Annotated in this window: 209 protein-coding genes, 4 tRNA genes, 2 rRNA genes, 2 riboswitches and 1 other annotated feature (2 of these 218 running past the window's edge); of the genes, 118 read left to right on the top strand and 97 right to left on the bottom strand. The window is 66.4% G+C overall.

The window, feature by feature from the left end:
• From ACWKSV_RS14145 to ACWKSV_RS14155, 3 genes are all read left to right on the top strand, one after another.
• A 23S ribosomal RNA gene (locus ACWKSV_RS14145) occupies positions 1–2,536 on the top strand (it extends 260 nt beyond the left edge of the window).
• Positions 2,537–2,670: 134 nt separating this feature from the next.
• A 5S ribosomal RNA gene (gene rrf / locus ACWKSV_RS14150) occupies positions 2,671–2,785 on the top strand.
• A gap of 56 nt (positions 2,786–2,841) precedes the next feature.
• Positions 2,842–2,918, top strand: a tRNA-Met gene (locus tag ACWKSV_RS14155).
• 361 nt (positions 2,919–3,279) lie between these two features.
• On the opposite strand, the gene ACWKSV_RS14160 is transcribed toward ACWKSV_RS14155, so the two are convergent.
• A complete protein-coding gene (locus ACWKSV_RS14160) occupies positions 3,280–3,864 on the bottom strand; it encodes a DUF4142 domain-containing protein (RefSeq protein WP_076714500.1) in 585 nt (194 codons plus the stop codon).
• Positions 3,865–4,016: 152 nt separating this feature from the next.
• Between ACWKSV_RS14160 and ACWKSV_RS14165 the strand changes: the two genes are divergently transcribed.
• On the top strand, positions 4,017–4,436 hold the full coding sequence (locus ACWKSV_RS14165; RefSeq protein WP_076714502.1) for a DUF3597 family protein: 420 nt from the start codon (positions 4,017–4,019) through the stop codon (positions 4,434–4,436).
• Positions 4,437–4,481: 45 nt separating this feature from the next.
• On the opposite strand, the gene ACWKSV_RS14170 is transcribed toward ACWKSV_RS14165, so the two are convergent.
• Positions 4,482–5,666, bottom strand: coding sequence for an alpha/beta hydrolase-fold protein (locus tag ACWKSV_RS14170; protein WP_191864816.1), 1,185 nt, complete (start codon positions 5,664–5,666; stop codon positions 4,482–4,484).
• Between the two features lie 323 nt (positions 5,667–5,989).
• On the opposite strand from ACWKSV_RS14170, the gene ACWKSV_RS14175 reads away from it, so the two are divergent.
• From ACWKSV_RS14175 to ACWKSV_RS14185, 3 genes are read left to right on the top strand one after another with little or no spacing between them, the layout of a single operon-like run.
• Positions 5,990–6,310 carry a hypothetical protein gene (locus tag ACWKSV_RS14175; RefSeq protein WP_042487616.1) on the top strand — a complete coding sequence of 107 codons (321 nt, stop codon included), beginning with the start codon at positions 5,990–5,992 and terminating at the stop codon, positions 6,308–6,310.
• 28 nt (positions 6,311–6,338) lie between these two features.
• Positions 6,339–6,788 carry a CsbD family protein gene (locus tag ACWKSV_RS14180; RefSeq protein WP_076714506.1) on the top strand — a complete coding sequence of 150 codons (450 nt, stop codon included), beginning with the start codon at positions 6,339–6,341 and terminating at the stop codon, positions 6,786–6,788.
• Positions 6,789–6,846: 58 nt separating this feature from the next.
• Complete coding sequence (locus ACWKSV_RS14185; RefSeq protein ID WP_076714508.1) at positions 6,847–6,993, top strand: entericidin A/B family lipoprotein; 147 nt, start codon at positions 6,847–6,849, stop codon at positions 6,991–6,993.
• An 88-nt stretch (positions 6,994–7,081) separates the two neighbouring features.
• On the opposite strand, the gene ACWKSV_RS14190 is transcribed toward ACWKSV_RS14185, so the two are convergent.
• On the bottom strand, positions 7,082–7,399 hold the full coding sequence (locus ACWKSV_RS14190) for a hypothetical protein (RefSeq protein WP_076717815.1): 318 nt from the start codon (positions 7,397–7,399) through the stop codon (positions 7,082–7,084).
• Between the two features lie 88 nt (positions 7,400–7,487).
• Positions 7,488–7,708, top strand: a riboswitch (cobalamin riboswitch).
• A 214-nt stretch (positions 7,709–7,922) separates the two neighbouring features.
• Here ACWKSV_RS14190 and ACWKSV_RS14195 point away from each other — a divergent pair.
• From ACWKSV_RS14195 to ACWKSV_RS14215, 5 genes are all read left to right on the top strand, one after another.
• Positions 7,923–10,052, top strand: coding sequence for a TonB-dependent receptor (locus ACWKSV_RS14195; RefSeq protein ID WP_237243494.1), 2,130 nt, complete (start codon positions 7,923–7,925; stop codon positions 10,050–10,052).
• Complete coding sequence (locus ACWKSV_RS14200; RefSeq protein WP_083706525.1) at positions 9,985–11,463, top strand: PepSY domain-containing protein; 1,479 nt, start codon at positions 9,985–9,987, stop codon at positions 11,461–11,463. Before ACWKSV_RS14195 ends, ACWKSV_RS14200 begins: the two co-directional genes overlap by 68 nt.
• 86 nt (positions 11,464–11,549) lie before the next feature.
• Positions 11,550–12,221: a glutathione S-transferase family protein gene (locus tag ACWKSV_RS14205; RefSeq protein WP_007405605.1), complete on the top strand. Its 672-nt coding sequence runs from the start codon at positions 11,550–11,552 to the stop codon at positions 12,219–12,221.
• Entirely contained in the window at positions 12,208–12,579 is a 372-nt protein-coding gene (locus tag ACWKSV_RS14210) for a tRNA-binding protein (RefSeq protein WP_076714510.1), read from the top strand. Before ACWKSV_RS14205 ends, ACWKSV_RS14210 begins: the two co-directional genes overlap by 14 nt.
• A 203-nt stretch (positions 12,580–12,782) precedes the next feature.
• Positions 12,783–13,709 (top strand): alpha/beta hydrolase, encoded by a 927-nt coding sequence (locus ACWKSV_RS14215; protein ID WP_076714512.1) that lies wholly within the window; start codon positions 12,783–12,785, stop codon positions 13,707–13,709.
• Positions 13,710–13,835: 126 nt separating this feature from the next.
• Here ACWKSV_RS14215 and pepN read toward each other — a convergent pair whose 3' ends face one another.
• Positions 13,836–16,439: an aminopeptidase N gene (gene pepN / locus ACWKSV_RS14220; protein ID WP_191864818.1), complete on the bottom strand. Its 2,604-nt coding sequence runs from the start codon at positions 16,437–16,439 to the stop codon at positions 13,836–13,838.
• Positions 16,440–16,577: 138 nt separating this feature from the next.
• Between pepN and ACWKSV_RS14225 the strand changes: the two genes are divergently transcribed.
• Both ACWKSV_RS14225 and ACWKSV_RS14230 read left to right on the top strand, forming a co-directional pair.
• Entirely contained in the window at positions 16,578–18,284 is a 1,707-nt protein-coding gene (locus ACWKSV_RS14225; protein ID WP_083706526.1) for a M28 family metallopeptidase, read from the top strand.
• Between the two features lie 138 nt (positions 18,285–18,422).
• A complete protein-coding gene (locus ACWKSV_RS14230; RefSeq protein WP_237243496.1) occupies positions 18,423–19,262 on the top strand; it encodes a Rossmann-fold NAD(P)-binding domain-containing protein in 840 nt (279 codons plus the stop codon).
• On the opposite strand, the gene ACWKSV_RS14235 is transcribed toward ACWKSV_RS14230, so the two are convergent.
• The 6 genes from ACWKSV_RS14235 to ACWKSV_RS14260 form a co-directional block, all read right to left on the bottom strand.
• Positions 19,172–20,092: a DMT family transporter gene (locus ACWKSV_RS14235; protein ID WP_076714514.1), complete on the bottom strand. Its 921-nt coding sequence runs from the start codon at positions 20,090–20,092 to the stop codon at positions 19,172–19,174. The genes ACWKSV_RS14230 and ACWKSV_RS14235 overlap by 91 nt on opposite strands.
• Positions 20,089–21,105 carry a threonine aldolase family protein gene (locus ACWKSV_RS14240; RefSeq protein ID WP_076714516.1) on the bottom strand — a complete coding sequence of 339 codons (1,017 nt, stop codon included), beginning with the start codon at positions 21,103–21,105 and terminating at the stop codon, positions 20,089–20,091. The genes ACWKSV_RS14235 and ACWKSV_RS14240 overlap by 4 nt, the downstream gene beginning before the upstream one ends.
• A 59-nt stretch (positions 21,106–21,164) precedes the next feature.
• Positions 21,165–22,646, bottom strand: coding sequence for a SulP family inorganic anion transporter (locus tag ACWKSV_RS14245; RefSeq protein ID WP_076714518.1), 1,482 nt, complete (start codon positions 22,644–22,646; stop codon positions 21,165–21,167).
• Between the two features lie 69 nt (positions 22,647–22,715).
• Positions 22,716–22,771: a sequence feature (sul1 is cis-regulatory element that is thought to sense ions involved in sulfur or methionine metabolism; They are found in Alphaproteobacteria), on the bottom strand.
• Positions 22,772–23,154: 383 nt separating this feature from the next.
• Entirely contained in the window at positions 23,155–25,281 is a 2,127-nt protein-coding gene (locus tag ACWKSV_RS14250) for a transglycosylase domain-containing protein (protein ID WP_076717824.1), read from the bottom strand.
• A 73-nt stretch (positions 25,282–25,354) separates the two neighbouring features.
• Positions 25,355–26,647, bottom strand: coding sequence for a dicarboxylate/amino acid:cation symporter (locus tag ACWKSV_RS14255; RefSeq protein WP_076714519.1), 1,293 nt, complete (start codon positions 26,645–26,647; stop codon positions 25,355–25,357).
• Positions 26,648–26,745: 98 nt separating this feature from the next.
• A tRNA-Thr gene (locus ACWKSV_RS14260) sits at positions 26,746–26,820 on the bottom strand.
• An 85-nt stretch (positions 26,821–26,905) separates the two neighbouring features.
• On the opposite strand from ACWKSV_RS14260, the gene ACWKSV_RS14265 reads away from it, so the two are divergent.
• Complete coding sequence (locus tag ACWKSV_RS14265) at positions 26,906–27,037, top strand: hypothetical protein (RefSeq protein WP_257787193.1); 132 nt, start codon at positions 26,906–26,908, stop codon at positions 27,035–27,037.
• A gap of 4 nt (positions 27,038–27,041) precedes the next feature.
• Here ACWKSV_RS14265 and ACWKSV_RS14270 read toward each other — a convergent pair whose 3' ends face one another.
• Complete coding sequence (locus ACWKSV_RS14270; protein ID WP_076714521.1) at positions 27,042–27,497, bottom strand: DUF3429 domain-containing protein; 456 nt, start codon at positions 27,495–27,497, stop codon at positions 27,042–27,044.
• 263 nt (positions 27,498–27,760) lie between these two features.
• Entirely contained in the window at positions 27,761–29,854 is a 2,094-nt protein-coding gene (locus tag ACWKSV_RS14275) for a TonB-dependent receptor (protein WP_076714523.1), read from the bottom strand.
• Between the two features lie 152 nt (positions 29,855–30,006).
• On the opposite strand from ACWKSV_RS14275, the gene ACWKSV_RS14280 reads away from it, so the two are divergent.
• The 7 genes from ACWKSV_RS14280 to cobA all read left to right on the top strand — a co-directional run bounded on the left by ACWKSV_RS14280 (position 30,007) and on the right by cobA (position 39,650).
• Positions 30,007–30,588: an ANTAR domain-containing response regulator gene (locus ACWKSV_RS14280; protein WP_056432420.1), complete on the top strand. Its 582-nt coding sequence runs from the start codon at positions 30,007–30,009 to the stop codon at positions 30,586–30,588.
• Positions 30,585–31,781 (top strand): ABC transporter substrate-binding protein, encoded by a 1,197-nt coding sequence (locus ACWKSV_RS14285; protein ID WP_076714525.1) that lies wholly within the window; start codon positions 30,585–30,587, stop codon positions 31,779–31,781. Before ACWKSV_RS14280 ends, ACWKSV_RS14285 begins: the two co-directional genes overlap by 4 nt.
• Before the next feature lie 283 nt (positions 31,782–32,064).
• A complete protein-coding gene (locus tag ACWKSV_RS14290; RefSeq protein WP_076714527.1) occupies positions 32,065–33,312 on the top strand; it encodes a nitrate/nitrite transporter in 1,248 nt (415 codons plus the stop codon).
• A gap of 28 nt (positions 33,313–33,340) precedes the next feature.
• Entirely contained in the window at positions 33,341–35,821 is a 2,481-nt protein-coding gene (nirB, locus tag ACWKSV_RS14295; RefSeq protein WP_076714529.1) for a nitrite reductase large subunit NirB, read from the top strand.
• Complete coding sequence (gene nirD, locus ACWKSV_RS14300) at positions 35,818–36,156, top strand: nitrite reductase small subunit NirD (RefSeq protein ID WP_172839614.1); 339 nt, start codon at positions 35,818–35,820, stop codon at positions 36,154–36,156. Before nirB ends, nirD begins: the two co-directional genes overlap by 4 nt.
• A gap of 121 nt (positions 36,157–36,277) precedes the next feature.
• Positions 36,278–38,869 (top strand): nitrate reductase, encoded by a 2,592-nt coding sequence (locus tag ACWKSV_RS14305; RefSeq protein ID WP_076714531.1) that lies wholly within the window; start codon positions 36,278–36,280, stop codon positions 38,867–38,869.
• Positions 38,859–39,650, top strand: coding sequence for a uroporphyrinogen-III C-methyltransferase (gene cobA, locus ACWKSV_RS14310; protein ID WP_076714532.1), 792 nt, complete (start codon positions 38,859–38,861; stop codon positions 39,648–39,650). Before ACWKSV_RS14305 ends, cobA begins: the two co-directional genes overlap by 11 nt.
• Before the next feature lie 772 nt (positions 39,651–40,422).
• On the opposite strand, the gene ACWKSV_RS14315 is transcribed toward cobA, so the two are convergent.
• Both ACWKSV_RS14315 and ACWKSV_RS14320 read right to left on the bottom strand, forming a co-directional pair.
• Positions 40,423–40,746 (bottom strand): hypothetical protein, encoded by a 324-nt coding sequence (locus ACWKSV_RS14315; RefSeq protein WP_076714534.1) that lies wholly within the window; start codon positions 40,744–40,746, stop codon positions 40,423–40,425.
• 1,050 nt (positions 40,747–41,796) lie between these two features.
• Positions 41,797–42,693: a hypothetical protein gene (locus tag ACWKSV_RS14320; protein ID WP_076714538.1), complete on the bottom strand. Its 897-nt coding sequence runs from the start codon at positions 42,691–42,693 to the stop codon at positions 41,797–41,799.
• 339 nt (positions 42,694–43,032) lie between these two features.
• Here ACWKSV_RS14320 and ACWKSV_RS14325 point away from each other — a divergent pair, with 339 nt between their 5' ends.
• On the top strand, positions 43,033–43,842 hold the full coding sequence (locus ACWKSV_RS14325) for a BRO family protein (protein WP_083706527.1): 810 nt from the start codon (positions 43,033–43,035) through the stop codon (positions 43,840–43,842).
• Here the strand turns inward: ACWKSV_RS14325 and ACWKSV_RS14330 are convergent.
• Positions 43,834–44,193 carry a hypothetical protein gene (locus ACWKSV_RS14330; RefSeq protein WP_156884159.1) on the bottom strand — a complete coding sequence of 120 codons (360 nt, stop codon included), beginning with the start codon at positions 44,191–44,193 and terminating at the stop codon, positions 43,834–43,836. The genes ACWKSV_RS14325 and ACWKSV_RS14330 overlap by 9 nt on opposite strands.
• 438 nt (positions 44,194–44,631) lie before the next feature.
• Here ACWKSV_RS14330 and ACWKSV_RS14335 point away from each other — a divergent pair, with 438 nt between their 5' ends.
• Together ACWKSV_RS14335 and ACWKSV_RS14340 are read left to right on the top strand one after the other, a co-directional pair.
• Positions 44,632–45,138: a YfbU family protein gene (locus ACWKSV_RS14335; protein ID WP_076714542.1), complete on the top strand. Its 507-nt coding sequence runs from the start codon at positions 44,632–44,634 to the stop codon at positions 45,136–45,138.
• A gap of 54 nt (positions 45,139–45,192) precedes the next feature.
• Complete coding sequence (locus tag ACWKSV_RS14340; RefSeq protein ID WP_156884160.1) at positions 45,193–45,729, top strand: hypothetical protein; 537 nt, start codon at positions 45,193–45,195, stop codon at positions 45,727–45,729.
• Between the two features lie 849 nt (positions 45,730–46,578).
• Here the strand turns inward: ACWKSV_RS14340 and ACWKSV_RS14345 are convergent.
• Positions 46,579–48,327: a site-specific integrase gene (locus ACWKSV_RS14345; protein ID WP_156884161.1), complete on the bottom strand. Its 1,749-nt coding sequence runs from the start codon at positions 48,325–48,327 to the stop codon at positions 46,579–46,581.
• Positions 48,328–48,418: 91 nt separating this feature from the next.
• Positions 48,419–48,505 (bottom strand) — tRNA-Leu (locus ACWKSV_RS14350).
• Positions 48,506–48,609: 104 nt separating this feature from the next.
• Here ACWKSV_RS14350 and ACWKSV_RS14355 point away from each other — a divergent pair.
• From ACWKSV_RS14355 to ACWKSV_RS14395, 9 genes are all read left to right on the top strand, one after another.
• Positions 48,610–49,542, top strand: a complete 933-nt coding sequence (locus ACWKSV_RS14355) for a complex I NDUFA9 subunit family protein (RefSeq protein WP_076714546.1) — start codon at positions 48,610–48,612, stop codon at positions 49,540–49,542.
• Between the two features lie 51 nt (positions 49,543–49,593).
• Complete coding sequence (locus tag ACWKSV_RS14360) at positions 49,594–50,439, top strand: undecaprenyl-diphosphate phosphatase (RefSeq protein WP_056432395.1); 846 nt, start codon at positions 49,594–49,596, stop codon at positions 50,437–50,439.
• A gap of 165 nt (positions 50,440–50,604) precedes the next feature.
• Positions 50,605–52,056: an NAD(P)-dependent oxidoreductase gene (locus ACWKSV_RS14365; protein WP_076714548.1), complete on the top strand. Its 1,452-nt coding sequence runs from the start codon at positions 50,605–50,607 to the stop codon at positions 52,054–52,056.
• The gene (locus ACWKSV_RS14370) at positions 52,056–52,634 is read left to right on the top strand and encodes a DUF2059 domain-containing protein (RefSeq protein ID WP_156884162.1); all 579 of its coding nucleotides are present in this window, start codon (positions 52,056–52,058) and stop codon (positions 52,632–52,634) included. Before ACWKSV_RS14365 ends, ACWKSV_RS14370 begins: the two co-directional genes overlap by 1 nt.
• Positions 52,634–57,148: a glutamate synthase large subunit gene (gene gltB, locus ACWKSV_RS14375; protein ID WP_076714552.1), complete on the top strand. Its 4,515-nt coding sequence runs from the start codon at positions 52,634–52,636 to the stop codon at positions 57,146–57,148. The genes ACWKSV_RS14370 and gltB overlap by 1 nt, the downstream gene beginning before the upstream one ends.
• Before the next feature lie 315 nt (positions 57,149–57,463).
• Complete coding sequence (locus tag ACWKSV_RS14380) at positions 57,464–58,543, top strand: AI-2E family transporter (protein ID WP_483666806.1); 1,080 nt, start codon at positions 57,464–57,466, stop codon at positions 58,541–58,543.
• A 153-nt stretch (positions 58,544–58,696) separates the two neighbouring features.
• Positions 58,697–59,221 (top strand): OmpA family protein, encoded by a 525-nt coding sequence (locus ACWKSV_RS14385; RefSeq protein WP_237243498.1) that lies wholly within the window; start codon positions 58,697–58,699, stop codon positions 59,219–59,221.
• A 66-nt stretch (positions 59,222–59,287) separates the two neighbouring features.
• Positions 59,288–59,881: a hypothetical protein gene (locus ACWKSV_RS14390; protein ID WP_076714556.1), complete on the top strand. Its 594-nt coding sequence runs from the start codon at positions 59,288–59,290 to the stop codon at positions 59,879–59,881.
• A gap of 104 nt (positions 59,882–59,985) precedes the next feature.
• Positions 59,986–60,330 carry a hypothetical protein gene (locus tag ACWKSV_RS14395; protein ID WP_076714558.1) on the top strand — a complete coding sequence of 115 codons (345 nt, stop codon included), beginning with the start codon at positions 59,986–59,988 and terminating at the stop codon, positions 60,328–60,330.
• A gap of 102 nt (positions 60,331–60,432) precedes the next feature.
• Here ACWKSV_RS14395 and ACWKSV_RS14400 read toward each other — a convergent pair whose 3' ends face one another.
• Positions 60,433–61,503 carry a threonine aldolase family protein gene (locus ACWKSV_RS14400; protein ID WP_076714561.1) on the bottom strand — a complete coding sequence of 357 codons (1,071 nt, stop codon included), beginning with the start codon at positions 61,501–61,503 and terminating at the stop codon, positions 60,433–60,435.
• Positions 61,504–61,547: 44 nt separating this feature from the next.
• A riboswitch (SAM-I-IV-variant riboswitch) is annotated at positions 61,548–61,657 on the bottom strand.
• A 112-nt stretch (positions 61,658–61,769) separates the two neighbouring features.
• Here ACWKSV_RS14400 and ACWKSV_RS14405 point away from each other — a divergent pair.
• Together ACWKSV_RS14405 and ACWKSV_RS14410 are read left to right on the top strand one after the other, a co-directional pair.
• Complete coding sequence (locus ACWKSV_RS14405; protein ID WP_076714563.1) at positions 61,770–62,837, top strand: LacI family DNA-binding transcriptional regulator; 1,068 nt, start codon at positions 61,770–61,772, stop codon at positions 62,835–62,837.
• Positions 62,838–62,998: 161 nt separating this feature from the next.
• Complete coding sequence (locus ACWKSV_RS14410; RefSeq protein WP_056432371.1) at positions 62,999–64,420, top strand: sugar porter family MFS transporter; 1,422 nt, start codon at positions 62,999–63,001, stop codon at positions 64,418–64,420.
• Positions 64,421–64,536: 116 nt separating this feature from the next.
• Here ACWKSV_RS14410 and ACWKSV_RS14415 read toward each other — a convergent pair whose 3' ends face one another.
• Positions 64,537–65,781 carry an ROK family transcriptional regulator gene (locus ACWKSV_RS14415; RefSeq protein ID WP_237243500.1) on the bottom strand — a complete coding sequence of 415 codons (1,245 nt, stop codon included), beginning with the start codon at positions 65,779–65,781 and terminating at the stop codon, positions 64,537–64,539.
• A 163-nt stretch (positions 65,782–65,944) separates the two neighbouring features.
• A complete protein-coding gene (locus tag ACWKSV_RS14420) occupies positions 65,945–67,147 on the bottom strand; it encodes a PQQ-dependent sugar dehydrogenase (protein ID WP_076714565.1) in 1,203 nt (400 codons plus the stop codon).
• Positions 67,148–67,325: 178 nt separating this feature from the next.
• Between ACWKSV_RS14420 and rimP the strand changes: the two genes are divergently transcribed.
• The 6 genes from rimP (at position 67,326) to rbfA (ending at position 73,970) form a co-directional block, all read left to right on the top strand.
• A complete protein-coding gene (gene rimP / locus ACWKSV_RS14425) occupies positions 67,326–67,904 on the top strand; it encodes a ribosome maturation protein RimP (protein WP_056432368.1) in 579 nt (192 codons plus the stop codon).
• Positions 67,904–69,526: a transcription termination factor NusA gene (nusA, locus tag ACWKSV_RS14430; protein ID WP_056432365.1), complete on the top strand. Its 1,623-nt coding sequence runs from the start codon at positions 67,904–67,906 to the stop codon at positions 69,524–69,526. The genes rimP and nusA overlap by 1 nt, the downstream gene beginning before the upstream one ends.
• Positions 69,526–69,762, top strand: coding sequence for a tautomerase family protein (locus ACWKSV_RS14435; protein WP_056432362.1), 237 nt, complete (start codon positions 69,526–69,528; stop codon positions 69,760–69,762). The genes nusA and ACWKSV_RS14435 overlap by 1 nt, the downstream gene beginning before the upstream one ends.
• On the top strand, positions 69,743–70,546 hold the full coding sequence (locus tag ACWKSV_RS14440) for a DUF448 domain-containing protein (protein ID WP_240456554.1): 804 nt from the start codon (positions 69,743–69,745) through the stop codon (positions 70,544–70,546). The genes ACWKSV_RS14435 and ACWKSV_RS14440 overlap by 20 nt, the downstream gene beginning before the upstream one ends.
• Positions 70,543–73,458 carry a translation initiation factor IF-2 gene (gene infB / locus ACWKSV_RS14445; RefSeq protein ID WP_056432360.1) on the top strand — a complete coding sequence of 972 codons (2,916 nt, stop codon included), beginning with the start codon at positions 70,543–70,545 and terminating at the stop codon, positions 73,456–73,458. Before ACWKSV_RS14440 ends, infB begins: the two co-directional genes overlap by 4 nt.
• 104 nt (positions 73,459–73,562) lie before the next feature.
• Positions 73,563–73,970: a 30S ribosome-binding factor RbfA gene (gene rbfA, locus ACWKSV_RS14450; RefSeq protein ID WP_076714567.1), complete on the top strand. Its 408-nt coding sequence runs from the start codon at positions 73,563–73,565 to the stop codon at positions 73,968–73,970.
• Between the two features lie 399 nt (positions 73,971–74,369).
• Here rbfA and ACWKSV_RS14455 read toward each other — a convergent pair whose 3' ends face one another.
• Complete coding sequence (locus ACWKSV_RS14455; RefSeq protein WP_483666807.1) at positions 74,370–74,936, bottom strand: YceI family protein; 567 nt, start codon at positions 74,934–74,936, stop codon at positions 74,370–74,372.
• Positions 74,937–75,005: 69 nt separating this feature from the next.
• On the opposite strand from ACWKSV_RS14455, the gene ACWKSV_RS14460 reads away from it, so the two are divergent.
• The 5 genes from ACWKSV_RS14460 to ACWKSV_RS14480 all read left to right on the top strand — a co-directional run bounded on the left by ACWKSV_RS14460 (position 75,006) and on the right by ACWKSV_RS14480 (position 80,906).
• Entirely contained in the window at positions 75,006–75,614 is a 609-nt protein-coding gene (locus tag ACWKSV_RS14460; RefSeq protein WP_076714569.1) for a thymidine kinase, read from the top strand.
• Between the two features lie 27 nt (positions 75,615–75,641).
• Positions 75,642–76,643, top strand: coding sequence for a tRNA pseudouridine(55) synthase TruB (gene truB, locus ACWKSV_RS14465; RefSeq protein ID WP_076714571.1), 1,002 nt, complete (start codon positions 75,642–75,644; stop codon positions 76,641–76,643).
• Between the two features lie 12 nt (positions 76,644–76,655).
• A complete protein-coding gene (gene rpsO / locus ACWKSV_RS14470; protein WP_007406197.1) occupies positions 76,656–76,925 on the top strand; it encodes a 30S ribosomal protein S15 in 270 nt (89 codons plus the stop codon).
• A 244-nt stretch (positions 76,926–77,169) separates the two neighbouring features.
• Positions 77,170–79,509, top strand: coding sequence for a polyribonucleotide nucleotidyltransferase (pnp, locus tag ACWKSV_RS14475; protein WP_076714573.1), 2,340 nt, complete (start codon positions 77,170–77,172; stop codon positions 79,507–79,509).
• A 248-nt stretch (positions 79,510–79,757) separates the two neighbouring features.
• Complete coding sequence (locus ACWKSV_RS14480) at positions 79,758–80,906, top strand: AAA family ATPase (protein WP_076714575.1); 1,149 nt, start codon at positions 79,758–79,760, stop codon at positions 80,904–80,906.
• A gap of 3 nt (positions 80,907–80,909) precedes the next feature.
• Here ACWKSV_RS14480 and ACWKSV_RS14485 read toward each other — a convergent pair whose 3' ends face one another.
• The 4 genes from ACWKSV_RS14485 to ACWKSV_RS14500 form a co-directional block, all read right to left on the bottom strand.
• Positions 80,910–81,902 (bottom strand): glycosyltransferase family 2 protein, encoded by a 993-nt coding sequence (locus tag ACWKSV_RS14485; RefSeq protein WP_076714577.1) that lies wholly within the window; start codon positions 81,900–81,902, stop codon positions 80,910–80,912.
• A 316-nt stretch (positions 81,903–82,218) separates the two neighbouring features.
• Entirely contained in the window at positions 82,219–83,634 is a 1,416-nt protein-coding gene (locus ACWKSV_RS14490) for a M48 family metalloprotease (RefSeq protein ID WP_076714579.1), read from the bottom strand.
• A gap of 502 nt (positions 83,635–84,136) precedes the next feature.
• Positions 84,137–86,236 (bottom strand): RelA/SpoT family protein, encoded by a 2,100-nt coding sequence (locus ACWKSV_RS14495; protein ID WP_056432333.1) that lies wholly within the window; start codon positions 86,234–86,236, stop codon positions 84,137–84,139.
• Between the two features lie 365 nt (positions 86,237–86,601).
• The gene (locus ACWKSV_RS14500) at positions 86,602–89,013 is read right to left on the bottom strand and encodes a ligase-associated DNA damage response DEXH box helicase (protein ID WP_191864817.1); all 2,412 of its coding nucleotides are present in this window, start codon (positions 89,011–89,013) and stop codon (positions 86,602–86,604) included.
• 19 nt (positions 89,014–89,032) lie between these two features.
• Here ACWKSV_RS14500 and ACWKSV_RS14505 point away from each other — a divergent pair, with 19 nt between their 5' ends.
• Positions 89,033–90,031, top strand: a complete 999-nt coding sequence (locus ACWKSV_RS14505) for a ligase-associated DNA damage response exonuclease (RefSeq protein ID WP_076717832.1) — start codon at positions 89,033–89,035, stop codon at positions 90,029–90,031.
• A 105-nt stretch (positions 90,032–90,136) separates the two neighbouring features.
• On the opposite strand, the gene mdoH is transcribed toward ACWKSV_RS14505, so the two are convergent.
• Together mdoH and ACWKSV_RS14515 are read right to left on the bottom strand one after the other, a co-directional pair.
• Positions 90,137–91,936, bottom strand: a complete 1,800-nt coding sequence (gene mdoH, locus ACWKSV_RS14510) for a glucans biosynthesis glucosyltransferase MdoH (RefSeq protein ID WP_076714581.1) — start codon at positions 91,934–91,936, stop codon at positions 90,137–90,139.
• Positions 91,933–93,480, bottom strand: coding sequence for an OpgD/OpgG family glucan biosynthesis protein (locus ACWKSV_RS14515; RefSeq protein ID WP_237243502.1), 1,548 nt, complete (start codon positions 93,478–93,480; stop codon positions 91,933–91,935). The genes mdoH and ACWKSV_RS14515 overlap by 4 nt, the downstream gene beginning before the upstream one ends.
• 196 nt (positions 93,481–93,676) lie before the next feature.
• Here ACWKSV_RS14515 and ACWKSV_RS14520 point away from each other — a divergent pair, with 196 nt between their 5' ends.
• A complete protein-coding gene (locus ACWKSV_RS14520) occupies positions 93,677–96,664 on the top strand; it encodes a TonB-dependent receptor domain-containing protein (protein WP_076714583.1) in 2,988 nt (995 codons plus the stop codon).
• Positions 96,665–96,769: 105 nt separating this feature from the next.
• Here ACWKSV_RS14520 and ACWKSV_RS14525 read toward each other — a convergent pair whose 3' ends face one another.
• Positions 96,770–97,375, bottom strand: coding sequence for a TlpA family protein disulfide reductase (locus tag ACWKSV_RS14525; protein ID WP_076714585.1), 606 nt, complete (start codon positions 97,373–97,375; stop codon positions 96,770–96,772).
• 16 nt (positions 97,376–97,391) lie between these two features.
• On the opposite strand from ACWKSV_RS14525, the gene argH reads away from it, so the two are divergent.
• The 5 genes from argH to ACWKSV_RS14550 all read left to right on the top strand — a co-directional run bounded on the left by argH (position 97,392) and on the right by ACWKSV_RS14550 (position 102,120).
• Positions 97,392–98,759: an argininosuccinate lyase gene (argH, locus tag ACWKSV_RS14530; protein WP_076714587.1), complete on the top strand. Its 1,368-nt coding sequence runs from the start codon at positions 97,392–97,394 to the stop codon at positions 98,757–98,759.
• On the top strand, positions 98,756–98,992 hold the full coding sequence (locus tag ACWKSV_RS14535) for a hypothetical protein (RefSeq protein ID WP_056432321.1): 237 nt from the start codon (positions 98,756–98,758) through the stop codon (positions 98,990–98,992). Before argH ends, ACWKSV_RS14535 begins: the two co-directional genes overlap by 4 nt.
• Positions 98,992–100,254, top strand: coding sequence for a diaminopimelate decarboxylase (gene lysA, locus ACWKSV_RS14540; RefSeq protein ID WP_076714589.1), 1,263 nt, complete (start codon positions 98,992–98,994; stop codon positions 100,252–100,254). Before ACWKSV_RS14535 ends, lysA begins: the two co-directional genes overlap by 1 nt.
• A gap of 142 nt (positions 100,255–100,396) precedes the next feature.
• Positions 100,397–101,170 carry a precorrin-2 dehydrogenase/sirohydrochlorin ferrochelatase family protein gene (locus ACWKSV_RS14545; protein ID WP_076714590.1) on the top strand — a complete coding sequence of 258 codons (774 nt, stop codon included), beginning with the start codon at positions 100,397–100,399 and terminating at the stop codon, positions 101,168–101,170.
• A complete protein-coding gene (locus ACWKSV_RS14550; RefSeq protein ID WP_076714592.1) occupies positions 101,167–102,120 on the top strand; it encodes a zinc transporter ZntB in 954 nt (317 codons plus the stop codon). Before ACWKSV_RS14545 ends, ACWKSV_RS14550 begins: the two co-directional genes overlap by 4 nt.
• 122 nt (positions 102,121–102,242) lie before the next feature.
• On the opposite strand, the gene fliS is transcribed toward ACWKSV_RS14550, so the two are convergent.
• The 18 genes from fliS to ACWKSV_RS14640 form a co-directional block, all read right to left on the bottom strand.
• Positions 102,243–102,662, bottom strand: a complete 420-nt coding sequence (gene fliS / locus ACWKSV_RS14555) for a flagellar export chaperone FliS (RefSeq protein ID WP_056432310.1) — start codon at positions 102,660–102,662, stop codon at positions 102,243–102,245.
• Between the two features lies 1 nt (position 102,663).
• A complete protein-coding gene (fliD, locus tag ACWKSV_RS14560; protein WP_076714594.1) occupies positions 102,664–104,133 on the bottom strand; it encodes a flagellar filament capping protein FliD in 1,470 nt (489 codons plus the stop codon).
• 91 nt (positions 104,134–104,224) lie between these two features.
• Entirely contained in the window at positions 104,225–105,352 is a 1,128-nt protein-coding gene (locus ACWKSV_RS14565) for an EscU/YscU/HrcU family type III secretion system export apparatus switch protein (RefSeq protein WP_056432304.1), read from the bottom strand.
• Positions 105,352–106,125 carry a flagellar biosynthetic protein FliR gene (gene fliR / locus ACWKSV_RS14570; RefSeq protein WP_076714596.1) on the bottom strand — a complete coding sequence of 258 codons (774 nt, stop codon included), beginning with the start codon at positions 106,123–106,125 and terminating at the stop codon, positions 105,352–105,354. Before fliR ends, ACWKSV_RS14565 begins: the two co-directional genes overlap by 1 nt.
• A gap of 2 nt (positions 106,126–106,127) precedes the next feature.
• Entirely contained in the window at positions 106,128–106,397 is a 270-nt protein-coding gene (gene fliQ / locus ACWKSV_RS14575) for a flagellar biosynthesis protein FliQ (RefSeq protein ID WP_042487406.1), read from the bottom strand.
• Between the two features lie 345 nt (positions 106,398–106,742).
• A complete protein-coding gene (fliP, locus tag ACWKSV_RS14580; protein WP_076714598.1) occupies positions 106,743–107,636 on the bottom strand; it encodes a flagellar type III secretion system pore protein FliP in 894 nt (297 codons plus the stop codon).
• Positions 107,633–107,989, bottom strand: a complete 357-nt coding sequence (locus ACWKSV_RS14585) for a flagellar biosynthetic protein FliO (RefSeq protein ID WP_076714600.1) — start codon at positions 107,987–107,989, stop codon at positions 107,633–107,635. Before ACWKSV_RS14585 ends, fliP begins: the two co-directional genes overlap by 4 nt.
• A gap of 7 nt (positions 107,990–107,996) precedes the next feature.
• Positions 107,997–108,287, bottom strand: a complete 291-nt coding sequence (fliN, locus tag ACWKSV_RS14590) for a flagellar motor switch protein FliN (protein ID WP_042487397.1) — start codon at positions 108,285–108,287, stop codon at positions 107,997–107,999.
• Positions 108,284–109,261 (bottom strand): flagellar motor switch protein FliM, encoded by a 978-nt coding sequence (locus ACWKSV_RS14595; RefSeq protein ID WP_076714602.1) that lies wholly within the window; start codon positions 109,259–109,261, stop codon positions 108,284–108,286. Before ACWKSV_RS14595 ends, fliN begins: the two co-directional genes overlap by 4 nt.
• A gap of 3 nt (positions 109,262–109,264) precedes the next feature.
• Positions 109,265–109,969, bottom strand: coding sequence for a flagellar basal body-associated FliL family protein (locus ACWKSV_RS14600; protein ID WP_056432291.1), 705 nt, complete (start codon positions 109,967–109,969; stop codon positions 109,265–109,267).
• A 10-nt stretch (positions 109,970–109,979) separates the two neighbouring features.
• On the bottom strand, positions 109,980–111,572 hold the full coding sequence (locus ACWKSV_RS14605; protein ID WP_083706529.1) for a flagellar hook-length control protein FliK: 1,593 nt from the start codon (positions 111,570–111,572) through the stop codon (positions 109,980–109,982).
• Positions 111,573–111,582: 10 nt separating this feature from the next.
• Entirely contained in the window at positions 111,583–112,020 is a 438-nt protein-coding gene (locus tag ACWKSV_RS14610) for a hypothetical protein (protein WP_076714606.1), read from the bottom strand.
• A gap of 23 nt (positions 112,021–112,043) precedes the next feature.
• Positions 112,044–113,393: a FliI/YscN family ATPase gene (locus tag ACWKSV_RS14615; protein WP_056432283.1), complete on the bottom strand. Its 1,350-nt coding sequence runs from the start codon at positions 113,391–113,393 to the stop codon at positions 112,044–112,046.
• Positions 113,387–114,184, bottom strand: coding sequence for a FliH/SctL family protein (locus ACWKSV_RS14620; protein WP_076714608.1), 798 nt, complete (start codon positions 114,182–114,184; stop codon positions 113,387–113,389). Before ACWKSV_RS14620 ends, ACWKSV_RS14615 begins: the two co-directional genes overlap by 7 nt.
• The gene (gene fliG, locus ACWKSV_RS14625) at positions 114,177–115,190 is read right to left on the bottom strand and encodes a flagellar motor switch protein FliG (RefSeq protein ID WP_056432276.1); all 1,014 of its coding nucleotides are present in this window, start codon (positions 115,188–115,190) and stop codon (positions 114,177–114,179) included. Before fliG ends, ACWKSV_RS14620 begins: the two co-directional genes overlap by 8 nt.
• Positions 115,190–117,001, bottom strand: a complete 1,812-nt coding sequence (gene fliF / locus ACWKSV_RS14630; protein ID WP_076714610.1) for a flagellar basal-body MS-ring/collar protein FliF — start codon at positions 116,999–117,001, stop codon at positions 115,190–115,192. The genes fliG and fliF overlap by 1 nt, the downstream gene beginning before the upstream one ends.
• Position 117,002: 1 nt before the next feature.
• Positions 117,003–117,377, bottom strand: a complete 375-nt coding sequence (gene fliE, locus ACWKSV_RS14635; protein ID WP_056432271.1) for a flagellar hook-basal body complex protein FliE — start codon at positions 117,375–117,377, stop codon at positions 117,003–117,005.
• Complete coding sequence (locus ACWKSV_RS14640; RefSeq protein ID WP_056432268.1) at positions 117,374–118,657, bottom strand: sigma-54 interaction domain-containing protein; 1,284 nt, start codon at positions 118,655–118,657, stop codon at positions 117,374–117,376. Before ACWKSV_RS14640 ends, fliE begins: the two co-directional genes overlap by 4 nt.
• Before the next feature lie 286 nt (positions 118,658–118,943).
• Between ACWKSV_RS14640 and ACWKSV_RS14645 the strand changes: the two genes are divergently transcribed.
• Positions 118,944–119,810, top strand: a complete 867-nt coding sequence (locus ACWKSV_RS14645) for a flagellin N-terminal helical domain-containing protein (protein WP_076714611.1) — start codon at positions 118,944–118,946, stop codon at positions 119,808–119,810.
• Between the two features lie 213 nt (positions 119,811–120,023).
• The gene (locus ACWKSV_RS14650; protein ID WP_076714614.1) at positions 120,024–120,869 is read left to right on the top strand and encodes a flagellin N-terminal helical domain-containing protein; all 846 of its coding nucleotides are present in this window, start codon (positions 120,024–120,026) and stop codon (positions 120,867–120,869) included.
• A gap of 134 nt (positions 120,870–121,003) precedes the next feature.
• On the opposite strand, the gene ACWKSV_RS14655 is transcribed toward ACWKSV_RS14650, so the two are convergent.
• From ACWKSV_RS14655 to ACWKSV_RS14695, 9 genes are all read right to left on the bottom strand, one after another.
• Positions 121,004–122,230 carry an ABC transporter permease gene (locus ACWKSV_RS14655; protein ID WP_191864743.1) on the bottom strand — a complete coding sequence of 409 codons (1,227 nt, stop codon included), beginning with the start codon at positions 122,228–122,230 and terminating at the stop codon, positions 121,004–121,006.
• A gap of 186 nt (positions 122,231–122,416) precedes the next feature.
• Entirely contained in the window at positions 122,417–123,235 is an 819-nt protein-coding gene (locus ACWKSV_RS14660; RefSeq protein WP_076714618.1) for a sigma-70 family RNA polymerase sigma factor, read from the bottom strand.
• Positions 123,232–125,313 carry a flagellar biosynthesis protein FlhA gene (gene flhA / locus ACWKSV_RS14665; protein WP_056432254.1) on the bottom strand — a complete coding sequence of 694 codons (2,082 nt, stop codon included), beginning with the start codon at positions 125,311–125,313 and terminating at the stop codon, positions 123,232–123,234. Before flhA ends, ACWKSV_RS14660 begins: the two co-directional genes overlap by 4 nt.
• Positions 125,314–125,316: 3 nt before the next feature.
• Positions 125,317–126,174: a hypothetical protein gene (locus tag ACWKSV_RS14670; protein ID WP_056432251.1), complete on the bottom strand. Its 858-nt coding sequence runs from the start codon at positions 126,172–126,174 to the stop codon at positions 125,317–125,319.
• Between the two features lie 221 nt (positions 126,175–126,395).
• Positions 126,396–126,707, bottom strand: a complete 312-nt coding sequence (locus ACWKSV_RS14675) for a hypothetical protein (protein ID WP_056432249.1) — start codon at positions 126,705–126,707, stop codon at positions 126,396–126,398.
• Positions 126,704–127,021: a flagellar biosynthesis anti-sigma factor FlgM gene (gene flgM / locus ACWKSV_RS14680; RefSeq protein ID WP_237243504.1), complete on the bottom strand. Its 318-nt coding sequence runs from the start codon at positions 127,019–127,021 to the stop codon at positions 126,704–126,706. The genes ACWKSV_RS14675 and flgM overlap by 4 nt, the downstream gene beginning before the upstream one ends.
• Positions 127,022–127,099: 78 nt before the next feature.
• A complete protein-coding gene (locus ACWKSV_RS14685; RefSeq protein WP_076714622.1) occupies positions 127,100–127,597 on the bottom strand; it encodes a flagella basal body P-ring formation protein FlgA in 498 nt (165 codons plus the stop codon).
• On the bottom strand, positions 127,594–128,145 hold the full coding sequence (locus ACWKSV_RS14690) for a hypothetical protein (RefSeq protein ID WP_237243505.1): 552 nt from the start codon (positions 128,143–128,145) through the stop codon (positions 127,594–127,596). Before ACWKSV_RS14690 ends, ACWKSV_RS14685 begins: the two co-directional genes overlap by 4 nt.
• Positions 128,142–128,846, bottom strand: a complete 705-nt coding sequence (locus ACWKSV_RS14695; protein WP_076714624.1) for a motility protein A — start codon at positions 128,844–128,846, stop codon at positions 128,142–128,144. Before ACWKSV_RS14695 ends, ACWKSV_RS14690 begins: the two co-directional genes overlap by 4 nt.
• 222 nt (positions 128,847–129,068) lie before the next feature.
• On the opposite strand from ACWKSV_RS14695, the gene flgB reads away from it, so the two are divergent.
• The 13 genes from flgB to ACWKSV_RS14760 all read left to right on the top strand — a co-directional run bounded on the left by flgB (position 129,069) and on the right by ACWKSV_RS14760 (position 139,736).
• Positions 129,069–129,419: a flagellar basal body rod protein FlgB gene (gene flgB / locus ACWKSV_RS14700; protein ID WP_056432241.1), complete on the top strand. Its 351-nt coding sequence runs from the start codon at positions 129,069–129,071 to the stop codon at positions 129,417–129,419.
• 3 nt (positions 129,420–129,422) lie between these two features.
• On the top strand, positions 129,423–129,833 hold the full coding sequence (flgC, locus tag ACWKSV_RS14705) for a flagellar basal body rod protein FlgC (protein ID WP_056432238.1): 411 nt from the start codon (positions 129,423–129,425) through the stop codon (positions 129,831–129,833).
• 2 nt (positions 129,834–129,835) lie between these two features.
• Positions 129,836–130,531, top strand: coding sequence for a flagellar hook assembly protein FlgD (locus ACWKSV_RS14710; protein ID WP_076714626.1), 696 nt, complete (start codon positions 129,836–129,838; stop codon positions 130,529–130,531).
• Positions 130,532–130,560: 29 nt separating this feature from the next.
• Complete coding sequence (locus tag ACWKSV_RS14715) at positions 130,561–131,853, top strand: flagellar hook protein FlgE (RefSeq protein WP_056432232.1); 1,293 nt, start codon at positions 130,561–130,563, stop codon at positions 131,851–131,853.
• 30 nt (positions 131,854–131,883) lie between these two features.
• Positions 131,884–132,639: a flagellar basal body rod protein FlgF gene (locus ACWKSV_RS14720; protein ID WP_056432229.1), complete on the top strand. Its 756-nt coding sequence runs from the start codon at positions 131,884–131,886 to the stop codon at positions 132,637–132,639.
• Positions 132,640–132,652: 13 nt separating this feature from the next.
• Positions 132,653–133,441 carry a flagellar basal-body rod protein FlgG gene (flgG, locus tag ACWKSV_RS14725; protein ID WP_056432226.1) on the top strand — a complete coding sequence of 263 codons (789 nt, stop codon included), beginning with the start codon at positions 132,653–132,655 and terminating at the stop codon, positions 133,439–133,441.
• Between the two features lie 74 nt (positions 133,442–133,515).
• The gene (locus ACWKSV_RS14730) at positions 133,516–134,184 is read left to right on the top strand and encodes a flagellar basal body L-ring protein FlgH (RefSeq protein WP_056432502.1); all 669 of its coding nucleotides are present in this window, start codon (positions 133,516–133,518) and stop codon (positions 134,182–134,184) included.
• 11 nt (positions 134,185–134,195) lie between these two features.
• Positions 134,196–135,293: a flagellar basal body P-ring protein FlgI gene (locus ACWKSV_RS14735; protein WP_056432224.1), complete on the top strand. Its 1,098-nt coding sequence runs from the start codon at positions 134,196–134,198 to the stop codon at positions 135,291–135,293.
• Positions 135,294–135,349: 56 nt separating this feature from the next.
• Complete coding sequence (locus ACWKSV_RS14740; protein ID WP_338468992.1) at positions 135,350–135,619, top strand: rod-binding protein; 270 nt, start codon at positions 135,350–135,352, stop codon at positions 135,617–135,619.
• Positions 135,620–135,634: 15 nt separating this feature from the next.
• Positions 135,635–136,978 (top strand): flagellar hook-associated protein FlgK, encoded by a 1,344-nt coding sequence (gene flgK, locus ACWKSV_RS14745; protein WP_076714628.1) that lies wholly within the window; start codon positions 135,635–135,637, stop codon positions 136,976–136,978.
• 5 nt (positions 136,979–136,983) lie between these two features.
• On the top strand, positions 136,984–137,877 hold the full coding sequence (locus ACWKSV_RS14750; protein ID WP_056432218.1) for a flagellin N-terminal helical domain-containing protein: 894 nt from the start codon (positions 136,984–136,986) through the stop codon (positions 137,875–137,877).
• A 101-nt stretch (positions 137,878–137,978) separates the two neighbouring features.
• Positions 137,979–138,842, top strand: a complete 864-nt coding sequence (motA, locus tag ACWKSV_RS14755; RefSeq protein WP_042487297.1) for a flagellar motor stator protein MotA — start codon at positions 137,979–137,981, stop codon at positions 138,840–138,842.
• 3 nt (positions 138,843–138,845) lie between these two features.
• Positions 138,846–139,736 (top strand): flagellar motor protein MotB, encoded by an 891-nt coding sequence (locus ACWKSV_RS14760; RefSeq protein WP_076714630.1) that lies wholly within the window; start codon positions 138,846–138,848, stop codon positions 139,734–139,736.
• A gap of 845 nt (positions 139,737–140,581) precedes the next feature.
• On the opposite strand, the gene ACWKSV_RS14765 is transcribed toward ACWKSV_RS14760, so the two are convergent.
• The 7 genes from ACWKSV_RS14765 to ACWKSV_RS14795 form a co-directional block, all read right to left on the bottom strand.
• Positions 140,582–141,073, bottom strand: coding sequence for a Ros/MucR family transcriptional regulator (locus tag ACWKSV_RS14765; RefSeq protein ID WP_056432212.1), 492 nt, complete (start codon positions 141,071–141,073; stop codon positions 140,582–140,584).
• A 774-nt stretch (positions 141,074–141,847) separates the two neighbouring features.
• Entirely contained in the window at positions 141,848–142,219 is a 372-nt protein-coding gene (locus ACWKSV_RS14770) for a hypothetical protein (protein WP_076714632.1), read from the bottom strand.
• A 71-nt stretch (positions 142,220–142,290) separates the two neighbouring features.
• Positions 142,291–143,775, bottom strand: coding sequence for an RNA polymerase factor sigma-54 (gene rpoN, locus ACWKSV_RS14775; RefSeq protein ID WP_076717840.1), 1,485 nt, complete (start codon positions 143,773–143,775; stop codon positions 142,291–142,293).
• 135 nt (positions 143,776–143,910) lie between these two features.
• The gene (lptB, locus tag ACWKSV_RS14780; protein ID WP_380772688.1) at positions 143,911–144,693 is read right to left on the bottom strand and encodes an LPS export ABC transporter ATP-binding protein; all 783 of its coding nucleotides are present in this window, start codon (positions 144,691–144,693) and stop codon (positions 143,911–143,913) included.
• 67 nt (positions 144,694–144,760) lie between these two features.
• Positions 144,761–145,303 carry an LptA/OstA family protein gene (locus ACWKSV_RS14785; RefSeq protein WP_076714634.1) on the bottom strand — a complete coding sequence of 181 codons (543 nt, stop codon included), beginning with the start codon at positions 145,301–145,303 and terminating at the stop codon, positions 144,761–144,763.
• Between the two features lie 18 nt (positions 145,304–145,321).
• Positions 145,322–145,948, bottom strand: a complete 627-nt coding sequence (gene lptC / locus ACWKSV_RS14790; RefSeq protein WP_056432199.1) for an LPS export ABC transporter periplasmic protein LptC — start codon at positions 145,946–145,948, stop codon at positions 145,322–145,324.
• Positions 145,949–145,986: 38 nt separating this feature from the next.
• A complete protein-coding gene (locus ACWKSV_RS14795; RefSeq protein WP_042487278.1) occupies positions 145,987–146,607 on the bottom strand; it encodes a ribonuclease D in 621 nt (206 codons plus the stop codon).
• Between the two features lie 337 nt (positions 146,608–146,944).
• On the opposite strand from ACWKSV_RS14795, the gene ACWKSV_RS14800 reads away from it, so the two are divergent.
• A complete protein-coding gene (locus ACWKSV_RS14800) occupies positions 146,945–147,799 on the top strand; it encodes a cold-shock protein (protein ID WP_076714637.1) in 855 nt (284 codons plus the stop codon).
• Positions 147,800–147,943: 144 nt separating this feature from the next.
• Here the strand turns inward: ACWKSV_RS14800 and ACWKSV_RS14805 are convergent, their stop codons facing one another.
• Entirely contained in the window at positions 147,944–148,705 is a 762-nt protein-coding gene (locus ACWKSV_RS14805; RefSeq protein ID WP_076714638.1) for a methyl-accepting chemotaxis protein, read from the bottom strand.
• Complete coding sequence (locus tag ACWKSV_RS14810; protein ID WP_201780537.1) at positions 148,705–149,127, bottom strand: globin family protein; 423 nt, start codon at positions 149,125–149,127, stop codon at positions 148,705–148,707. The genes ACWKSV_RS14805 and ACWKSV_RS14810 overlap by 1 nt, the downstream gene beginning before the upstream one ends.
• Before the next feature lie 288 nt (positions 149,128–149,415).
• Between ACWKSV_RS14810 and ACWKSV_RS14815 the strand changes: the two genes are divergently transcribed.
• Both ACWKSV_RS14815 and ACWKSV_RS14820 read left to right on the top strand, forming a co-directional pair.
• A complete protein-coding gene (locus ACWKSV_RS14815; protein WP_483666808.1) occupies positions 149,416–149,838 on the top strand; it encodes a nuclear transport factor 2 family protein in 423 nt (140 codons plus the stop codon).
• 2 nt (positions 149,839–149,840) lie between these two features.
• On the top strand, positions 149,841–150,413 hold the full coding sequence (locus tag ACWKSV_RS14820; protein ID WP_076714642.1) for a TetR/AcrR family transcriptional regulator: 573 nt from the start codon (positions 149,841–149,843) through the stop codon (positions 150,411–150,413).
• A gap of 4 nt (positions 150,414–150,417) precedes the next feature.
• On the opposite strand, the gene ACWKSV_RS14825 is transcribed toward ACWKSV_RS14820, so the two are convergent.
• From ACWKSV_RS14825 to lgt, 5 genes are all read right to left on the bottom strand, one after another.
• The gene (locus ACWKSV_RS14825) at positions 150,418–151,746 is read right to left on the bottom strand and encodes a cystathionine gamma-synthase family protein (RefSeq protein ID WP_076717842.1); all 1,329 of its coding nucleotides are present in this window, start codon (positions 151,744–151,746) and stop codon (positions 150,418–150,420) included.
• Between the two features lie 79 nt (positions 151,747–151,825).
• The gene (gene pgeF / locus ACWKSV_RS14830) at positions 151,826–152,590 is read right to left on the bottom strand and encodes a peptidoglycan editing factor PgeF (RefSeq protein WP_076714644.1); all 765 of its coding nucleotides are present in this window, start codon (positions 152,588–152,590) and stop codon (positions 151,826–151,828) included.
• Entirely contained in the window at positions 152,587–153,096 is a 510-nt protein-coding gene (locus ACWKSV_RS14835; protein ID WP_056432183.1) for a GNAT family N-acetyltransferase, read from the bottom strand. The genes pgeF and ACWKSV_RS14835 overlap by 4 nt, the downstream gene beginning before the upstream one ends.
• Complete coding sequence (locus ACWKSV_RS14840; RefSeq protein ID WP_076714646.1) at positions 153,093–154,175, bottom strand: class I SAM-dependent methyltransferase; 1,083 nt, start codon at positions 154,173–154,175, stop codon at positions 153,093–153,095. The genes ACWKSV_RS14835 and ACWKSV_RS14840 overlap by 4 nt, the downstream gene beginning before the upstream one ends.
• 40 nt (positions 154,176–154,215) lie before the next feature.
• Entirely contained in the window at positions 154,216–155,100 is an 885-nt protein-coding gene (gene lgt, locus ACWKSV_RS14845) for a prolipoprotein diacylglyceryl transferase (protein ID WP_156884344.1), read from the bottom strand.
• 492 nt (positions 155,101–155,592) lie between these two features.
• Between lgt and ACWKSV_RS14850 the strand changes: the two genes are divergently transcribed.
• The 3 genes from ACWKSV_RS14850 (at position 155,593) to phbB (ending at position 159,627) form a co-directional block, all read left to right on the top strand.
• A complete protein-coding gene (locus ACWKSV_RS14850; RefSeq protein ID WP_076714650.1) occupies positions 155,593–157,806 on the top strand; it encodes a xanthine dehydrogenase family protein molybdopterin-binding subunit in 2,214 nt (737 codons plus the stop codon).
• The gene (hemH, locus tag ACWKSV_RS14855) at positions 157,806–158,819 is read left to right on the top strand and encodes a ferrochelatase (RefSeq protein WP_076714652.1); all 1,014 of its coding nucleotides are present in this window, start codon (positions 157,806–157,808) and stop codon (positions 158,817–158,819) included. The genes ACWKSV_RS14850 and hemH overlap by 1 nt, the downstream gene beginning before the upstream one ends.
• An 85-nt stretch (positions 158,820–158,904) precedes the next feature.
• Positions 158,905–159,627 carry an acetoacetyl-CoA reductase gene (gene phbB, locus ACWKSV_RS14860; protein WP_056432167.1) on the top strand — a complete coding sequence of 241 codons (723 nt, stop codon included), beginning with the start codon at positions 158,905–158,907 and terminating at the stop codon, positions 159,625–159,627.
• A 155-nt stretch (positions 159,628–159,782) separates the two neighbouring features.
• Here the strand turns inward: phbB and ACWKSV_RS14865 are convergent, their stop codons facing one another.
• Positions 159,783–160,121, bottom strand: coding sequence for a glycine zipper 2TM domain-containing protein (locus ACWKSV_RS14865; RefSeq protein WP_056432164.1), 339 nt, complete (start codon positions 160,119–160,121; stop codon positions 159,783–159,785).
• Between the two features lie 191 nt (positions 160,122–160,312).
• Between ACWKSV_RS14865 and ACWKSV_RS14870 the strand changes: the two genes are divergently transcribed.
• On the top strand, positions 160,313–161,323 hold the full coding sequence (locus tag ACWKSV_RS14870; protein WP_076714653.1) for an esterase-like activity of phytase family protein: 1,011 nt from the start codon (positions 160,313–160,315) through the stop codon (positions 161,321–161,323).
• 182 nt (positions 161,324–161,505) lie between these two features.
• On the opposite strand, the gene rpmB is transcribed toward ACWKSV_RS14870, so the two are convergent.
• Positions 161,506–161,814, bottom strand: a complete 309-nt coding sequence (gene rpmB, locus ACWKSV_RS14875) for a 50S ribosomal protein L28 (protein WP_056432158.1) — start codon at positions 161,812–161,814, stop codon at positions 161,506–161,508.
• 184 nt (positions 161,815–161,998) lie between these two features.
• On the opposite strand from rpmB, the gene ACWKSV_RS14880 reads away from it, so the two are divergent.
• Together ACWKSV_RS14880 and ACWKSV_RS14885 are read left to right on the top strand one after the other, a co-directional pair.
• A complete protein-coding gene (locus tag ACWKSV_RS14880) occupies positions 161,999–162,223 on the top strand; it encodes a hypothetical protein (protein WP_076714655.1) in 225 nt (74 codons plus the stop codon).
• 65 nt (positions 162,224–162,288) lie between these two features.
• The gene (locus ACWKSV_RS14885; RefSeq protein ID WP_483666809.1) at positions 162,289–162,738 is read left to right on the top strand and encodes a nucleoside deaminase; all 450 of its coding nucleotides are present in this window, start codon (positions 162,289–162,291) and stop codon (positions 162,736–162,738) included.
• A 7-nt stretch (positions 162,739–162,745) separates the two neighbouring features.
• On the opposite strand, the gene ACWKSV_RS14890 is transcribed toward ACWKSV_RS14885, so the two are convergent.
• Both ACWKSV_RS14890 and ACWKSV_RS14895 read right to left on the bottom strand, forming a co-directional pair.
• Positions 162,746–162,904, bottom strand: a complete 159-nt coding sequence (locus tag ACWKSV_RS14890; protein WP_483666810.1) for a hypothetical protein — start codon at positions 162,902–162,904, stop codon at positions 162,746–162,748.
• A gap of 176 nt (positions 162,905–163,080) precedes the next feature.
• The gene (locus ACWKSV_RS14895; protein WP_076717844.1) at positions 163,081–163,758 is read right to left on the bottom strand and encodes a YiaD family glycine zipper/OmpA-like lipoprotein; all 678 of its coding nucleotides are present in this window, start codon (positions 163,756–163,758) and stop codon (positions 163,081–163,083) included.
• A 144-nt stretch (positions 163,759–163,902) separates the two neighbouring features.
• Here ACWKSV_RS14895 and ACWKSV_RS14900 point away from each other — a divergent pair, with 144 nt between their 5' ends.
• Positions 163,903–165,204 (top strand): hemolysin family protein, encoded by a 1,302-nt coding sequence (locus tag ACWKSV_RS14900; protein ID WP_076714661.1) that lies wholly within the window; start codon positions 163,903–163,905, stop codon positions 165,202–165,204.
• A gap of 433 nt (positions 165,205–165,637) precedes the next feature.
• Here ACWKSV_RS14900 and ACWKSV_RS14905 read toward each other — a convergent pair whose 3' ends face one another.
• The 3 genes from ACWKSV_RS14905 to purD form a co-directional block, all read right to left on the bottom strand.
• Positions 165,638–166,195 (bottom strand): hydrolase, encoded by a 558-nt coding sequence (locus ACWKSV_RS14905; RefSeq protein ID WP_076714663.1) that lies wholly within the window; start codon positions 166,193–166,195, stop codon positions 165,638–165,640.
• A gap of 34 nt (positions 166,196–166,229) precedes the next feature.
• Positions 166,230–166,973, bottom strand: coding sequence for a helix-hairpin-helix domain-containing protein (locus ACWKSV_RS14910; protein ID WP_076714664.1), 744 nt, complete (start codon positions 166,971–166,973; stop codon positions 166,230–166,232).
• A gap of 63 nt (positions 166,974–167,036) precedes the next feature.
• Positions 167,037–168,314 (bottom strand): phosphoribosylamine--glycine ligase, encoded by a 1,278-nt coding sequence (gene purD / locus ACWKSV_RS14915; protein ID WP_076714666.1) that lies wholly within the window; start codon positions 168,312–168,314, stop codon positions 167,037–167,039.
• On the opposite strand from purD, the gene xseA reads away from it, so the two are divergent.
• The 3 genes from xseA to ACWKSV_RS14930 all read left to right on the top strand — a co-directional run bounded on the left by xseA (position 168,313) and on the right by ACWKSV_RS14930 (position 170,834).
• The gene (gene xseA / locus ACWKSV_RS14920; protein WP_076714668.1) at positions 168,313–169,734 is read left to right on the top strand and encodes an exodeoxyribonuclease VII large subunit; all 1,422 of its coding nucleotides are present in this window, start codon (positions 168,313–168,315) and stop codon (positions 169,732–169,734) included. The genes purD and xseA overlap by 2 nt on opposite strands.
• 17 nt (positions 169,735–169,751) lie before the next feature.
• The gene (locus ACWKSV_RS14925) at positions 169,752–169,952 is read left to right on the top strand and encodes a DUF2093 domain-containing protein (RefSeq protein WP_056432488.1); all 201 of its coding nucleotides are present in this window, start codon (positions 169,752–169,754) and stop codon (positions 169,950–169,952) included.
• A gap of 315 nt (positions 169,953–170,267) precedes the next feature.
• Positions 170,268–170,834 carry a M23 family metallopeptidase gene (locus ACWKSV_RS14930; RefSeq protein WP_483666811.1) on the top strand — a complete coding sequence of 189 codons (567 nt, stop codon included), beginning with the start codon at positions 170,268–170,270 and terminating at the stop codon, positions 170,832–170,834.
• A 10-nt stretch (positions 170,835–170,844) separates the two neighbouring features.
• On the opposite strand, the gene ACWKSV_RS14935 is transcribed toward ACWKSV_RS14930, so the two are convergent.
• Both ACWKSV_RS14935 and ACWKSV_RS14940 read right to left on the bottom strand, forming a co-directional pair.
• Positions 170,845–171,372 carry a hypothetical protein gene (locus tag ACWKSV_RS14935; RefSeq protein WP_483666812.1) on the bottom strand — a complete coding sequence of 176 codons (528 nt, stop codon included), beginning with the start codon at positions 171,370–171,372 and terminating at the stop codon, positions 170,845–170,847.
• Positions 171,373–171,374: 2 nt separating this feature from the next.
• On the bottom strand, positions 171,375–171,623 hold the full coding sequence (locus ACWKSV_RS14940) for a hypothetical protein (protein ID WP_076714674.1): 249 nt from the start codon (positions 171,621–171,623) through the stop codon (positions 171,375–171,377).
• Positions 171,624–171,909: 286 nt separating this feature from the next.
• Here ACWKSV_RS14940 and ACWKSV_RS14945 point away from each other — a divergent pair, with 286 nt between their 5' ends.
• On the top strand, positions 171,910–174,903 hold the full coding sequence (locus ACWKSV_RS14945) for a TonB-dependent receptor domain-containing protein (protein WP_483666813.1): 2,994 nt from the start codon (positions 171,910–171,912) through the stop codon (positions 174,901–174,903).
• Between the two features lie 435 nt (positions 174,904–175,338).
• A complete protein-coding gene (locus tag ACWKSV_RS14950; protein WP_076714677.1) occupies positions 175,339–178,410 on the top strand; it encodes a TonB-dependent receptor domain-containing protein in 3,072 nt (1,023 codons plus the stop codon).
• A gap of 168 nt (positions 178,411–178,578) precedes the next feature.
• On the opposite strand, the gene clpB is transcribed toward ACWKSV_RS14950, so the two are convergent.
• Positions 178,579–181,158: an ATP-dependent chaperone ClpB gene (gene clpB, locus ACWKSV_RS14955; RefSeq protein WP_076714679.1), complete on the bottom strand. Its 2,580-nt coding sequence runs from the start codon at positions 181,156–181,158 to the stop codon at positions 178,579–178,581.
• 212 nt (positions 181,159–181,370) lie between these two features.
• Here clpB and ACWKSV_RS14960 point away from each other — a divergent pair, with 212 nt between their 5' ends.
• From ACWKSV_RS14960 to ACWKSV_RS14975, 4 genes are all read left to right on the top strand, one after another.
• Complete coding sequence (locus ACWKSV_RS14960) at positions 181,371–184,223, top strand: insulinase family protein (protein ID WP_191864742.1); 2,853 nt, start codon at positions 181,371–181,373, stop codon at positions 184,221–184,223.
• A 12-nt stretch (positions 184,224–184,235) separates the two neighbouring features.
• Positions 184,236–184,535: a hypothetical protein gene (locus tag ACWKSV_RS14965; protein ID WP_076714681.1), complete on the top strand. Its 300-nt coding sequence runs from the start codon at positions 184,236–184,238 to the stop codon at positions 184,533–184,535.
• 240 nt (positions 184,536–184,775) lie between these two features.
• Positions 184,776–186,581 carry a DUF885 domain-containing protein gene (locus ACWKSV_RS14970; protein WP_076714683.1) on the top strand — a complete coding sequence of 602 codons (1,806 nt, stop codon included), beginning with the start codon at positions 184,776–184,778 and terminating at the stop codon, positions 186,579–186,581.
• 46 nt (positions 186,582–186,627) lie between these two features.
• Positions 186,628–187,443, top strand: a complete 816-nt coding sequence (locus ACWKSV_RS14975) for an energy transducer TonB (RefSeq protein ID WP_076714685.1) — start codon at positions 186,628–186,630, stop codon at positions 187,441–187,443.
• A gap of 92 nt (positions 187,444–187,535) precedes the next feature.
• Here ACWKSV_RS14975 and ACWKSV_RS14980 read toward each other — a convergent pair whose 3' ends face one another.
• The 5 genes from ACWKSV_RS14980 to glmM all read right to left on the bottom strand — a co-directional run bounded on the left by ACWKSV_RS14980 (position 187,536) and on the right by glmM (position 191,764).
• Entirely contained in the window at positions 187,536–188,591 is a 1,056-nt protein-coding gene (locus tag ACWKSV_RS14980; RefSeq protein WP_056432097.1) for a 5-(carboxyamino)imidazole ribonucleotide synthase, read from the bottom strand.
• Positions 188,592–188,595: 4 nt separating this feature from the next.
• Complete coding sequence (purE, locus tag ACWKSV_RS14985; protein ID WP_236696923.1) at positions 188,596–189,054, bottom strand: 5-(carboxyamino)imidazole ribonucleotide mutase; 459 nt, start codon at positions 189,052–189,054, stop codon at positions 188,596–188,598.
• A gap of 401 nt (positions 189,055–189,455) precedes the next feature.
• Positions 189,456–190,142: a 2,3-diphosphoglycerate-dependent phosphoglycerate mutase gene (gpmA, locus tag ACWKSV_RS14990; protein WP_056432082.1), complete on the bottom strand. Its 687-nt coding sequence runs from the start codon at positions 190,140–190,142 to the stop codon at positions 189,456–189,458.
• A gap of 57 nt (positions 190,143–190,199) precedes the next feature.
• A complete protein-coding gene (locus ACWKSV_RS14995; RefSeq protein ID WP_076714687.1) occupies positions 190,200–190,424 on the bottom strand; it encodes a DUF1272 domain-containing protein in 225 nt (74 codons plus the stop codon).
• Positions 190,424–191,764 (bottom strand): phosphoglucosamine mutase, encoded by a 1,341-nt coding sequence (glmM, locus tag ACWKSV_RS15000; RefSeq protein ID WP_076714689.1) that lies wholly within the window; start codon positions 191,762–191,764, stop codon positions 190,424–190,426. Before glmM ends, ACWKSV_RS14995 begins: the two co-directional genes overlap by 1 nt.
• 101 nt (positions 191,765–191,865) lie before the next feature.
• Here glmM and ACWKSV_RS15005 point away from each other — a divergent pair, with 101 nt between their 5' ends.
• Complete coding sequence (locus ACWKSV_RS15005; RefSeq protein ID WP_076714691.1) at positions 191,866–193,110, top strand: dicarboxylate/amino acid:cation symporter; 1,245 nt, start codon at positions 191,866–191,868, stop codon at positions 193,108–193,110.
• Complete coding sequence (locus ACWKSV_RS15010; RefSeq protein ID WP_076714693.1) at positions 193,107–194,099, top strand: aldo/keto reductase; 993 nt, start codon at positions 193,107–193,109, stop codon at positions 194,097–194,099. The genes ACWKSV_RS15005 and ACWKSV_RS15010 overlap by 4 nt, the downstream gene beginning before the upstream one ends.
• 406 nt (positions 194,100–194,505) lie before the next feature.
• On the opposite strand, the gene ACWKSV_RS15015 is transcribed toward ACWKSV_RS15010, so the two are convergent.
• Positions 194,506–196,092, bottom strand: a complete 1,587-nt coding sequence (locus tag ACWKSV_RS15015) for a peptide MFS transporter (protein WP_076714695.1) — start codon at positions 196,090–196,092, stop codon at positions 194,506–194,508.
• A 130-nt stretch (positions 196,093–196,222) separates the two neighbouring features.
• Here ACWKSV_RS15015 and ACWKSV_RS15020 point away from each other — a divergent pair, with 130 nt between their 5' ends.
• Complete coding sequence (locus tag ACWKSV_RS15020; protein ID WP_191864741.1) at positions 196,223–196,813, top strand: nitroreductase family protein; 591 nt, start codon at positions 196,223–196,225, stop codon at positions 196,811–196,813.
• A gap of 83 nt (positions 196,814–196,896) precedes the next feature.
• Entirely contained in the window at positions 196,897–197,253 is a 357-nt protein-coding gene (locus tag ACWKSV_RS15025) for a GntR family transcriptional regulator (protein WP_042487130.1), read from the top strand.
• Here ACWKSV_RS15025 and ACWKSV_RS15030 read toward each other — a convergent pair.
• From ACWKSV_RS15030 to cobS, 4 genes are all read right to left on the bottom strand, one after another.
• Positions 197,234–198,250 (bottom strand): PepSY-associated TM helix domain-containing protein, encoded by a 1,017-nt coding sequence (locus tag ACWKSV_RS15030; RefSeq protein WP_083706533.1) that lies wholly within the window; start codon positions 198,248–198,250, stop codon positions 197,234–197,236. The genes ACWKSV_RS15025 and ACWKSV_RS15030 overlap by 20 nt on opposite strands.
• Before the next feature lie 216 nt (positions 198,251–198,466).
• Positions 198,467–198,712: a ribbon-helix-helix domain-containing protein gene (locus ACWKSV_RS15035; RefSeq protein WP_076714700.1), complete on the bottom strand. Its 246-nt coding sequence runs from the start codon at positions 198,710–198,712 to the stop codon at positions 198,467–198,469.
• On the bottom strand, positions 198,709–200,532 hold the full coding sequence (gene cobT / locus ACWKSV_RS15040) for a cobaltochelatase subunit CobT (RefSeq protein WP_076714702.1): 1,824 nt from the start codon (positions 200,530–200,532) through the stop codon (positions 198,709–198,711). The genes ACWKSV_RS15035 and cobT overlap by 4 nt, the downstream gene beginning before the upstream one ends.
• A 5-nt stretch (positions 200,533–200,537) precedes the next feature.
• On the bottom strand, positions 200,538–201,542 hold the full coding sequence (gene cobS, locus ACWKSV_RS15045; protein ID WP_076714704.1) for a cobaltochelatase subunit CobS: 1,005 nt from the start codon (positions 201,540–201,542) through the stop codon (positions 200,538–200,540).
• A 187-nt stretch (positions 201,543–201,729) separates the two neighbouring features.
• Here cobS and ACWKSV_RS15050 point away from each other — a divergent pair, with 187 nt between their 5' ends.
• Positions 201,730–202,494, top strand: a complete 765-nt coding sequence (locus ACWKSV_RS15050) for a VOC family protein (RefSeq protein WP_191864740.1) — start codon at positions 201,730–201,732, stop codon at positions 202,492–202,494.
• Between the two features lie 32 nt (positions 202,495–202,526).
• On the opposite strand, the gene ACWKSV_RS15055 is transcribed toward ACWKSV_RS15050, so the two are convergent.
• Complete coding sequence (locus ACWKSV_RS15055; RefSeq protein ID WP_191864739.1) at positions 202,527–203,156, bottom strand: J domain-containing protein; 630 nt, start codon at positions 203,154–203,156, stop codon at positions 202,527–202,529.
• 40 nt (positions 203,157–203,196) lie between these two features.
• Here ACWKSV_RS15055 and ACWKSV_RS15060 point away from each other — a divergent pair, with 40 nt between their 5' ends.
• The 5 genes from ACWKSV_RS15060 (at position 203,197) to hemA (ending at position 206,920) form a co-directional block, all read left to right on the top strand.
• Positions 203,197–203,481, top strand: coding sequence for a BolA family protein (locus ACWKSV_RS15060; RefSeq protein WP_056432045.1), 285 nt, complete (start codon positions 203,197–203,199; stop codon positions 203,479–203,481).
• Positions 203,482–203,485: 4 nt separating this feature from the next.
• The gene (locus ACWKSV_RS15065; protein ID WP_076714708.1) at positions 203,486–204,178 is read left to right on the top strand and encodes a glutathione S-transferase; all 693 of its coding nucleotides are present in this window, start codon (positions 203,486–203,488) and stop codon (positions 204,176–204,178) included.
• Positions 204,175–204,636 (top strand): NUDIX hydrolase, encoded by a 462-nt coding sequence (locus ACWKSV_RS15070; protein WP_076714710.1) that lies wholly within the window; start codon positions 204,175–204,177, stop codon positions 204,634–204,636. The genes ACWKSV_RS15065 and ACWKSV_RS15070 overlap by 4 nt, the downstream gene beginning before the upstream one ends.
• Entirely contained in the window at positions 204,629–205,528 is a 900-nt protein-coding gene (locus ACWKSV_RS15075) for a pirin family protein (protein WP_076714711.1), read from the top strand. The genes ACWKSV_RS15070 and ACWKSV_RS15075 overlap by 8 nt, the downstream gene beginning before the upstream one ends.
• 150 nt (positions 205,529–205,678) lie before the next feature.
• The gene (gene hemA / locus ACWKSV_RS15080) at positions 205,679–206,920 is read left to right on the top strand and encodes a 5-aminolevulinate synthase (RefSeq protein ID WP_076714713.1); all 1,242 of its coding nucleotides are present in this window, start codon (positions 205,679–205,681) and stop codon (positions 206,918–206,920) included.
• An 81-nt stretch (positions 206,921–207,001) separates the two neighbouring features.
• Here the strand turns inward: hemA and ACWKSV_RS15085 are convergent, their stop codons facing one another.
• Together ACWKSV_RS15085 and ACWKSV_RS15090 are read right to left on the bottom strand one after the other, a co-directional pair.
• Positions 207,002–207,550 (bottom strand): Uma2 family endonuclease, encoded by a 549-nt coding sequence (locus tag ACWKSV_RS15085; RefSeq protein ID WP_076714715.1) that lies wholly within the window; start codon positions 207,548–207,550, stop codon positions 207,002–207,004.
• A 44-nt stretch (positions 207,551–207,594) separates the two neighbouring features.
• Complete coding sequence (locus tag ACWKSV_RS15090) at positions 207,595–208,044, bottom strand: hypothetical protein (protein WP_076714717.1); 450 nt, start codon at positions 208,042–208,044, stop codon at positions 207,595–207,597.
• 118 nt (positions 208,045–208,162) lie between these two features.
• Here ACWKSV_RS15090 and rpiB point away from each other — a divergent pair, with 118 nt between their 5' ends.
• The 7 genes from rpiB (at position 208,163) to ACWKSV_RS15125 (ending at position 212,093) form a co-directional block, all read left to right on the top strand.
• Positions 208,163–208,606: a ribose 5-phosphate isomerase B gene (rpiB, locus tag ACWKSV_RS15095; RefSeq protein WP_076714719.1), complete on the top strand. Its 444-nt coding sequence runs from the start codon at positions 208,163–208,165 to the stop codon at positions 208,604–208,606.
• 17 nt (positions 208,607–208,623) lie between these two features.
• Positions 208,624–209,922 (top strand): serine hydroxymethyltransferase, encoded by a 1,299-nt coding sequence (gene glyA / locus ACWKSV_RS15100; RefSeq protein WP_076717846.1) that lies wholly within the window; start codon positions 208,624–208,626, stop codon positions 209,920–209,922.
• A gap of 12 nt (positions 209,923–209,934) precedes the next feature.
• On the top strand, positions 209,935–210,126 hold the full coding sequence (locus tag ACWKSV_RS15105) for a hypothetical protein (protein ID WP_056432013.1): 192 nt from the start codon (positions 209,935–209,937) through the stop codon (positions 210,124–210,126).
• Positions 210,127–210,594 (top strand): transcriptional regulator NrdR, encoded by a 468-nt coding sequence (nrdR, locus tag ACWKSV_RS15110; protein WP_056432010.1) that lies wholly within the window; start codon positions 210,127–210,129, stop codon positions 210,592–210,594.
• A 287-nt stretch (positions 210,595–210,881) separates the two neighbouring features.
• The gene (locus ACWKSV_RS15115; protein WP_335695372.1) at positions 210,882–211,064 is read left to right on the top strand and encodes a hypothetical protein; all 183 of its coding nucleotides are present in this window, start codon (positions 210,882–210,884) and stop codon (positions 211,062–211,064) included.
• Positions 211,065–211,066: 2 nt separating this feature from the next.
• Positions 211,067–211,792: an RNA methyltransferase gene (locus ACWKSV_RS15120; protein ID WP_445265572.1), complete on the top strand. Its 726-nt coding sequence runs from the start codon at positions 211,067–211,069 to the stop codon at positions 211,790–211,792.
• Positions 211,793–211,853: 61 nt separating this feature from the next.
• Positions 211,854–212,093 (top strand): hypothetical protein, encoded by a 240-nt coding sequence (locus ACWKSV_RS15125; protein ID WP_076714725.1) that lies wholly within the window; start codon positions 211,854–211,856, stop codon positions 212,091–212,093.
• Between the two features lie 206 nt (positions 212,094–212,299).
• Here the strand turns inward: ACWKSV_RS15125 and ACWKSV_RS15130 are convergent, their stop codons facing one another.
• Entirely contained in the window at positions 212,300–212,608 is a 309-nt protein-coding gene (locus ACWKSV_RS15130; protein WP_056432003.1) for a chorismate mutase, read from the bottom strand.
• A 104-nt stretch (positions 212,609–212,712) separates the two neighbouring features.
• Between ACWKSV_RS15130 and ACWKSV_RS15135 the strand changes: the two genes are divergently transcribed.
• From ACWKSV_RS15135 to aguB, 9 genes are all read left to right on the top strand, one after another.
• Positions 212,713–212,937, top strand: coding sequence for a hypothetical protein (locus ACWKSV_RS15135; RefSeq protein ID WP_076714727.1), 225 nt, complete (start codon positions 212,713–212,715; stop codon positions 212,935–212,937).
• A 160-nt stretch (positions 212,938–213,097) separates the two neighbouring features.
• A complete protein-coding gene (gene rpsD / locus ACWKSV_RS15140) occupies positions 213,098–213,712 on the top strand; it encodes a 30S ribosomal protein S4 (RefSeq protein WP_042490485.1) in 615 nt (204 codons plus the stop codon).
• 156 nt (positions 213,713–213,868) lie between these two features.
• Positions 213,869–214,564 (top strand): bacteriorhodopsin, encoded by a 696-nt coding sequence (locus tag ACWKSV_RS15145; protein ID WP_076714729.1) that lies wholly within the window; start codon positions 213,869–213,871, stop codon positions 214,562–214,564.
• Complete coding sequence (locus ACWKSV_RS15150) at positions 214,564–215,424, top strand: Brp/Blh family beta-carotene 15,15'-dioxygenase (RefSeq protein ID WP_083706534.1); 861 nt, start codon at positions 214,564–214,566, stop codon at positions 215,422–215,424. Before ACWKSV_RS15145 ends, ACWKSV_RS15150 begins: the two co-directional genes overlap by 1 nt.
• Positions 215,425–215,436: 12 nt before the next feature.
• Positions 215,437–217,068: a M28 family peptidase gene (locus ACWKSV_RS15155; RefSeq protein ID WP_076714731.1), complete on the top strand. Its 1,632-nt coding sequence runs from the start codon at positions 215,437–215,439 to the stop codon at positions 217,066–217,068.
• A gap of 11 nt (positions 217,069–217,079) precedes the next feature.
• Positions 217,080–218,054: an agmatine deiminase family protein gene (locus tag ACWKSV_RS15160; RefSeq protein WP_076717848.1), complete on the top strand. Its 975-nt coding sequence runs from the start codon at positions 217,080–217,082 to the stop codon at positions 218,052–218,054.
• 108 nt (positions 218,055–218,162) lie between these two features.
• Positions 218,163–218,615 (top strand): hypothetical protein, encoded by a 453-nt coding sequence (locus ACWKSV_RS15165; RefSeq protein WP_076714733.1) that lies wholly within the window; start codon positions 218,163–218,165, stop codon positions 218,613–218,615.
• A gap of 53 nt (positions 218,616–218,668) precedes the next feature.
• A complete protein-coding gene (locus ACWKSV_RS15170) occupies positions 218,669–219,679 on the top strand; it encodes a hypothetical protein (RefSeq protein WP_076714735.1) in 1,011 nt (336 codons plus the stop codon).
• A gap of 33 nt (positions 219,680–219,712) precedes the next feature.
• Complete coding sequence (gene aguB / locus ACWKSV_RS15175) at positions 219,713–220,561, top strand: N-carbamoylputrescine amidase (RefSeq protein ID WP_191864737.1); 849 nt, start codon at positions 219,713–219,715, stop codon at positions 220,559–220,561.
• 131 nt (positions 220,562–220,692) lie between these two features.
• Here aguB and ACWKSV_RS15180 read toward each other — a convergent pair whose 3' ends face one another.
• On the bottom strand, positions 220,693–221,367 hold the full coding sequence (locus tag ACWKSV_RS15180; RefSeq protein ID WP_076717850.1) for a uracil-DNA glycosylase: 675 nt from the start codon (positions 221,365–221,367) through the stop codon (positions 220,693–220,695).
• 22 nt (positions 221,368–221,389) lie between these two features.
• Here ACWKSV_RS15180 and folK point away from each other — a divergent pair, with 22 nt between their 5' ends.
• A complete protein-coding gene (gene folK / locus ACWKSV_RS15185) occupies positions 221,390–221,866 on the top strand; it encodes a 2-amino-4-hydroxy-6-hydroxymethyldihydropteridine diphosphokinase (protein ID WP_076714737.1) in 477 nt (158 codons plus the stop codon).
• A 20-nt stretch (positions 221,867–221,886) separates the two neighbouring features.
• A tRNA-Lys gene (locus ACWKSV_RS15190) sits at positions 221,887–221,962 on the top strand.
• Positions 221,963–222,084: 122 nt separating this feature from the next.
• Here the strand turns inward: ACWKSV_RS15190 and ACWKSV_RS15195 are convergent.
• Complete coding sequence (locus tag ACWKSV_RS15195; RefSeq protein WP_156884166.1) at positions 222,085–222,297, bottom strand: hypothetical protein; 213 nt, start codon at positions 222,295–222,297, stop codon at positions 222,085–222,087.
• 109 nt (positions 222,298–222,406) lie between these two features.
• Between ACWKSV_RS15195 and ACWKSV_RS15200 the strand changes: the two genes are divergently transcribed.
• The gene (locus ACWKSV_RS15200) at positions 222,407–222,655 is read left to right on the top strand and encodes a CHC2 zinc finger domain-containing protein (RefSeq protein WP_172839618.1); all 249 of its coding nucleotides are present in this window, start codon (positions 222,407–222,409) and stop codon (positions 222,653–222,655) included.
• 100 nt (positions 222,656–222,755) lie between these two features.
• On the opposite strand, the gene ACWKSV_RS15205 is transcribed toward ACWKSV_RS15200, so the two are convergent.
• Together ACWKSV_RS15205 and ACWKSV_RS15210 are read right to left on the bottom strand one after the other, a co-directional pair.
• A complete protein-coding gene (locus tag ACWKSV_RS15205; protein WP_237243509.1) occupies positions 222,756–223,535 on the bottom strand; it encodes a hypothetical protein in 780 nt (259 codons plus the stop codon).
• Positions 223,532–223,828: a hypothetical protein gene (locus ACWKSV_RS15210; RefSeq protein WP_156884167.1), complete on the bottom strand. Its 297-nt coding sequence runs from the start codon at positions 223,826–223,828 to the stop codon at positions 223,532–223,534. The genes ACWKSV_RS15205 and ACWKSV_RS15210 overlap by 4 nt, the downstream gene beginning before the upstream one ends.
• Before the next feature lie 184 nt (positions 223,829–224,012).
• Here ACWKSV_RS15210 and ACWKSV_RS15215 point away from each other — a divergent pair, with 184 nt between their 5' ends.
• Positions 224,013–224,537, top strand: partial view of a hypothetical protein gene (locus ACWKSV_RS15215; RefSeq protein WP_483666814.1) — the 5' end (the start) only. The gene runs 1,218 nt beyond the window's last position; only the first 525 of its 1,743 coding nucleotides appear in the window; its start codon is at positions 224,013–224,015; its stop codon lies off the right edge, out of view.

The following is a 224,537-nucleotide window of genomic DNA, read 5'->3' on the forward strand; positions in this document are numbered from 1 at the left end:
AAAGACATCAACCGAGATTCCGTTAGTAGTGGCGAGCGAACGCGGACCAGGCCAGTGCCTGATATTCAACTAGCAGAAGCTTCTGGAAAGTAGCACCATAGCGGGTGACAGTCCCGTATGCGAAAGTGATGTATCAGGACTCGAGTAGGGCGGGACACGTGTAATCCTGTCTGAACATGGGGGGACCACCCTCCAAGCCTAAATACTCGTACATGACCGATAGCGAACTAGTACCGTGAGGGAAAGGTGAAAAGCACCCCGATGAGGGGAGTGAAACAGTACCTGAAACGGATTGCCTACAAGCAGTAGGAGCCTCTTTATGGGGTGACTGCGTACCTCTTGCATAATGGGTCTGTGACTTAATGTTTCAAGCAAGCTTAAGCCGATAGGTGTAGGCGCAGCGAAAGCGAGTCTGAATAGGGCGACTTAGTTTGAAGTATTAGACCCGAAACCCGGCGATCTATGCATGACCAGGATGAAGGTGCGGTAACACGCACTGGAGGTCCGAACCGATTAACGTTGAAAAGTTACCGGATGAGTTGTGCTTAGGGGTGAAAGGCCAATCAAGCCGGGAAATAGCTGGTTCTCCGCGAAAACTATTGAGGTAGTGCCTCGAGCGGACACCATAGGGGGTAGAGCACTGGATGGTTGCGGGGGTCGCGAGATCTACCAATACTAACCAAACTCCGAATACCTATGAGTGATACTCGGGAGACAGACGGCGGGTGCTAAGGTCCGTCGTCAAAAGGGAAACAGCCCTGACCTACAGCTAAGGTCCCCAAGTCGTGTCTAAGTGGGAAAGCATGTGGAAATCCCAAAACAACCAGGAGGTTGGCTTAGAAGCAGCCATCCTTTAAAGAAAGCGTAACAGCTCACTGGTCTAAACAAGGGTTTCTGCGGCGAAGATGTAACGGGGCTCAAGACACGCACCGAAGCTTAGGGTGTACACTTTCGTGTACGCGGTAGCGGAGCGTTCCGTAAGCCTGCGAAGCGATCTGGTAATGGGTCGTGGAGGTATCGGAAGTGCGAATGCAGACATGAGTAGCGATAAAGAGGGTGAGATGCCCTCTCGCCGAAAGACCAAGGGTTCCTGCGCAAGGCTAATCCGCGCAGGGTGAGCCGGCCCCTAAGACGAGCCCGAAGGGGGTAGTCGATGGGAACCACGTTAATATTCGTGGGCCTGGTGGTGTGTGACGGATGGTGTGTGTTGTCTGACCTTATCGGATTGGTCAGGCTTCGAAACTGTCCCGGGAAATAGCCCCACCGTATAGACCGTACCCGAAACCGACACAGGTGGTCAGGTAGAGTATACCAAGGCGCTTGAGAGAAGTGTCCTGAAGGAACTCGGCAAATTGCCTCCGTACCTTCGGAAGAAGGAGGCCCCATGTAAGCGCAAGCTCTCATGGGGGGCACAGGCCAGGGGGTAGCGACTGTTTAGCAAAAACACAGGGCTCTGCTAAGTCGGCTTCAAGACGACGTATAGGGCCTGACGCCTGCCCGGTGCCTGAAGGTTAAGTGGAGGAGTGCAAGCTCTGAAATGAAGCCCAGGTAAACGGCGGCCGTAACTATAACGGTCCTAAGGTAGCGAAATTCCTTGTCGGGTAAGTTCCGACCTGCACGAATGGCGTAACGACTTCCCCACTGTCTCCAGGACATGCTCAGCGAAATTGAATTCTCCGTGAAGATGCGGAGTACCCGCGGTTAGACGGAAAGACCCCGTGCACCTTTACTGCAGCTTCAGAGTGGCATTGGACAAGAACTGTGTAGCATAGGTGGGAGGCTTTGAAGCATTGGCGCCAGCCGATGTGGAGCCATAGGTGAAATACCACCCTGTTGTTGTTTAATGTCTAACCTCGTACCGTGAAACCGGTACAGGGACCCTCTGTGGCGGGTAGTTTGACTGGGGCGGTCGCCTCCTAAAGAGTAACGGAGGCGCGCGAAGGTTGGCTCAGGCCGGTTGGAAACCGGCTGTTAGAGTGCAATGGCATAAGCCAGCCTGACTGCGAGACTGACAAGTCGAGCAGAGACGAAAGTCGGTCATAGTGATCCGGTGGTCCCTCGTGGAAGGGCCATCGCTCAACGGATAAAAGGTACGCCGGGGATAACAGGCTGATAACCCCCAAGAGCTCATATCGACGGGGTTGTTTGGCACCTCGATGTCGGCTCATCACATCCTGGGGCTGGAGCAGGTCCCAAGGGTTTGGCTGTTCGCCAATTAAAGTGGTACGTGAGCTGGGTTCAGAACGTCGCGAGACAGTTTGGTCCCTATCTGCCGTGGGCGTCGAAATTTGAGAGGAGTTGACCCTAGTACGAGAGGACCGGGTTGAACGTACCTCTGGTGTACCTGTCGTCGTGCCAACGGCGCAGCAGGGTAGCTATGTACGGACGGGATAACCGCTGAAAGCATCTAAGCGGGAAGCCTCCCTCAAGATAAGATTTCTCAGGACGGTCGAAGACCACGACCTCGATAGATCGGATGTGGAAGTGCGGTAACGCATGGAGCTAACCGATACTAATTGTCCTATTCGCGCTTGAGAGCTCCACACCCCCACCATCAGCCCTGGGCTAGATGGCAGGGTGCGGTCATCATACAAGCCAGTGCACAGCATCGATTTTATACCCATCACCCTCGAGCCAACCCTCGAGGGTCAGTATTCGCGGACTCTATTGCCTGGTGGCCATAGCGTCGGTGTCCCACCCGATCCCATCCCGAACTCGGCCGTGAAACCCGACTGCGCCAATGGTACTACTGCTCAAGCAGTGGAAGAGTAGGGCGTCGCCAGGCATTACAGCCCGCGAATACAAAAACCCATTCACTTGTCTCACCACCTTCCACAGCGTCGCGGGGTGGAGCAGCCCGGTAGCTCGTCAGGCTCATAACCTGAAGGCCGCAGGTTCAAATCCTGCCCCCGCAACCACCGCTATAGAACTCGACACGCCGCCCTCACGGGCGGCGTTGTCGTTTATCGCATACGCCACCGACATCGCACCCGCTGCTTGCCCGTGAACCATAGCAGCACCAGCATGGCGTCCGGCGTATCTCAACGCCCCGCAACAACCCCGTCCCTATGGCCTTCGACTTCGCTCAGGCTGAATGGAGGCAAGGGGAAATATCGCCGGTCGGGCAGAACCATGCCCCAAGACCCTCGCGCCGGATGGCGACGCCTATGCGCGTCGCTGCGCCTCTCCTCGTCCATGTGAAAAGGGAGGGACATGACCATTGCCACGTCTCTCCCTCCGGCCCATCCGCTGCTCGATCAAGCGGTCGCCTGAACGGGCTTAAGCCTTCAAGCCCTTCGCCATGTTCAGATGCGCCGTCACCGTCGGGACCAACTCGCTCGCAAAGCTCTTCAGCGCCGGCACGTCGCCCGTCGTCGCATACCCCCTCAGCGCATCCAGCGTCTGCTGATGCCCAGACGTCTGCGCAGCGATATACGCCGCGTCAAAGGCCTTGCCGTTCAGCGACTTCAACTGGTCCAGCGTCGCCTGCTGCTGCGCGTTCAGCGTCGCATCGGGCGTCATCGCCGGGTTCATCCCGCTGGTCAGCGTCTTCAGCTTGGCGGTCGAGCCGGTATGGGCGTCGATCATCTTCTGGGCATAGGACTTCACCGAGGCCGAAGCGCCATTGGTGAGCGCGAGCCTGGACGTCTCGATCTCGAAGGCGTCGCTGGCCGCGGCGGTGTTCACGAAGCTCTGCGCCGCACTTGTGGCAGGGGTTTGTACCGGGGCGGGGGCGGACGCATCCGCTTGGTTATACGTATCGGCGCTATTCGTCGTGTAGGTCGACGAATTGTCCTGCTTCTGGCCACAGGCCGCCAGTGCAAGTAAGGCGGTGGTCGCAATGAAGGTCGAACGAATGGTCATGGCAAACCCCTGAAATGACGACAGATGCTGTCTAAGCGTCTGTCGGGCGATGACGTTCCCGCAGAGGCCATCTCGTTGAAGGAGCGGACCCGCAAGGCGCTTCCGTCGTTAGAGCGGGCATCGTCGCATCCGATCAGCGAAGGAACCACCCGATGAGCATTTTCGGCAATATCCTGAACAAGATATTCCACCATGGCAGCAAGGCCGAAGCCGCGCCTGCACCGTCACCTGCCCCGGTCCAGGCACAACCCGCACCGGCCGCTGCACCCGCACCGACTCCGGCCCCCGTCGCGGCCCCGACCCCGGCACCGCAGAATGTCGATGTCGGTGCGGTCCTGTCGGAAATGGCGTCGATGAAGGACGGCGGGGGCAATTATCAGAGCTCGATCGTCGATCTGCTGAAACTGCTCGACCTGGATTCGAGCCTGTCGGCACGCAAGGAACTGGCCAACGAACTGGGCGTGCATGCCGCCGAGGACGGTTCGGCCGAGCAGAATATTGCGCTTCACAAGGCGGTGATGGCCAAGCTCGCCGAAAATGGCGGGATCGTGCCCGACAGCCTGCGGAACTGACGATCCGAAAGGGGCGGCGGTCCGTATGACCGCCGTCCCATCACCTCAATCCCGGAACAGCAGCGGTGCCATCGCCTGCAGACTGCGCCGCCACGTCTGGAACTCGTGGCCCGTGCCCTCCGAGACGTAGAAGACATTCCTGATCCCGGCTGCCGTCAGCGCGGCGGCATTGGCGCGGGGGTCGCTGCCTGGGCCACCGGGCGGGCCGCTGCGCCCTCCCTCCAATTCGCGGCTGCCGAAGCTGACAAAGGTGAGTTTCACCTTGTCGTGATAGCCCGGCGTGGCCTTCACATCCTCCGGCGACATGGTGCCGCCGCTGAGCAGACCGATATAGGCGAAACGGTCGAGATGCCTGGGCGCGATCAGCTTCGTCTCGAAGCCGCCCATCGAGAGCCCGGCCATGGCGCGGTGGCGCTGGTCGGACAGGGTGCGGTAATGCCCGTCGACATAGGGGATCAACTCGTCCAGCAGCACGGTCTGGAAGGGGCGGATGTCGAAACTCGCCAGACCGCCGGGCGCGCCGGGGCGAATGGTGTTGGTCATGCCATAGGTCATGACGATCAGGAACGGCCGCGTCTTTCCGGCCGCGATCAGATTGTCCATGATGAGGTTGGCATGGCCCTGATTGGACCAAGCGGTTTCATCCTCGCCCCAACCATGCTGGAGATACAGCACCGGATAGCGATCGCGCGTGTTCCGGTCATAGCCGGGCGGGGTGTAGACGAAAGCACGTCGCGGCGTGCCGGTGCTGGGCGACGGGAACAGAATTTGTTCGACCCGGCCATGCGGCACATCCTTCAGCGCATAGAAATCCGCGTCATGCGCCGGGATCTCGATGCCGCTTTCCCAGCGGGTCGAGCCATAGAAGTTCAGCGTCCCCGGATCGTTGAAGGTGCCGCCATCGACCGTCAGATGGTAATAATGAAATCCCTCGTCGAGCGGGCCTTCCGACGTTCCCGTCCAACTGCCGTCGGGGGCTTTGGTCAGGACGGTGCCGCCGCGTCCGCCCAACCCCAGGCTGACCTTCACCGCCTTGGCATCGGGGGCGGTGATGCGGAAACGGGCATAGCCCTGCGAATTGACCTGCGGATAAGACTGGCCAGGCTGGTTGAGCGAGGAGGGGCGAAAATCCTCGATTACCGCCGGTGGGGCGGTTTGAGGCGTGGTCTGAGCAGGGGCCATGGACGCGGCCATCGTCACCGTTAAGGCAGCCGCCAACAGGAGCTTCATCGATCATCCTCCCTCGTCATCCGTTGGTTCATTTCGACCATGTCGGAGAGGGGAAGGTGCCGTTTATGGCCGGATCACACAAGGCGGTTTGGCAAAAAACGTCGTCAAGACAGAGGCTTGTCGATGAAATCCTTTGCGGTGCCGCCACGTTCATCAATGGCGTGATGGTGCAGGCATCCCGGCGCATATGCCCGCCAGCGGCTCGAAACTGGTCCAAGACTACCAACCATTCCTGCAAAAATACCAGGAACGGCTTAACTTATCATAAGTTGTACCCGGCCAGATCGGTCGCATTTCGCCGCCGGTCGCATGGGAGCAACCGGGTGGCCAAAATCCTCGCAAGTATCGGCATCGCGCTCGTCGCGGTGGCGTGCACCCCGCCCTCGACGCGGATCGCCACCGGGCTGGAGCGCTATGGCCTGGACAGCCAACGTTCGACCTGTGTCGGCCAGCGGCTGGAGCGCAACCTGTCGCTGGGGCAGTTGCAACAGCTTGGTAATGCCGCCGCGGCCTATCGCCGTGACGATCCCAATCCCGGCCAGCTGACCGCAGGCGATCTGATCCGGGTCGCGGGCGAGATCAAGGACCCGAAGATCGCACTGGAAGTCGGCAAGGCCGCCGCCACCTGCGGCGTGGCTCCCTGACGCCCTTTCCTTGCATTTTCGGAAACGAATGATGAGCACGCATGCACTGCACGGCAATGCGCGCCATTTCGGTGGCAAGCTGGAAAAGACGATCGGCGATGCGGTCGACAGCCGCGACTGGAAGGTGGCGGGCGTCACCGATCAGGTTGCGGGCAGCGCGGAGCATCTTTTCGGTCGTGCCCAGTCTGTCGCGGGCGAGGTGGCGGATGCCACCCCCAGCCTGATTGAGGAAGCGCGCGAGCGGATCGGCGACGCCACCGATCGGTCGGTCGCGGCCGCGCGGCGCGCCCAGGTGAGTCAGGCCGAGGCCGACTTCGTTCAGACCAAGAACGAAGCGGTCGCCAAGGCCAAGCAGGCCGCCGATGCCGCCGCCGGGGCCGGTGCCAAGACCTCGTTCCTCCTGGTGCTCGCGCTGCTAGTCGGCGCCGGTGCCTCCGCCTTTGGCGCAACGGCGGCCAGCCGCCGTCGTCTGCGCTGAGTACCCGCGGCGGGCCGGCGTACCGGGCCCGCCGCATCCCCTTTTCGAGGAGATCGTCATGACCAAGAAGATCGCTCTGGGTGCTACCCTGTTCGCCGTCCTGACCCTGTCGGCCTGCAACACCGTGAACGGCGCGGGCCGCGACCTGCGTTCGGCCGGTGCGGCGGTGTCCGACGCCTCGGGCCAGGACAAGCCCAAGAAGTAAATTCTGATCATTCCTCCCCTGCAGGGGGGAGGACCATCCGCAGGATGGTGGAGGGGTGTCCTGCTCTCGAGAGGGCGACCTCCCTCCGTCAGGGCTTCGCCCTGCCACCTCCCCTACCAGGCGAGGATTTCTTCATGGTTTCAGGCGGCGCATCCGCCTCGACCAGTTCGACGACCTCGAAGCGATACCCGACCCAGCCGCGCTGTCGCACCGCTTCCGCCATGGCGGCATCGTTCGCCATCGCCGCCTTGCGCGACTTGGCATGGCCCCAGAAGACTTCTGTCCTGCCCCCGCCCAGATCGGCGACGATCCGCCAATAATGGGTGAAGGGCTGCGATGTCGGGCCGATCGTCTTCACATAGCCATCGGGCATCGTCGCGATCAGATAACGGTTCCTGCGTGCCATGCCGCCGCCATAGCGCAAGGACGCCGCGACCTCATCCCGCTTGACGCCCTCCATCGCCGCCGCGTAGCGATACGGGGCCGGAATGATCCGGCGATATGATCGCGCCGGTTCTCCCGACAAGGGAGATTAAAAGGGAACACGGTGAGGGGCGCAGGCCCTAAATCCGCGGCTGTCCCTGCAACTGTAAGCGGTGAGCGGCGATGCACGGATCGGCCATGGGCGCGATCCAGCCACTGGGGCAACCTGGGAAGGCGCATCCGTCCGCGACGACCCGTGAGCCAGGAGACCTGCCGGCGTCAGGTCGCTCATGCCCGGTCCAGGGGATGGTCGAGGCTAGGTCTGTTCCGACGAGCGACGCCATAAGTGGCGGAGGCGCATGGGTGGCCCTGTGGAATGCGGAAAACGGCGTGCCGCACGCAGGGCACCTGGCTGCCCGAAATCGGGCGGCAAGGCCTCGGCTTGTTCGCGACAAGACGCTATGGGCTTTGAAATGATATATCGTAACAGATTCAGACAGGTCCCTATGGTCCTGTGGGGTGGCGCGGCGCTTCTGCTGGGGGCGGCGCAGGCAGGGGCGCAAAAGGCCGAGGAGCAGGGGGGCGACGCCACCGTGCTGGTGATCGGCACGCGGGAGAAACAGGCGCTCGACACACCCAATGCCACCGGCAGTCGCCTGGGCCTGACACCGCTGGAGACGCCCGCCAGCATCGCCTCGCTCGATGGCGGTACGATCCGCGCGCGCGGCGATGTGTCGATCGTCGAGGCGGAGACGCGTGCGCCCGGCCTGTCGAGCGTCGCCAATCCGGGCAATGGCGGCACCGCGCTGGCCGCGCGCGGCTTTTCGGGGCAGGGATCGGTGCTGCAACTGGTCGACGGCGTGCGGTTGTTCCCGGCGGCGGGGACGATCACCTTTCCGACCGATCCCTGGATGGTCGAGCGGATCGACGTACTGGGCGGCCCTGCCTCGGTCCTTTACGGGCAGGGCGCACTGGGCGGCGCGGTCAATGCCGTGATGCGCGCGCCCAGTGCGCAGACCCATGGCCAGGCCGAGATCGGCTATGGCGGGCAGGACAGTTTCCGCGCCGCCGCCGGGCAGGGCGGGCCGCTGACCCCGACCCTCGGCTACCGCGTGGATGCCAGCTATCGCCGGTCGGACGGTTATGTCGATCGGGGGCGTTCGGACAGTGTCGCGCTGTCGGGGACGCTGCGCTGGACGCCGTCCTCCGAACTGGCGGTGACGGTGCGCGGCGATCATGGCGACCAGCGGCCCATGACCTATTTCGGCACCCCGCTGATCGACGGGCGGCTCGACCTTCGGGTGCGGGACCGCAACTATAATGTCGGCGACGGGCGGATGCGGTTCCGCGACGACCGCGCCTCGATCCGGGTCGACTGGACGCCGAGCAATGCGGTCAGTTTGTCCAACATCGCCTATGTCCTGACCAGCGACCGTTTCTGGCGCAACCTGGAGAATTATTGCTGGGTCGTTGCGAGCGGCGCGTGCGCGGACGGATCGACGGGCATTCCGGCCACGATCCGGCGGAGCAGCAATTACGGCATCCGCCACGACCTGACCCAATGGGGCGATCAAGCCAGCGTGACGTGGCGCACGGGACTCGCGCCGGGCATCGCCAACGCGCTGGTCGTCGGGGTGGACGCCAATCTGGTCCGCTTCACCCATGAGAACGACTTCGGCTCGGTCGAGCAGGTCGATGCGGTCGATCCCTTCGCCTTCGATCCCGGCCGTTTCCTCGATACGCAGGGAATCGCCCCGCGCTACCGCACCCGCACCACCGCGCTGGCGGTGTTTGCCGAAGATCGGGTGACGCTCGGCCCGAAATGGTCGGTGGTCGGCGGCGTCCGTTACGAGGTGGACAATGTCCGTCGTTGGACCGTCGCCATGCCGGATCGCTTCGTGCTGGAAAAGACGTTCCGCAACGCGACATGGCGCGCGGGGCTGGTCTATCAACCGGTGCCGACCCTGTCGCTCTATGCGCAATATGCTACGGGCGTCGATCCGCTGGGCACGCTGACCACCGTATCGACCGGGCAGGTGCAGTATAGCAACGCGCGCGGAAATCAGGTCGAGGCGGGGGCCAAGTGGCTGTTCGCGAACGGCCATGGCACCGCCACGCTGGCGGCCTATCGAATCGTCAAGACCGGGCTTCTCGCCCAGCGCACGCTGGCGAGCCCCGTCGAGCAGGTCGGGCAGCGATCGTCGCAGGGCGTCGAGGCGGCGGTGACGCTCGATCTGCCGCAGGGCTTCGGGATCGACGCAAACGGCACGCTACTGGATGCGCGGTTCGACGATTTCCGCTCCGGCGGCGTGGATTATAGCGGCCGCACCCCGCCGAACGTGCCCGAGGTGCTGGCCAATCTCTGGCTGCGCTGGGATGCCTCGGCGAAGCTGCAGGCGCGCGCCGGGCTGCGTTATGTCGGGCGTCGCTTTTCCGACAATGGCGAGGCGTTCCGCATCCCCGGCTATGCGACGGTGGACACGACCTTGTCCTATGCGCTGACGCCGCATCTGGCGGTCGATGTCCGTGTCTATAACCTGTTCGACAAACCCTATGCGGTGACGGCGTATGGCGACCAGCAATGGATATTGGGTCGCCCGCGCGCGCTGGACATCGGCGTCCGTGCCGGGTTCTGACCGGTCCTGGGGGAAGGCGGGCTTGCGGCTCGCCTTCCTCACCCATCGCTGGGTCGGGATCGTCACCTGCCTGTTCTTCGCCATGTGGTTCGCCAGCGGGCTGGTGATGCTCTATGTGCCCTATCCGTCGCTCAAACCGGCGGAGAGTTGGAAGGGCGCGCAACCGATCGACTGGGCGCGGGTCGGCCGACCGCCCGTGGCGCCCGATGCCCGGCGGATCACGCTGGAGATGCGCGACGCCGCACCGGTCTGGCGGATCGAGAGCCGCGATGGCGACACCCGCATCCTGTCGGCGGGCGGCGGAGCGGTCGCTCCCGTCGATGCCGCCCTCGCCGCACGCGTCGCCACCCGGTTTGCGGGCTCGGTTCGCCATGTCGAGCGGATCGTGGACGACCAATGGACGGTGGCGAACGGCTTCGACCGGCATCGCCCCTTGTGGAAGGTCGCGCTGGCCGATGCGGCGGGGACCGAATTCTATATTTCCAGCCTTACCGGCCAGCCGGTGCAGCGGACGACGCGGGGGCAGCGTGTCTGGAACTGGCTGGGCTCGGTCCCGCACTGGATCTACCCGACCGTGTTGCGCCGCGACCGGGAGACTTGGCGGCAGGCGGTGATGTGGGTGGCGGGCCCGTGCATCGCGGTCGCACTGACCGGCCTGTGGATCGGCATATTGCGACTGCGGGTGGGGCGGCGGCGCTATCGGGGCGGGCGGATGACGCCCTATCGCGGCTGGATGCTCTGGCATCATGTCAGCGGGCTGGCGGGGGCTGCGATGCTGACGACCTGGATCGTCAGCGGCTGGCTGTCGGTCGATCCGGGGCACGCCTTTGCCGGGGGCGAGGCGCCTGCGGCGGCGATGCGGGCCTATGCCGGACGGGCGGGGCAGCCGCACGACCTCGATCGGCTGGCCCGGATCGCACCGGATGCGCGCACCGTCGAGTGGAGCGGGGACGCGGGGTTCGCGCGGATCGCGATCGATCGCGCCGCGCCGCATCCGCACTGGGTGGACCAGGCGACGCTGGCCCCCGCTCAAGCCGCCGATCCGTTGCGCGCGGCGATGCTGGTGCCCGGCGGACGGCGGGTGGCGCGCGAGTGGCTGGCGCGACCCAACTTCTATTGGACCGATGCCACGCGACTGCCGCTCTGGCGGTTGCGGTTCGACGATGCGGCGGCGACCTGGCTCTATATCGATCCCGTCAGCGGCGCGCTCGTCGAGCGGCAGGACGGCACGCGGCGCGCCTATCGCTGGGTCTATACGCTGCTCCACACCTGGGATTGGCCTTGGTTGACGGCGCATTACTGGGTCTGGACCGGCTGGATGTGGCTCTGGTCGCTGGCCGGCCTGGTCCTGTCGATCAGCGGTGTCGTGCTTGGGCAGCGGCGCCTGCGTCGCCCTGCGCGCGGAAAATGATGAAAGCGCCGCCCTGCGCGCGGGAAAGGGTGAAAAGCGCGCCATCGGGGTTGGCGTCGTGCGTCCCGCCCGCTTAAGTGGGCGGCATGTGGCAACTCTACCAATTCCCGCTCTGTCCCTTTTCGCGCAAGGTCCGGCTGTTGCTGGGCGAGAAGGGCGTCGGATACGAGTTGGTGCGCGAGTCGCCATGGCAGCGGCGCGACGAGTTTCTCGACATGAACCCCGCCGGGCAAACCCCGGTGATGGTCGACGAGGAGCGCGGCGTGCTGCTGGTCGACTCGATGGCGATCAGTGAGTTTTTCGAGGAGACGGTCGAAAAATCGGCGATGATCAACGGCACCGCCGTCGGCCGCGCCGAGATCCGGCGGCTGGTGACGTGGTTCGACACGCATTTCTATCAGGACGTGACCGGCCCCTTGCTCCACGAACGCATGGTCAAGCGCGTCGCACGCACCGGCAGCCCCGATGCCAAGGGTCTTCGCGAGGCGATGAAGGCGGCGGTCGGGCATCTCGACTATACCGATTATCTGCTCGACCATCGCAACTGGTTGGGCGGGGCGACGATGAGTCTCGCCGATCTGGCGGCGGCGGCGCAGATTTCGGTCGCCGATTATCTGGGCGGCATCGACTGGAAGGGGCATGAGCAGACCGCGCGCTGGTATCGCGGGCTGAAGAGCCGCCCCTCCTTCCGCCCGCTGCTGTCCGAGCGGATGGAGATGGTCACCCCGCCGTCGCATTACGACAATGTCGACTTCTGACGCCCCCGTCCCCACGCCCTCCGAGCGCATCGGGATCGAGGATTTCCTGGCGGTCGACATCCGTGTCGGCACCGTCATCGCCGCCGAACCTTTCCCCGAAGCGCGCAAGCCCGCCATCAAGTTGACCATCGATTTCGGCGATGTGATCGGTGTGAAGCGCTCCTCGGCGCAGATCACGCGGCATTATACGCCGGAGACCCTGGTCGGGCGGCAGGTGGCGGCGGTGGTCAATTTTCCGCCGCGCCAGATCGGGCCGATGATGTCCGAGGTGCTGACCCTGGGCTTTCCCGATGCGGAGGGGCAGGTGGTGCTGATCGCGCCGGACTCGCCTGTGCCCAATGGGGGACGGTTGTTCTGAGGGTTCCCCTTGGCCTTCGACTTCGCTCAGGCTGAACGGAGGTTGGGGGAAATAAGGCTGGATACCAAAAGCCGTTCAGGCTGAGCGAAGTCGAAGCCCACACTTCCTTGTTAGCCTTAACATTACCCCTTGCGCCCTGCGCCGCGAAGCGTACCATCCTCGTCCGACCGTAGGGACATAACCCACGGAGGACAGGAGGGGATATGAAGTCCAAACGCTGGGCCGGCCATGCGCTGGCCGCTTTGCTAACGCTCTCGGTGGCGGCACCCGCCATGGCGCAGGCCGACAAGATGGCCCCGATCGCCATACCCGCACAGCCGACCGCCATTCCGCTGAACACTGGACCGTTGCCGGGTGCGAAGAACAGGGAAAGCTGGCACAGCCAGTATAACAGCGTGTTCGCCCGCAACGTGACGGAGGCGACGCTCACCCCCTTCCTGCCCGATCCCGCCAAGGCGACCGGTGCCGCCGTCATCGTCGCGCCTGGCGGCGGTTTCCGTACCCTGTCGATGCAGAATGAAGGCTGGGACGTGGCCAAGGCGCTGGCCGATCGCGGCATTGCGGCCTTCGTCCTGAAATACCGGCTGAACCAGACGCCCGCCGATATGGGCGAGTTCGAAAAGTCGATGGCGGCGATGTTCTCCAGCGTAGCGCGCCCCGCCGCGCGGCCGAACCCGGAGGAGGCGTTGAAGGGCCTCGCGCCCCAGATCGCCGATTCCCGCGCCGCCTTCGCACTGGTCCGCCAGCGGGCGGGCGAGTGGAAGGTCGATCCGACCCGCATCGGCATGGTCGGCTTTTCGGCGGGAGCGATGCTGACCGTCGCGACCGTCCTCGACGGTCAGGCCAAGCCCGCCTTTATCGGCGACATCTATGGCCCGCTCCAGCCGATGACGGTGCCCGCCGACGCGCCGCCGATGTTCGCCGCGATCGCCGCCGACGATCCGCTGTTCGCGGGCAAGGGCTTCGGTCTGATCGACCAGTGGATGGCCGCGAAGAAGCCGGTCGAGTTCCATCTCTACGGCCAGGGCGGCCACGGCTTCGGCATGTATCCGAAGAAGACGACCAGCACTGGCTGGTTCGACGCCTTTTATCGCTGGATCGTGATGGAAGGGTTTTTGAAGGCCGAATAATCCTCCCCTGAAAGGGGAGGGGGACCATGCGCAGCATGGTGGAGGGGGAGTGCCGCAAGGACGTTCCTATGAGGAAAGCCCCCTCCACCGCCCTGCGGGCGGTCCCCCTCCCCGTGCCGGGGAGGATCAATCGATGCTCTTCGACGCCTGCTCGAACAGATCCTTCGACAGACCCGGCGTCTCGACGATCCGCACCAGCTCGGCGCGCATCAGGGCCGAGCGCTTGGCGTCGAACCGGCGCCAGCGGCCGAGCGGCGGCAGCAGCTTGGCGGCGGTCTGCGGGTTGAGCCGGTCGAGCGCGATCAACTGCTCGGACAGGAAGCGATAGCCCGAACCGTCGGCGGCGTTGAACGCGCGCTGGTTCACCCCGAACGCCCCCAGCACCGCCCGCGCCCGATTGGGGTTGGCGAGCGTGAAGTCGGGATGTCGGACCAGCCGCTCCACCACCGCGCCGGTGTCGCTGCGGGAAGACAGTGCCTGGGTCTGGAACCATTTGTCGAGGACCAGCCCGTTACCGGCATAGCGCGCATGGAAACGCGCCAGCGCCTCTTCGCGCTCGGGCGCGTCGGAGTTGACCAGCGTGGTCAGCGCCGCCTGCCGGTCGGTCATATTGTCGGCCGCCTCGAACTGCGCGAAGGCCAGCGCAGCGGCGTCTTCCGCACCGCTGGCCGCGATATAGCCGAGCGCGACGTTGCGCAGGCGCCGCCGCCCCTTGGCCTCGGGCGAATAGACGTAAGAACCCTGCGCCAGCTCGGCATAAAGCCGCCGCCAAGTCGGCAGCAGCGCCTGGCCCAGTTGCGTGCGCAGCGCCTCGCGCGCGGCATGGATCGCGTCCGGGTCGACCGTGGCGAGCTGGTCGCCGATGAAATTCTCCGACGGCAGCAGCACCGCCTCGGCGAGGAAGGCGGTTTCCAGCCCCTCGGCCTGCAGCGTGCGGGTGACGGCGTCGATCACCGCCTTGCCCTTCATCTCGCCATGGATCGTGCCCGCGACCAGCGTGTCGAGCATCAGCTGCTGCATCGCCTCGTACCGGGCGAAGGGGTCGTCGTCATGCGCCGACAGGAAGGCCAGGTCCTCGGCCGTGCGGTCGCTCTCGACCACGATGGGGGCGGAAAAGCCGCGATTGATCGACAGGACGGGACGCTCGGTGATGGCCTCGAACACGATCGTCTCGGCCACCTGGTCGAGCAGGACCAGCGTCTCGTCGGTCAGCGGGCGGCCGGTTTCCGCGCCGAACAGACGGACCTTAAGCGGCAGCAGCATCGGCTGCTTCATGGTCTGCCCCGGCGTGGCGGGAACATGCTGGGCGAGGCGCAGCTCGGCGCGGCCCCCGCCGGGTTCGTGGGACAGGCCTGCCGAGACACGCGGCGTGCCCGCCTGGGAATACCAGAGGCGGAATTGCGATAGGTCGACACCGCCCGCTTCCTCCATGCAGGCGACGAAATCCTCGCAGGTGGCGGCCGTGCCGTCGAAGCGGTGGAAATACAGGTCGGTGGCGGCGCGGAACTTCACCGGCCCCAACATGGTCGCCATCATGCGGATCAGCTCGGCGCCCTTGTTATAGATGGTCGCCGTGTAGAAGTTGCTGATCTCGATATAGCTTTCGGGGCGCACCGGATGGGCGAGCGGGCCGGAATCCTCGGGGAACTGGCTGGCGCGCAGGCCGCGCACATCCTCGATCCGCTTGACCGCCGCCGATCCTTGGTCGGCGGAGAAACACTGGTCGCGATAGACGGTGAAGCCTTCCTTCAGGGAAAGCTGGAACCAGTCGCGGCAGGTGATCCGGTTGCCCGACCAGTTGTGGAAATATTCATGCGCGACGACGGCGGCGATCGCGTCATAATCGTAATCGGTCGCGGTGTCGGGGTCGGCCAGGATGTAGCGGCTGTTGAAAATGTTCAGCCCCTTATTCTCCATCGCGCCGAAGTTGAAATCGTCGACCGCGACGATGTTGAACACGTCGAGATCATATTCGCGGCCATAGACGCGCTCGTCCCACGCCATCGACAGCTTCAGCGCGTGGAGCGCATGGTCGGTCTTGGCGATGTCGGCGGCGCGCACCCAGATGCCTAAGCGCACCTCGCGCCCGCTCATCGTGGTGAAGGTCGAGGCGTTGACCGCCAGATCGCCCGCGACCAGCGCGAACAGATAGGAGGGCTTGGGGAAGGGATCGTGCCACTCGGCCCAATGCGTGCCGTCGCCATTGTCGCCCTGGGCAATCGGATCACCATTGGCGAGCAGCACCGGGTAACGCCCCTGATCCGCCGTCATCCGCACGCGGTAGACGCTCAGCACATCGGGCCGGTCGGGGAACCAAGTGATGCGGCGAAACCCTTCCGCCTCGCACTGGGTGCAGAGATTGCCGCCCGAGGCATAGAGACCCATCAACTGGGTGTTGCTTTCGGGCGCGATCGACACCTCGGTCTCGACGACATGGGAATCGCCGGTGAGCGGCACGACCAATTGCTCGCCTTCGATCCGCCAGTCGTTGACCGCAACGCCATCGACCTTGACCGACAGCGGCGTCTGCCCGGCACCGTCGAGCCGCAGGGGTTCGTCATGCGGGCCGCTGCGCGTGACGGTCAGCGCGGCGTGGACGCGGGTGTCGGCGGGGTCCAGTGCGAAGTCCAGCGCGATCTGCGGCACCTCCCAGGCGGGGGGGCTGTAATCCTCGCGCCGGATGGCGGCGGGGGTGATGCTGGGCTGGGCGGCGCTGCGCTGAATGTCCATGACGGGAATATAGCCGCGCGCACCCGCTGCGACCACCGGGCTGGCCACGAAAAACCGGGACAGTGCGTCATGGCCGGGGTTGATCGGCCCAGATGGCGTGATACGCCTGTGCCACACCATTTCCCCGAAAGGTCCTGCATGTCGCGTTCGACGGCTCTGCTGCCGCTGCTTCTCCTGTCCACCGCCGCGATCGCGCATGATCACGATCACCTGCATTATCAAGCCGCTAGCACTGCGCCGGTCGAGGCGAAGGCGCAGCCCAGCCCGGCCGAACGCAATGCCGTCATCACCGCCGCCCTGCCCGAGGATCAGGCCGCGATGAAGGCGCATGTGATGTTCCTGGCGTCGGACGCGATGGCCGGGCGCGAGGCGGGGACCCGCGACTATGACATCGCCGCGCAATATGTCGCGGCGCAATTCTATGCGGCGGGGCTGCGGCCGGGCGGCGACCAGGGCGGCTATCTGCAGAAGGTGCCGCTGGTCGCGTACAATGTCGCCGACAAGGGCAGCGCCATGTGGACCCCGGCGGGCGGCCAGGCGCAGGAACTGGTCTTTGGCGAGGACTTCGTGCCCTCGCCCGTGCCTGACAAGCGTGAAACCAGCGTCAGCGCGCCCGTCGTCTTTGTCGGTTACGGCATCGATGCCGCACAATATGGCCTGACCGATTACAAGGGCGTCGATGTGCGCGGCAAGATCGTCGCCTTCGTCCCCGGCACGCCCGAGGGGCTGGGCGGCGAGGAGCGCGCCTTTTTCGGATCGGCGGCGAACAAGGCCTCGCTGGCGGCGGCGCGCGGCGCGGTCGGCGCGATCCAGATCGACATGCCGCGCGCCGGGGGGCGGCAACGACCCTTCGCCTCGCTGGCCCGCTATTACAACGCGCCGCGCGTCACCTGGGCGAACCCGGACGGCACCGCCCATGCGATGACGCCGACGACCCCGGTGCTGGGCACCCTGTCGCAGACGGGCGCGGCCAAGCTGTTCGGCAAGGGCTGGGACGCAGTGATGAAGGCCGCCGCCGCGCCGAAGCCCGGCTATAAGCCGCTGACCGCCAAGGGCCAGTTGACGGTCGCGTCCAAGACCGACTTCAAGCCGATGGACAGCAGCAACGTCATCGGCCTGATCCCCGGCAGCGACCCGAAGCTGAAGGACGAGGTCGTCGTCCTGTCCGCGCATCTCGATCATATCGGCACGAACGAGGGCGGCGAGGGAGACCGGATCAACAATGGCGCGCTCGACAACGCCATCGGCATCGCCAGCCTGATCGAGGAGGCCAAGCGCTTCAAGGCCGCCGCCGCACCCAAGCGGACCGTGATGTTCCTGGCGGTGACGGCGGAGGAAAAGGGGCTGGTCGGCTCCGACTATTTCGCCAATCACCCGACCGTGCCGCTCAAGTCGATCGTCGCCGACGTCAATCTCGACATGCCGATCCTGACCTATAAGTTCGAGGATATGGTGGTGTTCGGGGCGGACCGCTCGACGCTGGGGCCGATCGTGCGCAAGGCGGTGGGGGCGATGGACCTGCCCGTCTCGCCCGATCCGATGCCGGAGGAAGGCATCTTCGTCCGCTCCGACCATTTCCGCTTCGTGCAGAAGGGCATCCCCTCGGTCTTCCTGTGGCCGGGCCAGAAGGGGCCGGGCAAGGCCGCGGTCGAGGATTTCATGAGCCACCGCTATCACCGTGTCGGCGACGAGATCGACCAGGGCATCGACTGGAGCCAGGGACCGCGCTTCGTCAGCGTCAACTACGCCATCGCCCGCGAGATCGCCGACGCGCCAGAGCGGCCGGTGTGGAACAAGGGGGACTATTTCGGCACGCTCTACAAGGGGCCGATGGCGGCGAAGTGAGGGGCGGTGAGGCGTCTTGCAGCCAAGCCGCCCTCCATCCATTCAGCCCGAGCGAAGTCGAAGGCCAAGGGATGACCTTCGCCCCATGGCCTGTCCGGGGCGTGCACTTCGACGTCGCGCAGTGCGAACGGAGGTTGGGTGAGTAAGTTGTTCGTCTTCGGCATGGGCTATGCCGCCGGTCACTTGGCCGCCTTGCTGGAGGGGCGGGGCTGGTCCGTCATGGGGACGACCCGCGACGGGCGCGGTGGTACGATCCGTTTCGACGACCGCGAAAGCGTGGAGGCGCAGATCGCCGCCGCCACGCATATCCTGTCCTCCGTGCCCCCCGTGGACGAGGCGGACCCGGTGCTGCTCGCCTATGGCGCGCAACTCGCAAAGTCGGACGCGTGGATCGGCTATCTCTCCTCGACCGGCGTATATGGCGATACCGGCGGCGCCTGGGTGGACGAGACCGCGCCCATCGGCTCGGGGCGGCGTGCCGCGCGGGCGGCGGCGGATGCGGACTGGCAGGGCCTGGGTGCACGGGTGTTCCGGCTGCCCGGCATCTATGGCCCCGGCCGCTCGCCGATCGACCGGGTTCGTGCCGGTCGCGCGCACCGGGTCGGGCTACCCGGACAGGTGTTCAGCCGGGTGCATATCGCCGACATCGTATCGGGCGTGATCGCCGGGTTCGACGGGCCTGCGGGGGCCTATAACCTGTCCGACGATTTCCCGTGCGATCAGGATGCGGTCGTCGCCTATGCCGCCGAACTGGCGGGGCTGGCGCCGCCGCCGCTCGTGCCGCTGGAGAGCCTGTCGGCGGCGGCGCGGGGTTTCTATGCCGAGAACCGGCGGGTGGCGAACGGCAAGGCCAAGCGGGTGCTGAACTGGCGCCCGCGCTATCCCGATTACCGGTTGGGCCTGCGCGCCTTGAGCGCGATGACCAGCCCGACCGCCGTCACCGCCGCACCCGCGCCCGCCAGCAGCGACCAGCGATAACCCTCGAACACCGTCGACAGGCTCATCGCGATGACCGGCACGATCACGCTGGAATAGGCCGCCTTGGCCGGGCCGATTGCGCGCAGCACCCGGTAATAGAGCGGAAAGGCCAGCGCCGAGGCGAACAGCCCGAGATAGAGGATGCCCAGCACGTATCCGGTGCGCATCTCGAACACCGGCGGGCCGTTCAGGCTATAGGCGATGATCGCGTCCAGCGCCGATCCGATCAGCATCGCGACGCTCAAGGTCGCGTGCATCGGAAAACGTTTGGCGGTGTTGGTCGCCTGCATGACGTTTGCCGTGGAGGCGGACAGGATGGCGACGATGGTCAGCGCGATGCCGGTCAGCGCGCGCGCCGGTCCCGCCGGATCGACCCGCGCCTCATGCACGAACAATAGCGCCGCACCCGCCATCGCGATGGCGGAGCCGACCAGCAGTTGCCGCCCCATGCGCTGTCCCAGGAAAAGGCGCGCGAACCCCGCATTGGGGATCAGCAGCATCGCGAAGATCACCGCGACCAGCCCGGAGGTGATGTAGCCTTCGGCATGATAGACGAAGTTGAAGTTCAGGACGAACTGGAACAGCCCGATCCCGGCGGCGAACAGGAGGCCGGTGGTGCCGAGGCGGAAACTCTCGCGCCGGGCCAGCGCGAAGGCCCCCATGGCGAGCCCGCCGACCAGGAACCGATAGCTGACCGACCAGGTGGCGGGGACGACCGAGATCTGGTCGCGGATGACCAGCCAGGTCGACCCCCAGATCAGCGTGACGATCGCAAAGGGGATCAGGACGGCGGCGCGGGTCGAGCGGGGGGCGGTGTCGAACTCGCTCATGTCATGCTCGTATCCAGGGCGGCGATCGCGTCGGCGAGGCGCGCGACATGCTGGCCGTCCGTGTCCCAGGCGGTGACGAGGCGGATTTCCCCGTCCGCCCAGTCGTAAAAGTCGAAACCCTGCGCGCGCAGGCGGGTGGCTTCCTCCGGCGTGGCGCGCAGGAAGACCTCGTTCGCCTCGACCGGATAGACCAGCCGTTCCCCCGCCGCGCCCGCCAGCCGCTCGGCACAGGCATTGGCGAGCGCGCCGTTGGCGATCCACAGGTCGTTCTCGACCATCGAGAGCACCTGCGCGGCGAGATAGCGGCCCTTGGACATCAGCAGGCCTGCGCGCTTGCGGCGGCGGCGGGTGGTGTCGGCCAAGCCGGGCTTGAAGAAGACCAAGGCCTCGGCACTCATCGCGCCGTTCTTGACGAAGCCGAAGGACAGCGCGTCCACCCCCGACTGCCAGGTCAGCGCGGCGGGCGTGCAGCCGAGGCGGGCTACGGCATTGGCGAACCGCGCACCGTCCATGTGGAAGCCCAGGCCCCGCTCCTTCGCCAATGCGCCGATCGCGGCGACCTCGTCGGGGTTGTAGACCCGGCCATATTCGGTGGCGTTGGTGATCGAGACGGCATGCGGCTGGACCCGGTGGACGTCATTGGCGATGGCGTCGATCACCGACCGGATCGTGTCGGGGGTCAGCTTGGCGCCCTCGCCATCGGCGAGCATCAGCTTGGCGCCGTGCGTGTAGAATTCGGGCGCGCCGCCCTCGTCATTCTGAATATGCGAATCGCGGTGGCACACCACGCCGCCATAAGGCGGGCACAGCGCGGCGAGCGCCAGGCAGTTGGCGGCGGTGCCGGTGGGCACCCACAGCACCTCTACTTGCGCGCCGAACAGCTCGGACAGCCGTCCGTCCAGCGCCTTGGACCAGCGGTCGCCGTCATAGGCGGCGTCCATCTGGTCGGCGGCGACGATGGCCTCCATCACCTTGGGATGGATACGGGCGGCATTGTCCGAGAAGAAGCGCATGGCTCCGGCGTTTGGGGGAGGCGGCGGAACAGGTCAACACCGCTCCCCCATATGGCACGTCAGTGCGGCGCGAGGCCCAGCTCGACGCCCGTCTTGTCGTGCAGCGCGAAGCGGTCGACCAGGTCGGCGCTCGCCTGGTTATAGCCGATCACCTCGACACCGGCTCCGTCGCGGCGCAGCCGGGCGACGATCTTGTCGAGCGCGCCCACGCCCGAAATATCCCAGAAATGCGCCGCCGACACGTCGATCACGACATCGCGGCCAGGCTCCGCCTGGAAAGCGCGGGTGAAGCGGTCGACCGAGGCGAAGAAGATCTGGCCGGTCACCCGGTAGCGCACCGCCTTGTCCGTCTCGATCCGCTCGACCGCGAACAGGCGGCGGACCTTTCCGGCAAAGAAGATGCCCGACAGCAGCACGCCCGCCGCCACACCCTTGGCCAGGTCATGGGTCAGGACGACCACCGCGACCGTGACCAGCATGACCACCGAGGAGGTCGGCGGATGGCGGCGCAGGTTCGGAATCGAGTTCCAGCTGAACGTGCCGATCGATACCATCACCATGACGGCGACCAGCGCGGGCATCGGAATCCGCCCGACAAAGGGACCGAGCCCGGCGAGCAGGATCAGTAGGACGACCCCGGCGGTCAGCGTCGACAGCCGCTTGCGCCCGCCCGAGGTGACGTTGATCACCGACTGGCCGATCATCGCGCAACCGCCCATGCCGCCGACCAGCGCAGCGGCGATGTTGGCGCCGCCCTGTCCCATGCACTCGCGGCGCTTGTCGCTGTCGGTGTCGGTCATGTCGTCGACGATCTGCGCGGTCAGCAGCGATTCGAGCAGGCCGACGGCGGCCATGGTCAGCGAATAGGGCAGGATGATGCGCAGCGTCTCCCAGGTCAGCGGCACATCGGGCAGCGTCAGGCTGGGCAGTCCCTCGGGCAGGCGGCCCATATCGCCGACCGTGCGCACCGGCAGGCCCATGGCGATGCTGATCCCCGCCAGCACCAGGATCGCGACCAGCGGCGAGGGGACCGCCTTGGTCACGCGCGGCAGCAGATAGATGATGGCAAGCCCGGCGGCGACCATCGCATAGCTGTGCCACGTCACGCCGGTCAGTTGCGGCAGCTGCGCCATGAAGATCAGGATGGCGAGCGCGTTGACGAAGCCGGTGATGACCGAGCGCGAGACGAACTGCATCACGAGGTCGAGGCGCAGCAGCCCCGCGGCGATCTGGATCAGTCCCATCACTATGGTCGCGGCAAACAGGTAATCGACGCCATGCTCGCGGACCAGCGGCGTGACGACGACCGCGACGGCGGCGGTCGCGGCGGAGATCATCGCGGGCCGCCCGCCGGTAAAGGAAATGACGATCGCGATCGCGACCGAGGCATAGAGTCCGACGCGCGGATCGACGCCCGAGATGATCGAAAAGCCGATCGCCTCGGGGATCAGCGCGAGGGCGACGACCAGCCCGGCGAGCACGTCACGGCGTGCGTCTCCCAGGCCGGAGAACCATTGGGTTCGATAGGTTTGAACAGTCATGAAATACCAGAATGTCGCGCATGGCGGCGCGCGTCCTGACGGCAGGAGCGGGGATAGGGCCATGCATTCTGTTGTCCGGCGGATCGGCGGCCGGAATAGCCACCCGGAATTTCACCGGGTCCTTGCGAATGACCGCGCGTTTAACGGCGAAGGGGCGGACAGGGCAAGCCCTTCCGTCTCATGCTTTGGTTCGCGCAGAGGCGCGGAGGACGCAGAGAGCATGATAGTGATCTGTTCTCAATTCCTCCCCTGCAAGGGGAGGGGGACCATCCGTAGGATGGTGGAGGGGTGTCACCATGCGTGAGCGTGGTCTTACCTAACGAGTGGGTACACCCCTCCGTCAGGCCTGCGGCCTGCCACCTCCCCTTGCAGGGGAGGAATGGAAGAAATGTCGATTGTCTCTCTGCGTCCTCCGCGCCTCTGCGCGAATCAAACTTCTTCGCGCCATCGCGTCTTGCGTGAACATGAAATGGGCCACGCGACGACGTCCCCCGTCCGAAAGCGTGTGTTATTCCTCTTCGTCGCGCTCGTCAGGCGGGCGGCGATCTTCCGGCGGGGGGGCGGCGCGGTCGGGGCGGCGGCGGCCGGGGCCGACGGTGATCGAACCGTCATCGCCCGTGCGCAGGTCGATGCCCAGGCCCTGGATGATCTCGCCGACCGGATCGGCGGAACCCGGCATCATGTCGGGGCCACCCGGCATCATGCCGTCGTCCATGCCATTGGAGATGGCGTCGGGATCGACCTCTTCCTGCACGACGGGGGCGGCGACCGGCGGGATGTCGAGCGCCGACTGCATGAAGGCGCGCCAGATGCGGGCGGGCACGCCGCCGCCCGACAGGCCGGGATTGGGCGTGTTGTCGTCATTGCCGACCCACACGCCCACCACCAGGTCGCGCGCAAAGCCGACGAACAGCGCATCGCGCGAATCCTGCGTCGTGCCGGTCTTGCCATAGGCATCGACGGTCAGCAGCGCCTGCCGCCCCGTGCCCGTCTTGATCGAGGAGGACAGAAGGTCGAGCATCCCGTCATGCACCGATGAGGCGAAGCCCGTCTTGCGCTCGGTCAGCGACTGATACCAGCCCTTGTCCTTGACGTCGTTCAGGCCGCGCGCGGCGACCGGATAGCTTTCATTGGCGACCGCGGCATAGGCGGCGGTCAGCTCGAGCAGGCTGACGGTCGAGGTGCCGAGGCCGATGGTCGCCTCGTTCGGGATCGGCGTGGTGATGCCCAGATCGCGCGCCGCCTTGATGACCGACTTCACGCCGACCGCCTGGGTCAGCCGGGCGGCGGCCACGTTGGACGAGCGCGCAAAGGCCTGACGCAGCGTGATCTTGCCCAGATAGCGGCCGTCGCTGTTGCGCGGTTTCCACCCGGCGATATCGACCGGCTCGTCCTCGATGGTCGAGTCCGGGGTCATGCCGGAGCGCAAGGCCGCCAGATAGACGAACAGCTTGAACGCCGAACCCGGCTGGCGCCGCGCCTGGGTGGCGCGGTTGAACGGGCTCTTGGAATAATCCTTGCCGCCGACCATCGCGACGACGCGGCCATCGGGGCGCATCGCGATCAGGGCGACCTGCGCCTGGTTCAGCCCGGCGCTGCGCACCGTACGCTCGGCGATCCGTTGCAGCCGGGGATTGAGCGTGGTCTGGACGGTCGCCTCGGTCTTGATCTCGCCCGCCTGGTCGCGCGCCTCGGGCAGCACCCAGTCGGCGAAATAGGTGCCGCTGGGCAGCGTTTCGGGCCGCGAGGCGAGGACCCGCTGCGGCTGGACGGCATCGGCCTCCGCCTTGGTCAGGAAGCCCGCATCCTCCATCGCCGCGACGACCACCGCCTGCCGGGCGCGCGCGCCCTTGAGGTTGGTGGTTGGGGCGAGGCGCGACGGCGCCTTGACCAGCCCGGCCAGCATCGCCGCCTGGCCGATGTTCAGCTTGTCCGGCGTGCGGCCGAAATAATGCTTCGACGCGGCGGTGATGCCGTACACATTGTCGCCGAAATAGACGTTGGACAGATAGCGCGACAGGATCTCGTCCTTGGTCAGCCACGCCTCCAGCCAGAAGGCGATCATCGCCTCGCGGATCTTGCGCCCCGCCGTCCGGTCGGAATCGAGAAAGGCATTCTTCGCCAGCTGCTGGGTGATGGTCGATCCGCCCTCGCGCACGCCGCCCGATCCAACATTGTGCCAGGCCGCGCGCAGGATGCCGCGCGGGTCGACCCCCCAGTGCGAATAGAAACGCCGGTCCTCGATCGCCATGAACGCCTCGCGCACATGGGCGGGCAGCTTGGCCGCATCGACCGGCGCGCCGATGATCGCCCCGCGCCGGGCAATGGGCGTGCCGTCATCGGCGGTCAGCGTGATCGAGGGCGGCGTCGGCGGCTGGAGCGAGCGCGACAGCGGCGCGGTGACGGCCAGCCAGGCGATGGCGATGACCAGCAGGATGATGCCCGCCGCCATGGCGCGCGCGATCCAGCGGCCCCAGCGGATGTTCCGACGCGGCCGCTCGGGCGACGCATCGTCTTCATCGGGGCCGAAGGTCCAGCTCTGCGTCTCCGCATCATAGAGCGGATAATGGGGCCCCACCGGCTCGTAAGGACGGTCGAGGGGGGTGCGATCGGGATTGAACGGGTCGGGGCGCATCACAGGGTTCCGGTGGTCGGCCACTCGCGTGTATTACTCCACCAGAACACCGCGCGCAAGCTCATGCACGCGTTTACCCTGTTTGCGGCACCTCCGGCAAGCGCTCCGCCGGGGGCGTGTCGGTGATGAGGCCCGCCCGGTGCGCGACGATGGTCGGGACCAGCGCCTGCCCCGCCACGTTGATCGCGGTGCGGCCCATGTCGAGGATCGGATCGATCGCCAGCAACAGCCCGGCCCCCTCCAGCGGCAGGCCCAGCGTCGACAGGGTCAGCGTCAGCATGACGACCGCGCCGGTCAGCCCCGCCGTCGCTGCCGACCCCAGCACCGACACCAGCACGATCAGCACATAATCGCCCATATGCAGCGGCAGGCCGTAATATTGCGCCACGAACAGCGCCGAGATCGCCGGATAGATGGCGGCGCACCCGTCCATCTTGGTGGTCGCGGCAAAGGGGACCGCAAAGGCCGAATAGGCGCGCGGCACGCCCAGTCGCCGCTCCACCGCATCCTCGGTGACGGGCAGGGTGGCGATCGAGGAGCGCGACACGAAGCCCAGCTGGATGGCGGGCCAGGCGGCGGCATAGAAGCGCTTGGGCGACATGCCATTGGCGAGCAGCAAGAGCGGATAGACGACGAACAGCACGAGGCCGAGGCCGATATAGACGGCCAGCGCAAAGCTGCCGAGCGCGGACAGCGACTGCCACCCATAGCGTACGATCGCATTGCCCAGCAGCGCGCCCGAGCCGAGCGGGGTCAGCCGGATCACCCAGGACAGGATGCGCCGGAAGATGGCGAGCGCGGAGGCGTTGAACGACAGGAAGCTCTCGCCCTTGTCGCCGACCCGCACCGCCGCGACGCCGATCGCGACCGCCATGACGATGATCTGCAGGATGTTGAACGACAGCCCGGTCTTCAGGGCGCCATTGTCACCCGCGCTCGTCGAGGCGGACAGGCCCAGGATGTTGGACGGGATTAGCCCGCGCAGGAAGTCGAGCCAGGAGCCCGCCGTATCCGGCCGCACCGCACTACCGGCCGCGACGCCCGCATGCAGGCCGGGTTGCAGCACGGTGCCCAGCGTCAGGCCGATGGTGACGGCGATCAGCGCAGTGATCGCGAACCAGATGAAGGTGGCGGCGACCAGCCGCGCGGCATTGTTCAGGTCGCGCAGTGCCGCGATCGATGCCACGATGGCGGTGAACACCAGCGGCACGACCAGCACCTTGAGCAACTGGACGAAGCTCTCGCCGATGATGCGCAGGCCCTCGGCCAATCCGGCCAGGCCCTGCGACCGGGCGAGCAGGCCGAGCAGCAGGCCCACGGCCATGCCGACGAACACCTGTGCGCCGAAAGAAAAACGGAATCTCATCCGACCATAGCTAGCAAGCCGGCGAAACGATCCCAATCAAGTTTTGTGTGGGGGCCAGAAAGCTCCCCATTTCGGGCCCCTTGCGGGGCGGGGGAGAATGGTGCTGCCGGTGAGGATTGAACTCACGACCTCAGCCTTACCAAGGATGCGCTCTACCACTGAGCTACGGCAGCACTCGCGTTTCACCGCGGGAAGCGCGCCTAGAGACGATTGGGCGGGCATTGTCAAGCGGCCTTTGTGCGGATTATGCGAAAAGCCATGGCAAAAGACGAACGGGCGGAGCGGCTGGCGGCGGCGCTCCGGGAAAATCTGAAGCGGCGAAAGGCCCAGGCGCGGGAACAGGACGAAGGGCGTGCGCCCGATCCCGCCCCGCGCGACGAGTCCGCCTGAACGCTCAGCGGGGGGCGATCAGCCCCAGGACCAGGGTCAGGCTCCCCAGACCCAGCGACAAGGCCCAGCGCAGCCTGGCCCAGCCTGCGATGGCCCGCATCGCATCGCCGACCCGAATGTCGGCCAGCGGCGTGACCATGATGACCAGACCCAGCAGGATCAGCGCGACCCGGATCGAGCCGCCCGCCAGCAGCGGCGGCAAGAACAATGCCCATCCGATCAGACTGGGCAGCACCGCGACCAGATAGGGCCAGCTCCGATCGTCGCGGCGGAGCAGCGCCTCCATCCACCACATACCGCCCAGGAAGGACAGGATAAGCGCGGCATAGAGCCCGCCGCCGATCGTCGCGGGCAGGGTCAGCGCCGGGTCGACCAGCGTCAGCCCGACACAGGCCAGGGGCGGCAGCACCCCCGCCGCGCCCAGTACAAGCGGCGGTCGTGGCAGGTGAGTGTGATTCATCGCGGCATTCCCGAAACATGGCGTTGCGGGGTGGCTACGCAGGGGCCGCGTGTTGGTTCATTCGGAATAGACCCGATCCTCCCCTGCAAGGGGAGGGTGTGCGGGCTTTGACGTGCCCCCGGCACGTCAAGATGGTGCCGGGGGCACCATCTCGCCCGCACACATGCGCAGCATGGTGGAGGGGTGTCCCGCTATCGAGAGGGTGACACCCCTCCGTCAGGGCTTCGCCCTGCCACCTCCCCTTGCAGGGGAGGAATAAGATGTCAGATCTCCAGCCGCAGCGACGCCCGCACCGTTCGCGGTGCGCCCGGATAGATCCACAACCGGCTGTACGAACTCGCGGCATAGCGCGCGTCGAACAGGTTGTCGGCCTCCAGCCGGAAGCGCAGCTGGTCGGTGACGGGCATTTCGACCGCCGCCTTGGCCTTCACATAGGACGGCAGGACCAGCGGCTGCGCATCGAGCGAACCGGCGCGGTCGCCGACATAGGCGACGCCGCCGCTCAACTGCCAGTCGCGCCCGGCCAGCGGCAGATGATGGACGACCAGCACCGTTCCCGAATGCGTCGGCACGCCCAGCACCGCCGTGGTGGCGAAGCTCTTGTCGTCGTTGCGGGCATGGACCCAGGCGTAGTTGGCGATCACCTGCCACCGGCGGGCGAGACGCAGCGAGGCGTCGGCCTCGATCCCCCGGCTGTTCATCCGGCCGACCGGCGCGTTGAAGCCGGGATCGACCGGATCGGTGGTCAGGATGTTGCTCTTGGCGATGTCGAACCAGGTCATGCCCAGGTCCAGCCCGGTCCAGCGGCCCGCGACGCCGACTTCGTAACCGCGCGCCTCCTCGGGCTGGAATCCGTCGCCGGTGCGGCCGGTGCCGGAATTGAGCACGAAGGACTCGCCCCAGTTGGCATGGACCGAGACATGGTCGTCCACCGCATAGCGGGCCCCTGCACGGAACTTGACCGGCTCGTCGACGATCTGCCCGACGCCGCCGGTGCGGTTGTTGACGATCTTCTGCCGATAGGGATCGACCCGCGCACCACCGACCAGGGTCAGCCGGTCGGTCACCGCCCACATGTCCTGGACATAGAATGTGCCCGCCCAGCGATTCTCGTCATTGTTGGTGAAGGGCAGCAGCGACGCGGCGGTCCCGCCATAGGTCGAGGCCGGATCGTAGAGATCGACCGCATAGGGCGCCGCTGCCGACGGATTGCGCCGCATCCAGCGCTCGCCATAGGTCATGCGATAACCCTTGATGCCGACGCTCAGCTGGTGCCGCCCGACATTGCCCGCCAGCTCCATCCGCGCGGCCAGATCGTCGATCACGAAATCGCGCGAGCGGCGCTGACGCCAGACCTGGGTGCCGACGATGCGCGACTGGTCCGCCGAAAACCCCTTGAGCGAGCCGGTCCGCCAAACGATGCCGCCGTTCAGCGTCCAGCCGCCGCCCAGCTGCGCCAGGCCGGTCAACTGGTGCCGCTCGTTACGGAAGCGGGTGAGGCCGTTGGACGGCTCGCCATAATAGTTGGAGCGGGGCAGGGCATTGGCATCGTCGCCGACCGCCGGGATACCGCGATCGAACGGCGTGTCGAACTGCATGAACTCGGCCAGATAGGTCAGCCGCAGCGAATCGCTCGGCGCCCAGGTGAGCGAGGGCGACACCACCCGCCGCTTCAGCGACACCGTGTCGCGCCAGCCGTCGCTGTCCTCGGCCGCGACGACGATCCGTGCGGCCAGCGTATCGGAGAGCGGCCCCGTGGCATCCGCCTCGACCCGGCGCGTGTCGAACGAGCCATAGGTCGCAGTCAGCCGGGCATAGGGGGTGAAGCGCGGCATCTTCGAGACGATGTTGACCCGGCCGCCCGGATCGACCTCGCCGAAGATCGCGCCCGCCGGGCCCTTCAGCACCTCGATCCGCTCGACGGTGGCGGGGTCGCGCGGGGGGACCATGCCGCGATTGGCGATGAAGCCGTCGACATAGAATTCCGCGCCGCCGTCCGGCGTCCCCAGAAAGCCGCGAATCGCGAAATTGTCGAGCACGCCGCCGCGGTTGTTCTGCTGGCTGAACCCGCTGACCAGCTCCAGCGCGTCGTTCAGCCGATACGTGCCCGCCGCCTGTAGCACATCCTGCTCCAGCGAGCGGCTGGACTGCGACATGCGCTCGGTCGCGGGGTCGGAGGATAGGGTGCGGTCGACCGAGTGACGGGTGCCCAGGACCACGATGTCCGAGCGATCCTCGGCCTTCTCCTGCCCTTCGCTTTCCTGAGCATTGGCGCACAACGGCATGGCGCAGGTGGTCATGGCAAGGGCCAGCGCGGCCAGGCGGGAACGGCGAAGGGAGTGGTCGATGACGGCCATGGGTGATCCGGTGATGTGGTATGTTGCAACGTCTCATAGGGCGGCGATGCTGCAAGGCAACACTTCGGCCCGGCTATTCTGAAAAAAACGTCATGCCGCCCTTCATCGTCCGGGCTGGATGATACGCGCCTTTGCCGCTAGTCCATCCGCCCGTGAGGATCGCGATCATCGACACCAGCACGACGCGCGCGGCGATCATCGCCGAAGGCCTGCGCGAGGCCGGATTGGACGATCAGGTGCTGATCGATCCCGCCGGGCCGATCGTCCGCCAGATCGAGGCGTGCGCGCCCGAGGTGGTGCTGATCAATCTGGAGAATCCCGGCCGCGACCTGCTGGAGGATTTCTTCGCCATGTCGCGCGCGCTCGACCGGCCGATCGCGATGTTCGTCGACCAGTCGGATGCCGAAAGCGCGCTGGCGGCGGTCGATGCGGGGGTGTCGGCCTATGTCGTCGACGGCCTGGCGAAGCAGCGGATCAAGCCGGTGCTCGATGTCGCGATCCGCCGTTTCCAGGCCTTTTCGCGGCTCCAGGCCGAACTGGCCGAGGCCAAGACCGCACTGGCCGACCGCCAGACGATCGACCGGGCCAAGGCGATCCTGATGCGGCGGCGCGGGATCGATGAGCCCGCCGCCTATGCGTTGCTGCGCGGCCATGCGATGCAGTCCAATCGGCGCATCGCCGAGGTGGCCGAGGCGATCGTGACCAGCGAGGCTTTGATGGGAGAGTTGCCGTGAGTCTCGACCGGTTCCGCATCGGCTTCGTGCCGCTGGTCGACGCCGCGCTGCCCATCCTGGCGCATGAGCTTGGCTTTGCCGAGGAGCAGGGCGTAGGCGTCGAAATGGTCCGCGACGTCACCTGGGCGGCGGTGCGGGATCGGCTGCTCTATGGGCATACGGACGCCGCGCACATGGTCGCGCCGCTCGCCATCGCGACCGCGCTGGGCCGCGATCGCCCGGCGGTACCGATGGCGGTGCCCTTCGTCCTGGGGCTGAACGGCAATGCGATCACCTTCTCGACCGCGCTGGGCGAGGCCTGCGGGCTGGGCGAGGGGCTGGGCGATCCGATCGCGGTGGGGGCGGCCCTGCGCGCGGTGGCGGCACAACAGCGGTTGCGCTTCGGCGTGGTGCACCGCCATTCCAGCCACAATTATATGCTGCGCTACTGGCTGGCCGGGGTGGGCATCCGGCCGGATACGGATGTCGATATCGTCGTGACGAGCCCGCCCTTCGCCGCCGATGCGCTGGCGGCGGGTGAGGTGGACGGCATCTGCGTCGGCGAGCCGTGGAACTCGATCGCGGTCGATCGTGGCGTGGGACGGATCGCGCTGGCGACCGCGCAAATCTGGCGGCGTGGCGTCGAGAAGGTGCTGGCGATGCGCGCCGACCAGGCCGAGGAACGGCGCGACGCGGTGCTGCGGCTGATCCGCGCGCTGCACGCGGCGGCGGCGCATTTCATCGATCCCGAGACGGTCGAACAGAGCGCCGAAATCCTGTCGCGCCCCCATTATCTCGACGCGCCAATGGGTGCGATCCTGCGCGCGATCACCGACCGCATCCGCGTGGTGCCGGGCGGCGAGCCGGTGCATTATCCCGACTTCATGTTCCAGTATCGCGAGGCAGCGAACTTCCCGTGGCGCAGCCAGGCGGGCTGGCTCCATGCGCAGATGGTGCGGTGGGAAGGGCTGCCCTTCTCGAATGCGGACGCCGCGACGGCGCAGGGGGTGTTCCGCCCCGACCTGTACCGCGCCGCGCTGACCGGATCGGGCGCGCCGTTGCCGGGCGCGAGTTCCAAGTTGGAAGGCGCGCTTATCGAGCCGATCGGGGCCGGATCGACGCAAGGACGACTGGTGCTGGGGAGCGACCGGTTCTTCGACGGGCGGGCGTTCGATCCGGATGATATTCCGGGGTATCTGGCGGCACTTCCCTGAAAGTCCTTCCCTTGCAGGGAAGGAAAAGGAAGAATCTGCTGCATTTGCGAAAGCCTCTTGCGCGCCACCCGGGAATCAGGCAATTTTCGATTCGCCCGGCAATGGCGTCGGGCACGAGATAACGGCGCGGTCCGCTCCAACGACGGGGTGGCGCGCTGGCGGAAGCGGGGCAGTCCCCATATTCCGCTTGGAGGCAACGAAGCCGCCAGGATGCGACCCGCAAGGGCCCCGCGTCCTGGCGGCTTTTTTCGTTTTGGGCCCTGGGCCCCACGGAGGCGGCACGATGGCGACGGCATTCTGGGATGACAGCAAAGCGGCGAAAGCGGGCGATGACGGCGGTTTCTGGTCGAGCGGTCATACGCCGACGCTGATCGCGGCATTCCTGTATTTCGATCTGGCTTTCATGGTCTGGGTCCTGCTCGGCCCGCTGGCGCCGCAGATTTCCGCCAGCCTGGGCCTGACGCCTGCGCAAAAGGGCGTGATGGTCGCGGTGCCGACGCTGGCGGGGGCAATCCTGCGGGTCGTCAACGGTCTGCTGGTCGATCGGATCGGGCCGAAGCGCGCGGGCGCGATCAGCCAGTTGATCGTCATCGGCGGCCTCTTTTCCGCCTGGGTGCTGGGGGTGAACAGCTTCGGCGGCACACTGGTGCTGGGCGTCATCCTGGGCTTTGCGGGGGCGAGCTTCGCCATCGCGCTGCCGCTCGCCAGCCGCTGGTATCCGCCCGAACATCAGGGCAAGGCCATGGGCCTGGCCGGCATGGGCAATTCGGGCACGGTGCTCGCCGCGCTGTTCGCGCCCGCGCTGGCCAAGCTGTTCGGCTGGAACGCCGTTCTGGGGCTCGCCTGCCTGCCGCTGACCCTCGTCTTCTTCGCCTATATGGTGATGGCCAAGGACGCACCGGGTGCGCCGAGCCCACGCCGTCTGGTCGAGTATCTCGCGCCGCTGAAACAGGCCGATGCCTGGTGGCTGATGGGCTTCTACGCCGTCACCTTCGGCGGGTTCGTGGGCCTCGCCGCCAGCCTGCCCATCTATTTCACCGACCGCTTCGGGCTGACCCCGGTGCAAGCCGGTTACGCCACGGCGGCCTGCGTCTTTGCCGGGTCGCTGGTGCGGCCGATGGGCGGGGCGCTGGCCGATGCGATCGGCGGGGTGAAGGCGCTGCTCGGCGTGTTCGCCGCCGCCGCCGTCACCCTGACGGGCGTGGCGATGGTCGACGGGTTCGCCGCCTCGCTCGCGCTGTTCGTCCTGTCCATGCTGGCATTGGGCGTCGGCAACGGCTCGGTGTTCCAGCTGGTGCCGCAGCGCTTTGCCGCCGAGATCGGCGTGATGACCGGGCTGGTCGGCATGGCGGGCGGGATCGGCGGCTTCTACCTCGCCTCGTCGCTGGGGTTCGCCAAGCAGTGGACGGGCAGCTTTTCGGGCGGGTTCCTGATCTTTGCCGCACTCGCCCTGGTCGCGCTGGCGGGCCTGATGCTGGTCAAGAGCCGCTGGCGCCGCAGCTGGGGCGCGGCCGAGGGCGTGCGGATCTGATGCTTTTCCTCTTCGACGGATCGAACCGATGAAACACGAAGTCCTGAGCGCCGCGAAGGTCGATACCCGCGAACACCTGATCGTCGTCGGCAACGGCATGGCCGGTTGCCGTGCGGTCGAGGAATTGCTGGCACGCGATCCCGCCCGCTACCGCATCACCATATTCGGTGCCGAGCCGCTGGTGAATTACAACCGGATCATGCTGTCGCCGGTGCTGGCGGGCGAGAAGACGTTCGACGAGATCGTCATCAACGGCCTCGACTGGTATGCCGATAACGGCATCACCCTGGTCAGCGGCGATCCCGTCACCGCGATCGACCGCGAGGCACGGACGGTCACCGCCCAGAGCGGCATGGTGCTGGATTATGACCGGCTGCTGATCGCGACCGGTTCCGACCCGTTCATCATCCCGGTGCCCGGCCACGACCTGCCCGGCGTCATCAGCTTTCGCGACATGAAGGACGTCGAGCACATGCTCGCCGCCGCCGAGCGGGGTGGCAGCGCGGTGGTGATCGGCGGCGGCCTGCTGGGGCTGGAGGCGGCGCATGGCCTGAGCTTGCGCGGCATGACGGTAACGGTCCTCCATCTGATGCCGACGCTGATGGAGCGGCAGCTGGACGAGGCGGCGGGCTGGCTGCTCAAGCAGGCGCTGGAGGCGCGCGGCCAGACCGTGTTGTGCGGCGCCGATACCGCCGCGATCCTGGGCGACGGCAAGGTGGAAGCCATCCGCCTGAAGGACGGGCGCGAGATCGCCGCCGACCTGGTCGTCATGGCAGTCGGCATCCGTCCCTGCGTCGCGCTGGCCCGCGCCGCCGGGCTGGAGGTCGGGCGCGGGATCAAGGTGGACGACCATATGGTCACCTCCGACCCGCGCATCCTGGCGGTCGGCGAGTGCGTCGAGCATGACGGACAGGTATACGGCCTGGTCGCGCCGCTCTGGGACATGTGCCGCAGCCTTGCCGATGCGCTGACCGGCAGCCCCAGCGGCTATCGCCCCACCGCCACCGCGACCAAGCTGAAGGTTGCCGGACTCGACGTCTTCTCGGCGGGCGATTTCGGCGGCGGGGACGGCGCAGAGGACATCGTGCTGCGCGATGCCAGCCGCGGCATCTACAAGCGCGTCGTGGTCAAGGACGACCGCATCGTCGGCGCGGTGCTGTACGGCGATACCGCCGACGGCAATTGGTATTTCGACCTGCTCAAAAAGGGTGAGAACGTCGGCGACATTCGCGACGCGCTGATCTTCGGCCAGGCCTTCGCCTCGGGAGGGGGGCAGGCGGACCCTAAGGCGGCCGTTGCGGCGCTCTCCGACACGGCGGAGATTTGCGGCTGCAACGGCGTCACCAAGGGCCAAGTCGTGTCGTGCATCGCCAAGGGCGCGCACAGCCTCGACGCCGTCCGCGCCACCTGCAAGGCGTCGGCCAGTTGCGGCTCGTGCACCGGGCTGGTCGAGACGCTGCTCACGCTGACGCTGGGCGACGAGGTCGAGGCGGGGCCGAAGACGATGTGCAAATGCACCAGCTTCGGCCATGACGATGTCCGCCGCGAGATTGTCGCACAGGACATGCGATCCATCCCGGAGGTCATGCAGAAGCTGCACTGGTCGACGCCCGATGGCTGTTCGTCCTGCCGCCCCGCGCTCAATTATTATCTGCTCTGCGCGCTGCCCGGCGAATATGTCGACGACCAGCAGAGCCGCTTCGTCAACGAGCGGATGCACGCCAATATCCAGAAGGATGGCACCTATTCGGTCGTGCCGCGCATGTGGGGCGGCATCACCAGCCCCAAGGAGCTGCGTGCGATCGCCGATGTGGTCGAGAAGTTCAACGCGCCGATGGTCAAGGTGACGGGCGGCCAGCGGCTCGACATCTTCGGCATCAGGAAGGAGGATCTGCCCGCCGTCTGGGCCGATCTGAACGCCGCCGGGATGGTCAGCGGCCATGCCTATGGGAAAAGTCTGCGGACGGTGAAGACCTGTGTCGGCTCCGAATGGTGTCGCTTCGGCACGCAGGATTCGACCGGGCTGGGCGTCAAGCTGGAGCGGGCGACCTGGGGCTCGTGGATGCCGCACAAGTTCAAGATCGCGGTGTCGGGCTGCCCGCGCAACTGTGCCGAGGCGACGATCAAGGACTTCGGCGTGGTCTGCGTGGACTCGGGCTACGAACTTCATGTCGGCGGCAATGGCGGGATCAAGGTCCGCGCCACCGACCTGCTGTGCAAGGTCGCGACCGAGGCGGAGGCGATGGAGATGTGCGCCGCCTTCGTCCAGCTCTATCGCGAGGAGGCGCGCTATCTGGAGCGGACCGCGCCGTGGATCGAGCGTGTGGGCCTGGCCTATATCCAGTCGCGGCTGTTGCCCGATGAGGAGGCGCGCGCCGAGCTCGCCCGCCGCTTCTTCTATTCGCAAAGCTTCTCGCAGGACGATCCCTGGGCCGCGCGCGTCGCGGGCGAGGAGCGCGAAATCCATGCGCCGATGGCGCGCTTCCAACCTGTTGGAGAGATGGCATGATCGGCGAATGGCTCGATATCGGCTGGGTCAACGAGATTCCGGTGCGCGGCAGCCGCACGGTGCAGGTCGAGGGCGGTCACGACATCGCCGTCTTCCGTACCGGCGAGAACAAGGTCTTCGCGCTGCTCGACCGCTGCCCGCACAAGCATGGGCGGCTGAGCCAGGGCATCGTCCATGGCGGCGCGGTGGCGTGTCCGCTGCACAACTGGCGGATTTCGCTCAGCACCGGCGAGGCGCTGGGCGAGGACAAGGGCTGCACGCCGACCGTGCCGGTGAAGATCAGCGGCGGCCGCGTGCTGATCTGCCGCGCCAGCACCTTGAAGGCGGCGGCGTGAGCATGAGGCTGCTTTCCCCCCTCCCCTTCAGGGGAGGGGGCGGGGGTGGGGCCTCGCCACAAGCGCTGCGCTTGCCGAACTGCCCCACCCCAACCCCTCCCCTGAAGGGGAGGGGCAACGCATGAACGCGATCCGCACCACCTGCGCCTATTGCGGCGTCGGCTGCGGCATCCGTGCGACCGTCACCGGCGAGCGTGCCGTCAAGATCGAGGGCGATCCCGACCACCCCGCCAATCGCGGCAGGCTCTGTTCCAAGGGCACGCATCTGGGCGAGACGGTCGGTCTCGAAGGTCGCCTGCTCACCCCGATGATCGGCAAGCGCCGCGCCTCGTGGGACAAGGCGCTGGATTTGGTGGCGAAACGCTTCCGCGACACCATCGCGCAACATGGTCCCGACAGCGTCGCCTTCTACGTCTCCGGCCAGTTGCTGACCGAGGACTATTATGTCGCCAACAAGCTGATGAAGGGCTTTATCGGCTCGGCCAATATCGACACCAATTCGCGGCTCTGCATGTCGAGCGCGGTGGCAGGCCACACCCGCGCGTTCGGCGAGGACGTGGTGCCCGCATCTTACGAAGACATCGACGCCGCCGACCTGATCGTGCTGGTCGGCAGCAACACCGCCTGGTGCCACCCCATCGTCTATCAGCGTATTCGCGCCCGGTGCGATGCGGGTGCCAAGCTGGTCGTCATTGATCCGCGCCGCACCGAAACGGCGGAGGAAGCCGACCTGCATCTGCCGCTGCGCCCCGGCAGCGATGTGGCGCTGATGAACGGCCTGCTCGCCTGGTGCCGCGAGGCGGGGGCGCTCGACGCGCGGTTCCTTGCCGATCATCTGTCGGTTCCGGCCGATTTCTGGGAGCGGGCGGGCGAGGGGAGCGATTTCTGGTCGGTCGCGAAGACCTGCGACCTGCCCCCGGCCGATCTGCGCCGCTTCTACGAACTGTTCGCCGCCACCCCGTGCACCGTCACCCTGTTCAGCCAGGGGGTGAACCAGTCGCTGAGCGGCACCGATCAGGTCAATGCGATCCTGAACGTCCATCTCGCGACGGGGCGCATCGGCAAGCCCGGCGCGCAGCCCTTTTCGATCACGGGTCAGCCGAACGCCATGGGCGGGCGCGAAGTGGGCGGGCTGGCCTCCACGCTGGCCGCGCATATGGACTTCGCGCCCGACAACCGCGCCCATGTCCAGCGTTTCTGGGCCGCGCCGACCATCGCCGAACAGCCTGGCCTGAAAGCCGTCGACCTGTTCCGCGCCTTGGGTGAGGGGCGGATCAAGGCACTCTGGGTGATGGCGACCAATCCCGCCGTGTCGATGCCCGATGCGGGCCGCGTGCGCGAGGCGCTGGCCGCCTGTCCCTTCGTCGTGGTCAGCGACGTGATCGCCGACACCGACACCTCGGCCTATGCCCATGTCCGCCTGCCCGCCGCCGCCTGGGGCGAGAAGGACGGGACCGTCACCAATTCGGACCGCACGATCAGCCGCCAGCGCGCGCTGTTCCCGCTGCCGGGCGAGGCAAGGCCCGACTGGTGGATCGTCAAGGAGGTCGGCCGCCGCATGGGGTGGAAGACCGCCTTCGCCTATGACCGCCCCGCCGAGATCTGGCGCGAGCATTGCCGTCTGTCGGCCTATGAGAATGACGGCGCGCGCCTGTTCGCGCTGCCCGGTCTGTCGAGCGCGGGCAATGCGGAGTATGACGCGATGATGCCGTTCCGCTGGGGCGGCACCCCCTTTGCCGATGGCCGCTTCTCCACCCCCGATGGCCGCGCGCGGTTGGTGACGGTGACGCAAAAGGCGATTTCCGGCCCGCTCGCCGCCTGGCCGCTGACGCTCAACACCGGTCGGTATCGCGACCAGTGGCACAGCATGACCCGCACCGGCCTTGCGCCCAAGCTGGCCCGCCACCGCGAAGAGCCGTTGGTCGAGGTGCATCCCGATGATGCCGCCGGACTAGGCGTCATCGAGGGCGGGCTGGCGCGGGTGGCCACGCCGCAGGGCGACAGCCTCTACCGCGTGCGCGTGACGCCTGCGCAGCGGCGGGGCGAGATTTTCACGCCGATCCACTGGACCGACCGCACCTCCAGCGGCGGGCGAACCGGCCTGCTGCCGCGTCCGCTGGTCGATCCGGTGTCGGGCCAGCCGGGCTTCAAGCAAACCCCGGCGCGGCTGGCGGCGGTGGCGACGCGCTGGCGCGGTTTCCTGATCCTCGCGGGCGAGCCGGTGCGGCGTCCCTCCTGCCTTTGGGCGACGCGCGTCGCGGTTCCGGCGGGCAGCCTGTGGGAACTGGCGGGCGATGGCGATCCGGTGAAACTGGAGTCGAGCCTGCCCGCTGGCGAGCGGGTCGAGGCGATCGACGCGGCACGCGGCACCAGGCGAATCGCGATCCTGTCGGGTGGTCGGCTTGTCGCCGCACTGTTCGTGACCCAAAGCGGCGAATTGCCCAGTCGCGACTGGCTGATCGGCCAGTTGGCCGAGGCGGAGGCCGCACCGACCCTGCTCGCCGGACGCGCGCCGGGCGTGCAGGCGGATCGCGGTGCGATCGTCTGCGCCTGTTTCGATATCGGGATGCGCACCATCGTCGCGGCGATCCGCGACCAGCGGCTGGCCGATGTTGCCGCGATCGGGGCCGCTCTGGGCGCTGGCACCAATTGCGGATCCTGCCGCCCCGCGCTCGCCCGCCTGCTCGCCGAGGAGACTATCCATGCCGCATGACGAATTTCCCGCCGGTTCGGTCTGGCTGGTCGGGGCAGGGCCGGGCGATCCCGATCTGCTGACCCGCAAGGCCGAGCGGCTGATCGCGGCGGCCGATATCGTGTTCTACGACGCGCTGGTCGGCCCCGGCATCCTGGACCTGATCGGCCCCCGCGCCGAGCGGATCAGCGTCGGCAAACGCTCGGGCCGTCATTCCAAGGATCAGCGGACCATAGACTCGCTGATCGTCGCGGCGGCGCTGGAGGGCAAGCGGGTCGTCCGGTTGAAAGGTGGCGACCCTGCGATCTTCGGTCGCACGGCGGAGGAAGTGACCGCCTGCCGCGCGGCGGGCGTGACGGTACGAATCTGCCCCGGCATCACTGCCGCCAGCGCGGCCGTCGCCTCGGCGGGGACCAGCCTGACCCTGCGCGGCGTGGCACGCCGCCTGACCCTGGTCACGGCGCATGCGCAGGCGGGCGCGACGCTCGACCTCGACTGGCCAGCGCTGGCCGCGACCGATTCGACGCTGGCCATCTATATGGGCCGCGCGGCGGTGGCGACCGTGGCTCAGCAACTGGTCGCCGCCGGGCGCAGCCCCGACACGCCGGTGCTGGTCGTGGTCAACGCCTCGCTGCCCAATGAGCGAATCATCCGGGGGCGGCTATCCTCGCTGGCCTTTCTGGTCGAGGCGATCAGCGCGCATGATCCCGCCATGCTGATCGTCGGCGAAGCGGTCGAAGCCGATCCGTCTTTCGCACATGCACAATCCAGCGGGGTCCGCGAAGGGATATTGATCGCCTGACCCGAAAGACCGGCGCGTCGGCTTTGTAAGGGGAGGAGTGGGCGCGCCTCGGCGCCCCATGGCGGCGGGAGAGTCCAAGACTTCGTCATCGCGCTGTCGCACGGTGACGTTGGTAGAAAGTCTTGGTTTTCCGCCAGTCCCGAGGCTTGAAAGCCTGGGGAAGGAATGGTGCCCAGAAGAGGAGTGGGTCCCCGCCTCTGAAAACCGCAGTTTTCCGCGACAAAATAGGCTTGTCTGGCGGCGCTTGTACCCTTCTCATGTACCTCGGGCAAGGGGCAGGCACGGTAAACATGCAACGTGCTGCGCTCCGAACGCTCGACGCGGCTGACGACATGAGAGAATACTTGCCGGGAGTAGACAATCCACAGCCAGTAATACTAGCCAAAAGTAATGTTTATAATTGCTTGTCGGCCCGTTGACGAAAGTACTTTAACTGATTTAGTTCCGATGCATCGGCGAGGCGTTCACTTTCCGAGATGACAAGGACAGGTCTTATATGTCGGATACTATCGATCTGATTGACGGGGATGCCGTTTTGATGGGGGAGGGGGTCGTAGCTATTCGACAGACGAGTGAGTACGGTCCGCAAAGCATTGTGCTGACTGTTGAGGACCTTCGGAAACTCATCGAACTTGCGACCAGCTAAAGCGTACGCTGGAAGACCGCACTGGGCCTGGGGGGAACCTCGGGCCCTTTTCGCGTCGTCTGCCCTGCAAGGTGAAAAGGAAGCCCCCAAGCGCCCTTGTGGGAGCCTGAGGGCAAACTTTCAGTGTCAATTCGTCTCTATGGGCACGGTAATTCCGGCACCGTTGAAAACGGCGGGTAAGACAACGTCGTCGATGAAGCCGTTCACCACTTCCCCAAGGGGATGCCAGTGGATGGCCCGGATGCGCCGGAAGTCTAATCCGGTGAAAGGGCGGCTAGCTTCAGCGGCCTCAGTGTCTCCGTGATCTGCGAAAGCATCTCGCTCCCACCAGCGCTCTTGGGGGTCTTCGGGCTGGGTGCAGTTGCCGATGGTCTGGAGGGCTTGCGAGACGGAAAGACAGGTGGAGGCGACATAGGCCCTCACCAATTCGACAAAGTAGTTGGTTCGCATAAAGTTGCTCTGAAATGAGAAGAACCGGCCGAGGCGTGTGGGCCCCGGCGCGGCGTTAAGTGTTTGAGGTGGCTGGAAGGGGCGGCAGCGCGTTTAGCGTAGGGCGCCCGGATCGTATCATGCGCTCGCTTCCGCTGCGATCGGCGGCGGTTTGGCACTAGACCTCACAGGAGAAGAGATGGAGGCGCTGCGGGATGGCGAGATGGCCCACCAGCTCCTTCAGGCCGTGTGCCGCTCTAGGGCCCGTCAGGCGCTGAACGGCCTTGCGGGCGCGTGTAGTGTCTATCTCTGTACGCGCCGAGAAGAGGGCTTAGATGCAGTCCTAGACCGCTGCTTTCCGGGGCATCGCAAGCAACCATGGGTGCCAAAGGAGCGGGAGGAGCTTCCAGGGCAGAAGGGGGATTACGTTCGATACCTAGCCCAACAGTTTGGTGAGGGACGCGGGCTCGTGCTGCGGAAGGGTGACGTTTCCGAGGCGCTGGGCATATTGCCCCAAACGCAAACTAAATTTCTTCAAGACCCTCAAGTGCAGGAGGCACTCGACGAATTGGAACTAATCGTCACCCATAAGGCCATAACGCGCCCTACGGCGACATTCGCCCCAGTGCAGGGTGGGTATACCGCAGATGCTTAAATTCATTTGGCCCGCATTGTTCGCCGTATACGCCGCCTATTGCTTGATGCGAGGTAAGATAGGTATCCAGTCCAATTATTACTATCTCGATAGTAATCCTGTCGCTTTCTGGAGCGCGATCGCAATAGTAATGCTCGGGGCGGCTTTAGCGGGCGATAGGGCGTTATCATGACGCACATTCGTTAGGCTTTGGTAAGCTCGCCTGCATCCCATCCGCACAAGGCTACCGCTCACCCCGCGAGTACATCACGCAAACCCGCGAGGCCCCGTCAGGCATTTAGGGGCAATGACACCCCCGCCACAACCATCAATCCGAGGGTACACCTCTGAGGTGTATCATGCTGATGAGGGGGAAACGCCGATAGAGCCTCCCTCACGCTTGAAGAGACTTACAGCATACTAAAACCAAATATTTTCTAGTCGTCCATGCCACTCAGGAGGTCAGGCGGTCCTTTGGGCTTCTTCATCCTGCTAGCGCCATGCACGTCGATCACGGTGTAAAATTTGGGCTCGCCGTCTTCATAGGTGACAAGAACATCGACTCGGAACGGCTGGCGGAATGGGTTAGCGGCCCGTCCGATCATCTTTTGTTTTAGGTCAACAAGAGTCTTGGCGAAGTAGACTGGGAGCGGCTTAAGGCTGACCGCTTCGACAACCGCTCGATCACTCGTTTTGCCCCGCTCCTTAGCTGGACCTGTATTTGTCTGTTGGAGCGTCAGCGCCACTTTGCGGAGAAGGGTCGGCGTGGGTTCGACGCCGGGCAACGGCGGCGGGGGCGCAAGGAGTTCCTCTTCAGCGGCGCGAGCGGCGTTTAGGGCGATGCGATCAATCTCGGAGGATTTGAAGGTAGCCTCCACTTCCACGATCCGGTCACCTGTTTGACTTCGATATTTGATATGGGCAACGCCAAGCTTGCCGTTCCTCCCAGCCAGCGGCTTTACAATTTCTGCCAGTTCGGCCGCTTCTGGGGCATGTGAGATAGCGGGAGCGCTTGGCGCGGGCCCTGTGTGGCCCGCAAAGGCGCTTAAACCGTCTCGTACTCGTTTGACGAAGTCGGTTACCTCCATCGCACTAGACATCATGGACACGGCCTGGCCCATGATTGGTACGTACGGCGCTAACACCGCGACGATGCTTCCCTTGCGTATCTCAGCGACCGCAAGCCTTGCGCCCGTCTTGGACTGCTTGGCAAAAAGGCGATCCAAAGCGCTGAAGCTGTCTGCTAGGTCAGATAATGGGATTACTTCGCGGGCGTCGAAGACGAACTCAGCCACATCATGCGGCGATGCGTCGTCCATAAAATCTAAGGCCATCCCTTCATCTCCCTGTTATCTGGGGCAGGATGTCTCGCGTGTACGCATAGGGGAAGCCCAAAGTTCGAACTTTTGGCACATATACTAGACCGGTATCAATCAAAGTCGCGCGCTTATAGGCTTCGTGGTTTTACGCTGAGATGACTATCGCTTGCGGCGGCCCGGTAGCAGCGCCTCAAGTTCCGCTACCGCTCGCTGAGCGCCGAACTGCCCCATCTGTCCGCAATGGCCCCTGAGGCCGCGAAGATGGTGTCGAGTGCGCGGTTGGACCTGTTCGCCGCCTGGTCGAAGCTGCGGATGGCGGAAAGCGTCTTACAGCGCTCTGTGGAGGCTTGAGCGATGGGACGAAATGCTCTCGTGAAGGTCGCGCCTGCGCCTCGCCCCGCGTCGTTCCATTTCGATGGTCACGACCTCCGGTACATTCTCCTCAACGCGGACCCGTGGTTCGTGGCGGCCGATGTCTGTCGGTGCCTGGGCCTTAGCCTACAGAGTGGGACCTATGGACACGTCTCCCGTCTCGACGAGGACGAGAAGCAACTCCTGCGCCGTCCCCGTTCGCTTGACCCCCAGTCAGACTTGGGGGCAATTTTCGGCAAGATGGAGCGCTCGCTCACGCTGATTGCGGAGTCCGGCCTCTACAAGCTCGCCCTCCGCGCCGACTCCTTCCGCGCAAAGCCCTTCCAGACCTGGGTGACGCGAGACGTTCTCCCGTCGATCCGGAAGACCGGAAGCTATTCGATCGCGAAGGTCCCGCACCAAGAGGTCCTTCCAGCCGCCGTACAGCCCTATCAGCTCCCCGCGACCCTTTCCGAAGCTTTACGTGCATACGCCGATGAGGTCGAGCGGCGCGAAGAGTCAGAAAGGACCACAAAGCTCCTGGAAGCGGCTCGCGAGGCTGATAGGCCAAAGGTGGAGTTCGCGGAGAAATATGCCAGCGCAGAGGGAGCGTTCAGCCCTTCGGATGTCGCTCGCACCTTTGGCTTCAGTAGCGGCAAGGCGTTCTGTCAGTTCCTGTGGGATCGGAAGATATTCTTCCACAACGCCCGAGGGGAGAACATCGCAAAGGCCGAGCACCGGACAGCGGGCAGGTTCGTACAATGGACGACCATCGGCGCAGACAAGGCGCTCAGAGTAGAACGATTATTTTAGCCTTATAAGTGCAAGCGCAACGGCCGCCGAAAATAGGACGCATGCCAGTACCTGAAGGCTCGCCGAAATTTTAGGCCACGCGGTGAGGGGAATTTTCTTGAACGGCGAGGAAAAAACTAATGGCCGGGATGCCCAGTGAATACGGACAAATACTATGAGGCCAGCGCATATGAGGCCGCTGAAGAAAAGCCAGGCTGATGGGAGGAGCGCCTTCCTTGTAGCGGCATTTCCAACAAATGCGGACGCTGTGGCAACGAGTCCTCCACCATTTCCAAGCGCCAAATAGTCAATCCACTTTCGGCCCCAATAGCGCAGCGCTTCTTGCGCGTGCTTTTGAATATCGTCGGCCATGCATCCCCCGATCCCGTGTCTATCATGACATATTGTAGAGACAAAAAATGTAAAGAAAAAACAAGCTATTCAGCGAGCATCGAGCCCTAACGCGCCTATAAGCAATGATCGCAATAAGGGGACTAGTACTTGGTGGAACGTGGCACCTTTGCAAGCGATAGGTCAGCGGGCACTCTCTGGCCTAGGCCGCGCTAGTCGGTCATCATGCGGGAAGGCTTTTGACAATGGCCTGCTTCGCTCGAACCCGATCGCCGGACGGCTCGCAAAGGACCAAGCGTACAAACGGCGCAGAAAGCGCGCTAAGTCTGCCCATATCCTTAGCAATCTGTGGCGCTCTTTCTGATCCGGTTTAGTCTTTCTTTTATATCGCGCCCCCTAGCGGGGCTTTGACAGCTAGACTAGGTTGAGTCTGCGTCAACATCGAAGGAGAGAAGCCCCATGAAGTTATCAGATGGAGAAAAGCTGATTGCGCTGATGTTGGCCGATATCATGGAAGCTGGGGGCATCAAAGGCGAAATCGATCCATCATTCGTCAAAACAGCTATTGCGGGGGATGACTTGTGGGCACTCCGGTGGAAATACGACAGCTTCTTTCACAACGAGGGGCCGAGTGAGGCTATCGTTGATGAGACAGCTCAGATAATGACGATGTGCCGTGTCGTTGAAAATTCAATTGCCAGCCTTGATCCGGCGGAGCGTGTGGAAATACCGGCGCACAAGCAGCGGGTCTTTGTTGGCTTCGATGGCAACGAAGAGCCCCACTACGGTGTGGCAGTGATGCTCATTCAGGAACTCGACCGTTATGACGAATGGGCTGATCGACCTCTAAATGCGCATCATAGAACAATCGATAAGTATCGGAGGATGAGGGCGGTTTATGACCGCATTGAGCTCCCTTTGCATGGCTTCGAACTGACCGACATCCAGTCAATTTTGGGGGCTTGACCTGTGCGGCACTGGGACACCGTAGATGGCCCTACGAACGCTAATCTGGCATACTTGGAAAGTATTGCTCAAGATCGAAAACCACCATTCGATTTGGAACAAATTAACAACAAGTTTGGTGCAGTCATTGAGGTCACGAATATGTTGCCATCGGCAGTGATGCGGCATTTCGACCTTCCATTCCTCTTCATAGGGGCTTCGGCAGAGCACTGGTCTACTGAACGTCGAACAGCTGAGGCGCAGAAGCTTTGCGATGCCCTGATGAAAGGGTTAGATGAGATTGCAAAAGACGACAGCCTTCGTAAGGGTGGCTCTGCAAAATTTTCAGATCGAAAGCGGACCCGAGGAGAGGTAATCTTAGCGGCGGTGGGAAAATTCAAGGAAGCGTATAGAGCGCAGAATTATTCCCCATCGCTTTCATCGTTACGAGAGGCTGCAATGGGTACGTCAATCCAGCGTCGAGTGACGGAAATCGAGCGTATTTTAAACCGGGCACGATGGAGCGGGCCAACTTCGCGGGATTATGAGGTTTACCGAGAGATTGGTGCGATTGAGTTCTATGCTTCTCGATACCACCATGAGCCAGCATGAGAGAAATGTATGGAATGTGGCATGGGACCGACTTGGGCTAAGCTCTGAGACGAAACGGCTAATTGGTAGAGCATGCCAATGAGTGTCCATGGCGGAATACCTATTCGCTAGATGTCCGAAAGAAGCCTTCAAGCGCCTCGAAGCGCGCCTATGATATGGTTTTTATGGCCCAACCCGTTCGGCCGTTACGCCTCATCCTCGTCCTCCCCGCGCCCGACATGCGCCGCACTGACCTCCAAGTCGGCGGCAAGCTGCTCCAAAGGCCCGCTGAGCCCCGAGCCGTTGCATTCCATCCTTCCCGCTTGCCGAGGGTGAGGCTTGGAGGGCCGCGCGGGACCTAGCGAGCTTGGCGATGGCTAGAAGGGTTGCGGGGTCCATGGGGTGACTATCTGCCCAGGGGGAGGACCTGTCGAGTCAAAGGCAGGCAGCAATCATCTGACCCGCCGAGTACCCCCTGGCGTTTATGACGAACGTCGTCCGCGTTGCGATACGGTTAGAGATTTCGGTGACCACGTCGAGACCTGGGGCGCCGTGGCGATCGGTATGTCCCAATCGTTGCATATCAGCCCATACGGTAGTCACCGGAGCCCCTACGTCATCACTCATCTCTTGAACGGTTCGCGGCGGGATGGGCCTAGCCATTAAACCACAAAATAGCCGAACCTGACGGAGGGGCGTACGCAAGCCGAGGAGGTCCGTGCATTGGCGCAAAGCCGCGTCAAATCGCTCCAGTTTCTTCCGCTCTTCCGCCGTCATGTTCATACCCGAGTTCCCCGTCTTTCTATTGTTACGCCATCGATACGGGGACGGGGCGGAAGAGCCATGATGTTTTACATTTGTGGAGGGTTGTCAGCCGTTAGGACGCCACGGTTTCACATGGGACAGGTCAAGACCATCAAAGCGTATCTCATCAATTCGGGCCCCTAATGGACTCAGAGAGCCGTACAGTACGTTTGCGCTCTTCCCGCCTGACCGGTGCCCCTGAATGTATTCTCGGGCGTCTTCGGGCACTTTGCAGCGCCTAGCGGCGGTCGTCCAAACATGGCGGAACTCACGGGCCGCACGGCGCTTGGCGTTTGCGGGCAAGACCCCTTTGTCCTGAAGGTACTTCGACCACCATTCGCCCCAGCCGGGGAAAAGCAGCTTGCTGGCCCCCTTGGTCCGTAACGCAGGAAACAGGGCCGTTTCGCCGGATGCGCGAATATGGTCCACATAGGCCATAAAGTTTAGCTCAAGGAGCGGTTTGGGGATTGGGAATGTGCGCCGCCCCGACTGCGACTTGGTCGTCGTAAGGCCTCGACGCCCCTTATGTGGATGGACGCCCTCGTCAGTGATCCTCAGCAGCCAACGGCCTTCCGGATCGTCCGGGTCCTTGTGCACGTCCGCCACCATGAGCTGCGCAATCTCCTCAGGGCGCGCCCCGGTCCATAGGAGAAGAAGGGGTATCCAATAGGCCGCTTCGCCCTTCCCGCGCTTAGGGCGCTCACCGATCGTGAAGATAGGAAGGCGGAATATGGCGTTTAGTTCGTCTACCGACAGCTCGATCGGATCGTCCGCCCGATGGGTCGAAAGGGACTTCCGGGCAGCGAAGGGGTTCGGGATGCTTTCATCTATTTTCCCGTCTTCTTGGGCCTTGTTCCAGAGGGAGCAAAGCATCCCCAAGAGGGTCCGAACGGTCTTGGCCGTTAGTCGCGGTGGGTCTTTCTGACCATCGTAGAGAGCTACCACGTCCCGGAGGGGCATGGTGCGCTGAGAGGCCGGAAGCTTGGAGGGGCGCTGGAACAGTAGCGCGATCCAATCAGTAACCATAGCCTTGGTGATCTGATTAGGGGCGAGCGGGCCAAAGGCATCCCGGAAGGACCGCAGGGCCGTGTTAGACGCCTGCTTCAGGGACGCGCCAAGGTTGTGAGCAGGGCTATCTAAGATGGCCTGGGCGATTTGCTCAAAGCTTTGGCCGTTGCGTGCTCGTGGAACTGAAGGAGCGCTGGCGGGCCCCGAAGGGCTCTCAGGGATTGCGGGCACTGCCACCACGTCACCCTTCATGCGGCGCACGGAGTCCGGGTGAAGCGCAATGGCCTTATCGTTGAGCGCGAAGCTCAGAGCCTCTACCGAGTGTATGTCGTCAGGCGCGATCATAATGCCTGAGGTTTCGAAAAGGGCCCGTGCCGACGACCCCCACTTCTCAACCAGGGTCTCGTGGTCGCGATCGATCTTCCAGCGCTTGAAGTCCGATAGAAGCTCTTCCCAGCCTGCCAAGACCTGATCAGCATATTCGCCGCCGCCCGTTGTCAGGCTGGCCTCTTCGTATTGATGCCAGTCCACCTCAAATACGTGAGCAAGGTGCGCAATCTGAGCGGGGGTGGGCTTGTCGTACTTCTGCTTGGCAAGCTTCTCGGCCTTCGCGACCGTGTCAAACCATAGGCGAGCGGCTTCGCTGTAACGTGCGACCGTCGCGGGATTGCTCAAATCAGTCCCCGCAAGCGAGCGTTTGAGCTCGGTCGGACTGCCTGGAATGTAGGGGCGAAGCTCAGGCGGATAGACCCGCCGATAGCTCAAGCGGCCGGTACGTTTATCGGCCTGTACGTGCTGATATTCCACTGAAAGACCCATTCTCGCATGTACCCCGTGATGTACCGCCTGAGCGGCTAATAGTCACGGTTTTCTGCGATCCCTCTGCATGAGAGGGGGGTGGTGCCCAGAAGAGGACTCGAACCTCCACGACCTTGCGATCGCCAGCACCTGAAGCTGGTGCGTCTACCAATTCCGCCATCTGGGCACGGGGTAGGCCTGCGCCTTTAGGGTAGGGTTCGAATCCTTGTCAACGGCTTTTTTGCGAGGCAAAGGGGCGGTGCACAAAAAATCTGGCGAATAGGGACGGTCATGACGAACAAGCTGGTGACGCTGATCGGCGGCGGGGGCTTTCTGGGCCGCTATGTCGCACGCGAACTGATGCGGGACGGTACGCGCGTCCGGGTGGCGCAGCGCGATCCGCGCCAGGCTTATTTCCTGCGTACCCAGGGCGGGCTGGGCCAGACGCAGTTCGTGGCCGCGGATATCGCCCGGCCGGAGACGGTCGCACGCGCGGTCGAAGGCGCCGATGCGGTCGTCAATCTGGTCGGCGTGATGGGCGGCAATATGCAGCGCATCCATGTCGACGGCGCGCGCGCCGTGGCGGAAGCCGCGCGCAACGCCGGGGCCGGGGCGCTGGTCCATGTGTCGGCGATCGGCGCGGACGCGAATGGTGCGGCGGCCTATGCCCGGTCCAAGGGGCAGGGCGAAGAGGCGGTGCGCGCGGCCTTCCCGAACGCCACTATCCTGCGCCCCTCGATCGTGTTCGGGCGCGAGGATCAGTTCGTGAATCGCTTCGCGGGCATGATGGGCGCGCCGATCGTCCCGGTCCTGCGTTCGGGCGTGAAGTTCCAGCCGGTCTTTGCGGGCGATGTCGGCGAAGCGGTCGCCAACGCGCTGCGCGATCCCGAAGCGCACGGCGGTCTTACCTATGAGCTGGGTGGCCCGGACGTGCTGTCGATGGGCGAGCTGCTCCGCTGGATCGCGCAGGCGCTGGGTCGCAAGCCCAATTTCGTGGAAATCCCCGATTTCGCAGGCGCGCTGCTCGCCCGCCTGCCGGGCTCGCCGATCAGCTGGGACCAGTGGCTGATGCTGCAGCAGGACAATGTCGCCGCCGCCGGTGCGCCGGGCCTGGCCGCGCTGGGCATCGAGGCCGCCCCGCTGGCGACCGTCGCGCCCGAATATCTGATCCGTTTCCGCAAGGCGGGCCGGTTCGGGCGGCGCGCGGAGACGCTGGCGGCCTGAACCGTCCCAAGCTGACAGTCTTTATCGTTTCGCTGACAGCCCCGTCGCCTTATGGCGGCGGGGCTGCCTTTGCTTGTGGGGACTCGCGTGAACGATCTGATTGCCGCCATCATCCTGGGGATTGTCGAGGGTGTCACCGAATTCCTGCCGGTGTCCTCCACCGGCCATCTGATCCTGGCGGGCGCGCTGCTCGGCTATGACGATGCGCGGTGGCAGATGTTCAACATCGTCATCCAGCTGGGGGCGATCCTGGCGGTGGTCGTCCTTTATTGGCGGACCTTCTGGACCGTCCTGGTCGGGCTGTTCAAGCGCGATCCCGGTTCGGTCCGCTTCGTGCGCAACCTGCTGATCGCCTTCATCCCCGCCGCCGTCATCGGCGTGCTGGCCAAGAAGCATATCGAGGCGCTGCTGCTCCAGCCCAAGGTGGTCGCGGTCGCGCTGATCGTCGGCGGCATCGCGATCCTGGTGATCGAACGGGTGGTGAAGCCCGGCACGACGCGCGGCATCGCGGCGGTTCCGGCCAGGACGGCGCTGGGCGTCGGTTTCCTCCAGTGCCTGGCGATGATCCCCGGCGTCAGCCGTTCGGGTGCGACGATCCTGGGCGCGCTGACCCTGGGCGTCGAGCGGCGCACGGCGGCGGAGTTCAGCTTCTTCCTCGCCATCCCCACCATGCTGGGCGCAAGCGTCGTCGAGACGGCGGGGCATATGGATGCCATGCGTGCCGGAAACAGCGTCGGCCCGATCGAGATCGCGGTCGGCTTCGTCGTCGCCTTCATCGTCGCGCTGCTGGTCGTGCGCTGGTTCGTTGGCATTGTGGGCCGTCACGGTTTTGGCCCCTTTGCCTGGTACCGAATCGTGGCGGGCAGCATCGCGCTGGCGCTGCTGACCATGCACTGAGCGCAGCATTAATGCCGAATCGGTCCCTTTTTATTGCGGGTCGCTCGCAATAAAAGGGTCTGGTAGCGCAAAACCCATTTTAATTAGTCAGTCATGCTGACTTATATGTCGATTTCGAGGTGACACAGGGTCGCCTGCGCAATATCCGCATCTTCGGAGGCGCATATGGCGAACGATTCTATGCTGAAGTTTGTAGGCCGCGATCAGGCCTATCCGGCCAAGCGGGCCGCGGAGACCCGCGCGGAGGATTTCCGCGAGATCGCCGAGCGCTATGCGCCCCCGGCGGCAGAGGACCAGGCGGGGCGCTGCTCGCAATGCGGCGTGCCCTATTGCTCGGTGCACTGCCCGCTGCACAACCATATCCCCGACTGGCTGCGGCTGACCGCCGAGGGGCGGTTGCGCGAAGCCTATGAGCTGTCCAACGCCACCTCGACCATGCCCGAGATTTGCGGCCGCATCTGCCCGCAGGACCGGCTGTGCGAGGGCAATTGCGTCATCGAGTTTTCGGGCCACGGCGCGGTCACCATCGGCTCGGTCGAAAAGTTCATCACCGACACCGCCTGGGAAGAGGGCTGGGTCGAGCCGTTGATCCCCGGACCCGCGCGGGGCCAGTCGGTCGCGGTGATCGGCGCGGGGCCTGCGGGCCTGACGGCGGCCGAATATCTGCGCGTCTCGGGTTACGAGGTCCATGTCTATGACCGGCACGACCGGGCGGGCGGGCTGCTGACCTATGGCATCCCCGGTTTCAAGCTGGAAAAGCCCGTCGTCATGCGCCGGGTCGAGCGGCTGAAGGCAGGCGGCATCGTCTTCCACGAAGGCTTTGCGGTCGGTGAGGACGCAACGCTCGAGGAACTGCGCCGCCGCCATGACGCGGTGCTGATCGCGACCGGCGTGTACAAGGCGCGCAATGTCGAGGTGGACGGTGCGGGCGCGAACGGCGTGATCGCCGCGCTCGACTATCTGACCGCCTCCAACCGCAAGAGCTTCGGCGACACGGTCGAGGCGTTCGAGAATGGCTCGCTCAATGCCGAGGGCAAGAATGTCGTCGTGATCGGCGGCGGCGACACCGCGATGGACTGCGTCCGTACCGCGATCCGCCAGGGCGCCAAGTCGGTGAAGTGCCTCTATCGCCGCGACCGCGCCAATATGCCGGGCTCGCAACGCGAAGTCGCCAATGCCGAGGAAGAGGGCGCCGAGTTCGTCTGGCTGTCCGCCCCGCTCGGCTTCGAGGGCGGCGAGACGGTGACCGGCGTGCGCGCTGCCAAGATGCGCCTCGGCGCGCCGGATGCTTCGGGGCGCCGCGCGCCTGAGGCCGAGCCGGGTGCCGACCATCTGCTCGAGGCGGACATGGTCATCAAGGCGCTGGGCTTCGATGCCGAGGATCTGCCGAGCCTGTTCGGCACTGCCGAACTGGGCGTCAGCCGCTGGGGCACGGTGCTGGTCGATGGCCGCACGCTGATGACCAGCCTGGACGGCGTATTCGCGGCGGGCGACATCGTGCGCGGGGCGTCGCTGGTGGTGTGGGCGATCCGCGACGGCCGTGACGTCGCTAAGGCGATGCACCAGTGGCTGAAGGCGCGGGCCAAGACCGCGTCGCGCGAAAGGCAAGCGGCGTGATGCGCGCGCTCGTCCCGCTGGCGCTGCTGCTCGCTGCGCCGGTAGTGGCGCAGACGGGCCCGACCGAGGCCACCCCCGATGCAGCGGGGCGGATTGAAACCGCCCGTGCTCTGGTCGACAAGATGAACATCGACCGGCTGCTGGATTTCCAGTTCGCGAGTTTGATGCCGCTGGTGACAGGTAATGTGCTGGGCGTGATGCAGACCTCGTCCGATGCGCCGGCTGGGATCAAGCAGGTCTTGGCGACCCCGGAGGGGCAGGCCAAGGTCCGCGCTATCGTGAGTGAGGAAATGCTGGCGGCCATGCGGTCCCGCTATCCCGAAATTCGCGAGGCGGCGGCGGAAGAATATCGCCGGAGCTTTTCCGAGGAAGATCTGAAAGCGATCGTCGCCTTTTACAATACGCAGGCCGGGCAGCATCTGCTCGCCCTGCAGCCGCAGTTGCAGCAGCGTCTGGCCGAGTTCGGCAAGGGGATGGGCCGCGACGCGGGCATGGCCGCTTTCCCCAAGATTCGCGCCCGCATCGAGGCCCTGGCTAAGACCCAGGCTCCCGCCGCGACCAAGCAGGATAAGAAGTGATGACCGATCAGCGCCAATATCTCGCCGAGCATGGCATGTACCGCCCCGAGTTCGAGGGTGATGCGTGCGGCGTCGGCATGGTCGCAGCCACCGATGGCCAGCCCTCGCGCCGCGTCGTCCAGTCGGCGATCGACGCGCTGAAGGCCGTGTGGCATCGCGGCGCGGTGGATGCGGACGGCAAGACCGGCGACGGTGCTGGCCTGCACGTCGACCTGCCGCACCGCTTCTTCGACGATGCGATCGCCGCGTCGGGCCACAAGGTTCTGCCCAACCGCCTCGCGGTCGGCATGGTCTTCATGCCGCGCACCGATCTGGGCGCGCAGGAAACCTGCCGCACCATCGTCGAGAGCGTCATCATCGAGGCGGGCTATACCATCTATGGCTGGCGCCAGGTGCCGGTCGACGTGTCGGTCATCGGCATGAAGGCGCAGGCGACGCGTCCCGAGATCGAACAGATCATGATCGCCGGGCCGATGCCCGACGAGGTCGATGCCGCCGAGTTCGAGAAGAACCTCTATCTGATCCGCCGCCGCATCGAAAAGCGCGTGATCGCGGCGCAGATCAGCGGCTTCTATATCTGTTCGCTGTCCTGCCGCTCGATCATTTACAAGGGGCTGTTCCTCGCCGAGAGCCTGTCGGTCTTCTATCCCGACCTGCAGGATCACCGGTTCGAGAGCCGCGTGGCGATCTTCCACCAGCGTTATTCGACCAACACCTTCCCGCAATGGTGGCTGGCGCAGCCCTTCCGCTGCCTGGCGCATAACGGCGAGATCAACACGATCCGCGGCAACAAGAACTGGATGCTCAGCCACGAGATCCGGATGGCCTCGATCGCGTTCGGCGATAATTCGGAGGACATCAAGCCGGTGATCCCGGCGGGCGCGTCCGATACCGCCGCGCTCGACGCGGTGTTCGAGGCGATCTGCCGGTCGGGCCGCGACGCGCCGACCGCCAAGCTGATGCTGGTGCCCGAGGCGTGGCAGAAGGATCTCGACGCGCCCAAGGCGCATGCCGACATGTACCAGTATCTCGCCTCCGTGATGGAGCCGTGGGACGGTCCGGCCGCGCTGGCGATGACCGATGGCCGCTGGGCGGTGGCGGGCATGGACCGCAACGCGCTGCGTCCGCTCCGCTATACGCTGACCGCCGATGGCCTGCTGATCGTCGGTTCGGAAAGCGGCATGGTCGTGGTGCCCGAGGCCACCGTGACCGCCAAGGGCCGGTTGGGGCCGGGGCAGATGATCGCCGTCGATCTGGCCGAGGGCAAGCTGTACGACGACCGCGCGATCAAGGACCAGATCTCGGGCGAGCAGGACTATGCCGCGATGATCGGCGAGTTCCTGACCATGGACCAGCTGCCCGCGCCGTCCGAAGAGGAAGCGCTGGTGCGCATGCCGCGCGCCGAAATGCTGCGCCGTCAGGTCGCGGCAGGCCAGACCATGGAGGATATGGAGCTGATCCTGTCGCCCATGGCCGAGGGGGGCAAGGAAGCCATCGGTTCGATGGGCGACGACACGCCGCTGGCGGTCATCTCCGACAAGCCGCGCCTGATCAGCCAGTTCTTCCGCCAGAATTTCAGCCAAGTCACGAACCCGCCGATCGACTCGCTGCGTGAGCGCTATGTGATGTCGCTCAAGACGCGGTTCGGCAATCTCGCCAACATCCTCGACACCGAGGATCGGCGCGAGCGCGTGCTCGTCCTGCCGTCCCCGGTGCTGACCGGCGCGGACTGGCACCGGCTGAAGACGCATTTCGGCCGTTCGGCGGCGGAGATCGACTGCACCTTCGAGGCCGATGGCGGTCCCGACCGCCTGCGCGCCGCGATCCAGCGCATTCGCAACCAGGCCGAACAGGCGGTGCGCGAGGGCCGGTCCGAACTGTTCCTGACCGACGAGCATGTCTCCGAAGGCCGTGTCGCGATCGCGGGCGTGCTGGCGGCGGCGGCGGTGCACACCCATCTCGTCCGCCGGGGCCTGCGCAGCTATGCGTCGATCAACGTGCGCCCGGCCGAGTGCCTCGACACCCATTATTATGCGGTGCTGATCGGCGTCGGTGCGACCACGGTGAATGCCTATCTGGCCGAAGCCGCAATCGTCGACCGTCATGGCCGTGGCCTGTTCGGTGAGATGAGCATCGAACAGTGCCTGACCAACCATCGCACCGCGATCGAGGATGGCCTGCTCAAGATCATGGCGAAGATGGGGATCGCGGTGATCTCCAGCTATCGTGGCGGCTACAACTTCGAAGCGGTCGGCCTGTCGCGCGCGCTGGTCAACGACCTGTTCCCCGGCATGCCCGCCAAGATTTCGGGCGAGGGGTATAACTCGCTCCATTACTCGGCGATGGTCCGCCACGAAGCGGCCTGGGACCAGCATGTCGCGACGCTGCCGATCGGCGGCTTCTATCGCCAGCGCGATGGTGGCGAGACGCATGCCTATTCGGCGCAGTTGATGCACCTGTTGCAGACGGCGGTGGCGACCGACAGCTATTCGACCTATCTGCAATTCGCACGCGGCGTCGGCGATCTGCCGCCGGTCTATCTGCGCGACCTGCTCCAGTTCAACTTCCCGAACGAGGGCGTGCCGGTCGATCAGGTCGAGGCGATCACCGAGATTCGCAAGCGCTTCGTGACGCCGGGCATGTCGCTGGGCGCCCTCTCGCCCGAAGCGCATGAGACGCTGGCGATCGCGATGAACCGGATCGGCGCCAAGGCGGTGTCGGGCGAGGGCGGCGAGGACAAGCTGCGCTATCAGCCCTATGACAATGGCGACAACGCCAACTCGACGATCAAGCAGATCGCGAGCGGTCGCTTCGGCGTCACGGCGGAATATCTGAACGCCTGCGACGAGATCGAGATCAAGGTGGCCCAGGGCGCCAAGCCCGGCGAGGGCGGGCAGCTGCCCGGCTTCAAGGTGACCGAGTTCATCGCCAAGCTGCGTCACGCGACGCCCGGCGTGACCCTCATCTCGCCGCCGCCGCACCACGACATCTACTCGATCGAGGATCTCGCGCAGCTCATCTATGACTGCAAGCAGATCAACCCGCGTGCGCGCGTCTGCGTGAAGCTGGTGTCGTCCGCAGGCATCGGTACGGTCGCGGCGGGCGTGGCCAAGGCGCATGCCGACGTCATCCTGGTGTCGGGCCATGTCGGCGGCACGGGCGCCTCGCCCCAGACCTCGATCAAATATGCCGGTACGCCATGGGAAATGGGCCTGTCGGAGGTCAACCAGACGCTGACCCTGAACGGTCTGCGCGGGCGTATCCGCCTGCGCGCCGATGGCGGCCTGAAGACCGGGCGCGACATCGTGATCGCGGCGATCCTGGGCGCGGAGGAGTTCGGCATCGGCACGCTGAGCCTCGTCGCGATGGGCTGCATCATGGTGCGCCAGTGCCATAGCAACACCTGCCCCGTGGGCGTCTGCGTGCAGGACGAGCGGCTTCGCGCCAAGTTCACCGGCACGCCGGAAAAGGTCATCAACCTGATGACCTTCATCGCCGAGGAAGTCCGCGACATCCTGGCGCGTCTGGGCGTGCGCTCGCTGGACGAGGTGATCGGACGGACCGAGCTGCTGCGCCAGGTCAGTCGTGGTGCCGAGCATCTCGACGATCTCGACCTCAACCCGGTGCTGGCCAAGGTCGATGCGACCGATGCCGAGCGGCGGTTCAGCCTGTCGACCTTCCGCAACGAAGTGCCCGACAGCCTGGATGCGCAGATCATCAAGGATGCGAGCGCCGTGTTCTCGCGCGGCGAGAAGATGCAGCTGACCTATTCGGTGCGCAACACGCATCGCGCCGTCGGTACGCGGCTGTCGTCGGAGATTACCCGCAAGTTCGGGATGAGCAAGCTGGCCGACGGGCACGTCACCGTGCGCTTGCGAGGGAGCGCGGGCCAGTCGCTGGGCGCGTTCCTGTGCAAGGGCATCACGCTGGAAGTGTTCGGCGACGCCAACGACTATGTCGGCAAGGGCCTGTCGGGCGGCACCATCATCGTGCGGCCTGCGGTCAGCTCGCCGCTGGCCAGCCAGAAGAACACGATCATCGGCAACACGGTGCTCTACGGCGCGACCTCGGGCCGTCTGTTCGCAGCGGGCCAGGCGGGCGAGCGTTTCGCGGTCCGCAACTCGGGCGCGGTCGTGGTGGTCGAGGGCTGCGGCGCCAATGGCTGCGAGTACATGACCGGCGGCACCGCCGTGGTGCTGGGTGAGGTCGGCGCGAACTTCGGCGCAGGCATGACCGGCGGCATGGCCTTCATCTACGACCCCGAGGAGCGTTTCCCTCGTCGCGCCAACCCCGAGAACATCGTGTGGCAGCGTCTCGCCTCCGCACATTGGGAAGGCGTGCTGCGCGGCCTGGTCGAGGAACATGCCGCGCGGACCGACAGCAAATGGTCGAAGGGCCTGCTGGAGGATTGGGACCGGGTGGCCGGGCATTTCTGGCAGGTTGTCCCTAAGGAAATGCTGACCCGCCTGGCGCATCCGCTCGACGACAGCGTCGAGGCGGTCGCGGCGGAGTAAGATTGCGGAGGGGTGTCATCGCGGGCGGTGACACCCCTCCGTCAGGCCTTCGGCCTGCCACCTCCCCTTGCAGGGGAGGAATGACACCATTCCCACCATCCGTTCAGCCTGAGCGAAGTCGAAGGCCAAGGGAGCCCGGTTGCCATCCGCTTGGTGAACGAGCGCATGGCCTTCGACTTCGCTCAGGCTGAACGGAGCGGGAGCATGCGGCTCGCATGCTCAAATCCATGACACCCCCGTCGCCCCATTAACCCAGATTACGGAACCGTTGCGCCGCCGTGACGGTTACGCCGCGATGAAAAAGGGGACAGCAGCATGACCATCGATCGCCAGAAGATCGAACGCGGGGGATTCATCCTGTTCCTCGCGCTGATCACCATCGGGATGCTGGCGGTGGTGTCGTGCTTTCTCGCGGCCCTGCTCTGGGCGGGGCTGGCGGCGATCCTGTTCCGGTCGCTGTTCCAGTGGCTGCTGACCAAGACCGGCGGGCGGCGCAATCTGGCCGCCGGGCTGACCATGCTGATCATCACCTTTGCGGTGGTGGTGCCGACCCTGTTGATCGGCAGCATGGTCGTCGATCAGGCGTCGGGCGTCTATCTGAAGGTGCGCAGCGGCCAGATCGATTTTGCGCAATATTTCCAGCAGGTCCGCGATGCGCTGCCCACCCGCCTGCGCCAGGCGATGGACAATTGGGGCATCGACAGCGTCGAGGGGCTGCAATCCCGCATCTCGCGTACGCTGAGCAGCAGCGTCAGCCAGATCGCGTCCCAGGCGCTGTCGATCGGGCGCAACGCCTTTGCCTTTGCGCTGGCCTTCGGCGTCGGCCTGTACGTCGCCTTCTTCCTGATCCGCGACGGCGAGAGGCTGGGACCGGCCTTCGTCCGTGCGCTGCCGCTGGACCGGGGTGTCGCGGCGCGGCTGGTCGATACCTTCGTCGCGGTGGTGCGCGCCACCATCAAGGGTTCGGTCATCGTCGGGCTGGTGCAGGGCGCGCTGGGGGCGATCACCTTTTGGATCGTCGGGGTGCCCGCCGCTCTGCTGTGGGGTGTGCTGATGGCGATCGCGGCGCTGCTGCCCGCCATCGGTCCGGCGATCATCTGGGGGCCGGTGGCCATCTATCTGCTCGCGACCGGCGCGATCTGGCAGGGGGCGGTGGTCGTCGCCTCGGGCGTGCTGGTCATCGGCCTTGCCGACAATATCCTGCGGCCCATCCTGGTCGGGCGCGACACCGGGCTGCCCGACTGGATCGTGCTGCTGACGACGCTGGGCGGCATCGACCTGCTGGGGCTGAGCGGCATCGTCGTCGGCCCGGTCGTCGCAGCGCTGTTCCTGGCGGGCTGGCGCATCCTGAGCGAACAACGCGGCGTCGCCCCGCCCGAGGGCGAGGCGGCCTAAGGGCGCTGGCTCATATCGGACCGACCCTAGCCAGAAAGCCGATTTGCGCTGCAACATCGCGCTGCCTATGGTCCGCGACAAAGGGCGGACCGGCCGGGGGGATCGGCCGGATGATGGGGTAGCGTGATGCGACTGCGATTGGGGGCCTGGAAGATGACGGCCGGGCTCGCCTGTGCACTGGCCGGGTGCAGCGGCGGCGGCGATGTCGCGCGTCAGGCCGGGGCCAGCGGTGCTTCGATCGAACTGCCCGTCCCGGCGCCGTCTCCGGGCAAGACCGTCGCGCAACTCGACACGCTGCCCGGCGCCGTGGCGGCCGGTGCCGATGCCAGCCTGACCACGATCGGCTTTCCCCAGGGCGGCGGGGGCCTGAATGGCGAGGCCAAGGCGATGCTCGACCGGCTGGCCGCCGACCCGGCGGTGCGCGGCGGCAGCCTAACCCTGCGCGGCCATTCGGACAGCGAGGGCGATGACGAGGCCAATCGCATCATGTCGCGCAAACGGGCCGAGGCGGTGCGCGACTATCTGGCGCGCAAGGGCCTGGATCGTAGCCGGATGCGGGTGATCGCACTCGGCGAAACCCGCCCCGTCGCGCCCAACGCCAATCCCGATGGCAGTGACGACAGCGACGGCCGCGCGCGTAACCGCCGGGTCGAGATCGAATTCGACCGCGGCGGCTGACGGTCGTTTCCATAGAGGCCGTTGTATCGCAGTGGAAAAGCAATGCAGGATTGAATCGAGACCTTGATGATCCGACCCATCCTCTATGCGGCAGCGATTGCGCTGCAACCGGCGACGACGGAACATGTCGCAAGGCCGTCGAATTCGGCGGATGTGGCGACAGCCTGTGAGGCATCACTGGCGTTTATCCATGGCATGCTGACCACCTCCGATACCGTCTGGATTTTTAATCAGTGGGAGCCTGTAACCGAGGAAGGCGACCCGCGAGACAGCCAGACCGTCTATTCTTGGTCCCCGTCGACTTATGCCAAGGCCAATGGCCTGTCCCCGCCGTCGCGAAGGTGGTTGGCGGGTCGCCACCGCTCGCCGTACTCGGGGCGGAGTGCGGTGCAGGAATGCCCCGCGATCCGTACGCTGCTCGACCAGCGCCATATACGATACGGCTCAAAGGCTGTGGACGAGGCCAACCGCAACCGCGAACGTGACGTGACGATCGCAAGCATAACGCTGCCAATCATCGATGCGACTGGCGATGTGGCCGTTGTGGAGACGGGCTTGACCGGCACGCACGGCGGCGGCGGCGGCTGGATCAATGTGCTCAGTCGCGACGCCGCAGGCCGGTGGCATACCACCTTCACAGCGCCGACCTGGATTACGTGATCTGGGGGATTTTAGACGTGCTTTCGCTGGCGTCCGGAGGGATGACCTCATGGCCAAGGCGACCAGTGATTGCCGACACGCCGCCCCCGCCCTAAGCCGATGGTATGGCCAAAGGTGACAGACTGGCGCGGCTGGATGCGCAGCGCGAAGAGATGGAAACGGATTATCGCGAGGCGCTGATCGCCGCGCTGCGGACCACGGCGGCGGGCAAATGGGGGCTGTTCGACCATCGTAAGGACCGGGTGGCCCGCGCGGCGGCGGCGCCGGTGGTGGCGCAGCTGACCGAGATGGGCGAGGAGATCGATGAAGCCCGGGAGCAGCTGGGCCTGCCGCCCTTCGCGCTCCATGCCGAATTTCTCGCCTCGCGCGGGCCGGTCGGGCCCGAGGCGGTGGGGGAACCCAAACAGGCGCAGGCGTGGCTCGATCGTCTGACGGCGGAAGACCAATAACTCATTCCTCCCCTATAAGGGGAGGTGGCAGGGCGAAGCCCTGACGGAGGGGTGTCCACGCTGGCGGTGACACCCCTCCACCATGCTGCGCATGTGTGCGGGCTACGCCGCCTGCAACGCCTCCGCCGCGACCGCCGCGATGTCGTCGCCCAGTTGGTCGACCCGCGCGGGATCGGCGTCCCAGGCGAACATGAACCGCGCACCGCCGCCGATGAAGGTGTAGAAACGCCACCCCCGCGCACGCAGGCCGTCGAGCACCGCAGGCGGGGCGCTGAGGAAGACGGCGTTCGCCTCGACCGGGAACATCGGTTCGATGCCGGGCAGCCCCGCGACCCGCGCCGCCAACGCTTGCGCACAGGCATTGGCATGCGCGGCATTGGTCAGCCATGCGCCGGTGTCGAGCATCCCGATCCACGGCGCGGCGAGGTAGCGCATCTTGGACGCCAGCTGCCCCGCCTGTTTGCAGCGATAGTCAAAATCCTCGGCCAATACGGGGTCGAAGAACAGGATCGCCTCGCCGACCGCCATGCCGTTCTTGGTGCCGCCGAAGCAGAGGACATCGACACCGGCGCGCCACGTCATGTCGGCGGGCGAGCAGCCCAGTGCGGCACAGGCGTTGGCGAAGCGCGCGCCGTCCATGTGCAGCCGCAGGCCCAGTTCGCGGCACACCGCCGACAGCGCGTGGATCTCGGCCAGCGTATAGACCTGCCCCGTCTCGGTCGGCTGGGTGATCGTCACCGCGCGCGGCTTGGGGAAGTGGATGTCCGACCGGCCGGTGGCAAGCGCCCGCACCGCCTCGGGGGTCAGCTTGCCGTCCTCGGTCTGCGCGACCAGCAGCTTCGATCCGTTGGAGAAGAATTCGGGCGCGCCGCACTCGTCGGTCTCGACATGCGCGGAGGCCGAACAAATGACGCTGTGATAGCTCTGGCAGAGCGCCGCCAGCGCCAGCGAGTTGGCCGCCGTGCCGTTGAAGGCGAAGAAAACCTCGCACTTGGTCTGGAACAGGGTGCGGAACGCGTCGGCAGCGCGGTCGGTATAGGGGTCCTCGCCATAGGCCGGGACATAGCCCTGGTTCGCCTCGGCCATCGCGGCCCAGGCCTCGGGACAGATGCCTGCATAATTGTCGCTGGCAAATTGCTGGGGGGCAGAATGTCGGGGAACCACCGCGCTCATCGCAAATCCTTCGTACCTATGACGAGTCGGATGAGGAAAGTGGCGGTTCGTCCCGTTGTTGCCGGTTCGGCCACATCCCTCTCCATCCGGAAAGGCACCACCTTGCCGGGAGGCAGGTTGGTGCCGGGCGACGGCCCGACTCTTGATGCTGGCACGGCCTTTAGCGGCGGGCGGCCCGGTCCGCAAGAGCGCCGACTGCCGCGTCTGTCATCTTTCGCCCCTCAAAGCATTGCGTATCGCGTCCGAAAAGTGGAAGCGTAAACGTTATGAGCATCAGGACCTCGCGCCGCGGTAGCAGCGCTCCCACGATCAGCGATGTCGCGCGCGCCGCCGGTGTGTCGCTGATGACCGTCTCGCGCGTCATCAACAACGAGGCCAATGTCCGCCCCGCCACCCGCGAAAAGGTGGAGGCGGCGATCGCGCAACTCAACTACGCGCCCAACCCGGCGGCGCGCAGCTTGGCGGGCGCGGCGCAGATCCGCATCGGCATGCTCTACAGCAATCCCAGCCAGGGGTTCCTCAGCGAATTCCTGCTCGGCACACTGGACCAGGCGTCGCGGCTGGACGTGCAGATGGTCGTGGAGAAATGCGAGATCGGCGACCATGAGGTCGAGGTCGCGCGCCATCTGATCGCGGGCGGGATCGACGGCGTGATCCTGCCGCCGCCCCTGTGCGAGGCGGAGGCCGTGCTGGCCCTGCTGCGCGAGGCGGGGGTTCCCGCCGTGGTCGTGGCGACCGGCGTCGCGCCGCAGGAGATGCCCGAATCGGCGATGGCGGTGCAGATCGACGACCGCGCGGCGGCCGAGGAAATGACGCGTCATGTCATGACCCTGGGCCATCGCCGGATCGGCTTCATCTGCGGCAATCCCAATCTGACCGCCAGCGCCCGCCGTTACGAGGGGTTCCGCGCCGCGCTGGAGGCGGTGGGTGTGCCGTTCGACGAGGAACTGGTCGCGCCCGGCCTCTATACCTATCGCTCGGGTCTGGATGCGGCCGAGCGGCTGCTCGACCTGGCCGAACCGCCGACCGCGATCCTGGCGTCGAACGACGACATGGCGGCGGCGACGGTGGCGGTGGCGCATCGCCGGGGCCTAGACGTGCCGAGCGACCTGACCGTCTGCGGCTTCGACGACACCACGCTGTCGACGACGATCTGGCCCGAGCTGACCACCATTCACCAGCCGATCGCCGACATGGCGCGGGCGGCGGTGGAGATGATGGCGACCGTCATCCGCCAGAAAAATGCCGAGCCGCCCGCGCACCGCATGCTGGATTACAGCCTGATCCGCCGTCAGTCGGACGCCGCACCCCGGCGCAGGCCGCGCGGATTCTGATGGCGGGTCGCGAAGCGGGACGAACCGTGTACGCACCCGCTTGACGGCGCGATGTTTTAAGATAGCGTTACCATTATGGCTGGCCGTGAATCGCGCCGGTGACAGGACATTGCCGTGCGGATAGGCCAAGACGCCACGCACGGATCAGGAGAGGGCCGGAAGTGACCGACACAAGGGGATTGGACGCCGCACGCGTCAATCATGGTTTCATCGCCGCGATCGTCGTTGTCGCGACCATCGGCGGTTTCATGTTCGGCTATGACTCGGGCGTCATCAACGGCACCCAGAAGGGGCTGGAGGCCGCGTTCGACCTCGGCCGTCTGGGCGTCGGCGTCAATGTCGGCGCGATCCTGGTCGGCTCGGCGATCGGTGCGTTCGGTGCGGGCCGCCTGGCCGATGCGATCGGCCGCCGCAACGTCATGATGCTGGCCGCCGCGCTCTTTCTGGTCAGCGCGATCCTGGCGGGCGCCGCCGGCAGCTCGGCGATCTTCATCCTGGCGCGCATCATCGGCGGCCTGGGCGTCGGCGCGGCCAGCGTCATCTCGCCCGTCTATATCTCCGAAGTGACCCCGGCCTCGATTCGCGGCCGATTGTCGAGCGTGCAGCAGGTGATGATCATCACCGGCCTGACCGGTGCGTTCGTCGCCAACTTCGCACTGGCCCGCTATGCCGGTGGCTCGACCGCCGAATTTTGGCTGGGCTTCCCGGCCTGGCGCTGGATGTTCTGGCTTCAGGCGATCCCGGCGGCGGTCTATTTCGCCGCCCTCTCGATCATCCCGGAAAGCCCGCGCTTCCTGGTCGCCAAGGGCCGCGATGCCGAGGCGCATACGGTCCTGACCAAGCTGTTCGGCGAGGCCGAGGCGACCCGTAAGGTGGCCGAAATCCGTGGTTCGCTGGCCAGCGACAAGCACAAGCCCAAGCTGTCCGACCTGGTCGACAAGACCACCGGCAAGATCCGTCCGATCCTGTGGGCAGGTATCGGCCTGGCCGTGTTCCAGCAGCTCGTCGGCATCAACGTCGTCTTCTATTATGGCGCGACGTTGTGGGAAGCGGTCGGCTTTTCCGAGGATTACGCGCTCCAGACCAACATCCTGTCGGGCGTGCTGTCGATCGCGGCCTGCCTGTTCACCATCGCGACCGTCGACAAGATCGGCCGCAAGCCGTTGCTGCTGATCGGCTCGGCGGGTATGGCGGTGACGCTGGCGATCGTCGCCTATGCCTTCTCGACCGCCGTCACCGGTGCCGATGGCGCGGTGTCGCTGCCCGGCAACAATGGCGTGATCGCGTTGGTCGCGGCGAACCTGTACGTCATCTTCTTCAACGCCAGCTGGGGTCCCGTGATGTGGGTCATGCTGGGCGAGATGTTCCCGAACCAGATTCGCGGGTCCGGCCTGGCCGTCTCGGGCTTTGCCCAGTGGATCGCCAATGCCGCCATCTCGGTCAGCTTCCCCGCGCTCGCCGTGTCGCCGGGCCTGAGCGTGACCTATTTCGGCTACGCCTTCTTCGCGGCGGTATCATTCTTCTTCGTCCGCGCCATGGTCAACGAGACGCGCGGTCGCGAGCTGGAAGACATGGCGGGCTGATCGCCCCGACCGTCGAACGCCTGACAGGCCCGCTTCCCCATGGGAGGCGGGCCTTTTTCTTTTGGCCTCTATGTCAGCTTCCCGCCCTCCGTTCAGCCTGAACGGAGGAGGGGGCCTTAGCGCCCCGCCTGGATCAGGATCGAATCCGACGGCAACAGCCGGTCCATGAAGGGCAGCATCGCCGCACCGACGGCGGGGGCGTCCTGCGCGCGGCGGGCGGGACGGATGGCGGGGCGGGCGGGCAGTTCGATCCCGGCCAGCGCTTCGCTCAATCCCTGGGTCAGTCGCTGGAGCAGCCAGTCGGGCAGGCGCCCGCCGATCAGGATCGCATGGGGGTCGAACAAAGTCGTCACCGCCACGATGGGCTGGAGCAGCGCGGCGATCGAATCCTCGATCCACTGGTCGATGACCGCGCACAGCATCGGGTCGTCACCGTCACCCAGCGTCTCGGGCGAATCGAGGCGGTAGCCCGCCGCCTTCAGCCGCACCTCCAGCCCCGCCAGCGACACCGTATCCTGCACGATCGCACCGGGCCGTCCCGCCGTGGGGTCGGGAATCAGCCCGATCTCGCCCGATCGGCGATGCGCGCCGCGATGATAGGTCCGGTCGATGACCAGCCCGCCGCCGAGCCCGGCGGTGATCAGCAGGTAGAAGAAACTGGGGCAGGCGAAATCATGGTCGTGCTGCGCCTCGCCCAAAGCGGCGGCGGCGGCATCGTTGTCGCGGTACATCGGCCAGGGCAGCAGCGGCGCGAGCAACGCCGCCGTGTCGACCCCGTTCCAGGCGTCATAGCCGCGCGTCTGGTTGGGCAGCGAGCGGTCGACGCCGTCCGGCATCGCCACGCCGACGCCCAGCACGCGCGAACGGTCCACCTGTCCCTCGGCCAGCGCGGGTTCCAGCGTATCGCCGATAAAGGCCAGTACGTCGTCCGGCGTCGCAAAGGCGATCTCGCGGGTCGCCCGCGCGCGCACCGTGCCGGACAGGTCGAGGATTGCGATGGCCAGATGGTCGCGGTCGATGGTCAGGCCGATGCCGAATGCGCCGTCGGGGCACAGCTCGATCTTGAGCGCGGGCTGCCCGCGACCGCGATGCAACCGCCCGGCGGTGCGGATCAGCCCCATCTCGATCAGCCGCCCGGTGATGTTGGCGATGGTCGGCGGGGTCAGCCCGGTCTGATTGGCGATCGCGATCCGCGTCGTTTCGCGGTGCAGGCGGATGACCTGCAAGACGGTGCGCAGATTATAATCGCCCGCCCGCTCCAGATTGGTGCCCGACAGCCCGCGCGACAGACGCGAATCGCGCGAATGCGCCTCGATGGCAGGCCCCCGCTCGGGCGGCATGGGCTGCGTCGATCGCATCATCTGGTTTTCGTCTCCTATGGTGGAGCGAACTCCGATCGCCCGTCTTTGCCATAGGATCGGCGCGCAGGCCGGGTCAGGTCAAGACCTATCATCGGACCTGACCATACCGCCCCGGCACATTGGTCCTATTTTCTAGGACTTATGTCGGGGCGGCGCGGGGGTGTCAGGCTGGGGTCAGCTTGATGAGCCTGCCTTGCGAATCGCCGCCATCCTCCAGCACATAGATGGCGCCGTCCGGCCCCTGCTCGACCTCGCGGATGCGGGCGCCCATGTCCCACTGGTCACCCTTGGTGGCACTGGTGCCGCTCAGGTCGACGCGGATCAGCGCCTTGCTCGACAATCCGCCGATAAAGGCGTCGCCGCGCCATTGCGGGAAGAGCGAGCCCGAATAGATCATCAGCCCGCCTGGCGAGATCACCGGGTTCCACCAGACCTTGGGGGCTTCGTATCCGTCGCCCGCGCGGTGATCGGGAATGTCGCGCCCGTCATAATGCGACCCGTTGGAGGCGTTGGGCCAGCCATAGTTGCGGCCCGGCAGGATCAGGTTCAGCTCGTCGCCGCCCTTGGGCCCCATTTCCTGCTGCCACAGATTGCCCGCACCATCGAAGGCGATGCCCAGCAGGTTGCGATGGCCATAGGACCAGACGGCCGGGTCGAAGCCCTGCGCCGCCAGCGGATTGCCCGGCGCGGGCTGGCCGTCCGGGGTCAGGCGCAGCACCTTGCCGAGCGTGGCCTTGGGGTCCTGCGCCGGCGTGAACTTCTGGCGGTCGCCCGCGGTGAAGAACAGATATTGGCCGTCGGGCGAAAAGGCGATGCGACCCGAATAATGACCATCGCCGGTGACGGCGGGGGTGGCGGCCCACAAGGTCTCGATACCCGTCAACTGCGCGGCGCCGTTCGCTTCTGCCAAGCGCCCCCGCGCCAGCACGACTCGCTTGCCGCCGTCCGCTGCGGCCGAATAGCTGAAATAGACACGGCCGCTCTGCGCGAAGTCGGGGGCGAGGACCACGTCCATCAGGCCGCCCTGGCCCGCCGAATCGACGGCGATCCGCGCGACCGTCTGGCGCGCCTGGCCGTCCGCGCCGACGAGCAGCATCCGGCCGTCCTTCTCGGTCACCAGCATTCGCCGGTCGGGCAGGAAGGTCATCGCCCAGGGTGCGTCGAAATCGGCGATGACCGTCCGGCCGAAGGGCTGTCCGTTCACCACCGTCGCGGGCGGGCTGGCCGTGGCGGACGGGGAGGGGGAGGGCGTGCCGCCGGGCGTCACCGTGACCGGCGACGTGTTGCCCGTTTCGCTGGGACCGGGGCCATTGCCCGAGCAGGCGATCAGCGCCACCGGCAAGGCAGCGAACAGCGGCAGTTTCATCATCGTCTCTCCCGTCTCGGGCCGAGCGCGGCCCTGATTGCACCGGCTAACGTTTCGATATCGATGCTTGTTTCGCAAGAGCGTTGCGCGTATAGACTGCCGCATTCTCTTACATCGTCGGGTGAAAGAGGCTGCGGGACGGGTTCCGCGGCACCGATCCGGCACATCTGGAGCTTTCATGGCGGACATCGCCCTTCTGACGCAACTCATCGAACCCGAGGCCAAGGCGCTCGGTTTCGAGCTCGTGCGCGTGAAGATGTATGGCGGCACGTCGGACCCCACGCTGCAGGTGATGGCCGAGCGTCCCGATACGCGCCAGCTGAACATCGACGACTGCGCCGACCTGTCGCGCCGCATCTCGGACGTGATGGACGCGCTGGAGGCCGAAGGCCGCGACCCGATCGACCATGCCTATCGGCTGGAGGTGTCGTCGCCCGGTATCGACCGCCCGCTGACCCGGCTGAAGGACTTCGCCGACTGGGCGGGGCATGAGGCGCGGATCACGCTCGCCGAGAAGCTGAACGGTCGCAAGCAGTTCAAGGGCGATCTGGCCGGGGTCGAGGGCGAGACTGTCGTCATCGTCGACGGAGAAGAGGTTCGCCACGAACTGCCCTTCACCGCGATCGAGGACGCCAAGCTCGTCATGACCGACCGGCTGATCGCCGCGACGGTGCCGCTGTCCCTCGATGGCGCGGAAGAGGTTTATTATCAGGATGCGCCCGAACAGGACGGCGCCACCACGGAAGGACGGCACTGATGGCTACCGCCATTTCCGCCAACAAGGCGGAACTGATCGCGATCGCGAATGCGGTCGCCTCGGAAAAGATGATCGACAAGGGTATCGTGATCGAGGCGATGGAGGACGCGATCCAGCGCGCCGCCCGTGCCCGCTACGGTGCCGAGAACGACATCCGTGCGAAGCTCGATCCCAATTCGGGCGACCTGCGTCTGTGGCGCGTCGTCGAGGTGGTCGAGCAGGTCGACGACTATTACAAGCAGATCGACCTGAAGGGTGCCGAGAAGCTGCAAAAGGGTGCCGCGATCGGCGACTTCATCGTCGACCCGCTGCCCCCGATCGAATTCGGCCGCATTGCGGCGCAGGCGGCCAAGCAGGTCATCTTCCAGAAGGTCCGCGACGCCGAGCGTGACCGTCAGTATGACGAGTTCAAGGATCGCCAGGGCGAGATCATCACCGGCGTCGTCAAGCGCGTCGAGTTCGGTCATATCGTCGTCGATCTGGGCCGTGCCGAGGGCGTGATCCGTCGCGACCAGCAGATTCCGCGCGAAGTCGTCCGCGTGAACGACCGCATCCGCTCGCTGATCCTGAACGTCCGCCGCGAGAACCGTGGCCCGCAGATCTTCCTGAGCCGCGCGCACCCGGACTTCATGAAGAAGCTGTTCGCGCAGGAAGTGCCCGAAATCTATGACGGCATCATCGAGATCAAGGCCGCCGCGCGCGATCCGGGCAGCCGCGCCAAGATCGGCGTGATCAGCCACGACTCGTCGATCGACCCGGTCGGTGCCTGCGTCGGCATGAAGGGCAGCCGCGTCCAGGCGGTCGTGCAGGAAATGCAGGGCGAAAAGATCGACATCATCCCCTGGTCGCCCGATACCGCGACCTTCGTGGTGAACGCGCTTCAGCCCGCGAACGTCAGCCGCGTCGTGATCGATGAGGAAGAGGACCGTATCGAGGTCGTCGTCCCCGACGATCAGCTCAGCCTCGCCATCGGCCGTCGCGGCCAGAATGTCCGTCTGGCCAGCCAGCTGACCGCCAAGGCGATCGACATCCTGACCGAGGCCGATGCCTCCGAGAAGCGTCAGAAGGAATTCGTCGCGAATTCCGAGCTGTTCCAGAACGAACTGGACGTGGACGAGACGCTGGCCCAGCTGCTGGTCGCCGAAGGCTTCGGCGCGCTGGAAGAGGTCGCCTATGTCGAGCTCGACGAACTGGCCGCGATCGAGGGCTTCGACGAGGATCTGGCGCAGGAGCTGCAAAGCCGTGCGCAGGAAGCGCTGGACCGCCGCGAACAGGCTGCGCGCGACGAGCGTCGTGGCCTGGGCGTCGACGACGCGCTGGCCGAGATGCCGTATCTGACCGAGGCGATGCTGGTCACGCTGGGCAAGGCGGGCATCAAGACGCTTGACGATCTCGCCGATCTGGCGACCGACGAGCTGGTCGAGAAGAAGCGCGCCGAGCCGCGTCGTCGTGGTGATGACACCCCGCGTCCCGCCCCCAAGGGCGGCATCCTGGCCGAATATGGCCTGAGCGATGAGCAGGGCAACGAGATCATCATGGCCGCGCGTGCGCACTGGTTCACCGATGAGGAAGAGCCTGCCGCAGACGCCGGTGAAGAGCAGGCGGAGGGCGACGAAGCCTGATGCCGTTCGTCTCGATCCGTCTGGCGGGCACCGCCTCCAAGCAGCAAAAGGCCGAGATCGTCGCCGACGTGACTCGTTCGCTGGTGGAGCGGCTGGGCAAGAACCCGGCCGCCGTCCAGATCGTGATCGAGGAGGTTTCGACCGAAAATTACGGGGCCGGCGGTCAGCTGATCGCCGACCGTGATGCCCCTGCCTCCAACGCCCGGGGAGACGCGCATGCGGAACCGGGACAATGAGCGCGGTGGCGTAAACAACGCTTCGGCCAGGAAGGGCCGGAGTCCCAGGGAGTCCGCGAAGGCGGCCCGCGACTCGATCGACGGGCCGGTCCGCCGCTGCATCCTGTCGGGCGAGCATGACGCGCGCCCGCACCTGATCCGTCTGGCGCTCGCGCCCGATGGGCGGGTGCTGCCCGATGTCCGCGCCAAGGCGCCGGGCCGGGGTGGCTGGATCGGCGTGACTCGCGGCGAACTGGAAACGGCCATCGCCAAGGGCAAGTTGAAGGGGGCACTGGCGCGCGCGTTCAAGACGGGCGAGTTCAGTATTCCCGACGACCTGCCCGATCTGATCGCATCCGCTTTGGAGCGGAACGCGCTCGACCGGCTGGGACTCGAGTCGCGTTCGGGCATGCTGCTGACCGGATCGGACAAGATCGCGACGGCGGCCCGTTCGGGCCAGTTGCACGCGCTCTATCATGCGTCCGATGCGGGCGACGATGGCTGTCGCAAGCTGGCGCAGGCGTGGCGCGTGGGGTCGGATCGCGAAGGTTCTGATCTCAAGGGGTTGGCACTGCCCGCCACACGCCCCATATTGTCAATGGCGTTGGGCCGCGAAAATGTGGTACACATCGGCCTGACAGATCGTAACGCGGCAAAGCGGGTGAGCGAAGCGCTCGACCGCTGGCTGCATTTTATCGGACCCGACCCTGTGGCAACGCCTTGCGAAACGGCCTCGCAAGGCGCATCGGCGTCCGACATTACCGGTGACCGAACGGCCGTGACCGTACACGAGGATTTTGAGTGAGCGAGACCGACAACGACAAGCCGAAACTCGGAATGCGCCAGCCCCTGGGGCTGAAGCGCACGGTCGAGACCGGCAAGGTGAAGCAGAGCTTCAGCCACGGCCGGTCCAACACCGTGATCGTCGAGACGAAGCGCCGTCGCGTCCTGGGCCCGCAGGGTGGAGCGCCCGAGGCGGCGGCCCCTGCACCGACTCCGGCCCCGGCTCCGGCTGCCCCCGTGGCGGCGGCGCCGGTCGCCCCGCCGCGCCCCGTTCCGTCGAACGAGACGGCGCAGGAGCGTCAGGCCCGTCTGCTGCGTGAGGCCGAGGAACAGCGCCTCGCCATGCAGGAAGAGATTCGTCGCCGCGAGGACGCCGAGCGTCAGCAGCGCGCCGAGGACGAGCGTGTCCGTGCCGAGGAACGTGCGCGTGCCGCCGCCGAGGCTGCCGCTGCCCCGCCGCCCGCGCCGGAACCGGCCCCCGAAGCGGCGCCCGAGCCCCAGCCTGCGGCTGAGCCCGCCCCTGCGCCGGTCGCCGAAGCGCCCGTTCAGGCCCCCGTACAGGCCGAGGCGCCTGCCGCACCGACCATCTCGGTACAGCCGCGTATGTTCCGGCCCGTCGAACGCCCGGTGATCCCGGCGCCCGAGCCCAAGGTGGAAGCCCCCAAGGTCGAGGCACCCGCCCCGACCCCGGCTCCTGCGCCGACCCCCGCACCCGCTCCGGTCGCGGCGAAGCCTGCGCCTGCGCCCGCACCGACCCCGGCGCCTGCGCCGGTGGTGCCGACGCCGCCGATCCTGGGTCGCGATCCCTCGATGCCCGCGCCGCGCCGCTTCTCGCCGGTGCAGCGTCCGGAAATCCCGAAGCCTGCGCCCAAGCCCGCGCCTGCGCCCGCCGCAGCGGCGGCGCCTGCCGCCAGCGCGCCGAGCAACACCACCGCCTCCGCTCCGTCGGGCGGCGCCCCGCGTTCGATGCCCTCGGGCCAGCCGACGCCGCGCAACGCGCCTCCGGGCCGTCCGCAGCAGCGCGACCGCAAGGGTGACGAGCGTCGCGGCGGCAAGCTGACCGTGACGCGCGCCCTGAACGAGGACGGCGCACGCGCCCGTTCGCTCGCCGCGCTGAAGCGTGCCCGCGAGAAGGAAAAGCGTGGCTTTGGCGGCCCGCGCGAGCCGCAGGTCAAGCAGGTCCGCGACGTGCAGGTGCCCGAGGCGATCACCGTCCAGGAACTGGCCAACCGTATGGCCGAAAAGGGCGCGGATCTGGTCAAGGCGCTGTTCAAGATGGGCATGCCCGTCACGATGACGCAGACCATCGACCAGGATACGGCCGAGCTGCTGGTGACCGAATTCGGCCACAACATCGTCCGCGTCTCCGACAGCGACATTGATCTGGCGCTCGACACCACCGAGGATGCGGCCGAGAGCCTTCAGCCGCGTCCGCCGGTCGTGACGATCATGGGCCATGTCGACCATGGCAAGACCTCGCTGCTCGACGCGCTGCGCGGCACCGACGTGGTGCGCGGTGAGGCCGGTGGCATCACCCAGCATATCGGCGCCTATCAGGTCACGCTGAAGGACAAGTCGAAGGTTACCTTCCTCGACACGCCGGGCCACGAGGCCTTTACCCAGATGCGTGCCCGCGGCGCCGACGTCACGGATATCGTGGTGCTGGTGGTGGCGGCCGATGACGGGCTGATGCCGCAGACGATCGAGGCGATCAACCACACCAAGGCGGCGGGCAAGCCGATGATCGTGGCGATCAACAAGATCGACAAGCACGACGCCAATGCCCAGCGCGTCCGCGAGCGTCTGCTCGAGCATGACGTGCAGGTCGAGGACATGGGCGGTGAAACCCAGGACGTCGAGGTTTCGGCGCTCAAGAAGATCGGTCTGGATACGCTGATCGAGAAGATCCAGCTTCAGGCCGAACTGCTCGAACTGACCGCCAACCCCGACCGCGCCGCCGAGGGCAGCGTGGTCGAGGCCAAGCTCGACAAGGGCCGTGGTCCGGTCGCGACCGTGCTCGTCACGCGCGGCACGCTGAAGGTCGGCGACGTTTTCGTCGTCGGCGCGGAAAGCGGCAAGGTCCGTGCGCTGGTCGACGACAAGGGCCGTCAGGTGAAGCAGGCTGGTCCTGCGATGCCAGTCGAGGTCCTCGGTCTGTCGGGCGTTCCCCAGGCGGGCGACCTGTTGCAGGTCGTCGAGAACGAGGCGCGTGCCCGTGAGGTCGCCGAATATCGCCAGAGCGTGGTGCTCCAGAAGCGCACGACCTCGGCCCCGGCCAGCCTGGAGTCGATGTTCTCGGCGCTGAAGGCGAACCAGGCCAAGGAATATCCGCTGGTCGTGAAGGCGGATACGCAGGGCACCGTCGAGGCGATCGTGGCGTCGATCAACAAGATCCAGTCGGATCTGATCAAGGCGCGCATCCTGCACTCGGGCGTCGGTGGCATCACCGAGTCGGACGTGACGCTGGCGGCCGCCTCCGGCGCGCCGATCATCGGCTTCAACGTCCGTGCCAACGCCAAGGCGCGCGAGATCGCCGAGCGGAACAAGGTGGCGTTGAAATATTACGACGTCATCTATGACCTGATCGACGAGATCCGGGCGGGCATGGCCGGTGAGCTGGGCCCCGAGGCGTTCGAAACGGTCGTCGGCCGCGCCGAAATCCGCGAGGTCTTCTCGGCGGGCAAGATCGGCAAGGCCGCCGGTCTGCTGGTCACCGAGGGTGTCATCCGCAAGGCGCTCAAGGCGCGCATCACGCGCAACGACGTCATCATCTACCAGGGCGAGATCAACTCGCTCCGCCGGTTCAAGGACGATGTCGCCGAAGTTCGCGCCGGTCTGGAATGTGGTGTGACGTTCACGCAGAACTTCACCGACATCAAGGCGGGCGACTATCTCGAAACCTTCGAGGTCGAACTGCGCGAGCGTTCGCTCTGATGATCGCGGGGCGGCGGGACAGGTCCTGCCGCCCACGCTTCATGCCGGAATGGATCGCGGTCGCCCATATGGCGGCCGCGATTTTCGTTTGAGAAGAAACTGACATGGTCCAGTCCAAAAACCCCGCCGAACCCTCGGTCCGCCTGCTGCGCGTCGGCGAGCAGGTTCGCCACATCCTGTCCGAAATCCTCGCGCGCGGCGATGTGCATGACGAGACGCTGGCCAAGCACATGGTCAGCGTGACCGAAGTCCGCATGTCGCCCGACCTGCGCCACGCAACCGTCTTCGTGAAGCCGCTGCTCGGCAAGGACGAGGAGGTGGTGATCAAGGCGCTGCGCACCAACACCGCCTATCTCCAGCGCGAGGTCGCGCACCGGGTGAAGATGAAATACGCCGCCAAGCTGAAGTTTCTGGCGGACGAAAGCTTCGACGAGGGAAGCCACATCGATTCGCTGCTGCGCTCGCCCAAAGTGTCGCAGGATCTGGCGGAGGGTGAGTCTTCCGAGGACTGATACCTATCCTCCGTTCAGCCTGAGCGAAGTCGAAGGCCACGCTGCGACCGTCGAAAATAGGGTTCACGCGAAGCCACGAAGTCGCGAAGGTCTTTGGTTCGCGCAGAGGCGCGGAGAACGCAGAGAAGAAGGCCCCGCATTCAATAGCGTGCTCCACCCCGGCGAAGGCCGGGGCCCAGTATCTTGAGCGTCGATGGGGCGTTGTGCCAAGGCGGGGGAGGCAAATGCCTTGCGCTGTCGTGGGTTCCCAAACAGGACCCCGGCCTTCGCCGGGACGGTGCGATAGGGGGGCACTTGACGAACCCCCTCTGCGCCCTCCGCGCCTCTGCGCGAACCTCAAACGAGGGGATTCCCTTGGCCTTCGACTTCGCTCAGGCTGAACGGGCGTGTGGGACGGCGTTACTCGTGCCCCGGCACCAGATCTGCGTCGATGGCGATCGTCACCTGTCGCCCGACGATCAACGGATAAGCCGTCATCCCGAAATCCCGCCGGTCGATCCGCGTCGTCGCGGCGATATGCACCGGCTCGCGCCCCGTCATCGCGGCGAAGGGCTGCGAGAAGTCGACCGCGAGCATCGCCGGGCGCGTGACGCCCCGCGCGGAGATCATGCCCGCCACCGTCGCGCTATGCGGCCCGGTGCGGGTCATGCCGGTCGCATGGAAGGTCACGTGCGGATAATGCTCGACATCGAAAAAGTCGGCACCCCGCAATCGCGAGCGGGTGAGCGCATCGCCCGCCTCCAGCGTCTGGGTATCGATCCGCACGTCCAGCGTTACGGCCTTGGCATCGCGGTCGGACAGCGCGACATGACCCTCGCTATGCGGAAAACGCGCGGTCTTGCTGCCCAGGCCGAAAAAGCCGACCTTGGCCTCGACACGGGCATAAGCGGGGGCGATGGTATAGCCGATCGCGCCGGTGCCGCTCGCTGAAGCCATGCCCGCCAGCGTCGCGACCGCGACCGTCACGAGATATGCGATTCTCAACCCACCCACCTCATGCTCGAAATGGCTGCCCCCTTCCGATAAGGGCGGCGCATGGCCAAGCTCTATTTCTATTATGCCAGCATGAATGCGGGGAAATCGACCATGCTGCTGCAGGCCGATTTCAACTATCGCGAGCGGGGGATGAACACGATGCTGTTCACCGCCGCGATCGACGACCGCTTTGCCTATGGCACTATCGCCTCGCGTATCGGCCTATCGCAGCCCGCGACGCCGTTTCACATGGGCACCGATCTGGAGGTCTGCGCGCTGGAGCGGCACGGGCAGACGCCGCTGGCGTGCGTTCTGGTCGACGAAGCGCAGTTCCTGACGCCCGAACAGGTCGACCAACTTGCACGGCTGGCCGACCAGCATCGTATCCCGGTGCTCTGCTATGGCCTGCGCACCGACTTCAAGGGACAGCTTTTCCCCGGTTCCGCACGACTGCTGGCGCTGGCCGATGCGCTCAGCGAGATCAAATCGGTCTGCGTCTGCGGCGCGAAGGCGACGATGAACCTGCGCGTCGACGGGCAGGGCAAGGCGATCGCCGAGGGCGCGCAGACCGAGATCGGCGGCAATGACCGCTATATCGCGCTCTGCCGCCGCCATTTCGGCGAGGCGCTGGCGGGCGGGGCGGTGCTTGAGGCGCCGTCCTTGAGATAGGGGCCAAGCCCGACTAACGCCTTGGCGATGCATGGATGGATCATACTCGACAAGCCGCTGGGGCTGGGATCGACGCAAGGGGTGAGCGCGGTCAAGCGGTGCTTGCGCCAGGGCGGCTATGGCAAGGGCATCAAGGTCGGTCATGGCGGCACGCTCGACCCGCTGGCGACGGGCGTGCTGCCGATCGCGGTGGGCGAGGCGACCAAACTCGCCGGGCGGATGCTCGACAGCGACAAGGTGTATGACTTCACCATCCGTTTCGGCGAGCAGACTTCGACGCTGGACGCCGAGGGTGAGGTGGTGGCGACCAGCGACGTGCGCCCGACCCGCGCCGCGCTGGAGGCGGTGCTGCCACGTTTCACCGGTCCGATTAGCCAGGTGCCGCCCGCCTATTCCGCGCTGAAGGTCGATGGCGAGCGGGCGTACGACCTCGCACGCGCCGGGGAGGAGGTGGTGTTGGCGAGTCGCGCGGTGACGATTCATTCGCTCCATTCCTCCCCAAGCTCGCTTGGGGAGGGGGACCATCGCGGCAGCGATGGTGGAGGGGCGGGACGGACCGGCGATGCCCCTCCACCACGCCCTGCGGGCGCGGTCCCCCTCCCCGAGCAAGCTCAGGGAGGACTGGAAGAAGTCACCCTTACCGCGCACGTCTCGAAGGGCACCTATATCCGCTCCCTCGCGCGCGACATCGCGCTCGCGCTCGGCACGGTCGGCCATGTCACCATGCTCCGCCGGACCAAGGCGGGGCCGTTCACTTTGGCCCCGGCGATATCGCTGGACAAATTGAACGGAATGGGGCAGGCGCGCACTCTTGAACAGATACTCCTGCCGCTGAGGGCGGGGCTGGACGACATCCCGGCTCTTGCTCTCGACCCCGACCAGGCAGGGGCGCTCCGTCAGGGGCGTGTGCTGGCCGGGATTGCCGTGGACGATGGCCAATATTTCGCGATGCTGGGGGATATCCCGGTGGCGCTGGTAGAGGCGCTGGACGAACAAGTCCGGGTCGTTCGTGGTTTTAACCTCGATTAAGAAAGGATCACGATGTCGATCACCGCTGAACGCCGCCAGGAAATCATCAAGGATCATGCCCGCGCCGAGGGCGACACGGGTTCGCCCGAAGTCCAGGTCGCGATCCTGACCCAGCGTATTCAGAACCTGACCGAGCACTTCAAGACCCACGCGAAGGACAACCATTCGCGTCGCGGCCTGCTGATGCTGGTCAACAAGCGCCGCTCGCTGCTCGACTATCTGCGTCACAAGGATGGCGACCGCTATCTGGCGCTGATCGCCAAGCTCGGCCTGCGCAAGTAAGCCTCGGGCGAAAGCCATGAAAAAGGGCATCCCTCACGGGGTGCCCTTTTTTTATTGATTGGTGTATAAAGCACCCGGCCGACCGGATGGCGCTCATGCGCATCCCCAAAGCCCTTATGTCATGAAACCCGTCGAACTGCGCGGGTAGGATCGGAGGATCGGCAATTCGGTCGACCTCCAGAGCCAATCTTGGCTCAACCCATAGGCCCCGGCGGGATAGGCCCGTCGGAGTGAAGGATATTCCATGTTCAATACCAAGAAAGTGGCCATCGAGTGGGGCGGCAAGACGCTGACCCTCGAAACCGGCAAGGTGGCCCGTCAGGCCGACGGCGCGGTGATCGCGACGCTGGGCGAGACGGTGGTGCTGTGCGCCGTGACGGCCGCGAAGAATGTGAAGGAAGGGCAGGACTTCTTCCCGCTCACCGTTCACTATCAGGAAAAGTTCTCGTCGGCGGGCCGTATCCCCGGCGGTTTCTTCAAGCGCGAGCGCGGCGCGACCGAGCGTGAGACGCTGATCAGCCGCCTGATCGATCGTCCGATCCGCCCGCTGTTCCCCGAGGGTTTCTACAACGAGATCAACTGCATCTGCCAAGTGCTCTCCTATGATGGCGAGAACGAGCCCGACATCCTGGCGCTGGTCGCCGCGTCGGCCGCGCTCACCATCTCGGGCGTGCCCTTCATGGGCCCGATCGGCGCGGCGCGCGTCGGTTATGTCGATGGCGAGTATCAGCTGAACCCGACCGACGCCGAGGCGCTGGCCGGTGACCTGGACCTGGTCGTCGCCGCCACCCATGACGCGGTGATGATGGTCGAGTCGGAAGCCAAGGAGCTGTCCGAGGAAGTGATGCTGGGCGCCGTCATGTTCGCGCACAAGGCATCGCAGCAGATCATCGACGCGATCATCGACCTGGCCGAGCAGGCCGCGAAGGACCCGTGGGAGCTGAAGGTCGGCGACGACCAGAAGGCGGTCAAGGCCGAGCTGAAGAAGCTGGTCGGCAAGGACATCACGGCGGCCTACAAGCTGACCGACAAGCAGCAGCGCCAGACCGCGCTGGGCGAGGCGCGCGCCAAGGCGAAGGCCGCCATGGCGGACCGTAGCCCACAGGAGCAGCTGGTCGCCGCCAAGCTGGTCAAGAAGCTGGAAGCCGAGATCGTCCGCACCGCGATCCTGAAGGACGGCCGCCGCATCGACGGTCGCTCGACCACCCAGATCCGTCCGATCGAGGCGGAAGTTCACTTCCTGCCGCGTTCGCACGGCTCGGCGCTGTTCACGCGCGGCGAGACTCAGACGATCGCGACCACGACGCTGGGCACCCGCGACGCGGAGCAGATGATCGACGGTCTGAACGGCCTGTCCTACCAGCACTTCATGCTGCACTATAACTTCCCGCCCTATTCGGTCGGCGAAGTGGGCCGCTTCGGCGCGCCGGGTCGTCGCGAGATCGGCCATGGCAAGCTGGCGTGGCGTGCCCTGCACCCCGTGCTGCCGTCGAAGGAGGAATTCCCCTACACCATCCGCGTGACCAGCGACATCACCGAGTCGAACGGCTCGTCGTCGATGGCCACCGTGTGCGGCGGCTCGCTGTCGCTGATGGATGCGGGCGTTCCGCTGAAGCGTCCGGTCTCGGGCATCGCCATGGGCCTGATCCTGGAAGGCAAGGACTTCGCCGTCCTGTCGGACATCCTGGGTGACGAGGATCACCTGGGCGACATGGACTTCAAGGTCGCCGGCACCTCCGAGGGCATCACCTCGCTCCAGATGGACATCAAGATCGCCGGTATCACCGAGGAGATCATGAAGGTCGCGCTGGCGCAGGCCAAGGAAGGCCGTGCGCACATTCTGGGCGAGATGAACAAGGCGCTGGGCGAGACCCGCACCGAGCTGTCGGCCCATGCCCCGCGCATCGAGACGATGACGATCGACAAGTCGAAGATCCGCGACGTGATCGGCACCGGCGGCAAGGTGATCCGCGAGATCGTCGCCACCACCGGCGCCAAGGTCGACATCGACGACGAGGGCGTGATCAAGATCAGCTCGTCTGATGGTTCGCAGATCGAAGCCGCGATGAACTGGATCAAGGGCATCGTCGAAGAGGCCGAGGTCGGCAAGATCTATAACGGCAAGGTCGTCAACCTGGTCGATTTCGGCGCGTTCGTGAACTTCATGGGCGGCAAGGACGGTCTGGTCCACGTCTCGGAGATCAAGAACGAGCGCGTCGAGAAGGTTTCGGACGTCCTGACCGAAGGCCAGGAAGTCAAGGTCAAGGTCCTCGAGATCGATCCGCGCGGCAAGGTCCGCCTGTCGATGCGCGTCGTCGACCAGGAAACCGGCGCCGAGCTGGAGGACAACCGTCCGGCCCGCGAACCGCGTGAACCGCGCGGCGATCGTGGTCCCCGTGAAGGCGGTCGCGGTCCGCGCCGCGATGGTGGTGACCGTGGCGGCGAGCGTGGTGGTGATCGTGGCGGCGAAGGCCGCAGCGGCCCGCGTCGCGACCGTGGCGACCGTCCCCGTCGCGAAGGTGGCGAGCAGGGCGGTTCGCCCGAATTCGCCGCTCCGGCCTTCCTGACCGGCGATCGCGACTGATCCTTATCTTCGGATGACGGACAAGGGCTCGGGGGAAACCCCGGGCCCTTTTTCGTGGGCCCTTGCCCCTCCGCGCCCGGCTGCACCGGGCAGCTCCCCTTCCATCGGAATTGGGGAGGATTTGCGCACCCATTCCTCCCCAAGCTGTGCTGGGGGAGGGGGACCGCCGCGAAGCGGTGGTGGAGGGGCAGGGGATCCCCCCGCCAAGCGCCATCGACAGCCGCAAGCGCCCATCATAACCTGACCCCGTGATCGAAACCCTGGCCATCTCCGGATATCGCTCGTTGCGCGACGTGGTGGTCCCGCTTGCTCCGCTGACCATCGTCACCGGCGCGAACGGCAGCGGGAAGTCGAGCCTCTACCGCGCACTGCGGCTGCTGTCCGACGTCGCGCAAGGCCGGGTGATCGCCTCGCTGGCGGCGGAGGGCGGGCTGAACTCGACCTTATGGGCGGGCCCGGAAAAATTCGGTCGGGGGATGAAGAGCGGTGATGTGCCGGTGCAGGGGACGCGGCGCGACGGGCCGGTCAGCCTGAAACTGGGATTTTCGTCCGCCGATTATGGCTATGCCATCGACCTGGGCCTGCCGATCCCGGGCTCGACGCGGTTCATGCATGACCCCGAGATCAAGGTGGAGGTGCTCTGGACGGGGCCCGCCATCGGACGGGCCAACCTGATCGCGGAGCGACGCGGCGATCATGCGCGGGTGCGCCGGGTCGCGGATGGCACCTGGCGCGCGGACGGGCGGGCGATGGAGTCGTTCGACTCGATGGTCACCCACTGGGCCGATGGCGGCGACGGACTGGAGCTGCTGGCCTTGCGCGAGCGGATGCGCGGCTGGCGCTTCTATGACGATCTGCGCACCGACCGCGACGCGCCCGCGCGACGGCCACAGGTGGGGACCTTCACCCCAGTCCTGGCGGGTGACGGCGGCGATGTCGGCGCGGCGATCCAGACCATCTTCGAGATCGGCGAGGGCGATGCGCTGGCCGACACCATCGCCGATGCCTTTGACGGCGCGACGTTGCAGGTCGGCGAACGGTTCGAGGTGATGATGCGGCAATATGGCCTGCTGCGCCCGCTTTCGGTGGCCGAGCTGTCCGACGGGACGCTGCGCTATATCCTGCTCGCCGCCGCGCTCCTGTCGCCGCGTCCGCCCGAGCTGATGATCCTGAACGAACCCGAGGCGAGCCTGCACCCGGATCTGCTCGCCCCGCTCGCCCGGCTGATTGTGAAGGCCTCGGCGCGGTGCCAGGTCATCACCGTGTCGCACGCCGCCCCGCTGGTCGACGCGTTGGAACGGAGCCCGGCGGCACGCGGCATTCGCCTGTACAAGGAACTGGGCGAGACGCTGGTCGAGGATGTCGAGCGTCCGCGCTGGACCTGGCCGAGTCGATAGCGGTCAGGCCGGGTCCTTCGCCCCCTCATGCGCGCTATAACCCAGCCGCGCATGGCCCTGCACCGGCCCCGCCACATCGGCGACGAGATAGAGAGGCCGCCGCTTCGATTCGATATAGAGCCGCCCCAGATACTCGCCGATCATGCCTAGCACGAACATCTGCACCGCGCCCAGGATGACGGTGACGAGCATGGTCGAGGTCCAGCCCTGCACCGCCGAGCCGGTCAGCCAGCCGATCGCGATATAGACGATCAGCAACAACGACGCCGCGGTCAGCGCGAGGCCGATATGGCTGGCCCAGCGAAGCGGCGCGGTGGAGAACCCCGTCACCGCGTCGAAGGCGAGCGCGATCATCTTGCCCAGCGGATAATGGGTCTCGCCCGCATGACGCTCGGCGCGGTCATAGGGGAAGGGCACCTGGCGGAAGCCGACCCAGGCGACCATGCCGCGAATGAAGCGCGCCTGTTCGGGCAGCGATTGCAGCGCGTCGAGCGCGCGGCGGCTCATCAGGCGGAAATCGCCGGTGTCGAGCGGGATCGGCGTATCGGTCAGCCGGTCGAGCATCCGGTAGAAGAGCGCCGCCGTCGCCTTTTTGAACAGCGTTTCCCCGGCACGCTTGCGGCGGACGGCATAGACCACGTCCGCGCCCTGCGCCGCCATGGTCGCGCGCATGTCGGTGAGGAGTTCGGGCGGGTCCTGAAGATCGGCGTCGATGATCAGGATCTGCTCGCCCGCGCACAGGTCGAGCCCTGCGGTCAGCGCCAGTTGATGGCCGTGGTTGCGCGACAGGTTGATCGCCACCAGATGCGGATCGGCGGCGGCCAGCCGCTGCATCACCTGCCAGCTGTCGTCCTTCGAGCCGTCGTTGATCAGGACGATCTCATAATCCTCGCCCACCGCCGCGCGCGCCGCACCCGAGATGCGCGCGTGGAGCACATCCAGGCAAGCGGCTTCGTTATAGCAGGGGACGACGACGGACAGGGCAGGGCGCTTCATGACGCCGCCGGTTTAAGGTCCGGCCCCATAAACGGCAATGGTCGTGACGGAGCCGATTTTGGTTCAGGGCAAGAAGCGAGGAGTGGAGCGATGCTTGCGCATCGTGACCCCAAGCCATTTTGGCTCGCGACGCCGCACTGGGGCAAAATCGGCCCGCCGCACAGCGGTTGCCCTGTCGCGCCCGCCGCCTGCGTCGCACGTCTTGCAGGTAGCGCCGCTACCTGCTGCACCGCGCTTCTTGCCGGACGAACACGACAGGGCAATCACGACCGTTGCCGCTTATGGGGCCGGACCCTCGCGGCGTCGAAGCCGTCCGTCACCCATTCACGACCAACTTAACCAAACGACCCGGTGCCAGCGCTTGTTCCGAGTCGAGGCCGTTCAGCGTCACGAACCGTTCGCGCTTGTAATCGGGAAAGGCCATGCGTGCCGCCAGGCTGTCGATCGTGTCGCCCTGACGAACCGTCACGATGCTGATCTTCTTGCCGCGAATGCCGTTCGCCTCGGCGGTGGAGAGCGGCGCGACCGAGGCGAGCAGCGACTGGAACGGCCCGATGCCCGATCCCGCGGGCGTGACCAGCGTGAAGGTATAGGTGGCCGAGGGGAAGCGGTAGGCGACCACCGTGGCATCGACCGCGCGGTTGTTGGCGGCGGCGCGGGTGGTGACATAGGCATAGGGAATGCCGTTCGCCGTGCCGTTCTGAAGCTGGCCCGAGGGGGTGCCGGTGCCGAGCTGGCCGAAGCGCTGGGTGATCGCCTGGCCCAGGTCGCTGCCTTGGGCGAGGCGCATCTCGGCCTGCCCGCCTTGGCCGACCACCGTCACCGCATCGCTGCCATTGGCAATCGCATAGCCATTGGGGGCGGTGAATTTCAGCTTGAGGCCGGGATGGCGGAAGGTCTGGCCGTCGACAATGCCTTCCTTGGGATCGTCGCCATAAGGCATGCCGTCGAGCATCCGCAGATAGGCGGTGTCCTGCGGCGGGGTGGTTTCGGGGCGGCCGGTCTGCTTGGCGAGCGCGGCGGCGCGGCGCACGCGGTCGGCGCTATTGGGATGGGTCGAGGCCCAGGTCGGGACGGCATTGGCGTTCCTGCCCGAGGTCCGCGCGGCCAGGTTGCTCGACGCGGCCAGCGAAGCGAGCATGTCGGCCGAGGCGTAAGGGTCGTATCCGGCGGCCGTCATGTAGCGGATGCCGAGGCCATCGGCCTGATATTCCTGATCGCGGCCGTATTTCAGCGTGTAGAGCTGCGCGCCGGTGCCGACGACCTGGCTGGCGATATTGCTGCCGGTCAGCAGGCCCGCGCCCGCCGCGAGGATCGAACCGATGGTCGAACGGGTGTTGCGGCTCTGCGAATGGCGCGCAGCGACGTGGCCGACCTCATGGCCCAAGACCGAGGCCAGCTCGGCCTCCGAATTCATCAGCGCAAGCAGCTGGCGGGTGACATAGATATAGCCGCCGGGGATGGCGAAGGCGTTCTCGACCGGTGAGTTGAGCGTGGTGACGGTGAAGTCCCCTTGCGCGTTCGACAGGCCCGACTGGACCGCGACACGCTTGCCGACCCGCTCGACGAACGCGGCCTGCGGTCCGGTGTAGCGGCCGCCATATTGCGCTACGAGCTGCGGATTGGCCTGCGCCCCCTGCGCCTTGTCGGATGCGGAGATGGAGCGGGTGGTCTGGGCCGCGGCGGGGGCGGCGACGAGCGCGAGCATGGCGGCGGCGGTGACGAAACGCATCGGTGACGGACTCCCTGTTCGCGCTTTTCAAAGCGCGTGACGGGCGCGGGTTCCAGCTTTTTGTTACGGAGGCGTCATTTTGCTGTCAGGATTCCGTTGGCACCGTGCCGTACCCCGGCGAAGGCCGGGGTCCAGTTTCCACGCCACCGATGGCGCGCAAAGCGGTGCGGGGGAGGCACCTGCTCTGCGCCTCCGCTCATTCACCGCAACTGGGCCCCGGCCTTCGCCGGGGAACAGAAGGAATTGGTTCGCGCGGAGACGCGGAGGTGTCTGGCCCTGCCGCAGATGCCGGCCTGCTCTACACGGCGTTCCGGGCCTATCTTCCTCCCCTGTAAGGGGAGGGGGACCAGCGTAGCTGGTGGAGGGGTGTCCCACCTATTGAGAGCGCGACACCCCTCCGTCAGGCCTTCGGCCTGCCACCTCCCCTGCAAGGGGAGGAATTGGAGTAGGCGAGTCAGGCGCAGTCGGTGCTGCTTACATTCCTTCGCGTTTCCGCGCGAACTCAAACCCGCTCCACCAGGCTCACCACATCCGCCGCGCGCAAGGCTGCGATCAGGCGCATCAGATGTTGCAGGTCGTGCACCTCGACATCGATCAGGTTGGTGTGGAACCGCGTGTCGCGCGTATCCAGCCTGACGTTGATGATGTTGGCCTTATGCTGGCCGATGATCGTCGCCAGGATGCCCAGCGCACCGGGTTCGTTCTTGACCATGACCGAGATACGCGCCGTCGCGCCCTCGCTCTCGTCGCCCCAGGAGACGTCGACCCAGTCGGTTTCCTCGTCGGTACGGTCGGCCAGTTCGGCGAGTACCGGGCATTGGATGGCATGGACCTCGATCCCCGCATCCGGGCGGCGCAGGCCGACGATGCGGTCGCCCGGCACCGGGTGACAGCATTGCGCCAGGTCATAGGCGACGCCCGGCGTCAGCCCCTTGATCGAGATGGCGCTCGACTGCGGCGGGAGGGCGGCGACGTCCGCCCCGGCCGAACCCGGCATCAGCGCCTCCATGACCGCGGCATCCGACACCGTACGGCGCGCGATCGCGATCATCAGATGGGCCTCGTCGGGCATCTTCAACCGTTGCAGCGCATGGGTCAGTGCGTCCGGCCCGATCTGGGCGGGCAGGCGGCGGACGATATCCTCGTACAGCTTGCTGCCCAGGCTGACCTGCTCGGTGCGCTCGGCATGGCGCAGGTGGCGGCGGATCGCGGCCAGCGCCTTGCCGGTGATCGCCAGGTTCAGCCAGTTGGCCTGCGGCGTCTGTCCGGCCGAGCGCAATATCTGCACCTGGTCGCCGTTCGAGATGACGGTCGACAGCGGCACGACCCGCCCGTTCAGCTTGGCGCCCACCGCTTGGTCGCCCAGATCGGTATGCACGGCATAGGCGAAGTCGATCGGCGTCGCGCCCTTCGGCAGCTGGATCAGTTCGCCCTTGGGGGTGAAGGCGAAGATGCGATCCTGATACATCGCCATCTTCGTATGCTCGATCAGCTCCTCGGGGCTGTCCGAGGTATCGAGGATTTCGACCAGGTCGCGAATCCAGCTGACCTGCGCGTCGTGGCGCGTCGCCTGCTTGTAGGTCCAGTGCGCGGCCAGGCCGAAATCGGCCTCGGCATGCATTTCGGGGGTGCGAATCTGGATCTCGATGCGGGCATTGTCGGCATGGATGACGCTGGTGTGGAGCGAGCGATAGCCGTTGCGCTTAGGCGTCGAGATATAGTCCTTGAACCGCCCCGGCACCATCGGCCAGCGGCGATGGATCAACCCCAGTGCGCGGTAGCAATCCTCCTCGGTCGGCACGATCGCGCGGAAGGCCATGACGTCGGACAGCTGCTCGAAGCTGATATGCCGCTCGTTCATCTTGCGGAAGATCGAGAAGGCGGACTTTTCGCGCCCCGTTACGTCGGCATCCACGCCGCCGCGCGACATCAGCAGCTTCAGGCCCGAGGCGATCTTGGAAATCCGGTCGCCGCCGCCTTCCTTCATCTGCGCGAGACGCAGCGTGATCGACTCATAGGCTTCGGGTTCGAGCTGCTGGAAGGAGAGCATCTGCATCTCCTTCATGAACTCATACATGCCGATCCGCTCGGCGAGCGGGGCATAGATGTCCATCGTCTCCTTCGCGATGCGGCGGCGCTTTTCCGGCTTCGCGATGTGATGGAGCGTGCGCATATTGTGGAGGCGGTCGGCCAGCTTCACCAGCAGCACGCGGATATCGTCCGACATGGCGAGCAGGAACTTGCGGAGATTCTCGGCCGCACGCTCGCTTTCGGTCTGTGCCTCGATCTTGGACAGCTTGGTGACGCCGTCGACCAGCCGCGCGACATTGGGACCGAACAGCCGCTCGATCTCGTCATAGGTGGCGACGGTATCCTCGATCGTGTCGTGCAGGATGGCGGTGGCGATCGTCTCGTCATCCAGATGCAGGTCGGTCAGGATGCCGGCCACCTCGATCGGATGGCTGAAATAGGGATCGCCCGAAGCACGCTTCTGGCTGCCATGCGCCTTCATCGAGAAGACATAGGCGCGATTGAGCAGCGCCTCATCGGCCTGGGGGTCGTAGTCGAGCACGCGGTCGACGAGTTCATACTGGCGGAGCACGATATCAGATTTGCGTGGTAGGGATGGGCAATGCAACATTTTTGATGCGATCAAGGTGATCGAGGTCTTCTTAAGCCCCTTTCCTCTTCAAGCCCCTCTCCCGGCAGGGGGAGGGGTTGGGGAGGGGCAAGGGCCACGGGGGCTGGTCTCTGTGAGACCCCGTGCCCTCCCCCATCCCCTCCCGCCTGCGGGAGGGGAGCGGCAAGAGGCGAGGGTGGGGCGTGGCCTTCGACTTCGCTCAGGCTGAACGGGGGTCGTAGAAAACCTCAATTCCCAACCCCCATTCAGCCTGAGCCCTTCGGCTGGCGAGCCAGCCGCTCAGGATAAACTTCGGCGCAAAGCGCCGAAGTCGAAGGCCACAAGCCTCACTCCCCCATCGCCTCCGCCGCCAGCGCCTCCGCCTCGATCAACAGATCGTCGTCCGCGCTCCCCGTCGACACCTTCTCGCGGCCGATCAGTACCAGCACCGGCACCGCCAGCGGGCTGACCCGCTCCAGATCGACGTGCAGCATCGTGCCCCCCGCCCGGTCGAGCAGGTTCGCCAGCCGCCCGACATCGGTCATCCGCGCCCGCGCATCGTCCCACGCCGCTTGAAGCAGCAGATGACCGGGCTCGTATTTGCGCAGCACGTCGTAGATCAGGTCGGTCGAAAAGGTCACCTGCCGCCCGGTCTTGCGCTTGCCGGGATGCTGGCGGTCGACCAGTCCGCCGATCACCGCGACCTCGCGGAATGCCCGTTTCAAAAGGTGCGATTGCTGCACCCAGTCGACGAACTCGTTCTCCAGGATGTCGGGCGAGAAGAGGCTGGCGGGGTCCGTCACCTTTTCCAGACCATAGCATGCCAGCGCATAGTCGCTGGCAACGAAGCCGAGCGGTTTCAGCCCCTGCGCCTCCATCCGCCGGGTGATCAGCATCCCCAGCGACTGGTGCGCATTCCACCCCTCGAAGCTGTAGGCGACCATGTAATGCCGCCCCTCGCGCGGGAAGGTCTCGACCAGCAACTGGCCGGGGCGGGGCAGGACCGAGCGGCGGTCCTGCATCTCCAGCCAGTCATGCACGTCCGGGGGAAAACGGTCCCATGCACGCCGGTCGGCGAGGAACTCCCGTACCCGGTCGGCGAGGCTGGTCGACAGCGGCATCCGGCTGCCGCCATAGGTCGGGATGCGGGCGGGGCGCGAAGTGGCGCGGACGATCAAATCCTCGCCGTCGATCGATTCCACCTCCAGGCTCAAACCGGCGAAGAAGAAGGTGTCGCCCGGCGCCAGCGTCGCGGCGAAACCCTCTTCCACCCGGCCCAACTGGCGGCCGTTGCGGAAACGCACCTTCAGCATCGTCGCCTCGACGATGATCCCGGCGTTCAGGCGATGCTGCGCGACGAATTGCGGATGGGTGACGCGCCATGTCCCGTCCGGTTGCTGGACCAGCCGCTTGAACTTGTCATAGGCGCGCAAGGCATAGCCGCCGTCCGCGATGAAGCGCAGCACGCGGTCGAACGTCTCATCGTCTAGCGCCGAATAGGGCATGGCCGAGCGGATTTCATCCAGCAGCGCGCCCTGCTCGAACGGCGCGGCACAGGCGCAGGCCATGACATGCTGCGCCAGCACGTCGAGCGCGCCCTGGCGGAAGATGTCGGGGTCCAGCTCGCCCGCCTCCACCGCATCGAGCGCGGCGCGCGCTTCCAGATATTCGAAGCGGTTGCCGGGGACCAGGATCGCGCGGCTCGATTCGTCCAGCCGGTGGTTGGCGCGGCCGATCCGCTGGAGCAGCCGCGACGAGCCCTTGGGCGCGCCCATCTGGATCACGCAATCGACATCGCCCCAGTCGACGCCCAGATCGAGGCTGGCGGTCGCGACCAGCGCGCGGAGTTTGCCGTCCGCCATCGCGGCTTCCACCTTCTGGCGGGCTTCCAGCGAGAGCGAGCCGTGATGGACGCCGATCGGCAGGCTCTTGTCATTGGCCTTCCACAGATCCTGGAAGATCAGCTCGGCCAGACTGCGCGTGTTGCAGAAGAGGATGGTGGTCCGGTTCGCCTCGATCACCCGCATGACCTGGGCAGCGGCATAGCGGCCCGAATGGCCTGCCCAGGGGACGCGGTCCTCGGGCAGCAGGATCGAGATATCCGGCGGCGCGCCCGGCTCGCCGGTGACGAGGCCGACCGCGTCGATATCGCCATCGGGCGCCAGCCAGGCACGATAGCCGTCCGGGTCCGCCACCGTCGCCGACAGCGCGACGCGGCGCAGATCGGGGGACAGACGCTGCAACCGCGCCATGCACAAGGACAGCAGGTCGCCGCGCTTGCCGGTGGCGAAGGCGTGGACCTCATCGACCACGATGGTCTTCAACCCGGCGAACATCGTCGCGGCATCCGGGTAGCTGAGCAGCAGCGACAGCGATTCGGGAGTGGTCAGCAATATCTGCGGCGGCTTTACCCGCTGCCGCGCCTTCTTGTCCGACGAGGTATCGCCGGTGCGCGTCTCGACCCTTATGTCCAGGTCCATCTCCTCGATCGGCGTGACGAGGTTGCGGCGGATGTCGACCGCCAGCGCTTTCAGCGGCGAGACGTAGAGGGTGTGCAGCCCCTCGCTCGGGGTTTCGATCAGCTCGGTCAGCGTCGGCAGGAACCCCGCCAGCGTCTTGCCCGCGCCCGTCGTCGCGACCAGCAGCGCGTGGCGGCCTGCGCGGGCTTCTTCCAGCATCGCCAGCTGATGGGTGCGTGGCGACCAGCCCTTGGCGGCGAACCAGTCGGTCAGGGCGGAGGGGAGGGAACCGGGGGGCATCCCGAAGGATATAGGTATCATGGTCAAGCTCGGCGACTGGATACAGCCCCATAAACATGGGATTTACGTGGCCCCCGCCGATGTGTGGGTCGATCCCTCCGAGCCGGAGGCCAAGGCGCTGGTGACCCATGGCCATGCCGACCATGCGCGCGGCGGCCATGGCACCGTCTGGGCGACCCCCGACACACTGGCGATCATGGAAGCGCGCTACGGCCCGCAAAATGGTGTCGGCGTCGGCTATGGCGAGACGATCCGGCTGGGCGAGGTGGGCGTCAGCTTTGTGCCCGCAGGCCATGTGCTAGGATCGGCGCAGATCGTACTCGACTATCGCGGCGAACGGGTGGTGGTATCGGGCGACTATAAGCGCCGCGCCGACCCGACCTGTACGCCGTTCGAACCGGTGAAGTGCGATGTCTTCGTCACCGAGGCGACCTTCGCGCTGCCCGTCTTCCGTCACCCCGAAACCGGTGACGAGATCGACAAGCTGATCGCGCGTCTCCACGCCAATCCGACGCGGTGCGTGCTGGTCGGGGCCTATGCGCTGGGCAAGGCGCAGCGGGTGATCGCCGAACTTCGCGTGCGCGGGCACGACGCGCCCATCTATCTGCACGGCGCTTTGGCGCGGCTATGCGCGCTCTATCAGGAACTGGGCGTCGATCTGGGCGAACTTCGCATGGTGGCGGACACGCCCAAGGCCGAGATGGCCGGGCATGTCGTCATGTGCCCGCCGGGGGCGCTCAACGATCGCTGGTCGCGGCGGCTGCCCGATCCGATCACGGCGATGGCCAGCGGCTGGATGCGGGTGCGCCAGCGCGCGCGGCAGAAGAATGTCGAGCTGCCGCTGATCCTGTCCGACCATGCCGATTGGGACGAGCTGACCCAGACGCTGACCGAGATCGCCCCGCGCGAGGTATGGGTGACGCATGGCCGGGAGGAGGCGTTGGTCCATTGGTGCGAGACGCGGCAGATGAAAGCGCGGGCCTTGGCGCTGGTGGGGTTCGAGGATGAGGATGATTGATAGGGTGGGGCGTGGCCTTCGACTTCGCTCAGGCTGAACGGTTGTTGTAAATAGATATTTTCCCAAAACCCCGTTCAGGCTGAGCGAAGTCGAAGCCCAAGGGCTTCACGCCAAGGCCAAAGGCCGAACCGGCTCCGCCACCTCCGACCCCGGCACCCCGAACACGCCCTTCTTCGCCAGTCGCTCGCCCGGCCGGACCTTCGCCGTCTCCATCGCCAGCCAGGGCGACAGCAACAGCCCCAGGGTCACCGGCGACAGCCATGCCCCCAGCATCGGGTTCAGGAACGACACGACCACCAACACCGCGCCGACCCCCAGATGCCAGCGATAGCGCGGCATCGCGTCCGCCGCCGCCAGCCCGTCGCGCACCCGGCTTTGCGGGTTCCAGCCCGAAGGCTTGCCGCGCACGATGTTGATCAGGTCGATCGTCTGGGTCAGCGCGATCACCGGCGCGGTCAGGATCGACAGCGGCACGTCGAGCGCGACCGAGGACAGGATGCCGCGCACCCCGCCATAGCTTGCCCGGCGGTCGCGGTCCGCCAGCGCCCAGATCATGCTGAGGATCTTCGGCCCAAACAGCAGCACCAGCGTCACCGCCAGCACCCGCGCCGAGGTGACGGCATGGACCGTCGCGGCATCGTCGGACAGGCTCTGCGCGATCGAGGTGGCGATCAGGATCAGCCAGGCGGGCGACATCAGATAGGCGGTGGCGCCGATCAGCAACTGCAACCGGCTGATCCAGTGGAAACCGCTCGCGCCCAGCAGTTTCAGATGCTGGATATTGCCCTGCGCCCAGCGCCGATCGCGCACCGCCTGGTCGATCAGGGTCGGCGGAAACTCCTCGAAACTGTCCTCGACCATCAGCATGTGCAGCCGCCAGCCGCGCCGCCGGAGCAGCGCCGCCTCGACCATGTCGTGGCTCATGATCGTGCCGCCGAAGGGCGGGCGTCCGGGCAAATCAGGCAGGCCGCAACTCTCTGCAAAGGCCTTGATCCGGATCAGCGCATTATGCCCCCAGAAGGTCGACTCCGACCCCGACCACCAGACCAGCCCGGCGGTCGAGATCGGCCCGTAGAAGCGGCTGGCGAACTGCATCCAGCGCTGGAAGAAGGTCGTCGCACCGATGATCATCGGCACCGTCTGCAACAGCGCGATCGAGGGGCGCTGCTCCATGATCTGCGCCATGCCGACGATCGTGTCGCCGCCCATCAGGCTGTCGGCGTCGAGCATCAGCATGAAGTCGTATCCGCCGCCGTAATTGCGGATCCACTCGGCGACATTGCCCGGCTTGCGGCCCTTATTCTCGGTCCGGCGGCGATAATGGAGCGGCACGCGCAGCCGGGGGGCGAGGCGTTCCCAGGCTGCGCGTTCCTCCGCCTCCGCCGCTTCGCCCGAATCGGACAGCACGAAAAAGGCGAAGCGGTCCGCAGCGCCCGCGCGGTCGATCATCACCGCCATGCGGGCGATCCGGTCGAATACCGCGTCGACATCCTCGTTATGCACCGGCACCAGCACCGCCGTCCGCGCGGTCGGTGGCGCGGCCCCCTTGGGCGCGGGCGTGATGCCGGGATGCGCGCGCGAGATCAGCAGCGCGAAGCCGATCGCCGCCGTCACGAACCCGAACGAGATCCAGGCGAACAGCGGAAAGAACAGCAGCAGCAACAGTCCGTCGAGCAGTTCGAACCCGTCGCTTAGCAACGCCTCCTTAACCGAGGCGGAGGCGGCCGTCGCCAGCAATCCGGTGAGGAGTACCAAGAGCAGGCGACGCGTCAGGATATCGTCAGGCGACAGGTTGACGCCCTCGCGCGGCTCGGGCGCCGTGTGCGGCGGCGGCAGGCCGTCGAACCGCTGGACCGCCATGGTCAGCGGCGCGGGTGGCGGCATCATCGCGGGGCTGTCGGTCATTGCAGGAAGACGGGCATCAACACCGTCTCGCTCAGCGCCCTGGCCTGCTGCTTCAGATAGAGGCGGACATCGGCGGGTCCCCCTCCGTTGGGCGGTCCTTCGGGCGCGATATCGGCGGTCACGCGCCAGCGGTTCGACTGGCCGACGACCGGATAGGCGGCCTGGGCTAGCAACCTGCCGCGTGTGACGGAGATGTCGGCGGTGACGCCGCTCTGCCGGTCGAGCCCGGCCAGGGCGGCGCCGGTGAAATCGACGACCAGCTTGCGCGCACCCGGTGTCGGCTCGGCGCCCGGTCGACCGGCATCGCCCGTCCAGCTGTCGACCGCATGGGCGATGCCGGGCACGACCGTCGGGTCGGTGGAGCCCCAGCTCAGGCGATAGTCGAACTGCCGCTTCTGCCCCGCTCTGGGCGCGTCGGCAGGGTTCCAGAAGGCGACGATATTGTCGACCGTCTCGCTCGCGGTGGGGAAGGCATAGAGCATCACCTGCCCACGCCCCCAATCGCCCTGCGGCTGCACCCACAGGTTCGCACGACGGTCGTAAAAGGCCCCGTCATCCTGATAATGGTCGAAGTTCCGGTCGCGCTGGAGCAGGCCGAAGCCGCGCGGATTGGTGTCGGCGAAGCTGTCGAGGGTAGGGCGGGGTGGATTGACCAGAGGCCGCCACAGCCGCTCGCCAGCACCGGTCAGCAGCGCCAGCCCGTCCGAATCATGGATCTCGGGCCGCCAGTCGCGCGCAGCGGTGCGATTGCCTTCGCCATACCAGAACATGCTGGTCGCGGGCGCGATGCCAAGCCGTTCCACGTCTCGGCGGAAGAACAGGACGGCGGACACGCGCTGCTCGACGCCGTTTGTGCCCTTGGTCGAATCGATCCGGTACGCGCCGCTGACGCTCGGTCCGTCGAGCAGCGCATAAACGGTATAGCCCTGCGCCCCCGTCCGCTCGATCCAGAAATGGGTGAAGGCGGGAAATTCCTCGCGCCCGTCGATGCCAGTGTCGATCGCGATGCCCCGCGCCGACAGGCCATATTGGTCCTGCGCACCCGCCGTGCGGAAATAGGAGGCCCCCTGAAAGGCCAGCCAGTCGCTCTTCCCGTCCGCCGTCATCGCGCGGAAACCGGCAATGCCCAGCGGCGGCGCGTGGCCTGCTTCGGCGGCGAACAGCGAGGGAGAGAAGGGCACAGCGCGGGCCTGGCCATTCTCGACAATGTGGATGCCGACCGGGATGGGCGCATAACGTCCCAGAGGAAATAGCCGAATGCCCCCGGCCAGTGTCCGGTCGTCGCGGTAGCGGATGGTGCCGACCGCGTCATAGCCGATGGCTTCGGCCGCCGTGACCTTGGCCGGCGCCCGGTAAGGTTCCCGCGCCAGCGCCTCGGCCTGGGCTTGCAGCGCGGCCCAGGAAAAGGGCTTGGGGGCGCCCAGCGACGTGCCTCCGCCGCTCCCTTGCGCGGCGACATGGGCGGCGGCGGTCGGGGTCAGACCCAGAACGGCAAGCGCCGCGACCAGTTCTCGACGGTTGGCCTGCATCATCGGCTTCAGCATCTCCCGTAACGCTCGGAGCGGAGCGCGCATAACGGCTGCGCGAAATTCGGCTGATTGTGCAACGCAGCATGCGGCGATCGGTTGCCGGGGCACGATCACAAGCGCCTCTGCCGTTAATTTGAAGAAAGTATATTATATTTGACGAAAGGTAGTTTTTTGGTCATGTAGCAAGAATAAGATTAAGAGGGGTCCATCGATGAATGGAAATTACACGCGGCTGGCCTGTTCGGCTGGTGCGATTGCGATCGCATTGCTTTCGGTTTCGCCGGTTCAGGCGCAGGTGAAGAAGGCTGCTGGCCAAAGCGAGGACACACGCTGCCTGCCGGACCAGCCCTGCCCGCCCGATGCGACACAGGTTTCGGATGGCAATCCTGCCGTCGAGGGCGAGGGTATCGTCGTCACCGGCACTCGCCTCCAGCGTCCCAATTTCACCAGCAACAGCCCGCTGACGGTCGTCGATGCGACCGAAATCCGCCTTCAGGGCGCGATCCAAGTCGAAAACGTGCTGAACCGCCTGCCGCAGGTGACGCCGGACGCGAACGAGAATGGCTCGAACGGGTCGGACGGCACCGCGCGCGTCAACCTGCGCAACCTGGGCAGCAACCGGAACCTCGTGCTCGTCAACGGCCAGCGCATGCTGCCGGTGCAGGCCAACGACCTGAACTTCATCCCCGCCGCACTCATCAAGCGGGTCGACGTCGTCACCGGCGGCGCGTCGGCGGTCTATGGCTCGGACGCGATTTCGGGTGTCGTCAACTTCATCCTGCGCGACGACCTGGACGGCGTGCGCACGGATATCCAGTACGGCTTTGCCCAGCACCAGAATGACAACGCGTTCGCGCGGGGTGTGCAGAGCCAGGCCAATTATCGCCTGGCCCAGCCGATGATCCTGGACGGGCAGAAGCTGGACGTGAACGTCGCGTTCGGCACCAACTTCCCCGACGGTCGCGGTAACGTGACCGCCTATTTCGGCTATCGCGACACCAAGCCGGTGCTGCAGGGCGACCGCGACGTGTCGTCCTGCGCCTTCGATCCGGCGGGGACGGGCAATTCGACGCTGACCTGCGGCGGATCCAGCAACAACCAGTACGGCCTGTTCGACCCGATCACCGGGCCGAACGCCGATGCAGGCCGGTTCAACAACACCCGCGACGGCAACCGGACCTGGGTGCCCTATGATTCCAGCTTCCGCTACAATTATGCGCCGCTGAACTATTTCCAGCGCAACGACACACGCTACACGGCGGGCGCCTTTGCCAAATATGAAATTTCGCCTGCCATCGAAGCCTATGGCAGCTTCATGTTCATGGACGACCATACCAATTCACAGGTCGCCCCGTCCGCGCTGTTCCAGGGCTATACCTACTCGATCAACTGCGACAATCCGTTCCTTAGCGCGCAGCAGGGCCAGATCCTGTGCGGCAACGCCTATGGCACCAATGCGACGCAGCAGGCCTATATCGGCTATCGTCCGGTGGCCGGGAACGCCCGTCCGCGTCGCGACGACCTGCGCCACACCGATTTCCGCGTCACCGGCGGCGTGCGCGGTGAGATCGCGCCGGGCATCCGCTATGACGCCAACGCGCTGTTCTCGACGGTTCTCTACAACGAGACCTATGAGAACGACATCGACCCGTCGCGCGCCAATCGTGGCATCCAGGTCGTCAACGTCAACGGTACCCCGACGTGCAAGTCGGTGATCGACGGCAGCGACCCGCAGTGCGTGCCGCTCGACATCTTCCGCTATAATGGCATCTCGGACGCGGCGTTCGGCTATATCTACGCGCCGACCTCGACCCGCGGCGTCGACCGCGAAACGGTGCTCAGCGGCAACATCAGCGCGGACCTGGGCACGTACGGCGTCAAGTCGCCTTGGTCGGACGACGGCATCGGCGTGGTGCTCGGCGTCGAGCATCGGTACGAGAGCCTGGAGTTCAAGGCCGACGCGCTGGCGCTGCAAAAGGGCACCAAGGAAACCCAGGGCCGTTTCGACGTGAACGAGGTGTTCGCGGAAATCGAAGTGCCGTTGATCCAGAACAAGCCCTTCGTCAAGGAACTGGCGCTGAACGCGGGCTATCGCGGATCGGACTATTCCAACCTGTCCAAGATCGTCTCGACCTACAAGGCCGAGCTGTCCTGGGCGCCGAGCAGCGATATCCGCCTGCGCGGCAGCTATAACCGCGCGATCCGTGCCGCCAATGTGTCCGAGCTGTTCGGGCCGCAGTTCAACGGCAATGTCAGCGCACAGGACCCCTGCGCCACCGCGACGCCGACCGCGACCTTCGCCCAGTGCGCCCGCACCGGCGTGACCCAGGCGCAATATGGCCGCATCACCGACTGTCCGGCGGAAACCTGCACCGCGCAGTTCGGCGGCAATCCCGCGCTTCGCCCCGAAACCGCCGACACCTATACGGCGGGCATCGTCTTCACCCCGACCTTCCTGCGCCGCCTGTCGCTGACGGTCGATTATTTCGACATCCGGGTGCGGGACTATATCGGTTCGATCTCGGTTCCCCAGACGATCAGCCAGTGCATCGCGACCGGCAATCCGTTCTTCTGCAACCTGTTCAAGCGTGATCCGCGCGGCGGCATCATCTTCGGCGACCAGGGCTATATTGTCTCGACGACGCAGAATACCGGCTCGCTGCGCACCTCGGGCGTCGATTTCGGCCTCAGCTATTCCCAGCCGCTGGGCGGCGCGGGTTCGCTCGCCGTCGATTTCCAGGGCACCTGGAACCGCAAGATGGTGAACGAGCCGGTGCCCGGCCTCGGCTCCTTCGACTGCGTCGGCTATTTCGGCCCGACCTGTGGCCAGCCCATGCCTGAATGGCGGCACCAGTCGCGCTTTACCTGGACCGATGCGGCGAAGGTCGGATCGATCTCGCTCAACTGGCGCTATATCGGCCCGACCAAGCTGACCAACAATTCGACCGACCCGAACCTGGCGGGCACGCCGTCGATCTTCAACAGCCGGATCAAGACGTACAATTACTTCGATCTGGCGGGCACGGCCAAGGTGCAGGACGGCATCGTCTTCCGCGCCGGTGTGAACAACCTGTTCGACCGGGATCCGCCGATCATTGCGCAGGGCCTGCTGGCCGCGTTCGGCAACGGCAACACCTATCCCGGCATGTACGACGCGGTGGGGCGCACCGTGTTCATCGGCCTGACGGCGGAGTTCTGATGCGAAAAGGGGGCGGTCGAGCGCCGCCCCCGGTTCAAACCATTTTACCCCAGCCTGTCCCGTCCGGTTCACCCCGGGCGGGACTTTTTCATGGGGGCGTCTGGCTTACTTCGCTTCGGCAAGCAGCTTTTCCGCTTCCGCCCCGGCCCAGTCGAAGCCCCCGGTCACGCGCCAGATCTCCTTGCCGTCCGCGCCATAGAGGATCGTGGTCGGCAGATTGGCCTTGTAATGGACGCTCAGGGTCAGCTTCGGGTCGAGATAGATGGGCAGCGCGTCCAGCTTCCTGCCCGCCAGGAACGGCTTGACCTTGGCCATGTCGTCCTGGGCGACCGCGATTACCGCGACCTTGCCCTTCAGCCGCTGGGCGGTGGCGGCGAGGGTCGGCATTTCCGCGACGCACGGCCCGCACCAGGTTGCCCAGAGGTTGACCAGCACCGGCCGCCCCCGGAAATCGGCGAGGCTGGTCGATTTGCCGTCCATGGCGGTGAAGGGCAGCAGCGGCGCGGCCTCGCCCTTGTGGCTGCGGTCGACCGCGCCCGTGGGCTTGGGCGCCTCTATGGCTGACGTGCGGGACGCCTCGCCGCTGGTGACTTCGCCGCTCGAAACTTCGTCGCTGGAGGTGTTGGCGGCTTGCTCCGGGGCGGGGCTTTGCTTATCGCACCCGGCGACCATCAGCCCCAGGAGACAGGCGATCACGGTACGCGACGACATGGGCGGCTCCAACGCAATGTGGGGCGGGCGCTTCGCAGAAGGTCCCGCCGCGGTGATGCGCGAGATAAACGCGTCCATCCCCTTCGACAAGCGATTGTGGAAACAGGACATCGCTGGGTCGAAAGCGCATGTCGCGATGCTGGGCAAACAGGGCATCGTCTCGGCCGAGGACGCCGCGACGATTTCCGCCGGGCTGGACCAGGTTGCCGAGGATTATGCCGCCAACGGCGTGTCGGAGGACCTGACCCTCGAAGACATCCATATGCAGACCGAGGCGAAGCTCGCCCAGTTGATCGGCCCGGTCGCGGGGCGTCTGCACACCGCGCGGTCGCGCAACGATCAGGTGGCGACGGACTTCCGCCTGTGGGTGCGCGATGCGATCGACGAGACGCTGGCGGCGCTCGGCGCGTTGCGGAACGCGTTGCTGACGCGGGCCGAGGATCATGCCGACAGCGTGATGCCGGGCTTCACGCACCTCCAGTCGGCGCAGCCGGTGACGTTGGGCCATCACCTGATGGCCTATCACGAGATGATCGTGCGCGACGCCAGCCGCTTCGTCGCGGCACGGGCGCGGCTGAACCAGTGCCCGCTTGGCTCGGCGGCGCTGGCGGGGACCGGCTTTCCGGTCGACCGCCACATGACGGCGCAAGCGCTGGGCTTCGACGAGCCGACGCGCAACTCGCTCGATGCGGTCAGCGACCGGGATTTTGCGATCGACTATCTCCAGGCGGCGACCAACTGCTCGCTGCATCTGTCGCGCTTGGCCGAGGAGTTCGTGCTCTGGGCGTCGCAGCCCTTCGGCTTTGTTGCGCTGTCCGACCAATGGTCGACCGGCAGCTCGATCATGCCGCAGAAGCGCAACCCCGACGCGGCCGAGCTGGTGCGCGGCCATGCCGGGCGGATCATGGGCTGCATGACCAGCCTGATGGTCACGATGAAGGGCCTGCCGCTCGCCTATTCCAAGGATATGCAGGACGACAAGCCGCCGGTGTTCGAGGCGCACGACCTGCTGGCGCTGTCGATCGCGGCGATGACCGGCATGGTGCAGAGCGCGACCTTCCGCACCGAACGTATGCGCGCCGTGGCTGAGGCGGGCTTCTCGACCGCGACCGACCTGGCCGACTGGCTGGTGCGGGTCGGCGGCATTCCCTTCCGCGAGGCGCATCACATTACGGGCCGCGCGGTGAAGCTCGCCGAGGAGAAGGGCGTGATGCTGCACCAGCTGTCGATCGACGACCTGACCGGCATCGATGCGCGGATCAACGAGAGCATCTATGACGTGCTGTCGGTCGATGCCTCGGTCGCCAGCCGGGTTAGCTTTGGCGGCACCGCACCCGCCAATGTCCGTGCCGCGATCGCGACCGCGCGGGGATTGCGGGCATGAAGCCCGCCATCGCCCTGCTGGTCGCGCTGGCGCTGACCGGCTGTGGCGCGGCCAACCGGCTGCAACCGGCCAAGGGCGAGAGCCTGCCGGTCGCGCCGCGCGGCGCCACCGCGACCCCGACGCCGCAGCAACTGCTGACGGCCACCCCCCAACAACGCCCGCAACGCTCCGACGAACTGATGACCCAGTCGCAGGATCGGCGTTCGGACGAATTTGATTTGCCCCCCCGCTGATGGACCATTTTCACTTTTCGAACGGCGAACTCCATGTGGAGGACGTGCCCGTATCCCGGATCGCCGCCGAAGTCGGCACGCCGGTCTATATCTACTCCGCCTCGACCTTCCGCCGTCATGCGCAGGTGTTCCGCGAGGGGCTGAGCGCCCTGCCGCGCGTGCATCTGGCCTATGCGATCAAGGCGAACCCGAACATCGCCGTGCTCCGCGTGCTGGCCGATGAAGGTTATGGCGCAGACGTCGTCTCGGTCGGCGAGATGCGCCGCGCGCTGGCGGCGGGGATGAAGGCCGAGGACATCGTGTTTTCGGGTGTCGGCAAGACCCGCGCCGAGCTGGTCGCGGCACTGGAGGCCGGGATCGGCCAGTTCAACCTCGAACTGGAGGAAGAGGGCGCGGTCCTCGCCGAGCTGGCCCACGCACGCGGCCTCGTCGCGCCCGCCACGCTGCGCGTGAACCCGGACGTGGACGCGGGCACCCATGCCAAGATCTCCACGGGGCGCAAGGAGAACAAGTTCGGCGTGCCGATCGACCAGGCGCTGGGCATGTTCGACCGTCTGGCGGGGCTGCCCGGCATCGACCTGAAGGGTGTCGCCTGCCACATTGGCAGCCAGCTGGGCGATCTCGCGCCGCTGGAGGCCGCCTATAAGCGCGTCGGCGAGCTGGTCGCCGAGCTGCGCGGGGCGGGGCACCGGATCAGCCGCGTCGACCTGGGCGGTGGCCTGGGCGTGCCGTACAAGCCGGGCGACGTCATGCCCGCGCCTGCCGCTTATGGCGAGATGGTGGCGCGCGTGACGAAGGACTGGGATGTCGAACTGATGTTCGAGCCGGGCCGGGTGATCGCGGGCAATGCCGGGGTGCTGGCGACCGAAGTCGTCTGGGTGAAGCCCGGCGTCGCCAATCCTTACGTCATCGTCGATGCGGCGATGAACGACCTGATGCGCCCTGCGCTGTACGACGCGCATCACGACTTCGTCGCGGTGAAGCCGACCGGCGAGACGATGATGGCCAATATCGCGGGGCCCGTGTGCGAGACGGGCGATACCTTCGGCATGAACCGCGAGATTGACGCGGTGAAGTCGGGCGACCTCGCCGTGTTCCGCACGGCGGGAGCCTATGGCGCGACCATGGCGTCGACCTATAATAGCCGTCCGCTGGTGCCCGAAGTCATGGTCGAGGGCGACCGCTTCGCCGTCGTCGCCGACCGCATCGCCGCCGAGACGATCATCGCCGCCGAGCGCGTGCCGGAGTGGCTGAAGAAGTGATGCCTGCCGCCCTATTCCTCCCCATCTTTGATGGGGAGGGGGACCGCGCCCGCAGGGCGTGGTGGAGGGGCCGGGGACAGCTGCCCCTCCACCACCGCTTCGCGGCGGTCCCCCTCCCCAAGCATAGCTTGGGGAGGAATAGGTGAGCCTTGCCAGCCTGCCGCTGTTCGTCCGGCTGGGCGGGCGCTCGGTCATCCTGCTGGGTGAGGGCGAACCCGCCGAGGCCAAGCGCCGCCTGCTCGAACGCGCCGGGGCGCTGGTCGTCGGGGAGGAGGCGCAGGCCGCGCTCGCCATCGTCGCCATCGAGGATGAGGACGAAGCGCAAGCCGCCATCGCGCGACTGAAGGTACGCGGCGTGCTGGTCAACGCGGTCGACCGTCCGGCCGCGTGCGACTTCACGCTGCCCGCCATTGTCGAGCGCGGGCCGGTCATCGTCGCGATCGGCACCGGCGGCGTGTCGGCGGGACTCGCGGCGGCGCTGCGCCAGCGGCTGGAGACGATCTTGCCCGCCGGGCTGGGGGCGCTTGCCGAAGGTCTCTATGCGGCGCGCGCGGGCCTGCGTGCGCGCTTTCCCGATGGCGCACAGCGGCGGCGGGCCATCGGTGCGGCGCTGTCGCCCGGCGGCGCGCTCGACCCGCTGGCGGCCCATACGGATGTCGTGGGCTGGCTGGCCGGTGCGGCCCGCCCCGCCGCCCGGGTCGAGGCGTTCGTCCTGACCTCGACCGACCCCGACGACCTGACCCTGCGCCAGGCGCGCGCGCTGGCGGCGGCCGACCGGGTCTATCACCGCGCCGATGTGCCGCCCGCGATCCTCGACCGGGCCCGCGCCGATGCGGTCCGGATCGAAAGCGACGCGCTCCCGGTCGAGCCGGGCGAGGGGCAGATCGTCGACCTGAGCATGGACCACCGCGCATGACCGGCTTCGCCTACAGCATCGACGGCGGCCAGGCCGAGGCGATCCCGATCCGCGCGGCGGTGGAGGCCAAGGCACGGCTGGTCTGGGTGCATCTGGAGACCAATGACGCGGTGGCGCAGCGTTGGCTGCGCGATTCTGCCCATCTGGCGGATTACGTCATCGACGCGCTGACCGCCGCCGAAACCCGCCCGCGCTGCGAGGCGGTGGGCGAGGGGGCGTTCCTGAACCTGCGCGGGCGCAGCAGCGCGCCGCTCGACGGATCGGACATGCTGGCTTCGGTGCGGATCTGGGCGATGAAGGGCCGCGTCTATTCGGTCACCCGCCGCCCGCTGCTGGCGGTCGATACGGTGCGCGAGGAGGTCGAGGGCGGCACCATCGCCGATCCGGGCGACCTGATCACCGCCTTCGCCACCGCCATCACCAACGATCTCGATCCCGATGTGGCAAGTCTGGGCGACGAGTTGGACAGTTGCGAGGAGCAGCTGGACGAACACCGCGTCTTCCAGCTGCGCCGCACGGTCAGCCGGGTGCGCGTCGCCGCGATCGGCTATCGCCGTTTCCTCAACCCGCAGCGCGCGGCGCTGGAGAAGCTGGCGGCGCTGCCCGGCGACTGGCTGGCCGATGACGACCGGCTGCACCTGTCTGCCGCCGCCGACCGCGCGGCACGCATGGCCGAGGAACTGGAGTCGATCCGCGAACGCGCCGCGCTGGTCCACGAAACGCTGACCGACATGCGGGCAGAGCAGATCGACAATCGCGCGCTGGTCATCTCGATCGTGGCGATGGTGTTCCTGCCGCTGACCTTCATCACCGGGCTTTACGGGATGAACGTCAAGAACCTGCCTTATGCCGAGGAACCCTGGGCGTTCGATGCGATCCTGGGCGCCTGCGCGCTGATCGCGGCGGGGATCGTCATCTACTTCGTCCAGAAACACTGGTTCCGGCGGTAAGACGGGATCAGCCCAATGCTCCGTTCAGCCTGAGCGTAGTCGAAGGCCAAGGGTAACATAGCGCGTAACGTGCGCTTCGACTTCGCTCAGCGCGAACGGAGGGCGGCGATTCGCGGCCCGATTCAATTACCCTTCTTCGGCGCGTTCATCTTGCGCACGGTTTCCCATGCCTCCGCGATATCGGCGATGCTGGCCGCGACGTTGCGGAAGATCTGCGCGTCCTGACCCAGCGAGGCATCGACGATCTGCTTGCGCGCGCCGCCATAGAGGCGGGCGAAGGTGATCGACATCTCGCCGCCATTCTCGAAATCCAGGCCCGCCTCCAGCGCGAACAGGATGGCGGTGGCGCGCGTCACCCGCTCGCTCTTGCGCGCGAGCTGGCCATGCTCGGTCGCCCAGGCGGCGGAACGGAGCGCGGAGATCAGTTCCTCGTAGAGCAACTGCACCAGCGCAGGGCCGTCGGCCATGGCGGTGCGACCTACCACGTCGATCTGGCGATAGACGGCGGCGGGATCGGTCAGAAGGGCGGAGGCATAGGTCATATCAGTTGCTCTTCGTCCACATCTTGACCTGCTGATCCATGAGCCCCTGTGCCGATTTATAGGCCGACACGCGGCTGTTCATCGCAGCGAAGCGCGCGGTCAGCGCGTCGCTGGCCCGTTCGCGATTGTCGGACAGGCGGCTCTGTTGATCCGCCAGGTCCTTCTGCGCCTGTGTCAGGTTGCTGTACGACGCGGTCAGGCCATAGACGCTGCTGGTCGCCGACAGCTGGATGCTGTTCATCCGCGCCGACAGGCCGATCAGGTTGTCGCCGCTGGCCTGGAACATCTTCTCGACGGAACCGGGATAGGTCGACAGCGCCTTGGACAGCTGCGTCTGGTCGATGGTCAGCGTGCCGTCCTTCTCGGTCCTGACGCCCAGGTCGGCCAGCGTCTTGGGGCCGAGATCGACGTCGCTGCCGGGTACCAGCTTGGTGGTGGTCAGCGAGCGCATCGACTGGGCCAGCGAACGCGCGGCGGGATCGGCGCGCAGATCGCCCGTGATCGGGTCGATCGCCTTGTTCAACGCGGTCATATTGTCGTTGAAGGTCGAGACGAAGTTGGACACGACGGTGCTGAGCGCCGCGCTGGGGCTGGAGCCGGTCAGCGTCAGCGGCTTGGTCGATACCGCGGACAGGGTCATGTTCACGCCGGGCACCAGGTCGTTGATGGTATTGCTGGCCCGCTCGACGGTGACGCCGTCCATCGTGATGCTGGCATTGGCGGCGGTCGACGATGTCGCGGTGCCGGTCGCGCCGTTGCCGACGTTCAGCCGGGCGAGCCCCGCCGTATCGCCTTCGGTCGCGGTGATGGTGAAGCTGTTGTCCTTGCCGCTGGTCCCGGTGAAGGACAGGAAGGCATTGCCGCTGGCATCGGTGACGACCGATGCGGTGATGCCGGTATTGGCGGCATTGATCTTGGCCGCCAGCAGGTCGGGCGTCGAGTCGTTGGCGCCGAACGACACCGACACGGCATCCTTCGATCCGACCTTGATCGACAGGCTGCCGGTGCCCAGCGAGGCCGTCTTGGAAAAGGACGCTTTGGTCGAGGAGACCTGCGCACTGGCCAGCGCATTGACGGTGATCGACTTGGACATGCCTGCCAGCTTGGCGCCCGCGGCCGTCGTCACGCTCATGGTCGACGGATCGGAGCTGGTCGCCTGAGTCGCCAGCGTTCCCCCGCTCGCCAGCGAGGCCAGCGCGGAGGCGAAATCGGTGATCGCGCTCTTGATCGACGACACACCCGAAATCTTTGCGGTCAGCGTGTCCGACTGCGCCTTGAGCGCCGCGGTCTTGGCGGCGAACTGCGCCTCGATCAGCGAGGGGACGACCGTCGACAGGTCGATGCCCGAACCCGCCTGCAACGAGTTGAACAGCTGCTGGGCGGCGGTCTTCGTCGCATTCTGCGCCGCATTGGTCGAGCTGGAGGAGCTCGTCGTGGTATTGGACGATGTGCTCGAGGAAACGGTGGTCATCGACGATACTCCGGCGCGCGCTTGCCATGCTTAACGGCCGCCAGCCGCCGGGCTTTAGGGGGATGCGACGAATGACGGGGAGCGAGACGCCTCATGGCTGCTCGACGCCGTTCTCGTCGAAGCGGGCGCCCACCGGCACCTCGACCGGCGGCTGCGACGTACCGCCCGCCCCCGCATTGAGGCCGAAGACGAAGGCGAGCACGACGGCGATCGCCTGGTACAGGTCGGCGCGCACCTCCTGGCCCTCGCGGCTGGTGTAATAGACGGCGCGGGCGAGCTGCGGATATTCCAGCACCGGCGTATCCAGCTCGGCCGCCAGTTCGCGAATGGCCAGCGCGGTCGCGCCGCGTCCCTTGGCGACCACCACCGGCACCTCGTCCTGCCCCCGGTCGTAACGCAGGGCGACGGCGAAATGGGTCGGGTTGGTCAGGATGACATGCGCCTCCTGCACCGCCGCGCGCACCGCCCGGCGCGACATCTCGCGCTGCTTGCCACGGATATGCGCCTTGGCCTCCGGGTTGCCTTCGCTTTCCTTATGCTCGTCCTTGACCTCCTGCTTGGTCATCTTGAGCTTGGAGAAGAGCTGGATGATCTGGATCGGCACGTCGAACCCGGCGATCAGGATCAGGCCGAAGCCCATGACCAGCAGGATGGTGATGAAGGTGCCGCCCAGCGATCCGATCGCGCCGTTCAGGTCCGACTGCGCCAGCCCCAGGGTCGTGCGCGACGATTTCCACAGCATATAGGCGCCCAGCGCGCCGAGCAGCACGACCTTGAGCAGCGACTTGCCGAGTTCGATCCAGCCATGCGCGCCGAAGATGCGTTTCAGGCCCGAGGCGGGGTTCAGCTTGGACGGCTTGGGCGCCATCGCCTTGGGATTGAACTGGAGCGAGCCCAGGCCCGCCTGCGACGCGATGGTCGCCACGATCGTGACCGCGAACAGCGAGGCGAGCGAGGGCCACAGCTTGCCCCCCGCCTCCAGCAAGGGGCGGAACGGCTCGAAATCCTCGACATCGGCATGGGTGAATTGAAAGCTCGTCGCCATCACCGCCTTGCATGCGCCCAGCAAGGTGGGACCCGCGAACATCAGCCAGGCGATACCCGCCATCATCACCAGGGCCGCCGCCAGGTCGCGGCTGCGCAGGATCTGCCCGTCCTCGCGCGCTTTGTCGCGGCGCTTTTGGGTTGGGGCTTCTGTCTTTTCGCCGCCCTCCGACATCAGCCGATCACCAATGTCTCGGTGGCGGCCAGCGCCTCGCGGATGATGACGAGCATATAGTCGCCCATTGCCGGGAAGGCGACGGCGATGGTGATGACGCCGATGGTCAGCGCGGCGGGCATGCCCACCGAGAAGAGGTTGAGCGAGGGCGCGGCGCGGCTCATCATGCCCATGACGAGGTTCAGGCAGAGCAGCAGGAAACCGACCGGCAGCGCCAGCAGCAGCCCGGCCAGAAAGGCATAGCCGCCGAACAGCGCGATCGCCTTGAACTGCGCCGGGGCCATCCAGGCTTGTCCGGGCGGCATCGCCTCATAGCTTTTCACGATCGTCTCGACGAGGACGAGGTGGCCGTCGACCGACAGGAACAACAGCGTCAGCATGACGGTGAAGAACTGGCCCAGCGCCTGGCTCGACCGGCCGTTCAGCGGATCGACGGTCGTGGCGAAGTTGAGGCCCATCGATCCGCCGATCAGCTCGCTGGCGACCAGGGGGGCGGTAAAGGCGATCTGAAGGATCAGGCCCAGCGCCAGGCCGACGATCGCCTCGGTCGCGACCGACATGATGGTGGGGACCGAGAAGATGACGGGCGGCGGCACGACCGGATGGACCGAGTTCACCAGAAAGGCGATCGCACCGGCCAGGCTGACCCGCACGGGCAGGGGGATCGACACCGCGCCGAACACGGGCGCGGTGATGAAGGCGGCCCCGATGCGGATCATCAGGAACAGGATCGCCCAAGCCTGCGGCTCGATCGAGAGGCCGAAGCCGAGCATGGTTACTTCACGAGATCGGGAATGCGCTCGAACATGCTGACCATGAAGTCGCTGAGCAGTCCGACGATCAGGCTGCCGAAGATCAGGATCGAAACGGCGACGACGATCAGCTTGGGGACGAACGACAGGGTCTGTTCGTTGATCGAGGTCGCGGCCTGGATCATGCCGATCACCAGGCCCGAAACGAGCACGGGCACCAGGATCGGCGCGGCGGCGAGCGCCAGCACCCACATGCTCTGGTTGGCCAGCGTCAGGAAATATTGGGCGTCCATGATGCGGTCTTTGGTCCCGAATGGGGTGTTTTCCGTCGCCTTCGGCGTCGCTCAGGCTGATGCGAATTATCGGTGAAAATGGTTAACGAAGGGCTGCGTCGTCGGCCGTTTCGCAGGGTGAAGTCGTACTGCTATTCTTCCCTCGCCCCTCATAGAGGGGAGAGGGTTGCGCAGACTTGGCCTTTGCGAAAGCAAAGGCTTAGTCGGAGCTGGGTGAGGGGTGGGCGCGCGTAACGCGCGCGCGAGCCTTCAGGCTCGCTCAACCCCTCACCCAAGCTGCGCTAGCCAGCACGCTGGCAAGCTCCGCTAACCCTCTCCCCTGTCCAGGGGAGAGGGAAAAAGTACCTACGTCGCGAAACTGTTCGCCAGGCTGCCCATGGTCAGCGCCCATCCGTCGACCAGCACGAACAGCAGCAGCTTGAAGGGCAGGGATATGATCGACGGCGACAGCATCATCATGCCCAGCGCCATCAGCACGGTGGCGACGACCAGGTCGATGACGATGAAGGGCAGGAAGATCAGGAAGCCGATCTGGAACGCGGTCTTCAACTCCGACGTGACGAAGGCGGGCAGCAGCACGGCATAGGGAATGTCGTTGGGGCTGGCATAGGGGCCGGACTTCGCCATTTCGGCGAACATCGTCACGTCCTTCACCCGCGTCTGCTTGGCCATGAAGGCGTGGAGCGGCGCGCCGGCGGCCTTGATCATCTCGGTGCCGGGCAGGCGGCCCTGCGCATAGGGTTCGATTGCGTTGGTGTTCATCTGGCTGATCGTCGGGGCCATGATGAACAGCGACAGGAAGACCGACAGGCCGATCAGCACCTGGTTCGGCGGCGTCTGTTGCAGGCCCAGCGCCTGGCGCAGGATGGCGAGCACGATGACGATCCGGGTAAAGCTGGTCATCATCAGGATGATCCCCGGCAGGATCGTCAGCAGGCCCATGATGATCAGGACCTGGAGCGACAGGCTCAGCGAGCCCGAGCCGCCATTTGCGCCGCCGCCCAACTGGCCCAGCGCGCGGTCGACCGCATCGCCGACGCCCGGTGCGGGAGCCGCCGTCGGAGCTGCGGCCGGCGCGGCCTGGGCGAAGGCGGGCATCGCGATGACCAGCGCCAGCAGCAGAGCGAGCAGGATCCACAACGGCTTCAGGCTGCGCTTCGGCATGTCACGGCCCAGGGCGCGGTCCTGCGCGCGGATCAACGCGGGGCCTGTACCCCGGCGAGTGACGGAAATGCTCATTGGTCGAACGTCTTGGGTGCGAAGCGCGAGACGAAATCGGGACGGCGCGGGGTGGTCGGCGTCGGCGGCGTGGGGTTCGGCGCCGCAGGCGTGGTCCCATTGCCCTCGACCTTGTCGACCAGCTGGACGCCGCCGCGCCCGACCGAGACGAGCAGGTTGCGCCCCTCGAATTCGATGACCGCCAGGCGCAGGCCGGGCGAGATCATCATCGTCTCGCGGACATGGATCAGCCGCGTGGCGGGGCGACCCGGCATCCGGCTTTCCAGACGGCGCCACAGATAGAGGCAACCGATCATCAGACCGCAGATCAGCGGCAGCAGGATGACCAGCTTCAGGATATAGGACCAGAGCATGGGTGGATCAGCCGCGCTTGTCGGGGTTGACCAGCTCGGTCAGGCGCACGCCGAACCGGTCGCCGACCGTCACCACTTCGCCGCGCCCGATCAGCGTGCCGTTGACCAGCACGTCGAGCAGCTCGTTGGCCTGACGGTCCAGCTCGATCACGCTCGATTCGGACAGCGCCAGCAGCTCGCGCAGCGACAGCTGGGTCGAGCCGATCTCCACGGTCAGCTTGACGTCGACATCCTGAAGCAGCCGGAAATTGGCCGCGACCGACGTGTCGACGGGGAAGCCCCCGGCCATATCGTTCATTCTTCGAATCCTTCGTGAGCGCGGGCCAGTCCTTCGATGGACCGGTTGAGCGAGGTAAGCTGGACGGCGGCACGGCCATTGGCGGTGCCGACCGTGCCCATGCCGAGCAGGTCGCCGCCGACCATCACCGGCACTTCCGGGCCGAAACTGATCGGGATCACGTCGCCGATCTTCAGCTCCATCAGGCGGCTGAGCGACACGACGGGTTCGGCCAGGACCGAGCGGACCGGGAAGCGCACCGTCATCACCGCGCGGGTCAGGTCGCCGCGCCAGGTGGGATCAACCTCGGCCTGCTTGTCGACGACCTTGCCGGTCAAAGCGGAGCCATGCGGCTTCAACGCGCTGACGGGGTAGAGGATGTCGATCATGGTCGGACGGCGGTTGCGGCCGTCGATGCCGAAGCGGGTGACGATCATCGCGTCGTCGCCCTCGATGCCCGACAGCATGGCGGGCGATGCTTCGGGGTGACCGGCGCGAAAGTCGATCCGGGCCAGCGATTCCCAGGCACCGCGAAGCGGCGCGGCCATCATGTCGCCCAGCTGGCTCACCATCGCCTCGGCGGCGGGCGAGAATTCGGGCGGCAGGACGTCGGGCACGGCCCCGGTGCCGCCGAACAGCAGGTCGATCATCGCCAGGCTGAATGCGCCGTCGATGACGATCAGCGCCTGGGCGTCGGAGGTGACGCCGCTGGGCGAGGTCATCGCCATGGGCAGCCACGCGCTCAGGCCGTCGCCACGCTCGGCCCGGTAATCGGCGAAGCGCTGGACGACCAGCGGCTCCGCCCAGCAGCGCAGTTCCTCACGCAGAAGGGATTCGAACAGCCCCCGCAGCGACCGCGCGAGACGCGCGGACAGATGCTGCATCGTATGCAGGTCGCCGAACGGATTGAGCTTGGTCGTGCCCAGCACGCCGTGATCGGCGGTCTGTTCACGACCGCGTTCGCGGCGTTCAACCTGAGGGGCGGCGTTAACCATGCCTCACTGAACAACAAAATTGGTAAAGTAGACGTTAGCGACGCCTCCGAATCCCTCCTTCTGCCGCAGAATCTCGTTGATCGAGTCGACCAGCTTGCGTTGCAGCTGGCGCTTGCCCTCGCTCGAAAACACCATTTCCTCATTGGCGTCGCCCAGGGTCATCAGGATGGCCGAACGGACCGCCAGGTCGTTGGTCTTCAGATTGTTGATCACCGTGTCGTCATAGGGCGTCGAAATGGCCAGCCCCACCTGGATGATATGCACCGAGTCGCGCATGTTCGAGGTGAAGTCCTTGGGCAGCTCGTAATAGTTGGACGCATAGCGTTCGCCGCCATCGCCCACCGGGGTCGGCATGCCCTTGTTTTCATGGGCCTCGCCGCCGCCTTCGCCATGGCCGCCCTCGCCACCGCCTTCGCCGCCGCCATGACCGCCTTCGCCGCCCTCGCCGCCTTCACCCTCGGCCCCGGCGCGCTTCTGTTCGGACTTGGGCACCAGCTTGGGGCCGGGATGCTTGGCCTCGGCCTCGGCCTCGCCATGGTCTTCCTTGGCATGGCCGCCACCGCCGATCAGGCCGGAATTGGCGGCATACAGCCCGGCCCCCACGCCCCCGCCCAGCAGGACGAGCACGCCGACCACCATCACGATGATCTTGCCCAGCTTGCCCTTCTTCTTGGGCGCCTTTTCGTCGGTTTCCTTCGCGTCACTCATGGTTCAGTCCTCAGGCGATTCGGGTGGAGGCGGCGGCCGGGTCCCCGGCGTCGCTGGAAGCGGTGGTGCCCGCAAAGGCGGGGCGGGTCGGGACGACGGGATCGGGGCGACGCGGCGGCGCCTGTCGCTCGCCGCCCATTCCCGACTGGCCCAAATCGACAGCCGTCTGACCCAGGCGCATCCCCTTCTCCTCGGCGAGTCGCGCCAGTGTCGGCTGGGCGTCGGCGAGCAGGGACGCGGTCTGCGCCTGATCGGCGGTGAAGTGGATATGCGTCGTCCCGTCCTCATGACGCAGGTTCACCGCGATGCCGCCCAGCGCGTCGGGTGACAGCTGAATACGGGTATCGGCGGTGGCGGCGTCCTCGCGCATCCGGTCGATGCGGTCGATCATCCCCTGCGGCCAGTGATGTTGCGTCATGTCGAGCGGGGCCTGATCGGCCCCCGTCGTCGCGACGACCGGCGCGGCGGTCAGCGAATTGGCGCGGGTCAGCGTCGCGGGGTCGACCGACAGCGCGGCTTCGTCCTTGCGGCGATCGGTGCGCGGATCGAAGCTCTGCTCGCTGCGCATTGCGGTCCCGAAAAGCTGTATCGCGGGAGCGCTCTGGCCCGCCTGGATGATCGGGGCAGGGCCCTGGATCGGCAGGGGGGCGACGACGGGCGCGGACCCGTTCGTCACGGCAAAGCGAAGGGGCATGTCCTGCCGGGGGGGCAGGATGGGTGCGCTGTCGGTTGCCGGGGCCTCGATCGGAATCGCGGTCGGCAAGGCATCGGCGCGAATCGCCAGCGGGATGCCGGGCGCGGCGGCACGGACGACCTGCTCGGTTGTGGGTGCGGCGGCTTGCTGGGCTGGCACAGTCTGAAGGGCTGGCGCCGTGTCACGCGCAACCGTGGACGCGGACGCATTCGCCTGTGTCGCCAACGGGGCACTCGGCACCGCGTCTCCAGTCGTCATCGCGACGGGCCTATCGAGGCGGGGCGTGGACGGAATGGTAGAACCCGCCTTTGGCGCCACTATCGCGGGTGATGCAGACGATGGCGTCGTGGCCGTAACGGTCGGCGGAGTCACCGTCGGCGGCGTAGCGGTTCGGTCCGAGACCGGCAGCCCGGGCGCGCCGTCATCCGCAATGGGCAGCGTCATGGCGGGCGGTACGGGCATCGTGCCCCTGAGCGGGTCGACGCTGATCGGCGTGTCCGCCACCGGCTTGCTCGTCGGGGCGGGCCCGGCGTCCGGCAGGGTCGGCATGGCCGCGAGAAGCGTGGTGATCGGCGCGGACGAAGCGCCCGACGCGGCGACCGGCGACGCGATGGGTTCGGGCGGGGCCAGCGATACGGTCGGGATCGCGAACGGCATCACCGGCAAGGCGATGGCGTCGCTCGGCACGTCCTTGCCGTCCTTTTCGGTCGTGCTGCCGTCCTTGGTCGTGTCGCCTTTCGACTTGGGCGAGCCCTCGGCGCTCTCCGAACCCGCCGCATCGGCCATGCCGGGCATCAGCGCGAAGAGCATCGCGAAGGCGGACGCCATCGGATCGCCGGTAACCCCCCCTGCTACCGAGCGGGCGGACGCGGTGCCGGAGGGCGTGAGCGAGGAGATGGAGGACATCATGACAAGTCTGTCAGCAAGGATCGTGCCGATTGCGACGCGCGCCGCCGCTGGCGGGCATATCCTCCAGCGCGCGCATCTCGGCACGGATCGCGGCCATGCGCGCGCGGTCCATCAGCTTTTCGACGGCGGTCTGGTCGCGCTTGGCGGCCTTGGTCTGTTCGCCCGCCTGCGCGGCGCGGTGTTCGGCCACTTGGATGCGCGCGGTCGCGGCATCGGCCGATTCGAGCAGGCGGTTACGGAAATGCGCATTCGCCATCAGCGAGGCGGCGGACGCGGTCACCGCCGGGGTCGGCGTCACCGCATCGATCAGCTGGCCGATACGCTGCGACAGCTGATGCTCGGAGGCGACCCGCTCCTGCGCGCGCGCCTCATCGGCCATGGTCAGATTGAGTTGCAGCGTGCGGACCCGGTGAAGCCGGGCCAGCATCGTCTGTTGCCGGGATGCCATTCATGTCCCCCCTTGAATGCGGATCAGCCGAGCGGCTGGCCGAAAATGCCCACCAGTTCCTCGACCGCATGGTCGAGCGGCACGACCTCGTCGGCGTCCTGCCGGATATATTCCATCACCGCCGGGTGGCAGGCGATGGCGGCATCGATCGCCGGGTCCGCGCCCGCGCGGTACGCGCCCATCAGGACGAGATCGCGATTTTCCTCATAGGTTGCCAGATGACGGCGCAGCGTCCGCGCCGCCTGGGCATGCGGGCGGCCGACGATATCGGTCATCACGCGGCTGACCGAGGGGCCGATATCGATGGCGGGATAGACGCCGCGCTCGGCCAGATGGCGGTTGAGCACGATATGTCCGTCCAGGATCGACCGCGCCGAATCGACGACCGGATCGTTGCCGTCGTCGCCGTCCGCCAGCACGGTGTAGATGGCGGTGATCGAACCGGTTCCGTGCGCATCGGCACCCGCCCGCTCGATCAGGTTGGGCAGCATCGCGATGGCCGAGGGCGGATAGCCACGGGCCGAGGCGGGTTCGCCCAGCGCCAGCCCGATCTCGCGCCCGGCATGGGCGACGCGGGTCAGCGAATCCATGATCAGCAGGACCTTCTTGCCCTCGGCCCGGAACGCCTCGGCAATGGCGGTGGCGCGCAAGGCGCCGCGGATACGCAGCACCGGCGAATGGTTGGCGGGCACCGCGACCACGACCGAGCGGGCGCGCGCCGCCCCGGCGACCTTGGTTTCCAGGAAGTCGGCGACTTCGCGGCTGCGCTCGCCGATCAGGCCGATGACGATGACGTCGGCGCGTGCCGCGCGCACCATCATGCCCAGCAGCACCGACTTGCCGACGCCCGACCCCGCCATGATGCCGACACGCTGGCCCTGACCGATGGTTAAAAGCCCGTTGATCGCGCGCACGCCCACGTCCATCGGCTCCAGCACGCGGCCCCGGTCGAGCGGCGACTGCATCTTGCCCGCCAGCGGCCAGTGGCTGGCACCGCGAATGGGACCCAGGCCGTCGATCGGCTTGCCCGACCCGTCGACCACGCGGCCCAGCATAGCGGCACCGACTTCCGCCTCACCCGGAGGGCCGAGCGGGCGCACCGGGGCGCGCGGGAGCAGGGGGGCGGGGCCGCCCAGATTCATCATCAGCGTACGGCCGTTGCGGAAACCGATCACCTCGGCCTCGACGCAGTGCCCGTCCTTCTCGCCGCCCCTCTCTCCAATAGCACAGACGGTGCCGACCGGCAGCGACAGCCCGACCGCTTCCATCAGCAGGCCGTCATAGGAGGCCAGCCGCCCCGCCACGACGGGGCGCGGCGCGAAATCCGCCTGGGACAGCGTTTCCAGATAATCGGTCGTGAAACGGTTCAGCATTGGGGAACGGGCACCTTGTCGATCGCGGCGGCGAGCTGGTCGAGCCACAGCGAGGGGCCATCCTCGACGATGGTCGAGGCGCTTTCGAGGACGAAGCCGCCGCGCTCCACATTCGGATCGCCGACGGGGAACACGGTCTGCGGCAGACGCTCGGCCAGCAGCGCCACGTCGTCGGGATGGACGCGCAGCATCGCGGCTTCCTTGGCATCGGACAGCATGTCCATCGCCGCCTCGATCCGGCCGGTCAGCCGGTCGGCATCGACGCCGATCTCACCGACCAGCTTGCCGACCAGCATCAGCACGGTCTGGCGCAGCTGTTCGGCCATGGCCTGGCGATCGATGCGCGCCGACAGCGCTTCGGCGATGGAAGCGACCATGTGCCCGTCGCGCGCCTCGGCCTCGGCCTGCGCCTGGAACTGACGCTGAGCGGCGGCCAGCCCCTCGGCATAACCCTCGGCATGACCCGATGCATGGGCGGCGGCGAGCGGATCGATCGCCGGTTCGGCGACATCCTCGCAGGCGGCAAAGGGGTCCCAGCCCTGGGTCGGATCGTGATCGCGGCTGGCGGGGTGGAAATGGCGCGGCTGGCCCGGCGCGACATTGTCGGCCGAGGTCGCGCCCAGGCCGCCGGTCGGTGCCTGCGGCCGGAACGAGATCGGGCCCGAGCCCAGATCGATGTTGACGCCCGGCATGCCCGAGGGCGCAAAGCCGCCGGGCGGTGCGAACGCCTGTTGCAGCGCGGCCGCCGCCGCATTTTGCCGCGCGGAGAAACCAGCGACGAAATCAGACATAATCGTCCTCGCCTCCGCCCATCATGATCGTGCCTTCCTTGGCGAGGTTGCGGGCGGTGGTGATCATCGACTTCTGCGCTTCGAGCACTTCGGACAGCTTCATCGGACCGCGCGATTCGATCTCGTCGCGGATACCGGCCGCCGCACGTGCCGACATGCAGCCCAGGAAACGTTCGCGCGCCGCCTCGTCCGCGCCCTTGAGCGCGCGGGTGAGGACTTCGCCATCGACGTTGCGGATGAGGGTGCCGAGATTCTTGTCGTCCATGTCGAGCAGGTTGTCGAAGATGAACAGCGCTTCCTCGATCTGCTTGGCGACGTCGCGGTCGATCTTGAACAGCTTGGGCATGACCCGCTGCTCGGTCGCCTTGCGTGCGCTCGACAGGATCTTGGCCGCTTCGCGCGATCCGCCCATGGCCAGGCCCTGGCCGCCGCTGCCGCCTTCGCTCCAGCGCTTGAGCACGCCGTTCAGCGTGTCGATCGCCTGCGGCGTCACCGGACCCAGCCGGGCGACGCGGTGCAGGATGTCGGGCTGCATCACCTCGGGCAGCAGCTCCAGCACCTTGCCCGCCACGGCGGGGTCGCAATTGGCGATCAGGACCGCACCGATCTGCGGATGTTCCTTCTCGACGATCTTGGCGATGTCGATCGGGTCGAGCCAGCCGAGCATCTCGATCTCGCACTGCGCCTCGGCGGGTACGATGCGCGACAGGACGCTGCTGGCGCGCTCGGGGCCGAGCGCCCGGTTCATCACATTCTCGACGATCGGCTTGGGCTGAAAGGCGATCGAAGCGCGGGCGCGGGCACAGCCGACGAAATCGTCGAGCACGAAGCCGACATCCTGTTCGCTGACATCGGCGATCGAATACATCGCCTTGCCCAGCTCGCGCACTTCATCGGGTTCCAGCTTCTGGAGGATGGCGGCGGCTTCTTCCTCGCCGACCAGCATCATCAGGACGGCGGCGCGCTCGACCCCCGAATAGACGCGCCCCTCTTCGACCGATGCCATTACTGCTGCGCCTCCGAACGGATCATGTCACGGACGGCGAGCGCGGCGCGCGCCGGATTGTCGCGGGTGAAGCCACGCACCTTGGTGATCCGCTCGTTGAAATTGTTGGTCTCTTCGATCTCGTCGAGCGTCACGGCGGGCGGCTGCTGGCCGATCATGCCCGCCATGGGCTGGCCGTCCGCGCCGACCCACATGGGCTGGCCATCGGCACCGATCCGCACGGGCTGGCCGTCGGGACCCATCACCGGCTGGCCATCGGCGCCGAGCAGGACATTGCCCACGCCCGCGCCATCGGCCGCACCCATGGGCAGTGCCTTGGCGGCGTCGGCCGCGTCCTTCTTCTTCGACATGGCCTTCACCATCGGCCGCACGCCGAGCAGCAGGACCAGCAGTGCGATCACGAGCGCGGTGGCGTTGCGGGCCACGATGGGCAGCCAGCTATTGTCGTACCAGGCGCGCTTGTCGTCGACATTGGCGTCGGCGAACTTGCGGCTGATCACCGTCACATTGTCGTTGCGCTGCTGGTCGAAGCCGACCGCCGACTTCACCAGGTCGGAAATCTGGTTGATCTCCATCTGGCTGCGCTTGCCGGTGGCGGGATCGCGCAGCAGGACGGCGACGGTCAGCCGCTTGATCGAACCTGGCGCGGCGCGGGTCACCGACACTTCCTTGTTCAGGTCATAGGCACGCTGGAAGGCGTCCGACTGTTTTTCCGGGTTCACGCCCGGGCCACCGGCGACCGGCTTGCCGTCGGCGGGCGGGTTGCCGCTCGCGCCGTTCGCGGGCTGCGGCTGCTGCAGCGTGCTGGCGGGCGGCGGCGTGTTGGACAGCGCGCCGGGAATGCCGCCGGGGGTGACCGGGTCCTTCTGATTGCCGGTCCAGTTGCCGGTTTCGGCACGCAGCGCGCCGTCCTTGTCATAGCGTTCGCGGGTCGCGCTGGTCTCGTCCAGATTGACCTCGGTCTGCACCTCGGCGGTGAAGTTGCCCGCACCGACCAGCGGGGTCAGCAGCTGGATCAGCTGGGTGCGGTACTTCTCCTCCAGGCGGCGCTGGAAATCGATGCGGCGATCGTCGCCGGTCGCGCCGTCCGCGCCCTTCTTGGACAGAAGGCCGCCCATCTGGTCGACCACGGTCACGTCCTCGGGCTTCATGCCCGGCACCGACGAGGCGACGAGATTGACGATCGACTGGACCTGCGATTCGGACAGCGAACGCCCGGCGTTGAGCTTGAGCACCACCGAGGCCGACGGCGAGGACTTGTCGCGGATGAAGGGCGAGGCATCGGGCGTGGCGAGGTGCACGCGCGCCTCGGCCACCGCGTCGATCTCCTCGATCGACCGCGCCAACTCGCTCTCGCGCGCCTGGCGAAGGCGTTCGCCCTCGACCGCGCGGCTGACGCCCATCGGCAACTGGTCGAGGATCGCATAGCCGCCGGGCGCCTGCTTGGGCAGACCCTGGCCCGCCAGCAGCATCCGTGCCTTGGAGTAATCCTCCTCGTTCACGGTCAGCGCGCCGGTGCCGTCGTTGATCTTGCTCTTGATGTTCGCGGCCGACAGCGCGGTCGTCACCGCCTGCTTGTCCGCGTCCGACAGATTGTCGAACAGCGTCTTCTGCGGCGGGCTGGACAGCGCCATCCAGGCGAGCGCGGCGGCGGCGATCAGTCCGATCAGCATCGCCATCGGCGCCGAACGGCGCACGGCGGGCTGCGCCATCACCGATTTGATCTGGCGAAGCGGGTTGGCGAACTTTTCCGGCAAGGGCGGCAGGGCCGGTGCGGGATTGGCGGATGCGGGGGTGAGGGCAGTGCTCATCTTACACCGGCATGCTCATGATGTCCTTATAGGCGGACAGGAGTTTGTTGCGGACTTGCAGGGTCGCCTCGAACCCGACCGACGCCTGCTGGCGGGCCATCATCACCTTGGCGATGTCGACCGTTTCGCCGCGTTCGTAGGATTCGGACAGGCGGGCGGCCTGCTGCTGGCCTTCGTTCACGCCCTTCAGCGCGGACTCGAGCGTATCGGCAAAGCTGGTCGGGGAAGCGACCGGCTGAGTCTGGGCGGCCTGTGCCGCCTGGTTGGCACCGGCCTGGCTTGCCGCCTTGAGTGCCTGATTGCGTTCCAGGATCTGCGCACGAAGCGCCATCACCCGGTCGACGCTCATCGCACCGCCGACACCACCGACGCTCATGCCATCACGGCCCGGCTAGAGGGTCGGATGATCTCCTCGCCCTGTTCGCGTGCCTTGGCGAGACGGTAGCGCAGGGTGCGCTCAGAAATGCCCAGGCGCTTGGCGGTCTCGACCCGGTTGCCGCCGCATGCGGCCAGCATTTCGCGGATCGCGGCGAACTCGCTCATCTGTACGACCTTGCCGAGCGTCGCTTCCGCGGTCGTCACGGTCAGCGGCTCGTCGTCCAGGTCGTTGGCGACCATCGGACGGTCGAACACGATATGCTCGGGCTCGATCGTCGCGCCGCCGGCGAACAGCAGCGCACGCTGGATGACGTTTTCCAGCTCGCGGACATTGCCGGGCCAATTGTGCATGGCCAGCTTGTCGATCGCCGCCGCGCTCGGCCACGGAATGGCGGTGCGGCCCGCAGCGTGACGCAGGATCATCGTCGCGGCGAGCGCGGGGATGTCCATGCGACGCTCGGCCAGCGCCTTGGTGGTCAGCGGGAAGACAGACAGACGGTAGTATAAGTCGGCACGGAACCGGCCGGCGGCCACTTCGGCCTGCAGGTCGCGGTTGGCGCAGGCGATGACGCGGACGTCGACCGACTGCGGCATCGACGCGCCGAGCGGGATCACCTCGCGCTCCTGCAGAACGCGGAGCAGCTTGGCCTGGAGCTGGAGCGGCATCTCGGCAATCTCGTCGAGCAGCAGCGTGCCGCCGTCCGCCGCGCGGAAGAAACCTTCGCCCGCCTGCGCCGCGCCGGTGAACGCACCCTTCTGGTGGCCGAAGAGCAGCGCCTCGAGCATCGACTCAGGGAGCGCGGCGCAGTTGATTGCGACGAAGGGCTTGTTGGCGCGGGCCGACTGCGCATGGATAGCGCGGGCCACGACTTCCTTGCCGGTGCCGGTCGGGCCGTTGATCAGGACGGTGATGTCCGCCTGCGCGACCCGCTCGGCCAGGGTGAACAGTGCCAGGCTCTCCGGATCGGCGGCGGTCGGCATGGCCGAACCCGCCAGCAGCGCGCGGACGAAGCTGTTGCCGACGCCCGACTCGGCGGCGGAATAGGTCACGCTGGCCGGTTGGCCGCCCATTGCCGGGATGATGGCGGGGACCGGACCGTCGGACACGACGATGGTGCGCGCCGGATGCTCGACCACGTCGCCGTCGGTGACGAGGAACAGGTCCCCGGCCTGGGCGGCCGCGCCCTGCTCGGCAATGGCCATGCCCTGGGCCCGCAGCCCGGAAATCAGGGCGTATTTCTGCTTAACGAGCGCAGCGGAGGGGTGAATCGACGACATCTGGCGTGGAGTCCTTTCGTGACTCCGCAATGGCCCCTGTTTGGTAAAACCGTGGTTAATTCGGCAACGCGAACGGCAAGTTTTTTCCGGGCGCGACGCGCGCTCGTACGTGTGCGGGCGACGCCCGGCCGCGCGCGCGACCGTTCCGGCAAAACCGGCAAGCCCACCGGCAAAAATTTGCATGGAACCGGCTAAAGCCTGCCGGAAAGCGGCCGTTACTCCACTCGGCGGCTCGGTGGTCCAGAGGGGACACAGACGGATCGCCGGGCAGATTTGGAGACATCACATGACCGTTATTGCCAGCAATATCAGTGCTATGCGTGCAACCGCCGCGTCGACCTCGGCCTCGTTGGCCCTGAGCACCTCGATGCAGCGCCTGTCGACCGGCAACCGCATCAACTCGGCAAAGGACGACGCCGCCGGTCTGGCCATCAGCGACTCGATGACCTCGCAGATCAAGGGCATGGCGCAGGGCATCCGCAACGCGAACGACGGTATTTCGCTGGCGCAGACGGCGGAAGGCGCGCTGAACGAAGTCGGCAACATGCTCCAGCGTATGCGTGAGCTGAAGGTCCAGTCGTCGAACGGCACCTATTCGACCGCCGACAAGGCCAATATCACCAACGAGCAAACGACGCTGGCCGCGCAGATCAGCGCCGTCGTGAAGAACACCCAGTTCAACAACAAGCAGTTGTTCAATGCTGCTTCGACTGTTGCGATCCAGACCGGCGCGACGAGCAATGACACGGTCAGCATCGGTCTGCGTGATCTGACTGCCACGTATGTGGCGCCAACGGGCGGTGCGGCCGCTACCGGCTCGCAGCTGGGTGCCATCGTCGACTTCGCACCGGCTGCTGGCAGCACCGAGCTGAAGGCGGGTGGCGATACGCTGGCCAACTACGACGCCGCGATCGCCGACGTATCATCGATCCGTGCTGGCCTGGGTGCGACGCAGAACCGACTCCAGTCGGCAGTCAATAGCGCGACTTCGAACATGACCAACCTGGCCGAAGCCAAGAGCCGCATCTCGGACACCGACTTCTCGGAAGAAACCACCGCGCTCGCCAAGGCGCAGATCCTGAGCCAGGCGTCGACCGCGATGCTGAGCCAGGCCAACCAGTCGCAGCAGGGCGTGCTGAAGCTCCTCGGCTAATCGCCCTGGGCGAATGCCGACCGCGGTTATCCCCTCGGTCGCGGAAGGTGGACCCCCCGATGCCTTATAATAAGGTGTCGGGGGGCTCCGCCCGAAAAAACGCGCCCATTCGACTCTTTTCTCTAAAGCCCTGCCTCAAGCGGTCGTTACCCGTCTTGGCAGCTCGACCTTCGCCTTGGGGGCGGCGGAGAGCTCCGGCTTTGGAGAACGACCATGACGGTTATCGCCAGTAATATCTCGGCGTTACGCGCCTCGAGCGCCAACGGCGCCGCGACGGAAGCGCTGAACGTTTCGATGCAGCGCCTGTCCACCGGCAAGCGAATCAATTCCGCGAAGGACGACGCCGCCGGCCTCGCCATCGCCGCCTCGATGACCTCGCAGGTGCGCGGCATGAATCAGGCGATCCGCAACTCGAACGACGGCATCTCGATGGCGCAGACCGCCGAAGGGGCGCTGGACGAGGTGAGCAACATGCTCCAGCGGATGCGCGAACTGGCGGTGCAGAAGGCCAACGGCATCTATTCCACCAACGACAAGGCGAACATCACGTCGGAACAGAACGCGCTGGCGTCGCAGGTGTCGAACATCTTGTTCAACACCCAGTTCAACGGTCAGAAGCTGCTCGACGGTTCGGCGGGTGCGGCCGGTGTGGTGAAGATTCAGGCGGGCGCCAACACCAGCGACGCCATCAGCATGACCTTCAGCAACCTGACCACCGACGCCGATATCAATAGCGCCATCGCCGTGGTCGATCCGGCGACCGGCCCCAGCACCATCGCCACCACCGCGACACTGGAGAGCTTTGACAAGGCCATCGGCAAGGTCGCCAATATCCGCGCAGGCCTGGGTGCCACGCAGAACCGGCTCCAGTCGGCGGTCAACAACCTGACCTCGAACGTCACCAACCTGACGGACGCGCGCAGCCGCATCGAGGACACCGATTTCTCGGCCGAAACCACTGCGCTCGCCAAGGCTCAGATTCTGAGCCAGGCCTCGACCGCGATGCTGAGCCAGGCCAACCAGTCGCAGCAGGGCGTGCTCAAGCTGCTCGGACAGTAATCCCCGGATCCTGAGCGCCCCGGCACCGCGCCCCCACTCGGGTGACGGGGCCGACCGGCCGAGAGATCCTCACGGACCGGTTTGCAGGACAAACCCCGGCGGCAGCGATGCCGCCGGGGTTTACTCGTATCGACTCAATCCGCGCGCAGCACCAGGGCGGGCGAGGTTCGCCCCGCGCGCCAGGCGGGATAGAGGCTGGCCAGTACCGCGCCCGCCAGCACGCTCAATGCGATCACCGCCAGCTCGCGCGCCGAAATCCCGATCGGCAGCGACAGGAATACGTCCCATTCGGCCTGCCGCGCGGGCGACAGATGGCGCACGGCCGCGACGATCGCGCCGCGCTGGGTCAACAGGGCGGCGGCCAGCGACAGGCCGATGCCCGCCCCGATCAATGCGATGATGCTGCCGACGGTGGCGAAAATCCGCATGATGCTCCGCGCCGTCACGCCCATGGTGCGCAGGATCGCGATCTCGCGCCGCTTGGCTCGTGCGAGCAAGCTCATCGACGACAGGATGTTGAACAGCGCGACCAGGGTGACCAGCCCGACCGCGATCGTCATACCGATCTTTTCGGTGACGAGGGCGGCAAGCAGCGCGCGATTCGCCTGTTGCCAGCTGATGATCGGATAGGCCGGACCCAGCCGTTGTCGAATCGCCGCCGTCACGGCCGCTTCCTGCGCGGGGTCGGCCAGCACCACCGCAACGCGGCGGGTGACGGCCGAGTCGTTCTGAAGGATGGGCAGCGAATCGAGCGGGGCATAGACCGTCACCCGATCGCCGCCCTTGTCGTCGTCGGGATAGAAGGCCGCGACCCGCGCCGGGGCCAGGTCGAGCGACAGGGTGCGGTCGGGGCCGAGCATGACCCGGCCGATCGCGATCCGGTCGCCGGGGAACAGGCCCAGTTGCAGCGCGGCAGTCTGGCCGATCGCCACCGCATTTGCCGGATCGGGACTATGCGCCAGCGCCGAGCCCATCGTCGGCACGAGTCTATAGAGTGTGCGTGGATCGCGGCCCTGCAATGTGATGGGCGTGATCCGGCCGTCGATCGACAGACCGGCGGTGATCTCGCGGATCGGCTCGGTGCGGACGACGCCCGGGATGCGAGCGATCATAGCGGCGACCTGCGCCTCGGTCGGTCGGGCGCCGGCGGGCAGGGTGACGCTGAGATGCCCGTCGACCGGCGCGACGCTGTCGGCCAGCCTGGTCTGCGCGCCGTTCATCACCGCGATGACCAGCACCAGCGCGGCGACACCGATCATGACGCCGGTGCAGCCGATCGCCGCCACCAGCAGGACCAGCCGCCCACCCGCACCCGGCCACAGATAGCGGGCGATCAGATGGCGTTCATGGCGTGCGAGCATCGGCGTCCCCGGTCATCGGGGACGCGCTTAGAGCAAGATGGGGGGATCGGGAATGGCGACCCATTCCTCCCCTGCAAGGGGAGGTGGCGCGCGTAGCGCGTTGGAGGGGTGTCCCGCTATCGAGAGGGTGACACCCCTCCGTCAGGCCTTCGGCCTGCCACCTCCCCTTGCAGGGGAGGAATGAATTTAACGCTGGCTGGCGAGGGCCTTTTTCAGGCGGGCATGCGCCGCGCTCTTGATCTGGCAGACTCGCGCGGCGCCGACGCCCAGCACCTGGCCGATTTCCTCCAGGTTCAGTTCCTCGACATAATAAAGCTGGATCACCATCGCCTCGCGCTCGGGGAGCGCGGAGATGGCGGCGATCAGCGCGTCGCGCAGGTCGCTTTCGGCCAGCTGCTCGAAGGCGTCGGGCGTGTCGTCGGCGAACCAGGGCAGGTCGTCCGCATAGACATCGTCGATCGCTTCCATGCGAACGGCCTCGGCGGTCTTATAGTCGGCGCGCAGCCGTTCGACCGTGATGCCCAGCTTTTCGGCGACCGCCTCGTCGGCCGGGGCCTGGCCCTCGGTCTGCGACAGCGTGTTGACCGCCTCGTGATATTGGCGACGGCGACGCATCGCGCCGCGCGTCGTCGTCGCCTGACGCCGAAGCTCGTCGATCATCGCGCCGCGCAGCCGCGACTTCAGATAATGGCCGAACTCGACGCCGCGCTCCTCGAACGAGGCGGCGGCCTCGACCAGCGCGACCAGGCCGACCTGCACCAGGTCCTCGACTTCGATCATGCTCGACATGGACCCATGCACATGCCACGCGATGCGCCGGACCAGCGGCAGATGCTGGCGGATGACCGCATTCGCATCGCCGCCGGGCAGCCCTGCGCGACGCGGCGCGGGACGATAGGTCAGCGGCTGATCGGCGACCGTGGGATTGGCCAGCGCGGGATCGAAATTCGCCGGGTTGAAGGTCTGCGCGTCCATGAACGCGCCGCTCAGGGGATGTGCGCTCATGCGGCCAACGCCTGTTGCTGGTGATGATGGGGAGAGCCGATGACGGCGACGACTTCGACCGCCTTGTCCTCGGGCACTTCGAAGAAGGAGAGGACGGGCGTGTCGGGCAGGCAGGTGCGGACCAGCTTGCGCATCGCGATGCGCACGCCCGGCTGCACGACCAGCGCAAAGGGCTTGGCCTCGGCGATCAGCGGCTGGGCGGCCTGGGTCAGCGCCTCGGTGATGCGGCGGCCCAGATCGGGTTCGATCACATGGCGGCGCCCGGTATCGGCGCGCATGGCCTGGCCCAGCAGCCCTTCGAGCTGGCCGTCCAGCGTCATGACGCGCAGCGGCTCGCGCATCCCGCACAGCTTCTGGATGATGAGCGCGCCCAGCTGCGGCCGGATCAGCTCGACGATCTCTTCGGCGTCGAGCGTCTTCTGGGCCGCCACGGCGATCGCGCTGGCGATGCGGCGGAACTCCTTCAAGGTGATGTTCTCCGAAAGAAGGCCCTTGAGAACCTGGGTCAGGGTGGTGAGCGGCAGCGGGTTCGGGCTGAGCGAGGCGGCGAGTTGCGCGGCGCGCTCCTTGAGCCCGTCGAGCAGCGACTGGACCTCGTCGGGGCCGAGCAGCTCGGCGGCGTTCGAGGACAGGATGTGGTTCAGGTGCGTCGCCATGACGGTGCCCGGATCGACCACCAGATAGCCCATGCCGGTGGCGGCATCGGCGTCGCCCTTCAGGATCCAGGTGGCGGGCAGGCCGAAGGTCGGGTCCTTGACCGGCTTGCCGCTGAGTTCGCCAAAGGCCTGGCCGGTGTCGAGCGCCAGCATCTCGTCGGGCGAGACCTGATCCTCGGCGGCGACGACGCCGTTGATGATGATGCGATAGCTATAGGGCGCCAGGTTGATGTCGTCGCGCACGCGCGCCTGCGGTACGACGAAGCCCAGGTCCTTGGACAACTGGCGGCGGACGCCAGTGATGCGGGCCATCAGCGGCGCACCGCGACGCTCGTCGACCAGCGGCACCAGGCCGTAACCGATGTCGATATGCACCTGCATGCCGTCGATGACCTCGTCCCAGCCGATGCGCGAGGGATCGACCGGCTCGGGCGCGGGGGCGGCGGGGGCGATGACCGGGCGCTTCTCGATCTGGCGCAGCTTCCAGGCGGTGAACCCGGCGATCCCGGCGGCGGGCAGCAGCACCAGATGCGGCATGCCCGGCAGGACGCCCAGCAGGCCCAGGATCGCGGCGACCGGGATCCACGTCTTGGACGCGCCGAACTGCGACCCGATCTGGCCCGCCAGATCCCTGTCCGACGACACGCGCGTCACGATGGCGGCGGCGGCGATCGACAGCATCAGCGAGGGGAGCTGCGCGACCAGCGCGTCGCCGATGGCGAGCAGAATATAGGTCTTGGCGGCGTCGGCGATGCCCATGCCATGGCTGACCGGACCCAGGATCAGGCCGCCGATGACGTTGGCCGCCAGGATCAGCATGGCGGCGACCGCGTCGCCCTTCACGAACTTGGACGAACCGTCCATCGAGCCGTAGAAATCGGCCTCGGTCGACACCTCGACGCGGCGCGCCTTGGCCTGGTCCGGCGTGATGAGACCGGCGTTCAGGTCGGCGTCGATCGCCATCTGCTTGCCGGGCAGGGCGTCCAGGGTGAAGCGAGCGGACACTTCCGACACGCGGCCCGCGCCCTTGGTCACGACGATCAGGTTGATGATCATCAGGATCGCGAAGACGAAGAGACCGACGACATAGTCGCCGCCGATCAGGAAGGTGCCGAACGCCTCGATGACGTGACCCGCCGCGCTCTCGCCCTCATGGCCATGGACCAGCACGATGCGGGTCGAGGCGACGTTGAGGCCCAGGCGGAACAGGGTGGCGAACAGGAGGACGGTCGGGAAGGCCGAGAAGTCGAGCGGCTTTTCGGCGTTCAGCGCGACCATCAGCACGGCCAGGCTGATCGCGATGTTGGCGACGAAGAAGATGTCGAGCAGCGCCGGGGGGATCGGCACGACCATGACCAGCACCAGCAGCAGGATCGCGGCGGGCAGGGCCATGGTGCGGCCGCTGGAGAAGAGCTTGCCCATCGCTTAGCCACCCATCCGTGCGAGCATCATGTAGGCGAGGCGCGCGTGATCGGGCTTGGGCCGCAGCACGCTGTCGCCGGTCGTGGCGTTTCCGCGCATCCCCAGCTGGTTCATGGTGCTGTTGGCCCAGGCGATCGCATCGGCGGCGCTTTCATTGTTGCCGGTGACGACGGTCGCGTCGCCGTTCATGCCCTGGAGCGCGAGCGCCTGGGCCGCGAATTGCAGATTGGCGGCGCGCGTCTCGTCGCTGTCGGCCTTGGTGCCGGCCAGTTTGGCGGAGAAGCGGTCGTAAATGTCCGAGAGCGAGCGCGGCTGGCCGTTCGAGGCGTAGAAGACCGAACGGTTGGCGCGCGCAGCGGCGGGGAACAGCGACGCGCCGCTGGCCTGCGGGTTGCTGGCCATGGTGCCCAGGAACTTGGTCGCGCCGCCCAGCCCCAGGAAATGGGCCATGTACAGGTCGGTGCCGTTGGCATCGCGGCCCAGCGTCGATTCCAGCGCGGACTTGTTGTCCGAGGCATGTTCGGCGGCCATCAGCGAGGCGGCGGTCGGATCGTTGCGCAGCCCCATCACCGCCGAGCGCGCGCCGCCGGAGACATAATAGCGTCCGCCCGACTGGCCGATCGCATCGGCGGCCCAGCCCAGGCCATGCTCCGCGCCGTGCTTCTTCACGACCGCCAGCCAGCTCTGCTCGACGAACTGATAGAGCCCCGAGGCGGAGGAGGTGCCCGCACGGGCATTGGCGTTCAGGCCGGACTCCAGCTTCGCCTGGCCGAGCAGATAGCCGAAATCGACGCCCGTGCGGCTGGATGCCAGCGCGATGGCCGATTGGATTCTGGCGTGGGAGACGGGTTGGACGGTCATGCTGCGGTAAAAAGCCCTTGTTCGGGCCATACACAGCAAGGGGCGTGCCAATTCCTGACGGTGCCGTCAGGGTCGCGACAGGAATCGGCGAAGGGCAATAAAAAAGCCCGGAAAACCGGGCTCTTGTTCGCTCAGGCTAGTCCGGGCTGCCGATCGCCCTGCCGGGAATGCCGCCGCCGATCCGGCAAAGCGGCAACCCGTTGCCGCCCGGCAAGCGGCAATCAGGCATAGGCGCGCATGGCGGGGCGATAGCCCATGCCCGCATCGCCGGTCAGCGTCTGCAGGCGGCGGCGCACATTGGCCGCCATCAGGTTCACATAGATGCGGCAGGTCTCGTTCAGGCGGTTGGCCTCGTCGGCCAGCTCGCGCAGTTCGGGGCCTGCGGGACCGGTGCCGAGCGCGGCGACCTCTTCGATCGCGGCCAGCTTCTCGGTCGTCGCGCGTTCCAGCGCGGCCACGTCGTTGACCTTCAGCGCCGCGATTTCGCGGTGGAGGGCCTCGATGACCCGGATCAGGGCGTCACGGCGTGTCATTTACCATTCCAGTCCAGCTTCAGCGCAATCATCTGGTCGGCGATGGTCGCCGGCAGGATCGGAAAATCGCCATTGGCGATGGCCTTCTTGATCTGGGCGACTCGGTCCATGTCGACCGGCGGCTGCGCGGCCAAGGTGCGGGCCATGTTGCTGACGCCGCTCATGTCGTTCGCCTTGACCGGAGTCTGTGCGGGGCTGGCGGCTTCAGCGAGCGCGTTGGGACGCGTCACGGCGGCGACCCGCCCGACCCTCGCTTCCCCGGCACTCAGCCTTGTTACTTCCACCATGCCCGCACCCTCTGGTTCCGCTGACATGGGGTATAACGGCCGGGGCCGGAGATTCTTTAGCGCGAATTTACGCTTTTTCCCCGTTTTCCGCCGCGCCCGCGCCCCTCATTCAGACCAGCCGGGCAGGGTGGCGCGACCGCTGGCCAGCGCCACCGCCTGGATCGGCTGGCGGGCGGATTCGATGCGGACCGGGAAATGTCCGCCGGGTGCCGCGTCGGCCATGGCAACCCCTTCCCGCGTAATGGAAAAGCCGTCCGATCCGGCTTCGATCACGACCGGGTCGCCACGCTTGATGACGGGTTCCGCCTTTACCGCCACCGCCGGGATCACGCGCGCCTCGGGCGCGGGCCTGGGGGAGGAGAGCACCGGTACGAAGATGCGCCATTGCGGGCTGGAGCAGGTGACGACCACCGCGTCATGCGCTTCCGTGCGCCAGGACAACGCGACCGTCGGGCACTGGGCCAGCTTCAGCCGGTTGTCGATCGTCGAGCGGGGGCCGCCCTCCACCCCGACCGGCCGGCCGGTAAAGGCGGTGACGGCGGCGTCGAGCGCGGCGATATCCTGGAAACCGGCGGCACCGGCCAGAAGCAGGGACAGGATCATCGTGAGGGTCTCCGTGAAGGTTCACCGGCAAAGACCAGGGTGACCATCGCGACGCGAGGGCCCGGCTTTCCGGCGGTGGACAGGATCAGGCGGTCGGCGGCGGCGGGTCCGATCAGCGCGGCCGCGGTGCGGGCGCGATCGGCGGCCAGCACGACCGCGCTGCGAGTGACGGGATCGACATCGGCGGCGCTGCCGTCGGTCGAACCGACGATGGACAGGCGGACGCGCGGATCGGCCAGAGCCTCGCGCGCCCAGGGGACGAACAGTGCGTCGGGCTCGACCGGCACGGCGGACCCGGCGGCGAAGTTCAGCGCGGCGGTGGCGACCGGCATGGCGGGCGGCGGGGCAGGGGGCGCCCGCAGCGCCTGGTCGACATGGTCGCTGCTGCCGAACTGCGCGCGCAGGCCGTTGAGCAGGGCAGGGCGTCGCTCCGCACCCGTAGCCTGGACCAGAACGAGGAAGCCGACCAGCAACAGCGCAAGGTCGGCCAGCGTGATCAGCCAGATCGGCCGCGCGGGCGGCGTTTCGGGAAAAAACGGCTCGGTCATGCGACACTGACCAGATTGGGGCCGGACTTCGGACCCGACTTGGAGTCCGTGCCACCGCGTGACGGGCGCGGGGCCTCGCGCGCGGCCAGGGCGGCGAGCGGCGTGACGATCCGGGTCCGCTCGAACGCCTCGATCCGCGCCGCGCGACGCAGACGCATCGCGATCGGCTGCGCGACCAGATTGGCGAACAGCGCGCCATAGAGCGTGGCGAGCAGCGCGATCGCCATGGCGCCGCCGATCCGCTGCGGATCGTTCATCGTCGCGAACATGGCCGCCAGGCCGATCAGCGTGCCGACCATGCCCATGGCAGGCGCGATCTCGGCGGCGCCTGTCCAGACATCGGCGGTCGCCACATGCCGTTCGACCCGCGCGGCACGCGCGAGGTTCAGGCGGGCGGCCACGGCCTCGGCCCCTTCGCCATCGACGATCGCGGCGACCGCCTCGGCCATGTCGGGATCGGTGATGACCGAGCGGTCGAGCGCCAGGACACCCTGGCGCTTCGCCATGCGCGACAGGTGCGCGATCTGCTCGACCAGCGGATCGGCGGAAAAGGGACGCCTCGGCAGCACCGCGAGTGCGCGCATCGCCCGCCCGGCATCGCGCCAGGGCGTGCGCAGCAGCGTCGCGATCAGCGTTCCGCCCAGCACGATGGCCAGCGCCGCGGCGTCGAAGAACTGATGAAGCGGAGGAAATGCAGTCATGCGCGCACCCACGCAAAGACCGGGCCAATTCGCACACGGGAAGGGCGCGCAAGACGGCTGCCGGGAGTGCTGCCGCCTGGTTGCCGCCGACCGGCAAAAACCGGCAACCGCTTGCCGGGCCGGGCCTGCCGCCGCCCTGCCGCCCTTCTGATCAAGCAGTTGGCACGGTCATTGCGAGGGCTTGGCCATCGCGAAGTCCCGCGTGGGAAAGGAGGTTGAACGATGGCCGCAGAAACGCTTTTCGGAGTGCACGGTGCCGCACTGGAGGTGCGGGCGCAGCGCATGGGTGTGCTGGCGTCGAACATCGCCAACGCCTCGACCCCGGGCTTCAAGGCACGCGACATCGATTTCAAGGCGGCGCTCGCCTCGGTCGAGGGCGGTCGGGATCAGGGGCGGGGCATCGCGGATGCGATGAAGTACCGCGTGCCGATCCAGACCTCGCTCGACGGCAACACCGTCGAACTCAACCAGGAACAGACCGCCTTCGCCGAGAATGCGGTCCAGTATCAGACGACGCTGTCGTTCCTGAACGGTCGCATCTCCACCATCACCCGTGCGCTGAAGGGCGAATAAGCGATGCCGAACGGACCGCTTTCCATCTTCCAGGTCGCCGGTCGCGCCATGTCGGCGCAGCTGGTGCGGATGAACACCACCGCGTCGAACCTGGCCAATGCCGGTGGCATCGCCGGGTCGGTCGACACCGCGTACAAGACGATGAAGCCGGTGTTCCGCACCAGCTTCGACGCCGCGACCGGCCTGTCCACCGTCGATGTCGAGAAGATCGTGACGGCGGGCGAAGACCCCACCAAGCGCCACGACCCCAACAACCCGCTGGCCGACAAGGACGGCAACGTCTTCGAGGCGGCGGTCGATGAAACCCGCGAGCTGGTCGACATGATGGAGACCTCGCGCACCTATCAGAACAATGTCGAAGTGATGCAGACGGCCAAGTCGCTGATCCTCGATACCCTCAAGCTGGGACGCTGATCATGGCATCCGATGTGATGGACTCGACGCTCGACAGCCTGGGCATTGCGCGCGCCGGAAGCGCGACCAGCGGCGCCACGGCCGCGGCCTCGGCCAAGAAGACGACGCTCGGCCAGACCGATTTCCTGAAGCTGCTGACCGCGCAGCTCAAGAATCAGGATCCGTTCGCGCCGATGGACAATACCCAGATGGTCGCCCAGATGGCGCAATTCTCCAGCGTGGCCGGCATCTCCGAGATGAACACCACGCTGACATCGCTCGCGAACAAGCTGACCGGGACCACGCCCGCAGCCGCGATAAACTATGTCGGCAAGACCGTGCTGACCCAGGGCACGACCGCCTATGGCCGCACCAGCGGCGGGCTGGCGGGCCAGGTCGAACTGGACGCCGCGGCGTCGAACGTGACGGTGACCATCGCCGATGCCAGTGGCGGGGTCGTCAAGTCGCTGTCGCTGGGCGCGCAGAAGGCGGGCACGGCCAGCTATGACTGGGACGGCAAGACCGACGACGGCAAGACCGCCGGATCGGGCCCCTTCACCATTTCGGTGTCCGCCAACAACGGCAGCGCCGCCGTTACCAGCCGCTCGCTGGTCTGGGCGCCCGTCCAGTCCGTCTCGCTGCCCTCCAACGGCTCGCCGGTCCTGACCGTCGCCGGTCTGGGCCAGGTCCAGCTTTCCGCCGTCCGCGCCGTCGGCTGATCCCCCTTAACGCACCAGGAAGATAGCCCATGTCCTTCTACACCTCGCTCAGCGGCCTTCAGGCCTCGCAGACCGACATGTCGGTCATCTCGCACAACCTCGCGAACGTCGGCACCAACGGCTTCAAGAAGAGCCGCGCCGAATTCGCCGACGTGATGGCGGCCAATTTCTCGACCGACCCGTTCAAGCAGGTCGGCTCGGGCACGGTGGTCAAGGCCAACCGTCAGGAGTTCAAGGAAGGCAACTACACCAGCACGTCGAACGCGCTGGACCTTGCCATCTCGGGTGACGGCTTCTTCACGGTGCAGGCCGGCGGCACCACGGGTACGCTCCAATATACGCGCAACGGATCGTTCCAGGTCGACACGAACAATTACGTCACCGACACGCAGGGCAACCGCGTCCAGGTGTTCCCGGTCGACAAGGACGGCAACGTCACCTCGTTCGGCAGCGACGGCCTGACCAGCCTCCAGCTGCCGGCGACCAGCGGCACGCCGGTCGCCACCAAGAAGGTGTCGATGGCCATCAACCTGTCGAGCACCGCCGTCGCACCGACCGCCGCGTTCGATCGCACCAATATGGGCACGTACAACAACACGACCCAGACCAAGATCTACGATACGACCGGCAATGCCATGACGCTGACCAATTACTATGTCCGCGCGCCGCTGCCGGTCGATGCCAATGGCAATGCGATCCAGCCTGCGGACGGCAGCAGCAACTGGCTGGTCTACAGCTTCGTCGGCGATCAGCAGATGACGACCAATGGCGGGTCGAAGGACCCGATCAAGATGACGTTCGATTCGGGCGGCAGCCTGAAGGCGCCGACCGGGGCGACCAAGTTCGACAATTTCACCCCGCGCACCTCGATCATCTCGCAGCCGCTGTCGATCGACTATACCGGCTCGTCGCAGTCGGGTTCGATCTTCTCGGTCGCCTCGCGTACCCAGGACGGCAAGGCGGTGGGCCTGTTGTCGGGTGTGTCGGTCGGCGACGACGGCCTGGTCACCGCCTCCTTCTCGAACGGCGAGACCGCAGCGCTGGGCAAGGTCGCGGTGGCGACCTTCGTCAACATGCCGGGCCTGCGCCAGGAGGGGAACAGCTATTGGGAGGCGACCGGCAAGTCCGGCGCGGCCAAGTTCGGCACCGCCAACCAGGGCGCGTACGGCGCGATCCGGTCGAGCACCATCGAGGGGTCGAACGTCGACATCACCGAGGAGCTGGTCAACCTGATCGCCGCGCAGCGCGATTTCCAGGCGAATGCGAAGGCGCTCGATACGTCGAGCCAGATCTCGCAGACCATCTTCAACATCCGCAGCTAAGCGAACGCCGGGGGCTAACGGGGAACCGCGATGGACAAGCTGGTCTATACGGCATCGACGGGCATGCGGGCGCATATGGCGGCGCAGACCGCGATCGCCAACAACATGGCCAATGCCTCGACGATCGGGTTCCGCGCCGACCGCGTCGTGTTCGACCGCATCGACCTGAAGGGCGGCGGCGCGGCGTTCGAGGCGCGGATGCCCACCGCCGAGGAAGTGACCGACGCCGACCGTCAGCCGGGCACGATCCAGCATACCGGCAACGCGCTGGACGTGGCGATCGCGACGTCCAGCGCGTGGCTGGCGGTGCAGGCCCCGGACGGGACCGAAGCCTATACCCGTCGCGGCGACCTGGAGGTCACGGCCTCGGGCGTGCTGCAGACCGGCGACGGTTATCCGGTGATCGGCCAGAACGGCCCGATCACGGTGCCGCCGTATAATTCGATGGCCGTCGCCCCCGACGGTACGCTGTCGATCGTGCCGCTGGGCGCGGGGCCGGATACCCAGCCCCAGGTGATCGACCGCATCAAGCTGGCCGACACGCGCGGCACGCAGACGGTGAAGGGTCTCGACAATCTGCTGCGCGTCAAGGGCGGCGGGGCGATGCCGCAGGACATGGACGCCACGGTCCAGTCGGGCGCGCTGGAAGGGTCGAACGTCAACATGACCCAGACGCTGGTCGACATGATCGAGAACCAGCGCAGCTACGAGGTGCAGGCCAACCTCATGAAAGAGGCCAAGTCGTTGGATGAAAACAGCGCATCGCTGATGCGTCTGCCGAGCTGAGGATTAAAGAGACATGTCTTCCGCCGCTTTGCACGTCGCACGCACCGGGCTCGATGCCCAGGATATGCGTATGCGGGTCATTTCGAACAACCTGGCCAACGTCAACACGACCGGGTTCAAGCGCGATCGCGCCGCGTTCGAGACGCTGGCCTATCAGACGATCACCGCGCCCGGCGCGGCCAGCTCGACCGAGAGCAAATATGCGACCGGCCTGAACCTGGGCACCGGCGTGCGGATCCAGGGGACCGCGCGCATCAACACCCAGGGGTCGATGCAGACCACCAACAACAGCCTCGACCTGGCGCTGGACGGTGACGGCTTCTTCCAGGTGCAGATGCCGGGCGGCACGCTCGGCTATACCCGCGCGGGCAATTTCTCGCGCTCGGCCGAGGGGCAGCTGGTCACCGCCGAGGGTTATCAGGTAATGCCGGGCATCACCGTCCCCGAGGGCACGACCCAGATCACGATCGGCACCGACGGCACCGTCTCGGCAACCCTGCCGGGCCAGACCGCGGCGGCCGAGATCGGCCAGATCCAGATCGCCAGCTTCCCCAACTCGGCCGGGCTTCAGTCCAAGGGCGACAATTACCTGACCGAAACCCCCGCCTCGGGCGCGGCGAACATGGGCGTCGCCGGGCTCGAAGGGCGCGGCCAGATCCGTCAGGGCATGCTCGAAGGCTCGAACGTCAACGTCGTCGAGGAGCTGGTCGACATGATCGAGACCCAGCGCGCCTATGAGGTCAACTCGAAGATGATCAAGTCGACCGACGAGATGCTTCAGTACGCGAACCAGAATCTGTGACCATGACCCTGCGCTTCCCCACCCTGCGCTTCGACTATTGGACCGAGCTGGCGCTGTCGGCGGCGGCGGGCACCATGGTCGCCGTCGCGCTGATCCCCGCGCCCGCCCATGCCAGCCTGTTCGGTCGCAAGAAGCCCGCCGAGGATTTCTCGACGGTGCGCCCGGCCCCGATGCCGATGCAGCCGGTCGCGCAGCCCGCCCAGCCCAATGGCGGTATCTTCCAGGTGTCGGACGGCTATGCCGCGCTGTACGAAGGGTGGCGCGCGCGCAAGGTCGGCGATCCCCTGACCATCGTGCTGGTCGAGCGGACGGCGGCGACCAAGTCGGCCAATTCCAAGCTCGGCTCCAAGGGCGATCTGGGCCTGGCCCCGCCGACCACCGGCCCGCTGGGCAAGCTGCTCAAGTCGACCGATATCGGCATGAGCGGCAGCCGCAACTTCAACGGATCGGGCGCGGCCGACCAGTCCAACTCGCTGTCGGGTGAGATCACCGTGACCGTGGCGCAGGTGTTTCCCAACGGCACGATGCTGGTCCAGGGGCAGAAGCGCGTGACGCTGAACCGCGGGGACGAGTTCATCCAGATCAAGGGGCTGGTCCGCATGGCCGATGTCGGCATCGACAATCGCGTCGAGTCGACCCGCGTCGCCGATGCGCAGATCGCCTATACCGGCAAGGGCGACGTCGCCCGCGCCAGCCGCCAGGGCTGGCTGAGCCGCTTCTTCCAAGCCGTCAGCCCGTTCTGAGGCCATAGCATATGATCCTCCGCTTCTTTCTCGCGCTCTTCGCCACCTTCGCGATCGCAGGTCCGGCCTCGGCCGATCGGATCAAGGATCTGGGCGGGTTCCAGGGCATCCGTACCAACCAGCTGACCGGCTACGGCATCGTCGTCGGTCTGCCGGGCACGGGCGACGACAATCTGGAATATACCGTCCAGTCGCTGAAGGCGGTGGTCTCGCGCTTCGGGCTGCAACTGCCGCCGACCGCCAATCCGGGCATGAAGAATGCCGCGGTGGTGATGGTGACGGCCGAACTGCCGCCCTTCGCCAAGCCGGGCCAGAAGCTGGACATCACCGTCGCCTCGATGGGCAAGGCCAAGTCGCTTCGCGGCGGCAGCCTGATCCTCACGCCGCTTCAGGGTGCGGACGGCCAGATCTATGCGATGGCGCAAGGGAACCTTGCAGTCGGCGGTCTGGGTGCCGAAGGCGCGGACGGGTCGAAGATCGTGGTCAACATTCCCTCGGTCGGTCGCATCCCCGAAGGGGCGACGGTCGAGCGGGCGGTCGCCACCGGCTTCGACACCGCGCCCAGCCTGACCTTCAACCTGGCGCGCGCCGACTTCACCACAGCGCAGAATGTCGCGCAGGCGATCAATTCGCGTCTGGGCATGGGTACTGCGCAGGCGATGGACGCCGTGTCGGTCGCGGTCCGCGCGCCGATGGGCGCCGATGTCCGCGCCACGCTGATGTCCGAGATCGAGAATCTGAACGTCACCTCGGCCGAGCCGCCCGCCAAGGTCATCGTCAATGCCCGCACCGGCACCGTCGTCATCAACTCGGCGGTCCGGGTCGGTCCGGCGGCGGTCACGCACGGCAAGCTGACCGTGAAGATCGACGAGAATCAGCGCGTCAGCCAGCCCGGCCCGCTCAGCGGCGGACAGACGGCGGTGACGCAGAAGTCCGGCGTCTCGGTCGAGGAAGAGCGTCGCCCTATGTTCGTCCTGGCCCCCGGTCCCAAGCTGGCCGATGTCGTCAAGGCGGTGAACGCGATCGGCGCGGCCCCGTCCGACCTGGTCGCCATTCTCGAAGCGCTGAAGGAAGCCGGCGCACTCAAGGCGGAGTTGATCGTCCTGTGACCCAGAGCATTTCACCCACTTCGCCCGCGACCGCGGCCTCCGCGATCGCGGGTACGGTGTCCACCGACACCCGCCGCCTGTCGAACGGCGCCAATCTGGACAAGGCGGGCACCCAGTTCGAGGCGATCTTCACCGGCATGATGCTGAAGGCGATGCGCCAGACTAAGCTGAGTGAAACCATGTTCGACTCCAAGGCGCTGGACACGTTCCGGGACATGCAGGATCAACAGGTTGCCCAGACGATGGCCGCCCAGGCCCCGCTTGGCATCGGCAAGGCCGTCACCGCCTTTCTGGCGAAATCTCAACCTGTCGTTAACCAGACATAACGTACCGCAGTAACCATGAGCGACCTGCTCTCTATCGGCGCTTCGGGCGTCCGCGCATATCAGACCGCGCTGACCGCCGTTGGTGAGAATATCGCCAATGTCGGAACGGACGGCTATTCGCGCCGGTCGGTCACGATGCAGGAGATTTCGCCCGCCGCTGGTCTGGCGGCGAACAAGGTCTCCGCGGGCTCGGGCGTCGTGGTGCTGGGCATTGCGCGCGCCACCGACGTCTATGCCAGCGCTGCGGTTCGCTCGGCCACCGCCGACCTGTCCCGCACCACGACGGGCGTGACCTGGCTGAACCGGATCGAGGGCGCGTTGACCGGCGATCAGGTCCAGACGCGCCTGACCGCCTTCTTCACCGCCGCGCGCACCCTGTCGGCCGAGCCGACCTCGGCTGCGCTGCGCGCCACGATGCTGGAAACCGCGCGTTCGACCGCGACGGCGTTTACCGCGACCGACTCGGCCTTCGACCAGATCAACGCCGATTTCGACGGTCAGGCACGGCAGGCGGCCCGTGACCTGTCCTCGCTCGCCACCTCGCTGGTCCGCGTCAATGACGGGCTGGGCCGGACGCAGCCGGGCACGGCGGCGGCGGCACAGCTGGCTGACCAGCGCGACCAGATCCTGACCCAGATGAGCGCATTGTCCGACATCACCAGCACGACCGACGAACTCGGCCGCGCGACGGTGCGACTCGGCGATCGGGCCGGGCCGATCCTGGCGGCGACCGACTCCACCGGGGCCGTCACCTATCAGCGCGGCGCCGATGGCAGCGTATCCTTCCAGGTCGCCTTGAACGGGCAGATCAGCGACTTCGTGCCGACCGGCGGCGCGATAGCCGGGATGCTGGACGGGGCCGAGCGGATCAACGTGGCACGCGGCGCCTTTAACCAGCTTGCCAAGAGCTTCGTCGAGACGGTCAACGGCCTTCAGGCCGGCGGCCAGGACCTGAACGGCGCAACCGGCACGGCGATGTTCGGCCTGACGGCAGGCACCGCGCAGATGAGCCTGTTGATGACCGATGGATCGAAGATCGCGGCGGCAAAGGGCAATCAGGGCTCGCGCAATGCCGACAATCTGGCCGCGCTGGAAACCCTGCGCGGATCGGCGGGCTTCGAGAACAAGCTGACCCAGATCGTCACCGACAACGCGACCACGCTGAAGCAGCGCCAGACCGTCGCCGATGCGCAGTCCGCGATCCGCGACGGGGCCAAGGCCTCGCTGTCGGCGGCCTCGGGCGTCACGCTCGATTCGGAAGCGGTGACGCTGATGCGCTTTCAGCAGGCCTATTCCGCAACCAGCCGGGTGATCCAGGCGGCGCGCGAAACCTTCCAATCCATTCTCGAGCTGCGGTAACGGTCATGCAGATTTCCACCAGCTTCTTCTACGACACCGCCTCGCGGCGGATGACCGAACTGACCGGCAAGGCGAATGCGTTGCAGGTCCAGATTTCGACCGGCAAGAAGTTGACCAACCCGTCGGACGACGCCGCCGCCGCCGCCCAGGTCGCCGAATTTGACCGCCGCGATGCCGACGATGCGGTCTACAAGACCAATCTGACGCTGGCGGGCTCGTTGCTGCAACAGGCGGACACGACGCTGGGCCAGATCGGCAAACAGGTGCAGAAGGCGCTGGAGCTGACGACCCAGGCGGCGAACGGCACCCTGAACGCCGCCAATCGGTCGAGCGTGGGCGACCAGATCGCCTCGATCCGCGACGCGCTGCTCGGCCTTGCCAATGCCAAGGACGCGCGCGGCCTGCCGCTGTTCGGTGCGGCGGCGGGCACCGATGCGGTGACGATGGTCAATGGCCGCTACACCTATTCGCAGGCCAATGTGTCCGATATCCCGATCGCCGACGGCCAGAGCGTCGACGTGTCGGTCGGCGCCGACCGCGTGTTCCAGGCGGGTGCGAACGACGATACGCTGAACGTCCTCAACACCCTCGTCACCGCGTTGAAGTCGGGCGGCGATGCCAGCGCGACGGTCAAGGACGCGATGGACAAGCTGAAGGCGGCCAACGACAATGTCGCCACCGTGCAGGCCTCGGTCGGCGCGCGCGAGGCGCGGGTCGAGCTGCAGCAGGGGCTGCAACAGGCCGCCAGCACCGACCGGGCGCAGCTGCGTTCCAGCATCGAGGATGTCGATCCGGTCGAGACCATTACGAAGCTGCAACAGACGATGACCGTGCTTCAGGCGACCCAGGCCAGCTTCACCAAGCTGAGCAGCCTGTCGCTGTTCGACTATCTGAAATGATCGCGGCCGGGCATCGGCCCGGTAACTGTATTTTGACCTTACCAGGCTAGGCCGGTGATCTGACGGGCACTGCGGCCGGTCTTCGGGAGAATCGGTTCACCATGTTTCCTGCCATCGGCCTAGTCATCCTGCTCGGCATGGTGTTTGGCGGTTTCGCCATCACCGGCGGCAAGCTCGGCCCCGTGTTCGAGGCGATCCCGCACGAAATGCTCATCATCGGCGGCGCGGCCGTCGGTGCGCTCGTCATCGGCAACAGCGGTGCCGAGCTGAAGGCGCTGGGCGGGGCGATGGGCAAGATCTTCAAGGGCCCGAAATACAAGAAGCAGGACTATCTCGACGTCATCTTCCTCGTCTCGAAGTTGATGAAGATGCTGCGCACCGAGGGCCCGATCGCGCTGGAACCGCATGTCGAGGACCCCAAGTCCTCCTCGGTCTTCGCCGAATATCCCCGGCTGGTCGCCGACCACACCCTTGTGAACCTGATCGCCGACACGCTTCGCCTGGTCGTCGTGTCGTCGGGCACGCTCGACGTGCATGCGGTCGAAGAGGTCATGGACAACGCGATCAAGACCCATCACCACGAGGTCGAGGGGCCGCAGGGCACGCTTCAGAGCCTGGCCGACTCGCTGCCCGCGCTCGGCATCGTCGCGGCCGTGCTCGGCATCGTGAAGACCATGGGCTCGATCGACAAGCCGCCGAGCGTGCTGGGCGGCATGATCGGCTCGGCGCTGGTCGGCACCTTCATGGGCGTGCTGCTGGCCTATGGCATCGTCAACCCGTTCGCGGGACGCTTGAAGCAGGTGATCGACGCCGACGCCGCCATCTATCACGTGGTCAAGCAGATCATCATCGCCTCGCTCCACGGCCATCCCCAGCCGCTGGTCATCGAGGCGGCACGCTCGGGCATCAAGCACAAGGACCAGCCCGGCTTCGCCGAGGTGTTCGACGGCCTGCGGGGCAAGTAAGCCATGGCCCGCGCACCGCATGGCAAGAACGAGCCGCCCAAGATCGTCATCGTCAAGAAGATCATCGCCGATGGTCATGGCGGGCATCATGGCGGCGCGTGGAAGGTGGCCTATGCCGACTTCGTGACGGCGATGATGGCGTTCTTCCTGCTGCTCTGGCTGCTGGGTGCGACCACCGAGAAGCAGCGCAAGGGCATCGCCGACTATTTTGCGCCGACGCTGATCGACACCAAGTCGACGGGCATCGGCGGCGGGGTGCTCAACGGTGGGCCGGGCGCGGGACGGCAGCAGAGCGGGATCAGCGGGCGTATCCAGCTGATCGTGCCCAAGGCGTCGGAGGGCGGCGGCGACAAGGCCGGGACCGGCGACAAGGGTTCGCTGCGCAATCCCAACGCCAAGGCGCAGGATCAGAAGACCTTCGACGCGATCAAGCGTGAACTCCTGAAGAAGATGGAGGTCACGCCCCAGCTCAAGAAGCTGGCGCAGCAGGTGCGCTTCATCCCGACCGACGACGGCCTGCGCATCGATCTGGTCGACAATGCCGATTATTCGATGTTCGCGACCGGCACGACGAACCTGACCCCGGCGGCGTCCGACCTGATCGGCACCATCGCCAAGACGGTCGCCGACGTGCCCAACACGATCATGATCCGCGGCCACACCGACAGCGTACCTTACGGCGATCCGCGCGCGATGAACAACTGGCTGCTCTCGTCCAGCCGCGCCGAGTCGACCCGCCGTCGCCTGGCCGCCGGGGGCCTGCCCGAATCGCGGTTCGAGCGGATCGAGGGCGTGGCCGACCGCGAACCGATGATCGCGGGCAATCCGTCCGACCCGCGCAACCGCCGCGTGGCCATCACGCTGCTCTATCGCAAGGGTGTGTTCGGCCAATAGGGGTGGGGGCGGGCTTGACGATGCCATAGCCCCGCCACATCCGCTCATAAGCGATCCCGAACCCGTTGGCGGCGCGCCGGGATGCGTCGTTCAGCGCGCTGCAAAGCCCGACGCCCCGGCGATAGGCGATCGCAAGGGCATATCGCAGAACGAGGTCCCGTTTCCGGCCGGAGGGGCAATCAACATTCATTCCGTCTTTTCCCCTCTCCCCTGGATAGCGGAGAGGGTTAGCGCAGCTTGCCAGCGTGCTGGCTAGCGTAGCTTGGGTGAGGGGTTGAGCGAGCCTTTGGCTCGCGCGCCCGCTTTCGCGAGCGCACACCCCTCACCCAGCTCCGACTAAGCCTTTGCTTTCGCAAAGACCAAGTCTGCGCAACCCTCTCCCCTCTATGAGGGGCGAGGGGAAAGAGAAGGGTATCTGATTGTCGGTTGGTCTTGGGAATGACGGCAAAAAGTCTGCTGTTCCAGGTCGCTGATGCGCGCCACATGGGTTGTAAGGTCATGCCGGGTCGGGAATGGCCCGTATTTCAGATAGGCCCATGACCCGTCCGCGCCATGTGCCGCGCCTCACAGATCGGCGACATGCTGGGTAAACAGGGGGTCGAGCGTGATGGCCGCGCCGACATGGCGGTCGGCCCCCGGTGGGGAGGCAGGATAGTTCGGCAACGACCGGCCCAAGCGGAAGATCAATCACGTCCCGTCATCGCTGGTGGACGGTGCCGCTTCAATTGCAATGCGTATCCGCCAAGATGAGTGCCGTGCCCAAAGGAAACCCGCCCGACCATCCATGCTTCGGGAGAAAAGCATGGGCAGCCGGGCGGGTTCTTCATCCATCGATCGCGACGCGATTACTCGGCGTCGGCGGCCTCGCTCTTGCGCGACTTGCGCGGGGCGGGGGCGGCCGCCGCGTTGCGCGGACCGGGCTTGCGGCCCAGGCCGATCTTCTTGGCCATTGCGCGACGGCTTTCCGAATAGCTCTCGGCGACCATCGGATAATCCGGCTTCAGGCCGTAACGCTCACGATATTCTTCCGGCGTCAGACCATGGGTGGCCAGATGACGACGCAGCGTCTTGTACGGCTTGCCGTCGATCATCGAGACGATGTGATCCTTCGACGCCAGCGACTTGCGAACCGACACGGCCGGAACATATTCGGTCGGCGCTTCGACATCGGTCGCCTGTGGCGCGCTGCCCAGAAGCGAAGACACGGTCTCGTGCATCTTGTGCAGGAACGCCGGAACCTCTTCCGAGGAGGTGCGGGTATTGGGATTGCCCAACCATGCAATGGTCAGCTCAGTTGCCAGTTCTACGGCATTCACATCGATAGGGTCGTCGGCCATGATACGCTCCTGTTGTTTTCATGTGACCTAACCGTCAATCGCAGGAGGTCAACCATTCTGTGCAGCATCGGACCGAATTTAGATGGTTTATGACGGATTTTATATTTGAGTGATGTTCACGAATGGCATCGATCAGTGGCCAAAATCGTCCAAAGATTGGACAGGTGAAATCCGGGGAGCAGGATATAAATAGCGGCAACATCCTGATTTCGATCAAAGCATATTGCACGGCAGAGGCTCGCAAATCCTAGTATCGATCACGCTGGCGGGCCGAATGCAAAATGTGCAACCAAAATTGATGAGGTTGCATTTGTGTAAATCGTCCGTCCTCGGCATAGAGAGCGGGCCTTTCAGGCATCCTCTCCTAAAAAACTTTCACGGGCTGGTCTCACGACCGGCCCTTTTTTTGTCTTGCTTCCGCCGTACATCGGCCTAGGCTGTCCCATCGCCGCGCTTCAACGATAGTTATAAGCAGGAGTGGAAGCCGCCGGGAAAACCGGCATCGCGCGTCGGTGCCGGGGGTTGAGCGACTGGGTCGCTCCCCCCGATTTACCTTCCACCTTTGACGGTGTTTCGATCTGCGTCTGGGGATCGGCGTGGCCTTCGACTTCGCTCAGGCGGAGCGGGCTCAGGCGGAGCGGAGCGAAGAATGGTTCTGGATACACAACCCCATTCAGCCTGAGCGAAGTCGAAGGCCAAGGGCCGAACCTGATGACCATGTCGCCCAGGGGGGACGGGAGAGTCTGCGAACTCGTCCCCCCTGAAGAGCCGCTTTTACCCCTTCGTGTCGGACGGAGAGCGGTGGATGAACTGGTCCAGCGCCGATAGCGCCATGCCGGCAAAGGCGACGACCTCGGACATGCCCGACTTCGTGGTTCCGCCTTCCTGTGGCGGCTCGGGTGTCTCGGGCTGGGTCGGCTCGGGCGAGGATGCCGCGCCGTCGTTCGGCCGCTTCGTCGTCTCGCGCGCGAGGGCTGATGCCGCGACGATCAGCCCGGTGGCGAGCAATTGCCGCCCGGCCGGGCTCCGCGCCTGATCGAGCAGCGTCTGACCGATCCGGTGCAGGGACGAGGGGCCGGAGGACGTGCCCGGCTGTTCGTCCAGCTTGGCCTTTTTTTGCTTTTTCTTGTGCTTCTTCTTGCCCATCGGCCTGGCCTCGCAATCTTGTGTATGCTCGATGTAATACACTTGGCGCGGTGTTCAAGCGGCGGGCGATGTCACCCCGCCAAAGCGCGGGCGCGGCGACGCTGGACCGAGCTGCCGATGCCCAGCGACTCGCGATATTTGGCGACCGTGCGCCGGGCGATGTCGAAACCCTTGGCTTGGAGCAGCTCGACCAGCGTGTCGTCCGACAGGATCTTGGCACCCTCGTTCGCGATCAGCGTCTTGATCGCACTTTTCACCGCCTCCGCCGATACGGCGTCGCCGCCATCCGCCGCCGCGATACCGCTGGTGAAGAAGAATTTCAGCTCGAACAGCCCGCGCGCGCAGCTGAGATATTTGTTGCTCGTCACGCGGCTGACGGTCGATTCATGCATCCCGATCGCCTCGGCGACGCGGGCGAGCGTCAGCGGCTTCAGATGCGCGACGCCGTGGAGGAAGAAGGCTTCCTGCTGCTTCACGATCTCAGTCGCGACGCGGATGATCGTCCGCTGCCGCTGGTCGAGCGCCTTCATCAACCAGTTGGCGCTGGCCAGGCAATCGGCCAGCCATGCCTTGGACCCCTTGTCCTGCGGCCCGTGGCGCAGTTCCTGGTAATAGCGGCGGTTGACCAGCACGCGGGGCAGGGTGGCGGTGTTCAGCTCGATGCCCCAGCCATTCTTGGTCCGGGTGACGAACAGGTCGGGCACCACCGCTTGGCACGGCTCGCCGCCGTAACGGCAGCCCGGCTTCGGGTCATAGCCGCGCAGCTCGCGGATCATGTCCGCCATGTCCTCGTCGTCGACGCCGCAGATCCGCTTCAGCCGAACCAGTTCGCCGCGCGCCAGCAGGTCGAGATTGGCGATCAGCTTGGCCATGCACGGGTCGTAGCGGTCGACCTCCTTGGCCTGTAACGCCAGGCATTCGGCCAGATCGCGCGCCCCGACACCGGTCGGGTCCAGCCCCTGAACCACCTTTAACACCGACTCGACGCGGGGGAGGGGGATGCCCAGCCGCCCGGCGATCTCGTCCAGCGGCACGGTCAGATAACCCGCCTCGTCCAGCTGGTCGATGATATGCGCAGCGATGGTCAGGTCGGTGCCGGACAGGATCAGCGCAATCTGCGCCTCCAGATGCTCGGCGAGATTGGGCGCATCGTCGGGCAGCGAGTCCCAGTCCGGCCCGTCCTCGCCGCCCAGCCCGCCGCTGCCGCTCGTCCCGTTGAGCGACAGGCCGCCGTCCGGCCCGGTGCCGCCGTCGGCGACGCTGTCCTGCTGATGGCTCTCGGTCGCGTAATCCAGGTCGAGGCCCCGGTCTTCCGAGGGCGCCGTCCCGGCGACCAGTTCGTCGGCCGCGGCGGGCGCCTCGCGCTCGGGGCGTTCGGGGGTCGCCACTTCGCGCACCGCGCCGGCGTCGAGCAGGGGGTTCTTCTCCACCTCCTCGGCGATGAACGCCTCGACCTCCAGATTCGACAGCGTCAGCAGCTTGATCGCCTGCTGAAGCTGCGGCGTCATCACCAGCGATTGCGACTGGCGGATGTCGAGACGCGGGGCGAGGCTCATATGGCCATTCCTGCCGCTGGGGACCATCCGAAGGATGTATCGCCCTCTCGATGGCGGGACACCCCTCCGTCAGGGCTTCGCCCTGCCACCTCCCCTGCAAGGGGAGGAATAGAGGGAATGCCGGTCCTCATGCGATCAGAGCGAAAAGCCCTCGCCCAGATACAGGCGGCGGACATTGGCGTCGGCGACCAGTTCCTCCGGCGATCCGCTGAACAGCACGCGCCCGTCATAGATGATGTAGGCGCGGTCGACGATGTCCAGCGTCTCGCGGACATTATGGTCGGTGATCAGCACGCCGATGTCGCGCCGTTTCAGGTCCTTCACCAGATCGCGGATGTCGGCGATCGAGATGGGGTCGATCCCTGCGAACGGCTCGTCGAGCAGCATGATCGACGGATCGGCGGCCAGCGCGCGGGCGATCTCGGCACGGCGGCGCTCGCCACCCGACAGCGCCATGGCGGGCGCGGCGCGCAGGCGGGTGAGGCCGAATTCCTCGAGCAGCTTGTCGAGCTTGCGCGCGCGCTCGGCCGGGTCGGGCTCGGCCAGTTCGAGCACGGTCAGGATATTCTTCTCGATCGAGAGGCCCCGGAAGATCGAGGTTTCCTGCGGCAGATAGCCCAGGCCCAGAATGGCGCGGCGATACATGGGCAGCCCGGTGATATCCTCGCCGTCCAGCATGATGCGGCCCGAATCGGGCTTCACCAGGCCCATGACCGAATAGAAGCAGGTCGTCTTGCCCGCGCCATTGGGGCCGAGCAGGCCGATCACCTCACCACGCCCGACCGACACCGACACGTCGGTCAGGACGACGCGCTTGTCATAGCTCTTGGCGATCGACACGACCTGCAGGCCATTGGCGACCGGCGGCTCCGACACGGGGGCGTTGCGATGACTTGCCTCGCGAATCGGGGTTTCCATGTCCATCGGCCCGTTTCTTTCCTTAGCTGATCGAACGTTAGCGCGGGCATGGCACCCGCGTCACGCCTCAGTTGCGATCGGGGACCGAGAAGGTGCCCGTGACCCGGCCCGACGGCGCGCGGTTGACGGTGCCGCCATTGCCCGACGACGCGCCGCCCGATACCGACGACCCGTCGATCACCGCGCGGCCGGTGTCGAGGTTCAGCGTCAGCCGTCCGCCATTCACCGTATTGCCACCCTGGGTCAGCGTGACATTGCCCAGCATGGTGATGACCCGCCGGTTGAGGTCATAGATCGCATAGTTGCTGCGCGCCGTCTGGTCCGGCCGCTTGACGACGACCCCGCCCGAAGCGTCGAAGCGCGACACCTGCGGCTTTCCGCCCAGCACCTGGCCGGTGTAGAACACCGTCATCCGCGCCGCCGTCAGCGTCATCTCTGCCTGGCGCAGCGAGACATTGCCCGACAGGACGGCGCGGTTCTGCTTGTCCTGCAACTCGATGACGTCGGCACCGAAATCGACGGGCGCGCGGCTGTTGTGCTTGACCTGCGCGGCCGCGGACACTGCCAGGACGAGAAGGGCCGGAGCCGCAGCGGCGAAGAGCTTGTACATGAGCGGCTATTTCGGGCTTTACGGGACGATGCGCAAGCGGGCGTTGCCTTCCAGCCGGACGGAACGATTTTCCAGGTCCGCCCGCATCTTGTTCGCGCTGAAATTGCCCTGCGGCACTTGGCCGGTCACGGCGCCGCCCGACACCAAAGTCCGCTGTTGCAGGTCGATGGTCGCGTCATGCGTGCGCAGATCATATCCGCCCGCCGATTTGAAATCGAGCGGCCCGTCCAGCTGCACCTGTTCGGTGCGCATGTCATAGCGGCCCGAATTGGCACTGACCGTGGCGGGCCCGTCCGACAGGCGGATGGCGGCGGACAGCTTGTTGAGCTGCACCACCGGCTCGGCCGAGCTGCGCTGGATCGCCGAGCCCGCGTCGAGCGAGAAGGGCTGCCCCTTGTCGTCGACGCCGCGATACTCCGCCGCCTGGATCTTCATCCGCTCGCGCGCGACCTCGACCTTCTTCTTGTCGAGGACGAAGGACACTTCGCTGGACGAATAGATCGGCGCCATCACCAGGAACGCCGTCAGCACGCCGATCGCGCTGGGCAGCATCCAGCGCGCCAGCGTCACGAAACGGTCGTGACGGCTGCCCGGTGCGGCCCAATGCTGGCGCTGGGTACGGACGCGGTCGGCGATCTCGGACATGACGGCTCCCTATCGTGCCCGGATCAGGCGTCAATGATTCAGGCGTGGGCGAAGATATCGACCTCGGGCCAACCCGCCAGATCCAGCTCGGCGCGTGCAGGCAGGAAATCGAAACAGGCCTGGGCCAGTTCCATCCGGCCTTCGCGCTCCAGCCTTTTGTCGAGCTCCACCTTCATCCGGTGCAAATAGCGCACGTCCGACGCGGCATATTCGCGCTGGGCGTCGGACAGCTCGGGCGCACCCCAGTCCGACGATTGCTGCGCCTTGGACAGCTCGACCCCGAGCAGCTCGCGGACCAGCTCCTTCAGGCCGTGACGGTCGGTATAGGTGCGGATCAGCCGCGAGGCGATCTTGGTGCAATAGACGGGCGCGGCGACGACACCCAGATAATGGCGGATCGCGGCGATATCGAACCGCCCGAAATGATAGAGCTTCAGCCGCGCCGGATCGGCGAGCAGTGCGCGAAGGTTCGGTGCGGCATAGTCGCTGTCGGGCGCGAAGCGGACGAGATGCTCGTCGGGGCCGCCGTCCGACAGCTGGACGACGCACAGCCGGTCGCGTGGCGTGATGAGGCCCATCGTCTCGGTATCGACGGCGATCGAGGCGCCGGGGGCGAACAGATCGGCGGGAATGTCTTCTTCGTGCAGGTGAACGGTCATGATGTCTGCCCTAGCGGGGGCAGGGCCAAGCCTCAACCGCGATCGGGCGGGGCGACGGAGAAAAGGCGGTCGCGACAGAGGCTCGCAGGGGCCGGCCGGTGATTCGCCGATTCGCAAGAAGATGTTGTGGAGTTTCGGCCACAATTCCGACGTAATCTGCCTCGTTCGCGCCAAAGCGAGACTGGTTCGCACGATTTCGTTCGCGATGGCTGTCCTTCTGCGTTATGCATCCCCACTAGGCGCAAAAGGTTTGGCGCCAAAAGATCCGCGCTCTTCGTCCGGCGCACGGTTCTTGAGGACAGGATTTGCGGGCGAACCGGGAAGACGAACAGGGCTTATGAGTTTCGATAGAGGTAGCCGGGGCAATCGCGGCTCGCGTGGCCGCGACAAGCGGGACAATTTCGGCGGCGGCGATGAAGGCGGCTTTGGCGGCGGCTTCGGCGGCGGTGACCGCTTCGGTGGCGGCGGCTTCGGCGGCGGTTTCGGTGGCGGCGACCGCTTCGGCGGCGGTGGCGATCGTGGCGGCTTCGGCGGCGGTGATCGCGGCGGCTTCGGCGGCGGCGGCGGTGGTTTCCGTGGCGGCGGTGGCGGCTTCGGCGGCGGTCGTGGCGGCGGTGGCGGTATGCCCCCCCAGGTCGTTGGCGAAGGCACGGGCGTCGTCAAGTTCTTCAACGCGCAGAAGGGCTTCGGCTTCGTCGTGCGCGATGACGGCGGCGAAGACGTGTTCGTTCACATCTCGGCCGTCGAGCAGGCGGGCCTGACCGGCCTGGCCGAAGGCCAGCCGCTCGGCTTCACCCTCGTCGATCGCGGCGGCCGCATCTCGGCCACCGAACTGAAGATCGAAGGCGAGCCGATGCCGGTCCAGGATCGTGCCCCCCGCGAGCCGCGCGAAGGCGGTTTCGGCGGCGACCGTGATCGCGGTCCCCGCGGCGGTGCGGCCGGTGGTTTCGGCGGCGCTCCGCAGCGTCAGCTGACCGGTGAGAAGGCGACTGGTACGGTCAAGTTCTTCAACGCGATGAAGGGCTTCGGCTTCATTCAGCGCGACGACGGACAGCCCGACGCGTTCGTGCACATCTCGGCCGTCGAGCGCGCCGGCATGGGCTCGCTGAACGAAGGCGATCGCCTGCAGTTCGAGATCGAGGTCGATCGTCGCGGCAAGTACGCAGCGGTCAACCTGCAGAACGAGGGCTGATCCCCCTCGGCTGAATAAGCCTCCCTTTTCGGGCGTAGAGGCCCGGCGTTGCAGCGATGCGACGCCGGGCCTTTTCGTTATCTGGGATAAGGAAGAACGGCGCGGTAATGAGAGCGGCTGTTCGTCGCTCAAATGGGTGAGGGGTTATCCGTCGGCCTTGTGATCGCCGCGACGGCTCAGGCGAGAAAGCTGACGGGCCAGAACCTTGACGGCCACGGCATGGGCACCGACCCGTCCGATCGCAGAGGCCGCCTGATCGATGGTCCCGACCGCCTCGGCGGTGATCGTCGCCAATTCCTGTGCCGCATCGCTTTGCTCGGCGGCGTGATCGAGCGAACGGGTCAGCAGTTCGTCCTGCTCGCTGACCAGCATCTCATAGGCCGCCACCATGTCTCCGGCCGCGCCGATATCATGCGCGATGGACAGCGCGCTGGCCCCGATATCGTCGGTGGCCGTCTTGGTCCGGGTCGCCAGTACCGACATTTCCGTTGCGACGACGGTAAAGGCGCTGGCCCCCGATTCGGCCCGAGCAGCTTCGATCCGGGCATTCAGGCTGAGGATTCGGCTTTCCTGTGCGATGGTGGCGATGGCGGCGCTGATCGAGGCGACTCGACCGATCGACTGGTCCAGCGTGTCCACGATCGGCTTGTTGGCAGAGAGCGACTCGCGCGCCAGTGCCAGGGCTTCGGCCTGTTGCTTGACGGCGTCAGCCATGACGCCTGCCGCGGCCTCCAGACTTGCGGCGAGTGACGCCACACGCTCGGCCTGATCGCCCATGCCCCGGACGCCGGCGGTCGCGGCTTCCGCTTCCGACGCGACGCAGCCCGCAATATCGATCAGGCGGTCCGCGATATCACTCAGGTGCGCATCCAGGCTCGGCGCGACGGGCGACGCCTGTTGCGCCATCAGTGCGGTGTCTGGCGCGCAGCCGCCAACATCGTCTCGGACAGAATGGCATAGGCCGCGCCCCACGCAGCCTCGGTATCGCGGTCGAAACCGCCGCCCAGCCCGACACGTAGCGTTTCGATCAGCGCCGATCCGACCGCCTCATAATGATGGGGCTTGGCCCCATAGCCGACATGCCGAATCGCCAATTCGCGCGCCACCGGAACGACCGTGTCGAGCCGGTCGAGCGCATCGACGACCGTCGCCAATGTCAGGAACAGCTTGCGTCCCTGCGCCTCCATGTCGTTCCCGAACAGGGGACGGGTGTCGGGCGCCAGCGCGAAAAGTCGGCGATAGAATTCGGCAGCCGCCTGGTCCGTAAGGGGAAGGACCGCAGCGAAGCTGTCCTGGACAAGGTCGATCTGATGAGCCGTAAGCATCATTTTACACTAAGCGCCGGAGTGGAAACGAACCCTTAAGGTCCTTGTGTAACTGCTATGGTACCAGAATCGGGCCCGGTGGTTTTTCCACCGCGAACTCAAGGCTATGGATCGCGGAGTGTCGATGGACCTGCGCGACGTCCCAGCTCAATTATTTGCTGGCATCCCAATGACCATGGCGCTTGCCTCGGCCGTTTTCCAATTGTACCAATCGATAAAGACTGATCTTTCTGGTCGAGAAGGGACGTGAATATGCGCCAGCCCCTGCCACCATTCACCACCCAAACCGCCATGCAAAAGGTACGCGCGGCCGAAGATGCCTGGAACAGCCGCGATCCCGAACGGGTCGCGCTGGCCTATACGCCCGACTGCCCCTGGCGAAACCGCGACCGGTTCCTGGCGGGGCACGACGCGATCGTCGCCTTCCTCCGGGACAAATGGGAACGCGAGCAGGACTATCGGCTCATCAAGGAAATCTGGGCGCATCAGGACAGCCGGATCGCGGTGCGCTTCGCCTATGAATGGCATGACGCGCAGGGGCAGTGGTTCCGATCCTATGGCAATGAGAATTGGGACTTTGCCGAGGACGGCCGGATGCGGCGGCGGATCGCGTCGATCAACGATCTGGCGATCAGCGAGGAGGCACGGTTGTTCCACTGGCCGCTCGGCACCCGCCCGGCGGATCATCCCGGCTTGAGCGAATTGGGCCTCTGACCATGGCGCGGATGATCGCCGAGCGCGCCGACGCACTGCCGGGGCTGGCCGAGGTGTTTCGCGAATATGGCTATGCGGGTGCCAGCCTGTCGCTGATCGGCACCGCGACCGGGCTGGGGCGGGGGAGCCTCTACCACTTCTTTCCCGGCGGGAAGCAGGAGATGGCCGCCGCCGTGCTGGCCGATGTCGCTGGCTGGTTCGATGCCGCGATCTTCACGCCGCTGGAGCAGGCCGACGATCCGCGCGCCGGGATCGATGCGATGATGGTCGAGGTCGACCGCTATTTCCGCTCGGGGCAGCGGGCCTGCCTGATCGGGGCCTGGGGACTGGGCGCGACGCGTGATCCCTTTGCCGAGTCGATCGCGGGCTATTTCCGGCGCTGGATCGCCGCGCTCCAAACGCTGTTGGTGCGTGGCGGCGTGGCGGAGGATCATGCCGTCACGCTGGCGCAGGATGTGGTCAGCGGCATCCAGGGCGCGGTCGTGCTGTCCCGCGCGCTGAACGATACTTCGTTGTTCCGCGCGACGCTGGGGCGGCTGACGGCGCGGCTCTACACCGCGCTCGCCGCCGCCTGAACGATCAGATCGCCGCAAGTGCCTGTTCGCAATCGGCGATCAGGTCGTAGGCATCCTCGACCCCGATCGAGATGCGCACCAGATTGTCGGTGATGCCCAGCGCCGCCTTGCGCTCGTCGGGCACCGAGAGGTGCGTCATGGCGGCGGGGTGGCTGGCCAGCGTCTCGGTCCCGCCCAGGCTGACCGCCAGCTTGGCGATGCGGAGCGCGTCGAGGAATCGGAAGGATTCCGCCTCGCCGCCCTTCAGATATAGCGAGAAGGTCGATCCGCCGCCGGTGCAGTGGCGGCGGTAAATGTCCGCCTGCCGCTCCATCCCCGGCGTGCTTTCCAGAAAGCCGAGATAGCCGACCCGCTCGACCTTGGGATGATCGCGCAGGAAGGCGCAGACCTTGGCCGCATTCTCGCCCGCGCGGCTCATGCGCAGCTCCAGCGTCTCCAGCGAACGCAGCAGCATCCAGGCGGTATTGGGGTCGCAGATGGTGCCGATGGTGTTGCGCATCGAACGGATGGTGGCGATGTGCGCCTTCGACCCCAGCACGCCGCCCGCGACCAGATCCGAATGGCCGCCCGCATATTTGGTGAGCGAATAGACGACCAGATCGGCCCCGTGCTTGAGCGGACGCTGCCACAGCGGGCCGAGGAACGTGTTGTCGATCGCGATCGGCGGCCTCTCGGCGTGACCGGCAAAGACCGCATCGCGTGCGGCCGCCACCGCCTCGATATCGACCAGCGCGTTGGTCGGGTTGGCGGGGCTTTCGAGATAGATCATCGGCACGCGGCCCATGCCCGCCGCCTTGGTCAGCACCGCGTCGATCTCCTCGCGCGTCGCGCCCGCAGGGAAGTCGAGCCACTGGACGCCGAACCGGCCCAGGATGCGCCCGATCAGCGTCTCGGTCGCGGCATAGAGCGGGCCGGAATGGACGATCACGTCGCCCGGCTGGACCATCGACAGGAACAGGGTGGCGATCGCCGCCATGCCGCTGGAGAAGGTGAGGGCATCCTCCGCCTCGTCCCAGATGGCGAGGCGGTCCTCCAGGATTTCCTGGTTGGGTCCGTTGAAGCGCGAATAGACCAGGCCGTCAGCGCCGCCGGGACGCTTGCCGGTGACGCCCTCGAAATGCCGCTTGCCCGCCGCCGCATTGGGGAAGACGAAGGTCGAGGTCAGGAAGATCGGCGGCTTCAGCGAGCCTTCGGACAGCACCGGGTCGAAGCCATGACCCATCATCAGCGTGGAAGGCTTCAGCTTGCGGTCGCCGATGCTGGTCACATCGCTCTTGGCGGCCGTGGTCGGGTCTTGCGGCGGGACGCCGGTCAGATCGGATTCGGTCGGCATGTCGGTCTCCTCGGGAACGGATGCCGCTCTGTCGGCGGCCATGTCCCCAGGATAACGCGGCGAACGGCTTTGGCGAGGCTCAGGCGAGGCCGATCAGCGAAATCTGGCGGCCGTAAGAGGGCTCGTTGCGGTGCGTCGCGCGGCGGAAGCTGAAGAAGCGGTCCTCCTGCGCATAGGTGTCCTCACCCAGCGCCGCGACGCGCGCGACACCTGCGGCGGCCAGGCGGTGGACGACATAGGCTTCCAGGTCGAATTGGTAATGATCCGCGCGGGTGCCATCGGCGAAGAAGCGCTCATTCTCGGGTTCGGCCTCGGCGAAGCGGCCTAGGAAGGCGGCGTCGACCTCATAGCTGGCGCGGGCGATGCACGGGCCGATGGCGGCGGCGATCCGCTCACGCCGGGCACCCAGCGCCTCCATCGCGAGCAAGGTGGCATCGGTGATCCCGCCCAGTGCACCCTTCCACCCGGCATGGGCCGCGCCGATGACGCCCGCTTGCGGATCGGCGAACAGCACCGGCGCGCAATCGGCGGTCAGAATGCCGAGCAGCAGGCCCGGCCGGTCCGTCACCAGCGCATCGCCATGCGGGCGGACATCGTCCTCGGGCGGAGACAGCAGCGTCACCGCCTCTGCCGAGTGAATCTGGTAGCAGGTGATCAGCCGCGAACCGGGCAGCACCGCATCGCGCGCGCGACGGCGATTTTCGGCGACCGAATCTGCATCGTCCTCCGAACCCAGCCCGACGTTCAGGCCGCCATGGATCCCTGCCGACACGCCGCCGCGCCGTCCGAGAAAGCCGTGCACGATAGGCTCCAACAGGGGCGTGCGAAGGGTTTCGATGGTCATAGCGACAGCCTCATGATCCGGTCCTCGTCGATCGTCCCGCCCACGGGAAAGTCGTAGCGCCCGATATCGACAAAGCCGTAGCGGGCATAAAAGGCCTTGGCCCGGTGGTTGTCGACATAGACCGACAGGATCAACTCGCCCGCCCCGCGCGCCCGCGCCGTGGCGATGGCCCAGTCCATCAGGACGGGGCCGACGCCCGCGCCCAGATGGCTGGAGGCGACATAGAGCTGATAGAGTTCGACCGCATCGTCTGGCCAGTCGCCGGGAAAACCCACGGGGCCGATCTTGGCGAAGCCGATGATCGCATCATCCTCGGTTGCCAGCCGGATGGTGAAGTCGGCATGGCCGATTTGGGCAGGCAGGCCTTCGGGGCCGAAGGCTTCATTCAGAAAGGCGTTCAGGTCGGCGGGCGGATAGAGATGGCCGAAGGTGTCGGTGAAGGCGGCGCGCGCCATCGCGGCCAGCGCCTCGCCATCGCCGGGCATGGCGTCCCGATAGGCGATCATTCGCCATAGCCCGCAGGCACCGGCCAGTCGGGCCGGGTGACTGCCAGCGCGCGGAACAGCGTGCCCATGTCCTGCATCAGCCGGTTGCGATCGGCGAGCAGCGCGTCGGCCCGGTCGGGATGCGCCCGGGCGAGGCTGGCCGTCCGCTGGTCGATGCCGAGCGCGCCGAGCAGGTCGCGCTGCGTCACCGGGCCGAAGGCGGCCAAACCGCTCCCTTGCGCAGCGGCGGCGAGTGTCGTGAAGTCGACATGCGCGCTCAGATCCTGCTCGCCGGGCCGGTCGAAGGGGTTGGCATAGGCATGGCCCCGCACCGCCTGCAGCGTGTCGGCGATGGCGGGGCCTTCATAGCCATAGTCGACGATCAACGCCGCGCCACCCTGCGCGGCGATTCGCGCTGAGAGCGCGCGCATCACCGCGACGCTGGCGGGGGAAACCTCGATCACCGATCCGGCTTCGGCCTCGCGCAGCGGCTCGGGGATGATCTCGCCCGGCACCGGGGGACCCGCGATCGGGAGGAAGAGCAGGTCCTGCGCCGCGACCAGCCGCTCGTGCCAGCCCTCGCCGCGACGGACGAGCTGGCGGATGGGCAGCGCGTCGAAGAATTCGTTGGCGACGACGATCAGCGGCCGGTCGGTCGGTAGCGTCTCGACCGAGTCGTGCCACTGCGCATCGGCCACGCGCTCGCCCTGCGCGGTGCGCAGCGTGGCGCTGGTCTCGACGAAATGGATGCTGGGGTGGAAGCCCGCCTTGGCCATGGCGCGCCGGGCATCGGCGGCGAGGGTTCCGCGCCCCGGCCCCAGCTCGACCCAATATGCCTCCGGCCGCCCCGCCCGGTCCCACAGGTCAGCGCACCACAGGCCGACCAGTTCGCCGAACATCTGGCTGATCTCGGGGCTGGTGGTGAAGTCGCCGCCCGCGCCCAGCGGATCGCGCGTGCCGTAATAATGCGCATTGGCCGCGGCCATGAACTGCGCCACCGGGATCGGTCCGGCCAGCGCAATGGCGCGCGCCAACCGTTCGGGCAGCGCGTCCTCGGGCTCCGGCTTGTGATCGGCGGGGGGGATCAGCGGGTTCGTCATGAACCCGCTCTGCCGATCCCATTCCTTCGCCGCAAGGGAATCAGGAAACGCTGTCGGGCCCCGCGATCGGCTCGACCCGGACGCGGCGCGCCTTGGCGGTGTTCATCAGGTACAGACCGCCCAGGATCATCGGTACGCAGAGCCACTGGCCCATGTGCAGCCCGGTCATCTGAGCAAAGGCGCGCAGTTGCTGGTCGGGTTCGCGGAAAAACTCGACGATGAAGCGTGCAATGCCATAGCCGAGCAGGAACAGACCCGACAGCTTGCCCGGATCGTAACGTGCCTTGGTGCGCCAGAAAGCAAAGCTCATGATGGCGAACAGGACCAGACCCTCCAGCCCGGCCTCGTAAAGCTGGCTGGGATGGCGGGCAGGGTCTGGCAGGCCGAAGGGCACGGTGCGCGGGAAGATGATCGCCCAGGGGGCGTCGGACGGCTTGCCCCACAATTCGCCGTTCACGAAATTGGCGAGGCGGCCCAGGAACAGTCCGACCGGCGCGGCGCACACCAGATAGTCCAGGATGCGCAGCCAGCTGAGCTTGTGCTTGCGCGCGAACAGGATGACGCCGATCCCGGTGCCCGCCGCGCCGCCATGGAAGCTCATGCCGCCGTCCCACAGCCGCACGATATGCAGCGGGTGGAGGAACATTTCGGGCGCGTAGAAGATCACATAACCGATCCGCCCGCCCAGGATGATGCCCAGCGTCGCATAGAAGACCAGATCGTCGGCATGCGCCCGCGACATCGGCGCGCCGGGCCGGTCGAGCATCTTGCCAAGATACCACCAGCCGAACAGGATGCCGGTGATATAGGCCAGGCTGTACCAGCGCAGCGTGAAGAAGCCGATCGAGAACACATCCGGGTGCAACCCCAGATCCTCGAACCGGATATGGCCGCTGGCGGCCGCGAGCCCAGTGGCGGCAAGCATGGAGAGGATCAAATGCGTTTCCCTTTCTGGACCGCTTCATAGAGCGGTCGTGGGACAACACCAAGACATGGGTTCGGTGCTGTCCTGTATGGGGGCGGGGTGGGGCGTGGCCTTCGACTTCGCTCAGGCGGAACGGGCTCTTGTATTCAGAACCATTTCCTACCTCTGTTCAGCCTGAGCGCAATCGAAGGCCACGCTGCGACCGGTGGAAATTAGGGCTCACGCGAAGCCGCGAAGAAGAAGGGATTGGCGCGGAGACGCGGAGACGCGGAGGTGTTCGGCTCGGCCGCAAGGCCAGTCCTTCTACAATGAGCAACGCGGTCTGCCGATCGAGGCGGCAGGAAAACCCGCGCCGCCAATCCCCTCCGCGTCTCCGCGTCTCCGCGCGAACCAAAATCTTCGCGGCTTCGCGCGAACAATCGATCCCCTCGCTCTGAGACAGTCAAACCCCCTGCTTGCCTGCCCGGGCCTGTCCGCTAAGGCTCGGCCGCGATGGAGTTGAGCAGGCGCAATATATTGGTCGGCGGGGGGCTCGGCGCTGGTTTGGTCGTCGCCTGGGGCTTGTGGCCGCGCGCCTATCCGCCGAGCCTGACGACCGAACCGGGCGAGCATGCGTTCGGCGCGTGGTTGAAGATTGGGCGCGACGGGATCGTCACCGTCGCGGTGCCGCAGGCCGAGCATGGCCAGGGGATCGCGACCACGTTGGCGCAGGTGGTCGCCGACGAGCTGGGCGCGGACTGGCGCACCGTCGCGGTCGAGCCTGCGCCGCCCGGCCCGCTCTACGCCAATCCGGTCGGAGTCGATTCGCTGTTCGAGGGTGCGTTCGGGCGGTTGCCGGAGGGGATGCGCGACGAGTGGCTGCGGCGCGACCGGGTGATGCTGACCGCCGGGTCCAGCTCGCTGCGCATGTTCGAGGGGCCCGCGCGCGCCGCCGCCGCGACCGCGCGTGCGCTGATGGCGCAAGCCGCCGCCCGCCGCTGGGGCGTCGACTGGAGCGATTGCGAGGCCAGGGACGGCTTCATCGTCCATGGCGACCAGCGGCTGCGCTTCGCCGAACTGGCCGAGGCGGCGGCGGGCGAGACGGTGCCGCATCCCCTGCCGCTGGGCAGCGGCGACGCGGGCAAGCTGGCGGGGAAGGACGTGCCACGGCTCGATTCGCCCGCCAAACTCGACGGCTCGGCCAATTTCACCGCCGACATCCGCCTGCCCGACATGGTGCATGTCGCGCTTCGCCATGCGCCGTTGGGCCGAACGCGTGCGATCCGTATCGACCGTGCGGCGGCGATGAAGGTGCCCGGCGTCGTCGAGGTGATTGAGGGCGAGGATTGGGTCGCGGTCGCCGCCAGCAGCTGGTGGATCGCGCAAAAGGGCCTCGATGCGGCGGCGCCGCGTGCAGTCAGCGACGGGGCGGTGCCGACCTCGCAGGCCATTACCCAAGGACTGGAGGCCGCGCTCAAGGAAGAAGGCCATAGCGTCCTGACGCGCGGCGATGTCGCGGCGGCGCTGGAGGGGCCGGGGCTGATCGAGGCGCGCTACCGGATCGGCACCGGCGTCCATGCCGCGATCGAGCCGCACGCGGCAGTGGCGGCGTGGCAGGATGGCGGGCTGGAACTATGGGTGCCGACCCAGGCCCCGCAGGCCGCGCGCAAGATCGCGGCGCGGGCGGCGGCCATTCCCGAGGATCGGGTGATCGTCCATGCCATGCCGATCGGCGGCGGCTTCGGCCAGGGGCTGGAGCAGGATGCGGTGGCACAGGCGGCGACGGTCGCGGCCAGGCTGAAGCGGCCGGTCAACGTCCAATGGTCGCGCACCGAGGATCTGCGCCGCAACGCCTGGCGCGCGCCCGCCATCGCCCGGATGACCGCGCGGCTGGAGCGGGGCAAGCTGGTCGGCTGGCGCGGCCGAGTCGCTACGCCCTCGACCGGGCGGGCGCTGGCGGAGCGGGTGATGCCCGCCGGGCTGGTCCGCTGGGGGATGCGCGGGCAGGGGCGGGGCGATGCCTATGCGATGGGTGGCGCGGTGCCGCCCTATGCGATCCCGGCGCTGGCGGTGCATCATCACGACGCATCGCTGCCCATCCCCACCGGTCATGTGCGCGGCGGCGCGCATGTCGCCAACTGCTTCATCACCGAGTCCTTCATCGACGAATGCGCCCGGGCGGCGGGGGCCGATCCACTGGCCTGGCGGATCGCGATGCTGGGGCAGGAGCCCCGGCTGGCGCGGTGCCTGTCGACCGCCGCCTCGCTGGGCGGCTGGGAAGGTGGCGGGCCGGGCAGTGGGCAGGGCGTCGCCGCGCACGGCTTTCGTGGCAGCTATGTCGCGGTGATGGCGGAGACGCACCGGGACGAGAATGGCCGCCCGGTGGTCGACCGGCTGGTCGCCGCCATCGACTGCGGCCGGGTGGTGAACCCCGATATCGTGCGTCAGCAGGTCGAGGGCGGGCTGATCTTCGGTCTGGCTGCCTTGCGCGGCGGCACGGTCGGGTTCGAGCGGGGATGGGCCGTACCGTCGCGGCTGGGCGCGCTGAACCTGCCGCGCCTGGCCGACACGCCCGACATCACGGTCGAACTGCTTTCCTCCGACGAAGCGCCCGGCGGGGTGAGCGAGCTGGCCGTGCCGCCGGTCGCGCCCGCTATCGCCAATGCGCTCGCCACCCTGCCCGGCTTCCCACGGATACGAAGCCTGCCGATGGAGTTGTCCGCCTGATGCTGCCGCCCGACCATCCCCCCGTCCCGCGCCCGAAGATCGGCGTGCTGTTGATGAATCTGGGAACCCCCGATGCGCCCGATCCGAAGTCGGTGAAGCGCTATCTGCGCGAGTTCCTGTCGGATCGCCGGGTCATCGAGATCCCGGCGCTGTTGTGGCAGCCGATCCTGCGCGGGATCATCCTGAACACCCGGCCGAAAAAGTCCGCCCATGCCTATTCGCTGGTGTGGCGGGACGACGGCTCGCCGCTGGCCGCGATCACGCGGGCGCAGGCCGTGGCGCTGAAGGACGCGTTCGGGCCGGGCGTGATGGTCGACTGGGCGATGCGCTATGGTCGTCCCGCCATCGCCGACCAGGTGAAGGCGATGAAGGCGGCGGGGTGCGAACGCATCCTGCTGGCGCCGCTCTATCCGCAATATTGCGCGGCAACGACCGCCACCGCCAATGACCGGGCCTTCGCGCATCTGGCCACGCTGCGCTGGCAACCCGCGATCCGCACCCTGCCGCCCTATTATGACGATGCGCTCTATATCGATGCGCTCAAGACCCAATTGGAGGCGCAGCTCGCCTCGCTGGATTTCGAGCCGGAGGCGGTGGTCGCCAGCTTCCACGGAATGCCGCAACGGACGCTGGAACTGGGCGATCCCTATCACTGCCATTGCCGCAAGACCGCGCGACTGCTGGCCGAGGCGATGAAGGATACGCTGAACGGCCGCGAACTGCTGGTCGCGTTCCAGTCGCGATTCGGCCGCGCCAAATGGCTGGAGCCCGCGACCGATACGGTGCTGGAGGCGCTGCCGGGACGCGGCATCCGCAAGGTCGCGATCCTGGCGCCGGGCTTTTCGGCGGACTGTATCGAGACGCTGGAAGAACTGGCGATTCGCGGGCGCGAAAGTTTCGAGGGCGCAGGCGGCACCCATTTCGCCTATCTGTCATGCCTTAACGACAGTGATGTCGGTATCGCGATGCTGCGCGGATTAATCGAACGCGAGCTTCAGGGCTGGTTGCCGTAGCGTAATATTACGTTGCACCCGGTGTTCGCCATTGCAGAGGGCGCATGCCCCTTTTAAGCCACAATCGAAATTTGGGAGAGGTTGAATGGCACGGGTCGCGATTGTGACGGGTGGTACGCGCGGTATCGGCGAGGCGATCAGCCTGGCCCTGAAGGAGGCGGGCGTGACCGTCGCCGCCAATTATGCGGGCAATGACGAGCGCGCGCGTGAGTTCTCGGAGCGGACCGGGATCAAGGCGTATAAATGGGACGTCGCCGATTATGACGCCGTGCAGGCGGGTGTCGCCCAGGTCGCCGAGGAACTCGGCCCTGTCGATATCGTCGTCAACAATGCGGGCATCACCCGTGACGGCACGCTGCTCAAGATGACCTACCAGATGTGGAAAGAGGTCATGGACACCAATCTGGGCGGTTGCTTCAACATGGCCAAGGCAGTGTTCCCCGGCATGCGCGAGCGCAAATGGGGCCGGATCGTCAATATCGGCTCGATCAACGGCCAGGCGGGTCAATATGGCCAAGTCAACTATGCCGCCGCCAAGTCGGGCATCCATGGCTTCACCAAGGCGCTGGCACAGGAAGGCGCGCGCGTCGGCGTGACCGTGAACGCGATCGCGCCGGGCTATATCGACACCGACATGGTCGCCGCGGTTCCCGCCGACGTGCTGGAGAAGATCGTCGCCAAGATCCCGGTCGGCCGCCTGGGCCAGGCGCATGAGATCGCGCGCGGCGTGGCCTTCCTCTGCTCGGACGAGGCGGGCTTCGTCACCGGCTCGACCCTGTCGATCAACGGCGGTCAGCATATGTATTGAGGCGGAGCGCCTGCATTCCCCCCTCGCAGGGGAGGAGTGCTTCTGAAGGCAAAAACGCCGACCTCCGGTAGGGAGATCGGCGTTCCGTCCTCGATACGCTACGCGAGAAAACTGGGGCGGGTGGGGCAGATACAGGCTCCGCCCGCCCTAACTGTTTAGCGGCAATAACCCGGACGGCCCGACCGCTCGATCGCGCGGCCCGCCAGCGCACCGGCACCGCCACCGATCAGCGTGCCCAGCGTGCGGTCGCCATCGGTGTCGATGGTCCGGCCTAGCAGGCCGCCCGCCACCGCGCCGACGATGGTGCCGGTCGTGCCCGAGCGGCGGCACTTGCTCGCCTGATACTCGGCGCGGGCGCCGTCGTTATAACCGCGATAATAGCGATCCGAATGATGGGCCCGGCGATAGCGGTGCGCATCCGCGGCGGTCGCGGGCAGCACGGCGCCACCGATCATCGCCATTGCGGTCGCCGCCAGGGTCAGGGTCTTCATCATGGTCTCACTCCCGAAACTCGTGTCGATCGACGGTCCCGTCCGTCGTCGTTGCACTGCTTCTGGCCGATTCGCGTTGAGCGCTTCCTGAATGTCCCCGTTATCCGCCGTTCAGGCAGCGGCGCGTCCGGTCGGGGCAGCAGGGGGGTTAGCGAAAGGGGTGTCGTGCTGCGCCGCAATGCGTATGAGGCATCATGCGCATTCTGCTCTCCTGTCTGCTGATATTGGCCCTGGTGCCGGGATGGACGGGCGAGCAGCGGCTGGCGCTGTTCGCGGGCAAGCCGCAGATGGATGTGCACCGGGTCGACCTGGACCCTCGCGATCCGTCGCGGCGGCGGGTCGGGGCGCTGACCTATCTGGGCGGTATCGCGCTGACGAGCCGCCTGCCTGCTTTCGGTGGCTATTCCTCACTGACCGTGACGGGGGACCAGTTCCTGCTGTTGAGCGACGGCGGCAACATCATCCGCTTTCGCATGGGGGCGGACTGGCAGCCGCACGATCTGCGCTTTTCCAACCTGCCCGCCGGGCCCGGCACGGGATGGCAGAAGGAAGACCGCGACAGCGAATCGCTGGCGGTCGATCCGAAGACGGGCCAATTCTGGGTGGGGTTTGAGGGCTATAATCAGATCTGGCGTTATGCGCCGGATTTCGCCCGTGCCGAGGGCCGCGTCGCACCACGCGACATGAAGGACTGGCCGCCCAATGGCGGTGCCGAATCGCTGGCACGGATGCCCGATGGGCGGTTCGTCACTATTTCCGAAGAGGGCCGGGTGCGCCGCAAGGCCTGGCGCGACAGCGACGAATCGCGGCGCAACAGCCGTCAGGCGCTAATCTTCCCGAGCGATCCGCTGAAGGGCCATGCCCGGCGCTTCGCCTATCGTGTGTCGCCGCACCATGATGTCGCCGATGCGGCCGCGCTGCCCGACGGATCGCTGGTGGTCGTCGAGCGGCGCTTCCGGCTGCCCTTCCGCTTCTCGAATCGCATCATGCTGGTCCCCGCCGCGCAGATCGCGCCGGGGCGGGTGGCGCAGGGGCAGTTGCTCGCGGAACTCGATTCGCCGCTGATCCACGACAATTTCGAAGGGGTGGCGGTGACGCAGGAAGCGGGGGCGACGATCCTGTGGCTGGTGTCGGACGACAACCAGCTGTTCCTGCAGCGCAACTATCTGTTGAAGTTCCGGCTGGAGCGCGAGGCGATTCGCTAGCGCTTCAGCGTGGCCTTCGACTTCGCTCAGGGTGAACGGAGCGAGGGATTAGGCCCCGCCTACCAACCTCCGTTCACCCTGAGCGAAGTCGAAGGCCAAGGGATAACCTCAATGCCACAACGACGAAAACCCGCCGCTCCGGGGAGCGGCGGGCTTTAACCCGTCAACCGACGCGTCGCTGATTAAGCGGCGGCGGCTTCGGTCTTGGCGGCGGCCAGCTTCTTGACGACGTCGCGCTTCAGGCGACGCACGCGCAGCGAAAGCTGATCGTCCGAGGTCTTGACCAGCCAGTTGTCCAGGCCGCCATTGTGCTCGACCGAGCGCAGGCCGTGGGTCGAAACGCGAAGACGCACGCTCTTTTCGAGCGAGTCCGAAATCAGCGTGACGTTCTGCAGGTTCGGCAGGAACGTACGCTTGGTCTTGTTGTTGGCGTGGGAAACGTTGTTACCCACCTGCCGGCCCTTGCCGGTCAGCTCGCAAATGCGCGACATGATCGTTATCCTGGTTTCAGGCAGTGCCCGGAAAGGCCGCGCCGATACCCCGTCCGGGGGGTGGCGTCAACCGATTCCCCGCAATCGCCCCTGCAATTCGCCACGATCAGCCATGCCGATCGCCGGTGCAACTGCGCTTCGTCGGCTGCGTTGTTACGGCAACGAACCTTTGGGAGCCAGGATCATGCGCGCTTTTCTCGTCCTGTTGGGCATCGTCCTCCTGCTGGCCGCCGGAGCCATGGCGATGGGCTGGATCAGCATCGACCAGACCCGCCCGGCGGTCGTCCAGGCGCCCAGCTTCCGCGCCGAAGGGCCCAAGGTGTCGGTCGGCACGACCCAGAAGACGGTCGAGGTGCCGACGGTGAGCGTCGAAAAGCCCGCCGACACGACCCAGACCAACGCCCAGTAAGTGGGCCAAAGCAAGCACGCCGAAGCGCCCTTGCCCGGATGACGGGCGCGGGGCAGGGAGGGACGATGTTTCCGCTCCCCGCCCCGATGCGCGCCGCGCTCGATGCCGCTATCCAGGCGGGGCTGGCGGGCGAGGTGCCGGTGGGTGCGGTGGTGGTGCGGGGCGGTATGATCATCGCGACCGGCGCCAACGCGCCCCGCCGCCTGCACGACCCCACCGCCCATGCCGAAATCCAGGCGATTCGCGCGGCGGCCGTCATGCTGGGGCGGGACCGGCTGGAGGATTGCGACCTGTGGGTCACGCTGGAGCCCTGCGCGATGTGCGCCGGGGCGATCGCCCATTCCCGAATCGCCCGGCTCTATTACGCCGCAAGCGACTTCAAGGGCGGCGCGGTAGAGCATGGCCCACGCTTCTTCGGCCAACCGACCTGCCATCACCGGCCAGAGGTGTACGCCGGGATCGGTGAGGGGGAGGCCGCTGACCTGCTCCGCAACTTCTTCGCGGTGCGACGATAGGAAGGCGTCAAGGCTGTCTGGCGCACTTCTGGGCGCAGCCCATGACATAGGTCGCCAAGGCCCCGCTCGCTCCGCCTACCACCGCACCGCGCCAGAGCGAATGCGGGGCGATATGCCACGCGTCCAGGATCAGCATCGCGACGAAGGCCGGCAATCCCGTCAACAAGGCGGCCATCCATGGCGAGGCCAGCCATCTTATCATCTTCGCCCGTACCGACATGCTATTTGCCCTATCGATCGGAATGACACTTCTTGAACGTCCAGCGCGGCCTATCCACGAAAAAAGGGCCCGGACGGTATCCCGCCCGAGCCCCTTTCCCACATTCGCGAATCGCGAAACGATCAGCGCAGATCGCCCTCGCGGATCGGCACGATCTTGATCTCGACACGGCGGTTGGCGGCGCGGCCTTCCTCGGTGTCGTTCGACGCGATAGGCTGCGACTTGCCGAAGCCGCGCGTGCCGATGCGGGCGGGCTGCACGCCACGCGACGCCAGATAGTCGGCGACCGACGTCGCGCGCTGCTCCGACAGGCGCTGGTTGTATTCCGCGCTGCCGGTCGAGTCGGTGTGGCCATACACGTCGATATAGGTCTGCTTATACTGCGACAGGATGTCGGCGACCTGGTCCAGCGTCTGGCGGAACTGCGTCTGCACCTGCGACGAATTGTAGGCGAAAGTGATGCCCGAGGGCAGGTTCAACAGCAGGTCGTCGCCCTGGCGGACCACCTGCACATCGGTGCCCGCAGTACGGGCGCGCAGGTCGCGCTCCTGCTTGTCCATATAGGCGCCGATGCCAGCCCCCGCGAGGCCGCCGATGCCTGCACCTAGGATCTTCTCGGTACGGTCGCGACGACCGCCGACCAGATCGCCCAGCAGATAGCCGCCGACCGCGCCGCCGATGCCGCCGATCGCGGCCTTGGACAGGCGCTGCTGCCCCGTCTCCGGGTCGGTGGTGCAGGCCGAGGTGGCGACGAGGGCGGACAGCGCAGCGGCAGTCAGAAATTTGGCGGGCAGTCGCATAAACATGATCCTTGTTAGTTTCGGACGGCGTCTCGACCCCCGGAACGCCGCGTCGGACCGCCTTGTTCCGCAGGTGAACTGAACGGAACATGACGACAGGAGTTGTCGAAGCCCTGTCCGGCCCGCTATGAGCACCCCATAACGATGGCAACGCTGCCCCCCTTTCCGTGGATCGACGTCCTCATCATTCTCGCGCTGGTCGCGTTGAATGGCGCATTCGCGATGAGCGAGCTGGCGATCGTATCGTCTCGCCGTGCCCGCCTGGAGGCGATGGCACGCAGCGGACGTAAAGGAGCGCAGGCCGCGCTGACCCTGGCCGCCGATCCGGGCAAGTTCCTGTCGACCGTCCAGATCGGCATCACCCTGACCGGCATCATCGCGGGCGCCTATTCGGGCGCCAGCCTGGGCACGCCGACGGCGGCACGGCTGGAGGCACTCGGCGTGTCGCCTTCGACCGCCGCGACCCTGGGCTTCGCGCTGGTCATCGGCCTGACCACCTATGCCTCGCTGATCCTGGGCGAACTGGTGCCGAAGCAATTCGCGCTGCGCAAGCCCGAGCCGATCGCCGCCTTCGTCGCGGTGCCGATGCGCTGGCTGGCGGTCGGCACCGCGCCGATCGTCTGGGTGCTCGATTCGACCAGCGGGGTGATCTTCAAGCTGCTGGGCCTGAACCGCGACAATGAGGATCAGGTGACGGCCGAGGAGCTTCACCTGATCGTGGCCGAGGCGTCCAAGTCCGGCGTGATCGAGGAGCATGAGCGCTCGATCATCTCGGGCGTGGTGCGGCTCGCGGACCGGCCGGTGCGCGAGGTGATGACGCCGCGCACCGAGATCGACTGGCTGGACTGTACGCTGGACGACGCGGCGATCCGCGCCAAGCTGCTGGAAAGCCCGCGCACCCGCCTGCCGGTGGGAGAGGGCTCGATCGACGCGGTGGTCGGCGTGGTGCAGGCGCGCGACATCGCCATGGCGCTGTTCCGGGGCGAGCCGCTCGACCTCAAGCACCTGATGCGCAAGGCGCCGGTCGTGATCGACCGGATCGACGCGATGGACGTGCTTCTGGCGCTACGCCAGGCCGAGGTGCCGATGGCGCTGATCCATGACGAATACGGCCATTTCGAGGGGATCGTGACCCCGTCCGACCTGCTGGCCGCGATCGCAGGCGAATTCGCCTCTGACGCCGATCCGGGCGAGGCGCCCTCGGTGGTCGAGCGCGACGACGGGTCGCTGCTGGTCGCGGGCACCATGGCGGCGGACGCGCTGGCCGACCGGCTGGGCATCGATCTGCCCGACGACCGCGATTACGCGACCGTCGCGGGGTTGGCGCTGGCCGTGTTCCGCCACCTGCCGGGCGAGGGCGAGAGCTTCGTCGAACAGGGCTGGCGCTTCGAGGTGGTGGACCTGGACGGGCGGCGGATCGACAAGCTGTTGGTCAGCGAGGCTTGAGGAACGGCACGCTCCGATAGCGGACATTCGATAGGCTCGTGGTGGTGTCCGATGGGAAATGAAGACCCGTGGTTCGTCACGTCTTGGGGAGGATAGCCGTTCTGGTCATCACGATCGCGATTTTTATCCCGGTCAAGTTCGTCCAAATAGCAGTTCGGGACTGGCGATCGGTTGGAAAGTGGAAAGGCAGAACGGGCCGGACCGTAAAAGTCCTGATGCTATGTTAGCCCGTGATGAGGTGAGATGGACTCACCCCTCCCCTTCAGGGGAGGGGCCGGGGGTGGGGCACCTCCGCAAGCACGCCGTTTGTGGCGAGGCCCCACCCCAACCCCTCCCCTGAAGGGGAGGGGCTCGGCTTGGTTCAACGCAATGTCATCACGGTCTAACGGCGCATTGGTCGATTTCCATCATTCCCGGCCTTTGCTCGCGCCTGTCACGCCAATTCAATATCCCCCGACGCCACGACCCGCGAGAACAGCGGGAAGATGTGCTCGATGGCGAAGGCGTGAAGCTCAGCCGAGCGCGAGGCGCAGGCGTCCTCGGCGATGACTACGTCGTAGGACAGTTCCCAGGCCGAGCGGGCGGTCGATTCGACGCCCATGTTCGTCGAGATGCCCGCAATCACCACCGTGCGCACGCCGCGCCGCCGCAATTGCAGGTCCAGGTCGGTGCCGGTGAAGGCTCCCCAATGATGCTTCAGCACCACGATGTCGCCGGGCTGGCGCACGTCGGGGACCAAGTCGCTGAAGGCGGGCGGCGTGCCCTCTGGCGGCAGGCTGGGGCGGTCGGCGTTGAGGCTGGGCAGCGTCTCGGGCGTGAAGCCGACATGGACCAGCACGACCGGCGCGCCCGCCTCGCGGAAGCGGGCGGCGAGCGTCTTGGCGGTCGCCACCACCTCGTCGCCGGATCGCGGGCCGCCCGCATGCGGCACGATGCCCTGTTGCAGGTCGATGAGGATAAGGGCGGTGGTGCCGGGATCGAGCGTGGTCATCGCGGCTCAACCGGCCGGGCGGCGGGGCGTTCCGTCAGAGCCGCCCGAACACCGCCTCGAACCCCGCACGGTCGCCCGCCGCCAGCAGTCGCGCCTGTTCCAGCCAGCGGTCGCGCGCCATGCGGCCCGAAAAGGCCCCCAGCTGCGCATCGAGCGCCTGTGCCTGTGCCTCGCTGAGCGCGGCCATGTCGCCGACCGTGGTGATGCCGTGTTCGGCCAGCTTCTGGGTCAGCTTGGGGCCCAGGCCCTTGAGCAGTGTGATCGGCTGATCCTCCGGGCGTGCCGGTTCAGCAGGAGATTCAGCAGGAGCGGGCGCGGCTTCGGCGGCCGGGCTGGCGGTCATCGGCGCGGCGGCGGCGACCGGCTCGTCGTTCAGCGGCTCGTCCGCGATCATCGGCTCTTCGGGCGCGCTGGGCGTCGGCATGACCGGCGTGGGAACGGGCGCTGGCGTCGGGGCCGGGGGCGGCGGTGCGGCTGGGGTAGGGGCTAGCGCCGGCGCCGGAGCCGGAGCGGGCGTCGGGCTCGCCTTGGGCTCGGTCAGCGAGGCTTCGCTGATCGGCTTGCGGTCGGGCTGGCGCACCGAGAGCCCGGCTTCCTGCGCATTTTCCTCCACCCGGCGTGCGGCCTTTTTGCGGCGGTGCTTCAGGCGCATCCCGACCACGATCATCGCGATCGCCGCCAGCGCGACGATGGCGAGCAGGACGAAATGGATGGTCGTGATGGCCGCCACGCCATCGGGGATGAGGCTTGTCGCCGGTGCTGCTGTCGTGTCGTTCATGGCGTTACCCTATTGTCCACCCATTGGCCCCGGGGCCCGCGTCGCGAACCCCAATCACTGGGATCAAGCCTCGGTTCCCGCTTCGCGCGCAACCTCGCGCCAGCCGATGTCGCGGCGGCAGAAGCCATCGGGGAAGCGGATTGCATCGACCGCGCGGTATGCGGCGGCCTGCGCCTCGCCGACCGTGGCGGCGCTGGCGGTCACGGCCAGCACGCGGCCACCGCTGGCGACCAGCTGTTCGCCGTCCATCCGGGTGCCCGCCTGGAACACCACCGCGCCGGTCGCCTCGGCGGCGTCGATCGCATCGATGATGCCACCCGCCTTGGGCGTGCCGGGATAGCCTGCGGCCGCCATGACGACGGTCAGCGCCGGGTTCTCTGAGAAAGCAGGCGCAGGCAGCTCGGCCAGCCGCCCCTCGGCCACCGCCAGCATCACCGCCAGCAGATCGCCCTGGAAACGCAGCATCAGCACCTGGCATTCGGGATCGCCGAAGCGGGCATTATATTCGATCAGCTTCGGCCCCTGCTCGGTCAGCATCAGCCCGGCATAGAGCACGCCGGAAAACGGCGTCCCCTCGGCGCGAAGCGTGTCGACGGTGGGGCGGACGATCCGGTCGATCGCCTGCCGCTCCAGCTCGGGCGTCAGGACGCGCGCGGGGCTGTAAGCGCCCATGCCGCCGGTGTTCGGGCCGGTATCGCCGTCGCCGACACGCTTGTGATCCTGTGCCGATCCGAAAGGCAGGAGTGCCTCGCCATCGGTCAGGACGAACAGGCTCGCCTCTTCGCCCTCCAGGAATTCCTCGATCACCACCTCGGCGCCGGGGACGGAGAACAGGTCGGTGATCGCGCCCTCGGCCTCGGCCTTGGTGAAGGCGACGGTCACGCCTTTGCCCGCCGCCAAGCCGTCGGCCTTGATGACGACCGGCAGGCCGAAGGTGCCGGCAAGCGCGGCTTGCGCCTCCGCCAGCGTGTTGACGCGGACATAACCGGCGGTCGGGATGTCGGCGCGGCGGCACAGGTCCTTGGTGAAGCCCTTCGACCCCTCCAGCTGCGCGGCGGCCTTGCTCGGCCCGAACACCGGGATACCCTCGGCCCGCAGCGAATCGGCCAGGCCATCGACCAGCGGCGCCTCGGGGCCGACCACGACCAGGCCCACGCCATGTTCCTTGACGAAAGCGACCACGGCGGCGTGATCGGTCGCGTTCAGCGCGACGCAGGTCGCGTGCGCGGCAATACCGGGGTTGCCGGGCGCGGCGTAGAGCGTATCTAACCCGTTCGACTGTGCCAGCTTCCACGCCAGCGCGTGTTCGCGGCCACCCGATCCCAGCAGCAGGACGTTCATGCCCGATCCTTATCCCTATGACGAAAGTTCGAGGCTGGTAGCCGAGGAGATCGCCGGCGACAACGCGCTCGCGCTATCGGTCGGCGAACTCAGCCTGAAGCTGAAGCGGATGGTGGAGGGCGAATTCGGTCATGTCCGCCTGCGCGGCGAGATTTCCGGGTACAAGCGCGCCACCTCGGGCCATGTCTATATGAGCCTGAAGGACGAGAATGCGGTCATCGACGCGGTGATGTGGAAGGGCGCGGCGAACACATTGCCCTTCCAGCCGCAGGACGGGATCGAGGTGATCGCCACCGGCCGCCTGACCACCTTCCCCGGCCGGTCCAAATATCAGATCGTCGTCGAACGGATGGAGTTGGCGGGCGCGGGCGCGCTGATGGCGTTGTTCGAGAAGCTGAAGGCGAAACTGGCGGGCGAGGGGCTGTTCGCGCGCGAGCGGAAACGCGCGCTTCCCTTCATGCCGCCGGTGATCGGCGTCGTCACTTCGCCGACCGGCGCGGTGATCCGCGACATTCTCCACCGGCTGGAGGATCGCTGCCCGACCCATGTCATCGTCTGGCCGGTCAAGGTGCAGGGCGCGGGCTCGGCGGACGAGGTTGCCGCCGCGATCCGAGGCTTCGACGCGATCGCGCCCGGCGGCTCGGTGCCGCGCCCCGATCTGGTGATCGTCGCGCGCGGCGGCGGCTCGATCGAGGATCTCTGGTCGTTCAACGAGGAAGTCGTGGTGCGTGCGGTCGCCGAATGCTCGATCCCGATCATCTCGGCGGTGGGGCATGAGACCGACACGACCCTGTGCGACTATGCCGCCGATCTGCGTGCGCCGACCCCGACGGCGGCGGCGGAGATCGCGGTGCCGGTGCTGGCCGATCTGCGCCTGACGGTCGCCAGCCATCGCCAGCGTACCGAACGTTGCGCGCGCCGCTATGTCGAGCGCGGCCGCGAGCGGCTCGACGCGATGGCGCGGCTGCTGCCCAAGCGCGACCAGTTGCTGGGGCCGCAGCGCCAGCGGGCGGACGAGGCGGGGGCGCGGCTGGATCGCGGGCTGGAGCGGCGGGTGACGCTGGCGCGCGGCGGGCTGGACCGGGCAGGCGCTGCGCTGCGCCCGGCGATCCTGGAGCGACAGGTCGAGCGCGGGCGCGACCGGCTGGCCTCGACCTGGCGGCTGGTTCAGTCGCTTAACCCCGACCGTATCCTGGAGCGCGGCTATGCCCGCATCACCGCGCGGCCGGGCGGCGAGACCCTGTCCTCGGCGGAGGCGGCGCGGGCGGCGGACACGCTGACCCTGCGGTTCCGCGACGGCACGGTGGACGTGGCGGTCGAGGCGGCCGGGCTTGAGCGGCCCGCCGCCAAAACCTATGACAAGCCCAGGCGGGAGCAGCAGCCCAAACAGGACAAGCCGGATCAGCCGACGCTCCTTTGACCGCGAAAGAGACCAACATGCTGATGTCGAACACCGATCGCCCCGCGCGGCTTCACTATATGGCCAATGGCTTTCGTGTCCTGTCGCCGGGCGATCATGTCGTCTGCGCGGTGACGGGGCGGCGCATTCCGCTCGAAGACCTGAAATATTGGAGCGCAGCGCGGCAGGAAGCCTATGCCGATGCGGAAGCGACCGCCAAGGTCCTCGCGCCGCAATGAGGGCGTGGGGCGTCGGGACGCTGGTGTTGGCGCTGACCGGATGCGTCGCGCCGGGTGAGCCGATGGTGGCGCCGCCCACCGCATCGACGCCGCGCCCCGCGCCGCCCACCGTTGCCGCGCCCGTGACCCCGTTCCGCTGGACCGGGCAGCTGAGCCAGGGCGGCCTGATCCGGGGGCAGGGGCCGACCGGCGCGGTATCGGTGACGCTGGACGGACAGGCCGTGCCGCTGGCCCCGGACGGATCCTTCCTGGCCGGGTTCGACCGCGACGCCGGGCCGTCCGCCGAGCTGCTCGCGACCCTGGCCGACGGACGACATGGTGCGGCAGCCGCTGACCATCGCACCGCGCGACTGGCGGATCGAGCGGCTGAACACGCTGCCCAAATATCCCGTCCCCGATCCCGAGTTCCAGCGGCTGCGTCCCCCCGAACTCGCCCAGATCCGGGCTGCCCGCGCGCTGGCGACCGATGCGGAGGGCTGGCGCCAGGCGTTGCAATGGCCGGTGACGGGCCGCATCTCGGGCCTGTTCGGGGCGCAGCGCGTCTATCGCGGCGAGCCGGGCAGCTATCACTCCGGCACCGACGTCGCGGTTCCCACCGGCACCATCGTCCGCGCGCCCGCCAACGGCGTCGTGATCCTCGCCGCACAGCAGCCCTTCACGCTGGAGGGGCATCTGCTGATGCTCGACCACGGCCAGGGGCTGAACAGCGCCTTCCTGCACCTGTCGCGGATCGATGTCCGCGTCGGCGATCATGTCCGCCAGGGCCAGCCGATTGGCGCGGTCGGCGCCACGGGCCGCGCGACCGGGCCGCATCTCCACTGGAGCCTGCAATGGCGCGGCCGCAAGCTCGACCCGTTGCTGGTGACGGGGCCGATGCCGTGACCCGACCGGGTCAGCGGATACGCTTGACCAAAACCGAGCGCCCGCCCGCAATCGAGGCGCGATAGCCGCTGAGCGGCGCTTCCTTCAGGACGATCTTGTCGCCGGGGTCGGGGGGAAAGGTTAGGGCATCGATCGTCTGCCAGGCGGAGCCGTTGGCCAATTCCAGATTCCACCGGCCATAGCTGTTGGCTGCCTTCACCGACGCGATCTTGGTATCGATCTGGCGAACCTCGGTATTGTCGTCGTCCTTTCCACCGCCGAACATGTCGCTCGTCGGGGTGGCGAGGCCGAACCGGGATTGCTTGCGGGCGATGACGGTCTTTCGGTCCATCACCATAAGCTCACCGGACGCGCGCGATGCCAGGATGGTGGCAGCGGCGCGGTCATAACAGGCCAGGCGCGCGCTATCCTGGGCGATGGCCTTGCACCGGGACAATTCATCGACCTGGCGTACGGCGGCCCCATCCTGCGCACCGGCGGGAATGGCGGCCAGGATCGACACCGTTCCAACGAGCGCCATCAACCCGTTTCTCATCATGGTCAGTTCCCGCCTGCTCGGCCGGAGCCATCCGACACGGCCCGTTGCGCAAGATCGCGGCTCGCCTCGCGCTGACGGGCCCATTCCTCGCGTGTCATGCACAGCTTCTTGGCTTTCACGAACGATCCCGTCTCGACGATGCGGCGGCAGATCGGCTTTTCGGCCGTGACCGGATCGGCCGGGGGCTTTGCGGGCGTGGCTGTGGTCGAACTTTGCGCTGCCAATGCCAGAAGCAGACCAAGCGTCATCATGCATCTCCCATTCCGAAGGCCGTTCGGTGCGCCCCCGAACGACGATATCCGTCCGGAACGCGACATAGGCAATATGCTTATTTTATTACCTGACCACGGTCGCGCGTCCCGCTTGCGCCTAGGGAGCGCGGTCCTGTTGCACTTATGCTACAACGCAGCAAAAAGGACATAATCTTTCAATTCACGATTGTATAAGGTTTTACCAGCCGTTTAGGCTGCCCCCAGCAGCAGGGTTAACCTGCGCTAATGATCGGCCCGGTCAAACGGGCGACAAAAGGGGTAAGATATGAAGCAGTTCATGCGAGGCCAGTTGCTGGCGTCCAGCTTGCTGGCCGGAAGCGCCATTTTCGGCGCCGTTCCCGCTTTCGCGCAGACGACGGATCAGGCCGGCAATGCGCCGGTCGCCGCGCCGACCGCCGCACAGGAGCCCGGTGTCCAGACCAACGAGTCCACCAGCTCCACCACGCAGGGCGGCGACGTCGTCGTCACCGGTACGCTGATCCGCAATCCGAACATCATCGCGACCAGCCCGGTGACCGTCGTCAGCCAGGAAGAAATCCAGCTCCGTCAGGTCAACGTCGCCGAGCAGATCCTGCGCGAACTGCCGGGTGCGGTTCCGTCGATCGGTTCGCAGGTGAACAACGGTAACGGCGGTGCGTCCTTCGCCAACCTGCGCGGCCTTGGCACCAACCGCAACCTGATCCTGCTCGACGGCGCACGTATCGCGCCCGCAGGCCTGGGCGGCGCGACCGACCTCAACAACATTCCGCTGGCGCTGATCGAGCGCACCGACGTGCTGACCGGCGGTTCGTCCACGACCTATGGCGCGGACGCGGTTGCAGGCGTCATCAACTTCATCACGCGCAGCGACTTCTCGGGCGTCGACGCGTCGCTGACCGACCAGATCACGGGCAAGGGCGACGGCCACAGCTATCGCGCCGAACTGACCGTCGGTGCCAATATGGATGACGGCCGCGGCAATGCGGTGCTGAGCCTTGGCTATCAGGAAACCGACCCCGTCTATCAGGGCGATCGTGATTTTGGCGTGCAGTCGATCGATTCCTACACCGGCGCGGCCGGTGGCTCGGGCACGACCGTCCCGGGCGTCTTCTCGGTAACCGGCGTGGGTACGCGTCAGCTGAACAGCACCGGCACGGCTCTGGTTCCGATCTATTCGCGGTTCAACTTCAATCCGTACAACATCTATCAGACGCCGTTCCGCCGCTTCAACATCTTCGGTTCGTCGAAGTATGAAGTGTCGGATCACCTGGAATTCTACAGCCAGGCGATGTTCTCGAAGAACACGGTTTCGACCATCATCGCGCCGTCGGGAACGTTCGGCAACACGCTGACCATTCCGATCAGCAACCCGTATCTCTCGGGTGGTGTGCGCGACACCTTCTGTCTGAACGCCGTCGATGCCGATCCCAACACGGCGGGCCGTCAGGCGCCGACCCAGGCGCAGTGCAACAGCTATTACGGCGCCACCAGCACCACCGATCCGAACTATCGTACCTTCAATACCTCGGCATCGCGTCGCTTCGTCGAGGCCGGGCCGCGTATCAGCGAATACACGACCCAGTTGTTCAACATCCGCGCGGGTGTCCGCGGCGCACTGGTCGGCAACTTCAACTACGACGTGTTCGGCGCCTATGGCGAGAGCGAGAACGTTCAGCGTCAATCGGGCAACGGCCTGCTGTCGCGCCTCCGTCAGGCGGCACTCGCGACCAGCACCACGAGCTGCATCAACACCGCCAACAACTGCGTTCCGATCAACCTGTTCGGCCCGGCCGGCAGCATCACCTCGGACCAGCTGGGCTTCCTGCTCGGCGTGAACACCAGCAGCTCGGTCCTGACGACGCTCGGCACCCTGCGCGGCGTCATCTCGGGTGACTTCGGCGTGTCGAGCCCGTTCGCCGAAACTCCGATCAGCATCGCGTTCGGCGGCGAGTATCGCAAATATACCGCCCGCACGACGTCGGATGCGGCCACCCAGACGCCTGGCGAAGTGCTCGGCAATGGTGCGGCGAGCCCGGATGCCAGCGGTCGTTATGACGTGAAGGAAGGGTTCGTCGAACTCAACGTCCCGGTCGTCGAGGACAAGCCCTTCTTCCGCAGCCTAAACCTCGAAGCGGGTGCCCGTTATTCGGACTATTCGCGCTCGGGCGGCAACTGGACCTGGAAGGTCGGCGGCAGCTGGGAGCCGGTGGCTTCGTTCAAGCTGCGCGCGCTGTACAACCGCGCGGTTCGCGCCCCGAATATCGGCGAGCTCTTCTCGCCGGTCGTGACCGGGCTCGACAATCTGTCGGTCGATCCTTGCGCCGGTGCGGCGCCGACCACCAATGCCAATCTGCGCGCGGTCTGCCTGGCGCAGGGTGCTCCGGCATCGACCATCGGCAACATCCTCAACGGTTCGTCGGGGCAGATCAACACCACGGGTGGCGGCAACCCCAATCTGGGCGTCGAAAAGGCCAGCACCTTCACGGTCGGGGCGGTGATCCAGCCGACCTTCCTGTCGGGCTTCTCGCTGACCGTCGATTATTACAACATCAAGGTCGACAACGCGATCGGGTCGCCGACCGTCGGTGACGTGATCAATGGCTGCTTCGGCAATCTGACTGCAGCGAGCGCGACCAGCGCGGCCTGCACGGGTATCCGTCGTAACCCGCTGACCGGCGGCCTTGACGGTAGCGCGGCGGACACGCCCGGCCTGCCGGTGCCGCTGGCCAATATCGGCCAGCTGCTGACCGACGGTATCGATCTGGCGGCGAATTACCGCCACAATCTGGGCTTCGGCAAGCTGACCCTGAACTTCATCGGCAACTGGACCAGCCTTTCGAAGTATCAGGCGACGCCGACTTCGATCTACCGCGAGTGCACCAGCTATTATTCGGTGAACTGCATCTCGATCCAGCCGGAGTTCTCGTTCAACCAGCGTACCACGCTGACCATCGACAAGGTCGATCTGTCGGTCCTGTGGCGTTACCTGGCCCCGGCCAAGTATGAGCCGCTGGCCCTGGCCGACGATATCGCCGCAGGTGGTGGTCCTGTCGCCGCTTACCAGCGGATCAAGGCCTATCACTATTTCGACCTGACCACGCGCTTCCAGGCGACCGACCGTTTCTCGCTGCTGTTCGCGGTGCGCAACGTGTTTGATCGCAAGCCGCCGTTCGTCGGTGCGTCGATCGGTTCGACCAGCTTCAACAGCGGCAACACCTATCCGTCGACCTACGATCCGCTGGGTCGTCTGTTCTCGGTCACGGCGCGCGTTACGTTCTGATCCGATAACAGGACTGCCTCATCAGGGCGGTGGCTTCGGCCACCGCCCTTTTTTTGTGCGTCTTCGGCAGACGTGATCCAGACGGGGCACCCGAAGCATCCACGGATTGGCTGTCCCATCACCATTTTTGATCCCGGCGTGGATTGGCGCGACACGTTTTGATCCGACATTACGTCAAAAATATTGTCGCAAAATGTGTCAGAGGTGTCACGTGAAGCACCTCATGCAATCGATATCATGACCTTGCGTAAGAGTATATGTCCCATCCGTCATGGCGTAACGCTCGGTCGCCCGTTGCATTTTTCCCATCTTTACAATGGCACTGCTCCGTACCAATCAAGCAACATTCGGTTACGGAACGGAAATTCCGTTTCATGAAGTCAGGTAAACCGGCGAGCCGAAATCGGACGCCGGACGGGAAAAGGGGTATAGACCATGACCTATTCGTGGATGGGGCCGCGCAAGCTGGGCCTGTTGGCTACCGTTGCGCCGCTGTCGATGCTGTTGGGCGCGCCCGCGTTTGCGCAGAGCGTGCCGGCCGCCAATCAGAATGCCGAAGCCAATGCCCAAGTGGCGCAGGGCGCCGAACAGGCGGATGCGGGCACCGGCGGCGATATCGTCGTTACCGGCTCGATCATTCGCGGTGCCGATACTGGCGTGTCGCCGGTATCGACGATCACCGCCGAGAATCTCGACGTGCGCGGCATCAACACGGTGCAGGCGGGCATCCAGGCGCTGGCTTCGAACAACGGCCCGGCGCTGACCAACTCGTTCACCGCCAATGGCGCCTTTGCGAGCGGTGCCTCGTCGGTGTCGCTGCGCGGCCTGTCGACCAATTCGACGCTGGTGCTGTTCGACGGCCTGCGCGCCGCCTATTACCCGCTGTCGGACGACGGCACGCGCAACTTCGTCGATCTGAACACCATTCCAGATGACATCGTCGACCGCGTCGAAGTGCTGCGCGACGGCGCCTCATCGAGCTATGGCGCGGACGCGATCGCGGGTGTGGTCAACATCATCACCAAGCGTTCGGTGAAGGGCGTGATGGGACGCGCCGAGGCGGGTATCTCGCAGCGCGGCTACAACGCCAACCAGCGCGTCTCGCTGACCGCAGGCACCGGCGACCTGGATGAGCAGGGCTATAACGCCTATGTCAGCGGCTTCTATTATCGCTCAGAAGGCGTCCGTGCGAGCCAGCTGCCCGCGCCCTACAACACCAGCGACGAGCGCGGCATCTGCTCCAACCGCACCGGCTCGCTGGTTTGCGGTCCGAACAACATCGCCAACGGCCTGGACGCGAACAACCAGTTCACAAACGGCTTCGCGATCAACACGCCGAACTTCTATGTCCGCCCGGCGGATGCGACCAACACCACCGCGCTCGGCCGCTATCAGCTGCTGAACCCGGCGGCGGGCTGCCTCACCGGTAATCCGTACAACCCCACTGCAGCCGAACTGGCGCTGCCCGCCAACGCCACCGCACCGGGCACGGTCTGTCAGGTCGACACCCAGCGCCTGTACGGCAACATCACCCCGGACATCGAGCGTGTCGGCGGTTCGGCGCGCTTCACCGCCAAGATCGGTGACACGTCCGAAGCCTATCTTCAGGTCAATTTCCAGCAGGCGACGACCAGCTATACGGGCACCCCGACGGTGATCCGCGCCAATGCCCCCGCCGGTATCCTGTTCCCGCAATATTCGACGTCACAGAACCCGACCTCGGCGATCGATCCCAACTCGGCGATCCTGGCGCTGCCGGTCTATGTGTGCCCGCGTACGACGGTCGGCGCGTGCAACATCACCAACGGGACGCTGAACCCGAACAATCCGTTCGCCGCCGCAGGGCAGGTCGCGCGTCTGGTCGGCCAGCTGCCGAACAGCTTCGAATCGACCAACACCCGCAGCCGCGTCTACCGCGCCGCCTTCGGGATCAACGGCACGATCCTGAACGACGTCGACTATCGCTTCGATGCGACCGCGATGCACACCGATCTGCGCCTCGACCAGAACGGCTATGTCTACATCCAGCACCTGCTCGATGTGATCAAGGACGGCAGCTACAACTTCGTCAACCCGGGCCAGAACAGCCAGGCGACGCTGAACTATCTGACGCCGACCAACATCACCAACGACAGCTCGGACCTGCTCCAGGCGCAGTTCACGCTGGGCAAGGCGATCATGACCCTGCCGGGCGGCGACCTGCGCGTCGCGGTCGGCGGCTCGATCTTCTACGAAGCGATCGACGCGCCCAGCGCCAATTCGGACGAAAACGGGCCGACCCAGCGCTATTTCCGCCTGAATGCGTTCGGCACCAAGGGCAACCGTACCGTCTCGTCGGCTTTCTACGAGGTCAACGCGCCGGTCGTCGATCAGCTGACGCTGAACGCCTCGGGTCGCTACGACCATTATTCGAGCGGTCAGAGCGCCTTCTCGCCGAAGTTCGGTGCGATCTTCAAGCCGATCCGCCAGGTGACGCTGCGCGGCACCTATTCGCGCGGCTTCCGTATCCCGTCCTTCGGCGAGGCGAACGCGCTGCCCACCACGGGTTATGTGACCCAGTCGCTGAGCAGCATCCCCGACGCCTTCCTGAGCCAGTACAGCATCAACCCGGGCGCGGGTCAGATCTGTTCGCAGAAGACGCCGACCAACTGCTCGGGCTATATCTCCAACTACTCGATCGGCCAGACGACGCTGGCATCGCAGGATCTGGCGCCTGAAAAGTCGCGCAGCTTCACCGCCGGTATCAAGGTCGATCCGGTGCGCGGCCTGTCGCTGACCGTGGATTACTATAACATCCGCAAGACCGGGGCGATCACCACGCCCGACCTGTCGCCTGCGATCGCCGCCTATTATGCGGGCACCGCGATCCCCGGCGGCTTCACGGTCATCCCCGATGCGGTCGACGTGAACAACCCGAACGCCACGCCGAAGATCGCCTTCGTCCGTTCGCAGCTCATCAATGCCCAGACGATCAAGTCCGAAGGCATCGATTTCGGCATGAACGGCTTTTACGACTTCGGTTCGTTCCGCTGGAACACCAACCTGAACGCCAGCTTGATCCTGGAGCTGAGCACGACGGTGGACGGCAAGCGCCAGACCTATGTCGACACGCTGGGCAACTTTAACCTGACGGCCGGTTCGGGCACGTTCGAGTGGAAGGGCAACTGGGTCAACACCTTCGACTTCGGCGACTTCGCGCTGACGGGGACGGTCAACTACACCTCGGGCTATGACCTGTCGGCCATGGACCAGGGCGACGCGTACAAGGATTGCGGCCAGGCGCCGGCCTATTTCGGCTGCCGCGTGAAGAGCTACATCACTGCGGACGCGAACGCGTCGTTCAAGGTCAACGACAAGTTCACATTCTATGTGAACGTCCTGAACGTCTTCAACCGCCTGCCCCCGGTCGATCCGGTCACCTACGGCGCGTATCTGTACAATGCGGTGCAGGGCGGCGACGGCATCTTCGGCCGCCAGTTCCGCGCTGGCGCCAAGTTCAACTTCTAACCCCAGGGTTCGCTTCGGCGAGCCTTACTCGGGGGCGGTTCCTATGGGAGCCGCCCCTTCTTCTTTGGCCGTGATCCGAGCCGCGCCCTGTCGCCGTTATGCGTGAGGCGCGGGCCGGTTCCCGTCTGAGGGGGCGAGGCCGGGACGGTTTCCCGGCCTCGTACGGGCTCAGGCGACCGACAGTGCCAGCTTACCGTCGCCCTCGTCGACCGTCACGGTCGCGCCGTCCTTGACGTTGCCGCGCAGGATTTCCTCGGCCAGCGGGTCCTGGAGGTGGCGCTGGACCGCGCGGCGCAGGGGGCGTGCGCCATAGACGGGGTCGTAGCCCACCCGGCCCAGCCATTCGCGCGCAGCGTCGGTCAGGTGTAGGCCGATCTTGCGATCCGCCAGCAGCTTGGCGACGCGGCCGACCTGGATGTCGACGATCGGGCCCATATGGCTCTGGCCCAGCCGGTGGAACAGGATGATCTCGTCCAGCCGGTTGAGGAATTCGGGACGGAAATGGCCGCGCACGATCTCCATCACCTGCGGCTCGACGCTCTCGACGCTTTGTCCGTCCTCGACCGCCGCCAGATACTGGCTGCCCAGGTTCGAGGTCAGGATGATCAGCGTGTTCGAGAAGTCGACCGTCCGCCCCTGGCCATCGGTCAGGCGGCCATCGTCCAGCACCTGGAGCAGCACGTTGAACACGTCGCCATGCGCCTTCTCCACCTCGTCGAACAGCACGACCTGATAGGGCCGCCTGCGCACCGCCTCGGTCAGGACGCCGCCTTCCTCATAGCCGACATAGCCGGGAGGAGCGCCGATCAGCCGGGCGACGCTGTGCTTCTCCATGAACTCGCTCATGTCGATGCGCACCATGGCGGAAGGGTCGTCGAACAGGAATTCGGCGAGCGCCTTGGTCAGTTCGGTCTTGCCCACGCCCGTCGGACCGAGGAACAGGAACGAGCCCAGCGGCCGGTTCGGGTCCTGTAGCCCGGCACGCGCGCGGCGGACGGCGGTGGAAACGGCGCGGACCGCATCCTCCTGTCCGATGACGCGCTTGCCGATGACCTCCTCCATGCGGAGCAGCTTCTCGCGCTCGCCCTGCATCATCCGGTCGACCGGCACGCCTGTCCAGCGGCTGACCACGCCCGCGATATCGTCGGCGGTGACTTCCTCGCGCAGCATCGCGCCTTCGGTCGCGGACTGCGCCTCGGCCAGCTGCTTCTCCAGCTGGGGGATACGGCCATAAGAAAGCTCACCCGCTTTCGCGAGGTCGCCGCTGCGCTGCGCCTGGTCGAGTTCGATGCGCGCCTGGTCGAGCTGTTCCTTCAGCTTGGCCTCGCCCGCGATCTTGTCCTTCTCGGCCTGCCAGCGCTGGGTCAGCGTGTGCGACTGTTCCTCAAGGTTCGCCAGTTCCTCCTCCAGATGACCGAGCCGGTCGATGCTGGCGGCGTCGCTTTCCCGGCGCAGTCCCTCGCGCTCGATCTTCAGGCGCAGGATGCGGCGGTCGAGCGTCTCGATCTCCTCGGGCTTGGACTCCACCTCCATGCGGATGCGGCTGGCGGCCTCGTCCATCAGGTCGATCGCCTTGTCGGGCAGGAAGCGGTCGGTAATGTAGCGGTTGGACAAGGTCGCCGCCGCCACCAGCGCGCCGTCGGTGATGCGCACGCCGTGATGGAGTTCGTATTTCTCCTTCAGTCCGCGCAGGATCGAGATGGTGTCCTCGACCGTGGGCTCGCCGACGAAGACCGGCTGGAACCGCCGCTGGAGTGCGGGGTCCTTCTCGACATATTTGCGATATTCATCGAGTGTGGTTGCGCCGACGCAGTGAAGCTCACCGCGAGCGAGAGCGGGCTTCAAGAGGTTGGAGGCGTCCATCGCCCCGTCGCCTTTCCCAGCCCCGATCAGCGTGTGCATCTCGTCGATGAACAGGATGATGTCGCCTTCGGCGGCCTTCACCTCGTCGAGCACGCCCTTCAGCCGCTCCTCGAACTCGCCGCGATATTTGGCGCCCGCGATCAGTGCGCCCATGTCGAGCGCCATCAGCTTGCGGTCCTTCAGCGTGTCGGGCACGTCGCCATTGGCGATACGCAGGGCGAGGCCTTCGGCGATCGCGGTCTTGCCGACGCCGGGCTCGCCGATCAGCGCGGGGTTGTTCTTGGTCCGGCGCGCGAGAATCTGAATCGTGCGGCGGATTTCCTCGTCGCGGCCGATCACGGGATCGAGCTTGCCGTCGCGCGCCACTTGCGTGAGGTCGCGGGCGAACTTCTTGAGCGCATCATAGCGGTCCTCCGCGCCCGCCGTGTCGGCGGTGCGGCCCTGGCGAAGTTGTTCGATCGCGCCGTTCAGGGCTTGCGGGTTCACCCCGCCCGCCGCCAGCGCCTTGCCCGCCGCCGTGGTGGAGGCGAGCGCCAGCGCCAGCAGCAACCGCTCGACGGTGACGAAGCTGTCGCCCGCCTTCTGCGCAACCTGTTCGGCCTGGTCGAGCACGCGGACCAGGTCATTGTCGAGGCCGGGCGAGCTCTGTGCACCCGAGCCGGAGACGGCCGGAATACGGCTGAGCGCCGCATCGGTCTCGCGCTCGACGCGCTTGGCATCGCCGCCCGCCGCCTGGATCAGGCCGGACGCCATGCCCTGATCGTCCTCGATCAGCGCCTTGAGCAGGTGTTCGGGGGCGATACGCTGATGGCTGTTGCGGATCGCCACGGTCTGCGCGGCTTGCAGAAAGCCTTTCGCGCGGTCGGTGAATTTTTCGAGGTTCATCTGGTCTTCCTGTCGCTTTCCAGGTCAGATGGTGTTGCATTTTGGCAACACAAGGGGTGGGCGGAATTTCCTGTCCGCAACATGGGATGGCCGTTTCGATAACGAAAGGGTCGAAAGGCTTTCCTGCTGAAATCCATGCGTCACGCCGGATTGCGGTCCGCCGCGCGGGCGCTATGCTCGGGCCATACACCTGAGTGGGGAGACTCAAAAAGATGCGTATCAAGTCCGTGGCGCTGACCGGCGCCGCCGCCCTTGCGTTCGTCGTGCCGGGGCAGGCCGTTCTGGCCCAGGCCGCGCCGAAGACCGTGGCCGCCGCCAAGCCCGCGCCCGTCTCGGCGCTCGTGAAGGCGGTCGACATCCCCTATCAGACCTTCACGCTGAAGAACGGCCTGCGCGTCGTCGTCCATACCGACCGCAAGGCGCCCGTCGTGGCGGTCAGCGTGTGGTATGACGTCGGGTCGAAGCATGAGCCCAAGGGCAAGACGGGTTTTGCGCATCTGTTCGAGCATCTGATGTTCAACGGCTCGGAAAATGCGCCGGGCGATTTCTTCGCACCGCTCAAGTCGGTGGGCGCCACCGATTATAACGGCACCACCTATTTCGACCGGACCAATTATTTCGAGACGGTGCCGACCGCCGCGCTCGACCGGGCGCTGTTCCTGGAATCGGACCGCATGGGCTATCTGCTCGGCGCGGTGACGCAAGGGGTGCTCGACGAGCAGCGCGGTGTCGTCCAGAACGAGAAGCGCCAAGGCGACAACCAGCCTTACGGCCTGACCCAGTACAAGATCCTGTCCGGCCTGTTCCCCGAGGGGCACCCTTATGCCCATTCGACCATCGGCTCGATGGCCGATCTCGACCAGGCCTCGTTGGAGACGGTGAAGGACTGGTTCCGCAGCCATTACGGCCCGAACAATGCCGTGCTGGTGCTGGCGGGCGACATCGATGTCGCCACCGCCAAGCCGTTGGTCGAGAAATATTTCGGTGCGATCCAGCCGGGTCCGAAGAGCGTGCTGCCGACCGTCACCATCCCGACGCTGCCCGCGCCCGTCAACGAGGAGATGAAGGACCGCGTCGCCGCCGTCATGATCAGCCGCAACTGGGCGGTGCCGGGGCTGAACGATCCCGAAACCGCCTCGCTGGTCGTGGCCGGCTCGATCCTGGGCGGGCTGGCCTCGTCGCGGCTCGACAATATCCTGGTCAAGCAGGAAAAGCTGGCGGTGCAGGTGTCGGCGGGCGACCGTCCCTTCTCGCAGGTCGGCATGTTCAACATGATGGCGATCGTCCGTCCCGGCGTCGATCCGGCGCTGGTCAACAAGCGGATGGATGAGATCCTCGCCGATTTCCTGAAGAACGGCCCGACCGCCGACGAGGTGCAGCGCGCCGTGACCCGTTTCGTATCGGGCCGCGTCCAGGGGCTGGAGTCGGTCGGCGGCTTCGGCGGCAAGGCGGTCGCGCTGGCCGAGGGCACGCTCTACTCGAACGATCCCGGCAAATATAAGAAGCAGCTCGAGGGGATCGCGGCGCAGACGCCCGCGACCGTCAAGGCGGCGGCCAACAAGTGGCTGTCGCGCCCGGCCTATACGCTGACCGTCGTGCCGGGCGCGCGGGACGCCTATGAGGAAGCCAAGGTGCCGCCGCGCGCCGATGTGCCCGCCGCCCCGGAACAGGCGCCCAAGGGCACGCGCGGGCCGCTGCCCGATGTGGGACAGGTCAAGCCGCTGAGCTTTCCCGCCGTCCAGCGCAGCCGCTTGGCCAACGGCATCGAGCTGATCTACGCCCAGCGCACCGCCGTGCCGGTCACGCAGATCGCGACCTCGTTCGATGCCGGTATCGCCGCCGACGTGCCCGGCAAGCTGGGCACGCAGCGGATGGTGCAGGCGATGCTCGACGAGGGCACGACCCATCGCAACACCATCGCCATCGCCGAGGAGCAGGAACGGCTGGGCGCCTCGATCGGGTCGAGCGCGACGAACGACCGCACCGTCGTCGGCCTGGACGTGCCGAGCATCAACCTGGCCCCCGCGCTCGACCTTTATGCCGATATCCTGCGCAACCCGGCCTTCCCCGATCCCGAACTGGCGCGGGTAAAGGCGCAGACGCTGGCGGGCATCAAGCAGGAGCTGACCAGCCCGCAGGGGCTGGCGGGCCGCGTCCTGCCGCCGCTCGTCTATGGTCCGACCAGCCCCTATGCCAAGGCGCAAGGGGCGGGCGATCCGGCGGCGGTCGCGGCGATGACCCGCGAGCAGCTGATCGCGTTCCAGCAGGCGTGGCTGCGTCCCGACAAGGCGAAGATCTTCGTCACCTCGGACCGTCCGCTGGCCGAGGTGAAGGCCGCGCTCGACCGGGTGTTCGGCGATTGGAAGGGCACCGGTACGGCGGGCGTGAAGAGCTTCACCGCCGGCCAGCCCTCCGCGCCGAAGATCGTGCTGGTGAACCGGCCCGACAGCCCGCAGTCGATGATCATGGCGGGCGCGCCGACCGCGCTGAAGGGGGTGGACGACCTGCTGCTCCAGAACACGGCGAACGACGCGTTGGGCGGCAGCTTCCTCAGCCGCATCAACACCGATATCCGCGAGAACAAGCACTGGTCCTATGGCGTGCGGGGCGGGTTCCAGACGTCGGAATTCGCGGCGCCCTATATCATGTCGGCACCGGTGCAGGCGGACAAGACCGGCCCGTCGATCGACGCGCTGCGCACCGACGTGGCCGAGTTCCTGACCACCAAGCCGATGGACCAGGTCGAATATGACCGCGCGATCACCGGCGCGATCCGTTCGCTGTCGGGCAATTTCGAAACCTCGGGGGCGGTCCTGTCGGCGATGCAGGCCAACGACCTGTACCGTCGCCCGGACAATTACTATGCGACGATCACCCAGCGTTATCAGGCGATGACCCTGCCGGCGCTGAACAAGTCGATCCAGACGGCGTTGAACCCCAAGAGCTTCGTCTGGGTGGTGGTCGGCGATGCCAAGACGGTCAAGCCGCAGCTCGATACGCTCGGCCTGCCCGTCGAGGTGGTCGAACCGTCGGCGATCGTCGCGACCGCCCCGGCGGCACAATAAGGGAGAGTGAGAATGGCGGATATCGACGGAACCTGGGATTGCATCGTCAAGTCGCCGCTGGGTGACCAGGAAATGACGCTGACGGTCACGACCGAGGGCGATCGCTTCACCGGTTCCGGCGGCGGCCAGATGGGCGCGATGGAGATCGAGGGCGACGTGTCGGGCAATACGATCACGTGGAAGATGTCGATCTCCTCGCCGATGCCGATGACGCTGGACTGCGAAGCGACCGCCGATGGCGACACGCTGACCGGCTCGGTCGGTGCGGGCGCGTTCGGCAGCTTCCCGCTGTCCGGCACGCGCGCGGGATAATTTCCGCGGGCTGAATTGGGGAAGGGCGGCGCGTCGGTGGACGGGCCGCCCTTTTTCATTGGGGTGGGGCGTGGCCTTCGACTTCGCTCAGGCTGAACGGAATTTGGTATCCAGACCCATACCCCAACAGCCGTTCAGGCTGAGCGAAGTCGAAGCCCACGCGAAAACCGTCGCGACATGACCGGTTCAATTCCCGCCAAATCCCGTTACGCTGTCCTCAAAGACACACGAGGGACCAGCATGATCGACCGTCGCCATTTCCTAGGCGGAACCGCCGCCATGGCCGTCGCTGCGCAAAGCGAGGCCATCGTTGCGCAAGATACCCCCTCGACCAAACTCACCGCCCTGTTCGACACGCTGGTCCAGGAACAGCTCCGCCGCAGCCCCGAAGCTGCGACCAATCTCGGCCTCGACACCGGCGCGAATGCCGATCTGCGCAGCCGACTTTCCGACCAGTCGCCCGCCGGAATCGCGGCGGCGAAGGCCGCGACCCAGGCCGATCTGACCCGGTTGCAGGCGATCGATCCCGCCGCCCTGTCGGCCGAGGAGCGGATCGACCTGGAATCAATCCTCTATACCCGCCGTTCGGCCCAGGCCGTGCAGGCGTTCGATTTCGGCGGCAGCTCCTATGGCCCCAGCCCCTATGTCGTGTCGCAGCTGTCGGGCGCATACCAGTCGGTCCCCGATTTCCTCGATACCAAGCACAAGATCGCCAGCGCGGGCGATGCCGACGCCTATCTGATGCGGATGCGCGCCTTTGCCCGGCAGATCGACGCGCAAACCGACCGGATGCGCCATGACGCGGGGCAAGGCGTGGTGCCGCCCGACTTCATCCTGGACCTCGCGCTCGAACAGATGGGCAAGACGCGCCAGCCCGCCGACCAGGCGCTGGTCGTCCAGTCGCTCGCGCGCCGCACGGCCGAAAAGGGGCTGGGCGATCGTTACGCCGCACAGGCCGGGACGATCTACGACGCCGAAATACTGCCCGCGCTCGACCGCCAGATCGCCTATGCCAAGGCACTCCGGGCGAAGGCCACGCATGACGCGGGCGTCTGGAAACTGCGTGAAGGCGCGGCCTATTATCCGGTGGCGCTGAAGGCCAATACGACGACCAGCTTCTCGCCCGACGAGGTGCACCGCTTCGGCCGCGACCAGGCGGCGATGCTGTCGGCGCGGCTCGATGCGCTGCTCCGGAAACAGGGTTATACCAAGGGCAGTGTCGGGCAGCGCATGGCCGCGCTCTACAAGAATGCCGACCAGCTCTATCCCAATACCGATGAGGGCAAGCGCGCGGCCATCGCCTATTGCAACGCGCGGCTGGATGCGATCCGCACCCGCCTGCCCCAGGTGTTCGAGCGCATCCCGCCTTACGGCTTCGAGGTACGCCGCGTGCCGCCGCAGACCGAGGCGGGCGCGGCGGCGGCCTTTGCGCAGGCTCCCGCGATCGACGGCTCGCGCCCCGGCCTCGTCTATTTCAACCTGAAGGACAGCGCCGACTGGCCGAAATTCTGCTTGGCGACGACCGTCTATCACGAAGGGCTGCCGGGCCATCAGATGGAAAGCGGCCTTGCGCTGTCGAACACGCGCCTGCCGCTGATCCGCAAGATCAACGGCTTTTCGGGCTATGGCGAGGGCTGGGCCCTCTATGCCGAGCAGCTGGCCGACGAGATCGGCATGTATGACGACGATCCGCTGGGGCAGCTGGGCTATTTGAAGTTCCTGCTGTTCCGCGCCAATCGCTGCGTCGTCGATACCGGGTTGCACCATCTGCGCTGGACCCGCGAACAGGCGATCCGCCATTTCGTCGAGGCGGAAGGTGAGGCGGAGGGCTTCGCCACCCGCGAGGTCGAGCGTTACTGCGTCAATCCCGGTCAGGCGGCGAGCTATAAGCTCGGCCATTCGGTGTTCGTCGACATTCGCGATTCCGCCAAGAAGCAAAAGGGCGACCGTTTCGACCTGAAGGCGTTTCATACCGCCGTGCTGCGCCATGGCCGCGTACCGCTCGACGTGCTCCGCCGTGTCGGGGAGGAATGGGCCAAGGCTTGACCGAAATCAGCATCGCGGTGATCCTCCTGAGTGGGAGAATATCGCGATGCAGGTCAGGGCTTCGATCGGGCCGGATGGCGGGCGGCGGCGGACGGCCGTCATCGCCACGGCAATGGTTCATGTCGCGTTCTTGGCGCTGTTGCTCTGGGGGGCGCCACGGCCCTCGACGAGTCCGACCGAACGCCCCGCGCTGATCCTGTTCGACCTGCCGCGTCCGCCGGACCCGCCGCCCGTTCCCATCACGCCGCCGCCGGTCTCCGCCCAACCGGTCAAGCGGGAGAGCGCGGTCCTTCGCCCCACCGCCGGGGGCGGATCACCGCGTCCGACAAGGGCGCCGATGGCCGAGCAGGCGGCACCGGCCGCTGCCGCCCCGGCGCGGTTCGATCGGGTCGATCGGCCCGCTCCCGCTGCGGAGTTCAGCACCGACCTGCCGCTGCGCGCCGGGACGGCGGCGTCGGATGGCCGGGGCGTCGGTATCGCCAGTGGACGCGGCACCGGCGGCGAGGGGCAGGGGACCGGCAAGGGACGCGGTGATGGCGATGGACCGGGCGAGGGGAGGCTCCGCTTCGCGTTGGCCGAGTGGATCGAAAAACCGCCCCAGGACCTGATCGACGAGGCCTTTCCCGAAAGGGCGAGAAACGGCGGGGTCAGCGGGGTGGCGATCCTGCTCTGCTTCGTCCCGACGCCCGGCCAACCCAAAAGCTGTTCGATCGCCGCCGAACGGCCAAGAGGAAGCGGTTTCGGTCCGGCGGCGCTGGGACTCTACCGGAAATTCCGCATCCGCCCGGTGATGAAGGGCGATGAAGTCTATCAGGCCCAGGTGCTGGTGCCCGTGACCTTCGATGTCAAAAAACGACCCTAGCGACCGGGCTCACAGCAAGATGGCAAGCGATGAATTCACGCCTCCCCTTCAGGGGAGGGGCATGTGTTGGTTCGATGCAATGTGATCACAACCTAGCGCAGCACCCGCGTGATATGCCCCATTTTGCGACCGGGCCGTGATTCGCCCTTGCCGTAAAGGTGCAGATGCGTGCCCTTCTCGGTCAGCGCGGACTCCCACGCATCGTCGCCGATCAGGTTTTCCATCTGCACATGCGCGCCGGTCAGCGACGTATCACCCAGCGGCAGGCCGCATATCGCGCGGATGTGATTCTCGAACTGCGAGGTTTCGGCGCCCTCGATCGTCCAATGGCCCGAATTGTGGACGCGCGGGGCCATCTCGTTGAAGACGGGGCCGTTCTCGGTCGCGAAGAACTCGCAGGCCAGCACGCCGACATAGCCCAGTTCCTCGGCGATGCGGATGGCGAGCGCAGTCGCCTCCTCGGCCTGCGCCGCGATCTCGGACGGCGCGGGCAAGGTCGAGGTGCGCAGGATCGCGTCGCGGTGGACATTGTGCGGCGGGTCGTAGCGGACCGTCCTGCCGTCCAGCCCACGTGCGATCAGGATCGAGAATTCGTGGCTGAAGTGGATGAACCCCTCCAGCACGGCGGGGCCGCCGATCGCCTCGAACGCGGCAGGTGCCTCGGCGATGTCGCGGATCAGCACCTGGCCCTTGCCGTCATAGCCGAAGCGCGTGGTCTTCAGGATGGCGGGGCAGCCGATCCGCTCCAGCGCGGCAGTCAAGTCGGCGGCGCAGTTCACTTCGGCCCAGGGGGCGGGACGCCCGCCGACCTTCTCGACGAAGCTCTTTTCGGCGATCCGGTCCTGCGCGACGCGGAGCGCGGCCGGAGCGGGGTGGACGGGCAGCCGCTCGGCCAGCCATTCGACCGGCGTCACGTCGACATTCTCGAATTCGTAGGTCACGACGTCGCAGGCGGCGACGAAATCGGCCAGCACCACCTTGTTATGATAATCGGCGCGGGTCAGCGAGGACGCGGTCTGCGCCGCGACGCTTTCCTCATCGGGGGCCAGCACATGGGTGCGATAGCCGAGCTGTGCGGCGGCCACCGCCAGCATCCGGCCCAGCTGGCCGCCGCCCAGAATCCCGATCGTCGAACCCGGCTTCAACATTGGCTTACCCTTGCGGATCGTTGGCGACGCTGTCGGTCTGGCGCTGGCGCCACGCCTTCAGGCGCTCGGCAAGGCCCTCGTCGGACAGCGACAGGATCGAGGCGGCGAGCAGGCCCGCATTGATCGCGCCCGCCTTGCCGATGGCCAGCGTGCCGACGGGGATGCCGCCGGGCATCTGGACGATCGAGAGCAGGCTATCCATGCCCTTCAGCGCCTTGGACTCGACCGGCACGCCCAGCACCGGCAGGTGCGTCATCGACGCGGCCATGCCGGGCAGATGCGCGGCACCGCCCGCGCCCGCGATGATGACCTTGATCCCGCGATCGGCGGCGCCGGTGGCGTAATCGTACAGGCGCTGCGGCGTGCGGTGCGCGGAGACGACGCGGGTCTCATGGTCGACGCCCAGCGCCTCCAGAGTCTCGGCGGCGTGCCGCATGGTTTCCCAGTCCGACGTGGACCCCATGATGATCCCGACCGAAATCATATCCGCTGTTCCGCCTTAGCCCCTTTGGCCCCGTCGCCGGGGAAGCGGGCTGACTAGCGGCACGCGGCGAGGGGGGCAAGTTTCCGTATGCGTTCGGGCATATTCATGGGAGTTTTTGGTTCGCGCAGAGGCGCGGAGGACGCAGAGGGGTCTGGATTTGCCGGGCTGGCGACCCTGTTTTGACCGGGAGACGAAGCCGCCTTGTCGAAAGGAGACAGTGCTGCGGCGGAACCGGCCATCTCTGCGTCCTCCGCGCCTCTGCGCGAACAGGATCTTCGCGCCTTCGCGGCTTCGCGTGAAATCGAAAATCGGTTCACGCGAAGCCGCGATGACGCGAAGAGATAAGGCACAAGGGGCCGGAGCCCTTGTCTCCCGATCGCTTAGCGTTCGGACAGATAATAGCGGTCGGTCGGGGTCAGGTCGTCGGCCAGTTCATAGACGATCGGCTGGGCGGTCGGGATTTCCAGGCCGGTGATCTCGTCGTCCGGGATGTTCGACAGATGCTTGACTAGTGCGCGCAGCGAGTTTCCATGGGCCGAGATCAGCACCCGGTTGCCATCGCGCAGCGCTGGCGCGATGCGCTCTTCCCAATAGGGCAGGACGCGGGCGATCGTGTCCTTCAGGCTTTCGGTCTGCGGCACGTCGATGCCCTTGTAGCGGATATCGTTCGACACATCGAACTCGCCGCCCGCCTCGGCCGGGGGCGGGGGCACGTCGAAGCTGCGGCGCCAGATCTTCACCTGCTCGTCGCCATGCTTGGCGGCCGTCTCCGCCTTGTCGAGGCCGGTCAGCCCGCCATAGTGACGCTCGTTCAGCCGCCAATGCTTCTCGGTCGGCAGCCAGAGGCGACCCATGGTTTCCAGCGCCAGGTTCAGCGTCTTGATCGCGCGGGTCTGAAGGCTGGTGAAGGTCAGGTCGAAGTCCAGGCCCTTCTCGGCCATCATCGCGCCCGCCGCGCGCGCCTCGGCGGCACCCTGCGCCGTCACGTCGACGTCCCACCATCCGGTGAAGCGGTTCTCCAGGTTCCAGGCGGACTGGCCGTGGCGGATCAGGACGAGCTGGGGCATGGAAACTCCTTATATGTGATGCTGCCCGCATAAAGCCGCGGGCAGGCGGGGTCGAGGTTAGCCGCGAAAGCGGGGTTGCATCGAAGCGGGATTGGCCTTCAGCACGCGGCCCATGCGGGTCGGTCGGTCGAGCAGTTCGCCGCCGCAATCGGGGCAGGTCTCGTCAAGCTCGTCGGCGCATTCGGCGCAATAGGTGGATTCGAGCGAGCAGATGAACGCACCGCCCTGGCTCGGGGGCAGGTCTGCGCCGCAACGCTCGCAATCGGGACGCATCTCCAGCATCAGGCGGCCACCTCGCGCACCACGTCGCAGATGCGGTCGACAAGGGTTTCGACCTGACGCTTGTCCTCGCCCTCGGCCATCACGCGGATGACGGGCTCGGTGCCCGACGGGCGGATGACCAGGCGGCCGCGCCCGGCCAGCTCGGCCTCGGCGGCGGCGATGACGCCCTGGACCTTTTCATGCTCCAGCGGCTTGCCGCCCGCGAAGCGGACATTCTTGAGCAACTGCGGCAGCGGGTCGAAGCGGTGCAGCACCTCGCTGGCGGGCGCGCCCGCGCGCTTGAGTTCGGCCAGCACCTGGAGCGCGGCGACCAGACCGTCGCCGGTGCGGGCATAGTCGGACAGGATGATATGCCCCGACTGCTCGCCGCCGACATTATAACCCCGCGTCCGCATGGCTTCGAGCACATGGCGGTCTCCGACCTTTGTGCGGATCAGGCCCAGCCCCTGTGCGGCCAGATGCCGCTCCAGACCCAGATTCGACATGACCGTGGCGACCAGGCCGCCGCCCGCCAGTCGCCCTTCGCGCGCATAGCTGGTCGCGATCATCGCCATCAGCTGGTCGCCATCGACCACCGCGCCGGTCTCGTCGACGATGATCAGCCGGTCGGCGTCGCCGTCCAGCGCGATGCCGATGTCCGCCCCGCTCGCCACCACCGTTTCGGCCAGGGTCTGCGGCGCGGTCGAGCCGACGCCGTCATTGATGTTGGTCCCGTTGGGGGTCACGCCGATCGCGACCACATCCGCACCCAGTTCCCACAGCGCGGCGGGCGCGACCTTGTAGGCGGCACCATTGGCGCAGTCGATCACGACGCGCAGGCCGTCGAGGCGCAGCGCCTGCGGGAAGGTGGACTTGGCGAAGTGGATATAGCGCCCGGCGGCGTCGTCGACCCGGCGCGCGCGGCCGATCTTGCCCGAGGGGACCAGCGGCACATTCTGCTCGATCAGGTCCTCGATCGACTCCTCCGCCTCGTCGGACAGCTTGTAACCGTCGGGGCCGAACAGCTTGATGCCGTTGTCGGCGAAAGGGTTATGGCTGGCCGAGATCATCACGCCGATATCGGCGCGCATCGAATGGGTCAGCATCGCGACCGCGGGCGTGGGCAGCGGCCCGAGCATGACGACGTCCATGCCGACGCTGGTAAAGCCTGCGACCAGCGCCGATTCAAGCATATAGCCCGACAGGCGGGTGTCCTTGCCGATGACGACGCGGTGGCGGTGGTCGCCGCGCTGGAAATAGGCACCGGCGGCCATGCCGGCCTTCATCGCCATCTCGGCCGTCATGACCGCGCCATTGGTCGCGCCGCGAATGCCATCAGTGCCGAAATATTTTCTTGCCATGCGGCCAAGTCCCTGCCGGATTAAGAGGATGTGGAACAATCGGGTTGCGCGCATCCTTTAGCGCGACCTTGGCCAAAGCTCCAAATAGGCGAGAACCATCCATGTCGCGCGCGACCCTGATCCTTCTTTGCCTTGCCGCCGGTCTGCTGATCGGCGTCGGGGCGGCGACGCTCGCCCCCTCGATGGCGGCGGGCGCGGTGTTCGTCGCGCGGCCGGTCGGGACCTTGTGGCTGAACGGGTTGCAGATGACGGTCATCCCGCTGGTCGTCACGCTGTTGATCACCGGCGTCGCCTCGACCGCGCAGGCGGCACAGGCGGGGCGGATCGCGGGGCGGGCGATCATGACCTTTCTGGTGCTGGTCACGCTGACCGCGACCATGGCGGCGCTGGTCACGCCTGCTCTGCTGCACCTGTTGCCCATCCCGCGCGAGGCGGCCGCCGCGCTGAAGGCGGCGCTGGGCCATGCCGAACCGGTCGCGCCGCCGCCGCCGATCGCCGAGTTCGTGACCGGCATCGTGCCGACCAACATCTTCGCCGCCGCCACCAACAATGCGCTGTTGTCGCTGATCCTGTTCACCCTGGCCTTCGCCTTTGCGATCACCCGGATCGAGGGTGAGGGGCGGGCGATGCTGCTGCAATTCTTCACGGCGATCCGCGACGCGATGCTGATCCTGATCGGATGGGTGTTGTGGCTAGCGCCGCTGGGCGTCTTCGCGCTGGCTTTCGTCGTGGGCGCGACGGCGGGGGGCGGGGCGTTCGGGGCGCTGGCGCATTACATCACGATCATCGCCAGTATCGGCGTCATCGTGATGCTGATGGCGTACGGCGTGGCGATGCTGGCGGCGCGGGTGCCGCTGTCGCGATTCGCCCGCGCGCTGGCCCCGGCCCAGGCGGTCGCCATCTCGACCCAGAGCTCGCTCGCCAGCCTGCCCGCGATGATCGAGGGGACGAAGACGCTACGCATCGCGCCTGCGACCGCAGGCCTCGTCCTGCCGATGGCGGTGGCGATGTTCCGGGGGACGCAGCCCGCGATGAACGTCGCGGTGGCGCTCTATATCGCCGACTGGTTCGGAATCGTGCCCGGCATGGCTTCGGTCGCCGCCGCCGTGGTGGTCGCGATCCTGTGTTCGCTCGGCTCGGCCAGCCTGCCGTCGCAAATCACCTTCTTCGCCTCGATCGCGCCGGTCTGCGTCGCGCTGGGGGTGCCCGCCGCGCCGTTGGGGCTGTTGATCGCGGTGGAGACGATTCCCGACATCTTCCGGACACTGGGCAATGTCAGCATGGACCTTGCCGCCACCGCGACCGTTTCCCGGGGCAGCCGCACCATCGACGAGGACGTCTCATGAAGTATCGCACGCTCGGCCCCGATTTCGAGGTTTCCGCGCTCGGCCTCGGCTGCATGCCGATGGCCGGTGTCGGCCGGAACATGTATGGCGAGGCGAACGAGGCGGAGAGCATCGCGACCATTCACCGCGCGATCGAACTGGGCGTGACCCTGTTCGACACCGCCGAAATCTATGGCCCGCTGGTCAATGAGGAACTGGTCGGCCGGGCCATTCGCGGCAAGCGCGACGCGGTGGTGATCGCGACCAAGTTCGGTTTTCGCTATGACGAGAACGGCATGACCGGCGTGGACTCGACCCCCGCCAATGTCCAGCGGGCGTGCGAGGGGTCACTCAAGCGGTTGGGTGTCGAGACGATCGACCTGTTCTACCAGCACCGCGTCGACCCCAATGTCCCCATCGAGGAGACGGTCGGCGCGATGGGCCGCCTGGTCGAGCAGGGCAAGGTGCGCCGGCTGGGCTTGTCGGAGGCGAGCGCCGAGACGATCCGCCGCGCCGCCGCCGTTCATCCGATCGCGGCGGTCCAGTCGGAATATTCACTGTGGGAGCGCGATGTCGAAGCGGACATCCTGCCCGTCGTGCGTGAACTGGGCATCGGCTTCGTGCCGTACAGCCCGCTGGGGCGCGGGTTCCTGACCGGGCAGATCACCCGGCGCGAGGACCTGCCCGAAGGGGATTATCGCCTGGTCGATCCCCGTTATTCGGAGGAGAATTTCGACCGCAACCTTCAGGTCGTCGAGGTGGTGAAGCAGATCGCTGCCGCGCATGACGCCAGTGCGGCGCAGGTGGCGCTGGCATGGCTGCTGGCGCAGGGCGACGATATCGTGCCGATCCCCGGCTCCAAGCGACGCGCGACGCTGGAGGATTCGATGAAGGCGGCGGAACTGGTGCTATCGGCGGAGGAACTGGCGAAGCTGGACGCGGCCTCCCCACGCGGTGGGACGGCCGGGCCGCGTTATGGCGAGCGCGCAATGGCGATGACGCGGCTGTAAGCGCATCCCCAATCCCCGTTCAGGCTGAGCGAAGTCGAAGCTCACGCAACGGATTTCCCGCGAGTGGTATCCCGTGCACTTCGACTTCGCTCAGTGCGAACGGAGACAGGGTGTTTCGCGCGGAGGCGCGGAGGGAGCGTATCCAGCCGCTAGGCTGGCCTGACACAACAACGGTGCGGCAAAGCGGAACGCTGAACTGCGCAAGTGCGCCGAAGCGCATCCGAACCTCTCTGCGCCTCCGCGCCTCCGCGCGAACAAAAAATCTTCGCGCATTCGCGTCTTCGCGAGATCGAATCCAATCCGTGCAAAGTCACGCGGATAGGGTTGGACGTCGGCTTCCACTTCGCTCAGCCTGAACGGAGGTGGGGATGGGCGGTCGGGCACGCGACCCAACCGCCCCGGCCCATCAATGCGGCTTCTGCTCCAGCCGCGTATCCATCCCCGCCGCCGCCGGTTCGGCCAGTTCCTTGTCCCCGGCCAGCGCGGCTTCGGCCTTCAGCAGGTCCAGGTGCATCAGCTTGGCGATGAAGGGCGATACGACCAGCACGACCACGCCGATCCCGATCGAGAACCAGCCGATCCGCGTATAGACGTCGAGCACCTTTTCCGGCCCCGCGCCCTCACCGCCGGTCGCCTGGGCAATCAGGCCAGCGATGAAGTTGCCCGCCGCCGTCGCCAGGAACCAGGTGCCCATCATGAGGCCCGTCATGCTGGGCAGCGACAACCGCGTCATCGCCGCCAGACCGACGGGCGAGAAGCACAGCTCGGCCATCGTATGGATCAGATAGACCAGGATGACGAAGATCACCGGCGTCGGGGGCCCCGCATAGGCCGCCGCACCCGCCACCAGCACCATGAAGCCCGCGCCCACGCCGACCAGGCCGATACCGAATTTGAACGGCGCGCTCGGTTCCCATCCGCGCTTGCCCAGGATCGTCCACAGCGCGGCGAACAGGGGGGCGAGCAGGATGATGAAGATCGAGTTGACCGACTGGAAGGCCGAGGCAGGGATCGTCCAGCCCAGCAGCGTCCGGTCGACCGAGCGATCGGTATAGAGGTTCAACGACGACCCGGCCTGCTCGAACAACGCCCAGAAGAGCGGGCACAGCGCGATCAGGAACAGCGCGGCGAAGATACGGTCGCGATCCACCTTGGGCAGTTGGAACACCGCGCGCCACAGGATGAAGAGCACCGTGGCGGCCGCGAAGAAGACCAGCAGCGTGCCGACCGCATCCTGATGCTGGATCAGCTGCCATACCGCCAGCGTGGCGACGATCGAACCCAGATAGATCAGCCATTCACGCGACAGACCCGCCACGACCGGCGCCCGCAATACGGGCAGCGAGGGCGCTTCGCCCGCGCCGTGCAATTCGCGCTTCAGGGTGATGAAGGCGATCAGGCCGAGCAGCATGCCCACGCCCGCCGCGCCGAAGCCATAGGACCAGCCTACCGTCTCGCCCAGCACGCCGCACACGATCGGGCCCAATGCGCCGCCCGCATTGATGCCCATATAGAAGATCGAGAAGGCAGGGTCGCGGCGCATGTCGTCGCGCGCATAGAGCTGCCCCACCAGCACCGAGATATTGGCCTTGAGGAAACCGGTACCGATCACGATTGAGGCGAGGGCGAGGTAGAAGCCCTCCAGATAGGCCCCCGTCGCACCTTGCGGCCCCTCCATCACCGCGATCAATATATGGCCGAAGGCGATGAACAGCCCGCCCGCCAGCACCGCGCGTCTGGCCCCCAGATAGCGGTCGGCCAGATAGCCGCCGATCACCGGCGTCACATAGACCAGCGAGGTATAGGCGGCGTAGATGCCGAACGCCGGTTCGTCGGTGAACAGGAAATGCTTGGTCAGGTAGAAGACCAGGATGGCGCGCATTCCGTAATAGGAAAAACGCTCCCACATTTCGGTGAAGAACAACAGGAACAGGCCTCGGGGATGCCCCAAAACCGTCTTGCCGCGCGCGGCGGCCTCATACGCACTCGCCATACTGGCGTTCACTCCATCGGGATCGCCCCCGGTGCGACCGGCGGGCGCACGCGGGGGCGTAATGGTTCGGTAACCTAACGCCAAAGCCGCGACTGTAAATATCATGCGCGACGACGTAAGGATCGAAGCCATGACCGACATGGCTTTCAACGACCGCTCGACCCCGCTTTCGCTGCTGACGACCCGCCGTTCAGGCAAGCCGCGCGACCTGATCGCCCCCGGCCCCCGTCCGGACGAACTGGCGCAGATACTGAGCATCGCGGCGCGCACGCCCGATCATGGCAAGCTGGCCCCGTGGCGCTTCGTGATCGTGCCTCGGCAAGCGCGCGCGAAGCTGGCCGAGGCCATCACCACCGCCTATCGCGCCGAACGGCCGCAGGCGGGCGCGACGGAGATCGCCGCGCTCGAGCAATTTGCGCACCAGGCCCCCGAGCTGGTCGTCGTCCTGTCGTCGCCCCGCACCGACAGCCATATTCCGCTGTGGGAACAGGAATTGTCGTCGGGGGCGGCGTGCATGAACCTGCTCCATGCCGTCCATGCCATGGGCTATGCCGGGGGCTGGCTGACCGGCTGGCCCGCTTTTTCCGATGCGGTGCGCGATGCGTTCGGCACCGCGCCCGAGCGGATCGTCGGCTTCGTCTTCATCGGCACGCCCGGCCGTCCGCTCGACGAACGCCCGCGTCCCGACATGGGCCGGATCGTCTCGACCTGGAACGGATGAAGCGAGCGTCCCGCACGGCGGTCTTGCAAACGTTATCGCGATAGCGGCTCGACATCGCATCGCGCATGCTGTATTAACTCGGCATGACAGCTCTTAGCGGTGACGATAGCCCGGTCTATATCCGCCTGCGCGGGACGATCGCGGCGGGCATTCTCAACGGCACCTATCGCACGGGGGACCAGCTTCCCTCGGTGCGGGCGCTGGCCGCCGAACAGGGTGCGAACCCGCTGACCGTCGCCAAGGCCTATCAGAGCTTTCAGGACGACGGCTATGTCGAGGTGCGGCGCGGGGTCGGCATGTTCGTGATGCCGGGCGCGGCCGACCGGTTGCGCAGCGCGGAGCGGCAGAGCTTCCTGTCGGTGCAGTGGCCGCGCATCCGCGACCATATCGAACTGCTGGGCCTCGACCCCGCCGATCTGCTCAACGCCGAGCGCGTCTGACCCTCGGGCGGCGACCCCAGGCGATCAGCCCGGTCGCCGCGACCCAGGCCGCGAGCAACCCCGTCAGCGCGGCGAGCGGCCACCAGATCCATGGCATACCCTGTCCGCCATGCCATCGGCGGACCCAGGACAACATGACCGGCCCGGCATAAGCGGGCGCGGCCAGGGCCTTGGCGCTATCGTCGGCGACCTTGACGACGCTCGGTTCGCCACCCTCGAAATGCAGGATCCAGTCGGGCGAACGCTCGGTCGGCCAGTCGATCATGCGCAGCGTGCCGTGCGTCCATCCCTTCGCGCTGGCAACGACACGGTCGACGGGTAGGGCCGCACGGGTCACGGGCGGCGCGGCGGGGGTGGAGGTCATACCCGGTGCCGGGACGACCGCCAGCCCGGTCGCGGTCAGCGCCAATACCGGGATCGCCGACCATAGCCCGACGCGCCGGTGCATGATCGTCCACCGCGATTCGTGGCGGGGGCGCTTGGCGGATGCCTGCGGTCGCTCGCGGGTCGCCTGCGCCCAAAGCCCGGTCAGGCTGGCAAGCACCAGCCCAATACCGCCCAAACCGACGATCCATCGGCCCCGGCCCGACAGGAACAGCCCGTCATGCACCCGCCGTGCGGCACCGATGACGCCGCCATCCTTCCAGCCGCTCGCCAGCACCTGTCCGGTCGGCGGGTCGAGAAACAGCAGCCGCTGCGCCCGGTCGCTGCTTCGGTCCAGAGTCACGATGACGGGCGACGAACCCCGCTCCAGCGACAGCGCCGCGATCCGCTCGCCGGGGCGCAGGCGGCGATGCGCGGCGTCGCTATAGAGGGATGCGGCCTGCCGCTGTTCGCCGCTGATCCGGAAGCGGGCGGGGTAGGCGATCCGCTCCAGCATCGGCGAGGCTGCCAGGATCGCGCCGGAGATCGCCAGGACGATCGCGATCAACCCAATCGCCAGCCCCAGCCAGCGATGGACCCGCAATGCCGTATCGCGAAGGGTAATCCCGGCCACACAAACCCCGAAACAGACGGCGCGCCCTGCCGGAGGCGAAGGGCGGCGTCAATCGGTGGCGTTCTATAGCGGCCTCATTCCCTACCCCCGTTCAGGCTGAGCGAAGTCGAAGTCCATGCCCCCGCCCTCGCCTCAATCACAAAGGCCATCCCTTGGCCTTCAACTTCGCTCAGGCTGAACGGAGGTGGGGAAGGCGTAGCTACCTTAAGACAGGAATCACCCCCGCAGGAACAACCAGGACCGGATCGCACTCGCCAAATTCGGCGGGTCTTCCACCACGATTCGCAGCGCATCGATCTCCGCGACCAGCGCCGACAGCGGCAGGGCGTGCGCCAGCGCCGCCTCTTCCAGCGCGGTCCAGAAGACCGGCTCCAGACTGATCGAGGTCTGGTGCCCGGCGATGGTGATCGAGCGTTTGACCGGACCGACGAATCCTTCCGCCGGGGCCGCGATCCGGCTCATTCGGTGTCGAACAGGCTGGCCAGCTGCTCGATGATCGTGCCGCCCAGCTGCTCGGCATCCATGATCGTCACCGCGCGCGCATAATAGCGGGTCACGTCATGGCCGATGCCGATCGCGATCAGCTCGACCGGGCTCTTGCTTTCAATCCAGCCGATCACCTGGCGCAGATGGCGTTCCAGATAGCTGCCCGAATTGACCGACAGGGTGGAGTCGTCCACCGGCGCACCGTCGGAGATGACCATCAGGATGCGCCGCTCCTCGGGCCGCGCGATCAAGCGGCTATGCGCCCACATCAGCGCCTCGCCGTCGATATTCTCCTTGAGCAGCCCTTCGCGCATCATCAGGCCGAGATTGTTGCGCGCGCGGCGCCACGGCTCGTCGGCCTGTTTGTAGACGATGTGGCGGATGTCGTTCAGCCGCCCCGGCTGCGGCGGACGACCGGCCGCCAGCCACGTCTCGCGGCTCTGTCCGCCCTTCCACGCACGGGTGGTGAAGCCGAGAATCTCGGTCTTCACCCCGCAACGCTCCAGCGTACGCGCGAGGATGTCGGCGGAGATCGCCGCGATGCCGATCGGCCGCCCACGCATCGACCCGGAATTGTCGATCAGCAGGGTGACGACGGTATCGCGGAAATCGGTGTCGCGCTCGATCTTGTAGGACAGCGACTGGCCGGGATTGACCACGACGCGGGCGAGGCGCGCGGCGTCGAGAATGCCCTCTTCCTGGTCGAAGTCCCAGGACCGCGACTGTTGCGCCATCAACCGGCGTTGCAAGCGGTTGGCGAGCTTCGACACCGCCGATTGCAGATGCGCCAGCTGCTGGTCCAGATAGCCGCGAAGCCGCGCCAGTTCGTCGGCGTCGCACAACTCTCCCGCCGCGATCACCTCGTCATATTGGGTGGTCCAAGGCTTGTAGTCGAATTGCGACGCCAGATCGTTCAGCGGGCGGTTGGGGCGGGTCGGCTGGCTGCCTTCGTCGCCATCCTCGCCGGGTTCGCCGTCGAGATCGTCGAGCGAGTCCTGGCTCTGTTCCTGCGATTCGCCGTCCTCGCTGTCCGAGTCGCGCTTCTCGGCGCGGGCCTCGACCTCGCCTTCGCCCTGACCCTGTTCGTCGTTATCCTCTTCGCTCTCGTCCTGCTGCTGTTCGTCCTCGCCTTCCTGATCGTCGCCGCCTTCATCGGCCTGATCGGGTTCGGCAGGCGGTTCGGCGAGTTCGAGATCGGCGAGCATCTTGGCGGTCAGCGACTGGAACGCCTTCTGGTCGTCCATCGCGCCCGCCAGCGCGTCGAGATTGGTCGCCCCCTCCAGCCAGTCGCGGACCAGCGCCAAGGCGGGTGCGGTTTCGGCAGGCGAAGGCCGTCCGGTCATCCGTTCCCGCAGGATGAGCCCCAGCGCGGTCGACAAGGGCACCTCGTCGCGGTTGCGCGCACGGGTCAGCGGGTCGGAGCGCAACCGTACGTCCAGCGCATGGGCGAGATTGTCGCCGATCCCGGCATAACCGCGCGCGCCCAGCGCCTCGATCCGGGCCGTCTCGACCGCGTCATAGACCGCGCGCGCCACCGCCTCGACCGGGGCAGCCTTGGCGTGGAGCGCGGTGTCGTGCAGCTTCAGCCGCAGCGCGAAGGCATCGGCGAACCCGCGCGCCTCGGCCACCTGTTCGGCGGGCAGCGCGCGGCCGGGCATGGGCACGCGGATATGCTTGCCCGAGGAGGTCGGCGCATCGGCGGTGAAGGCGAGCTCGACCTCCGGCTCCTGCGCGATGGTGCGCGCCGTGCCGCCGAGGACCGCCTTGAACCGGTCGAGAGGGGTTTCGTTGCCCAAGGGGATCAGGCCCGGCCGACGACGCTTTCGGGCAGGTCCTTGCCGAAGACGCGCTGATAATACTCCGCCACCAGCGCGCGCTCATTCTCGTCGCACTTGTTGAGGAAGGACAGGCGGAAGGCAAAGCCCGGATCGCCAAAGATCAGCGTGTTCTGCGCCCAGGTGATGACCGTGCGCGGGCTCATCACGGTCGAGATGTCGCCGTTGATAAAGCCCTTGCGGGTCATGTCGGCGACGCGGACCATGTTCTCGACCAGCTGCTTGCCATCGGGCTTGTCATATTCGCCCGACTTGGCGAGCACGATCTGCGCCTCGGTGACGGCGGGCAGATAGTTGAGCGTGACCACGATGTTCCAGCGGTCCATCTGGCCTTGGTTGATCTGCTGCGTGCCGTGATACAAGCCGCTGGTGTCACCCAGACCCACCGTGTTGGCGGTGGCGAACAGGCGGAACCACTTGTTCGGACGGATCACGCGGTTCTGGTCGAGCAGGGTCAGCTTGCCTTCCGTCTCCAGCACGCGCTGGATCACGAACATCACGTCGGGGCGGCCCGCATCATATTCGTCGAAGACGAGCGCGGTCGGCGTCTGGAGCGCCCAGGGGAGCAGGCCCTCGCGGAACTCGGTCACCTGTTGCCCGTCCTTCAGGACGATGGCGTCGCGGCCGATCAGGTCGATACGGCTGATATGCGCGTCCAGGTTGATGCGGATGCACGGCCAGTTGAGGCGGGCGGCAACCTGTTCGATATGGCTCGACTTGCCGGTGCCGTGATAGCCCTGCACCATCACGCGGCGGTTGTGCGCGAAACCCGCCAGGATCGCCAGCGTGGTGTCGGGATCGAACACATAGGCGGGATCGAGATCGGGGACGCGCTCGTCCGACACCGAAAAGGCCGGAACCTCCATGTCGGTGTCGATGCCGAACAGGTCGCGCACCGACACCATCTTGTCGGGTGCATCGAGAATCGTCGTATCGCGGCTGTCGGGAAGCGTATTCGGGATGTTGGTCATCAGGCCCTCGTCTCGTCGCTCAACGCCTTAAGCCAAGCGCGGCTCCCTACTCAATGGCGGTGATCGCACGAAACGGGTCTTCCGGCGATTGCGGGGCGATGGCTTCGGGGTCATCCTCGGGCTCTTGGCGTGCGAGTCGCGTCACGGGGCAAGCATTTGATCTGTCGGGTAAAAGGGCGGGGCGATCATGGCGAATTTCATCTGGTACGAATTGCTGACCGACGACATCGCGGCGGCGCAGGATTTCTATACCCATGTCGTCGGCTGGCAGATCGGCGACAGCGGCATCGCCGGAATCGATTATCGCATCTTCGCGACGCCCGAAGGCGAGGCGATCGGCGGGCTGATGCAGCGGCCCGAAGGTTCACCGGGCGGTCCGGTCTGGTTCGGATATCTGCCGGTGGTCGATGTCGACGAATCGCTGGGGGCCATCGTCGAGGATGGCGGGCAAGTGCTGATGCCCGCCTGGACGATGGAGGGGGTGGGGCGCATGGCGCTGGTCACCGATCCGCTGGGCGCACCCTTCTACATCATGGCGCCGGAAGCGGCGCAACCGTCGCGTTCCTTCGTCGAGCACGGCACCGGCCCGGCGACCGGCCATGTCGTCTGGAACGAGCGGATCGCGAGCGACCCCGAGCGAGCGCTGGCCTTTTTCGGACGGCATTTCGGCTGGAGCCATCAGGGCGGGATGCCGATGGGCGAGCTGGGGGAGTATCGCTTCCTGGCCGATGGACCTGTCGTGCTGGGCGCGCTGATGGGCTGCCCGCCGGGGGGTGAGCCGGGCTGGCATTTCTATGTCGCGGTGGACGATATCGATGCGGCGGCGGCGCGGGTGGTCGAGCGGGGCGGTACGATCGAGTTCGGACCGATGGAGATTCCGGGCGGGGACTATTCGCTGTCCGCCCGCGACCCGCAGGGCGCGCGATTCGGACTGGTCGGGCCGCGGAAGTAATGATCCTCCCCTGCAAGGGGAGGAATTTGGCGTCACGCGAATGCGGGCGCCTGGCGGAGTTGCTGGTAGGCCGCGATCACCTTTTGCAGCCGCGCCTCATGGGCACGATCCCCGCCATTGCGGTCGGGGTGATAGCGCCGCACCAGCTCGCTATATCGCCGCCGGAGCGCCCCGCGATCGGCATTCGCCTCCAGCCCCAGCACCTTCAGGCTTTCACGATCCTGCCCCGACAGCGGCTTGCCGTCCGATCGTTCGGGCGCGGCCTCGCGGCGATAGCGCGCAGCGATGGCGTCCAGTGGATCGGAGAAATCGGCCCAGCGCGGCCCCGGATCGCTGCCGTTCTGCGCAAAGGCGCGGGTCTCGCGCTCCCAGCCCGCATAGGGGCGCTGGGCACGATGGATCTCGTCCGCGCTCATGCCGTCGAAGAAATTGTAGCGGCTGTTAAAGGCGCGGACATGTTCCAGGCAGAACCAGCGGAACTGGCCCGGCCCGTCGCCGCTGCGCGTACCCTCGGCCGGCGGCGCACGGAACTCGCCTGCTTCGGCGCAGCCCGCATGGTCGCACAGGCGGTCGCTATTCTCGACGCGGCCGTGAAACCGTGCGCCCGTTTTTTCCCTTGGGGGTTTGTCCTTGGGGGTATCGCTGCTCGACCGACGCGCCACGGCTATCCGCTTGTCCTCAAAAACCGTCTATATAGGGGCCATGACCGATATCACCACCGCCCCGATCGCAGACCAGATCACCGCCCGCCTGACCCAGGCGCTGTCGCCTGCCCATCTGGAAGTCATCAACGAAAGCGCGATGCATCGCGGCCATCTGGGCGATGACGGCACCGGCGAGAGCCATTTCCGCGTCATCGTCGTCGCGCCCGCTTTCGCAGGCCAGTCGCGCGTCGCCCGCCAGCGCATGGTGAACCACGCGCTCGCCGATCTGTTGTCGGAGCGTATCCATGCGCTGGCGATCAGCGCGAAGGCGCCCGGAGAATAATCCCATGCCCTATGACCTGTGGTACTGGCCCGGCCTGCCGGGACGCGGCGAGTTCGTCCGGCTGGTGCTGGAAGCCGCAGGTCTGCCCTATCGCGACCGGGGCGTGGAGGAGGGGGCCAAGGCGCTGCTCGCCGATATGCGCAAGGGGAGCCGCTTGCCCTTCGCTCCGCCATATTTGCGCACCGGGGGACAGGCGATCGCGCAGGTCGCCAACATCCTCCACTGGCTGACCGAGCGGCACGATCTGGCGCCGGTGGGCGACCGCGTCTGGCTGAACCAGCTGCAACTGACGATCAGCGACATGGTGGCCGAGGTGCATAATGTGCATCATCCGGTCGCGACCGGCGCCTATTATCACGAACAGAAGCCCGAAGCCGCCCGCGCCGCCGCGCAGTTCCGCCAGGAACGGCTCCCCAAATTCCTCGGTTATTTTGAGGATGCACTGGGTGACGGCGAGTGGATGGCGGGCGGGCGCTGGTCGCCGGTCGATACCTCGCTGTTCCAGTTGATCGCGGGTCTGCGCTACATGTTCCCCAGGCGCATGGCGGCGGTCGAGGGCGACTATCCCGCGCTCATCGCCCTGTACGACCGTGTAAAGGCCGTGCCCGGCATTGCCGCCTATCTGGACAGCGACCGACGACAGGCGTTCAATGAGGACGGAATCTTCCGCCATTATCCGGAGCTTGACGCCGAATGACCCGCATACCCCGTCCCGCCGCGCGCATCCTGTTGGTGGATGGGACGGGCCGGACCCTGATGTTCCGCTTCACCCCCGATGATCGCCCGCCCTTCTGGTGCACGCCGGGTGGCGCGGTCGATCCGGGGGAAAGCTATGAACAGGCCGCGCGCCGCGAGTTGCTGGAGGAAACCGGCCTCGACCGCGATTGCGGGCCACAGGTCGCACGGCGGCAGGTCGAGTTCCTGACCATCGAGGGTGTCGAGGTTGAGGCCGACGAACGCTATTTCCGCGTCGACATCGACGCGCATGAGGTGACGGGGGCCGGTCACACCGCGCTGGAGCAGCGGGTCATGCAGAGCTGGCGCTGGTTCAGCCGTGAAGAGCTGGCCGCCCATACCGAACCCTATTTCCCGACCGACCTGATCGCGCTGCTCGACGCCACGGAGCCGGCCCCCACGGAGCAAAGCCATGTTTGACGATTTCCTGCTGCGCACGCTGCAACCCTCCAGCCACGATCTGGGCGGGTTCAAGGTCCATCGCACGCTGCCCAACAAGGAGCGGACGATGGTCGGCCCGTTCATCTTCTTCGACCAGATGGGCCCGGCGCAGTTGCAACCCGGCTCCGGCATCGACGTGCGGCCGCATCCGCATATCAACCTGGCGACCGTCACCTATCTGTTCGACGGTGCGATCGGCCACCGCGATTCGCTGGGCAGCGATCTGGTGATCGAGCCGGGTGCGGTCAATCTGATGACCGCAGGCCATGGCATCGTCCATTCCGAACGCTCGCCGGGCCAGATGCGGTCGCAGGGCCCGGTGCTGTCGGGCATCCAGACCTGGCTTGCGCTGCCCGAAGCGCAGGAGGAGATCGATCCCTGTTTCGAGCATGTCCCGGCCGACGCGCTGCCCGAAATTCAGGGGCAGGGTGCCACTGCGCGGGTCATCATGGGCGAGCTTTGGGGACAACGGGCACCGACGACCACCTATGCGGGCACCATTTATGCCGACATCGCGCTGGAGCCGGGCGGCAGCATTCCGATCGACCCCTCGGCGGAGGAGCGCGCCGTCTATTGTGCGCTGGGCGAGGCCAGCCTGGAGGGGATGCCGCTGGAACCGCAGCGTCTCTACATCCTGAAGCCGGGGATCGCCGCGACCCTGCGGTCCGAATCGGGCGGGCGGGTGATGCTGTGCGGCGGCGATGCGTTTACCACGCCGCGCCATGTATGGTGGAATTTCGTGTCCTCGCGTCGCGAGCGGATCGAGGAGGCGAAGCGGGCCTGGCGCGCGCGGGAGTTTCCGATCGTGCCGGGCGACGATGCCGAGCGCATCGAAATCCCGGAGATTCCGAAGACCGTCAGCTATCCGTGATTCGAAGGCTTCATCCGTTAGGGGGGACGCTCCAAACTGCGCATATCGGGAACCGATCGGTCCTTGGGACAATATGTCCACCATGATCGATCACAGTGAGCGCAGTTCCCGACTCGATTCATGTGCGGCTTGCGCCTACATTCCCCTCCCATGAGCATCGAAGGCACGGACGTGCGCGTGGATTATTCCCGCGTCTTCACCCAGGCGATCGACCGCCTGCACGCCGAGGGACGTTACCGCGTCTTCATCGACATCCTGCGCAACAAGGGCATGTTTCCCAATGCGCGGTGTTTTGCCGGGCATAACGGGCCCAAGCCGATCACGGTCTGGTGCTCCAACGACTATCTGGCGATGGGGCAGCACCCGAAGGTCATCGCCGCGATGGAGGAAGCGCTGCACGACGTTGGCGCCGGTTCGGGCGGCACGCGCAATATCGGCGGCAACACGCATTATCATGTCGACCTGGAAGGCGAACTTGCCGACCTGCACGGCAAGGAAGCGGCTCTGCTGTTCACCAGCGGCTATGTCTCCAACGAGGCGACGCTGGCGACCTTGGCCAAGATCCTGCCGGGCTGCGTGATCTTTTCCGACGAACTCAACCACGCCTCGATGATCGCAGGCATCCGCAATTCGGGCTGCGAGAAGCAGGTCTTCCGCCACAATGATCTGGTGCATCTGGAGGAACTGCTGGCGGCGGCCGATCCGGCGGTGCCCAAGCTGATCGCGTTCGAGAGCGTCTATTCGATGGAGGGCGATGTCGCCCCGATCGCGGCGATCTGCGATCTGGCGGACAAATATAACGCGCTGACCTATCTCGACGAGGTGCATGCGGTCGGCATGTACGGCGCGCGCGGCGGCGGCATCTCGGAGCGCGACGGCGTCGCCCACCGGCTGACCGTGATCGAGGGCACGCTGGGCAAGGCGTTCGGCGTGATGGGCGGCTATATCGCGGCCGACCGGATGATCGTCGACGTGATCCGCTCCTATGCGCCGGGGTTCATCTTCACGACCTCGCTGTCGCCGGTGCTGGTCGCGGGCGTGCTGGCGAGCGTGCGCCATCTGAAGCAGAGCTCGGTCGAGCGCGAGGGGCAGCAGGCCGCCGCCGCGAAGCTGAAGGCGATGATGTCCGAGGCGAACCTGCCCGTCATGCTGGGCGAGACGCATATCGTGCCGGTGATGGTCGGCGATCCGGTCAAGGCCAAGAAGATCAGCGACATCCTGCTCGCCGAATATGGCGTGTACGTCCAGCCAATCAATTACCCGACCGTGCCCCGCGGTACCGAGCGGCTACGCTTCACCCCCGGCCCCGCGCATGACGAGGCGATGATGGCGGAACTGGTGTCGGCGCTGGTCGAAATCTGGGAGCGGCTCGAATTGAAGATGGCGGCGTAAGGGGCTGCCCTTCGCCATCTATCGTATGGGAACTGCACCCCGGCCTTCGCCGGGGTGGTCACCATTTCTGAAGGTCAAATTTTAATCGAGCGTGATCGCGGCGTCGCTGCCCGGGACCGCCAGTGCCTCGCCGAACCGCACCGTGTGAACGCTGCAATAGTCGCCCTCGACCGGATCGGCATAGACATGGACGACGCGGCGCACCCCGTCGATCACCCAATAGGTCGGGACGCCCGCCTGGGCGTAAAGCATCCGCTTGAGCCCCATATCGCGGCTTTGCGTGGTCTGTGCGATCTCGACGACCAACTGCACGTCATGCGGCGTCAGGAAGCGGTTCTCGACCAACGGCTGGCGCAGCAGCGCGGCATCGCAGGCGACGACGGTCGAGTCGTTCAGGATGATTCCGATCTCACCGCATAACCGGTCTTTCGACACCACCGACGCCAGTTCAATCAAGACATCGGACTGCGCCCTGGCATGGCCACCCATTGGCGGGTTCATCCGCTCCAGCTCCCCGTCGATCAGCTCGACCTTCATGCCCTCGAAGGCACCGCTTTCGACCATGTGCAGAAATTCGGGCGCCGTGAAGCGCGCGCGGGTGTCCGAGGAGAGGCGGGCCAGCTGGTTCACGGATGCAATCCTATCATGGCGGGCGGCGCGAGCCTAGCCGCGCTTCACCTCTTGCAATAGCCCTCGCCGGTCTTGACGGTCAGGCACTCGGTCTTGCCCGCCAGATACTTCAATCCCGTTGCATCGCCGTTCGTCGGGCGCAGCGTCTCGCGCACGCCGCCGCGCTCGAACACGATCGTGTCGCCGACCTGCTCGCCCCGGAACTCGCCCTTGTTGTCGAGGTCCCACTGCATCTCCATGCGATAACGGCCCGGCGTCGCTGCGTGCTTGATGTTGAGGTACATGCCCTCCACCCCGACATAGCGGCCGACATAATCGGGGCCCTTTTTCTTCGGCAGGCCGGTGAAGGTCGACCCGTCTCCGGCCGGGCCCGCCGTCGCGGCGGCGCTGGTGGCGTTGATGGTGGGAGCCGCGGCGTTCCTGACCTCCTCCGGCGTCTCGCGCGAGCAGGCGGTCAGGGCAGAGAGGGCGGTGAGGATCAGGATGCGCTTCATGGCGCGCAGAACCCCCCAACGGCGGCGCACGTTCCGTTGCGCGAAGGGGTAGCCATGGGCCCGTTGCGCGCGTAAAGGCGCGGGCATTCCATTCGACCCCATCAGGAGCGCCCGTCCCATGCGCATCGCGATCGCATCCGATCATGCCGCCGTCTCGTTGAAGACCGTGCTGGCGGACTGGCTGCGCGAACAGGGGCATGAGGTGCTGGACTTGGGCACCGACGGCAATGCCAGCGTCGATTATCCCGATTTCGGCCGCGCGGTCGGCGAAGCGCTGGCCGATGGTCGCGCCGAGCGTGGCGTCGCGCTGTGCGGATCGGGCATCGGTATCTCGATCGCGGCCAACCGCAACCCCGCCTGCCGCTGCGCGCTGGTGTCCGAGCCGCTGTCGGCCGCGCTCGCCCGTCAGCATAACGACGCCAACGCCATCGCCATGGGCGCGCGCGTCATCGGCGAGGAAATGGCCAAGGCCTGCCTCACAGCTTTCCTGTCCACCCCGTTCGAGGGCGGACGTCATCAGCGCCGTGTCGACATGCTGTCCACCGCGCCCGCCCAGAATTGAACGCCAAGGATACCCTCATGAGCACGCTTAACGACGTCCAGCCCGCCGGTTTCTTCACCCGCACCCTCGCCGATGCCGACCCCGCCGTCTTCGCCGGTGTCGCGCACGAGCTGGAACGCGAGCAGACCCAGATCGAGCTGATCGCCTCCGAGAACATCGTCTCCAAGGCGGTGATGGAAGCGCAAGGGTCCGTCTTTACCAACAAATATGCCGAGGGTTATCCGGGCAAGCGCTATTATCAGGGCTGCGCGCCGTCGGATGAGGTCGAGCAGCTGGCGATCGACCGCGCCAAGCAGATTTTCGGCTGCAACTTCGTCAACGTCCAGCCGCACTCGGGCGCACAGGCGAACGGCGCGGTGATGCTGGCGCTGGCCAAGCCGGGCGACACGATCATGGGCCTGTCGCTCGACGCGGGCGGCCACCTGACGCACGGTGCCAAGGCCGCGCTGTCGGGCAAGTGGTTCAACGCCGTCCAGTACGGCGTCGACCCCGAGACGCACCTGATCGACTATGACGAGGTCGCCCGGATCGCGCGCGAGTGCCAGCCCAAGATCATCATCGCGGGCGGCTCGGCCTATCCGCGCGTCATCGACTTCGCCAAGTTCCGCGCCATCGCGGACGAGGTCGGCGCCTATTTCATGGTCGACATGGCGCACTTCGCGGGCATCGTCGCGGGCGGTCTGCACCCGACCCCGTTCGGCCATGCGCATGTCGTGACCACCACCACGCACAAGACCCTGCGCGGTCCGCGCGGCGGCATGATCATGACCAATGACGAGGCGATCGCGAAGAAGATCAACTCGGCGGTCTTCCCCGGCCTGCAGGGCGGCCCGCTGATGCACGTCATCGCCGCCAAGGCGGTCGCATTCGGCGAGGCGCTCCAGCCCGAGTTCAAGACCTATATCGCGGCGGTCGTCGAGAATGCCCGCACGCTGGCGGCGACGCTGAAGGCGCGCGGGGCGAACCTGGTCGCGGGCGGCACCGACACGCATCTGGCGTTGGTCGACCTGACCCCGCTCGGCATCACCGGCCGCGACGCCGACGAGGCGCTGGAGCGGGCGGGCATCACCTGCAACAAGAACGGCATCCCCAACGATCCGCTGCCGCCGATGAAGACCAGCGGCATCCGCGTCGGCTCGCCCGCCGGGACCACGCGTGGTTTCGGTCCGGCCGAGTTCGAACAGATCGGCCATATGGTCGCCGATGTGCTCGACGGTCTGAAGGCCAAGGGCGAACATGGGGACCCGGAGGTCGAGGCAAACGTTCGTGCCCGTGTGCGTGAGCTTTGCGCACGCTTTCCGATCTACCAGGGATAAGGACGTAATCGCATGGCCAAGTTCGACCAGAAGTTTTCCGAGGTGCAGAACGACATCAAGTCGACCCCCGGCCTCGGCAAGAGCATGGCGAAATGGGGCGCGCTCGGTGCGGTCGTCGCGATCCCGGTGCCGTTCGTCGGCCCGATCTTCGGCGCGGCGGCGGGTGCGGGCTATGCCTATCTCAAGGCCAAGAAGAAGATCTGAATGCGCTGCCCCTTTTGTGGCCATGAAGACAGTCAGGTAAAGGACAGCCGCCCCACCGAAGACGGGGCGGCCATCCGCCGTCGCCGCCAATGCGAAGGCTGCGGCGCGCGCTTCACGACGTTCGAGCGCATCCAGCTGCGCGAGCTGTTCGTGCTGAAGAGCGAGGACCGGCGCGAACCCTTCGACCGCGAGAAGCTGGTACGATCCATCGCCATCGCGACGCGCAAGCGACCGATCGATCCGGTACGGGTGGAGAAGCTGGTGTCGGGCATCCAGCGCCAGCTCGAGACGAGCGGCGAGGGCGAGGTGTCGTCCAAGCGGATCGGAGAGATGGTGATGGAGGGGCTCAAGGGCCTGGATTCGGTGGCGTATATCCGCTTCGCGAGCGTCTATCGCGAGTTCGGTGAGGCGAAGGATTTCGAGGCTTTTGCCGGGACGGTGGAAGAGGTGGCGCCTAGGGGGGAGTGAGGTGGCATTCTGGGCGTGGGCTTCGACTTCGCTCAGCCTGAACGGAGGTGGGGGGTACTCGGCACTGTACTAACTACCGTTCAGGCTGAGCGAAGTCGAAGCCCAAGGGACTCCCTTGCCGCAAACCCCAAAAGCGATAGCCTGATGAGATGGCCTTCTACTGCTACATCCTGCTCTGCTCCGACGGCAGCTTTTACACCGGCCACATCGACAATCTCGAACACCGTATCGCCTAGCATCAGTCAGGCGAACTCCCCGGCTACACGCAAACCCGCCGCCCGGTAACACTGGCCTGGGTCCAGGACTTCCCCACCCGCCATGAAGCCCTGACCGCCGAACGCCAGATCAAGGGCTGGTCTCGCAACAAGAAGGCCGCGCTGATCGCATCGGACTGGACGGAGCTCACAGAAGCCGCGATACCGCGCGCGGAACGTGCCCTTCGACTTCGCTCAGGGCGAACGAGAGTGTGAACGTGAACAAGTCCCAGCCCCCCGTCATCGTCCTGGTCCGCCCGCAGCTCGGGGAGAATATCGGCAAGGCCGCGCGTGCCATGCTGAATTTCGGGCTGGTCGAGATGCGCCTCGTCACCCCGCGCGACGGCTGGCCCAATCCGCAAGCGGGCCCGGCGGCGTCGGGCGCGGACATCGTGCTGGAACAGGCCAAGGTCTATGAGAGCGTATCCGACGCGGTCGCCGATTGTGCGCAGGTCTATGCGACGACGGTGCGCAAGCGCGGCGTGACCAAGCCGGTCGTCACCCCGGAAGAGGCGGCCCGCGAAATCCATGCCGATACGGTGGGCCGCGCGGCCTTCCTGTTCGGGCCGGAACGGTCGGGGCTGGAAACCGACGACGTCGCCATCGCGCGCAAGATCGTGACGGTGCCGATCAACCCGGAATTCGGCAGCCTGAACCTGGCACAGGCGGTGATCCTGATCGCCTATGAATGGTCCAAGGGTATCGCACTGGCCCAGCCGCCCGAGGTCGAACTGCCCGAAGTCGCGCCGCAGGGCGAGCTGGACGGCATGATCGGCCAGCTGGAGGATATGCTGGAGAATGCGGGGTTCTTCTTCCCGCCCGACCGCACCCCGGCGAGCAAGCGCACGCTGCGCACCCTGCTGACCAAGCCCGGCTGGTCGAGCCAGGAGGTCCGGACGCTGCGCGGCGTGTTGTCGACCCTGGCACGGCCGCGCCAGCGGTGATCTTGCCTGGTGGCGCGATCATGATAGGCTGCCTCCCTCTGACAGGTACAAGGGGGGTTTTATGCTGCTTCTTCTGATCGCGCTTCAGGCCAGTCCCGCACCGCCCCCCAAGCCTGCCGCCGAGAAGGTGGTTTGCAAAAAGGTCCAGGAAACCGGCTCGTTCCTCAAATTCCACAAGACCTGCCTGACCACGCAGCAATGGCGGCGGATCGGCGAGGCCAATCAGGGCGCGGCCCGCAACGTCGTCACCAGCGGGGCGGGCGTTCCGGGGGCGAATCTGACGGGGGCCGAGGGCGGATAATTGCTTTGGCGACGCCGCTCATCGGTAGCGGTCGACGCTGAACCCGGTCGCATCAGGAAATAAGCCACCCCCGTTCAGGCTGAGCGAAGTCGAAGCCCAAAGGATAGCCTCCGCCAAACGGCCCCTGTGGCGGGCCTCGGGGCGAGGCCTTCGACTTTGCTCAGGCTGAACAGAGGTGGGAAAGCAGGGGCAGAGACGGGATCCGCTTACCCCCGTGTCCGGTCGAACGCCGCCAGTTCATAGGCGATCGAGCCTTCGACCAGCACTTCCCAGATGTCGGCGACGACCGCTTCGGGTACGCCCAGGCGGCGGGCTTCGTCGCGGGCCTGGTCGATGACCTGGGTCTTGCGGTCCTCGTCGCGCACGCGGTCGCGGGTCGGTTTGATCCGGGCGGCGGCGTCCATATAGGCGAAGCGGCGCGCGAGCAGGGCGACCAGTTCGCGGTCGAGCTGGTCCACGCCCGCGCGGACCTCCGCCATGGTGGTGCAATCGGGTCCGGCGAGAATCTGGGTCATGGGCCAAGGCTCTGCCGGGTGGCGTTCCCGCTGTCCAGTCCGGCTTGCCGATCGGACCGTATGCGGGATAGCATGGCGGCGCGTTCCAATTGGGAGATAGGACGATGCTGACCACGTTGCTGCTGCTGGCCCTGACCGGGCAACAGGCCGAACCCACGCCCGCGCCGGTGAAGGAAAAGAAGATCTGCCGGGTCCAGGAAACCACCGGCTCGCGCCTGTCGGCCAAGCGGATCTGCAAGACCCAGGCGGAATGGGACGAGATCGCGGCTAATGCGCGCAACGACGTGGAAAACGCCACCGGGCGGCTGAACACCGCCAGCGGGCGGTGATCGCCCGCTTCGCTTGACTCCGGCGCGCCCGTCGTCTAGGCGCGCCGCTTCGCAATTGCCCCCGCATCCCGGTGAAGCGGTGGGCCTGCGCTTGTCCCCATAAAGGCTTGCATGGTGCGATACCGGGACCAACGTCGTTCGTAATTGCCAAGGATTACACATGTCGAAGCGTCAAAGCGCAAAGTACAAGCTCGATCGCCGTATGGGCGAGAACATCTGGGGTCGCCCCAAGAGCCCCGTCAACAAGCGTGAATACGGCCCCGGCCAGCACGGTCAGCGTCGCAAGGGCAAGATGTCGGACTTCGGTCTGCAGCTGCGCGCCAAGCAGAAGCTGAAGGGCTATTATGGCGACGTGACCGAGAAGCAGTTCAAGGCCTGCTACCAGGAAGCCGCCCGCATGAAGGGCGATACCTCGCAGAACCTGATCGGCCTGCTCGAGCAGCGTCTGGACATGATCGTGTACCGCGCCAAGTTCGCGCCGACGATCTTCGCTGCGCGCCAGCTGGTCAGCCACGGCCACATCCGCGTCAACGGCGTGAAGTGCAACATCGCGTCGCGTCGCTGCTTCGTCGGCGACGAGATCTCGCTGGGTTCGAAGGCGACCGAAATGGCGCTGGTCATGGAAGCACAGCAGCTCGCCGAGCGTGAAGTGCCGGACTATGTCACCGCCGACGGCAACACCAAGGTCGCGCTGACCCGCATCCCGACCCTGGACGAGGTGCCTTATCCGGTGAAGATGGAACCGAACCTGGTCGTCGAATTCTATTCGCGCTAAGTTTCGGGTCTTACCGAAGTTTCGGAAAGGGCGGTCCTTCGGGGCCGCCCTTTTTGTTTTCCATTCTAACATTTGCGTCATGCCGGATCGACAAACCCGATGCGCTGTTCAGGTAATGGGTCGGCCCACTGTCGCCCCTTAACCGGAGGGTTGCAGATGGATTGGATGGCGTTCCTGATCGGCTTCACGATCATGTCCCTGGCCTCGCTGGCCATTTACGCAAAAGGCAGCAAGACGTCGCCGTCGCTGCATCACACATTGCTCCATGCCGCCGTGCCATTTATCGCGGCGACGGCCTATCTTGCCATGGCCTTCGGCATCGGCACGCTGATCAACATCGACGGATCGGTGACCTATCTGGCCCGTTACGCCGATTGGTCCGTCACGACGCCGATCCTGCTCGCCAGCCTGGTGCTGCTGGCCTTTCACGAGCGGGGCAAGATGGGGGAGGTCGGCGGCTATCTGACCGCGATCATCGTCCTCGACGTCCTCATGATCGTCACCGGCCTGATCTCGTCGCTGGCGCTCGTGCCCGTGCTGAAATGGGTATGGTATCTCTGGTCGTGCGCAGCCTTTGTCGGCGTGCTGTATCTGCTGTGGGTTCCGCTGCGCGCCATGGCGGCCGAACGAGGCGAAGCCCTGGGCACGGCCTATCGGAAAAACGTCGTGTTCCTGACCGTGATCTGGTTCCTGTACCCGATCGTCTTCCTGGTCGGGCCGGAAGGACTGAAGATCATCAGCGATCCGACGTCGGTCTGGGCGATCTTGATCATGGATGTGCTGGCGAAGGTCGTCTACGCCTTCTATGCGGCCGCCAATCTGAAGACGGCGCTGCACGACCATCGCGCCTGATGACCCGCGCCCCGGTGATCGGCTGGACCATGTTGGCGGGGGCGGCGCTGGCCGCCTCCGCCGGGTCCTTGCCCATCCAGCTGGGTTTTGCGATCCTGGCCATCGGTATCCTCGGCATGGCGCATGGCGCCAGCGATCTGGCGATCGTCGCGCCGGGCAGACGCCCCCTGTTCCTGTTCCTATATGTCTCCGTGTCCCTGATCTGCCTGGCGTGGTGGACGGGATACCCTGAGATTGCGTTGCCCCTGTTCCTGGCGGCCTCGGCCATTCATTTCGGGGTGGAGGATGCGCCCCATGGCAGTCTACCGGAGCGGGCGGCGCGCGGCATCTCGCTGGTGGCGACGCCGGCGATCCTGCATCGCGAGGGTTATGGCGACATTCTCGCTTTCGCGGCAGGCCATGGCATTTCGACGACCGTGCTTTTCCTGCTGATCGCTGCCGGAGCCGTTGCGACGGCGCTGGTCCTAATCATGGCGATACGGCGCCGCGACGGGCGCCTGTTGATCGGCACCGGCGCCTTGTTGGTCCTGCCGCCGCTAATCGGTTTTTCGATCGGCTTTCTGGTTCTGCATGCCCTTCCGCAGACCGATCAGCGGCGGGAAGAGATCGGTTGCGTCAGCCATCGCGCCTATTTCCGGGCGGTCGCTCCCATCCTCCTCGCGGCCCTTCTCATCGCGGCGGCGGTGGGAGCATTTTTTGTCTATCGGGAGGGGACCGGCGTCCGCGCCCTGTTTGCCGGTATCGCGGCCTTGGCGATGCCCCATCTGCTTGTGACACCCTGGTTCGAGGGGCGGGCAGGCCGTCCCGTCGCATACTCTTGCCCCGCGATCAGCGGCCGGGCACAACATCCCCAAACATAAGGGGAAATCATCATGCGCCGTCTGCTTCTCTTGTCCCTTCTCCTGTCCGGCACCGCGATGGCGCAGGACAAGCCCGCCATCTCGGTCGACACGCTGAAGACGGTCACCCAGACCCTGTCCTCCGACGAATATGAAGGCCGCGCGCCGACCACCCCGGCCGAGGACAAGACGGTCGCGTACATCATCGACCGCTTTCAAAAGGCGGGTCTGAAGCCCGGCAACAAGGGCAGCTGGACCCAGGACGTGCCGATGGTCGAGATCACCGCCACCGACGTCCAGCCCTTCACCGTCAAGGGCAAGGGCGCGACCATTCCGCTCGCCTATCGCACCGACATGGTCGTCGGCACCTATCGCGTGACCCCGCGCATCGACGTGAAGGACAGCGAGCTGGTCTTCGTCGGATACGGCATCACCGCGCCCGAAAAGGGCTGGGACGATTATGCCGGGGTCGATGTGCGCGGCAAGACGGTGGTCATCCTGATCAACGATGCCGACTGGCAGACCATGGGCCGCGAAGGGCCGTTCGAGGGGCGCGCGATGACCTGGTATGGTCGCTGGCCCTACAAGTTCGAGAATGCCGCAAAGCACGGCGCCGCCGCCGCGCTGATCGTCCACCAGACCGAGCCCGCGGCCTATCCCTGGGCGGTGGTTCAATCCTCCTGGACCGGGCCGCAGCTGGAGCTGGACGAGCCGGGCGACCATCAGGACCAGAGCCAGGTCATCGGCTGGTTGCAGCAACCGGTGGCGCAGCGCATCCTGAAGGCGGCGGGCAAGGACCTCGCCACGCTGACCAAAGCGGCGCAGCAAAAGGGGTTCAAGGCGGTGCCGCTGGGCCTGACCCTGTCGGGCGGCTTTGCCAACACGATCCGGCGTCAGGCGTCGAAGAACGTGATCGGCGTCCTGCCGGGCACGACGGAACCTGGCGATTACGTCCTCTATTCGGCGCATTGGGACCATCTGGGCCGCTGCGACGCGGTGGACGGCGACGATATCTGCAACGGCGCGCTCGACAATGCGACCGGCGTGGCGGGGCTGGTCGCTTTGGCCGAGGCGCAAGCCAAGGCGGGACCGGCCAAGCGGTCCATCGCGTTCTTGGCGGTGACGGCGGAGGAAAGCGGGCTGCTCGGCTCGGGCTATTATGCGCAGCATCCCGTCTTCCCGCTCGCCCGTACCGTGGGCGGGGTGAACATGGACGGGCTGAACGTCACCGGCCGGTCGAAGGACTTCGTGCTGGTCGGCAAGGGCAAGTCCGAGATCGAGGACCTCGCCAAGTCGCTGGTCGGTGCGCAGGGCCGCTATATCGGCGAGGAGGCCAATCCCGAGCGTGGCGGCTATTACCGCTCCGACCATTTCTCGTTCGCCAAGCTGGGCGTGCCGATGCTCGACGGTGGCTCGGGGCAGGACAAGGTGATGGGCGGCGTCGCGGCGGGCAAGGCGGCGTCCGAGGACTATGTGGCCAACCGCTATCACAAGCCCGCCGACGAATATGATCCCCGCTGGGATTGGTCGGGCGCGGTCGAGGATTTGACGGTCTATTATCAATTGGGCAGGACGCTCGCCGACCGGCCGGGCCTGTGGCCCAACTGGTATCCCACCGCCGAATTTCGCGGCATTCGCGATCAAAGCAGGAAGAACGTCCAGTGACCACGCCAACCGTGACCACGCCTCCGCCGCCCGAATGGGCCCCGCATGACGCCGTATGGATCGGCTTTCCCAGCCATCCGGAGCTGTGGGAAGAGGATCTCGACCCTGCGCGCGAGGAGGTGCTGGCCTTTGCCCGCGCCGTCCATGCCGATGGCCGGGGCGAGCGGGTGATCCTGGTCGCCGCCGATGGCGAGGCGGCCGAGGCCGCGCGCGCGATGGCGGGCGACATGGCGGACGTGGTCGTCCAGCCCTTTGGCGATATCTGGCTGCGCGATACCGGCCCGATCATCACCGGCGACGGCTCGGCCCGGCTGTTCCAGTTCAACGGCTGGGGCGGCAAGTACGACCTGCCCGGCGACGACACGGTCGGCGCGCGGCTGGCCGAGGATCGCGGGCTTTCCGCCACCCGCTGCGAATGGGTGCTGGAGGGCGGCGCGATCGACGGGGACGGCACCGGGCTGGTCGTGACGACGCGCCAGTGCCTGCTCAACCCCAACCGCAATCCCGACCTGCGGGAGGGCGAGATTGCCGACCGGCTCGCCAACGACCTGGGGCTGACCCGGATCGTCTGGCTGGGCAACGGCCTGCTCAACGACCATACCGATGGCCATGTCGACAATCTGGCGCGCTTCGTCGGTCCCAACCGCGTCGCCATTCCCGAGGCCGCCGAGAATGATCCGAACTGGCAAATCTATGCCGCCGCCAAGCGCGATGCGCAGGCCGCCGGTCTGGAGGTCGTCGGCATCCCGTCGCCGGGCCGCGTGCTGCGCGACGACGAGGTCGTGCCCGCCAGCTATATGAACTTCTATATCGGCAATGCCTCGGTCGTGGTGCCGCTCTATGGCAGCGAGAATGACGAGGCCGGGGTCGCCGCGATCCAGGCGATCTTCCCCGACCGCCAGGTCGTGGGCCTGCGCGCCGATGCGATCCTGACCGGCGGCGGCAGCTTCCACTGCATCTCGCAGCAGATTCCGACGATCGGCTGATGCGGAATTCCGGGCCCGCGCCTCGACGGGGGGCGGGCCCTTTACCGGCCATAAACCGCGCGCGTGTATGAAGCTGCGATTACCCGTCCGGGATCGGAGCCCCACGTCTTGCAAGTCACCATCAATCTGCTCCGTGCGCAACACGAGGACATTGCGCGCGCCGTCGGCGATCTCATGGCCCTGTTCGACATGCGCTATGCCGAGGCTGCACCGATGCTGGGTCCGGCCCGCACGCGGATCGCACAGGTCATCACCAAGCATCTGAAGACCGAGGACGAACTGCTCCTGACCCCGCTGCGTGAACGGCGGCTGATGGCCACCATCCCCGGATGCGAGGCGATCGTGGTCGAAACGCGCGAGTTGCGCCTGACCTATTCCAAACATATCGGTACCTGGACCGGGCGCGCCATCGAGGAACGGTGGAACGAATATGTCGGCGTGACGCGTGCGCTCAACCAGCGGTTGATGGCGTTGTGCGACCTGAAGATGAAGAGCTTCTATCCGGTGGTCCTGCGCTACATCCTGTTCGATCCCGCCCCGGCATCCCGCATGACGGCGTGACGCGGGGGGCGGCAGGGGCTAGCATCGCGGCGCTACCGATCAGGGGAGTCGCCATGACCGCCATCCGATCCGCCAACGGGTTCGATCGTCCGATCCTGCCCATGATTGCGCCTTTCCTGGTCATCGTCGGCGCGGCCGCCTTGCTCCGCCTGCCGGTTGCGCAGGTCTATCCCCGCGCCGCGGCGCTGCTGTTCCTGTGGATCGCCTCGGACGCGATGATGCTGGGGTTGTTGAGCCGGACGCGGCGGCCGAGTTGGAGCGCGGGAATCGCTGCGATGGCGTCCGCGGGCATGGCGGTGCTCAGCCTGTCGCCGCCGCCGATCCGGGCGGCGCTGTTCGCCATGCCCTGGGCGACGATGGTTCCGGTCGTCGCGATCGCGCTGCATGGCGGATGGGGGCTATGGCGGGTGGCGGCGCGGCTGCGCGCATGGAACCCGGCCGATCCGGATCGCTGGTCGGCGCTGCTGGAGGAGATGCTGCCCCGGCCGCTGGTGCGACTGGCGCTGGCGGAGGCCCGGCTGCTCCACCTCGCGCTGTTCCGTTGGCGCGCGGCGCCCGACATCCCGGCGGGGGCGCAGGCTTTTGCCTATCACCGCCATCTGCAACCGATGATGATCGCGCTGCTGGTCATTTCCTGCATCGAGATCACCGTCACGCATCTGCTGGTCGCGCATTGGAGTCGGACCGCGGCGATGGTGATGTTCGTCATCAGCGATGTGTCGCTGCTGTACCTGATCGGACTCATCAAGTCGCTGCGCCTGTCGCCGGTTTTGCTTACCCAGGCGGGGGTGCGGTTGCGGGCCGGACTATTGGTCGACCGGACCATTTCCTATGCGGCGATTGCGGCGGTGACGGCGAATCCGGATGGCGAGACGGTGCGCGCACCCGATAGCTGGAACATCGCGCTGCTCGCCTGGCCGAATTTGCTGATCCGCCTCTCCGAGCCCTTGCCGCCGCGCTCGCGATGGCGGCGCGATCCGGTGCGGGCGGTGGCGTTGCGGCTGGACGAGCCGGGGCCGTTTCTCGATGCCTTGCGGGCCAGGCTGGATGCGGAAGCGGGGTGACGCCCGCGTGCGGAGCCATTAAAGGGCAGGGCCATGACCCAGATCACCGTCGCCGCGCTGCAACTGGCCTTTACCGCCGATATCGACCGCAACATCGCCGAGGTGTCGCGCCTCGTCCGTGAGGCGGCGTCCCGGGGGGCGCAGGTGATCCTGCCGCCCGAGCTGTTCGAGGGCGAATATTTCTGCCGCGTCGAGGACGAGGGTCTGTTCACCAACGCCAAGCCGACCGCCGAGCATCAGGCGGTGCGCGCGATGCAGGAACTGGCCGCCGAGCTGAAGGTCCATATCCCGACCAGCTTCTTCGAGGCGGACGGGCCGCATCACTACAACTCGCTGGCGATGGTCAACCCGGACGGCAAGGTCGCGGGCGTCTATCGCAAGAGCCATATCCCGGATGGTCCGGGCTATGAGGAGAAATTCTATTTCCGCCCCGGCAATACCGGGTTCAAGGTGTGGGACGGCCCCGCGACCAAGCTGGGCGTCGGCATCTGCTGGGACCAATGGTATCCCGAGACGGCGCGCGCGATGATGCTGATGGGCGCGGAGATCCTGTTCTATCCGACCGCGATCGGCAGCGAGCCGCATGACGACAGCCTCGACACCGCGCGATTGTGGCGCCGTGCGATGGTCGGCCATGCCGTGTCCAACGTCGTACCGATCGTCGCCGCCAACCGCGTCGGTTGCGAACATGGCCAGACCTTCTACGGCACCAGCTTCATCTGCGACGAGCGCGGCGACATCCTGGCCGAGCTGGACCGCGAGGAAGAAGGCGTGATTGTCGCCACGCTCGACATCAACCGGGTGAAGCGCCACCGCGCCGCCTTCGGCTTCTTCCGCGACCGGCGGCCGGAACTGTACGGGCGATTGGTCCAGGATATCTGAGCTTAAATTCGTCCCCTGTAAGGGGAGATGGCAGGCCGTCAGGCCTGACGGAGGGGGCGGCCTGCGGCGATGCCCCTCCACCACCGCTTCGCGGTGGTCCCCCTCCCCAAGCGAGCTTGAGGAGGAATGGTTTAGCCCCGCAACTCCATTGCCCGCGCGAATACGGCCTCGAACATCTCGGGCGTCAATTTCCCGGTATTCTGGTTGTAGCGCGAGCAGTGATAGCTATCGAGAATCACCGGCCCGCCGCCGGGCAGGCGATGTTCGGCCAGATGCGCGAATCGCGCCTTGGGCAGGCGACCGCCCAGTGACTTGATGACCGAGCGATGTGCGATCTCGCCGAGTGCGATGACCACCGACAGCCGGGGCAGCGCGGCCAGTTCCTGTTCCAGAAAGGTGCGGCACGTACGGATCTCGTCCGGCGTCGGCTTGTTCTCGGGCGGCAGGCATTTGACCGCGTTCAGGATCACCGCGCCCTTCAGCATCAGGCCGTCATCGACCTTGGCGGCGAACTCGCCCTCGGCCAGACCGAATTTGGTCAGCGTGCCATAGAGCAGCGGCCCCGCGCCATCGCCGGTGAAGGGGCGGCCGGTGCGGTGCGCGCCATGCTTGCCGGGGGCGAGGCCGACGATCGCCAGCCAGGCCTCGCCATCGCCGAACGGCGGCACGGGGGCGTTCCACCAATTGGGATATTCGGCGGCGACGGTCTCGCGGACCTCGACCAGGCGGGGACAGAGCGGGCAGTCGCGCGGCGGCTGGATCGGGGCCAGGGGCGCCGGGATGACAGGAAAGGATGCGTCAGGCATCGCGCTCGGGTAGTCGCAGGGCATGACGACGACAAGCTATGCCATCGCACTGGGTTCCAACCGTCCAGGGCGGCATGGCGGCCCGCGCGAGGAAATCCGTGCGGCGCTGGCGGCCCTGCCCGGCGTCTATGCGGTGTCGCCGATCCTGACCACCGCGCCCATCGGCCCGTCGATCCGCGCCTTCGCCAATGCCGCCGCGCTGGTCGAAAGCCCGCTGGACCCGCCCGCGATGCTTCGCGTGCTGAAAGCCGTCGAGCGCGATTTCGGGCGGCGGCGCGGGCAACGCTGGGGGGCGCGGGTGATCGACCTGGACATCATTTTGTGGTCGGGGGGGCAGTGGCGCTCGCCTGGGCTGATCGTGCCGCACCTGGCCTATGCCGCGCGCGACTTCGTGCTGTATCCGCTGGCGGCGATCGCGGCGGACTGGCGCGACCCGCGTGACGGGCGGTTTGTACGCCATATGCGACATGGTGTTGACCGCAGGCGTCCGCGCCCCTAGGTCGCTTCCACCCCGATGGAGGGTCCGTAGCTCAGTTGGTAGAGCAAGCGACTTTTAATCGAGAGGTCCCGGGTTCGAGTCCCGGCGGACCCACCATGGGGATGATATACCGACGCTGCGGCGCGATAACACTGTCACAACGACGCTTTAAGTGACACGCACGATACCGAGCGTGCGGAACCCCGGCGAACGAGTGGCCGCTTGTTCTGCTGCTTTGGTCAGGCACCATCACCGTTCACGACGTGGTTGCCGTTGATGGCGAACGTCGAGAAGCGTCCGCCTTCGGTATCTGTACAAAAGCCATGCCGCGCGGACAGGTTTACCGTGCACCACGCGCAAAGATCAAATACGACGATTTCGAAAGACCTGTCGCTGTTGGCTTCTATTTCCGCGACGGGTCGGCGAGTATCACATCCGTTCAACCGCGCCATCCGGATGCTCTCCGGTTGACGAAGGCCGGCGATCGACGATGATGCCGTTAGGTCCCACCTCGCAGAACTCCGGGCGTTGGCCCAAGCGCAAAGCCCCTTAGAGAAATTAGTGGCGGAAACGGTCGAACTGCAGACGACGCAGTCAGGGTTGCGAGGGGCATGCCCTTTCCACCCGGACGCGACCCGTGGCCTCTACATCCACAACGGGCGCTTCCACTGTTTTTCGTGCGGTGCCAACGGCGACGCGATCGACTGGTGGATGCGGCTCCACGGAGCCGACGAGGCGACCGCGACAGCACATCTCGCGCGAGGCACTCCCGGTGACAGCATCGATGAACACAGCAACAAGCCTTGCTGACCGGACAGGACCGGTCAGCAAGGCTTGGGATGACGGAACGACATCCTTGGAGTGCCGCCTAGCGCGTTAACGCTTGGTCGCCAGCTGGCACAAGCATCGGTTAAGTCTGCGATGACCTGGACGCTACGACCTGCCCGAGCAAGTGGTGCGTGAATGCGCCGCCGCCCCGACCATAGGCCATGCGCCCCCAGGCATCCCAATGATCGACCCTCGCCGCGATCCAGGCGAACAGGTCGTCGCGCACGATCTGGTCATCGAACGCCAGCGACCAGGTCACCCGCCTCACCGGCATCCTAGCAGGGCTTCCGGTCGCCAACGAGGTCAGGGTGATCGCATGCGACTGCCCCACCGTCTCGCGCGCGAATACGTGACGCCGCAGCCCGACCGCGCGCTCGAAATCCTGCAGTGCCTGCTCCTGGTCCCGATCGGACGGATCGCGCGATGCCGCGACCACTGCCGCCATGACGTCTGCGATGGGCAGATCCTCCCACTCCGGGTCGCGGGTCGCCATCAGCATCATGAGGACCGACCGACCCTCGGGACTCAGATCGTCCGTCAACCCGCACCGCAGCAGACCGACGGCACCAAGCCAGCACATGTAGAAAGTCGAGAAGATGAGGTTGCCGCGGAATAGATCGAACCGCCGCTCGCTCTCATCACGATCCGCCATATCGAAGGACAGAAGAACCCGCAGCAGGAATTCGAGCTGCTCCCGTACGGCATGCGTGTCGGCGAACCTCAGCTCGCCCCGCCAGAAGGCGTCGCGCACTGACTTCCACTTGCGGCCATCCTCGTCCTCGAAATTAGGGCCGTTTGCCCGCAGCCACCAGCCCCAGGGCAGATCGCCCGGCCGATGTCGCTCCCTAGCCGTCGCCATCATCCGACACTCGGCTTGAGGCCGATGGGCGGGAGCGGCGGCCCGTCGCGGGCTGGAATCGGGCGACCGTCACGGATCGCGGCGAGCTGCGCCGCGAGATTGCGGATTTCTCGCACGACATATCCGTCGTCGCGGTACCTTGCATCGATCCCGGCGCCGATCAGGCTCTGGCGATCACCCACGCGGCTCGGCACGACGTCGAAGATGTGATTACAATCGAAGCCGAACCACCACTGTCCCTGGCCACGACCCGTTCTCGAAGCGTGGCGGCTCGTGAAGGCTGACGCGCCGTTCAAGCGCTTGCGGTTCGCATACGACCCGTATCGTCGCGAGAGCGTCATCGGGGCGCTCGCCGCCGCCTGCAGGGAGCACCGGCTCCCAAGGATAGCGACCGCGCTCGAAGGGGGCGGCGTCTACGTCGGCAGGGTCGGTTCGATCCAATGCGCCCCGCCGGATACGCTGGGTCGCATTGCGCGTATCATGCGGACCGATCCGGCCAACCTGGACGCGATCGCGTTCGCACGGTCGGATCGTCGCGACAGGATTGTTCTCGGCGACTTCGTCGCGCCGCGTTCCACCTTCGACCTCGAGAGGCGCCGAATCGGTCCGGTATCTCTGCGAAAGGCCACGTATCACCGAAGCGACTGGCTCAACCTGCTTCTGCCATACTGTCCGGAATCCCTCGAGCTGCTCGTCGACGCCTGTCCAGGCTGTGGACCCCTCGGTTGGCGCTGGCCCCGAGGACTCGATGCGTGCGAGGGCTGTGGCAAGCACATCGCGCCGTCCGAGGCGGCGCCGCTGCCGCCCTATGCAGCCGACGATTATCGGCTTCTGGCCGACCTCATGTCGCGGGATCCGGCCGCTGGCGCGAAGGCCGTCGAGCAGTTGCCCATGAACATTCAGGCCTTCTCGCGGACGGCGCTCGTGGGTGTAGCGCTGCGGGCGGGGATCGTCGCCACATCCGGGCGCGGGCGATGGGGCGTCGAGAAACTGATCGAGGCGGGG

The organism is Sphingomonas sp. SphC10, assembly GCF_057004845.1.

What these genes read in the sequence shown, in the direction of transcription:
- ACWKSV_RS14160 (WP_076714500.1), bottom strand. Translation starts at nt 3,864, where the DNA reads ATGACCATTCGTTCGACCTTCATTGCGACCACCGCCTTACTTGCACTG.
- ACWKSV_RS14165 (WP_076714502.1), top strand. Translation starts at nt 4,017, where the DNA reads ATGAGCATTTTCGGCAATATCCTGAACAAGATATTCCACCATGGCAGC.
- ACWKSV_RS14170 (WP_191864816.1), bottom strand. Translation starts at nt 5,666, where the DNA reads ATGAAGCTCCTGTTGGCGGCTGCCTTAACGGTGACGATGGCCGCGTCC.
- ACWKSV_RS14180 (WP_076714506.1), top strand. Translation starts at nt 6,339, where the DNA reads ATGATGAGCACGCATGCACTGCACGGCAATGCGCGCCATTTCGGTGGC.
- ACWKSV_RS14185 (WP_076714508.1), top strand. Translation starts at nt 6,847, where the DNA reads ATGACCAAGAAGATCGCTCTGGGTGCTACCCTGTTCGCCGTCCTGACC.
- ACWKSV_RS14190 (WP_076717815.1), bottom strand. Translation starts at nt 7,399, where the DNA reads ATGGCACGCAGGAACCGTTATCTGATCGCGACGATGCCCGATGGCTAT.
- ACWKSV_RS14195 (WP_237243494.1), top strand. Translation starts at nt 7,923, where the DNA reads ATGGTCCTGTGGGGTGGCGCGGCGCTTCTGCTGGGGGCGGCGCAGGCA.
- ACWKSV_RS14200 (WP_083706525.1), top strand. Translation starts at nt 9,985, where the DNA reads ATGGCGACCAGCAATGGATATTGGGTCGCCCGCGCGCGCTGGACATCG.
- ACWKSV_RS14205 (WP_007405605.1), top strand. Translation starts at nt 11,550, where the DNA reads ATGTGGCAACTCTACCAATTCCCGCTCTGTCCCTTTTCGCGCAAGGTC.
- ACWKSV_RS14210 (WP_076714510.1), top strand. Translation starts at nt 12,208, where the DNA reads ATGTCGACTTCTGACGCCCCCGTCCCCACGCCCTCCGAGCGCATCGGG.
- ACWKSV_RS14215 (WP_076714512.1), top strand. Translation starts at nt 12,783, where the DNA reads ATGAAGTCCAAACGCTGGGCCGGCCATGCGCTGGCCGCTTTGCTAACG.
- pepN (WP_191864818.1), bottom strand. Translation starts at nt 16,439, where the DNA reads ATGGACATTCAGCGCAGCGCCGCCCAGCCCAGCATCACCCCCGCCGCC.
- ACWKSV_RS14225 (WP_083706526.1), top strand. Translation starts at nt 16,578, where the DNA reads ATGTCGCGTTCGACGGCTCTGCTGCCGCTGCTTCTCCTGTCCACCGCC.
- ACWKSV_RS14235 (WP_076714514.1), bottom strand. Translation starts at nt 20,092, where the DNA reads ATGAGCGAGTTCGACACCGCCCCCCGCTCGACCCGCGCCGCCGTCCTG.
- ACWKSV_RS14240 (WP_076714516.1), bottom strand. Translation starts at nt 21,105, where the DNA reads ATGCGCTTCTTCTCGGACAATGCCGCCCGTATCCATCCCAAGGTGATG.
- ACWKSV_RS14245 (WP_076714518.1), bottom strand. Translation starts at nt 22,646, where the DNA reads ATGACTGTTCAAACCTATCGAACCCAATGGTTCTCCGGCCTGGGAGAC.
- ACWKSV_RS14250 (WP_076717824.1), bottom strand. Translation starts at nt 25,281, where the DNA reads ATGCGCCCCGACCCGTTCAATCCCGATCGCACCCCCCTCGACCGTCCT.
- ACWKSV_RS14255 (WP_076714519.1), bottom strand. Translation starts at nt 26,647, where the DNA reads ATGAGATTCCGTTTTTCTTTCGGCGCACAGGTGTTCGTCGGCATGGCC.
- ACWKSV_RS14265 (WP_257787193.1), top strand. Translation starts at nt 26,906, where the DNA reads ATGGCAAAAGACGAACGGGCGGAGCGGCTGGCGGCGGCGCTCCGGGAA.
- ACWKSV_RS14270 (WP_076714521.1), bottom strand. Translation starts at nt 27,497, where the DNA reads ATGAATCACACTCACCTGCCACGACCGCCGCTTGTACTGGGCGCGGCG.
- ACWKSV_RS14275 (WP_076714523.1), bottom strand. Translation starts at nt 29,854, where the DNA reads ATGGCCGTCATCGACCACTCCCTTCGCCGTTCCCGCCTGGCCGCGCTG.
- ACWKSV_RS14290 (WP_076714527.1), top strand. Translation starts at nt 32,065, where the DNA reads ATGGCGACGGCATTCTGGGATGACAGCAAAGCGGCGAAAGCGGGCGAT.
- nirB (WP_076714529.1), top strand. Translation starts at nt 33,341, where the DNA reads ATGAAACACGAAGTCCTGAGCGCCGCGAAGGTCGATACCCGCGAACAC.
- nirD (WP_172839614.1), top strand. Translation starts at nt 35,818, where the DNA reads ATGATCGGCGAATGGCTCGATATCGGCTGGGTCAACGAGATTCCGGTG.
- ACWKSV_RS14305 (WP_076714531.1), top strand. Translation starts at nt 36,278, where the DNA reads ATGAACGCGATCCGCACCACCTGCGCCTATTGCGGCGTCGGCTGCGGC.
- cobA (WP_076714532.1), top strand. Translation starts at nt 38,859, where the DNA reads ATGCCGCATGACGAATTTCCCGCCGGTTCGGTCTGGCTGGTCGGGGCA.
- ACWKSV_RS14315 (WP_076714534.1), bottom strand. Translation starts at nt 40,746, where the DNA reads ATGCGAACCAACTACTTTGTCGAATTGGTGAGGGCCTATGTCGCCTCC.
- ACWKSV_RS14320 (WP_076714538.1), bottom strand. Translation starts at nt 42,693, where the DNA reads ATGGCCTTAGATTTTATGGACGACGCATCGCCGCATGATGTGGCTGAG.
- ACWKSV_RS14325 (WP_083706527.1), top strand. Translation starts at nt 43,033, where the DNA reads ATGGGACGAAATGCTCTCGTGAAGGTCGCGCCTGCGCCTCGCCCCGCG.
- ACWKSV_RS14330 (WP_156884159.1), bottom strand. Translation starts at nt 44,193, where the DNA reads ATGGCCGACGATATTCAAAAGCACGCGCAAGAAGCGCTGCGCTATTGG.
- ACWKSV_RS14335 (WP_076714542.1), top strand. Translation starts at nt 44,632, where the DNA reads ATGAAGTTATCAGATGGAGAAAAGCTGATTGCGCTGATGTTGGCCGAT.
- ACWKSV_RS14355 (WP_076714546.1), top strand. Translation starts at nt 48,610, where the DNA reads ATGACGAACAAGCTGGTGACGCTGATCGGCGGCGGGGGCTTTCTGGGC.
- ACWKSV_RS14360 (WP_056432395.1), top strand. Translation starts at nt 49,594, where the DNA reads ATGGCGGCGGGGCTGCCTTTGCTTGTGGGGACTCGCGTGAACGATCTG.
- ACWKSV_RS14365 (WP_076714548.1), top strand. Translation starts at nt 50,605, where the DNA reads ATGGCGAACGATTCTATGCTGAAGTTTGTAGGCCGCGATCAGGCCTAT.
- ACWKSV_RS14370 (WP_156884162.1), top strand. Translation starts at nt 52,056, where the DNA reads ATGCGCGCGCTCGTCCCGCTGGCGCTGCTGCTCGCTGCGCCGGTAGTG.
- gltB (WP_076714552.1), top strand. Translation starts at nt 52,634, where the DNA reads ATGACCGATCAGCGCCAATATCTCGCCGAGCATGGCATGTACCGCCCC.
- ACWKSV_RS14380 (WP_483666806.1), top strand. Translation starts at nt 57,464, where the DNA reads ATGACCATCGATCGCCAGAAGATCGAACGCGGGGGATTCATCCTGTTC.
- ACWKSV_RS14385 (WP_237243498.1), top strand. Translation starts at nt 58,697, where the DNA reads ATGACGGCCGGGCTCGCCTGTGCACTGGCCGGGTGCAGCGGCGGCGGC.
- ACWKSV_RS14390 (WP_076714556.1), top strand. Translation starts at nt 59,288, where the DNA reads ATGATCCGACCCATCCTCTATGCGGCAGCGATTGCGCTGCAACCGGCG.
- ACWKSV_RS14395 (WP_076714558.1), top strand. Translation starts at nt 59,986, where the DNA reads ATGGCCAAAGGTGACAGACTGGCGCGGCTGGATGCGCAGCGCGAAGAG.
- ACWKSV_RS14400 (WP_076714561.1), bottom strand. Translation starts at nt 61,503, where the DNA reads ATGAGCGCGGTGGTTCCCCGACATTCTGCCCCCCAGCAATTTGCCAGC.
- ACWKSV_RS14405 (WP_076714563.1), top strand. Translation starts at nt 61,770, where the DNA reads ATGAGCATCAGGACCTCGCGCCGCGGTAGCAGCGCTCCCACGATCAGC.
- ACWKSV_RS14415 (WP_237243500.1), bottom strand. Translation starts at nt 65,781, where the DNA reads ATGATGCGATCGACGCAGCCCATGCCGCCCGAGCGGGGGCCTGCCATC.
- ACWKSV_RS14420 (WP_076714565.1), bottom strand. Translation starts at nt 67,147, where the DNA reads ATGAAACTGCCGCTGTTCGCTGCCTTGCCGGTGGCGCTGATCGCCTGC.
- rimP (WP_056432368.1), top strand. Translation starts at nt 67,326, where the DNA reads ATGGCGGACATCGCCCTTCTGACGCAACTCATCGAACCCGAGGCCAAG.
- nusA (WP_056432365.1), top strand. Translation starts at nt 67,904, where the DNA reads ATGGCTACCGCCATTTCCGCCAACAAGGCGGAACTGATCGCGATCGCG.
- ACWKSV_RS14435 (WP_056432362.1), top strand. Translation starts at nt 69,526, where the DNA reads ATGCCGTTCGTCTCGATCCGTCTGGCGGGCACCGCCTCCAAGCAGCAA.
- ACWKSV_RS14440 (WP_240456554.1), top strand. Translation starts at nt 69,743, where the DNA reads ATGCGGAACCGGGACAATGAGCGCGGTGGCGTAAACAACGCTTCGGCC.
- rbfA (WP_076714567.1), top strand. Translation starts at nt 73,563, where the DNA reads ATGGTCCAGTCCAAAAACCCCGCCGAACCCTCGGTCCGCCTGCTGCGC.
- ACWKSV_RS14460 (WP_076714569.1), top strand. Translation starts at nt 75,006, where the DNA reads ATGGCCAAGCTCTATTTCTATTATGCCAGCATGAATGCGGGGAAATCG.
- truB (WP_076714571.1), top strand. Translation starts at nt 75,642, where the DNA reads ATGCATGGATGGATCATACTCGACAAGCCGCTGGGGCTGGGATCGACG.
- rpsO (WP_007406197.1), top strand. Translation starts at nt 76,656, where the DNA reads ATGTCGATCACCGCTGAACGCCGCCAGGAAATCATCAAGGATCATGCC.
- pnp (WP_076714573.1), top strand. Translation starts at nt 77,170, where the DNA reads ATGTTCAATACCAAGAAAGTGGCCATCGAGTGGGGCGGCAAGACGCTG.
- ACWKSV_RS14485 (WP_076714577.1), bottom strand. Translation starts at nt 81,902, where the DNA reads ATGAAGCGCCCTGCCCTGTCCGTCGTCGTCCCCTGCTATAACGAAGCC.
- ACWKSV_RS14490 (WP_076714579.1), bottom strand. Translation starts at nt 83,634, where the DNA reads ATGCGTTTCGTCACCGCCGCCGCCATGCTCGCGCTCGTCGCCGCCCCC.
- ACWKSV_RS14500 (WP_191864817.1), bottom strand. Translation starts at nt 89,013, where the DNA reads ATGCCCCCCGGTTCCCTCCCCTCCGCCCTGACCGACTGGTTCGCCGCC.
- ACWKSV_RS14505 (WP_076717832.1), top strand. Translation starts at nt 89,033, where the DNA reads ATGGTCAAGCTCGGCGACTGGATACAGCCCCATAAACATGGGATTTAC.
- mdoH (WP_076714581.1), bottom strand. Translation starts at nt 91,936, where the DNA reads ATGACCGACAGCCCCGCGATGATGCCGCCACCCGCGCCGCTGACCATG.
- ACWKSV_RS14515 (WP_237243502.1), bottom strand. Translation starts at nt 93,480, where the DNA reads ATGCTGAAGCCGATGATGCAGGCCAACCGTCGAGAACTGGTCGCGGCG.
- ACWKSV_RS14520 (WP_076714583.1), top strand. Translation starts at nt 93,677, where the DNA reads ATGAATGGAAATTACACGCGGCTGGCCTGTTCGGCTGGTGCGATTGCG.
- ACWKSV_RS14525 (WP_076714585.1), bottom strand. Translation starts at nt 97,375, where the DNA reads ATGTCGTCGCGTACCGTGATCGCCTGTCTCCTGGGGCTGATGGTCGCC.
- argH (WP_076714587.1), top strand. Translation starts at nt 97,392, where the DNA reads ATGTGGGGCGGGCGCTTCGCAGAAGGTCCCGCCGCGGTGATGCGCGAG.
- ACWKSV_RS14535 (WP_056432321.1), top strand. Translation starts at nt 98,756, where the DNA reads ATGAAGCCCGCCATCGCCCTGCTGGTCGCGCTGGCGCTGACCGGCTGT.
- lysA (WP_076714589.1), top strand. Translation starts at nt 98,992, where the DNA reads ATGGACCATTTTCACTTTTCGAACGGCGAACTCCATGTGGAGGACGTG.
- ACWKSV_RS14550 (WP_076714592.1), top strand. Translation starts at nt 101,167, where the DNA reads ATGACCGGCTTCGCCTACAGCATCGACGGCGGCCAGGCCGAGGCGATC.
- fliS (WP_056432310.1), bottom strand. Translation starts at nt 102,662, where the DNA reads ATGACCTATGCCTCCGCCCTTCTGACCGATCCCGCCGCCGTCTATCGC.
- fliD (WP_076714594.1), bottom strand. Translation starts at nt 104,133, where the DNA reads ATGACCACCGTTTCCTCGAGCACATCGTCCAATACCACGACGAGCTCC.
- ACWKSV_RS14565 (WP_056432304.1), bottom strand. Translation starts at nt 105,352, where the DNA reads ATGTCGGAGGGCGGCGAAAAGACAGAAGCCCCAACCCAAAAGCGCCGC.
- fliR (WP_076714596.1), bottom strand. Translation starts at nt 106,125, where the DNA reads ATGCTCGGCTTCGGCCTCTCGATCGAGCCGCAGGCTTGGGCGATCCTG.
- fliQ (WP_042487406.1), bottom strand. Translation starts at nt 106,397, where the DNA reads ATGGACGCCCAATATTTCCTGACGCTGGCCAACCAGAGCATGTGGGTG.
- fliP (WP_076714598.1), bottom strand. Translation starts at nt 107,636, where the DNA reads ATGAGCATTTCCGTCACTCGCCGGGGTACAGGCCCCGCGTTGATCCGC.
- ACWKSV_RS14585 (WP_076714600.1), bottom strand. Translation starts at nt 107,989, where the DNA reads ATGCTCTGGTCCTATATCCTGAAGCTGGTCATCCTGCTGCCGCTGATC.
- fliN (WP_042487397.1), bottom strand. Translation starts at nt 108,287, where the DNA reads ATGAACGATATGGCCGGGGGCTTCCCCGTCGACACGTCGGTCGCGGCC.
- ACWKSV_RS14595 (WP_076714602.1), bottom strand. Translation starts at nt 109,261, where the DNA reads ATGGTTAACGCCGCCCCTCAGGTTGAACGCCGCGAACGCGGTCGTGAA.
- ACWKSV_RS14600 (WP_056432291.1), bottom strand. Translation starts at nt 109,969, where the DNA reads ATGAGTGACGCGAAGGAAACCGACGAAAAGGCGCCCAAGAAGAAGGGC.
- ACWKSV_RS14605 (WP_083706529.1), bottom strand. Translation starts at nt 111,572, where the DNA reads ATGATGTCCTCCATCTCCTCGCTCACGCCCTCCGGCACCGCGTCCGCC.
- ACWKSV_RS14610 (WP_076714606.1), bottom strand. Translation starts at nt 112,020, where the DNA reads ATGGCATCCCGGCAACAGACGATGCTGGCCCGGCTTCACCGGGTCCGC.
- ACWKSV_RS14615 (WP_056432283.1), bottom strand. Translation starts at nt 113,393, where the DNA reads ATGCTGAACCGTTTCACGACCGATTATCTGGAAACGCTGTCCCAGGCG.
- ACWKSV_RS14620 (WP_076714608.1), bottom strand. Translation starts at nt 114,184, where the DNA reads ATGTCTGATTTCGTCGCTGGTTTCTCCGCGCGGCAAAATGCGGCGGCG.
- fliG (WP_056432276.1), bottom strand. Translation starts at nt 115,190, where the DNA reads ATGGCATCGGTCGAAGAGGGGCGCGTCTATTCGGGGGTCGAGCGCGCC.
- fliF (WP_076714610.1), bottom strand. Translation starts at nt 117,001, where the DNA reads ATGAGCACTGCCCTCACCCCCGCATCCGCCAATCCCGCACCGGCCCTG.
- fliE (WP_056432271.1), bottom strand. Translation starts at nt 117,377, where the DNA reads ATGAGCGTCGGTGGTGTCGGCGGTGCGATGAGCGTCGACCGGGTGATG.
- ACWKSV_RS14640 (WP_056432268.1), bottom strand. Translation starts at nt 118,657, where the DNA reads ATGTCGTCGATTCACCCCTCCGCTGCGCTCGTTAAGCAGAAATACGCC.
- ACWKSV_RS14645 (WP_076714611.1), top strand. Translation starts at nt 118,944, where the DNA reads ATGACCGTTATTGCCAGCAATATCAGTGCTATGCGTGCAACCGCCGCG.
- ACWKSV_RS14650 (WP_076714614.1), top strand. Translation starts at nt 120,024, where the DNA reads ATGACGGTTATCGCCAGTAATATCTCGGCGTTACGCGCCTCGAGCGCC.
- ACWKSV_RS14655 (WP_191864743.1), bottom strand. Translation starts at nt 122,230, where the DNA reads ATGCTCGCACGCCATGAACGCCATCTGATCGCCCGCTATCTGTGGCCG.
- ACWKSV_RS14660 (WP_076714618.1), bottom strand. Translation starts at nt 123,235, where the DNA reads ATGAGCGCACATCCCCTGAGCGGCGCGTTCATGGACGCGCAGACCTTC.
- flhA (WP_056432254.1), bottom strand. Translation starts at nt 125,313, where the DNA reads ATGGGCAAGCTCTTCTCCAGCGGCCGCACCATGGCCCTGCCCGCCGCG.
- ACWKSV_RS14670 (WP_056432251.1), bottom strand. Translation starts at nt 126,174, where the DNA reads ATGACCGTCCAACCCGTCTCCCACGCCAGAATCCAATCGGCCATCGCG.
- ACWKSV_RS14675 (WP_056432249.1), bottom strand. Translation starts at nt 126,707, where the DNA reads ATGACACGCCGTGACGCCCTGATCCGGGTCATCGAGGCCCTCCACCGC.
- flgM (WP_237243504.1), bottom strand. Translation starts at nt 127,021, where the DNA reads ATGTCAGCGGAACCAGAGGGTGCGGGCATGGTGGAAGTAACAAGGCTG.
- ACWKSV_RS14685 (WP_076714622.1), bottom strand. Translation starts at nt 127,597, where the DNA reads ATGATCCTGTCCCTGCTTCTGGCCGGTGCCGCCGGTTTCCAGGATATC.
- ACWKSV_RS14690 (WP_237243505.1), bottom strand. Translation starts at nt 128,145, where the DNA reads ATGACCGAGCCGTTTTTTCCCGAAACGCCGCCCGCGCGGCCGATCTGG.
- ACWKSV_RS14695 (WP_076714624.1), bottom strand. Translation starts at nt 128,846, where the DNA reads ATGACTGCATTTCCTCCGCTTCATCAGTTCTTCGACGCCGCGGCGCTG.
- flgB (WP_056432241.1), top strand. Translation starts at nt 129,069, where the DNA reads ATGGCCGCAGAAACGCTTTTCGGAGTGCACGGTGCCGCACTGGAGGTG.
- flgC (WP_056432238.1), top strand. Translation starts at nt 129,423, where the DNA reads ATGCCGAACGGACCGCTTTCCATCTTCCAGGTCGCCGGTCGCGCCATG.
- ACWKSV_RS14710 (WP_076714626.1), top strand. Translation starts at nt 129,836, where the DNA reads ATGGCATCCGATGTGATGGACTCGACGCTCGACAGCCTGGGCATTGCG.
- ACWKSV_RS14715 (WP_056432232.1), top strand. Translation starts at nt 130,561, where the DNA reads ATGTCCTTCTACACCTCGCTCAGCGGCCTTCAGGCCTCGCAGACCGAC.
- ACWKSV_RS14720 (WP_056432229.1), top strand. Translation starts at nt 131,884, where the DNA reads ATGGACAAGCTGGTCTATACGGCATCGACGGGCATGCGGGCGCATATG.
- flgG (WP_056432226.1), top strand. Translation starts at nt 132,653, where the DNA reads ATGTCTTCCGCCGCTTTGCACGTCGCACGCACCGGGCTCGATGCCCAG.
- ACWKSV_RS14730 (WP_056432502.1), top strand. Translation starts at nt 133,516, where the DNA reads ATGGTCGCCGTCGCGCTGATCCCCGCGCCCGCCCATGCCAGCCTGTTC.
- ACWKSV_RS14735 (WP_056432224.1), top strand. Translation starts at nt 134,196, where the DNA reads ATGATCCTCCGCTTCTTTCTCGCGCTCTTCGCCACCTTCGCGATCGCA.
- flgK (WP_076714628.1), top strand. Translation starts at nt 135,635, where the DNA reads ATGAGCGACCTGCTCTCTATCGGCGCTTCGGGCGTCCGCGCATATCAG.
- ACWKSV_RS14750 (WP_056432218.1), top strand. Translation starts at nt 136,984, where the DNA reads ATGCAGATTTCCACCAGCTTCTTCTACGACACCGCCTCGCGGCGGATG.
- motA (WP_042487297.1), top strand. Translation starts at nt 137,979, where the DNA reads ATGTTTCCTGCCATCGGCCTAGTCATCCTGCTCGGCATGGTGTTTGGC.
- ACWKSV_RS14760 (WP_076714630.1), top strand. Translation starts at nt 138,846, where the DNA reads ATGGCCCGCGCACCGCATGGCAAGAACGAGCCGCCCAAGATCGTCATC.
- ACWKSV_RS14765 (WP_056432212.1), bottom strand. Translation starts at nt 141,073, where the DNA reads ATGGCCGACGACCCTATCGATGTGAATGCCGTAGAACTGGCAACTGAG.
- ACWKSV_RS14770 (WP_076714632.1), bottom strand. Translation starts at nt 142,219, where the DNA reads ATGGGCAAGAAGAAGCACAAGAAAAAGCAAAAAAAGGCCAAGCTGGAC.
- rpoN (WP_076717840.1), bottom strand. Translation starts at nt 143,775, where the DNA reads ATGAGCCTCGCCCCGCGTCTCGACATCCGCCAGTCGCAATCGCTGGTG.
- lptB (WP_380772688.1), bottom strand. Translation starts at nt 144,693, where the DNA reads ATGGAAACCCCGATTCGCGAGGCAAGTCATCGCAACGCCCCCGTGTCG.
- ACWKSV_RS14785 (WP_076714634.1), bottom strand. Translation starts at nt 145,303, where the DNA reads ATGTACAAGCTCTTCGCCGCTGCGGCTCCGGCCCTTCTCGTCCTGGCA.
- lptC (WP_056432199.1), bottom strand. Translation starts at nt 145,948, where the DNA reads ATGTCCGAGATCGCCGACCGCGTCCGTACCCAGCGCCAGCATTGGGCC.
- ACWKSV_RS14795 (WP_042487278.1), bottom strand. Translation starts at nt 146,607, where the DNA reads ATGACCGTTCACCTGCACGAAGAAGACATTCCCGCCGATCTGTTCGCC.
- ACWKSV_RS14800 (WP_076714637.1), top strand. Translation starts at nt 146,945, where the DNA reads ATGAGTTTCGATAGAGGTAGCCGGGGCAATCGCGGCTCGCGTGGCCGC.
- ACWKSV_RS14805 (WP_076714638.1), bottom strand. Translation starts at nt 148,705, where the DNA reads ATGGCGCAACAGGCGTCGCCCGTCGCGCCGAGCCTGGATGCGCACCTG.
- ACWKSV_RS14810 (WP_201780537.1), bottom strand. Translation starts at nt 149,127, where the DNA reads ATGATGCTTACGGCTCATCAGATCGACCTTGTCCAGGACAGCTTCGCT.
- ACWKSV_RS14815 (WP_483666808.1), top strand. Translation starts at nt 149,416, where the DNA reads ATGCAAAAGGTACGCGCGGCCGAAGATGCCTGGAACAGCCGCGATCCC.
- ACWKSV_RS14820 (WP_076714642.1), top strand. Translation starts at nt 149,841, where the DNA reads ATGGCGCGGATGATCGCCGAGCGCGCCGACGCACTGCCGGGGCTGGCC.
- ACWKSV_RS14825 (WP_076717842.1), bottom strand. Translation starts at nt 151,746, where the DNA reads ATGCCGACCGAATCCGATCTGACCGGCGTCCCGCCGCAAGACCCGACC.
- pgeF (WP_076714644.1), bottom strand. Translation starts at nt 152,590, where the DNA reads ATGACCATCGAAACCCTTCGCACGCCCCTGTTGGAGCCTATCGTGCAC.
- ACWKSV_RS14835 (WP_056432183.1), bottom strand. Translation starts at nt 153,096, where the DNA reads ATGATCGCCTATCGGGACGCCATGCCCGGCGATGGCGAGGCGCTGGCC.
- ACWKSV_RS14840 (WP_076714646.1), bottom strand. Translation starts at nt 154,175, where the DNA reads ATGACGAACCCGCTGATCCCCCCCGCCGATCACAAGCCGGAGCCCGAG.
- lgt (WP_156884344.1), bottom strand. Translation starts at nt 155,100, where the DNA reads ATGCTTGCCGCCACTGGGCTCGCGGCCGCCAGCGGCCATATCCGGTTC.
- ACWKSV_RS14850 (WP_076714650.1), top strand. Translation starts at nt 155,593, where the DNA reads ATGGAGTTGAGCAGGCGCAATATATTGGTCGGCGGGGGGCTCGGCGCT.
- hemH (WP_076714652.1), top strand. Translation starts at nt 157,806, where the DNA reads ATGCTGCCGCCCGACCATCCCCCCGTCCCGCGCCCGAAGATCGGCGTG.
- phbB (WP_056432167.1), top strand. Translation starts at nt 158,905, where the DNA reads ATGGCACGGGTCGCGATTGTGACGGGTGGTACGCGCGGTATCGGCGAG.
- ACWKSV_RS14865 (WP_056432164.1), bottom strand. Translation starts at nt 160,121, where the DNA reads ATGATGAAGACCCTGACCCTGGCGGCGACCGCAATGGCGATGATCGGT.
- ACWKSV_RS14870 (WP_076714653.1), top strand. Translation starts at nt 160,313, where the DNA reads ATGCGCATTCTGCTCTCCTGTCTGCTGATATTGGCCCTGGTGCCGGGA.
- rpmB (WP_056432158.1), bottom strand. Translation starts at nt 161,814, where the DNA reads ATGTCGCGCATTTGCGAGCTGACCGGCAAGGGCCGGCAGGTGGGTAAC.
- ACWKSV_RS14880 (WP_076714655.1), top strand. Translation starts at nt 161,999, where the DNA reads ATGCGCGCTTTTCTCGTCCTGTTGGGCATCGTCCTCCTGCTGGCCGCC.
- ACWKSV_RS14885 (WP_483666809.1), top strand. Translation starts at nt 162,289, where the DNA reads ATGTTTCCGCTCCCCGCCCCGATGCGCGCCGCGCTCGATGCCGCTATC.
- ACWKSV_RS14895 (WP_076717844.1), bottom strand. Translation starts at nt 163,758, where the DNA reads ATGCGACTGCCCGCCAAATTTCTGACTGCCGCTGCGCTGTCCGCCCTC.
- ACWKSV_RS14900 (WP_076714661.1), top strand. Translation starts at nt 163,903, where the DNA reads ATGGCAACGCTGCCCCCCTTTCCGTGGATCGACGTCCTCATCATTCTC.
- ACWKSV_RS14905 (WP_076714663.1), bottom strand. Translation starts at nt 166,195, where the DNA reads ATGACCACGCTCGATCCCGGCACCACCGCCCTTATCCTCATCGACCTG.
- ACWKSV_RS14910 (WP_076714664.1), bottom strand. Translation starts at nt 166,973, where the DNA reads ATGAACGACACGACAGCAGCACCGGCGACAAGCCTCATCCCCGATGGC.
- xseA (WP_076714668.1), top strand. Translation starts at nt 168,313, where the DNA reads ATGCCCGATCCTTATCCCTATGACGAAAGTTCGAGGCTGGTAGCCGAG.
- purD (WP_076714666.1), bottom strand. Translation starts at nt 168,314, where the DNA reads ATGAACGTCCTGCTGCTGGGATCGGGTGGCCGCGAACACGCGCTGGCG.
- ACWKSV_RS14925 (WP_056432488.1), top strand. Translation starts at nt 169,752, where the DNA reads ATGCTGATGTCGAACACCGATCGCCCCGCGCGGCTTCACTATATGGCC.
- ACWKSV_RS14930 (WP_483666811.1), top strand. Translation starts at nt 170,268, where the DNA reads ATGGTGCGGCAGCCGCTGACCATCGCACCGCGCGACTGGCGGATCGAG.
- ACWKSV_RS14935 (WP_483666812.1), bottom strand. Translation starts at nt 171,372, where the DNA reads ATGATGAGAAACGGGTTGATGGCGCTCGTTGGAACGGTGTCGATCCTG.
- ACWKSV_RS14940 (WP_076714674.1), bottom strand. Translation starts at nt 171,623, where the DNA reads ATGATGACGCTTGGTCTGCTTCTGGCATTGGCAGCGCAAAGTTCGACC.
- ACWKSV_RS14945 (WP_483666813.1), top strand. Translation starts at nt 171,910, where the DNA reads ATGAAGCAGTTCATGCGAGGCCAGTTGCTGGCGTCCAGCTTGCTGGCC.
- ACWKSV_RS14950 (WP_076714677.1), top strand. Translation starts at nt 175,339, where the DNA reads ATGACCTATTCGTGGATGGGGCCGCGCAAGCTGGGCCTGTTGGCTACC.
- clpB (WP_076714679.1), bottom strand. Translation starts at nt 181,158, where the DNA reads ATGAACCTCGAAAAATTCACCGACCGCGCGAAAGGCTTTCTGCAAGCC.
- ACWKSV_RS14960 (WP_191864742.1), top strand. Translation starts at nt 181,371, where the DNA reads ATGCGTATCAAGTCCGTGGCGCTGACCGGCGCCGCCGCCCTTGCGTTC.
- ACWKSV_RS14965 (WP_076714681.1), top strand. Translation starts at nt 184,236, where the DNA reads ATGGCGGATATCGACGGAACCTGGGATTGCATCGTCAAGTCGCCGCTG.
- ACWKSV_RS14970 (WP_076714683.1), top strand. Translation starts at nt 184,776, where the DNA reads ATGATCGACCGTCGCCATTTCCTAGGCGGAACCGCCGCCATGGCCGTC.
- ACWKSV_RS14975 (WP_076714685.1), top strand. Translation starts at nt 186,628, where the DNA reads ATGCAGGTCAGGGCTTCGATCGGGCCGGATGGCGGGCGGCGGCGGACG.
- ACWKSV_RS14980 (WP_056432097.1), bottom strand. Translation starts at nt 188,591, where the DNA reads ATGTTGAAGCCGGGTTCGACGATCGGGATTCTGGGCGGCGGCCAGCTG.
- purE (WP_236696923.1), bottom strand. Translation starts at nt 189,054, where the DNA reads ATGGGGTCCACGTCGGACTGGGAAACCATGCGGCACGCCGCCGAGACT.
- gpmA (WP_056432082.1), bottom strand. Translation starts at nt 190,142, where the DNA reads ATGCCCCAGCTCGTCCTGATCCGCCACGGCCAGTCCGCCTGGAACCTG.
- ACWKSV_RS14995 (WP_076714687.1), bottom strand. Translation starts at nt 190,424, where the DNA reads ATGCTGGAGATGCGTCCCGATTGCGAGCGTTGCGGCGCAGACCTGCCC.
- glmM (WP_076714689.1), bottom strand. Translation starts at nt 191,764, where the DNA reads ATGGCAAGAAAATATTTCGGCACTGATGGCATTCGCGGCGCGACCAAT.
- ACWKSV_RS15005 (WP_076714691.1), top strand. Translation starts at nt 191,866, where the DNA reads ATGTCGCGCGCGACCCTGATCCTTCTTTGCCTTGCCGCCGGTCTGCTG.
- ACWKSV_RS15010 (WP_076714693.1), top strand. Translation starts at nt 193,107, where the DNA reads ATGAAGTATCGCACGCTCGGCCCCGATTTCGAGGTTTCCGCGCTCGGC.
- ACWKSV_RS15015 (WP_076714695.1), bottom strand. Translation starts at nt 196,092, where the DNA reads ATGGCGAGTGCGTATGAGGCCGCCGCGCGCGGCAAGACGGTTTTGGGG.
- ACWKSV_RS15020 (WP_191864741.1), top strand. Translation starts at nt 196,223, where the DNA reads ATGACCGACATGGCTTTCAACGACCGCTCGACCCCGCTTTCGCTGCTG.
- ACWKSV_RS15025 (WP_042487130.1), top strand. Translation starts at nt 196,897, where the DNA reads ATGACAGCTCTTAGCGGTGACGATAGCCCGGTCTATATCCGCCTGCGC.
- ACWKSV_RS15035 (WP_076714700.1), bottom strand. Translation starts at nt 198,712, where the DNA reads ATGAGCCGGATCGCGGCCCCGGCGGAAGGATTCGTCGGTCCGGTCAAA.
- cobS (WP_076714704.1), bottom strand. Translation starts at nt 201,542, where the DNA reads ATGACCAACATCCCGAATACGCTTCCCGACAGCCGCGATACGACGATT.
- ACWKSV_RS15050 (WP_191864740.1), top strand. Translation starts at nt 201,730, where the DNA reads ATGGCGAATTTCATCTGGTACGAATTGCTGACCGACGACATCGCGGCG.
- ACWKSV_RS15060 (WP_056432045.1), top strand. Translation starts at nt 203,197, where the DNA reads ATGACCGATATCACCACCGCCCCGATCGCAGACCAGATCACCGCCCGC.
- ACWKSV_RS15065 (WP_076714708.1), top strand. Translation starts at nt 203,486, where the DNA reads ATGCCCTATGACCTGTGGTACTGGCCCGGCCTGCCGGGACGCGGCGAG.
- ACWKSV_RS15070 (WP_076714710.1), top strand. Translation starts at nt 204,175, where the DNA reads ATGACCCGCATACCCCGTCCCGCCGCGCGCATCCTGTTGGTGGATGGG.
- ACWKSV_RS15075 (WP_076714711.1), top strand. Translation starts at nt 204,629, where the DNA reads ATGTTTGACGATTTCCTGCTGCGCACGCTGCAACCCTCCAGCCACGAT.
- hemA (WP_076714713.1), top strand. Translation starts at nt 205,679, where the DNA reads ATGAGCATCGAAGGCACGGACGTGCGCGTGGATTATTCCCGCGTCTTC.
- ACWKSV_RS15090 (WP_076714717.1), bottom strand. Translation starts at nt 208,044, where the DNA reads ATGAAGCGCATCCTGATCCTCACCGCCCTCTCTGCCCTGACCGCCTGC.
- rpiB (WP_076714719.1), top strand. Translation starts at nt 208,163, where the DNA reads ATGCGCATCGCGATCGCATCCGATCATGCCGCCGTCTCGTTGAAGACC.
- glyA (WP_076717846.1), top strand. Translation starts at nt 208,624, where the DNA reads ATGAGCACGCTTAACGACGTCCAGCCCGCCGGTTTCTTCACCCGCACC.
- ACWKSV_RS15105 (WP_056432013.1), top strand. Translation starts at nt 209,935, where the DNA reads ATGGCCAAGTTCGACCAGAAGTTTTCCGAGGTGCAGAACGACATCAAG.
- nrdR (WP_056432010.1), top strand. Translation starts at nt 210,127, where the DNA reads ATGCGCTGCCCCTTTTGTGGCCATGAAGACAGTCAGGTAAAGGACAGC.
- ACWKSV_RS15125 (WP_076714725.1), top strand. Translation starts at nt 211,854, where the DNA reads ATGCTGCTTCTTCTGATCGCGCTTCAGGCCAGTCCCGCACCGCCCCCC.
- ACWKSV_RS15130 (WP_056432003.1), bottom strand. Translation starts at nt 212,608, where the DNA reads ATGACCCAGATTCTCGCCGGACCCGATTGCACCACCATGGCGGAGGTC.
- ACWKSV_RS15135 (WP_076714727.1), top strand. Translation starts at nt 212,713, where the DNA reads ATGCTGACCACGTTGCTGCTGCTGGCCCTGACCGGGCAACAGGCCGAA.
- rpsD (WP_042490485.1), top strand. Translation starts at nt 213,098, where the DNA reads ATGTCGAAGCGTCAAAGCGCAAAGTACAAGCTCGATCGCCGTATGGGC.
- ACWKSV_RS15145 (WP_076714729.1), top strand. Translation starts at nt 213,869, where the DNA reads ATGGATTGGATGGCGTTCCTGATCGGCTTCACGATCATGTCCCTGGCC.
- ACWKSV_RS15150 (WP_083706534.1), top strand. Translation starts at nt 214,564, where the DNA reads ATGACCCGCGCCCCGGTGATCGGCTGGACCATGTTGGCGGGGGCGGCG.
- ACWKSV_RS15155 (WP_076714731.1), top strand. Translation starts at nt 215,437, where the DNA reads ATGCGCCGTCTGCTTCTCTTGTCCCTTCTCCTGTCCGGCACCGCGATG.
- ACWKSV_RS15170 (WP_076714735.1), top strand. Translation starts at nt 218,669, where the DNA reads ATGACCGCCATCCGATCCGCCAACGGGTTCGATCGTCCGATCCTGCCC.
- aguB (WP_191864737.1), top strand. Translation starts at nt 219,713, where the DNA reads ATGACCCAGATCACCGTCGCCGCGCTGCAACTGGCCTTTACCGCCGAT.
- ACWKSV_RS15180 (WP_076717850.1), bottom strand. Translation starts at nt 221,367, where the DNA reads ATGCCTGACGCATCCTTTCCTGTCATCCCGGCGCCCCTGGCCCCGATC.
- folK (WP_076714737.1), top strand. Translation starts at nt 221,390, where the DNA reads ATGACGACGACAAGCTATGCCATCGCACTGGGTTCCAACCGTCCAGGG.
- ACWKSV_RS15195 (WP_156884166.1), bottom strand. Translation starts at nt 222,297, where the DNA reads ATGGCGCGGTTGAACGGATGTGATACTCGCCGACCCGTCGCGGAAATA.
- ACWKSV_RS15205 (WP_237243509.1), bottom strand. Translation starts at nt 223,535, where the DNA reads ATGATGGCGACGGCTAGGGAGCGACATCGGCCGGGCGATCTGCCCTGG.